Here is a 230,686-nt window from a genome sequence, read left to right on the forward strand (position 1 = left end):
TGGTTTGCACCATCCAGTATACCAACCTGAGGTCGTTCTGTATCCCCTGTTTACGCGTCCCTGTCCGCCCTTAAACCCGCGCCACGGGAGAGGGGTTGGGGTGAGGGCACTCGTTAATTACTGCTGCACAGCGGGCATAAATAGCTGATGGGTTGGCAAAAATGGATTTGGCTCTGCGAAGATTGGGCGTGGTTGTTTGCTGCTTACAACTTCTACAGTGCGTCCAGTTTGTGGGTTGGGCATGGCCGTAAACAGATAGCGACTGCTATCGCTGCTGCTCACTTGAACAATATATTCGCCAGCTAACGGCGTTGGGTTATAGCTGATCTGATCAATCCCGTTGCTGGTTGCTTGTTGGGTTGGTGCAGTCCAAATATAGGGTTCCCACGCGTGGAGGTTGCTGTTGCCAACTTGGCTTTGCAGTTTAAAGGTTTGGGCTTGCTGGCGTTTGAGCATAAAGCGAAAAACGTGTTTTTGGCTTGGATTGATCGTCGCTGGCAAGGGCGCATAATTCGTCCGCACAATCACCGGAATTAGGCTTGTACCATTGCTCGATGTACCCCAAATATACAACAGCACTGCGCCTGGCTCCAAGCCCGCAAGGCTCAGCTGAACAGTGGGCAAACTCAGCTGATTAATCGTGGTTGTTGTGCGCAAAACTGGGGTTTGCAAACGTGGGTTGCCAGCACTCGCTTGATATTGATAGGCTTGGATGAGCAAGCTTGAAATTGGCTTGCCGCTGTTGGTTTGTTGTTGCACATTCAAGGTGAGGGTTGGGCTATTCGATAATTGCAGGTTATTGTGAGTGTTGGCATTGATGATTGGGCGGCGTAGCGTGCTGGCACTAATGCTGATCGAGCGACTGAGCAGATTATTGCTCTCGTTACTTTCTTGCACATGCTGGCCGCTATCGCCAACGACGCGCACGCTATATACCCCAGCCGTGGTTGGTTGCCAAATTTTTTGGGCATAGATGCGTTGGCTGCCAGCTTCAAGCTTGGTCAATTGCAGACTATCGCTAAATACCAGCGTGCCATTGCGAACTACCTCAAAGCGCAAATCGCTGCGTTGTACCGCGCGGCTGAGATTCAAGCCCACATTCAAACGAATTGATTCATTGACCGCTAAGTCGCTTTCGCTTGGGCCAAGTTGGCTAAGGCTGATGTCGGCACGTGGCGTGGCTTGATCGCGGGATGCTGGCAAACTTGGCGTACACAGAGCAGTTTGCAAATCAATATCGCGCCAATATTCCTGAAACACTTCATCCCAGCCATTGCGCTGGCTGAGATCGGCTAAAAATGCCAGTGGGTTGGGATTATCGGGCTGGGTCGCATCATCGTGATACCAATGGGCATGCCAGCTTAATTCGGTCGCGCCAGTTACGGGCAGGCCTTGCAAATCGGCATACAAGCTCAAGCCAGCAGCGTCATCGTCGATACTCAGCGCGCTTGGGCCATCGAACAGCCATTGGCTTGGGGTTGGGTCGAACCACGGATAATCGTTATCGACCACGCGATAGACCACCACCATTGGATCGCCATAGCTATTGCGAATTCGGTTGCGGGCTTGAATGGCCAAGCTAGCAATCTGTGGGTTGAGATTGCTAAATGTTTGGCTCAGCGCATGAGCAAAAGTGCGTAAATCAACCAAGCCATCAGGTGCATCGAGCTGCCAATCGCTTGGCTCGCAGTAGGATAAATCGTATTTTTTGCTTTGAACGTAGGCATTGAATAAGGCTGTGCGGGTTGCTGGGCGCTGGCTTGGATTGAGCAAACTCAGATAGATCGCATTTGAGAGCGTATCCCAACTTGTTTTCAATCCAACCAATTGATCGGCGGCAATCACGCTCAAAATCCGTGGGTGATCAGTGCTGGGCAATTGATTGTGGTAGGTGTTGACGATATGCTCGGCCATTTGCAACGCAGTTGGGTTGCTGTTTAAGCCAATCAAGGCATTGCCGGGCATGGTTGGGTCGAAAAAAGCATAATTGGGCGAGGCGGTGAGATAGTCGGCATAGGGTGCCAGCGGATATAAAGCCTCAACCGAGCCAGCAAAACACATCAGCACATCGATCACTGCAAAGCGTGGGCCAACTGGCGCGGCAATTGCCAAGGCCAAGGCCAAATCGTTGGGCGAGAGCGCACTATAGGCGGTGCTGCTGATGGGTAAGGTGTGGTCGGTTACATCGGCGTTGGCTCCGATGCGGGTGGGCAAGGGCGGCAAATTAATGCTGGCTGGGCGTTCTTCTGGCGCGCTAATCGCCGCAATCTCAATATCGGGCATGACGGGCACGCCATGACCAATATAACTCAGGGTATAGATTTGGGCCAGATAGCTGCTTTTAGCCCAGCGCAAAAAGCCACCCAAGGTTTTGCCATCGGTCAGATCATATTCTTTAAGGTTGCTATCGACGCTGCCATCACGATCAGGCAGACCAATTAATGTGTTGACATTGCCGTTGTGGACAACCCGCACGTGGGTATCGCCCATTCCTGCAAGATCAGTTAACACAATTGCCGTCAAATCGGGCTGGCCAATGGTTGCATTGGTGATGCTAGTGAGGGTTTGGGCATAGTAGGGCGTTAAATTCATTGGGCTATCGAGTCGATTATCGTAGGCCAAAATGTAGATGGCCACCAATGGCGCTGCTTGGGGTGCTGCATGGCTCACGATTGGCGGGAGCATGGCACTCAGAAGTAACCCGATTAGCAAGCAACACCGAAGCAGACGCGTTTTCATCGAATAATCCTCCGCAAACGCCAACGCCTGCCCAAGCCATAATTGGCCGAACAAGCGTTGGTAACTTCATTGTTTAAATTGGCGAGCAGTGCCAGTTATTTTTTGCGGGTCGTTAGTTCTGGGTCTGGGTCTGGCTCTGTTCCACCATTGGCAACGAGGGTCACGTCAATCTGACTGACTCCAGGCTCGGCGACTGAAATTGGCTGGGCTTGAGCAGCAGTGGCTGCATTTTTGTACCAGATTGATTGGTAGCCAGCCTGCTCGACAAAGACCAAGTATTCTCCGTTAGCTTCGCCACTCACTTCGTAATTGCCTTGTTCGTCGGTTTGGGTGCTGGCAACAAACTCAGGGCTTGGATTGCCAGTTGTGCTGCGTCGATACAAGTAGACATTGGCATCGGCGATTGGCAAGCCAGCTACATCGCGGACATGGCCACCAACCACGTGGGTCAGCAAGACCTTGAGTTGATAATCCTCGGTTTCGCCATAGGCCCAGCCAGCAGTTGGGCCACGGCCATCAGCAGCGGCTGCTGGTGTGTTGCTGATGGTAATGCGCAGCCAAAGTGGCTTGTAGGGCATGGTTGGCTGGTATGAATAGAACGTCGATGTGAACAAGCTATAGGTATTCGGGCCACTCAGATTGATCACTTGGTTTTGCACAGCCCACTCGTTGGCAGTACGGGTTACGCCCAAGCTATCGACACAGCTATAGCTTGTACCCCATTGGCCATTGACTCCCCAATCGATCCACACATTGACATAGGCGGTCATTGAGCCAGTTTGCGGCGGATTGTGGGGCAAGGTCACGGTGTAGGGCAGTCGGTTGGCACGGCAATGGCCAAGGCTGTTGGCGGTTGGTGGGCCGCCGCTAAAGGCATCGTCGGCGCGATCGTAATTGCCGCGGTTGAGCGCGGTTTGAATGTTGGTCGTCGCGTCGTCATCAAGCCCAACATCGGCCTCAGTTTCGGCGGTTAGGGTCTTGCCAAGCATATAGGGCAAGCCTAAATTTTGGTGTAATGGGCCTTTGGGCAAGGCTGCTGGAACCCGATTGAAAATGGTCGGGAAGAAGCCTTGGGTTGCTGGCGAATAGGCTAGAATATTGGCGGCTGCACTGTTATTGCTATCAGGTGCATCGCCCAAATCAGGCATAAAGATATAATCCTCGGTTTCGCCAAACTCCCAGCCACTGGTTGGGCCACGGCCATCAGCGGCGCTAGCTGGAGTTGGGCTGACGGTCATGCGGAACCAAATACCTGCCCGTTGGGGTGGATGGTAGGGGAAGAATGTTGGCGTGGTAAAGGTATTGACCCCAGGTGCCAGCACAATTGCTTGATTTTGCACCGCCCATTCGTTGGATAGCGCATTGGGACATTGGAACGTGCCGCCCCAATTGCCGCTGCGGTTCCAATCCCACCATGAGTTGAAATAGACCGTTATGTTTGATGCCGTATTATTGGTGACGGTATAGGTAAACCGCGTAGCAGTACAGTTTCGATACGCCTGCAACGTGCGTGGGCTAACTAATCCGTCATCGGCGCGATCTTGGTCGTTCATGTTGAGGGTTGGCGAGATGTTATGGGTATAATCGATGTCGAATCCAACATCGGCTTCTTTTTCAAAGCTTACTTTGCGCCCAAGGTGATAGCGGCGGGCATCGCGGTGGTAGGGGCCAATTGGCGCAGCACCGCTAAACACCGTTGGGAAGCGCGCAATTACACCGCTGACGTAGGTCGTCATGTTAGCGCCGAAGTTATTGGTTGAATCGGGGGCATCGCCTAAATCGCTGATTGCAGGCGGTGGGGTTGGCGTGATTGGGGTTGGGGTGAAGCTCGGCGTAATGCTCGGCGTAATAGTTGGGGTTGGCGTATTAGTTGGTGTGTTCGTTGGGGTTGGCGTAACATCGGTTGTATAGCGCAACAGATAATCTTCAGTTTCGCCATATTTCCAGCCGCTGCTTGGGCCACGGCCATCGTCGTTGGTTGCTGGGCTTTCGCTAATTGTAATCCGCATCCAGATATTGCCCAAATTGCTTGCTTGCAAGCCACTCAGGAAGCTGGTTGAAACATAGTTGCCGCTGGTGACCGGAATCATTTGGTTTTGCACGGCCCATTCATTGACCAATGCACCTGGGCACTGCACCGAACCGCCCCAGAAACCGCTGCGGTTCCAGTCGATCCAGACGTTGACATACAAGCGGTTGACACCTGCTGGCACGCTGTTGACCGTAACCTGATAATCGAGGGTTTCGCTTTGGCAAGCTGGCAAGAAACTATTGACCGTTGGCACGCCTAAGTAGAAGGTATCGTCGGCGCGATCGAGGTTGGGCTGATTGCTGCTTGGCTGAATATTATTCGGGCCATCAGCATCGAAGCCAGTGTCTGCCTCACGTTCGAAGGTTGATGAAGCACCAAGCACAATTTGTTTGGCATCGTAGTGGAACGGGCCTTCGGGCAAGCCCGTGCTGGGGTCGAAGACGGTTGGGTAGCGTGCGCCAGTCGATGGCGCATAGGCCAACATGCTGGTCGAGAAGTGGTTGGTCGAGTCGGGTGCGTCGCCAAGATCGGAGATAATATCGTTGGCTGGCGTTGGGGTAAATGTCCGGGTTGGTGGTGGCGTTGGGGTGTTGGTTGCCGTCGCGGTTGCGGTTGGCGTTGGGGTAAAGGTGCGAGTTGGCACTGGGGTTGGGGTAAAGGTGCGGGTCGGCACCAGCGTTGGCTGATCGGTGCCAGTCAATAAATAATCTTCGGTTTCGCCATATTTCCAGCGGTTGGCTGGGCCACGACCATCGTCGTTGGTCGCTGGGCTTTCACTGAGCGAAATCCGCATCCACAAGGGTTTGTTGCTGTTGGTATTGACTGGCAAGAAGGCCGAGGTGCTAAAAATATAGGTTCCTGGCCCTGTGATCACGTTAACATTGTTTTGAACTGACCATTCGGTGGTGGGAGTATTATTACAGAAGAAGCTTGCACTCCCCCAATAGCCGCTGCGATCCCAATCGAACCACAGGTTGGTATACAGCTTGATTGTGCCACCAGTCCAGCTTGGATCGACCGTTACTTGATAACGGATTTGGGTTGGCTGGCAGTTGGGCAAGCTATTGATGTCCAACGGACTGAGGAAGGCGTTGTCGTAGCGATCTTGGTTGGCAGTATTGCTGCTCGGGTTGATGTTATTTGGGCCATCAGCATCAAAGCCTGTGTCGGCTTCAGCTTCTTGGCTTACACCGGGGCCAAGGTGAATCAGCTTGGCAAAGATGTGCGAAGGCCCATTGGGCACGGTCGAGTAGACGGTTGGATACTTGGCGGGCACACCGCTATAGGCATCCATCATCAAGCCAAAATTGTTGTTCGACGATGGCGCATCGCCAAGATCGAGGCTTTCAGCATCGGCCTGAGCCTGCGGCGCGGCTTTGGCAGAACTGCCAATCGCTAATGCTAAAATGAACATGACCATAAAGGCGATCATGCCAAAACGACGTAGAACCAACGACATACAATCCTCCTTACACGGGGGTGGAACGAAACCATGGCGGGGACGTAGTGGAAGCTGGTTTTAGTATCGCAGGCCCAAGCATCCAACTCAATCAAATTAGCTCTAACGTTTTTAGCTATTTTTAAGCGATTGAATTCGTATCATGACCTGATTAGGATTAAAGGATTGGCTCGATGCAGATGTTTATTTGGCTCAGTTTTATTGGTGGGTTGCTGGGCTTAGCGTGGTATAACCTGGCCTATTTTGTTGCTTGGCAGCGTACCAAAAGCAGCGTCTGGTTGTGGTATGCGATTATGGGCTGGCTACCAGTCGGATTTTTTGTGTTGATTGGCTTGAAGTCGTTGCCACGTTTTCCGCTGCACTTGCAATTTGTATTCGCCTGCTCACCGCTCTTCTTGGCCTTGATCCAAGTGTTTCATAGCCTGCGTGGCCAAGTTACCAGTGGTTTTCGCGATAGTATGGATCTGATATTGCTGCGCCAACCAAGCACCTATCCACGCCAAAATGCAGCGTCAAACGATGTGTTTGTGCCAGCAATCCAAGACCATGTGACGTGGGCCAATTTGAGCATGGCGCGGCGTTCAGTTGCGCTTGGGGTGTTGCTGGTTGCTGTGAGCCTAGCCCTATTTAACGCCTATCAACTCATCCAAACCATTCGCTAGCCAGCATTGCGAGGAGAGCGAGGTTTATGGGTGTAGATTTTTAATACAAAGTCTGATGTGGAGCATGCCCTCACTCCCGACCTTACAAGGGTAGATTTTGAGCGATTGGTCGGCGGTGGAGCGTTCCCTCACCCCCCAACCCCCTCTCCCACGAAAACGCGGGCGACGGGGAGCCGATCAGTGTCTACCAAAAAATGGCGGAAAAACCACCGTCTAAAGCCCCTCGCCCGCACCACGGGAGAGGGGTTGGGGTGAGGGGATCTTAAAACCGACCCTTGTAGGGGAGAGCGAGGAGCATGCGCTATTTGGACAAGGATGTACCATGAATCAGCCTGACTTGTTGAGCTACGATCTCCCAACTATCGAAAAAATGCTGGCGGAAGCGCTACGCCACGCGCGTGAAGGCGATTTGTTGTTTTTAGCTGGGTCGCCATTAGCCAGCTGCCAGATCATCGAACGCTGGTATATTGGTGATCGGCCTCACGGTTCGGCTGAGCTTGGACGGGCGGTTCAAGCACTTTTGTGGTGGCTGATTGAGCGCATTCGGCCTCACGGCGAGCGCCATTGGTTGGCCTTACCCTGGCGACAATACAACGTTTTGGCGGGCTTTTACGCCGAAGGTTTGCGCATAGCCGACCTTGCAGAAGCCATGGGTGTGGTCGAGCAAACAATCTATCCCATTCGTAACCAAGCCATCCAAAGCTTGGCCAAATTGTTGATTGAAGAATTGCAACATCCCAGCCCGAGCATTCCAAACCATGCGATTATTGCGCTCTATCCACAATTAACTGCTGCTGAACAAACCCTCGCCCGCATGCTGGCCTTTATCCAACAACCGCTAGCTCAACGCTGGCTGGAGCGCTGGCTCGAATTAAATGCCATTGCCGAGCCAACATTTCAACAATTGGCCGAGCATGGCCTGCTCAAACCAAACGGCTTGGCCTTGGTCGAGAAATTACGCCCTTTTTTGCACAACCAAATTAGTGCTGCCGAACGGCGGCGCTGGCATCAGCAATTGGCCGAATTATTACAACACAATGAGCCGCTGCCAGCAATTCAGCATTGGCTGCACGCCCAAGCCTACGATCAAGCAGCCAGCCTGATTATCGCTGAGCATCAAACGATTGTTGATAATTTGCAGGGCCGCGCTTTGGGCGAAATGCTGGCGCAAATTCAAGCCCACGATATTCAGCAAGCCCAACTCTGGTTTCGGCTCAAATTGGTCAGCGGCGATGTGGCAATGACCATGAACGATGTTCAAACCGCGTTGGGCGAGTACCAAGCAGCCTTGGCTGCCAACGAACCTTTGCTCAAAGCAGAAGCCTATTACAAACGGGGCAAGGCTTTTCGCTCGCAGAGCACGATGGAAGCCCAAGCCCATTTCAACTATAGCCTTGCGATTGTGGAGCGTGCAGCGCCCAACGATCCTTTGCGCTATCGGGTTTGCTTGGAGCAAGCATGGATGTGGTTTCAGGATCAGCGCGATTTTGAGCAGGCCCAAGCCAGTCTTGAGCAAGCCGCAGCCTTGATCGACCCGCTTGATCGGGGGGCATGGGCTGAATTGGCCAATGCCCGCGGCATGTTCTATGCCCATCGTGGCGAGCATGCCGAGGCGATCAATCAGCATCAAGCGGCGTGGTTGGCAGCCAACGAAGTGAACCACAGCCTGTTGATGACCCATATTGCGCATAATTTGGGCTACGATTACCTCGACCTTGGCCATTATGCCCAAGCACTTGACTATTTTGAGCAAAGCCTGAATTTGGCCAATCGCACGGGCAATCGGCGCATGCAAGGCCTGTGTCAAAAAAGCATTGGCGCATGTTGCTTTTGGATGCAAGAGTTGGTGCTGGCAGTTGAGCATTATCTGGCTGCTTACCAAATTTTTGCGGCCATGCACAACCACAATTGGCAAGCCAACACCTGCTACGATTTGGCCGAAGCCTACGCCGAATTGGGCCAAACCCAGCTAATGCGCCACTATTATGCCGAGGCGATTCAATTGGCTCAAGCCAGCGGCCTTGATCGGTTGTTAAATGAATTGCACAGTTTGGCCGAAAATTACCCTGGCTTATACCCGCCAAGCATCGAATTGAACGAGCGTCAGCAACAAATTTTCGATTATCTCAAACAGCATCCGTCGATTACCAACCGCGATTACCGTGAGCTAACCCAAATTTCGCCCAAGCAAGCAGCCCGCGATTTGAACGATTTGGTCGAGCGTAATGTGCTGGTGCGTTCTGGCGATGGCCGTTCGACCAGCTATCAACTGCCGCAATCCAAGCAAAATCTGCTTTGATCGTGATAATTTGACCAGCGATTAACCTCAACATAACCCAAGCATGGTCTGATCAAGCAGAACGACGTTGAACTGCGCAATTGCGCATCACGGAGGCTTGATCGCTTATGGTTCACCTAGACGATGCGAACAAACGCTTAGAACTTGTGCGCTACCACATGCAACAGGGCTGGCAAATCGATGCACCAGTGCTTGGCCGTCATGCTTATCTTGATCAACGGGGCAGCATTCGGGCGGTTGAAGTGGTGCTTTCGCGCTTGGATATTCGCCAACTTGTGGCCTTGCCCGATACGCCTTCGGTACGCGAATTTCTGCATTCCTATGGTTTAAATGTGATTGATGTTTAACCCACGCGATTAATCCACCGCACTCAGCATTGCACCAAGATTTAATCGGAACTTAACACAGCGATCAAAGCAGTTTAAGTAAAGCGATTTAGACTGCTCTCACGTGATGCACATAATTCAATTTGCATAGTACAGAAATTTCTTTTTCGGAGGAATCCAGATCATGCGGAAACTGCTGAGTTTAATGCTTGCCTCAATTATGTTGCTGACAATGCTCGCAGCATGTGGCGGCGACAGCACTCCAACCACTGCACCAACAACCGCAGCGACAGCAACCACTGCTGAAACTGCTGCAACTACTGCCACAACCACTGAAGCTGCTGCAACTCCATCAGTTGAAGCAACCGCTGAAGTTCCCGCTGGTGGTTTGGCTGAAGTCGACCCAGCAACGGTGCAAGGCGATATTGTGACCGCCGGTTCATCAACGGTCTATCCGTTGAGCGAAGCCGTCGCTGAAATCTTCGGCGAAGATGGTTACAAAGGCAACATTACGATCGATAGCATCGGCACCGGTGCTGGCTTCGAACGCTTCTGTACCGCCGCCGAAACCGACATCGCCAACGCCAGCCGCGCGATCAAAGACGAAGAAGCTAAAGCCTGCGCCGATAAAGGCCGTGACGTAATTGAATTCCGCGTCGGCACCGATGCCTTGGCTGTCGTGGTCAGCAGCAAAAACACCTTCGTTAGCAACTTGACCGAAGCCCAAGTCGCCGACATCTTCTCAGGTACCTACAAAACCTGGGACCAAGTGGATGCCAGCTATCCAGCCGAAGCGATCAAGCTCTATAGCCCAGGCACCGATAGCGGCACCTTCGACTACTTCGTCGAACACTTCTACGCGAAAGAACAAAAATACATCTTGGGTGCAAATCCTCAATTGAGCGAAGACGATAACGTCTTGGTGACGGGGATCGAAGGCGATGCCAACGCGATTGGCTACTTCGGCTACGCCTACTACAACGAAAACAAAACCAAGCTCAAAGCCTTGACGATTGACAGCGTGGAACCAACCGAAGCGACCACCGAAGATGGCAGCTACTCGTTGGCCCGTCCGTTGTACATTTATTCAGCCAAGAACATTTTGGCCGAAAAGCCCCAAGTAGCAGCCTTCATCAACTACTACTTGACCAATGTTAACGATGTTATCGTGGAAGTTGGCTACTTCCCAGCTAGCGCTGAAGCGTTGGCCGAAGCCAAACAACATTTGGTCGATGCTTTGAGCGGTGGCAGCAGCAGCACCGGTGGCAACACCAACACTGGCAACGCCGTAACCCTCGAAGAAGTCGACCCAGCAACGGTGCAAGGCGATATTGTGACCGCCGGTTCATCAACGGTCTATCCGTTGAGCGAAGCCGTCGCTGAAATCTTCGGCGAAGATGGCTACAAAGGCAACATTACGATCGATAGCATCGGCACCGGTGCTGGCTTCGAACGCTTCTGTACCGCCGCCGAAACCGACATCGCCAACGCCAGCCGCGCGATCAAAGACGAAGAAGCCAAAGCATGCGCCGCCAAAGGCCGCGACGTGATTGAATTCCGCGTCGGCACCGATGCCTTGGCCGTCGTGGTCAGCAGCAAAAACACCTTCGTTAGCAACTTGACCGAAGCCCAAGTCGCCGACATCTTCTCAGGTACCTACAAAACCTGGGACCAAGTGGATGCCAGCTATCCAGCCGAAGCGATCAAGCTCTACAGCCCAGGCACCGATAGCGGCACCTTCGACTATTTCGTCGAACACTTCTACGCGAAAGAACAAAAATACATGTTGGGTGCAAATCCCCAGTTGAGCGAAGACGATAACGTCTTGGTGACGGGGATCGAAGGCGATGCCAATGCGATTGGCTACTTCGGCTACGCCTACTACAACGAAAACAAAACCAAGCTGAAAGCCTTGACGATTGACAGCGTGGAACCAACCGAAGCGACCACGGAAGATGGTAGCTACTCGTTGGCGCGTCCGTTGTACATTTACTCAGCCAAGAACATTTTGGCCGAAAAGCCTCAAGTAGCAGCCTTCATCAACTACTACTTGACCAATGTCAACGAAGTCATCGTGGAAGTTGGCTACTTCCCAGCCAGTGCCGAAGCCTTGAACGAAGCCAAACAACACCTGCTCGACGCAACCAAGTAAGCACCAAGGGTTTATGGTACCATGGCACAGGCTGCGGAGTTTAGCTCCGCAGCCTGTTGACCTACACAAACCCCGATTCAAAACCGGGAGGTTTCAATGGACGATAAGGTGAGTATTGGTATGGATAGCCGTCGTATTACGACCTCGCAACGTGAGACAACTCGCCCGTTTAGCCTGAAAAAGCAGCCACGCCTTGGTGAAAGCATCATCCAAGGATTTTTGCTCTTTTGTGGCGTGCTTTCAATGTTCACAACCATCGGGATCGTGATTGTGCTTGGCTCAGAATCAATTGCATTCTTTCGCCAAGTTAGCATTGTCGAATTTGTGACCAACACCGTTTGGTCGCCCCAAATTGATGAGTTTGGGATTTTGCCTTTGCTGCTCTCGACGTTGCTCACTTCAACCATCGCAATGTGTATTGCATTGCCAACCGGCCTCGCAGCGGCAATTTATCTCAGCGAATACGCTTCGCGCCGCGCTCGCAGCATTCTCAAACCAGTCCTGGAAGTCCTCGCAGGCGTGCCAACCGTAGTCTATGGCTACTTCGCGCTCAAATTTATGACTCCCTTGCTCAAGTCGGTCTTTGGTGAAGCCAATGTCAATATCTATAACATGGCTTCGGCAGGCTTGGTAATGGGGATTATGATTATCCCGCTGGTCTCGTCGATGAGCGAAGATGCGCTCAGCGCTGTGCCTCGGACGTTGCGTGAAGGTGCGTATGGCTTGGGCGCAACCCGACTCGAAACCGCAATCAAAGTGGTTTTGCCAGCAGGTATTTCGGGCATTATTGCGGCCTTCGTGGTAGCGATTTCGCGGGCAGTTGGCGAAACGATGATTGTGGCCGTGGCGGCTGGTGCTAAACCAACCTTCACCTTCAATCCCTTCGAAGCCGCCGAAACCATGACTGGTCACATCGCGCGGATTAGCGGTGGCGACTTAAGTTATGCCAGCATCGACTATAACAGTATCTTCGCGATTGGCTTGACCCTGTTCTTGATGACCCTTGGTCTCAATATGATCAGCCGTCGCTTGGTACGCCGCTTCCGTGAGGTATACGAATAATGACAACACTGAATGAAGATGTTAAATCAGGGTTGCCTCAAGGTGAAGCGTCGCGCCGCAATGTAGCTAGCCGTCGCCGCAAGGGCGCAATCTGGCGCACAATCTTTCTTTCGGCAACCATCTTTGGCTTGATTGCCCTGAGCTTGTTGATTTACAACGTCGCCAATGAAGTCTTTGGCTATGTTGCCATCGAATATGCGGTTGACCCTGCAACTGTCAGCGATAAACCGCTTGATGAACTCAACAAGGAAGAGTTGGTCGCGGTGTTGCAAGGCAATATGCGCAAGAACGCCTTTCGCACCTTGGAAAACGAAAAGCCCATGGCCAACCGCAGCGATAGCGAAGTTTACGATTTGGTGATTGAGCGCGTTTTAAAGCCTCAAACCCTCGAAACGTGGACGCTACGCGATTCGTGGTTCAACAAAGCGGCAATCGATGCCCAAGTTGCCAGCGATTTTCCCGAAGCGAAGCTGGAATTCCGTTCGTGGATTTCGACCAGCTTTTTGACCACGCCAATGTCGAGCGATCCGCTGCGCGCTGGCGTGCGCACCGCGCTGCTTGGCTCATTGTGGATGATCGCAATCACGATTTTGTTTGCCTTTCCAATTGGGGTTGGCGCAGCGATTTACCTCGAAGAGTATGCCACCGACAATCGCTTTAACCGCATCATCCAAACCAATATTAATAATCTGGCTGGCGTGCCATCGATTATTTATGGGATGCTCGGTTTGGTAATTTTCGTGCGCACGCTTGAGCCAATAACCAGCGGGCGAATTTTCGGCGCTGATAGTGGCAATGGCCGCACGATTGTGGCTGCCTCGCTCACGATGATGTTGCTGATTTTGCCAATTATGATTATCAACGGCCAAGAAGCAATTCGGGCTGTGCCGTTGTCGTTGCGCCAAGCAAGCTATGGCCTTGGGGCAACCAAATGGCAAACAATTTGGCATCATGTGTTGCCAAACGCCTTGCCTGGCATCTTCACTGGCACCATTTTGGCAATTTCGCGGGCAATCGGCGAAACCGCTCCCTTGATTGTGGTTGGCGCTTCGACCTTTATCGTGACCGATCCCGATGGCCCATTTGCCAAATTTACCGCCCTGCCGATTCAAATTTACAACTGGACATCGCGACCACAACCAGAATTTGCCCATATTGCGGCCTCGGCAATTGTGGTGTTGTTGGTGATGTTGCTATCGCTCAATGCCATTGCCGTCGTGTTACGCAATCGCTTCAGCAAACGAGGTTAAGCCATGACCGAGAAACAAACTGATCCTGCTCAACACACCTTGGTTGTGCGCAATATGAATGTCTACTATGGGGCATTCCGCGCCATCAATAATGTTTCGCTGAATATCGAACGCAACAAAATTACCGCGCTGATCGGCCCTTCTGGCTGTGGCAAAAGCACGGTGCTGCGCTCGCTCAACCGCATGAACGATTTGGTCAATGGCGCGCGCGTCGAAGGCGAAGTGTTGTTCCACGAGCAAAACTTGTATGCCAACGATGTTGACGCGGTAGAAGTCCGTCGCCGCATCGGCATGGTGTTTCAAAAGCCCAATCCATTTCCCAAAAGCATCTACGATAACATTGCCTTTGGCCCACGGATCAACGGCTGGAAGGGCACCAAAAGCGAGATGGACGATTTGGTCGAGCGCTGTCTGCGCCAAGCCGCCTTATGGGATGATGTTAAGAATAAGTTGAAGGAAAGTGGTTTGGCGCTCTCTGGTGGCCAGCAACAGCGCTTGTGCATTGCTCGCGCCTTGGCCGTCGAGCCAGAAGTTATTTTGATGGACGAGCCATGTTCGGCGCTCGACCCCATCAGCACCTTGAAAATCGAGGAGTTGATGATGGAGTTGCGCCAACGCTATACGATTGCAATTGTGACCCACAATATGCAACAAGCAGCTCGCGCCTCCGATTACACAGCCTTTTTCTTGATGAACGATCAACGGGCGGGCGAGCTGGTCGAATATGGCCCAACCGGCGATTTATTCACCAATCCCAAAGACAAACGTACCGAAGATTACATCACCGGACGCTTCGGTTAATTCGCCAATAGGGTGCAAAATCGAGCAATGAGCAACGGACAATGTTCGTTGCTCTTGTATATCTGCCACCACGTGGCCGCGAGGTTCGAATGCGCGAACGTTTTCTGCATGCCTTGGCCGAGCTAGAAGGCCAGATTCGGGATATGGGCAATCGGGTTGCTTTGGCCGTGCGCGATGCGTTGTGGTCACTTGAACGCAACGAGCCGATTTTTGCCCGTCAAGTTATTGCCAACGATAATGTAATCGATGATTTGCGCTATCAGATTGAAACCAACGCCCTGAGCGTGATTACCCACCAACAGCCCATGGCCCGCGATTTGCGGGTGGTCAGCATGTTTTTGGAGCTGGCCTCGGAGCTTGAGCGCATTGGCGATTATGCTGAGGGTATTGCCGAGTTGGTGATTCGCTGTATCGAATTGCCCCAATTGGCTCAGCCCCCGCAAATTAAAACGATGGCCTTGAAGGCTCAAGCAATGTTGCGCGATGCCCTCGATGCCTTGCACAATCGCGATCCGCAAGCAGCCGAGCGCCTCGAACTCTCCGACGATGAGATTGATGGCCTGTATCGTGAAACCTTGGCCTGGACGTTTGCCACCATGCGCAGCCAACCCGACCATGTTGAGCGTGCAATGTATTATTTGTGGATTGCCCACAACCTAGAGCGCATCGCCGACCGCACCATCAACATTGGCGAACGAACCAGCTTTATCGCCACTGGCATCATCGACAAACATCGGCTGCGCAAAGAAGAAGCCGATAAATCCTAGTTTTTAGCCACGAATTGCATGAAAGCATGAATAATTAGATCCCCTCACCCCAACCCCTCTCCCACGTGGCGGGCGAGGGGCTTTAATCTTGTGGTTTTTGCATGATTGGTGGTGAAAACGGGTGCTCCCCCTCGCCCGCGTCCAGTGGGAGAGGGGCTTCTGGTTTAGTGGGTTTGCCATGATAAATTAAAAAATCAAAGGCTCCTCCTCGCCCGCGTCCAGTGGGAGAGGGGGCTGGGGGGTGAGGGAATACCATATTAATACCCATTCAATGGCTGATAGCCACGCACATAATCGATCTCAAATGTGTGGGGATACGCGACTGTGCTTGCTTGGCGCTGCGGCAAATCGTAAATTCCGAGCATAAATTGCATTGGATAGTTGGGCGATTGCTGAATCGTGCGCAATTTACGATTATCAAGATAAATATCAATCTGGCTGGGTGTCCATTCGGCAGCGTAAATATGATAATCGCTCACCTCAAGCGCCACCTCATCCTCAAAAAACTCATCGGTGAGCTGCGAATCGCCCCAAGGATGCACGCCATAGCCTAATTTCAAGCCCTCAGCGCCAATATTCCAGCCTTTGATCTCCATAATTGCTAGCTCGCCGGAATGTTCAGGCTGATCCTCGAAGCCAATCATCCACAAGGCCACGACGTTATTGGGGCCAATTGTGGCTTTGGCGCGCATTTCAAAATAGCCATAGTGCGGCGTGTAGGTTCGAATCGAATCTTGCAGCTCACGCACGACGCAGGCTTGGTTGAAGCGATGTTGGCCGAATGGACTACCCAAGGCTCCACCAAACACCCCCGTTTGCAACGACGAGCAGCGAGTTTGGCCATCGAACTCAGGACACCACGGCGCTTGATCGGCCTGAATTTCCAAGATTAAGCTGGTGTTGGCCAATTGATAGCGCGGCGCTGAACGCTCACGCGAACTCCATTGCGGCAGATAAAACGGTAGCCATTTGGCTTGATCAAGTGTGTTGGTGCTAAATTCATCTTGAAATTCTAAGCGATAGCCTGGTTTTTCGACTGGGTTGGCAGGCATTGCAGTGGTTAAATCCATGGTCGCGAAATCCTTTGCTCACAGCATATTTGAGCTATTCTAGGCGGCTTCGCAGATTTTGTTAAGCCGCAAAGGCTGGTTCATGCTATACTCGCTGTGATGGTTCTCAGTGTGAGGAACGCCGATGCATCGTTCATATCATCGTTGGCATAGTTCAGCGCTTGGCCGCGACATGGAGCTTCTGTTGTTTGGCCATCATGGCGCGCCAGTCTTGGTTTTTCCAACCTCAATGGGCCGTTTTTTCGAGTTTGAAGATCGTGGCATGACCGGGCTTTTGGCCGAACATCTTGAGCGTGGTTGGCTGCAATTAATTTGTGTTGATAGTGTTGATGCTGAAAGTTGGTATTGCAAATGGGCGCATCCTAGCGGGCGCATTGGCCGCCATTTGCAATATGAACAGTATTTGATCGGCGAAGTTGTGCCGTGGCTGCGTAATTTCAATCAAAATCAATTTTTGATGAGCCTTGGTTGCTCGTTCGGAGCTTTTCACGCGGTGAATCTTGCCTTGCGCCACCCCCACCTGTTTCGGCGTTGCTTGGGCTTGAGTGGTCGCTACAATATGCGCTCATTTATGGATGGCTATAGCGATGATCAGGTTTATTTCAACACGCCGACTGAGTACACGGCCCATTTGCACGATGCCAACCAACTAGCTCATTTGCGCCAACTGGATATTATTTTGGCAATTGGCCGCGACGACCCTAGCTACCATAGCAATCAAGTGCTTTCGGATAATTTGTGGAATCACGGCGTTGGCAATGCCTTGCGGGTTTGGGATGGCTGGGCCCACGATTGGCCATATTGGGAGCAAATGCTGCCCAAATATATTCAAGGCCACGATTAGCGCCGAATTGGCGTTGGCACGGCGAGGCCTCGGGCTTGCAATTGTTCGGCGTAGCTCAACAGCACCCGCTCAAAAACCCGTTGTTGATCAAACTCACGCTCAGCAACTTGGCGAGCTAAGCGCGAAAAGGCCTCACGCAACAGCCGATCATCGAGGATGCGGCCAAGGCTTTGGGCTAAGGCCGCAGCGTCGCGCACTGGCACCAACATGCCATTCATGCCATGGATTACGGTTTCGCGGCAGCCGCGAATAGCGCTAGCAACGACTGGCACGCCCATTGCGCTAGCTTCCATCGGCGCACGCGGAAAGCCCTCACGATACGAGGGATGGGCCAAAACATCCATCAAGCAATAGAGCACTGGCATATCGCGGCGCATGCCTGCAAAATGGCTGCGCTCAGCAATCCCATATTCGGTGGCAGTTGCGGCGGTTAGACCATCGGCTTTATGTGGTTCTTCTGGGCCAACCATCAGCAAATGCAGATTTGGCCTGGTTGCCATCAGTTGTTGGCAAGCCCGAAACAACTCGTGATAGCCTTTTTCAGCCACCAAACGCCCAACCGCACCAATCACCTGCGCATCGGCAGGAATGCCCAAAGCTTGGCGGGCAGCTTGGATTTCGGCTTGACTCACGGCGCGACGATCAAACTGTTGTAGATTAATCCCATTGCCCAACAGGCTGATTTGCTCTGGCCGTGCGATTTTATGCGCCAAGGCTGTATTCAAATCTTCGCGATTTTGCGAGAGAATCGCATGCGAACAGCGAGCGGCGATTTTTTCCATGGCAATGTAAAAGTTCCGTTGCTTGGCGCTCGAATGTTCATGAAAATAAAAGCCATGAATCGTGTTGATGATAATTGGCACGCCTGCAAGCCGCGCTGCTAGCTGGCCAAGCAAGCCAGGCTTGGGATTATGCGTGTGCACAATCGTTGGTTTGAGTTGGCGAAATAAACGCACCAACTTGGCCACAGCCACTAAATCACTCGTTGGCGTGACCGAGCGCGGCATAGTCACGACCTCAACCGGAATCCCAGCGGCCTCAACTTCGGCGCGATACGGGCCGTCGCTGGCAACCCCGCGTACCCGATAGCCTGCATATTGAATTGCCTGCATCTGTTCGAGCAGCAAAAAGCGCAAGCCCATATCGGCGGTGGCAATATGCAGCACCAACGGTTGATTCATAGCCGTCCCTCGCGATCAAGATAGATTCGCTGCCACAGTTCGAGGTTCAGCAATAGCCACAATAAGGTATCCGCGACTTCTTTGCCATCGCGATGCGCTTGGTAGATGCGGCGTACCTCTTGGGCGTTGAACAGACCTCGCGCCAAGGTGCGTTGATCAAATAGAATTTCTGCTGTCCAGTTGCTGAGCGCGCCGCGAAACCACGGATCGGTTGGCACTGCAAAGCCATGTTTGGGCTTGCGTAGCGTGCGTTGCGGCAGCATTTCGCCAAAGGCTTGACGCAGCAGCCACTTGGTTTGGCGGCCACGCAATTTTAAGCTATTCGGCAAATTCATTGTCCATTCAACCAACGTATGGTCGAGAAATGGCACGCGCGCCTCAATACTCGCGGCCATCGAAGCCTTATCAACTTTTTCTAAATAGGTATCAGGCAACCACGTCTGCAAATCGGCCAAGCCCATGTTAGTCAAGGCTGCGCCGCTGCGTGGATACACCTGATCGTAGATTTGCTCTGGTGCATAATCGCCAAGCGCTGCGCTCAACTGCGGTTGCAGCAACCGCTGGCGCTGCTGGAGATCGGCAATGGTGAGCCAAGCTGCATAGCGCCGAGCAGGATCACGTTGCTCTAAACTGCGGATTGCTTGTTTTAAGCGGCGGTTGCGTGGCAATTGGCGAATTAGCGTGCCAAGCGCTTGGTGGCCAGGCATATATTTCAGCATCCGGGCGAGTAATTCAGCTTGATAGCGCCGATAGCCAGCCCATTGTTCATCGCTGCCCTCACCCGTCAACACCACTTTGACATGCTCGCGAGCAAAACGCGAAACAAGATACACCGGCAAGCCAGCAGCATCGCCAAATGGCTCATCGTAGTGGTAGACCAAGGTCTGTAAAGCGCCAACCAAATCGTTGGCATCGAGCAATAATTCGTGGTGCTTGCTGCCAAAATGCTGCGCCACCAAAGCTGCATCGGGCAATTCGTTAAAACCCTGCTGATTGGCAAAACCTACGCTAAATGTGTTAATTGGTGCGGCTCCCAAGCGGCTCATCAAGCCCACGATAATGCTTGAATCGAGGCCACCGCTGAGAAACGCTCCCAGTGGCACATCGCTAATCAGCTGCAAGCGCACAGCCTCGCGCAAACGGCTATACACTTCGGCGGCAGCTGCGGCAGGGGCAATTGGCGTGATATTTGGCTGCAATTGCCAATAGCGTTGTCGATGCATCGTTTGATTGGCAATATCCCAGCTCATGATGTGGGCTGGCTCGACTTTGTAAATACCTTGGAGCATGGTTTGCGGTGCGAGGCTATGGCCAAAACTCAGGTAATTGGCGAGGCCGTGGAGATTGATTTGGCGTGGCACTGCCGGATGCGCCAAAATTGCCTTGATCTCTGAACCAAAGACCAAGCGCTGGCCATCTGCGTACCAGTAGAGCGGCTTGATGCCCAGCCGATCGCGCACCAGCGTGAGCCGTTGGGCTTGCTGTTGCCAAATCGCCAAGGCAAACATGCCGTTTAAGCGCTCAACACAACCTGCAATCCCCCATTGCTCGATGCCGCGTACAATCACTTCGGTGTCGCTATGGCTATCGAAGGTTTGGCCAAGCTGCTGCAATTGCTCGCGCAAAGCTGGGAAATTATAAATCTCGCCGTTGAACACCAACGCCAAATCAGCATCGCGGCTGAACATTGGTTGTTCTCCATGCGCAAGGTCGATAATTGCCAAGCGGCGCATACCCAGCGCAACCTGATTAACCCAAAAAAAGCCTGCACTATCCGGCCCGCGATGGCGAATTGCCTCGGTTTGTTGCTCAAGAATTGCCGCCTGAGCCATGCCATGCCATTCGAGATGGCCCGTAATGCCACACATACGACGCTCCAAACGTGGGTAATAGCAGGTGCAGAATGCTGGAGCAGAGTAATATTCCCTCACCCCAACCCCTCTCCCGTGGCGCGGGAGAGGGGCTTTAATGCTGTAGTTCTGTCGCAAGTTGTGATTGAACAATGGCTGCTCCCCCTCGCCCGCGTGCAGTGAGGGAAGGTTTTAACGCTGTAGTTCTGTCGCAAGTTGTGATTGAACAATGGCTGCTCCCCCTCGCCCGCGTGCAGTGGGAGAGGGGGTTGGGGGTGAGGGAATCTTAACTATCTAATAGCGAGCGTAGCGTTCTCGTTCCAATTTGGCGTTGGTCAAAACCACCCCAACCAGATGCGCATTGACCCGTTGCAACAAGGCTACAGCTTCGCGGGCGCTATCGCGGCGCGTTTTGCCAGCCCGCGTCACCAATACCACCCCATCGACTTTGGTGGCCAACAAGGCTGCATCGCTAGCAGCCAAGACTGGCGGAGCATCGATCAACACAATATCTGCGTGCTGCTTAAGATCGCGCAGCACGCTATCGAAGCGTTTGGAGCTAAGCAAATCTGCTGGGCTGGGCGGGGTTGCTCCAGCAGGCAACAGCTGCAAGCCATCGACCTCTGTTTTGAGGATTGGCAAATCGCTGTTTTGGCTCATCGCTTGGCTCAGGCCGCGATCGTTGCTTACCCCAAACAAGCTGTGCAAGCTAGGCCGCCGCAAATCGCAATCGAGCACAATCACCCGTTGCTCTGCTTGGGCAAAGGTGACGGCCAAATTGGCCAAGGCAATGCTCTTATCTTCGTCAGGCACGCTGCTCGTAACCAAAATTGTATGCAATTTGCGCTCAATCGATGAAAATTGAATATTGGTGCGCAAGGTGCGATAGGCTTCGGCGGCGGCGGCCCGTGGATCGCGCAACGTAATTAAATCTAATGCCACAATAACTACCTCTATCTAGTTGGTTGGCTCAGGCCGACGCTTAGTGTTCGGGAATGCTGCCCAAGGTTGGTAGGCCTGTCCAGCGTTCAATATCGTTGTTGGATTTGATTCGATCATCGAAATATTCAAGCGCAAAGGCCACCAAAATGCCGATGATGCCACCCAAAATCCCGCCAGCCAGCACGTTGATTTTGGTTTTTGGCGAGGCTAGTTCGATGTATTTGGCTGGTTGCTGGACGCGAATATTAATTGCATCAGTGCTCAAACGCAGCGCATTCAAGCCAGCAACTTCGCTTTTGAGCGTTTCGCCCAAGGCATCAGCCAATTCAACCGCTTTTTTCGGATCAGGATAATCGACATTGATCGTCAGCAGCAATTGATCGGGCTGTGGTTGAATTGCAATATATTTGCGCAAATAATCGGGCGTGCGATCCAATTGCAATTGGTTGCTAATTTCTTGCAAACGCGCATCGGTCAGCTGGCCGGGCCAGTTGCCCATGACGCTGGGCAATTGCATGGTCAAGCCCTGATCATAGCGGCTGGTGATCACATTATAGGTGGTTTGGGCGCGATACAAGGGCGTTTGCAATTTGCTAAATCCATAGGCCGCAGCGGCGCTAGCAAAGCCAATCAGCACAATCACCCACCAGCGCCGAAACAAAATTGCTACATAATCTTGCGGTCGAAGCATTACGACTCCTTTGGAATAGCGCCGAGCACTGGCACATTCAGCTGGGCTAAATCGCTCTGCTCACGCACGGTTCGGTCGAGGTAGTGGCGCAAGAAGGCCAAGCCAAACCCAGCCACCAAGGCCAAAACTAAGCGCAAGGCCAAACGGGTGATTGGCTGTGGCCAGCGACTGAGTGCCGTAGCCGTGGTTGGCAATTCGAGGGTTTCGACCGCCAATGTGCCCCATTGCGCCCGATTCCACCATTGCAAGCCTTGTTCGTCGAGCACCGCAATGCTGCCAGCAGCAATCGCTGTGGCTTGCTCAGCGGTATCAGCATCAACCAGAATTGTGGCAATGCGATGTTCTTGCTCAACTGCCGTGATCATGCCTTTAACTGCGCCAGCGTCGAGTTGCAGATTGCGATTGCTGGCAATCCAAGTGCTGACTGCTTGGGCAAAGGCTTCGGAGCGCACCACGCCCGGCAAATCGTCAACGATGAATTGGGTGCTTTGCCACGAATTGTAAATATTCATGTCGGGCAGCACTTCGTTGCCGCCAACAGGCGCGTGGGTAATCGCAAACTTGGCGTTAGCCCGATAGCGCTGTGGATCAGGCTGAAAGCTGAGCAGCGAAACCAACAGCACGAGCAGCGGCACACCCAGCACCAGCCACCACGAACGTTGGACAATCGCAAAATATCGGCGTAATTCCATAATTTATCCTTATTTGATCCACGAAGGACACGAAGGGCCACGAAGCACGGAAACCGCGAAGAGCGCAAAGATTTCTTCGCCACGAATTGCACGAATTGCACGAATTATCCTTCTAACCCCCGACCCCTAGCCCCTAACCCCCGATGGCTATGTTCTATGTTCTAAACGTTCATCCTTCATCCTTCATCCTTCCCGACCCCCAATCCCCAGTCCCCGACCTCCAAATCCTATGTTCTATGTTCTATGCTCTCTGTTCTAAACGTTCATCCTTCATCCTTCCCGACCCCTCGTTCAACAACATTTCAATTTCGGCGCGAATGCGAGCCTCGAAGGCTGGACGAGCAAATTGCTCGGCATGAGCACGAATTGCCGTTGGATCGTAGTGATTGTTTTGGCTGGCAAGGATGGCATTGGCCAAATCTTCGACAGTTTGTTGGCTGAAGAAGCGTCCAGTTTGGCCTTCGATCACGCTATCGAGTGCGCCGCCTGCTTTATAGGCGATGACTGGGCGGCCTGCACCCATGGCTTCGAGCGGCTGAATGCCTGCATCTTCTTCGCCTGGCATTAAGTAGGCGCGACAGCGAGCATACAAACTGCGCAAACTTGCATCATCGACTTTGCCGACGAAGCGCACGCTTGGCCCAGCAACTTTTTCTAGCTCGGCCCGATCGCGGCCATCACCAAAAATCACCAAGGGCAAGCCAAGCTTGGTACAGGCTTTGATCGCCAAATCAAGCCGTTTGTAGGGCACGAGCCGTCCGCCTGCCAAATAAAAATCTTCTGCTGGCTGGGGCGCGAATGGCTGCAACTCAACTGGCGGCGTGATGATCGTCGAAGGTCGTTTGTAGAAATGGCCAATTCGGTCGGCAACCGTGCGCGAGTTGGCAATAAAACGATCAACCCGCGCCGACGATTGCACATCCCACAGGCGCAAATAGGTCAGAAAGAAGGGCAGAATCGCGCCAAAAATGCCGCTAATTTGCTCACGTTTGACATAATCGTCGGTGCGCCATGCAAAGCGCATTGGCGTGTGACAATAGCACAAATGGCGCGCGCCGGGCTTGGTAATCACGCCCTTGGCATAGGCGCTTGATGAGCTAATGACCAAATCGTAGGCGCTGAGGTCGAAATGCTCAAAGGCGCTGGGATAGAGCAAGAAATATTTGCGAAAATGCTTGCGCCAGCCAGGCAATTTTTGCATAAACGAGGTGCGAATATCCCAACTGCGATACTCGTTGGGCATGGCCTCGGCATCGTAAATTGATGTATAGATTGGGGCTTGCGGAAACATGGCGTGCAACACTTCGAGCACCCGTTCCGCGCCACCATATTGATTCAAATAATCGTGAACTAAAGCTATTTGCATGGAACCTACTCAAACAAAAAGCCCATGGTTGGGCTATCCTGTGGGATCATTATAGCGCACAACCAGGGCTTCAATGCTGAAAATTAGGTCACAACTGTGTAACTAAGTTGTTGCAAAGGCTCGTTTCATCAAGCGCCGTGCCCGATGTAGCACACCAGTTAAAAAGGCTCCGCGTTCGCTGCCAAAGCGTTCTGCATATTCACGCGCCGCTTGCACTGGCTGAATTTCCACGCCTTGACCGCGCAGCATATGCAAATAATCGGTGATTAGCAAATACAAATCGCCAATTGTATGTTTGGGAAACATCTCGCCAATATGTTGCTGGGCGATCGCTTGGGTGACTGGGCGATACACCGTGTCGTACCAGCTTTGCACCGCTTCCTCAAACGTCACTTCGCGATCAAGGTCTTTGCCCATAAAATATTGATGATCGATCACATGCAATTTGATACGAGCATAATCGTTGTCGTTGCTGAGTGGCACGCGCACATCTTGGCGCAGCAAATTGAGCTTGCTCCAATGCAAAAATTCTATTTCAACCGCACTTGGTGGATCGGGCAATTTAACCCGATTTTTGCGCTCGCCATAATGGCGCGTATAGTCGATCGCGGCGGTTTTTGGGCCTGGATCAATCCCCTCGGTTTGGGTCAAATAATGGCGATGATCCATAATCCACAGATACAAGTCGGTGGCGGTGCGTTCAGGGAAGGCTGCCAAAATGCCGGTGTCGTAAATTTCGTCGATCAACGGTTTATAAATATTGTCGTACCAACTTAAAATCGCCTCTTCGCTGCTTGGGTCTTCGCCAAGCTCCAACGATTTGAAATAGCGATGGCCGTTGATATGCCGAATCAAGTCTAAATAGCCGCTGGGCTTGGTTAGCTCGATAAATTGGGCTTCTGGCCGCAGCTGGGCCAAATTTGTCCATTCCAAAAAATCTGAGCGTTCTTCCAATTGATTTAATTCATTTTGGGTCATGCTTGGCTTGATTGGCACATCGCTCAGCAATTCGATCACATGGGCATCGATAAAATCTTGGCCTTGTTGACGGGCAACCGAAACCCGATGATTGCCATCGCGCACAAAATAAACCTCGCCAATTTGATAGAGCTCAATTGGCGGTAGCAAGACATCGCTATAATGCGCCCGATCAACGTTTTTCCAACGAGCTTTGGTTACTTCATGGCGTGGCAAAAACTGGCGGTCGAAATCGCTATAGCGGCCTTCGCTGCCAATAATTGAAGCCAAGGGCACGATTTGCATGCCACGGTCGGTTTGGCTGCGAATATTCAGGCGGGCGCGAACCTCTTCAAATGGCAAAAGGGTTTGGGGTTCGTCGCGCAACCGCGCTTTTATGGCATTCAGAAAGGCGCTAAATCGCGCTTTTTGGAAATCACTATCAACTTGCTGATCGATCCATTGATTGTAGCCCATCTTAAGTTCCTCCTTGGTGTCGGCGAGCTTGGCCTGATATGACACCGTTGTGTGTTTGCTAGATTGTTGTTGTTACCACGATGGAACAATCTGCTGGGGTTGGCCCTCGGTGATGCGCCATTCGCGAATCTCGTAGGAATCCAAGCCCCGTGCTACTAATGGGTCTTCTTCGACAAGATCTCTTGCAGCAGCCAACGAATCGGCCTGCAATAAGACAAAGCCACCCCGACGGTCGGTGGCGGGGCCAGAGAGCAACAAGTGGCCTGCGGCTTTGAGCTGGGCCAAATATGCTAAATGATCAGGCAAATGCGGTTCGTAGATTGCCCGATCGACGATAATGGTTAATGTTACCAAATACGTTAGCATTGCTGACTCCCAAAGAAAAAAACGCTCCCAATGGGGAGCGTCGTTGCATACTGTGTTGACATTCGATTAACTGGCTCTGGCATTGCTCAAGGCCGCCATTGGTTCAATATCGAGCAAGCGATAGCCGTGGGTATTTACAATTAGTGTATCACCATATTGCAAAGGCCGTTGGTCGCCATAGCCATAATTTAAATGCACATGGCCATGAATAAGATAGCGTGGTGCAAGCCGATCGATAAAGCGCCGTAGCGCTTGCGGCCCGCGATGAGCGCCAATGCCATCGTGCAAGCCTGCTGGTGGCGTGTGGGTAATTAACACATCAAGCCGCTGGCGATGGCGCATTTGGGCAAAAAAGACCCGTGCGCTAAGCATGGTCATGCGCCATGCCCATTCTGCTTCGCTATATTGATGTTCGCCTGGGCGATAGCGTAACACGCCGCCAGCCCCCGCAATTAATATCCCATTCACCATTGCAACCCGCAAATCGAGGTTATCGCAGCCCTGTGGTTTGGTCGAAACTCTGCCGTCTTCATGCTGCTCGGGTGCATCATGATTACCGTTAACGTAAAAGCAGGGAACATTGAGCATCGAAACCAGATACTCAAGGTAACTTGGTGGTAAATCACCACAGCCGACAATCGCATCGATCGCCCCTACACGTTGGTGCAGCGCCGATGTTTGCAACATGCTAACTACTTCGTCACTAACCGACAGGAGCCTCATCGCGCCCTCCAGAACTTCCACGATCTACACTCGTTGCAGCATTGCGTTACTCAGCAGTATAGCACAGGTCATTCCAACGATGAATTCAAAAGGCAGAAGTCAAAAATCAAAAGCGGGATAAGGGAACAGGGATCAGCGGTCAGGGATCAGGGACGAGGCGATAGGCTATGGGCTATTGAATTGGTGCAATTCGTGGCTAAGAAATCTTCGCGATCTTCGCGTCCTTCGCGGTTTCCGTCCTTCGTGCCCTTCGTGCTCTTCGTGCTCTTCGCGGTTTCCGTCCTTCGTGCGCTTGCTGGAACAAAAGTCGCAGGAATGTTGCAAAAGCTGCGACTTTTTTGCGACTTTTTGTTGCTTGCTCGCTGCTATACTCCTACGTGAGCGAAGCACTTAGGAAAACATACATATCGACAATCAAGGAGGTCTGAGTTATTGATAAGGGGTTTGTTGGTAGTGCGGTGAGAGGCGCTACCTCGGCTCGTAGCTAGTGCGGTGAGAGGCGCTAGCCAAGAGCAATTCTGCGCAATCTGACACGCTGTGGTGTCATGCCCGCAGCCTTATCAAACATTCAAACTAATCAGATGCAATTTCAATCGGGTATCGATCGTTTGAGCAGTGCTATGGCGCTGCTCTTGGCTTTTTAGCTGCATCGTTGCAACGATTCTGCTTCAAATTTGCTGCTGTGTGGGCTGATCAATCGCTATACTCGATGGTGAGTGGAATAGCGAACTCAATTGAAAGGAAGCGCCAGATGCTACGAAAATGGATTAGCGCAAGCATAGGAGGAAGCATTCTGATCTTGGTGTTGCTGATGGTGTTTGATTCATTTCGATCATATGTTGTTCTTGGTCCAATTGACGATTTTCCAATTTATGCCGATAGTTCTAGTCTGCTTCACAATGGCCAAGCTGTGCATTATGTTGTGTTAAAACGCCATGTCAATAATGAGATTAAAGATTTTTATATCAAGGCTTTAGCGCAACGCGATTGGCACTTGCAACCAGCATTGTCCAAGCATCCCAACAGACTCATGCGCTTTGAACATTCATCAATCAAAGGTGTTATCGAGTTGTCAATTAGCGAGCATGGCAGATGTAAACTGGCTCGCAGCGAGGTCTATGCGCGCTATGTTGATCCGCGTTTGCCGATCACCCCAAATCCAAATAAACACGTAGTTTGGCATGGAACCCGCTTACTCTGTACCGAGGCACAACCGCTTTCCGCGAAATCACTTAGCCCTAGCTAAAGTTTATCCCCTCACCCCAACCCCTCTCCCATCGAATGGGCGAGGGGCTTTAATCCTGTGGTTCGGCCACGAATTCCGTTGCGCCCCCTCGCCCGCGTCCAGTGGGAGCGGGGGCTGGCTTTCAAGAGTCGTTTGTTAAGATCCCCTCTCCCATCGAATGGGCGAGGGGCTTTAATCCTGTGGTTCTCTCCCAATTCCTTGGTGAACCACGGATGCTCCCCCTCGCCCGCGTCCAGTGGGAGAGGGGGCTTGGGGGTGAGGGAATCGACTTTAACCACTTACTTCTTGGGTTGCTTGGTCAACCGGCACGCCTTCCATGGTCTCGCGAATCAGCTGATCGACCACGGCTTTAATATCGCCAGTTTCGGCGAATGTGCGCAGTTGGCGCTCGGCACTGGTGCCATGCTTGAGCACTTGGTCAATATAATCGATGGCGGCCCGCGAACCAAGATCATCAACCACATCGTCGACAAACTCGCGTAATTCAACCATCAAATCGTGGGCTGATAGCTCTTCGCGCTTGCCAAAATCGATCAACTTGCCGCCCATACCGTAGCGTGCTGCCCGCCATTTGTTCTCGTTGATCAAGGCGCGGCTGTAGACGCGGAAGGTTTGATTTTGGCGGAACAAGCTGTAAATTTTAACAAAAATTGCTTGAATCAAGCCAGCAATCATAATCGCTTCATCAACTTTGGTGGCAATGTCGCAAATCCGTACTTCCAGCGTGCCAAACATTGGGTGTGGTCGTGCATCCCACCACACTTTCTTGCCATTGTCGATGCTATGAGTTTTGAGCAAAATGTTGATATATTGCTCAAATTCAGCATACGATTGGAAGGTATCGGGAATGCCAGTACGTGGAAAGTTGGTGAAGATGATCGAGCGATACGATTGGAAGCCAGTTTTGCGACCCATCCAAAATGGCGATGAGGTCGAAAGCGCCAACAAGTGCGGCAGGAAGTAGCGCGCTACGTTCATAATTTCGATGCAGGTTTCGTTATCGGGCATCCCGATGTGCACATGCATGCCGAAAATCAACAAACGCCGCGCCGCTTCTTGCATCTCCTCAATCACGCCATAATAGCGCTCGTGGGGATAAATATCTTGCTTTTGCCACGACGAAAATGGGTGCGTGCCAGCGGCGGCAATCCGCAGGCCTTTGCTCGCAGCCAAACTGCCAATCGCCCCGCGCAAGCGAATAATTTCCTTGCGAGCTTCATCGACCGTGCGACAGACGTGCGTGCCCACCTCGACAATCGATTGGTGCATTTCGGGCTTCATCTGTTCGCGTAAAATCAACTGACCTTCGTCAAGGATTTGGGTGATGTACGACTTCAATTCGCGGGTTTCAGGATCGATAATTTGGTATTCTTCTTCGATCCCAATCGTAAACGGAAAGTTTGGATGCCCCGGATCACGATATTCCATAAGCTCCCCCGTTGGTGTCAGTTGATAGTGGGCTGTGGTGGGTTGCTACCTGTGGTAATGCCCATTAGGATAGTTGATGTTTTGGTGCTTGTCTACGCTGAGATTTCGCCTTGCTTCGCGACCTGAAAGGTTGGGGTGGTTGAGCCGCCGCCGGCGGTCACATTCAACAAGGTCACGGTCGATAAGCGCGTCAAACAACCTTGAACTTCGGTGCCAAATAAAAATGGATCGGTATCAACCAAGCGCTGGCTAATCTGCAATTGGCCATCAACCATGGCTGGATAATCTTCATAGGCGATAACTACGCGCTCTTGAACTACAAATGGCTCAGTTAAGGCTTGCTCAACTGCCGCATCCCAGGCTTCGGCCTCGGTTTCCCAGCCAATCGTAATGCCATGGCCGCCGTAATCGTCGTTGGGTTTGAGCAACAGCCGATCGCGATTGTGCTTGATAAACTCAAGCAAATCAATCTCGTTGCCAGCATAATCGGTGCGTCCTGCCGCGACGCGCCGCGTCCATGGAATGTGCTGGGCAAGCTGCTGTTGGGTGGCTTGGCTAATGCCCGCTGCACTGGTAATCGCCGGATCAGAAAGTAAGCCAAAGATCATTTTTTTGTGCAGCAATTTGGCGCGGAAGTTATTGACCAAGCAAATCGCCCCATCGCGATAGGCCTGAGTTAATGGATGCTCGAAGGCTTCGTTGCCCAAGCGCTGCAAAAACTCAGTGGTCAATAAGCGTTTATACACAAAGTTAACTGGCGTATCATTGGCATACAGCGTGCCAGCGTGATAGCGCAATTCTTCTGGCGCGCAAATCACAGTTTTCAAGCCATGCTCGCCAAAATAGTGCTGGAATAATTGAAACTCCGAGAGCGTTGGCAAGCCATGCCAATCGACAATCGCAATCTGTGGCTCGTCAGTGCCGCCCCATTCGCGATAAATTGCCAAAAATGTTTCCAACAAGCGTTGGCGGGCTGGCAAACTGGCAACCTGATAGTGGCGCTGAAACTCCTGCATAATTGGTAATTGCTCGAACACCTGCGAAAGAATATCTTCGTAGGCGATGGCGGCAGGGCTTTCGGCGTTATACTCAACAAATTGAAACGAGCTGCTATCGCTGGTTAAAAATGAATCCAGCCGTGACGAAACGCTCAACTCGCGGTAGCCAGGCTCATAGCCAATTAAGCGTTGTTCGCCCTCGGTCAAGGCCAGCAGATCGAGCACCGCGGGCGTGCGCAAGGCATATTCCACCACGCTGCGGGCTGCTTCGGCGACCAATTGCGAAACTGAGCTAATTAAGCCCGCTTGCTCAGCGCTGAGAAAATGCGGGCGCAAAACATTGCACAACGGACGCGTGCCAAAAAAAAGATTTTCTTGTTGTTGCAGGCTGGTCAATCGTTCTTGGGAAGCGCGCGCGAGATCGGGCGTGAGGAGGGCGTGATAATCACGTATCGCTTGCTCTAACATAGGCCGCTCCATCAATCGCAGCAACGAGCATAGCCAACGCAGAAAGCGGCTATGCTCGCGCTTGCTTAACCATTCTTATTCACTGGTTGTGGTTGAACGAGCTTTGGGTTTGCTACTCGCGGTGAGCAACGAGTTCCATTGATAGGTGACTTTCGATTGTTTGCGTTTGCCTAAGGCATAATCGATACACATATCGGCCATGGCGTTGACTACCCACGGAAAGTAGTGGTCGGTCAGCGAATTAATATCCATGTCGGGTGCAGGGTTGGTAAAATCGATTGCGTAGGCAATGCCATCTTTAATTGCAAACTCAACGGTGTTCATATCGTAGCCAAGCGCTTCGTTAAGCTTCCGTGCGCCATCCAAGACCTGTTGGCCCTCTTCGGGGGTGAGAAAACCTGGCTCGTGGAAGTAGCGATGGGGCCATGGCGCATTAGCATCAAACTTCATCACCATAAAATGCTCTTTGCCAATACACATCACGCGGGCATATTTTTCCCATTCGATGCACTCTTGCAGCATCATACATTCGGTGCCGGTGGTGTTATAGGCATCGTACAACTGATCGTAGTTGTAGAGCTTGAACACCTGCTTGAAGCCACCGCCCCAAGCTGGTTTGAGAATAACCGGAAAGCCACCGACGGCCTCGACATGCGCTTCCCACGGAATCGGGTAAATCAAATTGCGCAACGATTCATCGACCACGCCCTCGACATACGAATGTGATGGCAAGGCGATGGTGCGCGGATGCTTGACCCCGATTGCATCGGAAAGTGATGCGCCAAAAAACTTATCGTCAGCGCTCCACCAAAATGGATTATTGACGACAACCGTGCCTTGGAGCACAGCATTTTTGAGATAAGTTCGATAGTAGGGGATTTCGTGGGAGATGCGGTCAACGATTACAGCGTACTCACTCGGCTCGTTCATGGCAGTGCCGCCCAATTGCAAATATTCGGCGGTTACGCCAAGATTGCGGCGGTTGACTTCCTCGATAAATGCCGGTGGCCACGACCATTCACGCCCAACCATAACCCCAATTTTCTTATCGGCTTTTTTTGCTTTTGCCAAGCAAAACCTCCTTGTATCGGTCTAGGCTTTGAGGGAAAATCCTGTGGGTATCTGTGCGGATGCTGCTTCGTTGCGAGGCGCATCATAGCATATCAAGCGCTGCTGCGCCAAAACACCCAAGCGAGGCTTGCCTCATGCAGGGCACTTACAAGCAGATTCTTGACCATCAATTGGGTTAATTGTTGCGCTTATCATCATTGCGATCTTGCAAATCGCGCTGAAAGAGCACAAACTCATAGACTTGTTGGCGACGATCGGGGCTGAGCGTGGTAAAAATTGAGAGTAGCGCCTCTTGTTCGCGCCGCGAATCGGAGTAGATTTTGGTTTCGGACGAGGCCGCTTCGCTGATCATTTCCAAGGCTGTGGTGCGGAACACTTGGGCTATGCCTTCGACTTCGGCAATTCGTGGCGAGGTGTTGCCCGCCTCAACCGCGCTAATATACGAGCCAGAAACGCCGACTTTTGCGCCTAAGTCATTTTGGGTCAAGCGGTCGCGGGTGCGTTTGCGTTTGATAATTGCGCCAATTGCTTCACTCAAACTAGCCATGCCAATCTCCAATCTTGCTGCTAATTCGGTTGCGATTCCTTTGCATTGTACAAGAAAACTAACGCAAAAGGCAGCAGTTATTGATCCACGAAGGGCACGAAGGGCACGAAGCTGAAACCGCGAAGGACGCGAAGAGCGCGAAGTGTACGCAGGCTATGGGCTTTTGGCTTTTGATTTTTGACTTCTGACTTCTGCCTTTTGACTTCTGCCTTTTGACTTCTGCCTTTTGACTTCTGCCTTTTGACTTTTCATCCTTCATCCCTCATCCTTCATCCTTTAAACTTTAAACAAAATCCCCCTCGCCCAATTGCTTGGACAAGGGGGACGGAGTGACTGAATTAGGCAGCGCTACTGCCGGTTGCCAATTCGACCAAGCGATCTTGCAATTTCTTGTCGAGCAACGAGCCAGCAACTTGCGAGCGCAACTCTTTTTCAAGCCGGCGGCGGGTTGGGCCACGTTGCGCGTCAGGAAAATCGTTCAAGATGCGTTCGATTTCGGTGTTGACTTCGCTATCGTCGACGCTCAAGCCTTCGGCTTCAACGATTTTGCGCACAACCAACGACGATTTCAGGCTTTCTTCGCCACGAGGCAACAATTCTTGGACTGCTTCGTCGTGGGTTTTGCCAACGATTTGCAGATATTGCTCCATGTTGATGCCATAGCGAGCCAACGATTCAACTTGCTCGTGGAGCAATTCGTGGGCGCGATCTGCCACCAAAGCATCGGGCACATCGAAGGTGGTTGCAGCAACAACTTCTTCGAGGTACTTGTTCAAGACGTTGCGGCGATGGTGTTCGCTTGAATTCTTGACCAAGCGCTCCATCAAGTCTGCCTTGTAGGCATCCAAGTCGCCTTCGAATTCTTCCAAGCCTGGAAGTTCTTCCCAAGCTGGCAATTGGCGATTTTGAATTTCGCTGACGGTTACTTTGAAGACAACGTCTTTATCAGCAACCCGGGCATCTGGATGATCGGCTGGCAGGTGCGCGCTAATTTCGCGGGTTTCACCAGCTTTGATGCCTTTCAAGCCTGCATAGAGTTCAGGCACGATCCGACGTTCTTCCATGATTAAGGTCGTTGGTTCGCCTTCATCATCGTCGTCATCATCGTCGTCATCATCGTCGTCATCATCGTCATCATCGTCGTCATCGTCGTCATCGTCATCATCGTCGTCATCGTCGTCATCGTCGTCATCGTCGTCATCGTCATCGTCGTCATCATCTTCGGCATCGAGTTTGTGCAATGGCACGCCATCGACCAAGGTTTGGACGGTAGCGGTCAATTGATCGCCTTCGCCTGCTTCTGGCTCGCCTTCGGGAGCGCTCAAGACGACGTGTTTTTCACGAGCTTGATCCAACGCCACTTCCAAGGTTGCATCGGTAACTGGTTCTTCGGTCAAGTCAACCGTGATTGCCTTGTAATCGGGCAAGTTCACTTCTGGCTCGACGGGAACCAAAATGCGGAAGCGGAATGGTTCAGCTTCGACTTTTTCCAATGAAGCTTGGGCAACTGGCGTAATTTTTTCTTGATCGAGGGCAGCGCGGAAGGCCACATTAATAATTTCGTCGGTAGCTTCTTCTAAAATCGCGGCCTTGCCGTAATAATTTTCAACGATAAAGCGAGGAGCCTTACCCTTGCGGAAGCCTGGAATCGCAACCTTGCTGGCAATCCGTTGGGCGGCTTTGTTCAACTCTTTTTCTATCGTCGCTGCGTCTGGCTCGATCTCAAGCGCAACAATGCGCTTTGGCAATTGTTCAGTTGTGACTTTCACACGATCTCCAAAGTATATGCTATTTAATCGATCTTTAACTATCGCCAACGAAGGCAGTCTAGCGTGACATTATACCAGAACATGGCTTAGCGTTGGCTAGCGAATCTGGATTTGCTTAATAATCGTTAGCGCTCTGCCTAATAGACAGTTTGCTCAGCCAAGAAATGGCGATACATCGGCGAAACCGCCCGCAAGCGCTCCACAATGGGCGGCAATAATTCCAATACGCGCTCGATTTGCTCGGCAGTGTTATCGCGGCCAAGCGTCATGCGTAGGCTGCCATGGGCGCGTTCGGCACTCAAGCCCAAAGCCATCAAGACATGCGATGGGTCGAGCGAGCCGCTGGTGCAGGCCGAGCCACTTGAAGCATAAATGCCCTGTTGATCAAGCAGCAGCAGCATGCTTTCGCCCTCAATAAAATCAAACGAAATATTGACATTATTGGGCAAGCGCTGAGTACGATGACCATTCAGATACACATGCGGAATTGTTGCTTCAATGCCCGAAATCAGCCGATCGCGCAGGCTGGTGGTCTGGCTCACGCTTTGGGGCAGTTCATCGACCGCCAATTGCAAGGCCTTGGCCAAGCCAACAATTCCTGGCACATTTTCGGTTCCCGCCCGCAACCGCCGTTCCTGCGAGCCACCATTAATTAACGGCAGCATTGGCACGCCGCGCCGCATATACAACGCACCAATGCCTTTTGGCCCATAAAATTTATGCGCGGTTAGGCTCAACAAATCAACATTCAACTCTTTGACATTAATTGGTTGCGCGCCGATTAATTGCACTGCGTCGGTATGAAACAGCACATCGTGCTCACGGCAAACTGCGCCCAATTCGGCAATTGGCTGAATTGTGCCAATCTCGTTGTTGGCCGCCATAATGCTGACCAAGACCGTGGTTGGGCGAATTGCAGCCCGTAAATCGGCAACTGAAACCAAGCCAGTGCTATCGACTGGCAAGATAGTTATTTCAAAGCCAAAGTGTTCGAGATATTCCACCGCATGCAGCACCGCATGATGTTCAATGGCGCTGGTGATGATGTGATTGCCTTTGCCTGCGTCACGCTGAGCAAACGCCACGCCTTTAATCGCCAGATTATCGGCCTCGGAGCCGCCGCTGGTAAACACAATTTCTTTGCGTTTTGCGCCCAACAAGCTGGCGACAGTTTCGCGTGCCTCGTCTATGCCTTCGAGCGCGGCGCGGCCCAGCCGATAGATACTTGATGGATTGCCGTAGGCCGTGTTGAAATAGGGCAACATCGCCTCAACGACCCTTGGATCAGTTGCAGTTGTCGCTGCATGATCGAGATAAATTGTTTCTGGTGCCATTCCAGACCACCTTTAATGCTAATTGCAAGTTTGTCGCTGGTTTGATTTTACCGCTGTTTAACCCCAAATTGCTGTAAACGTTTCGCTACATTCAGCATGGCCTCGCCAGCAGAACGGCAAAATCGTGGGCTTGGAGCACAGCTTGCAATCGCTAGTTTAGATAGATTCAATGTGGGACTTGTACGACTAATGGTATGCTAAGAAGAGCTGAATCGCAATATTTGGGAGGCACAATCATGATTCAACGGCTTGACGTAGCAGTCATTGGCACAGGCAATTGGGGCACAACCTTGGCCTTGGTTTTGGCGCGTGGCGGGCGCAACGTCACGCTGTTTGGCCGCAACCAAGCAGAGGTTGAGCAACTCCAAGCTGCTGGCGAAAACAGCCGTTTTTTGCCTGGGCAGCGCTTTCCTGCCAATTTGGGCTTGGCGTTTGAGCCTGCGCTTGCAGCTCAAGCCCAAGTTATTTTGTTGGCAGTGCCTTCCAAAACGATTCGCAGCAATGCCTTGCAACTTGCGCCGCTGCTTGCGCCCGACACGATTGTGCTCAGCTGTGCCAAAGGCATCGAGACGGGCAGCCTTGAAACGATGAGCGAAGTGTTGGCCGAGGCGCTTAGCCCGCATCCACGGGGCTTGATCGGCGCACTCTCAGGGCCAAATATCGCCAACGAAATTGCCCAGGGCTTGCCTTCGACCAGCGTTGTAGCGTTAAGTGATGATCAGGCTGGTCAGCGGGCGCAGAGCTTGCTCACCACCACATTAATGCGCATCTATCGCTCTAGTGATGTGATTGGGGTGGAGCTTGGCGGCGCACTCAAAAATATTGTGGCGCTTGGGGCTGGCATCTGCGATGGCATGGGCTTGGGCGATAATGCTAAGGCGGCCTTTATCACCAGAGGTTTGGCCGAGATGACCCGCTTGGGCATGGCGCGGGGTGCGCATCCACTGACCTTCGCTGGCTTGGCGGGCTTGGGCGATTTAATAGCCACCTGTGCCTCGCCGCATAGCCGCAATCGGCGGTTGGGCGAAGCGCTGGCTCGGGGTCAATCGCTCGAAACTGCATTGGCCCAGCTTGGCCAAGTTGCCGAAGGCGTGAACACCACCGCCACCGCCCGCCAACTCGCCCAACACTATAATGTCGAATTACCGATTGCCGATGAACTGTATCGCGTGTTATTTGAAGGCAAATCGCCACAACAGGCCGGGCTGGATTTGATGCAGCGCGACCCTAAAAATGAATTGGCAGGCTTGCAAGGGCTATTTGCTTAATCGAGGAGCTGAGCAATGCAAGAGTTACGATCATTTACCAAGCAACATTTGGCCGAACTAGCGCCGTTGATTGCCGCCAGCAGCGCCGAAGGCTACAGCATGGTGCAACGACTTTCCGAAGAATGGCAAAGTGGAGTCCAAACTTTTTCACAGCCAGGCGAAGGCTTTTGGGGCATTTGGCAAGGCCAGCGTTTGCGAGCAATTGGTGGCATTAGCATCGATCCCTATCAACCGACCGCGACGATTGGCCGCATTCGCCATGTGTATGTGTTGCCTGCATGGCGGCGGCATGGCTTGGCCAAGCAAATTGTGCTGCACAGCTTGAAGCATGCTGCTAGCCATTTTGCCAAAATCAGCTTATACACCAATAATCCAGCGGCGGCGAAGCTGTATGAGCATTGTGGGTTTGAGCCAGCTACGGGCTTAGTGCGCAGCACTCATTGCTACAACTACCAAGGTTAGCAGCAAACACGCTTTTAGCGCATTAGCATGAGCTATTTTGATCAAGATTCTCATCCAGCTCTCATCCGAAATGTTAAATCGGCTTGACATATCGATTTGCACAGAATCGATTTTGCTGGTATACTCGCAGCCAATGTGCCGCGAATGACGTTGCACAGGGAAGGGTGGGAAAACCGGCATTCCCATGCCCAATTAACAAGGAGGCACACCGTGTCGCTGGATCAAGAAAAATCAACCGTTATCAATAACTATAAACTGCACGAAACAGATACTGGCTCGGCAGATGTGCAAATTGCCCTTTTGACCGACCGCATCAACCAATTGATCGAACACTTGAAACAGCACAAGCAAGATCACCACTCACGCCGTGGTTTGCTGAAGTTGGTTGGTCGTCGCCGTCGCTTGTTGGCCTACCTGAGCAAAAAAGACAATGCTCGGTTCCGCGCTGTCAGCGAACGCTTGGGTCTGCGGATCAAAGCCTAAATTGGGTAAAGTGTTTGCTTGCAAAGCATGCTAAAATACACGTCTGGGAGTACAATTGCTCCCAGACGTTTTTGTGTTGAGCCATAATAAAGCCTCGCTGGCTCAATGATTGCAGTAAAGAGGCGCACTGATGGTTTTGTGGACGTTAGGAATTGGCGCGTGAACAGTGACCGATGTTGCTGTGCAGGCTCCAGTGCCTAACGATCCACGTTGTGAAGCACCCAAGTGGGGTGTTTGGAGGCATATTTTGACTGAACATCAAGTTCATAGTGTAACGGTCGAGCTTGCAGGTCGCCCATTGACGATTGAAGCAGGCCGCGTTGCTCAGTTGGCCAATGGCGCAGTTTTAGTTCGTTACGGCGATACGGTTTTGTTAGCAGCAGTTACTGCTTCAAATGAACCACGCGAAGGGATTGATTTCTTCCCTTTGACTGTCGATTACGAAGAAAAAATGTACGCCGCTGGTAAAATTCCGGGTTCGTTCTTCAAACGCGAAGGCCGACCAACCGAAACCGCGATTTTGACCTCGCGCTTGACCGACCGCCCATTGCGGCCTTTGTTTCCCAAAGGTTATTACAATGATGTGCAGGTCTCGATCACCACACTTTCAACCGACCAAGTGAATGATCCAGGCCCATTGGCAATTATTGGTGCTTCGGCAGCCTTGGTGATTTCGGATATTCCATTTGCTGGGCCAGTTGCCGCAGTTCAAATGGGCCATATCGATGGTGTTTTTGCTATCAACCCCGTGATGGGCTTGATGGAAAATAGCCGCCTCGATTTGGTTGTTTCTGGCACCAGCGAAGCAGTGATGATGGTCGAGGCCAGCGCCTACGAACTGACCGAAGCTGAAATGCTCGAAGCAGTCAAGCGCGGTCACGAAGCCATGCAATCGGTTATCCAAGCCCAGCTTGAATTGGCCGAAAAATGCGGCAAGCCCAAAAAAGAATTTGTGGCTCCGGTCGTTGATACCAGCCTGCAAGATGAAATCAAGGCTTGGATGGGCAATCGCTTCTTGGAAGCTTTGAACAACAGCGACAAAACCGCGCGCGAAGATGCAACCGATGCCTTGCGGCTTGAAGTGCTCGAAAAATTCAGCGCTGGCGCAACCGAAGAAGAATTGGCAGCCCGCGTCAAGACTGTCACCAAAGCCTACGATGGCTTGGTCAAAAATGAAGTTCGTTCTTCAATTCTTGAGCAAGGCATTCGGGTCGATGGCCGTAAGGTCAACGAAATTCGCCCAATTGCAGTTGATGTTGGGGTTCTGCCTCGCGTTCACGGCTCGGGCTTGTTTACCCGTGGCCAAACTCAAGTGCTGACCGTGGCAACCCTCGGCTCGCCTGGCGACGAACAACGCCTTGACGATTTGGGGATTGAAACCACTCGCCACTATATGCACCACTACAACTTCCCAGCCTTCTCGACTGGCGAAGCGCGGCCTTCACGTGGCCCACGTCGCCGTGATATTGGTCACGGCAAGTTGGCCGAACGGGCTTTGGTGCCAGTATTGCCAGAAAAAGATTCATTCCCCTACACCATGCGCTTGGTTTCGGAAGTATTAGCATCTAACGGTTCATCGTCGATGGCCTCAGTTTGTGGCTCGTCGTTGGCTTTGATGGATGCTGGTGTTCCAATCAAAGCTCCGGTTGCTGGCGTGGCAATGGGCTTGATTACGGGCAAAGAAGCTGGCCAATTCAGCGTCTTGACCGACATCCAAGGCTTGGAAGATGCCTTGGGCGATATGGACTTCAAGGTTGCTGGCACCAGTGCTGGCATCACCGCGCTGCAAATGGACATCAAAACCACGGGCATTACCTACGAAATTATGCAGCAAGCGTTTGAGCAAGCGCGCCAAGGCCGCGTGTTCATTCTCAATAAGATGAATGAAATTATCAATACTGCGCGCAATGATATTTCGCAATTTGCCCCACGGATTATCACCCTGCAAATTGAGCCATCGAAGATCGGTGCTTTGATTGGGCCTGGTGGTAAGACGATTCGCTCAATTATCGAGCAAACTGGCGCTCAAATCGACGTTGAAGACGATGGCCGCGTATTCGTGACTACGCCTGACGCTGATGGCGCACGCTTGGCTCAATCGTTGATCGAAGGTTTGACCCGTGAAGCCAAAGTTGGCGAAATCTTCACTGGTAAAGTTGTGCGGATTATGCCGTATGGTGCGTTCGTCAACATTTTGCCAGGCAAAGATGGCATGGTTCACGTTTCCGAACTCGATGAAAAACGGGTCGAAAACGTCGAAGATGTGGTCAAAATTGGCGATGAATTGACCGTGATGGTGATCGATGTTGAGCCAGGCACTGGCAAGCTCAGCCTTTCACGCCGCGCAATTCTCACTGGCGAAACTGCTGAACAACGCAAGAGCAGCAGCAGCAAAGGTGGCCCACGCGGTGGTAATGGTGGCGGCGGCGACCGCGGCCCTCGCCCAGGCGGCGATCGCGGCCCACGCACTGAAGGTGGCGACCGTGGCCCACGCCCAGAGGGTGATCGCGGTCCACGTCCTGAAGGCGACCGTCCTCGTGAAGGTGGCGACCGTGGCCCACGTCCAGGTGGCAACGACCGCCGTGGTGGCGGCTTCCGCGGCTAAATCTGCTAGTTTTTGATCCAAGAAGCGACACGAAGAGCACGAATGTTGGGTTGATTGGTTCGCTGAGTTTTATCGAAATTTCAGCGAACCAATCAATTTCACTTCGAGAACTGTTGTGTCGCTTCGTGGATTATTTTTTAACGCAGCGGCGCAGAGAGAAAAGATAAAGGATGAAGGATGAGGGATGAAGGATGAAGAGTATAGAACATAGAGCATAGAGCATAGAACATAATCAAACAAATCTGTGGCTAAAAACTTAACCTTCGTGCTCTTTGCGTTCTTCGTGGTTTCCGTCCTTCGTGCTCTTCGTGCTCTTCGTGGATCAAAACCAATCCCCATCGCTACAAATGACGCAAAAAGCGATCAGGCTGGTTGAGAAAATCGCGCAACAACGTCACATGTTCAATTGCGTTATATTCAATTGGTTGCAAGCCCGCTGCGCTAATTTGCAGCAACTGGGCCTTGGGATAGGCCATAATAATCGGCGAGTGGGTTACAATGACAAATTGGCTTTGTTGCTGCTCAACTGCATCGCGCATCAGCGACAACAAACTCAATTGGCGAATCGGCGCTAATGGCGCTTCCGGTTCGTCGAGCAAATATAAGCCATTGGGCACAAAGCGCGATTGAAATAAACGCAGAAAACTCTCGCCATGCGAAGCGTGATCGAGGCCTTCGCCATAACGATGGCGCAACTCGCCGATGGTGCGCGAATGGGTTTGGCGGGCTTGGGCACGGGCTAATGGCGAAAGCGTGGTGTCGGCTTCGACCTCGCGCAAGCCAGCCTCGGCCTCGATGCGCAATTGATTCAAGCGTAGTGCATAGCCAAAAAAATCTTCAGCCCGCAGGAAAAAGCCACGCCCAGAGCGCTTGCGCCAGCTCAGGTGCAAATATCTCGCCAAGCGTTGGGCTGAGGTCAGGCTTTGATCCTGGTCAAGATCGTAAGTTCCAACTGCGATTGAACGGGCGGCCACGGCCAAACCTTCCAAAAATGTCGATTTGCCAGAGCCATTATCGCCCACAATAATCGTGACTGGCGCGGTAAAATCGATTTCTTCGCCAATCAAGGCCTGAATCGCTGGCACATTCAAGGGAAATTGCTCGCGATCATCGGCTGTTGGCGCTTTGACTTTGAGGCTGGCTAATAACATCGGTTAATCCCTCAGTTCATCAACTGTGGCCTGAATTTGGCCTTGGTGCAGTTGAATGCTGATTGTTTCGCCGACCGCAACTTGGTTGCGATTGGTGATAGCGCGGCCTGCATGCAAGACTACCGCATAGCCACGAGCCAACGTGCGTTCAGGATTAAGTGCTACTAAACTACGCTCAGCAACTTGCACCTTCAAACGGGCCATTTCAAGCATGCGTTGCATGGCGCGTTGCAAGCGCTGTTGCAGTACGCTGACATGTTCATGGCCTTGTTGCAAGCGCAATTGGGGATCGTGACGGAGCAATTGTTGTTGTTGTTGGTTGAGTTCGCTGCGCAACAATTGCAAGCGGCTTTGGAACAAGCCATGTAACAAGCCAACCTGATTGATCAATTCATCGCGCAATGTGGCCAGATCGGGTGTGACCAATTCGGCGGCGGCAGAAGGCGTTGGCGCGCGCAAATCGGCAACAAAATCAACAATTGTTGTATCGGTTTCGTGGCCAACGCCCGTGACGACTGGCACTGGCGAGGCAAAAACCGCGCGCGCCACAATCTCTTCGTTGAATGCCCAGAGATCTTCAATTGAGCCACCGCCACGAGCCACGATAATCACATCTGGCTCGAAATCGAACAGCTCATACAAGGCCTCGACAATCGATGGCGCTGCATCTTCACCCTGCACGAGGGCTGGTGCGATAATAACTTCGGCCAGCGGAAAGCGGCGGCGCAGCACATTCAACATATCCTGCAAAGCCGCGCCAGTTGGCGAGGTGACGATGCCTATGCGTTGCGGAAAAAGTGGTAAAGGCCGTTTGCGCTCGGTTAAGCCTTCGGCTTCGAGTTGGGCTTTGAGCCGTTCATATTGAGCTTGCAAAAGCCCTTCGCCAGCAGGGGTGATGAAATCGAGGTAGAGTTGCAAGCGTCCGTTATAGAGTTCGACTTTGCCATGGCCCAAAATTGCCATGCCATCTTGGGGCAATGAGCTAAGCCGCAAGGCAGTTGAGCGCCAGATAACCGCATCGATCCGCGAATCGGCTTCCTTGAGGGTTAAATACCAATGGCCCGATGAATGGCGTTTGCAATTGGAAACCTCGCCAAAGACCCAAACGTCGCTGACGACGGGATCGCTGGTGAGCACCGCATTGATATATCCACATAATTCACTGACTGAAAGTTGTTCCATGGCTTGGCCTGCTTACTGAGGATAGTAGCACAATTGTACGAGGATTTCGGCAAAAAAACAATCGCTGATTGTTATCATTTGAGATAATTGGCTCTCAATTCTCGATCGATTCGCCACCCTTCCGTCCCGCCGCCGGCGGGAAACGCAGGGGGTTTTCATCCCCCTGCACCCCCTAATGTTTGTTCTGTGGAATGCCACTGCACTGAGCAATAATTGAAACGATGATTATGCTAAGAATCATAACTCCTAGCATCCAACGAACAGTGCAAGCGATTAATCAAGCGGCACGATTGAAATCAGCACTTGGCCATACTCGACTGGCTGGCTATTTTCAACGTGAATGACGGCGACGCGGCCATGAATTTCGCTTTCGATTTCGTTCATCATCTTCATAGCTTCGACAATGCCGATCACATCGCCTGGGTGCACTTCATCGCCAACTTTAACGTAAGCTGGATCTTTGGGCGAGGGCGAGGCATAGAACGTCCCAACCATGGGCGAGGTAATTGGCTGGCCGATTGATGCAACTGGAGTTTCGGCGCTGCTGGCAGCAACCGGAGCCGCCGCTACGCCGCTGGTCACCACAACTGGGGCCGCCACAGCATAGGGCGTGCGCTTGACATGAATCTTGGCATCGCCACGCTCAAGGCTCAGCTCGGTAATATCGGTTTGGGTGATTAAACGGAGCAACTCACGCACATCCTCGGTGAGTAAATTATGTTCTGGCGTTTGCTCACTCATGGGCTAACATCCTCAACTACACTTTTAGAAATGGCGACGGCGCAGGGAACGTGCCCAGCGCCGTGATGATCAGCTTTAAAATACGCGGCGCAACTCCACCTAGATCCGGGTGAGGTACTTGCCGTTGGTGGTATCGACCCGAATCCGTTCGCCGACGGCGACAAATGATGGCACTTGGACCACCAAGCCGGTATCGGTTGTTGCAGGCTTGCCGCCACCTGAAGCGGTATCGCCTTTGTAGTTTGGCTCGGTTTCGACCACCGTCATCTCGACTGATGAAGGCAATGAAATATCCAATACTTCATCTTCATAGGTCAAAACATCGAAGGTTTCGTTTTCGCGAATATACAACAAGGCATCTTCGAGCAAATCCACGCTGACGGGGAATTGATCGTAGGTTTCGGTGTTCATCACGTAGATGTAGTTATCTTCGCGATAGAGATATTGTACATTGCGGGTTGACAAGCGGGCTACTTCGAAGCGTTCGCCAGCCATAAAGGTTTTGACGGTGGTGGCACTGGTGCGGACATTGCGTAAGGTCAGGCGCAAGAATGCCGTGCCACGACCTTGCTTGACGTGGTTGGCTTCCATCACGCGGAACAATTCACCATCAATAATGAGGGTTAGACCTTTGCGTACTTCACCTGTTGAGACCATGATACAAAAACTCCCTTTGGGTTGTAATAAATTTTAGGCTTGCTCGATCACAATAATCGGGTCAAGTGGTGACTGTGTAAGGGTTTCAACGCCATTGGCATTGAGCAAAACCAGGTTTTCGAGCCGCACGCCGCCCCAATCGGGCAGATAAATGCCTGGCTCGATGCTGAAAATTGAGCCAACTGGCAGTAAATCGTTATGCACGCGGCTGAGCCGTGGCTCTTCGTGAATCTGCAAGCCAACCCCGTGGCCAGTGCCATGGCTGAAATATTGGCCATAGCCAGAGGCCTCGATGACGTTGCGCGCGAATGCGTCAGCCTCTCTGCCGGTGGTGTTGGCGGTGATGCCGTTGGTTGCATCTTCCAGCGCGTGGCGCACAATGCCATAAATTTCTTCGAATTTGGCATCGGGCTGGCCCAGCACGAGGGTGCGCGTCATATCGCCATGATAGCCAGCATACAGCGCGCCAAAATCAATCACAATCGGTTGACCTTGGCCGAGTGGCGCGTTGCCAGCGTGATAATGGGGCAAGGCGCTATTCAAGCCAGCGCCGACGATAATCTCAAAAGCTAAGCCATCGCCGCCATGCTCCACAATCGCCTTGTGCAATTCCCAAGCAACTTGGCGTTCGAGCATGCTTGGGCGCAACATCGGCTTGACTGCCGCCAACGCTTGGTCAGTAATGTTAATTGCTTGGCGCAGGGCCGCAACTTCTTCGCTGGTTTTGATGGCGCGTAATTGCTCAGTCAACGAACCAATTGCAACCAAGGTTACATCGCCAGGTAGTGCTTGGCGCAAAGCATTATAATCGGCAACGCTGAGGGTTGCTGGCTCGTAGCCCAAGCGTTTGATCGGCGCAACATAGCGGCCAACGCAGCTATACAACGTTTCATCAAGCGTGCGCGTGATGGTTTCAAAGTGGCTGGCCTCTTGCGCTGCTTGCACGGTATAGCGGCCATCGGTGATTAATAATGCTCGTTGAGCATCAATTAATAACACGCCCGCCGAACCACTAAACCCGCTCAGATACCGCCGATTTTGGCTATTGGCCACCAACAATCCATCAATTTGGGCTGCTTCAAAAAGCATCCGCAACGCTGCGAGCCGTTCTTGAGACACCGCGCACCAGCCTTTCAGCACACTACAAGCCCGCTTGGGGTTGCCAACGGGCTTTGTGTAGTATATATGCCATCAAAGATGCTTGTCAAACGTTTTTATTGTAAAGCTATGAGAGAGAACATAGAGCAAAGAACATAGAACATAGGTAGAGATTGGGGATCGGGGGCTGAGGATTGGGCGATAGGTGATAGGCTATTGGCTATTGGCTTTTGACTATTGGCTATTGGGTATGAAAAAATCATCTGGGCTAATCTGTGACAATCTGTGGCGAAAAAATAATTATTCGTGCAATTCGTGCAATTCGTGGCGAAAAAATCCTTCGTGCGCTTTGTGGATCAATCCGTTAACGCAGCGGCGCAGAGAGAAAAGATAAAGGATGAAGGATGAGGGATGAAGGATGAAATGTGGGGTATAGCAGGATAATCCAAATAATCTGTGGCAATCTGTGGCTAAAAAGTCGTTCTTCGTGTCCTTCGCGCTCTTCGCGGTTCCTATCGTTTGTGCAATTTGTTGATCAAAACCTTCCGCTCCCCGCCCCCCAACACCCGATCACCAACTCCTACTGATAACTCGCTGCTAGGTGGAGGCTGGCTTGGGCTGCGCCTGCAAAATCGCCTAGTGCCTCGAATGCTTGGCGGGCTGCGTCGAAACTAGCACGCGCCGCGAGCACATCGCCCTCCAAGACCCATGCCCGACCAAGCCCAAGCATGCGCAGCGGCGTTGTTTCCAAGCTCAGCGCTCGCTGATAGAGCGTGACTGCTGCTTGGCCCGATGCCATAATTAAAGCATGATAGCCAGCCATTTCTGCGTAGCGCGCTGCTTCGTGAGCATTGCCCGCAGCTTCGTAATGGCTGGCCAATTGCACCGCGACTAGCGGCAACATACCCGCATAACTCGCGGCCAAGGCTTCGGCAGCCCGGCGATGAAATACTTGGCGACGGGCCGGACTCAGATGTTGCTGCCACACTTCAGCAATCAGCGGGTGGGCAATTTGATATTGGCCCGTTTGCTCGGCCAAAATACCCTGTTGCAATAAAAGATCAAGCATATCGAGGGCTTGATCTTCGTTGCAATGACTGACCTGTTGCAACAATTCGAGCCTGCTATTGATGCCCAAAATCATGGCGGCTGAGAGCAAGGCTTGGGCAGCACTCGGCAAACTGGTTAAGCGCAAGCCCAACACATCTGCCAACGAACTAGGAATTTGCTCGCTGGGAGCTTGTAATAATTCATGCAAAAAGTAGGGATTGCCACGGCTGCGCTGATAGAGTTGGGCACTACGTTGTATATCGCCGCCATGTTGGCGCACCAATTGGGCGCTTTCGCTGGCACTTAGCGGTTGCAACTCATGGCGTTGGGCGATGTGGTTGCGCTGCCAATGCCAAAGCAAATTGGCCAATTCGCCTTGCACCTGATTAGCGCGATAGGTCAAAATAATCAGCACTGGCTTGGATTGCAAGCGTTCGGCGGCAAAGCCCAGCCAACCAAGCGAAAGTTGATCGGCCCAATGTGCATCGTCGAGCACCAACACCAAAGGCTGATCGGCAAACAGCAACAAAACCTGCAACATGGCCTCGAAAATCCGCCGCCGTTCTTCTGCTGGCGTGGCAGTGTTCAGCGGTGGCACAATCTCACGTTGCTTAAAATCGGGAATCAAGCGCGCCAACTCGCTCTGCCAGTAAGGCGCTAATGGCGATTGCGCGCCAAACAGCCAATCGAGCAGCGCAGATTGATCAGTCCAGGCTAAAAATGGCGCGAAGGGCAGCAATTGGGTTATTTCCAGTCCGCGTGCCACGATAACCTGATGCGCTTCGCGAATTTGGCCCAACCATGTTTGCCACAAGCTGGTTTTGCCAATTCCCAGCTCGCCAGTGAGCAGCACAACTTGGAGTTGATTCTGCAAACTGGCTTGCCAAGCGCGATCCACCAATGCGTAATCACGCTCGCGGCCAATTAATTGGGCATTGTTGGTTGGGGCGGGCAAGCGTGGCGGCTGAAGCGTTGTGCCCGTTGGCGGGCCAAGAATTTGCATGCGCAGCGCTTGGGTTGCTGCTGCTGGCTCCAAGCCTAGTTGTTGCTCAAGTTGATAATGGAAATTGGTGTAGTGTTGCAAGGCATTGGCCCGTTGATCGAGCGCTAGGCATGCTTGAATCGCCGCTTGAACAAATGGCTCATGCAATGGATCGATCGTCAGGCCATGGCTGGCAAGTTGGAGTTTTTGCTGCCAATCGTCGTAGCGTTGCACCGCTTGTTCGAGCAATTGCAGATAGTGCTGATGCACCCGATTACGCTCTTGCAGCAGCCATAATTCAAACTCCGGCGCATCGCGCAAATTCAGGCCATCGAGCAATGGGCCACGATAACAATGAAGTAGCGTGGTGAGATCAGGCTGATCGAATTGCCATAATGTTTGCAGATCGTTCCAGCACTCGCTGCCCAAGCCCAAGCGATCATCGTGGCTGCGAATGCAATCGTTGCCAAGTTGTTGGCGCAACAGCCAGAGACAATTGCTTAGGTTTTTGCGCGCGGCGCTGCTGCTACTTTCGGCCCAGAGCAAACCCAAAATGCGCTCGCGTGGCTGCGGCTGTGGTTGGCAGGCCAAATAGGCCAATAACGCTACAGCCTTGGCATTGGTCAGATTAATCAATTGCTGGTTGCAGAAAATTTGCGGCTGGCCCAAAAAATAATAGCGTCGTTCCATCGCCAATCCCAACCCAAAATCACCTAGCCAGCATTTTAAACCAAAATCGCCGCAACTGGGAACTAACTCGGGAAACCAAACGGGAAAGGAGCGTGCAATAATCGCGTGAGTGAATAGTAATTAATCGTGGAGCAACGCCCAATGACGACCGCAACCGCTGGCAAACTACAAATTGGCGATCGCGCCCCAAACTTTCGCCTGCCCAACCAAACTGGCGCAATTGTCGATCTCAACGATTTGCTGGGTAAAAAGCATATTGTGCTCTTTTTCTATCCCAAAGATGATTCGCTAATTTGTGTGGCCGAAGTCTGTGCTTTTCGCGACCAATATGAAGTCTTCAAGCAAGTAGGAGCCGAAGTGATTGGCGTAAGCAGCGATTCGGTCGAATCGCACAAGCAATTTGCCGCCAAACATCGCTTGCCGTTTACCTTGTTGAGCGATGGCGATAGTGCGGTGCGCAAGCTCTATGGCGCAACCACGCTGGGCATTTTTACTGGCCGTGTTACCTACATCATCGATCCACAAGGCACGATTCAACATATTTTCTCATCGCGCTTGAATGCCCAAAAACATATTGATGAATCGTTACGGATTTTGCAACAAGCCTAAATTTTAGTGAGGAGTTTTTTGATATGGCGACTGCAACTACAGGTAAATTGAGCGTTGGCGATCAAGCCCCAGCGTTCAGCCTGCCCAACCAAGCTGGCCAAATGGTCGATCTGCAAAGCCTGATCGGCAATAAGAAAATCGTGCTGTTTTTCTATCCCAAGGATCATTCTGCTGGCTGCGTGGCCGAAGTCTGTGCTTTTCGCGACCAGTACGAGGTGTTTAAGCAAGCAGGAGCCGAAGTTATTGGCATTAGCAGCGATTCGGTTGAATCGCACGAGCAATTTGCTGCTAATCATCGCTTGCCGTTTACTTTGCTCAGCGATAGCGCTGGCACGGTGCGCAAGCTCTATGGCGCAACGACATTGGGCATTTTAGCGGGCCGTGTAACCTATATCATCGATCAAAAGGGCACGATTCAGCATATTTTCTCGTCGATGCTCAACGCCAACAAACATATCACCGAAGCGCTGCGCATCATCAACGAGGCCTAGTTTTTTAAGCACGAAGCGCACGAAGGCGTTAAAATTTCGCGTTCTTCGCGCTCTTTGTGGTTTCTAAGGATACTATTTTTAACCACGAAGGACACGAAGCGCACGAAGGCGTTAAAATTTCGCGTTCTTCGCGCTCTTCGTGGTTTCAAGCGTAATTTTGCCTTTTGACTTTCCTTCATCCCTCATAATTCATCCTTCATCCTTCTTACGTCAGGCTAATCAGTTTTTGGCGCACGGCGATGCTGACGGCCTCAGTGCGATTGGTTGCGCCAAGCTTGCCCAAGATATTTTGGACATGAACTTTGACCGTGCGTAGCGCAATATCAAGCTCTAGCGCAATCTCGCCATTGGAGCGCCCCCGGCCCAGCAGGTGTAGCACTTCCAATTCGCGCGGCGTTAACGCTTCTGGCTGGGGATTGCTCACGCCAGCCACCAGTTTGGCGGCAATATCAGGTGCAAGGTGAGTGCTGCCACGAGCAACCGCGTGAATTGCCGCAACCAACTCATCAGCAGAAGCATCTTTGAGTAAGTAGCCCTTGGCTCCCGCCCGCAAGGCCGCCCAAATAAACTCATCGGTGGCATAGGTTGTGAGCACCAGCACTTTGGCTTGGGGCCAGCGTTGGCACAGCTGACCAATCGCGGTCGGGCCATCCATCACGGGCATTTGTAAATCCATCAATACGACATCTGGTAGTTCTTGGGCATAAAGATTAATTGCTTCTTGGCCATTGGCAGCCTCGCCCACAATCGTAATGTTGGCTTCATCCTCTAAAACTGCAATCAAGCCCTCGCGAACAATCCGTTGATCTTCAACAATTGCAACTCGAATCATGACAAAATCCTCGGCGATGGCGTTTTTAGCGCCGTACTATCAGCTAGTTATCAGCTTAACACGGGTCGTGGCCGATTTGATTATGCTATAATGGCGCGTATACGAGGGCCAAAAGCCCTTCTTTTTTGGATTAAATGCCCGCTTGCGGGGCTTGTGGCTCCGGCCTGCACCTTGACTTCCTGCCAACCATCCACGCGAGCGCTGCAGCAGAAAGATCATCGCACCATATATGTTTAGATCATTTTTTCGCTCATTTAGCCGCGATATTGGCATGGACTTAGGCACCGCCAATACTTTAGTCTATTTACGCGGCAAAGGCATTGTGATTTCCGAGCCATCAGTGGTGGCCATTGATAAACGCACGGGGATTCCCCAAGCTTTTGGCGCTGCGGCCAAAGCTATGGTCGGCAAAACCCCAGCCAATATTGTCGCAGTTCGCCCGCTCCGCGATGGCGTAATTGCCGATTTTGATGTGGTCGAAAAGATGATGAAATATTTTTTCGACCAAGCCCACAAGCACGTTGGCGCAAGCATTGCTGGCCGCCCACGGGTAATTGTCGGCGTGCCTTCGGGCGTGACCGATGTGGAAAAACGCGCTGCCCGTGACGCTGCGATGAACGCTGGCGCACGCGAAGCCTATGTGATTGAAGAACCAATGGCCGCCGCAGTTGGCGCAGGCCTGCCTGTGACCGAACCAACTGGCTCGATGGTGGTCGATATTGGTGGCGGTACAACCGAAGTTGCCGTGATCTCGTTGGGTGGGATTGTGATTAACCACTCGTTGCGCACCGCTGGCGACGAAATCGACGAAGCCGTCATCGCCTTTGCCCGCCGCGAATATAACTTGCTGATTGGCGAGCGCATGGCCGAAAAAGCCAAAATTGCCGCTGGCTCAGCCTACCCACTCGAAGAAGAAATCAAAGTAACCTTGCGGGGCCGTGATTTGCTGACGGGCTTGCCCAAAGCGATTGAAATTAGCAGCATTGAGTTGCGCGAAGGCATCGCTGGCCCAGTTGCCAATATCGTTTCCGAAGTGCGCACCGCCCTGGAAGAAACCCCGCCAGAGTTGGTCGCCGACATTATGGAGCACGGCATTACCTTGGCTGGTGGCGGCTCGATGTTGCGCGGCTTAGACCGCCGGATTGCCGCTGAAACCAAAATGCCAGTTCACATCGCCGAAGATCCGCTTTCGTGCGTGGCTCGTGGTACCGGCAAGATGATCGAAGAATTTGACAAATACCGTGACACGATTCGGCGTTCGCAAGAATCGCGTCGCATTAAACGCGGCTAGCCATGTCAAATCGTTCAGGCAATGCCCAACGCGCCACCAAGCTGATTATTTGGCTGGCTTGTATTGTGGTTGTGCTGCTGTTGCTCGATCAACAGGGTATTTTGAATCCGGTTACGGCGAGCACTGCCCGCTTTTTGACTCCCGTTACGCGAACGTTGACGAATATTCGTTTAGCAATTAGCGATACCTTTGGCGGCATTTTTGGTTCGTCGCAGGCAGCCCAAGATTTGGCCGCCATGCAACAACGAGTCACCGAGCTTGAAAACGAAAATCTGCAATTGCGCAGCGCCGCCGCCGAAAACGCAACCTTGCGCCGAACCGCAGGCATGCGCGAACGCTATGGCTGGCGCACGGTGATTGGCAACGTGGTCAGTCGCTCCGCCGATGCTGGCAATCGTTTAATTAGCATTGATCGTGGCTCTGCCGATGGCTTGGCCGTGGGCATGCCGGTCGTCTCACACGTCAACGGTAGCCCCGATGCGCTGATTGGCTTGGTTGATACGGTGAGCCAACATAACGCCACGGTCTTGCTGATTACTGATTCACGCTCGGTCATTAGCGGCCAAGTGCTAGCCCAAGTTGCCAACGAACAAGAAGGCGGCAGCATCAGCCAACCAATGGGCGACGTGCTTGGGCAATGGCAACTTGGCTCACGTTTGATTATGCGCCATATCGATCGCGACGCAAAATTTAATGTTGGCGACGATGTGTTGACCGCAGGCATTAGCAAAGCCCTAGCCTTTGATGCGCCTGCAGCGCGGATTCCGCCTGATGTGCCAATTGGCCGCGTGAGTGCAATTCGCCCCGACGGCCACGGCCAACAAGCCGATATTGAACCATATTTTGATCCTGATGTGGTGCGGACTGTATGGATTATCGTCGGCGAAGATTAAGCGAGCGGCTGCGTGGGCAGCTTTGGTTGGCGGCTATTGTTGGCTTAACCGTGATCATCCAGACAACCCTTTTACCAACCGTGTTCAATGCCCACTTGAATTTGGTGTTGTTGGCGGTGGTTTGTTGGACGTTGCTGGCTGATGCTGCCAAGGGCGCGGCAATCGCCATGTATGGCGGCTTGTTGATCGATGTGGTTGGCTATTCGCCCTTTGGCAGCCATGCCTTGGCCTTGTTGCTGGTTGCTTGGCTGTGTAGCCTTGCCGCCGAGCGCTTTCCGCCCGATACATGGCCAACCTCGCTCTTGCTCACAATCGGCGCAACCCCGCTGTATCATTTGGTTACCCAAATGTTTCGCGGCGGCACCGATGATTGGTTGAGTTGGGCGATTGTGGTGCTTGTGCCAGCCATGATTATCAACGCGATTGGGGTTTTGCCGACGTTTCTCGTTTTGCAATGGTGGAACGAACGGCAAATTCGCCACTAAACTTTATCAGCAAGGAGAACCCTTATGCGCGGTCGCCTGATCGGCTTACGGGTCGTGAGCTTAATTATATTCATTGCGTTGCTTGCCCGTTTGCAGCAATTGCAATTTGGCAGCAGCGCCGCAACCTCGCGGGCTTCGATTGAGCAAAATATTACTCGCCACGATTATATTGCGCCGCAACGAGGCGAGATTTTTGCCAGCGATGGCACAACCCTGCTCGCGGCCTCGGTTCCAACCTCACTCTTAGGGATTCAAGCTGAATCGCTGCCGCGTAAACGCGCCGATCGCAACGCCGTGTATATGCGGCTGAGCATGCTGTTGCCATTCAGCGATACCTTCACGCTCTCGCCAACCACCAAAATGCAGGAAGATCCTGCTTTGGCAGCGGCAGTCTATGGCATTTCGCCAATTTTGCCCGCCGATACAAGCTTTGCACCGCATCAAGCGATTACCGTGACGGTTCCAATGGGCAAGGCCTTGACCGCGTTGCAACTGAGCCAAGCCTATACCGATGTGATTACCTTGCAGCCAGGTGTGGAGAAAGCCCTTGCCAAAGCCAATTTGCCATCGTATTTGGTTGTGCCGGTGGCCAAAAATATTCCCAATGATGTGGCTTTGGCAATTCGCGAAAATGCGCTGGCCTTGCCTGGCGTGCGGGTTGTCGATGGCTTCCAGCGCGATTATCCACTCAGTGCCGAAACCAAATCGCTTTCGCATTTATTGGGCTATATGATTCGGATCAACGATAAACAACTGGCGCGTTACAATCCCCTGAATGATGCAGATGGCCCGCGCCAATACTTGGAAAGCGATTTGATTGGGGTTGATGGGATCGAAAATTATTACGAATCAACCTTGCGTGGCAAACTTGGAACCAATCAAATCTCGGTCGATGTGTGGGATCGGATTGTCGGCGAGCCAAAGGTGTTGCAACCAATGGAAGATGGCAAGAATCTGATTCTGAATATCGATATGGATTTGCAACGGGATACTGAGCAGATTTTGCAAAAATGGCTCGATATTGCCGACCAACGCCGCGTGCGCTTAGCCAATACGCCGGGCAAAGATCAAGTTAAATATGCTTCCTATGATCGCATCAACAAAGGTGTGATTATGGTGATGGATGTGAATACTGGCGCGGTGCTGGCCTCGGTTAGTTTGCCAGCCTACGATAACAACGCCTTCAATCGCGGCGAAGTCGAAGAAATTACCGATTTATTTACCGATGAAGAAAACACGCCGTTGTTGCATCGCGCGATTGCTGGTAAATATCCACCTGGCTCGACTTTCAAGCAGTTTACCGCCGCCGCCGCCTTGGATAGCGACATTATCAACCCTGATTCGCGGATTCAAGACCCGGGCTTTTTACTGGTGCGCAACGAATATAACGAAGCGTTGACCAACCAATATCCCAACTCCAACCGCCGCGCCAATGGCTTGATCAATGTTTCCGATGCTTTGAAAGTTTCGTCAAACGTCTTTTTCAACACCGTTGCTGGCGGGACTGATTACGTAACCAACCTCAAGCCAAACGATCCCCAAATTAAGGGTGGCTTGGGGATTGATCGCCTATACGAAACGGTTTCTGGCGAATTCGGCTTCGATAAATTGACTGGCATCGACCTGCCAGGCGAAGATTCGGGGATTATTCCCAATAAAGAATGGAAGAAGCAGCGACGCGAACGCTGGGGCGTTGGCGATACCTATATTGCGGCGATTGGCCAAGGTGATGTGCAAGTTACGCCATTGCAATTGCTGCGCGCCACCGTCGCAACCGCCAATCGTGGCACCGTCTATCAACCGCAAGTGGTCAAAGCAATTACCGATTTGAACCGCACCGACACAATCACGCTTACGCCAGTGATTGAACACACGATTAATCTTGCGCCTGAGCATTGGGCCGTGATTCGCGAAGGCATGCGCCGCTCGGTACGCGATTCCGATGCTTATAATCGGATTGCCAATGGCAACAACAAACCTGCAGGCGCGATTCTCGCCGATCTTGATCGGCTGGATTTGGCGGGCAAAACCGGAACCGCCGAATATGCACAAGGGCCATATTTGCGTTCGCACTCGTGGTTTGTGGGCTTTGCACCGTTCGATAATCCCAAAGTTGCAATTTTGGCGATGCTCGAAGGCACTGGCGATTTAGGTGACGGTTCGGGGACGTTGGCCTTGCCAGCGGTGGTTGATGTGTTGCGGGCCTATAACGGCGAAGGCTTCCCCGATATTAATGGCAACATGCCTGCGCCTGCTGCTGGCAGCACTGGCCAATAAAGGAAACAGCGATGCAATTATCAGTTGCACTTGGCCAAATTGATCTTGTTTTGGGCGATCGCGAAGCCAATTTGGCAACTGTGCGCAAACTTGCAGCCCAAGCCGAACTGGCTGGCGCAGATTTGCTCGTGCTGCCAGAATTGTGGGGCACTGGCTATCTGCTGGAGCAAGCCCACGAATTGAGCGATCCGCTGGGCAAGGGTTTGTTTGAAGAAGTGGCGGTTTTGGCGGCGCGCCATCATCTGGCAATTGTTGGCTCGCTGCTAGAGCGCGCTGGCGAGCACGTTTATAACACCGCTACGCTGTATGATGCGCAGGGCAAACGCCTACATCACTATCGCAAAACCCACCTGATTGGCCTGATGAACGAAGACCAATACTTGGGTGCTGGCCAGCAAGCAGCGGTTGTGCAAACTGCGTGGGGCACAAGTGCCTGCGCCATTTGCTACGATTTGCGCTTTCCAGAGCTGTTTCGGCGCTATGCCTTGGCGGGCGCAGAAGTGATTATTATTCCCGCCGAATGGCCAACAGCCAGAATTGAGCATTGGCGTACCTTGCTACGAGCGCGAGCGATCGAAAACCAAGCGGTGGTAATTGCCTGCAATCGAGTTGGCAGCGACCGCGCTAACCAGTTTGGTGGCGCTTCGATGCTGATTGATCCATGGGGTACTGTGCTGGTCGAGGGCGATGATCAAGCTGGTTTGCTGACCGCGACCGTTGATCTGGATACTGTTGTCAAAGCCCGCAACTTCCTGCCAGTTTTCCGCGATCGTCGGGTTGATCTGTATTAGAACGAGGGGTCAGGGGTCGGGGGCTAGGGTTTGGTTTGATTCACGAAGCGCACGAAGAGCACGAAGGACGAGAAACCACGAAGAGCACGAAGAACACGAAGGTGAGACTATATCTATGTTGGCCCACCAAATGTTTCGATAGCCGATAGCTGTAATGGTTCATTGGATTGACAACCAGCGGCATGCCCTCACCCCCCAGCCCCCTCTCCCACGAAAACGCGGGCGAGGGGGAGCACCCATTTTCACCACGCCGTGCGGCAGAACCACAGGATTAAAGCCCCTCGCCCGCTCCGTGGGAGAGGGGTTGGGGTGAGGGGATCAAGCCATGGTCAACCTAATGAACCATTATATCTATGCTCTTTGTTCTTTGTTCTTTGTTCTTTCAGCCTACAGCCATATGCTCTATGCTCTATGTTTTTTTGACTTTTGACTTTTGACTTTTGCCTTCATCCCTCATCCTTCATCCTTCATCCTTTCAAACGCTGGTTGCGTAGTTGCGCTGAATGGTGGATAATCAACCAGCAGAATGCTGGCAGTGAACAAGTGTTGGAATCGTGTTAATATTGCGCTGCAATCGAACGGCCCTCTGCCATGCGCGAGGTTTTTCGGGTAGACTAGAAGCATCGACCGAAGTGCGCCGACGCGCACCGTTGCAAGGAGGCTTGCTATGTCCTGGTTTCAATGGCTCTCACCTGCTCACGACATTGTGGCAGCGAAATCGCCCTCGATGGTTGTTCCCTACGTTGTAGAAACGAGCAGCCGCGGCGAACGAGTTTATGACATCTACTCCCGTTTGCTCAAAGAGCGGATCATCATTCTCGGTACGCCGATTGATTCGCAAATTGCGAATGTGTTGGTAGCTCAATTATTGTTCTTGCAACACGATGATCCCGATCGCGATATTTCGATCTATATCAACAGCCCCGGCGGCGAAGTGAACGCTGGCCTTGCAATTTACGATACGATGCAAATGGTTTCGCCCGATATTGCGACTTGGTGTGTTGGTTTTGCTGGCAGTATGGCTACCCCAGTGCTTGCTGGCGGCACCAAAGGCAAACGCTATTCGTTGCCCAACTCCACCATCCACATGCACCCAGCAGGTGGTGGCGCTCGTGGTTATGCGCCTGATGTCGAAATTCAAATTAAAGAGTTGTTGCGCCTGCAAAACATTGTGCGTGGCTTGCTATCGAAAGATACCGGCCAGCCAATTGAACGCATTGCCCGCGACTTCGACCGTGACTTGTTTATGACACCAGAACAAGCAAAAGAATATGGTATCATTGACGAAATTACGACCCACATCGAAGCTGGGCAACAAGATTAATTGAGCAACAAGGATGATGACGCGAGCAACGGGGCTCGCGTCGTCACCAATGGGAGCAATTCCAATGGCGCATTCCGCCTTTATGCCACCGACCTATTACTGCTCGTTTTGCGGGCGGAGCCAAGATGAAGTCGATCGCTTGGTCACGGGTCCGGGGGCATTGTTTATTTGCAACGAGTGCATTGAGTTATTAAGCGCAATTATCGCCAATGAGGAGCGGAAAGATGCTCCGAATACCCCAACCCTACCACCAACTTTGCCAATTCCCCACGCCATTCGCGACCATCTCGATGAGTACGTGATTGGCCAAGATCGGGCCAAAAAGGTGATGGCGGTGGCGGTTTACAACCACTACAAGCGGTTGCGTGCCCAAGCTCAAGGCGATACCGATGTCGAAATTCAAAAAAGTAACATTCTTTTAGTCGGGCCAACTGGCTCGGGCAAAACCTTGCTGGCCCAAACGCTGGCTCGCATGCTCGATGTGCCATTTGCCATCGCCGATGCCACTGCGCTTACCGAAGCTGGCTATGTTGGCGAAGATGTCGAGACGATTCTGTTGCGCTTGATTCAGGCCGCCGATGGCGATGTTGAGCGGGCACAGATGGGCATTTTGTATATCGACGAAATCGATAAAATTGCCCGCAAAGCCGATAATCCTTCGATTACCCGCGATGTTTCGGGCGAGGGCGTGCAACAAGCCTTGCTGAAAATTCTTGAAGGTGGCGTGGTGAACGTGCCGCCAATGCCTGGCCGCAAACACCCACAGCAAGAATTTATTCCCTTTGATACCACCAATGTGCTGTTTATCTGCGGTGGCGCTTTCGAGGGCTTAGAGCACCACATTGCCCAACGCTTGGGTAGTGCTGGAACCTTGGGCTTTGGCAAAACGATCGTCAAAGAAGAACGGATCGAACGTTCAAAGAAATTGCTCTCGTTGGTCAATCCCGACGATTTGCTGCACTTTGGCTTTATTCCTGAGTTTATCGGGCGGATGCCAGTCGTTGCCGCGCTCACGCCACTCGATAAAGATGCAATGCTGCGTATTTTGACCGAGCCACGCAACGCAATTATTAAGCAATATCAAAAAATGTTGGCGCTTGATCACGTGCAGCTTGAAGTTAGCAGCGATGCCATGGAAGCGATTGTCGAACGAGCCTTGGCTGGCAAAACTGGCGCGCGTGGTTTGCGCACCGCCGTCGAGGAAATTCTGCTCGATGTAATGTTCGACTTGCCTTCGGAAACCGATGTTGTGCGCTGTGTGATCACTGCCGAAACCGTGCGTGATGGCGCAATGCCAACCTTGATTCGGCGCACAAGCACCCGCAGCCGCGCTGGCAAGCAACCAACAACCAAGGCTAGCTAAATTGCGTTTGCTGGATCGGTGCCTCGTTCTTGCTAGAGAACGAGGCATTTTGTTTTAGCATTTGTTGCCGTGGCTTGACACACTGCGTAAATCGCGGCATCCTGCTAGTAGCACACGTAATATGTGGCTTTTATGGAGGCTCTATGAAGGGTAAAGTTTGTTTGGTCACTGGGGCAACTGGTGGCATCGGCAAGGTGACGGCCTTAGAACTCGCTCGCCAAGGCGCGACGGTGGTGATTATTGGGCGGCATCCATTGCGCACCGAAGGCGTTACCGAGATGATCAAACGTGAAACGGGCAACCCCAACGTTAGCTATATTCTGGCCGATTTATCCAAGCAGGCTGAGGTGCGCCGCGCCGCCGCAGAATTTCTCAGCCAGCACGATCAATTGCATATTTTGGTCAACAATGCTGGGGCGTTTTATACCTCGCGCCAAGAAAGCGCCGATGGGATTGAATTGACCATGGCGCTCAATCATTTGGCCTACTTTCTGCTGACCGATTTGCTGCTGGATACACTCAAAGCCAGTGCTCCTGCCCGCATCATCAATGTTTCGTCCGATGCCCATCGCATGGGCACGATGGATTTCAACGATCTCGAAGGCAAGCACAAATGGAGTGGTTGGCGGATGTATGGTCGTTCAAAATTGGCCAATATCCTGTTTACCAAAGAGCTAGCGCGCCGTTTGGCTGGCACTGATGTTACGGTCAACTGCTTGCATCCTGGCGTGGTTTCAACTGGTTTTGCCGCCAACAATGGCGTTTTTGGGGTTGTGATGCGCAAGTTGATGGATCTTGGCTCGATCAGCGCCGAAAAAGGGGCCGAAACGACCTTGTATCTCGCCACCTCGCCTGAAGTTGAGCATGTCACGGGCTTGTATTTCGACAAAAAGAAACCCCGCGAATCTAGCCCAATTTCCAACGATCAAACCGCTGCCGAAAAGCTCTGGCAATGGAGCGAGCAAAAAGTTCAACATGTCGGCGAACAACAAGCAGCCTAAGCAAGGATGAAGGATGAAGGATGAGAGCTGGGGAAGTCAAAAGTTAGAAGTCAAAAATCAAAAAGCTTGTTTAACCGCGAAGAACGCGAAGGGCACGAAGAAATCTTTTTAATCAGGCTCTTGTCTACAGGCTGCGAGAGTACAAAAAATCAATCCCGAAAATCTGTGCTCATCTGTGGCAAAAAAAACATCCTTTGCGTACTTCGCGCTCTTCGCGGTTTCGTCCTTCGTGGATCAATTAGCCAATAGCCTGATCGTTTCGTGGATCAAAATGATTGCTGGGCCTCAAGCTGATCGGCCACCTGATCGGTAAACTCATACCAATCCCAGAGATTGAGGTAGGTCGTATCCCACGGCTTGCCATGATAGCGCGTCAAGAGTCCATGTAATTCATCCCCAATCGCCCGAATCGCTGGCGCATCAGCGTGGACGATAGCTTCGGCTAACCGACCCGACCAAGGGCGGGCAGGATTTTCACGCTGCGGTAATGCAGCAATCTTGGCATCATAGATCAAGGCTTGCGCTGCATCCCCTTCCATCAATGCGGCTAAGGCCAAGAGGTCCCAATAAAATTCGACATAGACAGACCACTCAATCCAAACTGGGGACTCTTCGAGTTCTCGTATTTTCACGATACATGCACGCATTGATGCTTGATCGCCAATGAGTCGATACAAATTTGCCGCATAAAACCAATCTCCGGCATGCTTAAATAACGACGAAGGCGAACGTGGATTGATCGTGCTTACCCGTTGCTGGGCGACTAAGAGGGCTGCCTGCCGAAGATACTCCGTCGCTCGTTCATCACGCAGGTAATAATAACAGCGCCCAAGCGCTTCCCAATCTTCCCAACCTAGTTCATAGCCATGGCTTTTTTTTATTTCGATTTGGCTAAACCCCTCGTGTAGACGTTTTTGCAAGGCCTTGGTTTTTGGCAGCAGCATTGCCAGCTCCTTTCGGTTCTCAAGTACAACCGACTGTGTGTTGCGTTGAACGCAGCGGCGCAGAGGAATGATGGCTATGGGCTATGTGTAATGATTCATTGGATTGGCAACCGTGTCCCCTCACCCCCCAGCCCCCTCTCCCACGAAAACGCGGGCGAGGGGGAGCACCCATTTTCACCACGCAGTGCGGCAGAACCACGCGATGAAAGCCCCTCGCCCGCCACGTGGGAGAGGGGTTGGGGTGAGGGGATCAGGCGGCGGTTAACCTGATGTACCAGTACAGCTATGGGCTAGCGGAAGTTTGGTAGACCAAAGCCCAAAGCCTACAGCCTACAGCCTTGTTCTTCGTGTCCTTCGCGGTTTCGGCCTGCGTGCCCTTCGTGCGCTTCGTGGATCAAAATGATTGCTAGGCCTCAAGCTGATCGGCGAGTGTATCGCTAAACTCATACCAATCCCACAGATTCAGATAGTCGGTATCCCATGGCTTGCCATGATAGCGCGTCAAGAGTCCATGGAGTTCATCCCCAATCGCCCGAATCGCTGGCGCATCAGCGTGGACGATGGCTTCCGCTAACCGACCCGACCATGGGCGATCGGGATCTTCACGCTGTGGTAATGCAGCAATCTTCGCATCATAGTGCAAGGCTTGCGCGGCATCACCTTCCATCAACGCGGCTAAGGCCAACAGATCCCAATACAATTCGACAGTGACAGGCGATTCGATCCAAATTGGGTATCCTTCAAATGTGCGTAATTCAGTGAGACACGCATGCATTGATGCTTCATCGCCAATGAGCCTATACAAGTTTGCCGCATAAAACCACACGGATGCATTAAAAAAGAGCGCTTCAGCTGATCGTGGATCGAGAGCAAGTACTCGTTTCTGGACCAACACCGCTGATTGGCGCAAATACTCGGTCGCCCGTTCATCACGCAGATAGTAATAACAGCGCCCAATTTCCTCCCAATCGTCCCAACCTAATTCATAGCCATGGCTTTTTTTAATTTCGATTCGGCTAAATCGCTCAGCAAGGCGTTTTTGCAAGGCCTTGGTTTTTGGCAGCAGCATTGCCAGCTCCTTTCTCTTCTTTCTAACTGAATGCTTCTTGGTTGAAATTCTGACCCCTGACCGCTAATCTCTGGCCCCTCGCTTACTGCCAAGCATATAAGGTGGTAATAATGCTCGAATAATCATCAGTCCACAAGCGATCGTTGGGCCGATTTTGCAAGCTACGCCATTGATGTTGATCGATAAATTGTTGATAGAAGGCTTGATTTTTGGTAAAAATCACCCATTTGGTGCTGTTATTGCCGTGTTCAAGCACATCCTCATCGGTATTGTATTCGTGCACTAACGCCAATAACCCCAATTTTTCGGCTAGGTCGTGCAACACTGGCTCTAAATTGAGATAGCGATTTGAAATGTGAAAGGCAATAATTCCATCAGGATTCAATTTGCTTAGATACAGTTCCAGCGCCTCGACTGTTACTAAGTGGGTGGGGATCGCATCTGAGCTATAGGCATCCATAATCAACACATCAAAGGGCTTGGTTTCGGCTGCCAGCGAGATTCGAGCATCGCCGACGACGACGGGAGCTTGGGGCGTACATTGGCTGAGGTAGCTGAAATATTGCGGATTTTCAGCAATTTTAATCACCACTGGATCAATTTCAAAATATTTCCAGCTATCTTGCGCTTGAGCATAACAGGCGGCTGCCCCACTACCTAAGCCCACTACTCCAACATTTTTTGGCGTTGTTTGTTGATTGGCAACTTGGAAAATCTCGTTGAGCGGGCCATTCAGGCTGTAGTAGGTCAGCGGGCGTTTACTTAACGCTGGATCAAGAAATTGCATGCCATGCAAGGTTGTGCCATGCATCAAAATATTAAAGCGATCGTTGACCTCGAGAATCCGGTTGACTCCAAAAAAGCTGCGTTCTTGGTAAACTAAGGTCGATCGGGTAAAGCCAATCAGCGAAACAACCGTGAAAAATCCACCAATGCTCAAGCCAAATGAGACAGGATTGCGCGATTGGCTATAGGCAAGCAGCATCGTTAGCGAGAATAAAATTCCGTAGCCAATTGTATCCTCTTCGTAATTAAACGCTTTGAGCAATAGTACCAACCCAATGCTGAGCACAATCATCAAGCCAGGTTTATACAACGATTGCAGCCATTCTTGGCGATTGGTTGGCTTGGGTTTGCGCCACGGGGCAAGCATTAATCCCAAACACAACATCAATGGATATTCCCAAACTGAATTAAAAATCAATGGTGCAATTAATCCATTAAAAAATCCACCAATCACGCCCCCCAATGACATCAATAGATAGAATTCAGTTAACTTCTGTGGCTCAGGTCGATCATCGGCCAATTGTTGATGCAATACCATCGTGACAACAAACAGACTTGCCAAATGCAAAATTAATAACAGCAAAATTGGACTATTTGCCCCAGTAATGATCGTCAAAATAACCAACATTACTAAAATTGGCATTAACCAAACCAACGCTTGTTTAGGAATCAACACTTTATTGGCAAATACAAAAATAAACGTCAACAAATATAATGCCAAGGGAATAACCCACAGCAACGGCATCGCCACAATATCGGTGGTAATGTAAGTTGTAACGCTTACCAATAAACTCGAAGGCACTGCCGACCATGCGATCCACTTGAGCCTGCGTTGCCACGTGATTGAGCTGCTGGCTTGACTAGTTGTGCTTGAAACAACCTGCGGCGCACGTTGCCAAACTCGAATGCCACAGCCAATAAACAGCAACACTAACAGCACATAGCCCCAGCGCCAACCATCGCTTTGCAAGCGTAGGCTGGTGTTTGGCTCGATAATTAATGGATAGGCCAACAGCGCCAACATACTGCCAACATTACTCATTGCATAGAGCACGTAGGGGTTGCGATTTTGCTCGCTGCTGCCAAACCACGCTTGCAGCAATGGGCTGCTGGCCGAAACCACAAAAAATGGCAAGCCTAAGGCAACTGCAAATAAACTCAATAGCCATGCAATTGGAAAATCGGTTGTCGGCGCTTGCCAACCAGCAGGAATCGCAATTGGCAAAACTAATAATGGAGTTAACAAAAGCCCGCAGTGAATTAATACTTGCTGCCGTGGTTTAAAATATTTTGTCAGCAGGTGCGAATAGCCATAACCTAGCAATAAAACCGTTTGATAAAATACGAGCGCCGTATTCCAAACCGACGGCGCGCCACCAAGTAATGGTAAAGCCATGCGTGCAAACATTGGTTGGATCACAAATAATAAGCTAGCGCTAGTAAAAATTGTTAACGCAAATAGTAACGGCATAGATTACTCCTGCTGAGGATCGTTAATCAAAAATAACCGTGCGATTGCCGCTTAAAAAAACGCGCTCGCTCAAAACCAAATCGAGAGCTTTGGCCAAAACATGTTTTTCAATCTCACGCCCAGCTTGCACAATTTCATCAACACTATGGCTATGATCAATTGGCATAACCTGCTGCGCAATAATTGGCCCTTGATCAAGCTCATCGGTGACAAAATGCGCGGTTGCGCCAATAATTTTCACGCCCCGCTCAAATGCTTGCCGATAGGGATTTGCACCGATAAACGCTGGCAAAAACGAATGATGAATATTGATAATGCGCTGCGGAAATTGAGCTACAAACTGCGGCGAAAGCACCCGCATATATTTTGCTAGCACTAAATAATCTGGTTGCGCTGCCTGAATGACTTCGAGCAAGGCTTGTTCATGTGCTTCGCGACTCGATGCTCGATGTGACAAATAATGAAAAGGCAGATCGAAACGCTGTACTAATTGGCCAAGTTGCGCATGATTGGCAATTACACCCAAAATTTCTGCTTTGAGTTCAGCAAATGCATGCCGAATCAGCAAATCGCCTAAACAATGATGTTCTTTGGTGGCTAGAATAAGAATTTGCGGCTTATGTGCGCGTGCAAAGCGAATATGTGCATTAATTGGCAAGAGGGTTTGTAATTCAGCCAAGGCTGTGTTTTGATCAAGTGTACCTTGATATTCAGTTCGCATAAAAAAGCGTTGCCGCTGATGGTCAACAAACTCTTGGTTGCTAATAATATTTACGCCATGGCGATAGAGTACGCCAGTAATCTGATGAACTAAGCCAATCTGATCGTTACATTCAATCAATAACGCTTGGGGCATCGCTTGCTCCAACCAACCGCTTGAGCCGATTAATCGACCCAAGCGGGACAATTATTGGCCAGCTTAACCGACAATTCGTTCAACTTCAACCAAATTATCGTAGAAGGTCGCGCCGCCACCCATATCTGAAAGGGCTTGGGGCGTGGTATGGTTGACGTTACGGCCATCAACCGTCAGCTCCGACCACCAAATTGATGGCGCAACCACAACTCCTTGACGCACCCGATCGGTTACCACAGCCTTGGCCTGAAAGCCACCACGATCATTGCGAATCAACAATTGATCACCATCGTCGATGTTGCGTTCGATTGCGTCGATTGGGCTAATTTCTAGGCTGGGGCCGCTCTCGTAGCGCTGCAAAATATTGCCAAAGGTGCTATTCAAAAAGTGGTGGGCTGGCGGCGAGATCAAGGTTAATGGATAGCGCTCAGCCAAGCGTGGGTTGGTGGTTGGGCTTTCATAGGGCGCTGTGTAGGTCGGCAATGGGTCAAAGCCATCGGCTTGCATGCGCTCGGAATACAGCTCGCACTTGCCCGACGGTGTGAGGAAATTGCCCTCGGCAAATGGTGCCCAATTGGCTGGCACATTCAAGCGCACCCAACCCTCTGCTTGCAAGCGTTCAAGCGTAATCTCAGCCAACGCAGGGTGGTCAGAATCCAAGGCTTGGCGGGCAATCGTCAGATCATCATCACCAAAACATGGCTCATCAAAGCCCATCTTGGCTGCCAAACGCCGAAACAATTCGGTGTTGGGAATCGCCTCGCCTAGCGGCTCAATCGCTTGGTTGCTCCACGCCAAGTACCAGTGGCCATAGGCTTTGTGCAAATCGACATGCTCAAGTTGGGTCGTTGCAGGCAAAATAATATCGGCGTAGCGAGTCGTATCGGTGTAAAACTGCTCATGCACCACAGTAAACAAATCGTCGCGCTCCAAGCCGCGTTTCACCGCTTCCAAATCGGGAGCCACGCTGGCCGGATTGGAATTGTAGACAAACAAGGCTTGTACTGGCGGATCGTTGACCTCGGTCAAAGCCTGCCCAAGCTGATTCATATTGATCATGCGGGTGCCAGCAGGAATCAAATCTGGGCGCTCCAAGGCAGCATTATTAATTGGAAATGTGCCGCTAGTGGAAAGCAAAATGCCGCCTGCGCGCTCGCGCCACGAGCCAATTACCGCTGGCAAACAGGCCAAAGTCCGCACGGCCATCCCGCCGCCAGCATGGCGCTGCAATCCATAATTAATCCGAATCGCAGCAGGCGCGGTGGTGGCATATTCATGGGCCAATTGCTCAATCGTCGCCACATCCAAGCCAGTTAATTCGGCAACGCGTGCTGGCGGATATTCCTGAACCCGCTCGCGCAGTTGCTCGCCGCCAACACAATAGGCATCAAGATAGGCTTGATCGTGCAAGCCATCGCGGAAAATAATGTGCATCATACCAAGTGCTAAGGCTGCATCAGTGCCTGGCAAGGGCGCAATATGCCAATCGCATTGGGCGGCAGTGCGCGAACGCCAAGGATCAATTGCAATGATCCGTGCGCCAGCTTTGCGCGCCGCTTTGATAAACGTCCATAAGTGCACATTCGAGGTGAGTGTGTTGGTTCCCCACAAAATAATCAATTTGGCATCGACATAAGCTTCGGGATCGGTGCCAACGCTCGCGCCAACCGTATAGCGATAGCCAGTTGCGCCGGCACTGGCGCAAATTGTGCGATCGAGCAGCGAAGCGCCAAAGCGATGGAAAAAGCGCCGATCCATCGAGCCATAATGCAACAAACCCATCGTGCCAGCATACGAATAGGGCAAAATCGCCTGCGGCCCGTGGCTGGTGCTAATTGCCTGCAAGCGTTCGGCAATCGTCGTTAATGCTTCTTCCCACGAAATGCGCTCGAATTGGCCAGCGCCTTTGGGGCCAACCCGCTTGGCCGGATACAACAAACGGCCTTGGTGGTAGGTTCGCTCGACATAACGCGAAACCTTGGTACACAAAAAGCCATTAGTAATTGGATGTTCAGGGTTACCTTGCACTTTGATCGCCTTGCCATCCTGCACTGTGACGAGCATGGAGCACGTATCGGGGCAATCGTGGGGGCACACCGCGTGAATAATTTGCTGATCAAGGGCAATCGTTGTCATGGCATCAATCGGGCTGAAGTGCCCGCCTCCTTCGCAGTTGTTGCCAAATACTATACAGCGTTTCGCTTTTTTCAACGAATTATCAGCTGCATGTTATGGAAACTTCACCCCTAATGTGCTTGAATAGGGTCTTGAATCGCAGATCTATCCGTGATATAGTGGTCTATCATTAGGCTTTTCTATAGCAGTAGAAAGTCGGTGCTTCCTTGAAAAACGTACTCGAAGTTCTGATGGGGGCCGCCCGTCAGCATCGTTATCTAACGCACGACCAAGTGCTGCTTCATCTTCCTCCCTCCGACAAAAACACAGCGCTGTTCGACGAATTGTGTGTCCGCTGCCAAGCAGAAGATATTCCAATTTTAGAAGAACCGCCAACCGCTGCCGTGCATCTCCGTTCCCGTGATGTCGCCGAGGACGATCTCGAACGGTCGCTGATTCGCGAAGGGTTAAGCCTTGATGATCCAGTGCGCATGTATTTGCGCGAAATTGGCCAAGTGCATCTTTTAACCGCCCAAGAAGAAACAATGCTGGCCAAACAATTGGAACGTGGCGAACGGGCGATGATTCGGCTTGCCCGCCACGAATATCTCCTCGACGAAAAAGCCCGCCTGCAACAGCAAGTCCTCGAAAGCGACGCCGCCCGCCAACATCTCATCCAAGCCAATTTGCGCCTCGTGGTGTCGATTGCCAAAAAATATGTTGGCCGTGGTATGTCGTTTTTAGATTTAATCCAAGAGGGCAATATTGGCCTAATGCGGGCAACCGAGAAGTTCGATTATCACAAGGGCTTTAAGTTCTCAACTTATGCAACCTGGTGGATTCGCCAAGCAATTACGCGCTCAATCTCCGATCATAGTCGCACGATTCGCCTGCCTGTGCATGTTGGCGAGACGATCAATCGGGTTAAGCGCACAGCCCACAAGTTGCAGCAAGCCTTGGAACGCGAGCCAAGCGCCGAAGAGATTGGCGAAGCCCTCGGCTTGCCCGCCGATAAAGTGCGGCGGGTGCTCGAAGTTGCCCGCCAGCCAGTTTCGCTCGAAACGCCAGTTGGCAACGAGGGCGATAGCGTCTTGGGCGATTTTATCGAAGATGATCGTTCAGCAGAGCCGCTTGATCACGCAACCGAGCATTTATTGCGCGAGCAACTTGACGAAGTGCTGTGCAAGCTCGATGAGCGCGAACGGCGGATTATAGAGCTGCGCTATGGCTTAGTCGATGGCAAATATCGTACACTGGAAGAAGTTGGCCGCGAGTTTGGCATTACTCGCGAACGCATTCGCCAAATCGAAGCCAAAGTATTGCGTAAATTGCGTCACCCAGCTTTTGGTGGGCGCAAATTGCGAGCTTATCTTGAATAACTAAGTTGCAGATTGAACGGCAAAGCAACACACGCGAAACGCGGGCATCCTGCCGTGATTCGCGTGTGTTAGTTTTTAATCAACCCATTTTGGAGGTATCCGATGGAAACGATTCAAGCTGATGCTGCATTAACCCAATTGGCCAGCCTTTGCCATGCCCTTGGCCATCCGTTACGCTTGGGAATAGTGCGCTACATCGCCCAGCATCCACGTTGTATTTGCAACGATATTGTGCAGCGAACGAATCGTGCTCAATCGACAATCTCCGAACATTTGCGAGTTTTGGTGCAAGCTGGTGTCGTCGAAAGCGAGCACGAAGGCCAAGCCACGGTCTATTGGCTGGCTCCGCAAACCCTGCGGCTGCTTGAGCAAGAAGTTGAGCAACTTTGTGATTCTGCCCAACAAAAAACGGTCGCTGAGCGCGCTGCTCAACGACCGTTTTGGTATCAACTCAATCGCTAGATTAGTCGTTTAATGGTTGACCGGTGTATGGGTCAAAACGTGGTTTTTCTGGTTGGGCTGGGGCTGGCGTTGGGTTGATTGGTTGACCGGTTTGTGGGTCGAATTTCCAATCGCTTTGGGGCACAGCCGTGCTAGCGTTGCTTGCTTGGGCATTGTTGACCGCAGTTTTGACTTTGTTGAACACGTTAGCTGCTTGGTTGCGCATTTCGTCAATGCCGCTGTTGATGCCTGGGCTTGGCAAGCCTGGAGCCGTCACCACTGGCAAAACTGCCCAGAGGATGATGTACAACAGAATGCCCGAACCACCAGCCAAGGTCACCAGCACAAAGGCCAAGCGAACTAAGGTTACATCAAAAGCGAAATATTGAGCCAAACCCGTACATACACCAGCAATCATTTGATCTTGTTGAACACGCACTAAGCGATTTGAATTTTGCATTGTATTAGCTCCTTATTTGGGTGCAACTCATCGTTGCGTATCTGCTAACTAGGACGCAGGCCAGCAAAAAATTGTTGCAGCAGGTTTTGCGAATTGCCAAGCAATCTGGATTTAGGCATTTGCAATTCTAGCAACGCTTGATTTTTATCATCGTTGCGTGTTCCTGCGACCGAGGGGCAGGCAGTAGCTTTAATTCTTTCAAGGGTTGGTTGTCAACCATCATTGCTGATCACCACCCTTCCGTCCCGCCTCAAGGCAGGAGACGCAGGGGTTTTCAGCCCCCTGCACCCCCTAAAATCGGCTAGTTGGATTATGGCAACTTTTTCTCTATTCGAATTGGGATAATCGCACTCCTCATGTGCAGCTGTAATGGATTATGCTGAAATAAATTTAGTTATTTATCGTGGCTCAAGCAAGATCTGTGCTTGCATAAAATACGAACGTATGGTATTTTATTGCTATGAGTCGTAAAGATAGTGCCAAAGAACTTATTTTGAATCAAGCGGTGCAGATGGCTTCGGTTGCTGGCCTAAATGGCCTAACGATCGGGAGCTTGGCTGAGGCTGTCGCTATGTCCAAGGGCGGCATCAGCGCGCACTTCAAATCGAAGATCGATCTACAAGTTGCTACTGTTGAACGGGCCGCTGAGCTATTTCACGCGGCAGTGCTTAGTAACGTGCTGGCCGAACCGGCGGGGATTGCGCGGCTTTACAAGCTATGCGATTCGTGGTTTGGCTTTTTGCAGCAAGGCGTTTTTCTGGGCGGCTGCTTTTTAACCAATGCTGTGCTTGAGCTTGATGATTTGGCTGATTCTGAAGTGCGAGCCGCCGTGCTGCACGATTATCAGGATTACCTTAATTTTATCGAGCAGTGTATTGGCGAAACCGTGGAGCTTGGCCAATTTCGGGCCAATACGCCAATCGCCGCGCTGGCATTCCAATTCCATGGCATTCTGATCGCGGCGCTGGTTTGGCGGGCAGTGCGTAGCCACGAAGCCCAATTTACGACAGCCCGCGCTGCTATTGGCAATTTAATCGAAAGTTATCGCAGCTAAAATTTTTTAGCTTGAATAAAAAACGAACGTCCGTATTGTAAAGGAATCAATATGCAGATCAATGTGATCTATGTTGGGACAGCGACCGTTTTGTTGGAAATTGATGGCCTGCGGATTTTGACCGATCCTGTATTCGACCCTGCTGGCAGTTCGCAGGTCACTCAGGTGGAGCCAAACCTTGAATTTGGGCTTTACAAACAGCAATCAGCGGCCTTGCAACCAGCAGAGCTTGGGCCGATTGATCTGGTATTACTCTCGCACGATGATCATTATGATAATTTGGATACTGCTGGGCGGGCATTTTTGCCGCATGCCAAGCAAGTGTTGACCACCAAAGCGGGTAGCGGGCGCTTGCAGCAACAAGCTGCAACCAATGTGCAAGGCTTGGCCGAATGGCAATCGATCACGCTGAACACAGCGCAAGGCTTGCCATTGACGATTACTGCTGTGCCAGCCCAACACGGCCCCGTTGAACTGCTGCCGATCATTGGCGACGTGATTGGGTTTGTTTTGGAATATCCCAATTTTGAGCATGGGCCAATTTACATTTCAGGCGATACAGTTTTGTTTGCTGGCATTCAGCAGATTGCTGAACGCTACGCCATTGGCACGGCCTTTTTGCATGTTGGGGCGGCGCAATTTGCGCCAACGGGGCCAACATTATTTACCTTTGATGCAGAGCAAGCGCTGCAAGCAGCTCAATTACTCAAGCCGCACACGCTGATTCCAATTCATTTTGATGGTTGGCAACATTTTAGCCAAGGTCAGGCCGAAATCGAGCAAGCCTTTGCCGCTGCGCCGATTCAGCCCCAATGGCTCATTCCTGGACTTGTTACAGTATTAGAAGTCTAAGATCCCCTCACCCCAACCCCTCTCCCGTCCAACGAGCGAGGGGCTTTTTATTTTGTGTTTTTGCACAATGCGTTGGTAAACAATAGTCGGCTCCCCTCGCCCGCGTCCAGTAGGAGAGGGGCTGGGGGTGAGGGCTTTAGAAAAGGCTTAAATCACGCCTTTGGTGCTAGGAATTGCATCGCCCAAGCGTGGATCGTGCTTGGTAGCGCTATCGAGGGCGCGGGCCAAGGCTTTGAATAAGGCTTCTGCTTTGTGATGGTCGTTGCGGCCATATTCGAGCTTGGCGTGCAAGTTCATGCGGCCATGAATCGCGATACTTTCAAAAACATGCTCCACCAAATCGCAGGTCAAGCCGCCGATGCTGGGGTTGGTCCAGCTAAAGTTGAGCACATGAAACGCTCGGCCACTGAGATCGAGCGCGACAAAGGCCAGCGCCTCATCCATGGGCACGTAGGCATGAGCGGTACGAGTGATGCCTGCTTTGTCGCCAAGCGCCTGATCAATCGCCATGCCCAAACAAATTGCCACATCCTCGACCGAGTGATGGTCATCGATATGCAAATCGCCGTTGCAGTTTACTTCTAAATCAAATTGGCCATGGCGGGCAAAACTTTCGAGCATATGGTTGTACATGCCAATTCCCGTATTGATGGCAACTGTGCCTGAGCCATCGAGGTTAAGCGTGAGCTTGATTTGGGTTTCACGAGTGTTGCGTTCGATGGTTGCAATCCGAGCCATGATCATCCTTTCGCTAAAGCTGCCTGATCGTACCTGTTTTGGCGCTTTTTGCCAAACCGTGTGATAACGATTTCACGCCTATAGCTCATCGCCATCTCATCAAATTTTCATCATAATTTCAGATTGGGGCAGCATACTAGATTGGCCTGAATCATGTTTGGGCTGAAATTTTGTGAAACAGGTGCAATTATGAAGCTTAGCCTCAATCGTCGTTGGTTCCCGTTGTTGGGAGCTTTTGCTGCCTACATCGCGTGGGATCTCGTCGATCATCAAATTCTCACGCCTCGCTCGCCGGCTTGGCTGTGTTATATGATTGATTGGGGTGTGGCTGGAATGGCAGGTTGGTCGATATTTGTGCTACTCGAACGCCAATATCAGCGCGCAATTCCTATGGTCGATTCCACGACGATTAATTTGCCGCCAGCGGTATTCGCCCAATTGACGCAAGCGGCGCAAAGTTTGCAAAGCGAAATTCAAGAGCTACAACAAGCAATTGGCAATTCGATCAACGAAGAGGGCATTCAACAGCAGCGCAATTTGCGCCAAGCCTTGGTTGCCAGCTATCGAGCGCAGGCAATTCTTGAGGAAGTCAGCGGTATTGTTGATAAACCGCAGGTCACGCCGCCGCCAGTTGAGCAATTGATTACCCAGCGCTCGTAGGCTGTGGTAGCATAGCAGCCATGTTGAGTTACGAGGCTGCCGATGATTGCGATTGATGCGCGTTTGAATGCCTACCGCCATGGTGGCATCGCCCATTACACCCACAAATTATTAACCTATCTGCCAAACATTGCCCCCGAGCAACAATGGTTGCTGCTTGAGCATCGCAAGAGCCCAAAACCATTGGTTAGCGGCCCGAATATTCAGCGGGCGCGACTCTTTACTCCGCCACATCATCGCCTCGAACAACTGCTTTTGCCTTTGGAAATTGGTCTGCGCCGCCCAAAACTGCTGCACTCGCCCGATTTTATTCCGCCGTTAAAGCGCACATTTCCTGCCGTCATTACTGTACATGATGTGGCATTTAAATTATTTCCCGAGATTTTGGATGCCAATGCCAGCCGTTATTATGGCCAAATTGAGCGCGCACTGGCTTCGGCCAATGCAATTATTGCCGATTCGCAGAGCACCGCCAACGATCTTACGCGCTTGTTAAATGTTGACCCAGCCCGAATTGATGTGATTCAGCTGGCGACCGATATGCAGCCAATCCCAATCGCTGCCGATTCTCAACGCCAGATTGGCGGCCAAACTTGGCAGGCTGATCAATTTATGGTGTTTGTTTCGACCTTGGAGCCACGCAAAAATATTCCAATGTTGCTGCGGGCCTTGCGCATCGCGCTTGATCGCAAGCCGCAGGCTGGCTATCGCTTGGCCTTGGCTGGGCGGCGTGGTTGGCTTGATGCAGAAATTTGGCAAACCTTGGCTGAATTGCATTTGGAAGATGCAGTAACGTGGCTCGATAGCCCAAGCGACGAGGAAATTCGCTGGCTTTTGAGTGCTTGCCGCTTGTATCTCAACCCTTCGAAGTATGAAGGCTTTGGCTTGCCAGCGCTTGAGGCGTTGGCCTGTGGCGCGGCAGTGTTGGTGGCCGATGCCTCAAGTTTGCCCGAAGTCGTGGGCGAGGCTGGCCTCAAGTTGCCAGTTGATGATCCGCTGGCGTGGGCCGATGCAATTGAACGCCTTTGGGCCGATGCTGATCAGCGCCAAGCGATGCGCGACCAAGCACCCGCTCAGGCAGCCAAATTTTCGTGGCAACGCACCGCCGAGCAAACCTTGGCGGTCTATCGGCGCGTGCTTGCGCAAATTCGCTAGCATCACAAACTTCTAGGCCAAAACTGAGCTCGATTTTGCAGATAATCTCTCTATGCACTGCTTAAACGTCCCCTCACCCCCAGCCCCCTCTCCCACGAGAACGCGGGCGAGGGGGAGCACCCGTTTTTAACCACGCAGTGCGGCAGAACCACGGCGCTAAAGCCCCTCGCCCGCTACGTGGGAGAGGGGTTGGGGGGAGGGGATCAAGCCGTGGTTAACCTGATGAACCATTACACCTAGCCCCCGATCCCTTGTCGGTTTGGCTTACGAACTATGATTAACGGGAGTTTGTAGGGTAAAAATAAAGCGTGCACCGTGTTGGGGTTGGCTTTCGACCCAAACATTGCCGCCATGGGCCTCGATAATTGCCCGCACGATTGCCAAGCCCAAGCCAGCCCCGCCATAATCGCGGGAGCGCGATTTTTCGCCGCGATAGGTGCGCTCGAAAATATGCGGCAGATCGTCGGGCTGAATGCCTTCGCCTGTATCGCGTACTTCGACATGCACCGTTTGGTTGATTGTTTGGGCTTGAATCGCGATTGTGCCATCGCTAGGTGTGTGGCGCAACGCATTGCTGATCAGGTTGTACAAGACTCGTTGTAATTTTGGCGCATTCATCAGCACTAAATCGGCGGCGGGATCAACTTTGCCGAGCAGTTGCACGCCATGAGCCGCAGCATGGGGTTGCAAATTACTCAACGTATCGGAGATTAAATCGCCAAGCGAGGCGCGTTCTAATTCTAAGCGCAACACGCCAGCATCAAGCTGAGCCATCTCGAATAAATCATCGACCAAGGTGCTGAGGTTGGTTAATTGGGCATTAGCTGAATTAAGGTAGCGCTGTTGAGTTGCTGGCTCAGTTACCACGCCATCTGCTAAGGCCTCGATCATGGCGCGAACTGCGGTTAGAGGGGTGCGCAAATCGTGGGAGATGGCAGCAATCAAATCGCGGCGCGATTGCTCAAGCTCTTGTTGGCGTTGCGCACTTTGGGCTAGCTCATCGGCCATCTGGTTAAAATCGGCGGCCAGCAAACTCACTTCATCGCTGCCATGCTCAGGGATGCGCAAAGTTAAATCGCCTTTGGCTAGTGCGGTGGCTCCGGCCCGAACCTCGGCCAAGCGCGCCACCAACACATTGCCCACGGCGATGCTAAAGCCCAAGGCCAGCACCAACATAAAAATCAATACCAACAGCAACAAGGGTAAATCGTGATCGGTGCTGATGAACATGGCACGGGCCACGCCCTGCAACAAGGCCGCCACCAAAATCCCGCCTAAGCCAATCGCGGCAATAATTTGCGCCCGCAAACTGCGCAACAACGAGAGCATGCGGCTTTGCAAAGCGATAATTGCCACCACGCCAGCCCCAAACCCAAGCGAACCAAACAGCTTGATAATGCCTTCCAATTCGCTCATTGGTAGCATGAGGCCGAAATGGCCAACCAGACCAACTAAAGTCAAGGCAATCGCCAAGGTCAGCAACAAAAGGCTGCATTGCTGCAAAAAGCGTCTCATTGCTCGCCTGCACTGAGTTTGTAGCCCACGCCCCAAACCGTTTGTAAATAGCGCGGCGCGGTTGGGTCGTCCTCGATTTTTTCGCGCAAACGTCGAATATGCACGGTGACCGTGCTGGTATCGGCGGAAAATGTATAGCCCCAAACGAGTTCCATTAGTTGGTCGCGGGTAAACACCCGTTCGCGATGGCGGGCCAAGAAATAGAGCAAATCAAATTCACGCGCGGTCAAGCTAATCGATTTTCCCGCCACTTGCACATCGCGAGTGCGTGGATCGATGCGCAATGCACCTAGCTCAATCGTGCGTTCATCTGGGGGCGGGGCATCGGGCTGTGGTTGAACCCGCCGTAAGACCGCTTCAACCCGTGCTACTAGTTCGCGCGGGCTAAATGGCTTGACCACATAATCGTCAGCGCCCACGCCGAGGCCAATGATCCGATCGTTTTCTTCGCTCTTGGCGGTGAGCATAATCACGGGAGTGCGTTGATCGCTCTGCAAGCGGCGACATACTTCCAAGCCAGTCACTTTGGGCAACATCAGATCAAGTACGACCAAATCTGGCGGTTGTTGACGGGCCAAGCGCAAGGCTTCCTCGCCATCGCTGGCCTCGATCACGCTATGGCCTTCGCGGCGCAAATAGAGGCCCACCACTTCGCGAATATTCGGTTCGTCATCAACCACCAAGATATTGGCCATATGTAATTCCTCAAATTGATCCACGAAGGGCACGAAGGACGAGAAACCGCGAAGAACGCGAAGGGCACGAAGGATAGAAAGGCTATGGGCTATGAGCTATGGGCTTTTGGCTATAGGCTGATGGTTATGGGTGTACGGGTTCATTGCGTTAATCATGATCTGATCCCCTTACCCCAACCCCTCTCCCACGTAGCGGGCGAGGGGCTTTACCGCCGTGGTTCTGCCGCACTGCGTGGTTAAAAACCAGTGCTCCGCCTCGCCCGCGTTTTCGTGGGAGAGGGGGTGAGGGGACACGGTTGCTAAGCCAATAAACCAATCCAGATAGCCACAAGCTAATAACCTCCCATTCTCTGCGCCTCTGGGTTAAAACTTACTCCTGTTCTCCCCGTTTTTGATTTTTGCCTTCTGAATTTAACTTCATCCCTCATCCTTCATACTTTCATTTTACTGGATTGGTGCAACCGCCATCAAGACTTGATATTCTTCGCACCAGATCACGACATTGTTATAGAGCGCAGGATCAAAATCGTCGGGCAGGGGATAATTTTGGTTGCCCTCGGAGCCTTTGAGTTTGCTCAATTCAAGGTAGCCTGCCTGCAAATCGCTTGGCTGATGAATATCGGAGGCCATGGCAACAAACACATACATATCTGGGCCTGGCTCGACGTAGAAATCATTGAGCCGCAACATCATGCTGCCATCTGGTTGTTTATAGAGCATTGCCATGCCACGACTTTCATGGTCGATGCCGCGAAATGCGCCAGAACTGAGCATCACTGGCTCGGCTGGCACGGCGCTTGGCTCAACCCGCGATTCCGCAGTTGGCATGATGGTTGGATCAATCATATCATCGGTCATCGGATCAGATGGTTGCATCATATCGTCGGTCATCGACATCGGATCAGTTTGCATCATATCGTCGGTCATCGACATCGGATCAGTTTGCATCATATCGTCGGTCATCGACATTGGCTCGGTTGGCTGCATCATCGAATCGACGGTTGGTTGCATTGTGGCCATTGGCGCGCTGCTGGTGGTTGGGAACGGCTCATTGACGGTTGTTGGCGCTGTGCCACACGCGGCTAAGCCACCAAGCAGAATTAACATTGCAAAAGAGCGTACTTTCATCGCTAACCTCCATAAAACTTCTATGCTTTAGTTATAACGGCTAGCACTTAACCACTGCTTGCGTAAAGCTTACAAAACCCTAAACAAACTATCATTAGACCTAAAGTAGGATATGCATTTATTAGCATAGCAATATACTATCTTCAGCAATTATTCCAATCTTGAATGACATCAAAAGGAGCCATCATGGCTGAATCAATGCGCAAGCAACCAAGCGGAATGCTCGCATTTAGCATTATGTGGTTTGGGCAGGTCGTTTCATTGCTTGGCAGCGCCATGAGCAGCTTTGCCTTGACCTTTTGGGCTTGGCAAATTACCGAAAAAGCTACTGCCTTAGCGCTAGTCGGCTTTTTCTCGTTTGCGCCGAGTATTCTGGTTAGCCCGTTTGCTGGTGCGTTGGTCGATCGCTGGAATCGTAAAGTTGTGCTGATTCTAAGCGATTTGGCGACTGGCGTATCGACGATTGCGATTCTGCTGCTCTACCATAACGATGCGCTGCAAATTTGGCATTTGTATGTGGCCGGAGCGTTTGCTAGCGTTTTCCAATCGTTTCAATGGCCAGCCTATTCGGCAGCAGTTTCGACGATGCTGCCCAAGCAACACTATGCGCGGGCCAGCGGCATGATGTCGATGGCCGAATCGGCGGCGGGGATTGTTGCGCCGGCCTTAGCTGGCTTTTTGCTCAGCGTCATTGGCATTGGCGGGGTGTTAATTATTGATATTGTGACGTTTAGCTTTGCCGTATTGGTTGTGCTATTTGTGCATATTCCGCAGCCAACCCAAAGCGAGGCGGGCGCAGAAAGCAAAGGCAGTTTATGGCGCGAGGCTGGTTTTGGCTTTCGCTATATTTTGGCCCGACCAAGCCTGCTGGGCTTGCAGTTGACCTTTTTTATGATTAACTTCGTTGGCTCGTTTGAAGCCACCATGACTAATCCGATGATTCTAGCCCGCACCAATAGCAACTCGGCAATTATGGGCACTGTCCAAGCGGCGATGGGGGTTGGCGGCGTACTTGGCGGTCTGATGCTGAGTGTTTGGGGCGGCCCAAAGCGCAAAGTCCATGGCGTGCTTGGGGGCATGGCGCTGACCAGCTTTTTTGGTGGCATTGTGATGGGCTTGGGCCAAAATGTGGTTATTTGGTCGATTGCTGCCTTTGGCTTGCTGTTTGTATTGCCAGTGCTCAATGGCTCGAACCAAGCGATTTGGCAAGCGAAAGTGCCGCCCGATATTCAAGGCCGCGTGTTTGCCGTGCGCCGCATGATCGCCCAAATTTCGGGGCCGGTCGCAATTTTGATTGTTGGGCCGCTGGCCGATAAAATCTTTGAGCCGCGCATGGCCGAGGGTGGGGCGTGGGTTGGTATGTTTGGCAGTTGGGTTGGCAGTGGCAAAGGCGCAGGCATCGCCTTGATTATGGTCCTGAGTGGTATCGTTGGGATTGCCGTCGCCGTCATTGCCTATGGTGTGCGCGTCGTGCGCCATGCAGAAGATTTGATTCCCGACCATCAGGATAGCCCAAGCAGCAACCCCGAACTGCAAGCAGAACCAGCCTAAACGATTGACAATCGATGAGACAAAGCTTGTTACAATCAATTTGAAATGCTTCTAGTATGAGGATTTGCACGCTATGGCAGATGCAGGCAGCAGCGAAAAACGCAGCGATTCGGAAAGCCCCAAGCCACCGCAAGAGGTGGTGAGCGTGACCCACGGGCGGGTAAAAATCAATGGTACTGATATTCCCTACACCGCCACTGCTGGCACAATCGTGCTCTACGAGGACGATCCAGAGTTTAAGCAAGCGCCCAAGGCCAAAGCCACAGTCTTTTATGTGGCCTACACCCGCAGCGATATTGATGATCAGACGACCCGCCCAATTACCTTTTCGTTCAATGGCGGGCCTGGCTCAGCCTCGGTTTGGATGCACCTTGGCTTGTTGGGGCCAAAGCGGGTTTTGATGGCCGATGAAACTGGCAATTTGCCAGCGCCACCATTCCGCTTGGTCGAAAACGAATATTCCTTGCTCGACCAAAGCGATTTAGTCTTTATCGATCCGATTAGCACGGGCTATAGTCGGGCGGCAACTGGCGAAAATCCCAATCAATTCCATCAATTTACCAAAGATATTGAATCGATCAGCGATTTTATTCGGCTCTACACCACGCGCGCCAAGCGTTGGCTCTCGCCCAAATATATCATCGGCGAAAGCTATGGCACGACCCGCGGCTCGGCCATTACTAATTATTTGCAAAATCGCTACGGCATGTATCTCAACGGAATTATGCTGATCTCGTCGATTCTCGATTTTCAAACTGTCGAGATGGACCCAGGCAACGACTTGGCTTACATTGTGATTTTGCCAACCTACGCCGCCACCGCTTGGTATCACTCCAAACTCGATGGCAAATTGCAGCTTAGTTTGGCTGATACGTTGGCCGAAGTCGAGGCGTTTGCAACTGGCGAGTATGCCACGGCCTTGCTGCAAGGCGATGGTTTGGCTGAAGGCAAACGCCGCTCAGTTATCCGCAAATTAGCACGCTACACTGGCTTAAGCGAACGCTTTATCGATCAAAGCAATCTGCGGATTGATCTGATGCGCTTTACTAAGGAATTGCTACGCGATCAGCAGCGTACAGTAGGCCGCTTGGATAGCCGCTTCGTGGGCATCGACCGCGATCCAACCCGCGAATCGTTTGAGTATGATCCCAGTTATGCGGTAATTCATGGGCCATACAGCGCGACGTTCAACGATTATGTGCGGCGCGAATTGAAATTCGAAAGCGATGATGCCTACGAAATTCTGACCTCGAAAGTGCGGCCTTGGAAATATGATAAGCATGAAAACCAATATGTGAGCGTCACCGAAGCCTTGCGCTCAGCCATCTCGCAAAATCCCTATCTCAAAGTGTTTGTGGCCAGTGGCTTTTTCGATTTCGCCACACCCTACTACGCCACCTTGCACACCTTCAATCACCTTGGGCTTGAGCAAACCTTGCGCAACAATATCGTGATTAAACATTACGAAGCAGGGCATATGATGTATACCCATTTGCCTTCGCTGGCAGAGCTGAAACGCGACCTCGAAGCGTTTGTCAGCCAAACCAAAAACGTCTAGTTAAATACCAAGCCCACGGTGAAACGAAATCACCGTGGGCTTTTTTTAGGCGTTGGTTTGCGCGAATAAATCCACAATTGTCGCGGCGGTAGTTTGGGCTTGGCGCACGCAATCGGGAATTCCCACGCCGCGGAAGCCGCTGCCACAGAGCAACAAGCCCTCTGGGCACAAGGCTTCTAGCTGATCCATACGCTGGAAGTGGCCAACATCATATTGCGGGTTGGCCTCATTCCAACGGGCTACGCCGCTCCAAACTGGCTCGGCATCGAGGCCAAAAATTGCTTTAAGCTGATCGCGCACCAATTCAGTTAAGCGCTGATCATCTAAGCGCAGCACTTCGGGGTGTTTCGAGCCGCCAACAAAGGCTCGCAGCAGCATATAATCTGCTGGGGCGCGTCCGGCAAATTTGCGCGAGTTGATCGTTACGGCGTTAATCAGGCGATGCTCACTGCGCGGAATCACCAAGCCATAGCTATCGAAGGCCATGGTGCTTTCGCTACGCCGAAAGGCCAACGAAACCGTGCCAGTGCTAACATAGCGAATGGCTTGCAAGCGCTCGGCCAGTGCTTCGGCCCATGGCTGCACCAATGTAGCGGCGGCATAACTTGGCACGGCCAACACCACCACATCGGCATCAACGCGGCTGCCATCATCGAGGGTTAACTGATAGGCTGGAGCGTTGGTTGGGTCGTAGCGCAATTCTTGCACCCCGCAATTGGTGCGTAGCTCGACCGTTAATTGGTCAACCAAGGTTGTGATTAGCTGCTCGATGCCGCCGCGTAAGCTAATAAATGGGCTTAATTGCTGGCCTTTGGGCTTGCCTGCTTTGACCTTGGCGGCTCGAATCCCACGAATTACGCTGCCATGGCTGCGTTCAGCCTCGATAAAACGTGGAAAGGTTGCTTCGAGGCTTTGGCGATCTGATTCTGCATTGTGAATGCCAGACATTAATGGCTCGCCCAATTTATCGAGCGCTTCGGCTCCAAAACGGCGGCGCACAAAATCGGCCAACGATTCATCGGCGTTGCTTTGACGGGCAGGCAACACCAAATCGAGCAACATACGCAATTTGCCCGGCCACGAAAGAATTGGCGTGCGCAGCAGCGGCCAAAATTCAGTTGGCACAACCAAATTAATCCCATCGGGCAATGGCTCGGGCTGGCCACGATGCAGCACAAACACTTTATGCCGGGCTGGCTCAGTCGAAATCAACTGATCATCCAAGCCCAATTCACGAGCCAATTGTAAGCCCCACGGTTTTTGGCTAATAAACGCATCTGGCCCAGCTTCGACCAGCAATTCGCCAGCAGCGTCGGGCAAGGCGACATGCTTGGTGAGCAATTTGCCACCCAGCCGTTGATCGCGCTCAAAAAGCTGTATCTTGGTCAGACCTTGTTTTTGTAAATACCATGCTGTACTAAGGCCAGCGATGCCACCGCCAATAATGGCAATTCGTGGCTGATCAGCAACATCCATTGCAAACCTCATCGTAGTGGAAACTACCGCTAGTGTGCAGCGCTTGCGGGTTTCTGTCAATCAGTTATTGAATGGATCTGGTGAAGATTAAGCAGCATTAAGCGGTAGGATTCTTCGCCCGCGCAAGCCGCGCAGCAAGACACACAGCCCACCCGCCATGAGCCAGAGCAATTGACCACCAGAGCTTGGTGGCAATCCAGCGCTTTGACCAATCACTGGCAGCGCAGGCTCCAAGGTTGATTTTGGCGTTGGTTGCTCGCTTGGCTCTGCGGTTGGTACTGCGGTTGGCGCAGTGGTTGCAGTTGGTTCTGTGATAGCAGTAGCAGTTGCGGTAGCAGTGGCCGTAGCGGCAATCGCTGGCTCATTCTGCATTGTATTGGTGACGCGAAAACGGCTATCAGCACTGACGGTATTGGCATTGCTGGCACCGAATTGGGTGCGGAATGAACACGAGCCGACCGAACTGCCCGTAACCACGACCGACAGCGAACGATTCGAACCACCGTTCAGATCGCTGGAATCGCTTGAGCCTGGCTGGGCGCTAATACACGAGCCAGCATTGAAATTGAAATTCAAGCCAGTTGCTCGTGAGCCACTTGCGTTATTGCCAAACACAACCGTCACATTTTCTTGCGCCCCAGCAGCCAAGGTGATGTTGCCTGATGGGTTGACCTCGCCATTGATGATGTGAAACACGAACAGATCAGGCGTTGGCGTTGGGGTTGCGGTTAACGTCGGCGTTTCGCTCGGTGTTGGCGTTTCACTTGGCGTTGGTGTCTCGCTTGGTGTTGGCGTTTCGCTTGGTGTTGGCGTTTCGCTTGGTGTTGGCGTTTCGCTTGGTAACGGTGTATCTGTTGGCAACGGCGTTTCGGTTGGCGTTGGCACATCGGTTGGCGTATTGGTTGGGATCGGCGTATTGGTCGCTGTTGGCGTGTTGCTCGGCGTAGGCGTGTTGGTAATGGTTGGCGTAAAGGTTGGCGTGCGCGTATTGGTCACCGTTGGCGTGTTGCTCGGCGTAGGCGTGTTAGTTGGCGTAAAGGTTGGCGTACGCGTATTGGTCACCGTTGGCGTGTTGCTCGGCGTTGGGGTATAGGTCAAGGTCGGAATCGTGGTTGGCGTGCGGGTATTGGTCGCCGTTGGCGTAATGCTCGGTGTGAGCGTGTTACTTGGCGTAGGCGTATTGGTTGCTGTCGCCGTGTTGGTTGGCGTAGCAGTTCTGGTTGGCGTTGCAGTTGGGGTACTGGTTGGCGTGCTGGTTGGTTGCGGTGTTGCCGTCGCACAGCCATCACACACAATCGTCCAATTCAAGCTTGCCTGAACTGGCGTTTGATTATCGGCAGTTAAAATTGCCGTAACCGAACAATTACCAACATTATTGGCCGAAATAACTGGCGAAAGTGTAAAGCCTTGATGCGCGCCCAGCGTAATTGGTGCACCACTGGTGCTGATGCTTGAGTCAATACAGGTTCCGCTTACGCTGATATTGACGTGTGCATTCGCCGCTGGAGCATCGCCAGCATTGCCAAAGACCACAAAGACCTGCTTGGTGTCGTTATTTTCCAGCGATGGATTAACTGGATTGACGACCCCATCGACGCGCCAAGCGATATACAACTCTGGCGCAGGTGTTGGCGTTGCGGTTGGCGTAGCTGTATCGGTTGGCGTAGCCGTATTGGTTGCAGTTGGCAGATCGGTCGGCGTGGCCGTCGCAGTTGCGGTGGCTGTCGCCGTATTGGTTGCGGTTGGCAGATCGGTTGGCGTGTTGCTTGGCACAAACGGCGTGTTGGTTGCCGTGGCAATAATTGGCGTATTGGTTGCGGTAGCAGGCACAGGCGTAATAACCGGCACGTCGGTTGGCGTGTTGGTTGGCGTGGCTGGCACAGGTGTAATAACCGGCACGTCAGTTGGCGTGTTGGTTGCTGTGGCTGGCACAGGCGTGCTTGTTGGAATCCGCGTGTTGGTTGGCGTGGCAGTTGGCAATGCGGTTGCAGTTGAACTTGGCAATGCCGTATTGGCCACGGTTGCGCTCGCAGGAACCACCGTCGTTGCCGCAACACTCGTGCGCGTTGGTGTGTTGCTTGGCGCTGGCTCAAAGGTTGGTCTGGTTGGATTGATCGTTGGGTTCACAGTTGGCGTGCGCGTATTCGCGGTTGCGCTTGGGTTTACCCGTGGCGTAGAGCTTGGCTCAGCAGTTAATTCCGAGGTTGGCTCAGTTGTTGCCGCAGTTGCACTGCCAATCGGAATCCCTTCGTCCTTGGTTGGCGTGGGTGTGTTGGTGCTGGTCGATGTTTTGGCTGCATCAGTTGCTGGCGTTGGTTTGCCAGTTGGCGTTGCAGTTGGCATCAAATCAACAATCCCAATTGGCACAGGCGTTTCAGCTGCAACCAAATTTGGGTTAGCTGGCTGATCGCTGATTTTGCTGCGAATTGCTTCTTGGCCAATTGGAAATGGCGCTGTGCCATTCCACGCTTCATAATTGGCAAACGGTGGCAGCAAGACCTCAGGCCCAGAAGCATTAACTGGAGTTGTCCAGCGCACAACCATTAACGATGAGCAACCCATAACCAACAACACCGCTAAAATCACAATCGAACCGATCGTTAATAACAATCGGTCGCGTGGTTCTTGGCTATTTGGTTGTGGTATGGCGCTATTGCTCATGAATTTGCTACCGTTGCCTTCATTAAGTCGTAGTTGCTTGGCTCAAGTTGCAGCATTGGAAATTGCATAATGAAGCTTGAACCAACGCCTTGGGTGCTATCGACCCAAATTTTACCATTATTGCGTTCAACTAATTGTTTCGTAATCGCTAAACCAAGCCCAATCCCGCGTTCTTTCGAGGTCAGGCCACTTTGCTCGCCGCCCCGTTGAAAGCGCTCGAACAAGCGCTCGTAATCTTGGCTGGCAATCCCCGGGCCAGTATCGATTACCGCAATTTGAATGCGCTGATCGACAGTTTTGGCTTGCACCGTCACTGTGCCAGTTTGGGTATAGCGGCGGGCATTCTCCAAAAGCTGGGTCAGCATTATCTTGAAGTGGTCGCGATCTACTACAATGTACGGCATGTTCTCTGGAATATCAATGAGCAATTTGAGTTGTTTTTGCTCAAAGCCCTTCTGGAAGGTCTGCGCGATTGGTGGCAAGAGTTCAGTTAATAGATGTTGCTCAATTTGTGGTTCCATGTTGCCTGCTTCGATGCTGGCAATCACAATCACATTTTGCAGCACTTCGACCATGCTTTGGCCTTGTTGGCGAATTGTGGTCATAAATTGGGTTTGCTCGTCGGTCAATGGCCCAACAAAGCCGCGCAACAGTAAATCGGCATAGCCACAAATTGAGGTCAACGGCGTGCGCAGTTCGTGTGAAATCGTCGCAATAAAGTCAGTTTTGGCCCGATCCATTGCCCGTTCTTCGGTCACATCGTGCAACACTAACACTTCGCCCGATTGGAAGCCTTCGCGTTCAACTGGTGCTGCATTGACGGTCAAGATACGCTGAGCGCTGGTTTCGTAAAAGGTTGTGGCCGTGGGTGTGGCAAACAGTTCAGCGCCACCCGACAACGGCGTAAGTTTGAATTCTGCAAAGCTCTTGCCTAGCAAATCGGCTTCACTCGCGCCGAGCATGGCGGTGGCAGTGTGATTGACCAAAATAACCTTGCCATCAGGATCAAGCACAATCACACCATCGGCAATACTTTGCAAAATTGCCTGCTTGCGGCTAGCTTCATCTTGAACCGTGGTGTAGAGCACAGCGTTTTGCATGGCCGTGGCGGTCATACTGGCAATTGCGCTCAGTGGCTCGCGAATGCTGCTGGCTGCTGGCATAGCGTGATCATTCTTCACCAACAACGCGCCAATAACTTGTTGCTGGGTGCGCAAGGGCAAAACCAACTGTACATTCGGCGCAAGCGGGCGCAAAGCACTATCCAAAGCCGGATTTTCGGTAATCGTCACCATTGGCGCGAGCGTTTCAAGGCTAGTTGCCGGAAATGGTCGCGCAATTTCGCGCACAGTCTCGGTAGTGACATAATGCCAAACGCCTTGCTCAACCACCAAAGCATCAATTTCGGCCTCAGGAATCAAGCGCTGCACAGCGGCAGTGGTTTGGGTCAAAACGCCATCAAGAGTTAATTCGGTGCCGAGTTGGCGACTGGTGCGATACAAATCGAGCAAGCGATCGGTCATATCATTTAAAACCGTCGCGAGCGTGCCAAGCTCGTTTTCCTCGGAAACAAAACTACGGCCTTCTAAATCGCCGCTTTTGATCCGCAAGGCAGTATTAACCAACTCACCCAGTGGCACGGTGATGCCACGGGTCACGCGCACACTGATCCAAATGATTGAGATGAGCGAAAGAATGCCGAAGAGGAAAATCAGCACCCGCGCTTGTTGCCACGCCCGATCGATGTTGCTGCGTGGCAGACCAACCGCAAAATAGCCATTTAACGCCCGCCGAATCCGCATTGGGCTATACATCACTTGATAGCTGGTATCGCCGCGTTGAATCGTGGTAAACAATGTGCCACGAGTTTCTGGGTCGGGGTTGGCTTGGCTGGCCTTAATTTGCTCAATCTGATTGGCGCTGATGACCAGTTCAGCTGCTTCTTGCGGCGGATTGCTGGTCAAAACGCTACCATCGCTATTGAGAATTGCAGTAATTGTTGCGCCGTTGCGGGGTGGTAATTCCTCGTTGACAATTCGCTCTAATGGCTCGGCATAGATAATTGCCCCAACCACTTGCTCGCTGCTGCCAACCGTTAATTTGACCGGAGCAACCACAAAAAACATCGTGTACGGCGGATTTGTGCCGATGCGCAAGAGGCTGGCATATTTATCGCCATAATCATCAACTTGGCCGCGCAGCACCGCCTGAATCAAGCTATCTTTGGCCAATTCGCTGCTACCAACCAGCGAGGGGCTGCGGCTCAATACCGCTGAACTAGCGGCATCGACCAAAACTTGGCCATCAGCATTCAAGGCAATTAAGCGTGAGGGCTTAAAATAATTAAAGGCATTGTTGACGATCTTTTCAACCTGATCAACGTCATTTTTGCTAAATGCCTCGGCAGTGCTCAGTAAATCTTCTTTTTCGTTGGCAGGTGAAGTGACAAGCAGGCGCAAGTTATCGAGAATTTGGGCTTCGATTGTTTCCAAGCCAACGCCAGTGTTGGTGGCGCTGGTGCGCAACGATTGATTCAGTTGGTTCTGCAAGCTTTGAGCATACAGCCAAAAAATAATCACAATCAATAAACCCGACAAAAATGCTAGCAACAGCAAATATGGCAGGGTGATTTTATACCGAATGCGACTTTTAAGCCGTCGCCGCAGGTTGACAAACATACAAGGTTATTTCACTGCTGGCTCATATGGAATGGTAAATGAGAATGTACTGCCTTGACCTTCAGTGCTTTCGACCCAAATTCGCCCACCATGGGCTTCTGATGCAAGTTTGGCAAAGGCTAAGCCCAAGCCAGTGCCTTTACGTTGGCCAGCAACCTGCACAAATTTATCGAAAATCTTGGCACGGTAGCTTTCAGGAATCCCTGGCCCCGCATCAATCACACTCCAACAGATCGTCTGTTGGTTATTATCGGCTAGTTGGCGCACGCGGATTGTAACACTTCCATCAACTGGCGTAAATTTAATCGCGTTGTCGAGCAAGTTTTGCAACACCCGCACAATTTTATCTTGGTCAGCATCGATAATAGGCAAGTTCAATGCCATATCCAGGTTAATGCTGATGTTCAGGCTGCGAGCCGAGTTAATCAAGCGTTCAGAAGCGCGATCGGCAATTTCGTAGGCTGAGCATGGCGCACGATTCAGCACCAATTCGCCTGCTTCCATCTTGCTAATATCGAGCAAGGTGTTGATCATGCCGACCATTTCCTGGCTACTATTGTTGGCAATATCGAGCAATTCGCGCTGTTGGTCGTTGATGGGGCCAGCAAAACCACGCCGCACCATGGTCATGCCATTGATGATCGCGGTCAGCGGCGCACGTAAATCGTGCACCAACATACCCATATAATCTTCGCGAATTTGGGCTAGTTGATATTCCTCGCTAATATCGTGGAATACAATCAGCGTGCCAATCACATTGCCAAAATTATTGCGCACAGGCAACGGCTCTTGGCGCACATAGCGGGTGCGGGGCCGTAGCACTTCAATTTCGTAGGCTTCGCTATTGGGCAATTCGTTGACCACCCGCGATTGCTCTTTGATGCGGGCCAGAATATCGCTGCCAGCCTCGCCAATGATATGTCGCCATTCCCAGCCAAACAATTCGCCCAGCATCGGGTTGGCAGTCAGCACCACATCATCAGGATCGATCATCAAAATGCCGTCAGTGGTGGAGTTGAGCAGCGCTTGCAGGCGGTTGCGGTTTTGCGAAACTTCGTGAAACAGATTGGCATTATCGATTGCCACGCCCACCGTGTTGGCCATCGCTTGCAGCCGTTGGGTGTCTTCTTCATTAAACACACCTTCCAACTTATTCAGCAATTGAATCACGCCAATTTCACGATTTTTTACCAGCATGGGCACGCACAAGGCTGAGCGGGTTACAAAGCCCACATCTTCGCTAACCCGCCGATAGAAGCGTGGATCGTTTTGGGCATCGAGCACAACGACTGGTTGGCGGGTCGTAATTGCGGCCCCGACCAAGCCTTGGCCCGGTGGCACGCGCACTCCAGCCAATTTTTCCTCGCCAGCTTCGAGCGTCATCACAAAAACCAACTCGTTGGTTGCAGGATCGAGCAGCAGCAATGAACCGGCTTCAACCTGAAAATATTCGTTGATCTTCTTGACCACCAAGCGATAGACTTGGCGTGGATCGAGTGATGAAGTGATGGTGGCGGCAATATCGTTGAGGGTATTAATTTCTTGGTTGCGTTTGGCGGTATAGTCTTTGAGTTGCAAGGCCGAAACCGCCAAGGCCACATGCTGAGCCAACAATTGAGCAGCCTCAATCGCAGCGCTCGACCAACGACCTTTCTTAGGCAACAATAACGCTAAAAAGCCAATTAGTTGCTGGCTTGCTTTTAATGGCAAGACCAACAATTGAGCTTGAGGGCTCTCATCATCGCTTGGCAGGGTTGGCGTTTTGTGCTCAATCGTGTGGGTAATCGCCTGATCGAGCAATTTTTGGCTAGCTTTGCTTGGGTTGCCATACAGATATGGCGCAGGCGAAGCATTATGATGTTCGTTATCGAGCAGCCCTAACTTAACTACTTCGACCCCAAAACCAGTAGCACACCATTCGGCCACTGTTGCGAGCAAAGTCCCAAGATTTGCTGCGTTGTTGATTGCCTCGGCAATTGCCAACAACTGAAAACCGCCAGTTGGACGTGCGTGATGTTGGGTAGTTGCAACGTCAGCCATAGGTGTTGTGCTCAAATCGTAGATTTCAGGCTTCTCTGAGGAAAATTATACTGTAGAGCATGCCCCAAACGCAAGGAGATTTACTAGCAAAATAAACCCCACGCCAGTGTTGCAACCAGCGTGGAGCCATGCGACTTAGGCCACAATTACCACAAAATCAAGGGTAAATTGTTTTCGATACTATGTTGGGCTGCAGCGCGCAGTTCGTGCAACGCTTGGTGAGCAGCTTGGCCTTCAGCACTGCGCAAGTTGTGAACTTGGGCTTCGAGTTCGGCCAATTCGCGGGCCAAGGCTACCGATGAACCGAATGAGACAACGTCTTCGCTGCCTTCTTCGCCCCATTCTTCGTCGTCGCTTTCTTCGCCTTCGTAGCTCAACCAAATTGGCTCAGCAAAATCGACTGGCAAATAGTAGCCACCTTCGCCTTGATGATTGATCAAGTGTGGGTATTTGGTTTGGCTTTCGCCTTCCCAAATATTGGCCAACACTGGGTCAACTTCATCATCTTCTTGGGTCGCTGGCAAGTTTTCCAAGTCGCTGCCTTTTTCTGAGTGAGCAGCTAAGCGGCGCAAATTGTAGAGATCGGCAAATGTCGCAATGCCGCCGTTGTACACTTCTGCTCCTGGCATTGAAAGCAGGTCAACCTCAACGCCTTCTTCGCGCAACAGGTCTTGAACATCTTCAACCCAAGCTTTTTCTTCTTCAAACATCGCTCGATCATCTTCTGGGCTGACGGTGATCATCGAGCCTACTACTAAATCTAGCTCATGAGTTGGCGTACCATCGGACATGAGAGAAACTCCTTGTTATGTGCAAACACGCTCCTAAGGCGAACTTAGGAGCGTGTCCATTATACCATGCTCGTTGTTAGTTATGCCCGAACAACCAAAGTATCGGCAACTTTATCGTGTAAGGCTTGCTTTTGGGGGTCCCACAATGGCCAGAGGTAGTCTAGCAGCACCGCAATGCTAAACGCCAAGTTAATCAAGCTGAAAATGCCGAAGGTTGTAAGGCTATCCCCAAAGGTTACAATACCAAGTAAGAGGCTTACAGCCGACGAGGCAAAGGTGATTGCCAAGCGTTTGGCGGCGGCGACAAAATCCATTGCTTGGTTGTTGCGCCGAATCACTCGAATATTTAACACTTTCTTGCCAATCGTTTGGCCAGTTGTGCCATGGAAATAGATGAAGTAGCCATAAGTGATTACCAAGTTAAGCAAGGTTCCAATAATCAACATCGCAACGCTGCTAGCGGTGCGGTTTCCAGTGAGGTTGAAGCTAGCCGCAACACCGCCACCAGTGATCACGCTCACCAGAACCGAGGGAATCAACAAGACCAAGACATCTAAGATATAGGCCCCTAAGCGTGCACCCCAACCAGCGTACATGCCAGCAGCATTTGGCACGGCATAGCCACCTTGCACAAATGGTTGTTGGCCATAGGGTTGTTGCCCGTATGGTTGTTGACCATATGGCTGCTGTGGTTGGCCATAGGGCTGTTGGCCGTATGGTTGTTGCGGTTGTTGGCCATAGGGTTGTTGAGGCTGTTGGCCATAGGGTTGTTGTGGTTGTTGGCCATAGGGTTGCTGTGGCTGTTGGCCGTATGGATTGTTGGGATCTTGTGGTTGGTATGGATTACTCATAAGGGCGTTCCTTTCAACACAATCAACGAATACCTACTTCAACCCATCTTCTCTAGCGGCGACGGCGTTCGCGTTTCTCATCGCCATCACCAACAACAGCGGTCAAAACAATACTGATCAACGAAATAACAATTGAGCCAATGAGCGCTGTGCCAAAATCTTCAACATAGAATTGTAAGCCCAAATCTTGGGCAATTGCCGATGTTAACAACAGCATTCCTGCATTGATCACAAAGATAAACAAGCCAAGCGTCAAAAGTACGAGCGGACATGATAAAAGTTTCAGGATCGGGCGCACTAAAGCATTAATCAAGCCAAAAATTAAACTAACCGCCAATAAGGTCTTAATATCAATACTGAGCGGTTGATTAATTGAACTAACGCCGCCACTAATTCCAGGCACAATATAAACAGTGATGCCAATTGCCACTGCATTAATTAACCAACGAATGATTAAACTCATTCCAGCAACCTTCCTATGCCAAACCAAATCCAGCAGCTTTGATTATCGCACGCTGGCTTAGCCAAATGCAACCCTTGATTTACGCCAACTTGCGCCTATGGATCGGCCAACGGGTTACTAATTACAATCGTATTGGCGTAGGTTTGATAAGGTGCCATTTGCAGGCCCACATGGGCTGAAACAGCAATTTGTGCTTGGCGCGGATCATTGGTGTTGAGCCGAACAACGCCAAGTGCTGGATGCTGCAACCATGCCATTGCGCCAAAACCTTTGAGCTGAACCTGCATAATCGCCTGTTGATTGGGCGCAATCGTCAAACTGCTTGGCTGCACACTTAGCCATTGCGCACTCGTTGGCTGATTGCGTAAGTGCCAATTTTGGGTCGTCAGATATTCATGGCTTTGATGACAACCGATGGCCTGCGCCAAACTCGTCGTGCTATGCGTGCCAATTCCCCACTTGCTGGGCACTGAATCCATTGATGCATAACGATACTCCACCAACCCACTGCGCTTAATAATGATTTGAAAGCTATAGGTTGGAGCCGGCGTAACACTATTCTCATCTTGCCAAAGTGGCACGTTTTCAAAGCTGGCCACAAAGGTGTCAGGATCGAGGTTGCCAGCCCGAATAATCCCACCCTTCGAAGGGTCAAGATCAGTCCAGAAGGCAGCAAAGGTGGCATTCGGCAGATTGTTGGCCGGAAAACAGTTAGAACTGGGCGCTGAAAACCCAGTCTGATTCAACGAAACCCAGCCGTTTGAGCTAAGGTAGAGTTTGTTGGCTAACCTCCCAAATAAAGGTGCATGAAAGCCCAAATCCAATGCATCGGTATAAATTTGGTCGTCCTTGAGTTTTAGCTCAGCCAAGCCGCTCGTAGCGTATAACGCAACGCTTGGCGCTGGCGTAATTTGCCAATCTTGATTAGGAATCTGGGGCTGAATCGTCAAGGGTTGTGTGCCAAGATTGCTAAGGGTGATCGGAATTGTGCGTTGCTCGGCAAAGTTGAGGGTTGTGCTAATAACTGGAATTTCAGCTTGCACATGGGGAATATCAGGGGTCATTGTCACAAGTTTGGTGGTTTGCAGCGCCAGATCAACGCTGGCGCTGTTTGGATGGTAGCCATTGGCTTGGGCGTTGAGTTGATGGTTATCAATTGTTAGCGTCATCGTGTAACGCCCAGACTGATCAGTGTAAACTGAAGGGCCATTGCCAACGCTGACCCGCCCATAAACCCCGCGCCCATGCCAAAAATCGACTAGCTGGCCAGTAAATTGGCTGGTGTTGGGCGCTGCTTGGACCACTAACTCTAGCTCAATAGTTGATGTGCTTGCACCTGCGACAATCAGCACATTGGCCCGATAGGTTCCTGCCACGCTCACTTGGCGGCTATCTAAGGTAATTGGAATTGTTATTTGGGCGTTGGCGGGAACCACCAATTGCTCTGGAAGATTGAGCCATGCCACATCAACCCGCGCAGCGCTGACCGCAGCATAGGCATCGACGCTGCCCCAACCATAGACATTATTCGGGCGAGCTGTGGCCGAATCGCCACATTGAGCTGAATAGCGTGGCACGGTCGTATCAGTTAATAAGGCCTGGGTTGCAGCTAAATTGCCAATGTATTGCGGGTTGGCCGACCAAATCAGGGCCGCAATGCCACTGACATGTGGCGCGGCCATCGATGTTCCATTCATGAATGCAGTTGAGCCATCGGGCCATGCCGAAGGCACCCGCACGCCAGGCCCGCTCAAATCGGGATTGGTACGGCCATCACTGGTTGGGCCGCGTGAAGAGAAATCGGCGATTAGGTTATTGCTATCGACAGCTCCGACGCTAAATACATTGGGATTATTGCCTGGGGTTGCGCTGGTGCGACAGCCATCACTACCCAAATTGCCGGCAGCAAAGACGCTCATAATTCCAGCTGCATCCCATGCGCTGATGTAGCCACTGTACCAAGTGCTCTCACCGGAGCCGCCCCATGAATTGTTAATGATATGGGGCCGCAAATCTGGGCGCGGATCGCAAGCAATCTGCTGATTACGTTCGCAACCAACCCTAGTTGGAGCCAGCATCCATTGGGCGCTACGCATCAACGCTGCTTCGTTGCATGCCCACGAATCACATGCTCTGGCGGCAATCCAGCGGGCAGCTGGTGCAACCCCCAAGGCCATGCCTTGACGATCATTGGTCCCTGCCAACGTGCCCATGGTATGCGTGCCATGGCCAGCAGGATCAGTCGGCAAACGATATTGATACGTTGGATCAAACCAATTGTAATCGTTGCTCAAACCATTGGCCGACCAGCCGCGATAATTTTTGAGCAAGGCGGTATGGCTGACGGTTACGCCGGTATCAATATTGGCAACCACAATCCCTTGGCCGCGCACACCCCAATCGCCCCAAACTTGCGGCGCATTGACTGCTGTTAGACCCCACGCGAAATTCTCTGGAGCGGTCGCTGGGGTTGCGGTTAAATGGGGATTATTCCATGTTTGATTGGCTGCAATGCTAGCAATCACAGGTTGCTGAGCCAAATCCAAGGCCAATTGCTGATCGCCTTCAATAATCAAGCTATTGACAATCCACAGCGATTGAACCGTTACGCCTTGGCTGCGTAGCTTATCAATTAATGGTGCTTGGGTCTGTTGAGCATGCTCAGTTAGTGTTTTGTAGACATAATCGCCACGTTCAGCCCAATCGCTGATGGCGCTAGCTTGGCTGAGATCTGCTTGATCGGCCAAAAACACGAGCATTGTTTGCGGTTGATTGGCGGCTTTGCGCCAGTTGCTCAGTAAATTAGGGTCGATTTTCTGCGCAAAGCTGGGGACATGCACCCGCAACGCCGGGTTTGGCTGGCGTTGCGAGTGACTGGCGGGCCACGCCTCATAGAGCTTAATTGTGCGTTGCGGCTGACCACGATTATCGAAGTTTAGCCCACTGTTGGTTACGCTGGCAATCGGCACAATAAATTGAACAGGTTGGGTTGTTTGGGCACTGACCGAGGGCAAAAGACTGAAAATGAGCAGGCCAATTGATAAAACTTGCCACATAGCACCACCTCACAGTTACAGCATAGCCATGATTAAACCATGAATTAAGCGATGCAGCTAGTTTGCCAATAGGCCTATTTTTCGGCGGCCAGCCACCCCCAAATTGAGCATGGCTGGGTCAATTTTAGAGGTTACCTGCCAAAACGGTGGTTCCTGGAACGGTTTGTGCTCCGCCAGCAACTTCAATTGTGACCATTACTTGTTGAAAATCGTTAACCTGGCTATCGGCAGTGATGACCAATTGCGCATGGCCATTGGTGCTGACCGAAAATTGATCACTGGGAATTGGCTCTTGCCCAGCTCGGGCCAACCAAAACTGATAAACCTGACCTTCAGGCAACGGTTGCAGCCCATCGACCACTAAGACGGCAGTTTGATTGCCTGGTTGCATATACATTGTGCCAACTGCTGTCGGCGATTGTTCAGTGCCAGCCAATTGGCGCGAGGTGGTAGTTTGGGCGACGACAAATGAAACCGCTTGTTCTGCTTTGGCAATCCGTTCATCTGCTTGTACCCGCCGAATCCGCGCGTCGGCAACTTCGCGTTCAAGCCCAGCAACATCGGAGCGTAATTGATTATTTTCGCTGCGCAGGCCAATATTCCAGCCACCCAAGGCGACCAAAAGCGCCAAGGTGAGCGCCCATGCCAGCGAAAGCTTTCGGGCTGTTGGACGAGTGATTGGGCTGGTTTGCTTGCTGGCCCGCGCACGAGCCAACAACTGTTGCTTAACCAGCGGGGTTGGTTGCACTTTCGGCGCAGCCAAGGCCAACTGATGAACAGTCCGTTGCAACTGCTGAATTTTTGTGCGCAGCAGTGGATTATTCGCGATTTGAATTTCGACCGATTGTTGCTCGTCGGCACTCAAAATGCCAAGCGCATACCCAATCAAGAGTTCTTCTAATTGTGTATCCATTATTCGTTCCACTGATGTGTACCCAAAAGATCGCGCAGTTTCAATAGGCCAAGCCGGACACGGGTTTTAATCGTGCCTAATGGATTGCCTAGTTTATCGGCAATTTCGCGCTGGGTCAGCCCACTGAAATAGGCCAACTCCAAGGCCTCGCGTTGTTCGGCGGAAAGCGCCTGCATAGCTGAACGCACGACTGAGCGTTGTTCGCCAAGCCAAACGACTTCTTCAATATCAGCATCGTCGGCAATCGACTCAAGCAATGGTCGCTCTGGATCTTCGTAGGCAGCTTGAGGCCGCGCTGCTCGTCGCCGCAGTTCGTCAATGCTCAGGTTGCGGGCGATTCCAAAGAGCCATGGGGCACAATTGCCACGGCTATTATCAAAGGTACTCGCTCGTTGCCAAACCCGCCAAAAAGCCTCTTGGGTAATTTCCTCGGCGATCTCGCGTTGACGCACGATTTTGAGGGCAATCCCCATTACGGTAGCAGCGTAGCGGTCGTAGAGCTGCGATAATGCTTGCTCATCGCCTTGGGCAATCCGTCGAATCAGCACGTTATCGCCCAATGGATCACCTGGCATTGGGCGTTGATTATCGTTAACAGGCACTACGTCCGATGAGTCTGAACGGATGGTTGAAGCAGCCCACCACAAGCCAAAACGATTGAGCATTTGGGCAAACCATGGTGGCTTGGAGCTAGCTTTAACCGTGCCTAAACGAATGTTTGGTCGTGCAAATACCATCAGTACCTCAATGTGAGTGATGAGTACACACAGCATTAAACACGAAAATCTGGAATTGGTACTCAGCAGCATTTGGTTTCATCGTGAATCATTGTATCATACTCATTAATCAGTCCATGAGGCGATTTTCGGCTCCCCTTGTGGCTTGAAACTCGGTGTTATAATTTTTAGCATAAGCCGCATAGCTGTGGAGTATCCTATGGCCGCGAATGAAGCTAGTCCGGTGCCAAGCCCCGAAGATTCATATCAGCGTTTGCGAACCGAGTATGAACGGTTGCAGTTGCTCTATAGCCTCGCTCAACAGTTTGCGACGATGTTAAGTTTGCCGAATGTTTTGCAGCATGTGCTTTCGGCCACCACTCGCTTTACCAACGCGGTGCGTGGCAGCATCTTTTTATATGGCGAGCACGACGAAGTGCAAATGCATTTGCTCTCCGAGCGTTTTCAACAAGCGCGCTTAACCCCTTTTACCAACCGTATTCTGCGCGAAGGCTTGGCGAGTTGGGTATTGAAACACCGCCAAAGCGCCTTAATTGCCGATACCAACCTCGACGAACGCTGGATCGATTATCCTAGCGATACCTTGGATGTGCGTTCGGTGCTTTGCGTGCCACTGTTGCGCGGGCGACGGGTGCGCGGCGTGCTGACCTTGGTGCATCCCGAAATTGGCTTTTTTACCATGGATGATGAGGCGCTGCTGAATGTGATTGCGCAACATGCAGCCATGGCGATTGAAAATGCCCAGCTCATTGCTGATATTAATGATGAGCGCCGCAAATTCGAGGGAGCCTTCACCGCCATGGAAGAAGGCTTGATTTTGGTCGATGGCGATGGCCGCATCCACTTTGTCAATCCCCAAGCGCTGGCTTTTTTCGCAGTTACGCCGCCAGTTCCCGAACATCTCAAAGATCTTTCGCCGCTTGTGTTGGCACTTTTTAAGCAAGCACAACAAACCGGCGATAGTGTGCGCGATGAGATTGTGCTTGAGCAAAATCCAACCACCGATCTGGGCATCCATATTGCCTATATTCCAATTTTCAGCGAGCAAGAAGATTGGTGGACGATTGTACTCCACGATATTACGCGGCTGAAGGAATATGATCGGCTTAAAACCCAGTTTGTCGCCAATGCTTCGCATGAATTGCGCACGCCGTTGGCCAACATTAAGCTCTATGCCCGCTTGGCCCAGCAAGTTAAGGCTAAAACCAAATTGCCCCAATATCTCGAAACTATAGCAAGCGAGGCTGGGCGCTTGGAGGCCATCGTCGAAGATTTGCTGACGCTGACCCGCTTGGATAGTGGCTTGATGCACAGCAATCCTGAGTGGGTGGATATTATCGAGTTGTTGCGTAATTTGGCTCAAACCTATCGCCCATTGGCCGAAGCGCGCGAACAACGCTTGATTTTTCAAGAATGCACCAGCAATTTGCCTGCGCTATGGCTCGCGCCTGATCAATTTATGCGGGTGGTCGTCAACTTGCTGAGCAATGCGCTCAAATTTACACCCGATGGTGGCACTGTCACCCTCTCAGTTGATCGCCAGATTCAAGCTGGGCAGGCGGGCACAATTATTACGGTCGCTGATACGGGGCCGGGCATCGCAGCCGAACATCAACAACGCTTATTTGAACGTTTTTATCGCGGTAGTAACCCAACCGAGAGTGGGAGCGGCTTAGGTTTAGCCATTGTTCGCGAGTTGCTGGCCCTGATGGGTGGCACCATTTCGGTCGCCAGCACAGTTGGTCAAGGTTCGCAATTCACCTGTTGGTTGCCCTTAGAACAACATAGCCATACCGCATGAATACTCACTTAATCGTAATTCTGTTCGTAAACTCTCACCCCTACAGTGGATATGCATTGTCTGTTTTTTACCTGTTTTCGCATCTGTTCTGAAGAAGGAGTACCCCATGCGGATCCTGATTGTTGATGATCATCCAGTGTTTCGTGAAGGGGTACGTGCCCTGCTCGAAACCCACGATGAGATGGAAGTTGTTGGCGTGCTTGGGCATGGGCGCGACGCTGCGGTAGTGGCGAAAGATCAATTTGTTGATGTAGCGCTACTCGATGTTAGCTTGCCTGATATGCCTGGCTATGAAGTGTGTCGCACAATTGTTGAAGCATCGCCACGCACGCGAGTTTTGATGCTGACCGCCAACGATACCAATGATGTGATTCGCCAATCGTTGGCCGCTGGGGCTGCTGGCTATGTGCTCAAAACCGAAGATCCTTCGCGCTTGATTAGCCATATTAGTGCGGTTGCCCAAGGCGAAACTGTTTTGGCTGGCCCGATTGCCCAAAAAGTTGTGCGTCAACTGTTGGAAGGCCCACAGCCAACCGTCTCGACCAAAACCAACGATGCCTTGAACGCCCTAACCGAGCGCGAACGCCAAGTCTTTTTCTTGGCCGCCGAAGGCCGCCGCAACAGCGATATTGCCCAGCAATTAATTCTCAGCGAAGAAACAATCAAAACCCATCTACGCAATATTTATAGCAAATTAGGGTTGGGGAATAAAGCTGAATTGCGCTTATTTGCGGTGCAAGCTCGGCTCGCGCCACCGCAAGTCTAAACTAAAAGTCCCACAATCGAGGGATATAACAGGGCTTGGACGTGGAGATCAGTTCATGCTAAGATGAAAATCATTGCAATTGCTAACCCTTGTGGTTTGAGTAGACACTTATGAATGAGCACGCTCCACAACGATTTGTCCGTGATCCGGCGATTGTTACCCGTAGCATTGGGAGTGAAACGGTGTTGGTTCCTGTACGACCAAACACCGCCGCCCTCAATGCTATTTTTGCGCTTAACGAAACCGCCGCGCTGGTTTGGCAGGCTTTGGCAACGCCCCAAAGTCTGGCCGAATTGATCGAGCATGTGTGTGCCGAATACGATGTTGAACCGCGCGCCGCCCAAGACGATCTGATTCCGTTGTTGGAATCGATGCTTGAGGCCGCCGTTATTCAGGAGGTTGCCTAAGCATGGAATTATGTGCAGAAACCAACGATGCGGCGTTCAATGTCCGATTATCTGCCTTGGGGCGCGTGCCAGTTTCGATGTCGTTTGAGTTGACCGAGCGCTGTAACTTAAATTGCCAACATTGCTATATCAACTTGCCAGTCAATCATCAAGCTGCCCGCCAACGCGAGCTTTCAACCGAGGAATGCAAACGCCTGCTCGATGAGATGGCGGCGGCTGGCACGCTGTGGCTGCTGCTCACTGGTGGCGAAATTATGGTGCGCCGCGATTTTGAAGAGTTATATCTTTATGCTCGCAACCTTGGCTTTGTAATTTCGATTTACACCAATGCCACCATGGTTACCCGCCAACGGGCCGAATTTTTGAGCAACTACAAGCCACATTTGGTCGAAGTGACGCTCTATGGCGCAACCGCCGAAACCTACGAAACCGTGACTCGTGTGCCTGGCTCGTTTGCCAAATGTATGCAAGGCTTGGCGCTGCTGGCCGAATATGAGCTTGATGTGGTGCTCAAAACCGTGTTGCTCAATATTAATTCACACGAATTTTTGGCCATGAAAGCTGTGGCTGAGCACTATGGCTGGGATTTTCGCTACGATGGCATGATTCACCCACGCCTAAACGGCGATCGCTTTCCCACCACATTACGGCTTAGTCCAGAAGAATTAATCGCCATCGAAAAACTTGATCCGCAGCGGGTTGAGGAATGGCAAGATTATTGCAACGGCTTTTTGGGCTACCAAATGAAGGGCGGCGAAAAAACCTTCACCTGTGGCGCTGCCAATAAATCGGGCCATGTCGATGCCTATGGCATGGTCAGCCCGTGTATGATTACCCGCACGCGCGCTGTCGATTGGCGGGCAACCAATTTTATGGATGTGTGGGATGGCTATTTGGCTGAAGTACGCGAAACCCGCAACACCGAAGCCACTGCCTGCCACTCCTGCGAAATGTCACTGGTCTGTACCAATTGTCCAGGTTGGTCGACCTTAGAGCGTAACAGCTTGGAAAATCGCCCAATCGATTGGGTGTGTGATAGTACGAAGGCGCGGGTTTCAGCGTTTGCTGAAAATGCCGACCGTTGGATCAATAATGCAATTTGTCTAGAGGTTCGCTAACCGCGCACCGGAGGATGTCTCATGGCACAACAATCATCGACCAAGCCAGAACGCAAGCCCCGCAAAGCCTATGTCAAACCAACGATCGAAACGGTTGGCTTGCGGATTAAAGAAGATGTGTTGGCGGTGTGCCGCACGACCAGCAGCGCCACCTCGGGCGCAAACTGTAAAATTACGCCCTGTTTTAGTTAAGCGTTCTTTTTTGCGATGGTAATGCTTTCCATTGGCGGTTGTCGAATCGCGCTTGATCTGCCAGCGTGGCCAGCCATGGTCGACCAGCAATTTCAAATCAATGCTTCAACCGCCGATCTTCAGATTCACATCTGTGCTGCCGCTGACCGCTACCCGCTTGGTCAGCGGCTTTTTCAGGCCGATCAGGTTTGGTCGCTCTGGCAGCACGAGCATATTCGCAGTATCGTCGGCCACCCGCCAACTCATGCCGAGCCATTGTGGGTGCTGCAACAAACCGCCGCTGATACGTGGTTGCTCAGCCATGATCCAAGTATTAGCGCCGCCGAAGTGTTGTTTGATTATCCAGGCTTGCAGTTGATCTTAATTGAATGGCTGAGTGCGCATCAAGGTAGTTTGTTGCATGCCTGTGGCGTGGTCGATACAGGCCAAGGCTTGCTGTTGGTTGGCCCGCCAGGCGTGGGCAAATCAACCTCAGCGCGCTTATGGCATAGTGCGGGAGCCAGCATTTTGAGTGATGATCGGGTGATTGTGCGTTGGCATGTCGACCAGCTTTGGGCCTATGGCACGCCATGGTATAGCAGCGCTGGTTTGATCGCGGCCCAAGCCGCCCCAGTGCGGGCAATTTGCTACCCCAGCCATGGCCAAACCAACCACGCCACTCGTTTGAGCAGCGCCCAAGCCTTGCGCTATTGGCTGCCCGAGCAATTTCTGCCCTTGTGGAATCCAATTGCCCTTGACCAAGCCTTGGAGCTTGCCGATTATGCTACCAGCAAAGTGGACCAATGGCACTTGGCGTTTGTGCCCGATTCTGAGGTAATTAGCTATGTGCGCCAACTCCTTGGCTGAACGGGTGCTCAGCGCCGCCGAGGGCTACGACTTGGCCCAGTTGGTTGTGCAGGCAGGTGGCAGCCTACAGCTCCAAGTGGCGGGCCGCAGTATGCAGCCAATCCTGCCCGACCAAACTTTGGTGACGATTGCTGATTTGCCAGCAACTATCGGCTTGGGCAGCGTGGTTTTGGTTGATGTTGGGCAACGCGTGGTTATGCATCGGGTGCTTTGGCGCAAACAACAGCGCTATCTGATTGCTGGCGATGCGTGCCCCTATTTCGATGGCTGGATCGAGCGCTCGACAATTGTGGCCCAAGCTGTTGCTTGGCAAACGCCAACCCAGCATTTGAAGCTCAATCGGCTTGGGCGTTGCGCTCAATGGCTTCTGGCGTGGCTGCGCCATGCGCGGCGTTGGTTGATCAAACCGAACTATCTGAGGTAATTATGCTCCAGCGTTGGTTAATTGGCTGTTTAGTGATGTCGATGTTGTTGATTCGTCAGCCAGTGGTGGCCCAGATTGCTCCCGCTCCGCTGACGCTCCAACGCCATGGCCAGCATTTGCAGATTAATCTTCAATTGCCAAAACCAAACTTGCACGCCAATGCGATTAAGTTGGCTGGCTGGCAGAATGATGCCAGCGCCGACCAACCAGCCTTGCCGCGTTCAGCCCACTGGTTGGTTGTGCCAACTGGCTATCGCTTGCAGCTCAGATCGGTTGTCGCCAACGATCTGCAATCCTATCGCCAGCAACTGCAACTTAATCCGACCAGTGGTTGGCAGGTTGACCCATTGCAGCCAAGCAAGGCCATCGCGACCAGCAGCCCAAGCACTGCGGTCAAACAAGCGCAGTATCCAGCGGCGTGGGCCAGCCTTGGTCAAGCTGTCCAAGTGCGCGAGCAACAACTCGTACCCTTGACGATTTTTGGCGCGCAATGGCAACCAGCCAAGCAGCAACTGCTTGTGCCAAGCTCAATTGATATTAGCCTCGAATTTGTGGCTGATTCCACGCAGCGCAAGCTGCGGCCTGATCCATTGTGGAATGAATTGCTGCGCCAACAAGTGCTTAACCCCAGCGATCTTACAGAACCTAGCTTAAAAACCCAACTGGCGAGCAGCGTGCCTTTGACCACTGGCTTGCGGGTGCGTTTTGCCAAACCTGGCATTAGCGAAATTCGCTGGAGCGATTTGCAGGCGGCAGGTGTGCCAAGCCAATGGATCAATCAAGCAGCCAATTTGCAGCTTTGGCAGGGTCGCCAGCAACTGCCACGGTTGCTTACCGCCACTGGCATGGTGTTTTATCTCCCGCCCTACAATCGCGATCAAAGCCATGAAGGCAGCGTGATTGTGCGCTGGAATTCGCAACAAGCAGGTACTGTGTTGATCAGCGAATCAGTTAATTCGGCTAGCCCAAGCCTCAATTACTACAACGAAATCCTGCGTTTGGAAGAACAAAAACTCTATTTGAGTGCCTTTCCTGCGAGCGGCACAAACCGTTGGTGGTGGCAATATTGGTATAGCCCGGGCGCTGGCCAAACTGCCCAACCATTGCAGATCAATTGGAATCTTGATAGTGCGACCCGTTTTTATCAGCCAGCCCGTTTGCGCTTGCGCTTGCATGGTGGCAAGCTTGGTAATCAGCATCAGGCCGAAATTCGGCTGAATAATCGTTTGCTGACCACCGTCACCATGACCGGTTTTCAATTGCTTGAGCCAACGATTAACGTGCCAAGCGGCTGGCTCAGCCCAACCAACCAATTGACGATTGTACCAATTGGCAACGAGCGCGAAACCAGCTTTCTCGATTGGGTTGAGCTTGATTATCAGCGCCAATTGCAGGCGGTTGCTGGCGAATTGCAGTGGTCAAGCACCCAGCCAAACCAAACGATCAGCAACATTAGCAGTGAAAATCCCTTGCTATTTGATGTGCAAACGCCCTTTGCGCCGCGCCGTTTGATTGGCTGGAATTTGCAGCAAGGCCAATTGAGCTGGCAAACAACAGGCAATCGGCGCTATCTGGTGCAAAGCCAACGCCAAACGCCTTTGAGCAGCACATGGTTCAGCCAGCCCGATCTGAGTGCGGTCAGCCAACAAGCAGATTATTTGGTGATTAGCTACAATCCTGCTAGTTCCAATAGTTGGAGCAACGCCCTGCAACCGTTGCTGGCTCAACGAGCGAGCCAAGGCTTCAAGCCATTGTTAATCGATGTGCAACAGATTTACGATCAATTTGGCGATGGGCGGGTTGATCAGCAAGCGATTGCCGATTTTATCAAATATGCCTATGCCAATTGGCAGGCTCCAGCGCCGAGTTTCGTGCTGTTGGTTGGCGATGGCACTGCCGATCCGCACGATTATGCCGATAGCATTGGCCATTCGATTACCAATTTTATTCCGCCCTATTTGGCTGATGTTGACCCGTGGTTGCGCGAAACTGCCGCCGACAATCGCTATGTAACGGTGGCTGGCAGCGATAATTTGCCTGATTTGTTTTTGGGGCGCATTCCCGCGCGTTCGCTGAGCGATGTTGAGAATGTAGTTAACAAAATTTTGAGCTACGAAGCCACGCCAAGCGATGCACCCTGGCTGAATAATCTGTTATTTATCGCCGATGATCCTGATCAATCAGGCGATTTTCCATGGCTTTCGAATGAAGTTGTGGAGATTTTGCCGGCGACGATTGATCAGCAATTACTCTATTACACGCCAAATAGCAATCTCACCCAATTTCGGGCTGAGATTGTCAACGCGATCAATAGTGGCCAATTTTTGGTCAATTATGTTGGCCATGCTGGGATTGATGTTTGGGCTGAGCCAGCGATTTTTAATCCTCAATCGGTGGCAAATTTGAATAACACAGCCTTACCATTGGTACTTTCGTTGAGTTGCTATGCAGGCCATTATCAACAAAACGATCTCGAATCGTTGGCTGAGATGCAGCTTTTGAAGCAGCAGCGGGGTGCGGTTGGCATGTGGGCGGCCAGCGGTTTAGGCATCGCTCATGGCCACGATTACCTTGATCGGGGCTTTGTGAATGCTATTATCAACGATGGTTGGCGTTTGATTGGGCCGGCGACGATTCAAGGCAAGCTTGATTTAGCAGCGGCGAATATCTCGCCTGATTTGCTTGATACCTTTACCTTTTTTGGCGATCCGGCGCTGCGAGTGCCGTTGCCAACGATCAATACGTGGCAACCAAGCGCCGATTATTTTGAAGTATTGCAATATTCGCAGGCCAATCGGCTCACGCCCTTGGCGAATGATCATGCCAGTTTTAGCCAAATTGTTAGCTTTGAACAGCCGCAACATGGCCGTGCATGGCTCGATGCTGATCAACAAAGCATTCGCTATACGCCTGATCCCGTTTATAATGGGCTTGATTCATTCAGCTACCAAGTGCGTAATTTGAGCCTAAACCAAAGCTTGACGACAACGGTTACAATAAGCGTGACCGCGATTGCGCCGCAGCTCTATCTACCATTGACCGTCGCAGCGCCTTAAGAATTTGCTTGACAATAACGGGCTAAACGATCGCTTTAGCGTGATTTGTAGCCTTTTAGTCCTATTGCGCAATTGTAAAGAGAGCTATATAATTTGCGCCATTCTAGGGATGATTGAAGCATATAGAGTACGAGTTTGTAGTGGTACAACCGCCAACCATCGATTCGACACACGACGATTTGGGCTTGCTTCAAGAATTGCTGGCAGCACCACCACCAGTGCGTTCGTCATTGCATCGACCTGCCCAACTTCGTTCGCTCAAAGAAGAGCGTAAGACTGCACTTCAAGGGTACCGTTTCCGTGGGGTGCTTGATGCTATTTTAGTGCGCTCAGAACGCTTGTTAATCATTGGGGTGATCGTTTTCTTTGGTTATTGGGTGGTCAATATCTATGGCCGCGATTGGTGGTATGCGCGCAGCAATCCAGCTGCTCCGGCCCCAGTCTGGGAAGCACTTGCACCTGGAGCCAGTGCCGCCGAGCTTGATCAGGTTCTGGGGCAACAACTCCCAGTGATTGCGCCAGCGATTAGTGCTGCGGCCCCAGATTATCTTGAGCCTGCGCAGGCGTTTATTTTACAACCTGCAACGCCAACCCCAACGCCTGATCCCATGAGTCTTGTGCCAAAACGGATTATCGTGCCAACAATGCAACTCGATAGTCCGATCCACGAAGTCTTTTTGCGTGATGGAATTTGGGAAGTTGCCGATTATGCGGTAGGCTATCATCATGGCACCGCCTTACCGGGCAAGGGCAACACTGTTTTTGCGGGCCATGCGGGCATTCGGGGCAGTGTTTTTGGTCGACTGAATGAACTTCAGTTGGGCCACGATATTTACGTTGAAACAGCTGATACTCGTTATCACTATCAAGTCCAAACCATTCAACAAGTTTGGCCAAACCAAGTCGAAGTGATGTATCCAACCGAGCAAGCAATGATCACGATGATCACGTGTACTGCTTGGGACACCCAACGGTTGGTTGTCAAAGCTCGGCTGATTGATCAGGCAGCGCTCTCCTCTTAATTGCGGAGGCAATAGATCGAGGGGTTTCGCATGAAATCTTTTTTTCGTCGGCAACGCCCGACATCCCTCCGCGAACGAGGTAAAGGTAAAGTTCGCTGGACAATCTGGGAGTTAACAGCGCTGGTTGTTAGCATCATTATGATGGCAACGCCATTATTAGCCGCGATTAGCAGTGCTCTTTTTCCATTTAATGCTCAGGCTCAAACCACGCCTCGGCCAACGTCGCAGCCTACGCCGCTAACCCCACTGCCAGCAACGGCTACCCAGACCTATCCGGTGCCAACTGAAACGCCGTTGGTAACACCTTGTCCAACCGCAGAACCAACCAACACGCCAACCGAGACCGCAACGACCTATCCGACACCTGGCACGCCAGGCACTCCAACGGATACGCCAAGCGTGACTGATACGCCAACGTCGACGAGCGTGATTTCGCCAACGGATACGCCAAGTGTGACCGACACGCCTGGTTTGCCAACAGATACGCCAAGTGTGACCGACACGCCTGAGTTGCCAACCTCAACCAGCGTGGTTACGCCAACGATCACGACGGTGGTTAGCCCAACTGCAACCAATGTGGTTAGCCCCACGGCAATTCGAGGCGGTATGGGTGGGAGCACCCGTTTGCACCGACCTTTGGGGCAAACGCCAGATCCATGTGTAACGCCAACGTCAATTATTATTCCAACTGATACTATTCCGCCAGAACTGACCCCAACTGGTACAATTACTGGTGTCGTTACGCTTACCCCAGAAACACCGATTGCAACTGTTCCAACCGATATTACAACTGCAACCGCAACCGAAACAACCTTGCCTTCATCTGAACCAATTGCCGTGGCTAAGAGTAGTTCACGGGCACTCGTTCAGCCTGGAGAGACGTTTAGTTATATCATCACGGTAAGTTTCCAAGATAATGGTGATGGCCAAACGTCGCGCTCAGTTACGATTAGCGACCAATTGCCAAGCCAAGTAACCTTTATCGCTGTCCAAGCGCTTGGCTCAGCAACCTGTGTTGGCGGCGCGACGGTCAACTGTAATGGTACCGTGACCGCTGGTAATCCAATTGTGGTTACCATCCAAGTACAAGTTAATGCCAGTGTTGCGCCTGGCACCAATATCGTCAATACGGCAAGCGCTTCAGCTGCTAACCGTACGTTGCAAGCAAGCGACACCGTGATCGTACCGGATACCTTGCCAACGACCACCATTGGGACTGCTGGCCCAAGCTTTACCCCAATTGTGATTACGACTACGCCAAATACACCAATTATCGTGACTAACACGCCAGGCAATGGCACGCCAGTCACGCCGATTGTCAATACGCCAGTAACACCGATTGTTAACACGCCAGTTACGCCGATTGTTAACACACCAGTTACACCGATTGTCAATACGCCAGGTACGCCAATCGTCAACACACCAGTTACACCGATTGTCAACACGAGCGTGCCGGTTACGACCCGACCAAACAATACGCCGCGGCCAAACAATACGCCACGGCCAAACCAACCAACCAATACCCCACAGCCAAATCAGCCAAGCAATACCCCACGGCCTGATATTACTTCAGTGCCAGCAACCAACGTGCCAGTTGCTACGGTTGTTCCTCCAAGCAACCCAACCGCAACGCCACGGCCAGGCGCACCAATAACTTCGGCTACGCCACGGCCTGGTGGCGGTAGTAACCCAACCGCAACGCCACGGCCAGGCGCACCAGTGGCTTCAGCCACCAATGCACCTGCTGGCAGCCAACCAACCAATGCACCTGCGCCAGCAACCGCAACCCCAACCAATCCTGCTGGCTTCGTCACTGATCCAATCGTGACTGGCTTGCAGTTCCAGAAGAAGAGCGATTGGGGCAGCCGCTTCGCAGGCGAAAGCTTGGTCTACACAATTACGATCATCAGCCCAACCAATTCGTTGAATGCTGGGACGATGCGTGATGTGGTTGTGGTTGATCAATTGCCAAGCAACTTGGAAACCAATGGCCCAATCAAGGTCAGCGACCAAAATGCCCGCGTTGAGCAACAAGGCAACCAAATTACGGTTCGCGTAGGGGTCTTGCCAGCTGGCCAAACCTTGACGATTATGATTCCAGTCAAGATCAAAGATGGTGTGGCAGCGCAAACCCGCATTGTGAACCAAGCCCAGTTGAACTTCACTGGTTTGGCTCAGCCAATCTACTCGAACATTTCGAGCGTCTTGGTGGTTGGGGCAGCGCCAGCAGGTAGCACCACAACCGTGCCAAATGCGACCGCGGGCACCGGCGGAGCGGCAACCGCTAATCCAGCAACTGTCACGCCAAATACTGGCGTTGGTAGTGGCCAAGGCAATAGCGATGGTGGCACAGTAACCGATGTTGGCACGAGCAATCCTGCTACCAACATGGGCATTCCAGCCACCGGCTTTGTGCTCTTTGCAATGACGATGTTAGTTCACATTGTGCGGGTTCGCCGCGAAATGACCCGGATCTAACTCGCAGCCTCTGAAGCTAGCAAAAACCCCGCTCACACGAGCGGGGTTTTTGTTTTTCGTTATTTGATGAGAACTTTGCGATCGTGTTCAAATTGCCAATCGCTGAGGGCTTCTAGCTCAACTTCGAGCCGTGGATGCAAGGGATCGATGCGTTTGACCAGATGAATATCAACAACCCGATTATCGTTAATCCCAAGGCTGGTGCAGATACTATCTTGGGTAATTTTGAGGCCGCCATCAAGGTCGCGGCGCAGCGGCGTTTCAAAATAAAAATCGAGGAACAAGGCCAAATAGCCTTTTTGGGCGAGGGCTAAAAACTGCTCGGAGATGGTATCACGTTGCTGGAGCATGGCCAAATGGCGTTTGACCTGGCGTTTAAAGGTTTGGGCTTCGCGGCTCAAGACGCGGCGATTACCAACCGTCACATATTGGCTATTGATTGATGGTGGTAATGGCAAACTAAATTGAACAACCACATGCCCCTCCAGACAGCGCCAGTCGCAACTAATTGGTTTAGTATAGCACAGGCTTGCCAAACATTTGTGTTATTTTATTAAGATTAACCTGATGAACCGAGAAAATCTTTGACTTATGACGAAGATTATGCTATAGTTGGCGAGCCAACACCCTAACGCTGATGAGGTCGCGTTTAGGGCTTTGTTGTGTTTTGATGTCCTTTTTTGGAAGGAGCCTCCTATCAGAGACAAGCTACGAATCAATAATCGGATTCGCGTGCGCGAAGTGCGTCTGATCGACGAAAACGGGGAACAAGTTGGGATCATCACGACTCGTGATGCGCTCGACATGGCCCATGACCGCGATCTCGACTTGGTTGAGGTTGCCCCGAATGCTAGCCCGCCGGTTTGCCGCCTCATGGATTACGGCAAGTACCGCTACGAGCAAACCAAGAAAGAACGCGAAGCCCGCAAGAATCAAAAACAGGTCGAACTGAAAGAGATTCGCATGCAGCCGCGCACCGACACCCATGACTTGCAGGTAAAGGTGAACAATGCTCGCCGTTTCCTCGAAGAAGGGCACAAAGTGAAGTTCTCGGTACGTTTCCGTGGGCGCGAAATCACTCACCCTGAAATTGGCCGCGATATGCTTGAGCAAATTGCTGAAGATTTACGTGATCATGGGGTGCTTGAGCAAAAACCCACGCTCGAAGGTCGGGCCTATTCGTTGATCATGGCCCCATCACCAAGCAAAACGCAACAACCTGCGAAACGTAGCGACAAACCGGCTCCACCATCACCATCATTAGGAGATATTGATTTCGATGCCGAAGATGAAGACCAACAAGCAGGCTAAACGCCGCTTCAAAATCACTGGCACCGGTAAAATTATGCGTACCAAGGGTGGCAAAAGCCACTTCCGCCGCCGCAAATCAACCCGGGTCAAGCAGGCTCTCGATAAGATGTTCCCAGTGAGCCCATCAGACGTGAAACGTCTACAACGCTCATTGCCTTACGGCCTGAAATAGTTCGTTCGTCGGAAAAGGAGTGCTGGTTCGCAGCGGGATCAGGGTTACAAGCTTGCAATGCTCCTGTACCGTCTCGCCAGCACGTTGTCTGTACTCACTTTGGAGGTATCTCGATGGCACGTATCAAACGTGGCATTATGACGCACAAGCGTCACAAGAAGCTTTTGAATCAAGCCAAGGGTTTCCGCGGCAGCCGTTCACACAACTATAAAACCGCTCACGAAGCCGTGATGAAGGCCTTGGCCTATGCTTACCGCGACCGCCGCAACCGCAAACGCGATTTCCGACGCTTGTGGATCGTGCGGATCAACGCTGCTGCTCGCTTGAACGGTTTGAGCTATAGCAACTTGATCAATGGCTTGAACAAAGCTGGGATCTTAATCGATCGCCGCCAATTGGCCGACTTGGCTGTACGCGATGCTGCCGCTTTCACGGCAATTGTCGCGCAAGCCAAGCAAGCTTTGGCCTAGTTCAAGGCACGGTGCTGCGTGAGCGACCTCATTACCAGCACTGCCAATCATCACGTTAAATACCTGCGCTCGTTGGTGCGTTCCCGCAAGGATCGCCACAATGAGCGCAGGTTTGTTGTTGAAGGGGTGCGTTTAGTCGCCGAAGCGTTGCATGTTGGCCAACCAAGCGTGCTGCTGTATGTGGCTGAGCAATTGGCAAGCACTGAGCGCGGTCAGCAATTGCTCGATCAGCTGGCTCTATTGCCCAATGCGTTTGCAACAACTCCAGCAATTCTGGCTGGAATTAGCGATGTTGAAACGCCGCAAGGGATTATTGCTGCTGTGCCAATGCCTCAAATCAGCAGCCAACCAGCATCGTTAATTGTGATGCTCGATGGGGTGCAAGATCCTGGCAATGTTGGCACGTTGTTGCGCTCAGCAGAAGCAGCTGGCGTTGGCCAAGTGCTGTGTTTGCAAGGCACTGCCGATGTGTGGAGTCCCAAGGTTGTGCGCTCGGGTATGGGCGTGCACTTTCGCTTGCCCATCGTCGATGGCCTGCAATGGGAAGATGCTTTGCCCTTGATTGCGCATTGTCCGCAACGCTTTGCCGCGGTGCAAGCTTCGCCGCTGGCGTATGATCAGGCTGATCTGCGCCAACCAAGTGTGTTGATTATTGGCAATGAAGCAAATGGCGTTTCGAGCACAACCCTCAGCTATGCTAGCACTATTACCATCCCCATGCTTGGCGCGCTCGAATCGTTGAATGCTGCGGTTGCAGGCAGTGTGCTATTGTTCGAAGCCGCCCGACAACGCCGAGCAAAGTAAGAAGTCAAAAGTCAAAATCAAAAGCTCAATTAGTGTTGAAATCCAATTTCTATAGTCTTCAGTCAATGAAAGCCTAGGCTAATAGCCATACTTCCTCTGTGTTAAAAAACCACGAAGGTTAAGTTTTTTCGCCACGAATTGCACGAATTGCCCGAATACGTATTTTTAGCCACAGATCACACAGATTATTTTGATTCTTGTTCTAATCCCCAGCCCCCGATCCCTATGTTCTATGTTCTATGTTCTTATTTTGACTTCTGATTTTTGTCTTTAAAAAAAGCCCCTCGCCCGCCGAAGCGAGCAAGAGGCAACATTTAAGCTTGATGCAATTCGTTTAGAGCAAGAGCTTGAATGGATTTTGCAGCAAGTTCTTGAGTTCGACCAAGAACTGAGCAACGGTTGCGCCATCGGTTGCGCGGTGGTCGGCTGAAACCGTGAGATTCATCAAGTGCCGAATCACAATCTCGCCATCGCGGACAACTGGAGTGGCAATTGTGCTGCCAACGGCCAAGATTGCGCTTTGTGGTGGCGTGATAATAGCGATGAAGTTGGTTACATCGAACATCCCCAAGTTGCTGACAGTGAACGTGCCGCCTTGGAGATCGTCGAGGCCAGCTTTGCCTTCGCGGGTACGGCTAATTACATCGCGCATTTGGCTCGAGATTGCGCCGAGGCTCAAGCTATCGCAGTTGCGTACGACAGGAGCCAACAAGCCTGCATCGGTTGCTACGGCCACGCTGATGTGAACATCTTTGTGAACCAGCAACTTATCGCCAGCAAAGGTTGCATTGAGCGAAGGGAACTTCTTCAAGGCAATTGCACAGGCTTTGAGCAACAATTCGGTAACTGAAAGCTTGCCGCCGTGGGCTTCACGCAACTTGGGCAAGAGTTCTTGAATTGCATCCATTTCAATCGTTGACGTAACGAAGAATGGTGGCACTTGTTGTTGGCTTTCGACCATGCGCTTGGCAGCGGTTTGGCGTAAGCGTGAAAGTGGCTCTTCGCTGTAGACCGCGTTTGGTGCTGGTGGGGCAAAGACCAAGCCAACTGGTGCTGGCACTGGCGATGCGGCTGGTGCAGAAGGTGCAGCTTTTGGTTCGCTGGCAGCAGGTGCAGCAGCGGCGGCTGGCGCAGCTTTTGGTGCGCTGGCAGCGGCCAAGACATCGGCTTTGACAATCCGGCCATCAGGGCCTGAGCCTTTGAGGCCTGTCAAATTTACGCCGCGTTGTTCGGCCAAACCGCGAGCAGCTGGGGTTGCCACCAAGCGGCCTGTCGCTTCAGCAGGGGCGCTTTCAGCTGGCGCGGCCTCAACTTTTTCTGGTTGGGCGGCAACTGCTGGGGCGGTTGGGGCTGCTTCGGCACCTTCGCCAACTGCTGGAGCGTCGCTGGCTGGGGTGACGCTGGCGTTGGCTGCTTCCGATTCCTCGGCTTCGTCATCGCCTGAGCCATCGTCAATTTCGGCAATTGGCGCGCCGACGGGCACGGTATCGCCTTCGTTGACCAAGAACTTGATAATTTTGCCAGCCTCAAAAGCCTCGATTTCAATCGTGACCTTATCGGTTTCGACTTCAGCAATTGGTTCACCACGCGAAACTTCATCGCCTGGCTGTTTCAACCATTTGGCCAAAGTACCTTCGACCATATCGTAGCCCATTTTGGGCATTTCTAGTTTCTTCGCCATCGTGACCTCGTGTGTTGGTGGCTTGGCAGGAAGCTTGGAACTCGTGAAACCGTTTTCTTTAGCCGTCTGCCGAGCCACCTAACCTCAAACTACTGCTGCCGAATCTTTTGGGTCTTGCCTGCCAGCACATTCTTGACTGCTTGAATGACTGAATCGGCGTTTGGTACCACGTGGGCTTCCAAGTTTTTGGCATAAGGCATTGGCACTTCGTCAAAGCCTACGCGCCAAATTGGAGCGTCCAAGTGATCAAAGCCTTCGGTATACAAGCGAGCGGCAATTTCCGAGCCAACGCCAACTGAGGTCCACTCTTCGGTGGCAATCACAGCGCGGTTGGTTTTGCGGAAACTTTCCAAGACTGGCTCCATATCGAGCGGACGAATGGTGCGCAAGTCGACCAAGGCTGCGTCGATGCCTTCGCTGGCCAAGGTTTCAACTGCTTGTTGGCAATAAGGAATCATGCGGCCATAGCCCACGATCGTCACATCTTTGCCATCGCGCAACAAGTTCGATTTGCCAATCGGAACCGTATAGCTTTCCTCTGGCACTTCGCCCTTGATGTTGTAAATCCCAGTGTGTTCGATGAAAATCACGGGATCGGGATCTTCGATGGCAGCCTTCATCAAGCCTTTGGCATCGTATGGCGTGCCAGGCACAACCACTTTCAAGCCGGGCATGTAGGCATAGTAGTTATCGAAGGCTTGCGAGTGGGTGGCGCTCAATTGACCGTAGCCGTTGGGCATGCGGAAAACAATTGGGCAGGTAAATTGGCCACCGAACATATAGTGCAATTTAGCAGCGTGGTTGATAATCATATCGAGGGCCAAAATTGCAAAGTTGGTGGTCATCATTTCGACGACTGGGCGTAAGCCGTTCATGGCTGCGCCGATGCCTAAGCCAGCGTAGCCAGCTTCAGCAATGGGCATATCTTTGATGCGTTCGGGGCCAAACTCTTTTAAAAACCCTTTGGTCACACCGTAAGCGCTATCGTAGTGAACAACATCTTCACCAATGATAAACACCCGTGGATCGTTGGTCATTGCTTCGCGCAATGCTTGGCGCAAGGCTTCCGAGTAGGTTATAACGGGCATTGATATCTCCTTAGAGCGGCTTCGAGTAGATTTCGGTCCATGCTTCGCTCAGGTCTGGGGCAGGGCTTTCTTCGGCAAATTGCACCACTGCATCCATTTCCTTTTCAACTTCTTTATCGATTTGTTTGGCTTGTTTTTCAGTCAACAAGTTTTGATCGATCAGTTTTTGCTTGAGCAAAGCAATTGGGTCGCCTGAGCGCCGAGCGTTAATATCGTCGCGAGTACGATACATTTGGGGGTCGGCAGCTGAGTGACCACGCAGACGGTAGGTCATCGCTTCAAGGAAATAGGGGCCTTCGGTGCGAGCATGATTGACAGCGTGAAGGGCGCGGGCGCGCATTTCTTCAACATCGTTGCCATTGACCCGCTCGCCTGGCATAAATGGCGAAGCTTTTTTGTGAATTTCGGTAACCGAGGTATGTACGCTCAACGGCGTACCCATCGCGAATTCGTTGTTTTCGCAGAGGAAAACGATTGGCAATTTGTAGAGCGCTGCCATACTGACGGCTTCGTAGAATTCGCCGCCATTGGTTGCGCCATCGCCAAAGAAACACATGACAACGCCGTCTTGATCGGCTTCGCCAAGCACTTCGCGCTTGTATTTGATCGAGTAGGCAATGCCCATGGCTAACAGCAAGTGGGCACCAACGATGGCGTAACCGCCCCAGAAATTTTTATTTTTATCAGCAAAGTGCATTGAGCCGCCTTTGCCTTTACCGGTGCCAGTGCTGCGGCCAAACAATTCAGCCATCAAAGGTTTTGGTTCGAGGCCACGAGCAAGGGCGTGACCATGGTCGCGATAGTGAGTTACCAAGTGGTCTTGTGCTTTCAAGGCACCAATCGCACCAACCGCGACTGCTTCTTGCCCAACATATAAGTGCAAGAAGCCACCGATCCGAGCACGGGTGTACTGCTGCTGGCAATGTTCTTCAAACGAGCGAATCAGCACCATCGTGCGGTAATCGGCAAGTAAATCTTGCTTTTCCATCAAGGCTCCTTTATCGAGGGTTGCAGAAGAAGAAAAGCCATACCATGGCCGTTCTATCAACACGGATAGAACGTCTCTTAAATAGTAATTAAGGTGAATATTGTCGTCATTGACAGGGCCTTTTATACCATTGGCTATTATAGCATATCGCATTGCATGCCGTCAGATAGCTTTATTTTTAGACACAGTGCGTCATGGTGGAAGGCTGAAGGATGAATTATGAGGGATGAAGATAACCAGCATCCTAGTTTTGATCCACGAAGGACACGAAGAGCACGAAGGGCCGTAACCACGAAGAATCGAAACCACGAAGGACGCGAAGAACACGAAGGGAATGAGGCTGTTGGATGTTGATTTTTGGCGATAGAAACCACGAAGCAGAATTTTTTAGCCACAGATTGGCACAGATTTTTAGGATTATTGTTCCAATAGCCCAGAGCCAATAGCCCAGAGCCATCTGTTCTCTGCACCTCTGCGTTAACATACTGACCCCTGACACCTAGCCCCTGATCCGTATCCTATGTTCTATGTGTAATGGTTCATTGCTTTGGCAACCATGTTCCCTCACCCCCCAACCCCCTCTCCCACTGAACGCGGGCGAGGGGGAGCACGGGTTTTTAGCGACGGATTGCGCAAGAACCACGGCGTTAAAGCCCCTCGCCCGCCACGTGGGAGAGGGGTTGGGGTGAGGGAATCAGGCGGTGGTTAACCTGCTGACCCCTGAAACCTAGCCACTGATCCCTATATGCTTCATCCTTCATCCCTCATCCTTCATCCTTTCTCTGTTCTCTGCGCCTCTGTGTTAACATACTGACCCCTGACCTCTGATCTCTATACTATGTTCTATGTTCTATGTTCTATGCTCTTCATCCTTCATCCCTCATCCTTCATCCTTTATATTGTTGGCTTATCTTGTATAATGCTGATTGGCTGAAACTACTAGATACGATGAGGTAAAACGGCATGCGAGTACCGCTTTCGTGGTTACGCGAATTTGTTGATATAACGATGAGTCCTGAAGAATTGGCCGAGCGGCTCACGCGGGCGGGCTTGGAAGTTGCTAGCATTGATTATGTTGGGCTGCAAGCACCAACTGGCTCGGCTTGGGCCCCAGATTTGAGCAGCGCCACCCCGCCAGATTATATTCCGTGGGATCGCGAGACGATTTTCGTGGGCCAGATTGTTGATGTGCAGCCGCACCCCAACGCTGAACGCCTGAAGTTGCCCAAAATTGCCTATGGCGAAGGCCGCGAATTGACCGTGGTCACCGGCGCACCCAATATTGAATTTGGTATGAGCGGCCAAAAAGTGGTGCTCGCCACCAAAGGCGCACGCTTGCTCGATGGCCATAGCGAAACCCGCCAATGGCTAACGCTTAAACCAACCAAACTGCGCGGCGTGCCTTCCGAAGGCATGGTCTGCTCCGAGATGGAATTGGCGCTCTCCGACGAGCACGATGGCATTATCTTCTTGCCCGATGATGCGCCAGTTGGCACGCCCTTGGCCGATTACTGGGGTGATGCAGTCTTGGAAATCGAAACCACCCCGAATTATGCTCACACCTTGAGCATTCTGGGGGTGGCCCGCGAAGTTGCGGCCTTCACTGGTGGTGAATTGCGAATTCCTAGCTTCGATTTGCCAAGCAACGGCCCAGCCATCGCCGACAAAATTCAGGTCGAGATTGTCGATTCGAGCATTTGCCCACGCTTTGTTGCTGGCTTGATCGAAGGTGTGACAATTGCGCCTTCGCCATGGTGGATGCAACGCCGCTTGCGCTTAGCTGGCCAACGCCCAATCAACAACATTGCCGACATCACCAACTATGTGATGTTGGAGCTTGGCGAGCCAAGCCATGCCTTCGATGCCGACCAAGTTGCGCAAGGTCGCTTGATTATTCGGCCTGCTGCTGCTGGCGAAAAGCTCGAAACCCTCGATCATATTGTGCGCGAGTTGCGCCCAATCGATACGGTTGTGGCCGATCCAAACGGCCCATCGAGCTTGGCTGGGGTGATGGGTGGCGCAGCCTCGGAAATTAGCGACAGCACGGTTAATGTGTTGTATGAAGCGGCCTTGTGGAATCCAATTGCGATTCGACGCACCGCCCAGCATTTCAAACTCTTTTCCGAAGCCTCAAAGCGCTTCGAAAAGGGCGTTGACCCAACGCTACCACCACGGACAGCGATTCGCGGCTTGAACTTAATTCAGCAAATTGCTGGCGGCACGATTGCCAATGGCTTGGTTGATGTTTGCCCTGAGCCATTTACCCGTCGCGAAATTGAGCTAGCCTTGGGCGAAGTTAAGCGCATTTTGGGCATTGAGCTTACGCTAACCGAAGTGGCCAATTTGCTGAGCCGCTTAGGCTATGAATGCGCCGTGGTCGAATCGAGCCGTGGCCCAGCCTTACATGTGCTGGTGCCAGCCCATCGCACCGATGTTGAAATCGAAGCCGATTTGCTCGAAGATGTGGCGCGCATGTATGGCTACGATGAGATTCCCGAAGCGCTAATGGCCGATACCTTGCCAACCCAGCGCGCAAATCCATTGTTCGAAGCTACCGAACGTTTGCGCGATATGTTGGTTGCTGCGGGTTTAGATGAAGCAATTAGCTATTCGCTAAGCAACGAAACGCTACAAAACTCAATCTATGTAAGCGAAAATGGCGCAACTGCTGCCCAATTCGTGCGCTTGGAAAACCCATTAACGCCCGATCGCTCGGTGATGCGGCGTTCGATTTTGCCCGAATTGCTGAGCATCGTGGTTGGCGATTTGCGCGAACGCGAACGGGTTGCCTTATTTGAAATTGGCGCAGTATTTGAGCCAGTTGCTGGCCAACTGCTGCCCGACGAACCACGCAAGGTGGCACTGATTTTGGCTGGCACACGCCAAGCTAGCACCTGGAGCCAGCCCGAGCCAGAGGGCTTCGATTTCTTCGATCTCAAAGGTGTAATTGAAGAAGTGTTGCGTCGCCATGGCTTGCGCGAACGAGCCAGCTTCCAAGTGGCAAGCGACGAGCGTTTGCACCCAGGCCGCAGCGCCAAAATCGTCGTCGATGAGATTGAAATTGGCGTGTTTGGCGAATTGCACCCGTTGGTGCGTGATCGTTTTGGCTTTAGCGTGCAGCGGGTCTGTGTTGCCGAATTAAGCGTTGATCAACTGCTCAAGGTCAGTACGCCAACCAAGTATGCGAGCATCTCGCGCTTCCCCGCGACGGTGCAGGATTTAGCCTTGGTTGCCAACGACGAGCTAGCCGCCGACCTGATTGCCAAGACGATCAAGCAATATGGTGGCGAATTCTTAGAAGATGTGCGCTTGTTTGATGTCTACACAGGTACGCCAATTCCTGCTGGTCAGCGCAGTTTGGCCTTCCGTTTGCGCTTCCGCGCGCCCGACCGCACCTTGGCCGATAAAGATTTGCTCAAAACTCGCGAAAAGTTGCTCAAACAGCTTGAACGTGAGTTAGGCGTGCAAATTCGCAGCTAAACGTTGCAAAAGCCTCACTGCTCTCGCCAGCGGTGGGGCTTTTTGAGGCTAATGCCTAACATCAATTTGACACCAGCAATCCTCGCAGTATAATCTAGCCGATTGTTAATCCAAACAAGCGTGAGGGTTAAATACTGCTTGCTGGTTGCCACAACATTCCAGCCACACTCAACAACCTTCAATACCAACATATTCACGACTAATCCTACAAATAAAGCAGCTTATAAATAATTAATTTTCAAATTGTTGAAGCTTATTTGTGTTTAATGAAATAAAAACATCAAAGAATAATCTCTGGATTTGTTAATGAATTGTGCGCACAACTTTTGGTATATTCGGTATGCTCTTGGTGAGCTAAGTGAAAGAGTTATCTTGTAAAGGAGGGCTATGCCAAGCTTGCGTCAAATGCGGCTGATCTGCTGGCGAATCGGTTTTTGCCAACAGTAATCAAATTTGGGAGCTTGAAACCGAGCAACCATTGCATGAGCCACAATTTGCTGTCGCTGCCAGACGCTATTGGTATCGCGTGATTGGGCCGCGCTTGGCCCACTATCCGTTGCAACCAGCCCGTAATTATTCATTAAACGAAGCCTATTTGTGGCTCATGCAGCAAGCCTCAACTTAATGTGCTCAACGCTAAATCGAGCGCGGCGGCTAAATCGTTGGCCTCAGCAATGCCACCTTGGGCTTGTTGGGCGCTGCCGCCACCTTTGCCGCCAAATTCGGCAACAACTTGGCGCAAAAGCGCGCCACAATCAATGCCTTGACCAGCAAAGATTAATTGAGGTTTGCTTGCTGCCACGCCAAACAGGGCAACCCCGCCAGCTTGCGCCACCAAATTCGCCAATTGGCGCACGCTTTGCGGTTCGCGTTGCCAAATGTGAGCCACGACCTTGAGTTGGCCAATGGTTTGGGCCTCTTCCACCAACGCTTTGGCCTCGAATTCGAGCAATTGTTGCTCTGCTTGCTGTAACTGTTTGCGCAGTTGATGTTCTTGTTCGCGCAAACGCTCCACTGCTTGCTCTAATTGATTGGGGGCAACACTAAACCCAGCGGCAATGCGCCCAAGCATGGCATTCTTCCAACGCAAATCCTGCAAGGCTCGCCCACCACAGACAAATTCAATCCGTAGGCTATCGCCGCGCTTTTCGCTGCGCCGAATGTGAATCTGGCCAACTGCGCCAGTGGCGTTGGGGTGAGTTCCGCCACATGCCGAGTGATCAAAATCGCCTGCTGAAACAACCCGAATTGCGCCTGTAACCGTGGGTGCTTTGCGCAGGGCGATGCTGGCTAGCTCATCCTCGCTGACAATCCGTGTCAGGATTGGCAAATTTTGCCAGATGATCTGATTGGCCAAATCTTCGGCCTCGGCAAGTTGCTCAGGGCTGGCGGCGCTGGTCGTCAAATCAATCGTCACATACTCGGCGCTGAGGTGAAAGCCAACCGTGCGCCAATTGAACAGCTGATCAAATGCCGCCGAGAGCAAATGCTGGCCGTGGTGCTGCTGCATATGGTCAAAGCGCCGCTGCCAATCCAAGCGACATTCGACACTGGTTGCCTCGATTGGCTCAGCGAGTGTATGCCAAATTACATCCTGCTCATCAATTTGAACATCGACCACCGCCACCCCGTTAATCCAGCCATGGTCGGCGGGCTGGCCGCCAGCTTCGGGATAAAACGCGCTACGATCAAGCGCAACCCGTTGCTGATCGCGGGCAACAATTTGAGCTGACCATTCGCGCAAATAGGCATCGTGCCAATACAATCGTTCAGTGCTCATCAACAGCTCCTGCAAAACAGAATATGCTATGATAGATCAATCTGTGCAAAGGAGAAATGCCGATGACGAGTAAAGCTGCCGAGTATTACGCCAAAGAAACTGAGCGGGTCTGGAAGCTGGTTGGCGAGCATACCGAGGCCGATTTATATAAGCCGATTCGCAATGATGGCTGGAGCACATGGGACATTGTGGCCCATATTGCCATCACCTCGCGCCAAATGTTGCGTTTGGGCCAACAGCAGCAACAGCAAGCCCAAACAGGCGATAAAACCCCAATTTTTGCCCCCGATTTTGATGTTGATCGCATGAATATTGAGCAAGTTGAGGCTTGGCGTGGAAAAAGCTTTGCCGAAATTCGCCAGCACTGGGATAAAACTGGCAGCCAATTGGCCGATTATTGTGCTAGCTTGCAAGCAGCCGATTTAGCCTTGCCAGTAGAGTTTGTCAAAAAGCAGCACATGACGCTTGATGAACTATTAAATAGAATTGCACTGCATATTCGCTTACATCGCACCGAAATAGAAACGGGCTTTAGCTCGCTAGAATGAGGTTTCATGATTCTCGTTGATGCACACCTCGATTTGGCCTATAACGCAATTAACCTTGGCCGCGATTTGACCCAAACCGTCGATGTTGGTCGCCAACGCGCTGCCGAACATACGCCCGAATGGATTGCCGAGGCTGGCACGCTGACCACGACCTTGCCTGAAATTGGCTTGCACCAGCCGAGCATTGTGTGTGGCACGATTTTTATTTTGCCCGCCGATGCCCAAACCACGCTTGATGGCGTGGCCTACGCCACCCCCGACGAAGCCCATGACCAAGCGTGGGAGCAACTGAATTGGTATAAGCAGAAGTGTGCTGCTGGCCATTTACATTTTATCGACAACCAACAGGCGCTTGAGGCTGTCCAAGGTGGTGCTGGCTCGCTGCCTGGCTTGGTCTTGTTGATGGAAGGAGCCGATGGCTTGCGCACGCCTGCAGAGCTGATTGAGTGGCATGCTGCTGGCTTGCGTTGGCTTGGGCCTGCTTGGCAAGCAACTCGCTATGCTGGCGGCACGGGTCAGCCTGGCCCCTTCACTGCTGCTGGCTTGGAACTGCTTGGTTTGATGCAAGAGCTTGGGGTTGCGCTCGATGCGAGTCATCTGGCCGAGGAAAGTTTTTGGCAAGCACTTGATCGTTTTAACGGGCCAATCGCCGCCTCGCACTCCAATTGTCGCAACTTGTTGGCCAAAGCCGAGCACCAAGATCGCTACCTAAGCGATGCAATGATCAAGGCAATTATCGAGCGTGATGGCGTGATTGGGATTGCACTATATAACCGGATGTTGCGCGCCGATTGGGATGGCAGCAAAAACCATGTCAATTTGGAGCATGTGCTGGCGCAGATTGAGCATGTCTGCCAACTTGCAGGCAATAGCCGCCACGTAGCGCTTGGCTCCGACCTCGACGGCGGTTTTGGGGTGGAAATGATTCCAGCAGAAATTGATCGCTGGAGCGATTTGCCCAAAATTGGCCAGGCCTTGGCGGCGCGTGGCTGGCAAGAAACTGATATTGCCAACCTCATGGGCCAAAATTGGCTGCGCTGGTTCCAAACAATTTTGTAAAGCTAGCTGAGTGTTTCGAGCCACGAAGTCCACGAAGCGCACGAAGGACGGAAACCGCGAAGGATGCGAAGATCGCGAAATGTGGCTATGGGCTATAGGCTATGTGTATTGGTTCATTGGATTGGCAACGAGGAGCATGCCCTCACCCCCAGCCCCTCTCCCACTGAACGCGGGCGAGGGGAGCATTGTCCCGGTGGTTCCCCTCGCCTCGTTGGTGGGCAACCTTGACACTGTAGATAATGCGCACGCCTTCGCATGCATTGTCCTGGTGGTTCCCCCTCGCCTCGCTGGCGGGAGAGGGGGCTAGGGGGTGAGGGGATAATTCCATGGTTAACGCAGCGACCCAGTACATATAGCCTTCAGCCAATAGCCCAACTTCTCTGCGTTAAAGCTTTTTCTAGCCCCTAACTTTCATTTTGCCTTTTGCCTTCTGATTTCTGCCTTTTGCCTTGTTCTTCATCCCTCATCCTTATCTATGTTCTATAATAGGCCAACAACCAATCAATACGGAACTGGAGTAGACAACCATGACCACCTATAAGGATGCTGGCGTTGACATTGCAACCAAGATGGATGCAATCCAACAAATGGGAGCCGCGGTTAAGGCCACCCATACCCCAGCAGTGTTGGCCGGTTTAGGCGCGTTTGGCGGCTGTTTTGACCTTGCCCAGGTTAATACGCAGCATGCCCAACCAGTGTTGGTGGCCTCGACCGATGGCGTTGGCACCAAAACAGCGGTTGCCGCCGCCGTTGGCGATGTACGCACGATTGGTGCTGATTTAGTCAACCATTGTATTAATGATATTTTGTGCCAAGGCGCAACGCCACTCTTTTTTCTCGATTATATTGCGGCCTCAAAACTTGAGCCAGCCATGATTGTGGCGGCGGTTGAAGGGCTGGCTGGCGCTTGTCGCGAGGCAGGCATTGCCTTGCTTGGCGGCGAAACTGCCGAAATGCCAGGAGTTTATCACGATCGGGCCTTTGATGTAGCAGGCACCATTGTTGGCGTGGTTGATCGGGCCAATATGCTCGATGGGAGCGCGATCAAGCCTGGTGATGTGGCTATTGCGTTACCTTCAACTGGCTTGCACACCAACGGCTATTCGTTGGCGCGCAAGGTATGTGCTCCATTAGGTTATGCCAGTCAGCCAGCAATCTTGGCTGGGCAAAGCATTGGCGAGGCTTTGCTGGCTCCGCATCGGGCTTATTTGCACGAAGTTCAGGCTTTACGCAACGCTGGCGTGGCAATTCATGGCTTGGCGCATATTACTGGCGGCGGCATTTGGGATAATATTCCCCGCGTCTTGCCCGCCAATGTGACGGTGGAATTGGTGCGTGGCTCGTGGCATGTGCCTGCGATCTTTCAATTAATTGTCGAGCAAGCAGCGTTGGACGAGCACGAAGCCCATCATGTGCTCAACATGGGCTTGGGTATGATTCTGTTTATTGCCGCCGAGCAGGCTGAGCAAGCGCTGGCAACCATCAGCGATGCCCAACTAGTTGGTCGGGTTGTTGAGCAAACCAATCAGGCGCGAGTAGTGCTAGTAGATCGCTAGTAACTGTGCTATACTGCCAACCATAGTTTGCCAAGCGTGGTAGAAATTATGGTTGGCAAACGAAAGCTAGTTGTCATCTTCATCACTATCGCAGCCAAAACGGAAACGCTATAATGAGTCGTGAACCTCAGACCCAGACGATTGCTCGTGAGGTTGATGTCTACATCGCTGTCAGCCGTGGACGCGAATTATCGCGCGCCTTAGGCTTTGACGATGTTGATCGGACGCGAATTGAAATTGCGATTCTTGAACTGACGCGGAATATTTTGGCGCACGCTGAGCGTGGCAGCCTCACAGTTCGCGAAATCGAAGCCAACGAGCAACGTGGTATTGAAATCGAGGCAAGCGACAATGGACCAGGCATCGCAGATACAACTCTTGCCTTACGTGATGGCTATAGCACCAAGCAAACCCTTGGCACGGGATTGCCTGGGGTTAAACGGTTGATGGACGAATTCGAAATTGAATCCCAAGTGGGTGTTGGTACGGTCGTTCGAGCACGACGATGGCTTCCTCGTCGGCGTGAACGCGGAGGACTAAAATGAGATTAAACTGGAGCGCCCAAACGCGCAGCAAATATGGTCAATCGGTCTCTGGCGATGGCTATGCGGTAATCGAAAATCCAAATAGCACCTTAATTGCGGTGATCGATGGCCTTGGTGGGGGCGCTGAAGCAGCTAAACCAACCAAATTAGCCTTAGATGAATTACATCAACATTCAACTCGCCCACTCAAAGAATTGATCGAGCGTTGTCATAAAGCACTGCACGGCACGCGCGGCGCTGTCATCGGTCTCTTGCGCCTCGAATTCGACCACCTGCGCGCTAGCTATATTGGCGTAGGTAATATTGGTATTCATGTCATTAGCGATCGGGTAATTAAGCCTATTTCCAAAAATGGTATCCTCGGGCATAATCAATTACCTAGCTTGTTGGAAATGACCTATACCTTTAACATTGGTGATATTTTTGTGTTGTATAGCGATGGGATTTCGACCCGCATGATTACCGATTCGGCGTTGCATCATGCGATTGAAAACCCTGAATCCTTGGCGCTTGGCTTGATGGAACGCTATGGCAAAACCACCGATGATGTAACGATTTTAATTGCCCAAACCCAGTAATCTTGCCTCAGGCCGTGCCCAAAAGGATGCGCTATGCAGAAAACGTCTACGCCTCAATTGCGTCAATTTCTGATTGATAATGCTGAGCAAGTGATTGCGCGTTGGGTTCAACGATTGAGTAACGTTGTACCCAACCATGGCAGTCAATTTCCCTCGGTGCATGTCCGACGTTTATATGAGTTGCTGTTGACGTTACCTACAGAGCAAACCGACATCGAAGTGGCCTTGGTCGAGTTGGGCATCGAATGGCAAGCATTTGAATTAACTACCTTGATTCAGCTGAGTTTTCAATTGCGCCCAGCAATTGTTGATGTGCTGCAAACTCACAAACTGACGCGCTGGCAATCGTCAAGCGAGCTTGATCAATTGGTCGAGCGCTGTACGATTTTGCTGACCAACCACCACAACACGACCGTGCAAGCTGAATTGCGCGAACAGGTTGCCCAAGCAGAATATTTGCTCGATCATCAAGCTCAAATGGCTTCTGAATCCGATTATTTTGCTTTGCAAATGTCGACGCTGTATGAGCTTTCGCAAGCCATGAGCGCCTCGCTCGACCGTGAAATTCTCGAAGATATTGGCCCACGGATTCTTTCGGCGTTTACGGTTGAGCGCTGTGCGATTGTGTTGCGCATCGACGATGATACCTGGCTGATCGAACATGGCTGGGGTGATGCTTGGGCTGGGTTAACTGGCCAGCCACTTGATCCTAATGATTTGCCTGAAGCGCTTAAATTGGCGACTGCCCAAGGCATGGTGCAACTCCAACCAGTAATTGAGCCAGATAGTAGCTCGTGGATGGTTGCTGGCCAAGGCGCGCTGTTTGTGCCGCTGCGCCAAGAAAAGCATGTGCTTGGCTGTTTGGTGGCTCAAGGCTCAACTCTCATCGAACGCATCGACGATGTGATGATGAATCTTTGGCGTACTGTCGCCAACCAAGTTGTGGTGACGCTGCAAAATATTCGCTTGTATAGCACGGTGCAGCAATTGAACGCCGACCTCGAACGCAAGGTTGATGAACGCACCGCCGAGCTGAGCGAAGAACGCGACCGCCTCGAAGCAATTGCCGACATTGCCCGCGATATTTCAACCCTCGAAATTGATGTGTTGCTGAATCGGATTTTGCAGGCACTCGCCAACTTGACTGGCGTACACCATGGCTCGGTGATGCTGATCGATGCAGCAACTGGCTTGCTGGTTGATCGCGCGACCTTGGCTGGCATTTCGCATGTCCTTGGCTCGCGGCGCTTCCAAATTGGCGAAGGCTTGGTTGGCTGGATCGCCCAACATCGCCAGCCAGCCTTGGTTAATGATGTAACCAATGATGATCGTTGGGTTCAAGTCGATGCCTTTGGCCAAGAAGTTGGCAAAAATACTGGCTCGTTGGTTGGCATGCCGCTGATCGCTGGCGACGATATTGTGGGTGTGCTGATGCTCTCGCATCCAACGCCGCACTTTTTCAATCAAAGCCATATGCGCTTGCTCAAGGCGATTGCTGGCGAAATTGCCATTGCCATTTATAACGCGCAGCTGTACGAATATTTGGCCGAACGTACAATTAAGCTTTCGACCATGTTGCGCCATCAAGAAGAAGTTTCGAGCCAGAATAACGCTATTTTGCAATCGCTCAACGATGCAGTAATTGTGTTCAATCTTGATCGGAATATTATTTTGGCCAACGCTGCCGCCGAATCGATTCTTGATCGGCCACTTGATGAGTTGGTGACGCAGAGCTTCGATGAGTTGCTTGAATCGTTGCAGATCAAATTGCCAGGCGATCCGCTGGGCATGGTGTTGAGCAATCCCGATTCAGCCCAAACCCAAGATATTATCATCAAGCGCGGAACCCAATCGATTAGCGTGACCTTGGTTCCGGTGATGACTGAACGCGGTGAGTTGCTGGGGGCCTGTTTGATTGGCCGCGATATTACTCGCGAAGTCGAATCGGATCGCTTGAAAACTGAATTTATTGGCACGGTTTCGCACGAGTTGCGCACACCAATGACCTCGATCAAAGGCTATACCCAATTGCTGGCCATGGGTTCGCTGGGCGAAGTAAACCCAACCCAAAAGGAATTTCTCAACACAATTGCCCACAACTCAGAGCGCATGATCGCGATCATCAACGATTTGCTCGATATTACCAAGATTGAAACTGGCAGCGTTGAGTTGCAATTGGCACGTTTGATGATTGCCGATGTGATGAGCAGCGTGGTTGGCAATGCCCGAGCTGAAATTAGCCAACGCCAGCAAGAATTCTCGCTGAGCCTCGCGCCCAACTTGCCAACGATTTGGAGCGATATGGAGCGGATTCGCCAAGTCGCCTCGAATGTGCTTTCGAACGCAATCAAATATACGCCCAATGGTGGCAAAATTAGCGTGCGGGCTTACGAAATTAATATCAACGATATTCCAACCAAGCAACGCGACGGCTTGCCAGTTGGGCGGCGCTATGTTGCCTTGGCTGTGAAGGACAGCGGCGTGGGTATCGATCCTAGCGAGCACGAAAAAGTGTTTGAGCGTTTCTATCGCACCGAAAACCCCTTGAAGATTGAGGCTGGCGGTACTGGCTTAGGGCTTTCGCTCGTCCGACCATTAATTCAATTGATGGGTGGGCGAATTTGGCTCGAAAGTGCGGTTAATCAAGGCTCAACCTTTACGTTTATTATGCCAGTAGCCGTTGATTAATCGTTGTTGAATGTGCTTGATTGAAAAACGTAGCTGCTGCGTAGGCTACGTTTTTTGCATCTTCTGGGCGAGCAACCTATAATCAAGCGACGAACAAGCATCCTCAAGGACCTTGCATGGAATGTCAAGACGTACGCCGCCAACTTGCGGCTGGAATTCGTCCGGCGGTACGCCCGCCAGAACGTGCTCAACTCGGTTTCCACATTGCCAATTGTGCCGATTGCTTTGCCCTGCTCGAAGTATTCAAAGTCGAAGAGCAGCGGCAATTATTAACGAGCCTGCTGGCTGAGCCGGTGGTGGCTACGCCAACGCCTAGCCAAGCGCATGCTAAATCAAGCAAACGGCGCTGGCCATTGGCAGTAGTTGCTATGCTTTTGGTGCTGGGTTTGGGCGGTGGTTGGTGGTGGTGGAGCACGCCGGAGCAAGTGGTTGGGGTGCAAACAGAGCTAAGCCCAACGCCGCAACCAGTGGTTGCTGGTGGTCTGGGCGAGCCAAACAGTCTGCCCATGATTCAGCCAAGCGCCACGCTCGCAGCAACCGCGCTACCGCAAGCAACTGCTACCATTCAAGCAAGCGCAACGCCCCAGCCAAGCAGCACCCCACGCCCAAGCGCCACCCCACGGCCTTTAGAGCAAATGACGATTGCCATTTTGGGCTTAGATCGCCGGCCTGGTGAGACGGAGCCAGCCCGTGCTGATGCCTTATTAATTTTGCATCTTAACCCAAGCAGCCAAAGCGCCGCTTTGGTTTCCTTGCCGCGCGATCTCTGGGTGGCCTTGCCACCAGAATATGGCTTTTCGGTCAAGCTCAATGCTGCCTATATGTATGGCGAGGGCGACAACAACGATGCCCAAGCTGGGGCGGAATTGGCTCGTCAAACGCTGAGCACAACGATTGGCCAGCCGATCGATGCAGTGATTGTTACCACCTTTGAAGAAATGATCACAATGGTCGATTTGATTGGTGGGATTGAGGTTGATGTTGCCAAGGAAATTTACGATTCGCGCTACCCAACCTTTGATTATGGCTATATGGAAGTGCACTTTTTGCCAGGCGTGCAACATATGGATGGGGCAACTGCATTAATCTATAGCCGCACCCGCCATGCAGACAACGATTTTGAGCGTGGCAAGCGCCAACAACAGGTGCTGCTAGCAATCTTTGCCCGTTTGCAACAGCTGATTCAAAGCAACGATAATGTTGCTACCATCGAATTAGTTAGCTCGTTGTACAATACCTTAGAATATACGAGCATCGATTTGCCAACGATTTTACGCTTGGTGTTGGCGCTCCAGAATTTCGAGCCAAGCACAATTCAGCGCGAATCGATTGATTTAAACTATGGCTATGAAACCAGCACCAGCGATGGCGCTTACATCATTCAGCCTGATTTGCCAGCCATTCAGGCCCGCATTGCCGAATTATTTAAGTAGATTATGCCAAGCATAATCCTAGCGATAGGCTAGCCGAGCTAGGCTATCTTGATAGCATATGAAACTGACACCACGTTTTGACCGCATCTTGCCACTCATCAGTTTGGTGGTTTTGGGCTTGATGGTGGTTTTTCTGCTCGAATCCAACCCCGATTATCCCTTGGTTGCGCGCATTAGCAACGACCTACCAGTGATTTCGGTGGCGTGGTTTATTATCGCCTTGCTGGTGATTATCATTAGCACTGGGGCCGATTTATTGGCCAAAGCCCACCCTGCCTTGGAGCATCGCGAACTCTTGCGTTTGCCAGGCCCGCTGAGCAAAATCGAAATTGTGCCCTTGTTTTGGGTCTTGCCATCGGCGGTCGTGGTTGGCTCGTTTGCCTTCTTTCGGCTGTTTCAAGAAACCTTGCAAGGCACAGCTTTTATTTTGGTCTTGATCGTCTGTGGTGGCTTGCTGCTTGGCACCTTGGTCGCCCAACACTATGTGCTCGATCGTGATACTGAAGTGCGCGACAAAGCGCGGATTGGCCTGCAAGCGGTGGCCTATCTGGTAGCGTTTGGGATGTTCAGCGCGATTGCCAATGCTCACTATCGCATGATTTTCACTGGCATTTTGGCATTTAGCGCCAGTGTGCCCTTAGCCTATCGCCTTTTAGCCCGCAACGTCAACGATCATCAACGGCCCTTATCATTGGCCCTAACTGTGGTTGGCGTAGTTATTGCTGAAGCAGCGGCGATGCTTAGCTTCTGGCCTGCGCCATTTTTGATTGTTGGCACGCTGCTGACGGCGCTATTTTATGTGATGATGAATCTGTTGCATCATGCCCAAGCTGGCACGCTCAATCGGCGCATTGGCTGGGAATTGGGGCTTGTTGGCGCAGTTGTGTTTGTGATTTTGACTGCAACAACCTTATGATGACCAAACTTGTTGCCTTTGATGATCATGGGCTGGCATTGGCCTTAGAGCGCTTCCATCAAGGCCAAATTCTCTGCTTTCCCACTGATACCGTTTATGGAATTGGTGGCTCGGCCTTAGATGAAGCGGCGCTTGGCCAAGTTTTTGCGGCCAAAGCGCGCCCAGCAACGGTAGCCTTGCCTGTGTTACTGGCCGATATTGGCGATCTGGCCAAAGTAGCGCACACTATTCCCGATTTGGCGTGGCGTTTGGCTGAAGCGTGGTGGCCAGGTGGCTTGACGCTTGTTCTGCCAGCACTCGCCAATCTGCCCAACATATTGACTGCTGATAAAGCCACAATTGCAGTGCGCGTGCCGAACCATGCTCAATTACGCAAGCTGATTGGCCAATTTGGCACGCCAATTGCCGGAACCAGCGCCAATCTGCATGGCCAGCCAACGCCAAGCACCGCCCAAGGGATTGCTGAACAATTAGCTGGGCGGGTACCATTGGTGCTTGATGGTGGAATCGCGACCGGCGACCAGCCTTCAACGATTGTTGATTTGAGTGGCGAGCGACCGAGCATTCTGCGCCATGGCGTAATTTCGGCGGCCCAACTCAGCCCTTGGTTGGAAGCCTAACCCGCTCAAGGGCTGATTCAGCGAATGCGCAGCGATGCTACAATATTTAGGCAATGGGGGCGGCATAGGCAGTCCATCAGTTAAAGCCAACGTGCCATGATGTCCTTTGGGTGCAAGTCCCAACGTCTCCACCAACCTCTTATTCCCCCTTTTTCGCCCAGTCTAAACCATCGAACCTAAGCTTTAGTGGTGGATTCGAGAGTGATCCATTTGCTAAAGCGCATATCTTTAATATTGGTTATTCTGGCTCTGAAGGTTCGTAAGTAATTTGGTTAGGTACTCGGCATATTGTTGCTACATTGAATTGTGGTGAAGTACGTTACAAGCAATCATGCGCTTGTAACACTATATGCTATGTATCTAATGATATAATCTTATCTACGGGATGTCGTTTATTTAACTCTATCGGGAAGGGTTGTGTATGAACTGTTATGAATGCGGTGGATCGGTGGTTACTGGTGCACGTTTCTGTCCTGAATGTGGCGCTCCATTTGCTCAGCAGATGGCTGTTGAAACACGGGTATTAGCATCACCACCAGTAGCTTCTTTTCCTGCTCCAATAGCCCAGCAAACGATGAATTCGCCTGTTCAATACACACCGCAGCCTATGTCACCCCCATACCCAGCCTATCCTCCGCAACCGCAGCATCCATATGCACCATATCCTCAACCGCAGTTTCCTCAACAACATCCGAATTATGTCCCACAGCAACCGATGTACGGAGCATATCCTCAGCAACCAGTTAATGTCAATATCTATAACACTAATCAGCAAGCACCAATGGTTCCTGTGATGCCAGTCGGCCCGATAATTGTAGCCTCACAAAAAAGCGTAGGCTTATCTTTAGTCCTGACGTTTTTATTCGGGCCATTGGGCATGTTTTACTCGACTGTTGGCGGAGCCTTGGCAATGATAGCTATAACAATCATTTTATCGGCACTGACATTTGGAGCGGGTCTTGTCTTGGCTTGGCCGATTGCCATGATCTGGGGCGCTGTAGCTGCAAGTCAACATAATCAGCGTGTAATTATTAGCCATCGCTACTAAACTCGCTATTATTAAACCATGGCGCACCATGATTTAAGCGATTTGAATCCCAAGTAGCCACCGATACTCATTTTTCAACCCTCCTCACTGCTGGATCGAATTTCTGTAGGTGGATACACAAACACCCTCACATTTGTTTAAGTGTGGGGGTGTTTGCGCGTTGTATGTTCCTCGTAAATTTTCCGCTAGAGCTTACTTCCTACTCAACCGTTACCGATTTGGCTAGGTTGCGTGGTTGGTCAACGTCTGCGCCACGGCGGACGGCCATGGCATACGAGAAGAGTTGCATTGGAATTACGTTCAAGACTGCGGCCAGCAAGGGTGTAGTTTCTGGCACTTCGATCACATGATGGGCTTTTGAGCGCACCAGTTCATCGCTTGGGTTGACCAAGGCAATCACTTTGCCCCCACGGGCCAGCACTTGCTCAACATTCGAGAGCATCTTTTCGTAGACATGATCTTTGGTTGCAATACAAATCACTGGCATGCGCTCGTCGATCAAGGCAATTGGGCCATGCTTCATCTCTCCAGCTGGGTAGCCTTCGGCGTGAATATAGCTAATTTCCTTCATCTTCAGCGCACCTTCAAGCGCAATTGGGGCATTAACCCACCGCCCAAGATACAGCATATCAGTCGAGTGATGATACAAATCGGCCAGTTGATCATACTGGGCTGTGTCTTTGAGCATCGTGTCGATCTTGGCCGGAATTTCGATCAGTGCTTGGATGTGTTCGCGAATTTCGGCGCTGGTGAGCGTGCCACGGGCTTGGGCCAAACGCAAGGCAAATAGATAGCCCGCCATCAACATGCCGGTAAAGACTTTGGTCGAGGCCACCGAAATTTCCGGCCCTGAGTGAATGTAGATTGCGCCCCCATCGGCTAAGCGCCCAGCCTGCGAGCCAATCGCATTCAAAATGGCCACACTTTTTACGCCTTGCTCGCGCGCTTCGGCCATTGCCGCCAAGGTATCGACGGTCTCGCCTGATTGGGTCAAGGCCAACAATAAGCTGCGTTCGTTCATCACTGGGTTGCGATAGCGGAATTCTGAGCCATAATCGACTTCAACGCGCACCCGTGCCAAGGTTTCGATAAAATATTTGTTGATCAAACAGGCATGCCAAGCTGTGCCACAGGCTACCGCATAGATGCAATCAAGCTTTTGCATTTCTGCATCGCTCAAGGTCAAGCCGTCAAGTTCAATCCGCCCAGTTTCGAGGTCGACTCGCCCGCGCAAGGTGTCGGTTGTGGTGCGTGGTTGCTCGAAAATCTCCTTATGCATAAAGTGTTTGTAGCCGCCTTTGGCTGCTGAAACTGGGTCCCAAGCAACGGTGGTGGTGGTTTTGCTGATCGGCGTGCCATCAAGCTTGATGTATTCCACGCCAGTCGAGCGCACCAATGCCATCTCGCCATCTTCCAAGAAAACCATTTGTTGGGTGTAATCGACAATCGCTGGCAAATCCGAGGCAACGAAATTCTCAGCATCGCCATGGCCAATCACCACTGCGCCAGCATTGCCAATCCGTGCTGCCAAAATCAAATCAGGTTGCTCTTGATCCATTGCCACTACGGCGTTACCGCCACGCAACTCACTCATCACTTGGCCAAAGGCACGTTGAAAATCGCCATATTCGGCAGTATACAAGCCCAGCATTTGGGCAATAACTTCGGTATCGGTTTGCGAATGAAAGCGAATGCCCTGCTCAATCAAACGGTTTTTGAGTTCGAGATAATTCTCAACAATCCCATTTTGAATCACCACCACGCGGCCACTATTATCGCGATGCGGGTGAGCATTGGCTTCGGTTACAGCACCGTGAGTTGCCCAGCGCGTATGGCCAATGCCCTGATGACCAGCGGTTGGCTCTGTATTCAAGCGGCGACGCAAATTGACCAACTTGCCAACCGAGCGCCGCATTTGAAACTCAGCATCCTCTAAAATGGCGATGCCAGCCGAATCGTAACCGCGATATTCCAATAACTCCAAGCCCCGCACAATCACATCGGTTGCTTCGCGTGGGCCAACGTATCCAACAATACCGCACATAAAATCTATACTCCACGATTAAAAGTAAGCTAAAACACAACATAGCACCACACCGCACCAACCCGTGTCGTCAATGAACGGGGGTGGGGCATGCTGCTATGTAACTGGCCACAAGGTGCTGATTGTGCTTGCTGTTGCCAGTAAGTTTTGCAACACCCTTTTGGGCTGTGGTGTACCCAAGAGGCATCCGCTGATTATTCGCTTTTCCCCATCAACCGAGCCAAGCCTGTTTCCGTGGGCAGCAGCGGGAAGGCTATTCGAGCCGCCAGCCTCACGCACCAACTTGGAGTTGCTAGGTTAGCACTCGCCCTGCGGCGAGGAACCTCTACCTCGTTTTCTGAATCGCAGCGTACGTTGATTCAGACCGTTGCGCTTAAATTGAGTAGCTTTGATTGCTCCTTATCCAATGCCTGGCCATGTGCCACGCTTGGGGCATTATACTGCATATTGCTATTTTGCAAAGTGTTTGCCATCCACAAAGCATCCGAAGGAGTGAAACCGCGAAGAGCGCGAAGGACACGAAGTACGATTTTTAGCCACAGATTGGAGTAAGGGCTATAGGCTGAAGGCTATAGGCTATTGGGAAATTTTTTTCGCCACGAATTGCCCGAATTCCACGAACAATCTTCCGCTAGCCCATAGCTGTACTGGTTCATTGGATTGGCAACCGTGTTCCTTCACCCCCAGCCCCTCTCCCACTGAACGCGGGCGAGGGGAGCACCCGTTTTTACTGACCCATTCGCAAGAACCATGGCATTAAAGCCCCTCGCCCGCGCTACGGGAGAGGGGTTGGGGTGAGGGGATCAGGCGGTGGTTAATGCAATGAACCAGTAGAAATAGCCAATAGCCAAGGTTTCCCTGCGCGTCTGCGTTAAAACGAGATCTTTATGCTCTATGCTCTCTGTTCTATGTTCTATGCTCTCTGTTCTAAACAAAAAAAACACCCCATTGGAATGGGATGTTTGTGGATGGAGCGGGAAACGGGGTTCGAACCCGCAACCTTCTGTTTGGGAAACAGATGCGCTGCCAATTGCGCCATTCCCGCTCATCAAGCTCTGTGAGTATACTCAAAAGCAGTCAAGCTGTCAACCATCGGCTAATTATTAAAAAGCGCTGCCCAACAAGCAGATACCGTTAAATGTATCTAACTAAATATGGTACACTAGCGCATCAGGCTATTTTTCTTCGTGAGAGGGCAACGATGAGTGTTCTTCAATCAGGTGTTGTGCTCAACCACCAATACGAAATTATTAAAAAAATTGGTGGTGGCGGCGGTGGCAACGTCTACGAAGCCGTCGACCAAAACTTGGCCCGCCGTATTGCAGTCAAGCATTTAATTCTGCCAAGCAATGATGCAATCAAACATTTTAAAAAAGAAGCCCGTTTATTAGCCAGCCTTGAACACCCGAATTTGCCGCAGGTCTATAATCAGTTCGAGGAAGGCCCAGGCCATTTTTTGGTCATGGAATATATCGAAGGCACTGACCTTGATCAATATCTGCGCGATCACGCTGGCCCTTTGGCTTTAACCACGGTTTTAGCCTGGGCCGATGAGCTGCTAAAATTGCTTGAGTATCTGCATACCTCCCCGAAAGAACCAGTTATTCACCGCGACATCAAGCCAGCAAATATTAAGTTGAGCACAACTGGCCAATTGAAATTGATTGATTTTGGCTTGGCAAAAAGTGATTTATCAACCCAAATCAATAATGTGTATATGAGTGTTCGGGGCTATACCTCGACCTACGCGCCCTTAGAGCAATTGGTGCCCAAAGATGATGAGCGCACCGATCAGCGTAGCGACTTGTATGCCTTCGGCGTAACGCTCTATCATTTGCTCACTGGCAGCGTGCCAATCGATGCCAACAAAAAGCAGATTGATGCGACCAATCGCTATGCAATGGTTGTACAGGGCAAGCCCGACCCAATTCTGCGCCCAAAACAGCTCAATCCGGCAATTCCTGAATATGTTGATGCGGCGATTATGCAGGCAATTGCGATCAATAAAGCTGATCGTTTTGGCTCAGCAGCAGAATTTCGCCAGGCATTAAATCCTTCAACGGTTTCCAAGTTTGGCTCAAGTATTTCTGGTTTGCTGAGTGCTCGGCCTAAAGCGCAGGCTGGCGCTAGCAAGTCAACCCAACCATCTAAGCAAGCTGCAAACTCAACCGGCCAACGCAGCCAACCAGTTCAGCAAAGTTCAACGCCACCCATTTCGCGCCCAGCAAGCGATCATTTCGAACCACCAATTCCCCCTGTGCCCAATCCAAAGCCCAAATCGATCAAGCGCGTTGTTCCATTGCTGGCCTTGCTGTTGCTGGGCATGGGTGGCGGTGGCTGGTGGTGGGTTAAGGCCAACACTAGCAGCAACCCAACCACAAGTCCCAATCAAAATAACCAACCAATTGTCTATAATGCAGAGCAAAATCCTGTTGCAACGATTCCAACGAGTAGCAGTGGCAGTGCTGCGCAAGCAACCACAACCTTGAGCCAAGCAACTGCAACACTGGAGCCGAGCGCAACCGCCACGCTGGAGCCAAGCGCAACCGCCACGTCTGAGCCAACAATTGCAGTGGTTGTTCAGCCAACTGTTCGCCCAGCTACCGCTCGCCCAGCCGCCCAGCCAACCCAGCGGCCTGCACCCCAGCCAACCAACCCACCGCCGCCACCATCTGATCGCGATGGCGATGGCGTGGCCGATGCCAACGATCCTTGCCCAGATACCAACGGCCCAAATAATGGCTGCCCTGCACCACCACCACCTGACCGCGATGGCGATGGCGTGGTCGATGCCAACGATCCCTGCCCTGATGGAGCTGGACCAAATAATGGTTGTCCTGCGCCAGTCGAAGTGGCCGACCGCGACGGTGATACCATTCCCGATGATCGCGACGATTGCCCGAACGAACCAGGCGATCCATCACGCCGTGGCTGCCCTAAGCCTAAAGAACAACCAACCAATCCGCCACCAACCAATACACCACGGCCAGAGCCAACGGCTGTACCACCACCAACAGTTGAGTCGACCCCGAAACCAACAACTCGTCCACCTGTAACTGCTCCATAAACAAGGGTCAAAATACGGTATAATCGAGCGCGTAGCGTTTCACCTAAACTCAATCTCCCATGCTACGCGCCAATATTACGCTTCGATGAAATACGTATTCCCAGAACGAAAAAGCCCTCGCTTGAGCACGAGAAAGGGAATGTTGCTCTGAGGAGCCTAAAATACCCCTGATTGAAAACAATGAGGCAAGCTATGTTTCCAAATGGCATGATCCTAAATGAAACCTATGAAATTCGTGAGCGGATTGGCCATGGCGGCGGTGGCGCGGTCTATGCCGCCTACGATATTAAGTTGCGCAAATTGGTCGCAATTAAATATCTACACCTTGAGGGCGACCATGCAATTAAGGCCTTTAGCCACGAAGCTAGTCTGTTAGCCAATTTGCATCACCCCAGCTTGCCCAAGGTCTATTTGCACTTTAGCACCAACGATGGCCAATTTTTGGTGATGGATTTGATCGATGGCGACGATTTAAGCACCTTGCTTGAGCGTCAAGGCGGCCCGTTGCCGGTTGATCAAGTGCTTGGCTGGGCCGATCAACTGCTGAGTGTTTTGACCTATCTGCATAGTTACTATCGCCAGCCGATTGTCCACCGCGATATTAAGCCAGCCAATATTAAAATTACAACCCGTGGCGAATTGAAATTGTTGGATTTTGGCTTGGCAAAGGCCGAAATTTTCACCAATATGCGGAGCGCGATGCATAGCGTTCATGGCTATACCTTGACCTACGCGCCGCCTGAGCAAATTAATCAAGAAGGCACTGACCCGCGCAGCGATTTATATTCGTTGGGCGCAACGCTCTATCATTTATTAACTGGGCGCACGCCAACCGATGGCGATGGCAAAACTGCCGATGCTTTGGTGCGAACCTTGGCGCTGGCCAAACGCAAGCCCGACCCAATTATTGCGCCAAAATTGCTTAATCCTGCGATTCCTGCGCATGTCAATCAGGCAATTATGCGCTCGTTAGAAATTGATGCTGATGAGCGTTTTACTTCTGCAGAGGAATTTCGCCAAATCTTGGCTCAACCTTATGTTCCAATCAACCCTGCCCAAACCCAAATTTTGCCAACCACTATTGGCTCACGAGCAATCACGGGGCCGCCTAAACAAGCTTCAATTCGCGAAAGTAGCCAGCCACAAGCACCAATCAGTACCCCAAAAAGCAACTATCCAGCCCAAACAGCACCTGAGCCAAGCGTGCAAGCCCAGCCAAAAGCAAGCGCTAAACGCTTTCTGCCATTGCTGTTGGGATTACTGTTGGTGGCTGCTGGCGGCGGCTGGTGGCTGAGCCGTGATGAACAAACGCCAATCGTTACGGTTAGTCAGGCTACCAATACCGTTGTGGCAGCCCAACCAAGCCAAAGTCTGGCCACCACAACCGGCATAAATGCTGCTGATCAGCCAACTATCACGTTGGGTGTGGCCACAAGCGAGCCAACAAACATTGCCGAAGATGTGGCAACCGCGACTGAGCCTGCCCAGCCAACCACTGCTGAGGTGCAGCCAACTAACGAGCCAGCAACGGCCCGTCCAGCAGTGCAGCCAACCAACCGGCCAGCGACGGCCCGCCCTGCACCAACCAATCCGCCAGCGCTTCAACCAACCAACCCCCCAGTCGTTGTGCAGCCAACCAATGAGCCAGTTGTGCAACCAACCAATCCGCCAGCTCCAAGCGATCGCGATGGCGATGGATTTCCTGATGATCTTGATGGCTGTCCCGATGTGGCGGGGCCAAATAATGGATGTCCAGCTCCGATTGAGCCAACCCAACCGCCAGCAGTTGATCGCGATGGTGATACGATTCCCGATGATCGCGATGCCTGCCCGAATGAGCCTGGCGATCCATCGCGGAATGGCTGCCCCAAGCCAGTTGAGCAGCCAACGGCTGCCCCACCGCCAACCACTAAACCAGAACCAACACGAGTACCGCCAACCGTTGCTCCGGTTGCAACCAATCCCCCGCCGCCACCGCCAACAGTGCGACCATAATTGACATAAGCTCAGTAATTTAAATAGATTACTGGGCTTTTTGCTGCATGCAAGTAGCAGAATCAAGTATAATCGCTGCTGGTTGCTCGGCCATGTGGCTTATTCGGTTGTGAAGGACGCACTATGCAGTTGATTCTTGGTTTGCTGTTAGCCCCAGTTTTGCTTTATCTGCCAGGCTTCGTTTGGGCGCGCTTTGGCCATCGCCCAAGCGATTGGCTTGATCGCCAATTTGAGCGCATGCTGGTTAGTGCGCTCTGGACTGGCTGGTGGGGCTTGGTTTTGGCAAGCCTTGGTTGGTATAGTTTGCTGCATTTAGTGCTTGGCACAGCCGTTTTTTGTGGGCTTGGTTGGTGGCTTAGCCGCAAATTCGGCCTTGCTCCACTAGAACTAAGCAAAGCTCGCCCACGCTGGGAGCGTTGGGTTTTTATTATTGTGCTGGCAATTTTTGCCGCCATTGTCGCCCGACCTTTCGAAACCGTGTTGGGTGGCCGCGATGCAGGCATTTACACAGTTACTGGTTTTGCCATCGAACGCACTGGCAGCATCGTGCAAGACGAAGCCTTGGTTGCCGAGATTGTTCGAACAATGAACTATAGTGATCGCAACCTCTCTGAGCCAGCCAAACAAGCGTATAGCAACCTGCTTGGCAAACAAGATCCTGCACGTTTTCTGAGCACGCGTTTTCATCAGCCTAGCTTTTTTATGACCGAGGAATCGGCGGCGGCGGGCAAATCCTACCCCAATAACTTTCATCTTTACCCGACGTGGATTGCCATTTGGACGAGCTTATTTGGCGTGTATGGCGGTTTGTTGGCAACTGGCTATTTGGGTTGGTTGGGCGCGTGGAGCGTGGCCATGGTCGGGCGGCGGGTGGTGCAAGGCAAGGCCAGTGCTTGGATGGGTGTGTTAGCGCTGGCCCTGATCAGCCTCAACAGCTTGCAAATTTGGTTTAGCCGCTATTCAACTGCCGAAGCAGGCGCGCAATGGACGGTTTGGAGCGGCTTGGCAATGTGGGCAGCGTATAGCCAAATTGAGCCAAGCCAGCGCAGCAACCGCCGTGGCATCTGGTATGCAGCCCTGTGTGGCATTGCGCTTGGCCAATTGGCCTTGATGCGGCTCGAATTCTATTTCGGGGTTTTTCCGGTTGTCTTGTATTTGGGCGCGGCCCTGATTCGGCGACGCTGGGGGCGGGGCGAAACAGCCATGGCCTTGGGCTTGGGCACGATGTTGGTGCATGCTGCAATTCATATCAGCACCATTGGCTGGCTCTATTTTATGAACAATACGTGGGGCAAGTTTCAAGATTTTGCGATTATCTCGCGCTTGGCCCACCCTTTTTATCCGCCAATTTTGCAAGATAGACGTGGCAACAACGCCAAAGCCTGGATTTTAGAGAGTAACAGCCGTTTAGCCCTAGAATTAGCGATTGTCGCCATTGGTTTGGTGGCACTTTGGGCCTTGTGGCGGTTTCCCCGTTTGTTGAATTGGGTTGAAGCCCAAGCCCAACGTTGGCAACACTGGTTATTGGGTGCGCTGGCAATTGGCCTCGTGCTGATGGCTGGCTATGCCTATTTTATCCGGCCACAGCATCTTTCAAGCGCCGCACTGTTGCACCCAATTGAGCATGCCAGCACATGGAATAGCTATATTGGTGGCATTTTGCCGATTCCTGATGTTAAGCCCCGCCAAACGGCGATTGCCTATGGCAATATGGTGCGCTTGGGCTGGTATTTTTCGCCCTTGGGCATTGGCTTGGGCATTGCTGGTTTGGCGCTCTGGATTTGGCGCGATATGAATCGGCGCTCGTGGATGATTTTGCTGCTGGGCATTTTGTATGGCGCGTTTAGCGTTAATGATTCGTATGGCACTGCCGAACAAGCCTATATCTATATTGCGCGGCGCTTTTTGCCTGGGGCTGTGCCGATGCTTAGCTTGGGCATGGCGTGGCTTTTGGCCAAAGGCTTGGTACGATCAACCAAGCTTTGGCGGGTAGCGAGCGGGCTGGCGGCGGCAGCAATGCTTCTATTTTTTATTGCAACTGGTTGGCGCACGATTGCCCATATTGAATATAAAGGCGCTTTGGCGGCGCTGACTGAGCTGGCTAACAAAACCGAGCCCAATGCAATTGTGCTCATGCGCGGCGGCGACCGCGATTCCTCGACCAATATTGCTACGCCAATGCACTACTTGTTTGATCGTGATTATTTGGTGGCCTATAGCGACGATCCCACGCCTTATCGCGATTTGTTGGCCCAACAAGTGCGCAATTGGCAAGCCCAAGGCCGACCGGTTTATCTGATGCTTGGCTCGCGTGGTGGCATGCTCAATTTGCCAGGTTTTCGCTATGAAACTGTCGAGATCTTCGACCTACCATTAAAAGAATGGCAACAATTGCAACTACAAAAGCCCTTTACTGCTGGCGATATTCGCTTCACCTACCGAATCTATCGGCTTGTGCCTGATGCGCAGCCGCTTACTGGTCAGCAAACAATTGCAATTGATGATTATCGTTGGCAGCATAGCGGCATTAACCCAGTTGAAACGAACCCTAAAACCGGCCAGCGCTTTACCTGGACTGAGGGGACTGCGCGTTGGATTATGCCCGCAATCAAGACTAGCTCAAATCTCAGCTTTAGTGTAGGATTAGGGTTAGTACCACCATCACTCGTAAATCAGCCAGTTGAACTTTGTTTAAGCGCCAGCTATTTAGTTAAGCAGCCGATAAACCAAGCATTGGGCTGCCAACGTTTGAGCAGTAGTGAGCCAACCACGCTAACGTGGGAGCTGCCTGCGCTACCAGAGCACGATTGGTTATTGCAACTTAGCCTAAGCCGCACGTGGAGTCCCAACGATTATGCTGCCGAATACCCAAGCCCGCCGAATGATGCCCGTAGCCTTGGGATTCAATGGAGTGGCACAGTCTGGCAGATTGATCAATAATAGCGTAAGCGAATTCTTAAACAAAAATTGGTACTATCGCACTATAGGCGAATCGGTATTGACCTGTGTATACTGACCTAAGACCCAAACGTGGAACGTATGCGCATAACCAACACGGGAGGTACGTATGAAACGAAAGTCGCGAGGGCAAGCCCTTGTTGAGTTTGCCTTGGTTTTTCCCCTTATTATGACGTTCTTATTCGCATCAATTGAGCTGGGTTTTTACGTTTATTCCTGGTCACAGGCCAACTATGCTGCGCGCCGTGGAGCTGAACAAGCTTCATCAGGCCCACCATTAAGAGCACTTGCTAATTATGATTCAGAAGATGACGAATGTGTGCGCTTGATTCGGGCAGCTGCCATCCGCACCACAATTGGCATCCGAGCCTCGGACATTAGGATAGCATATAGGCTTGCTGCCAATGATATTACGGGGCCTGTTCCTAGTACAAATAGTCCAACGATCCATCGCAAAGCTGGCAATATTATGCAAGTGCAGGTTGTGTATAACTATCAACCACTTACCCCGATTGGCGATTTTTTCTTATCAGGACGGACTATTGATGCAACCTCGCGCCGCACGATTGTCCGCTACGATTTTTCGAGTATTGACCCACTCTCGGTTTGCCGCTAATCAATGAGGATACCTGACGATGCTCAAGCTTAAATCAAAGCGCAAACAAGCAGGCCAAGCCTTAGTTGAATTTGCGCTAACTGTGACAGTCTTATTCTTCTTTCTTTCAGCAATTATTGATTTTGGCTTAGCCTTTTTTGCTCATCAGGGCTTGAAGGGTGCCGCCTACGAGGCCGTTTCGTATGGTTCATTGTTCCCGCTTCGAAGCGATGGAACGATCAATACCCAAGAAATTCGCGACCGCCTCCGCTATGAAAGTGGTGCTCTCAACGATACTTCAGGCGCAAATGGGTTACGTTTTGTCAACTTATTTGATCTTGATAATAAAAATGGCCCTGATCCAGAAAGTGTTCAAGCAGAGCGAATTATCATTAGCTTTGTTAGAAGCCCAATTCCGAATTCTGTACCAGTGAATTGTGCGAACCCAGCAACGATGATGCGCCAGTTTTGCGATATTCGGGTTTCGGTAACCTATACCTACGACCCATTTTTTTCCTTTGCTTGGTTGTTGGGCTCAGACACAATCAATTTGACCGCGACCCAACAACATACCTTACCCTAGTTGATACTTATCACGATAGTGGTATTGAACTTTATTTTTACGGAGGATAGGCTATGAACTTAAGTCGCATCATGCGACGTGTAGCCCAACCAGTCGCAGGACAATCATTAGTATTCTCTGCTATTTTGTTCTTCGTCTTGATTGGTTTTGCTGCACTAGCCATTGATACAGGCGAGGCGTTTAGTCGCCAACGCCAACAACAAGCAGCTTCGACTGCTGCGACCATCAGTGGTTTGGAAGCATTGGGTGTTGGTGGCGACGATAATGCCGTTGTGGCTTCAATCAAAGCTGCCTTGGCCGCGAATGGGATTACCGATGCTGAAGCAGTCGTCGGTGATTGGCCAGTCCTCGACCCAGATCTCAATTACTATCGCGCTTTCTATACCCAACGTGGCTCGCGGGTTGAATATCCGGTTGGCACGTTCAGCGGTAGTGTCCCCAGCGAATTCAATGGAATTCGGGTGGAAGTTCGCTCGGCGCGGAACACAATTTTTGCCCAAGCTTTAGGCGTTGATACCCTCGAAGTTTCAGCCGATAATAAAGCAACCTGGTGTCAATGTGCGACCTATGTCTTCCCAATGGCGGTTTCGACCGATAAAATGCTGGGAACATTGCCAGGTCAAAGTGTTACCCTGACATGGACAAAAACGAAGATTCTCAATGCTGTTGATGAAAAGAACCACTTCGTGTGGGCTGAATGGACAACTAGCGCCAATGCTGATAATCGTTTGAAGGAATCCTTGGGTGGTAGCGGTGATTTGATCAAAGGATTTACTGAAACTACCCCTCCAGCTGGCTATAGCAATACCAGCAATAATGGGATCATCAACAACGAGGACTGGGTTAAGGTTTCGGATAGTTTGCTACAGCCAGGTTCGACCACATTAAACACATTGATGACTGCGCTTAAGAGTGGCAAGCCAATTTTGCTGCCAACCTTTAGCAAACTCAACTATACAGGCAGCACAAACCCCAAATATACCAGCTTCCGTGCTGGTGGTTTTGTGCGGGTGATCTTGACAGGGTTTAGTACAAACACTATTACACTGCGCTATGTTGATGCGAATGCCAACTGTCCATGTGTCGATGTACCACAACCAAAACCATCAGAAGTCAAGCTAGCGCTTGATCAAAAGCTGATTTGGTATCTGCCAAGTGTTACAACGACGAGCTACGATATTGCCTTGGTGGTGGACGTTTCTGGTTCGATGAAATGGTGCTGGAATACCAAAACCACCTGTGGCACGAACGCCAACGCCCGCTGGTATCTGGTGAAAGAGTTCTTGCGCAAGTTCTCGTATAAGATGCTTGATGTTTGGAATGCCCCCGAAGGCACACCTATGAACTCAGCGCTATTCCCAGGCGAAGAATTGTTTGGTAAAGGTGGCGATAATCGGATTTCGGTTATCCGCTTTAGCGGTGGTGCACGAACGAATAGCCCTTCATTTGGCTTCGTCAATACACCAACTGGTAGCGATCAAGCTAGTGTGACCACCCGTACTAACACGATGAAAGCCAGCATGACTACCTTTATCAACTGGATCACCTCTGGTAATATGGATGGTAGTACGGCTGGCGCAGCAGGTTTGGATGGCGGTATTCGCTACTTTGATAATGTAAGTGCTGACTCACGCAAAGATCGTTTTGGTCGCCCAATCAAACTGGTTATGATGATGTTGACCGACGGTTTGACCAACGTGATGTTCGAAGGTAACAATATTGGTGACCAAAATCACCAAGGTGTACAGCACCTAACTGCGAGTGGCACTTCACCTAGATATTGTAAAGATCCGAACGACCCAAGCGCTGGTAATGTACGGACACCGGGCAATAGTGGTTACCCAATTACCGACTTGCCAGATGTGCAAGCCAACTGTCCATGGAATGGTGAGGGTAATAGTGGTGGTTATGCTCGGGCACCGATTGCCTCGTTGATCCAAGTCTCTGATCGTGCACGGAATCGTGTAGCACCCAAGCGGCCAATTAGCATCGTTGCAATCTTGGTAGGTGACCAAGAACGATTTGGGCTTGCAGACTTACGGATCGATCGGATTGCTTCAACTGGTGGGGCATTCTATGCCAAAGATCCAAATTCGCTGAACAATGCACTGCGGTCAATTCTTGAAAGCTTAGCCCAACCGTGTTATGAGCGTGACGCGCTGATTCCAGCAGCTTCAGCCAAGGTTACAGTTCGTGATAGCACTGGCGCAGTTGTTGCTGGGATGGGCAATATGCAGGCTTCAACTACTGGTAACTTGATCTTTACCGTACCAGAGCCAGGTAACTACAGCTTTATTGCTGAGCGCAGGGTAACGGCTTGGAGTGAATTCCCATTGGGTGCAGGCGAAACGCTGGATCCAAATATGTATAACCCAACCCGTGACCCACGCTTAACTGGCACAACCTACTTGCCACAACTGTACAATCGCCTACAAGCAGCCGAGGATATTGTGTACCGCAATGCAATTCCATTCAGTATCCCTGAAAATGCTGAAGGCACGATTGATTTGGGCAAATATACCATGATTATCGCTGAGAACGAAGCTTTCAAAGGTCTCTGCCCAGAATAGGCTAAGTTCTAGTACAATTATTGAGAGGTCATGGAATACGCACAGCCATTGGCTGTGCGTATTCAATACTAAGGAGTTTACTATGGGTCGCAATAGGCAGCGTAAACGAGTACTATCCTCATTGCTCATTATTCTTACCCTCGTGGTTACTTTGGTTTCTTCAGTTTCAGCAATCTCGCTAACTACCACTATTTCGCTGAATTCTGGCGATTTTGCTAACGGCTATTTTGGCTTGACCGGTCTAACCCAACAGGATACAGTCATTGGTGGGGTTAGCTATGGCGGGGTTCAGCTTATTCCGCAAGGTGCATTGGCACAGTGGAGCGAGGCAAATAATACCATCTGCCGCCGGCTAGCTGATATGGGGACTGCTAGCTTTAAAAATCATCTCTATACTATCGGTGGCCTTACTTCTTCGTCAGGGGTGATTACTCCAGTCCGAGATGTTTGCCAAACATCGGTTTTGAGCCTTGGCGGTGAAACAACCGCGTGGACGCAAAGCTCCCAACCGTTGCCGCTGGCTTTAGCCCGGATGAGTACAGTGGCTATCACCCACACGAGTGACCCTACCAAAGGCATTATCTATAGCTTTGGTGGTCAAAACGCATCGGATTTTGATAGCCAGTATGTTGATACGATTTACTCAAGCGTGATTGATGCTAACGGCAACTTAGGCCCATGGCAAACCCAAGCCCTGACCGTTGGCGAAAAATTGATTAATACGACTGCAACTGCCTTTACTACCGAATCTGGTCAGACCTATATTTACCTGATTGGTGGTCGAACCATCGATACCTCAATTTTATTTGCACCAATTTTTGCTCGGCGCTCAGTGCGTCGAACCTTGGTAGGGCCAAATGGGGTGCTTGGGCCATGGCAATCGATGCCTGACCTGCCAATTACGCCCGATATGTTTACTCCTACCAGTGGCTGTGATAGCAAGGTTGGCTTGCACACAATGGATGCCACCAACTTTGATGCAATTACAACTGAAAGTATTACGCAAACTGGAGGTATTACGCAAACGGTCGAAAGCACCTATCGCGCCTTGATAGTTGTTGGTGGAACCTTCGAATTAGGAAGCGGCGATCAAGCCAATGGCTGTTCGATCACCCGTGAAGGCTCAGCCCAAGCCTTCCTTGGCCGGCTTAACCGTAACACAGGCATGCTGACTTGGGAATCGCAGCGCTATGTTTTGCCCGAGCCACTTTCAGGCCCACGGGTCATTGGGGTTAACCAGAAAATCTATGTCGTTGGTGGTCGGCAAGGAACGGTTGGTGCTCCAACGAATCGGATCTATACCTCCTACATTAATGTTAATGCCTTCAGCCTACCAGTATTCGGCCAGAGTAACTTTAGGGTTTCGGAAAATGCCCTTGAACCTGAGCAAGCGCGAGCTTCGCATGGGCTTGAATTAATTAGAATTGAAAATCGCCCGATTGCCTATATGTATGGCGGTATTCGGAGTGGGACAACCTATCAGAATGACGTAATTTTTGGTAGGGTTGGGACTGCCGACGACTTTGATTTTAATAGTGGTGGCTACCCTTCACCTGGGATCTATCGCTCACCAGCGGTTCAATTACGCGCACCTGCAATTATTGAACAAATGCTTTGGGATGCAACGCTTGAAACAGTGCTGCCAGAACCACCAATTAATACTGATATTCAAATGCAATATCGGCTGGCAACAACCCGCGCAGGTCTAGAGTCGGCTCCATGGCAAATTGTCGATGGTTCACCAAGCACTGATAAATATTCAGTTAATGGCCCAAATACGGCAACTGGCTCAGCGGTCGTCCAAGGTCAGTGGTTTCAATATCAGGCCTTGATGACCACCCAAGACCCTTCTTTGGTGAAAGCTACCCCGATTTTACGCCATGTGCGCATCAAATATAAAGTTGATGGTCACCCAAGCTTATATGTTGATAACGCTTCAATGTCTACGGTTACCCCAGCAGGTATTACCGCATTTAGCATGACCTTGAAAAATGGGATTAAGCCTGGCTCAAACGATACCGAAAATGTGCTCGATGCCGATATTGAAAGTGCTGGTACGTTCTATGTCGATATGTACATCTTGCCGCCTGGCTCGGCTGATGTACCACCAAGCCGCAATGCTGAGGGGATTTATCCTTATGGCGTAGTCTTTACCGAGGTCAATCGGGCAAACTTGCCGCAAGACGGTAGCTTTACGCTTGATGGCTTTTCTGATAATACGCTTTGGCGCAGAAGCTGTACACTGGCAACCGTTGATTGTCCATTAGTTGTTTGGCAAGCGCTGTTCAACCAAGCTGGCGTATGGAAGGTCTATCTGGTTGTTGATAGCGGTAATAATGTTACCGAAGCCGAAACGCCTGCTGGAACCCGCGAGTTTGATAATATCTATTCGTTCAATGTTACTTCAACTGTTGTTGGGAGCACGATTCGCTTACCAGTTGTTGGGGTCAACTTTGCGAATACGCCAACACCATAAGTTGCTTAACGCTAAAGCAGGGATTGGGCTAAGCCCAATCCCTGCTTTTTTGTTTCTCTCGTGCTTGCATTTATTTGGTCCAGCGCACGCTATCAAACCAAATCGCCTTCATGCTATCGTCGGCTAAATCGGAGAGGCCAACCGAGCCTGTGCCATCGAAGCGATAGCGCCCGAGTTCAGCCCAATTGCCAGCGTGCTCAGCTTGATTGATTACAACCAAGCTTTCGCCATCGGCGTGCTGCACAACATAGCGGGCTGAGGTTGTGTCGCTTTTGCCGTTGGGGCAATAGGGCACAAACACGCTGACGCTATATTCGCCAGCTTCCAGCGGCGTTGTCCAGCGCGCATTGTTGACAGCTTTGGCTGGATCATTGGTTGAGAACGTCCAGAAGGAATGGCGGTTTTTGCCACACGAAAATTCATACCACTTAACATCTGAGCGGCTGAATTGTTCGCCTTGGTTATCAACCTGAATTGTGCCTGCTGGCAATTCTTCCACTGGGGCTGGCTCTGGGGTGACGCTGCCAACTGGCATTGGCGCAGGATTATCGCCTGGATCGCGGCCCAGCCACAGGAAGGTAATATCTAATTCTTCTTGTTCATCATTGAATGGAATGCCCAAGGCAGTCCACGCTCCATCGCCAACATCGGCAGCGGTTGGGAAGCGCACGCGGCCTTTTTCGGCCCAGCCACCGTTGTAGCCATCGAAATAGGCGGCATGGTCTTGCGGCCAGCCCACAGGCAGATCGCTAAACTTTTCACGCTCAACATTCCAGTAATCATCGTGAATATTCCATGGCCCGACTTCCCAAACTGGCACGACAATCGACGTGCCTTTATAGGATAAGCGCGCCATATATTCGCCGCCGCCGCGGGATGAAAGCGAGCGGAACGATGGCAAGGAAACAAACCAATCATTGGGCTGAATAATATGACCGTTGGCCGTGCGATCGCCGACCAAACCCATACGGGTTGCCCGAATGTGATAAGTTGGGGCCAGCGGCTCAGCATCCATAATGCTGATTGCTGCGCTTTCGGCAAGCGTGTTGGGCTCAAGTTGTACAAAATCGACTACAGGCGCTGCATCATTGGCCAGCAACACCAAGCGATATTGAATTTGGCGGGCAATCGTGGCAAAAGCTACGGTTTGGCCAGCTTGCACATCGAGCGTCCAATCGCTCCAGCGCTCGCCATTGAAGCCACGCAGATCAAGCCGCACGCTAGCGCCAGCTGGCACAGTTGCAGCCCAATTGACGGTAACTTGATTGGCGGGAGCAATGTTTTGGGGTGCGCTATCGAACATACCAAAGCGCGCAAACGAACCATACACAGCTGCCGCTTGGCTTGCAGTCGGGGCGAGGGTCAGTTGACCAGAATCGAGAATGAGGGTATCGGTTGATGCAGCAGCAGCCCACAAGGATACAGTTGGGGTAGCCTGCGCTCGGAGTGGGGTCATGCTGACAGTCAGCAGACAGCCAAGCGCCAATAAACGGGCAATGTGTCGCAACACAAACCTCCGGAGGTACGCGGTGGATGCAAAACATGGCATCAGGAATGCAGCTTGGTGGGTAGCAACACTGCTACGCTTCAGGGAGAGATGCCACAACGGCGGCATCGGCATTCCACACCGACTCTCTTGATACAACCCGCCTTCGTGGCGTGAGGACTGCGCTAGAGCTGAGTTTCCAGCATTTAACACAGCGTCAGGATTATATCATAGCTTTTTCAGATGTAAATCAGCAATTTATCAGGTTGCTGTCAGCTTGCGATTGAACCCTAAAATCCAACTATTGATGGAGTAGTTTCGGCACAAACATCGGCTAACATAGGCGCGAGAGCTACACATCCTCATAACAAATCACCATTTTAAGGAGCAGATGATGGGAATGGTATACCGATATGATCCTGGCTTTTTCACAGAAATTGATACGGAAGGCGATAGAAGGACACTTTGGGAAGTTGGGATGAATGCTGGCCAGTTTTTCTTTGCCCAAATTGAAGCGTTTGAAAAGATTTTTAATTAACCAAGCGGCTTTTGTGACACAGAGGCTGATGAGGTTTACTTGATCGATGCAGTTAAATTAAAAGCATTAATTGAAGCAATGCTCGGTTATTACAACGCAACCAGCCATCCCTTGCGGCCCATCTTATTTGATTCGTCAATTCAGATTTTATTGGTGTTGTATCAACGGGCTATCGACGAGTGGTTGCCAGCGCCAGCAGAGTTGATGGATACGATTGAACAGATTGAGATCGCCATGGGCAGGGGTTATCTCAAGCGTAATAATTAATCGAAGGAGCAGATGATGGGAATGGTATACCAATATGATCCTGGCTTTTTCACAGAAATTGATACAGAAGGTTTGATGAGACAGGACGGCAATCGTATAGGACATGCACAATGTGAAAGACATCTATGGAGGCACTATGACCATCGATGACCTTGAAACAAGATTGGAGTCCTTTGTATCGCGTGCTCAAATCGTGCGCGATACCCGCCGCATTCTTGAGGAAGGTGCGGTCAATGGCATGATAGCGGTTGAATTAGAAGACGATCAATTCACTCCCGTGCCGCAGGATACGCCGATCACCGTCATCCAGACCACGTTCGAGTGCTTCTATGTGGGCGATGTTTTTGGCCCCGTGAAGGCGATTGTTGCGCTGGGAGCAATGACCATCCAAGAAGGTGTCATTCTGCCCCAGTATTGTTTTGTCAGGCTCTATTATAATGAAGAAGGAACGGTCTTTACCACCGATTTTTACCGTGACTAGCGCGTGCATCAGGAGCAATCAATGAGTGTCACCACGATAGAACGGCTGTTGGATGCAGTGCTGCCCCATAGCCAGGTGCTGGCCGATACGACCTCCCTCCTTGAAGGTCTGGTTCATGATGGATGCATCGAGGTTCACGTTACCTCCGATAGTGGCCGTGTTTCGCCGCTAACCATCCCCTATCCGGTGCTCCTGACGGTTACCCGAAAAACCTTCTATCGCCGCTTTGTGGGTGATGCAGCGTGGACGATAAGTGCAACCGTCGCGCTTGGCCCTGTTGCAATCGACCATGGATTCATGACCGCACAGTATCACTTTCTGTGGCTCGCCTATGATACTAAAAAAACGATTGTTGAGTTTGAGTGGTTTGATCCAGCTTATTAAACGCAGAATTTATCGTGCAGTCATTGTATTGGCATGCCCTCACCCCCAGCCCCTCTCCCACTGGACGCGGGCGAGGGGTGCACCCGTTTTTACCGATACATTATTGGCTTTTCATCCTTCTGATTTTTGATTTTTGACTTGTAATTTCATCCCTCGTAATTCTGACTTTTGACTTCTGCCTTTTGCTTTGTAACTTCATCCCTCCTCCTTTACTATCGATCCCCTCTATTACAATCTCGAAACAAATGTGCTAAAATGAATTAATTCGCGTCATCGCAGGGGAGCCGATGTGCTATACTGCCGATGAAACGTGCAACTAGAGGAGCGACCGCAATGACTGCCCCTGCATCTCGGGCTAAAACAAATGCGACACCGCGCCGCGAAGATGATCATGAACTGCGCAATTATCGCTTGGAAGAGCGGATTGGCCAGGAAGAATTGACGACCATCTATCGCGCCCGCCACCTAACCCTTGATCGCCCGGTTGAGGTGCATGTGTTACGCCGTTCGGATTGGGTTTCGGTCAGTCGCTTTGGGCAGGCTGCCCGTTTGGCTGCTCGGCTCAAACATCCAACGATTGTGCCTGTCGTCGACGCTGGCCACGATGATCGCTTTGGTTACTATTTGGTCACGCCGCCGCTTGGTGGGCGCTTGTTGCAAGAAGTGCTCGAAGATGGCGCGCTCTCGGTCAGCGATGCAGTGCGAATCTTCAGCGATATTGCCAAAGCCCTTGATACCATTCACGCCGAAAACATTGTACATCGCGATATTCAGCCGGGCACGATTGTCGTCACCGAAGCTGTGCATGATCAAGCTGTGAGCCGCCATGGCTTTTTGACCAACTTTAGCTTGGCGTGGAGCAGCGACGGCCCCGATCTCTCGCAACTGGAAGAGGCCGATTATTTGACGGCCTATGCTGCGCCTGAGCAAGATTTTAAGCAAAATGCCACCGAGCCAAGCCTTGATATTTATGCCTTGGGCGCGGTGCTCTACCATATGCTGACTGGCGAAGTGCCCCCAGCCCCCGGCCAAACTCCCAAATCATTGGCCGATTTCAATGAAGCGCTTGCGCCTGCTGATCGGGTGTTGCGGCGCTTGCTCTCGCCCCAAGCCTCGGTGCGCTATAGCTCGGCCAACCAAGCGGCGGCGGCCTTACGCCAAGCGTTGCGCGAAGCCTTGCCTGTTGAAGCTAGCACCAGTTTAGCGCCTGTTGCCGCCAGCAATGTTGAAAGCGAATGGCTGGAAAATCCGGTTGAAACAGTATTGGTGGGAATTCTCGATGGCGATTTTGTGCAGCGAGGCCGCGATTGGGGTCGGCAGTTGCACGAGCCAAGCACTTTGCGGGCGGTGCTTAATCGCTGGAGCAGCCAAAATATGGTGCGGCGGCGCGATTTGGGCAATGCAATTATGCCTGAGCGTGTGGTCAGCTATAACTTCTATACCTACGAACTGCGGGCGTATTACGAAACCCGCACAACGCCGGAGCCGCGCGAAAAACCCTATCAAGGCAGCCGCATCAGCACCAGCCAAAATCCGCCTGGAGTTTGGCAAGTGATCCTGCCCGATCCCCAGCCGTTCGATGAGGTTCGCCCGACCGAGATGGTTATTCCCAACTCCGAGCGGGTTGAGATGTGTATTTATTGTGGCGGCAAGGGCGATTTGCACTGTACCAAATGTCATGGCCGTGGCTTGCTCGAAACCAAGCGCGTGCAGACCAATCCTGATGGCAGCAAAGAGCGGCGCACGATCACCGTCGATTGCCCCGAATGCGAAGGCGAAGGCCAATCGGATTGTGGGCGTTGCCAAGGTTCGGGCCAAGTGTTGACCGAAGATGTATTTTATTGGTCGCGTTGGGGCAAGCTCTGGGAAAATACCGATGATGAGGCGGGCTTGCCGTTGGCCGATATTCGTGAAAAAGCCCAGCAAGTGTATACCGCGCACATTGACGTGCGTGATACCAAATGGCATGCGATTGCACCATTACACGAGCTATTGCAAGCTGCCGAGAATGTTGATGCAGAACAACAGACCCGCCTGTTGCATGCCGAATTGACGATTCATGGCACGCCAGTTACCGAGGTTGATTATAGCGAGCGCAATCAAGCCCATACCTTATATATGATTGGCTTTGAGCCAACGATTGTGCGCGGCAATTTTACCTTGTTTGATCGCGAGCGAATTATGTTGTATAGCGTGATTGGGGTATTGCTGTTGATTGCGGTCGTTGGGGTTTTGATCTTCTAAGCAAACCTGCCGTCCTCAATTTCTTCCTCCTAATTGAGGACGGCTGACCCTCTGCTCAATCCTTCAATCCCACAAGCGTTGCGATTCCTGACCTTTGGTACATGGTTGTGTTCCTTTAGCGTTGATATAAACGCATAAAACCAACCCGACTTTGGGGTTGGAGCTGTAATGGTGTATCTAAATTATGGACTGCTACGCCATCGAGCATCAGCCAACAATCGCCAGCGCGAAACGCTGCTTCAGCTTGGCTGCGCACTTGCTCGGCGGCAATCATGCTGTTATAGCTTGGTTTGGCAATCAAATAGTTGAGGGCAAGGCTTGGGAGATTGGCTTGATGGCTTTGGCTGAGTTCATTGTGCACATGCTCTTGCAGCAATTGGCGCGCTGAAATTTGGCCTTGGGGCAGAGAAATCAGGCTTGGCGGGGTGCGAAGTTCATTGACAAGGCCTAGTAGGTGGGTGGTCACTGCGACACAGTTCGTACTCATAACACATCCTTCAACACAATTTGCGTGACGATCGAAAGTCTACCTGCTGATTGTGTCAATGAGTGTCACAATAGTGTAAGGATGAAGGATGCAGTCAAAATTTAAAAGCCAATCGCCAATAGGCCCTTCGCGTTCTTCGCGGTTACGCTCTCTTCGTAGCACAATTTTAACGCTTGGGCAGCGCAAAGGATGAGAGATGAAAAGAGCAGAGGTGGAAATCAAAAGCTCAATTGGATTATAACGAAAATAAGCTATTAACAAAGAGAATTAATGTTGGTTATATTAGTGACCTAGCTTCCAATCCACAAATCTGATCAATCTATAAACCTTAACATTGCTTCTTTGGAGCGCTGGAGCAACAGCGAAGGCAATTTATTGGGAGGGAGCAGCACCTTGAATACATCATCATCTCCGCTTGGCCAACTTATTCAAAGCATCATGCGCGAACATCAAGCACCAATGGCAGTCATTGAGTTACAACAACAGCTTCGACGTAAGGGATATGCAACAGCCCCCGAAATTTTGCGAGATATTTTGCGAGACACTGCAATCTGGACAACCCTTGCTAATGACAAATATAGCTTGCGTGACATCTTTGACGATATTGAGTCTGATGCAGTTGATCAAACCTCAACCGCGATTTATCTATCTAATCTTCGTTTAGCCTATGCTGATTATTGTGTGCTTGATCTTGAAACGACAGGCTTTGAACCTGAATCGAACCAGATTATTCAAATTGCAATCCTTCGCGTTATTCATGGAAAGCCAGATGAATTTCGCAACTGGGATGTTCAGTGTGATCCTGACCGTTTAGATCCTTCATTGCGACGCGTATTACATCTAGATTCAGACCGCATTCAAAGGATTGCTTCGGCCCCTCCGATCGATGTCATTTGGCCCGCTGTCCGTAGGTTTATTGGCGAACAGCCACTGGTGATTCACAATGCTCGGTTTGATATGGGTTTTCTGCTTCACCACGATCCTTCCCTTCAGAATCCAATCGTTGATAGTTTAGAGTTAGCACTGCTTGTATTTCCCTATGCTCGTAAGCATACATTGAATGCCTTGGCTGAAGCGTGCAGCATTCGGTTAGAAACGATTAATGTCGACACTATTAGCGGCATTCCTAGTGATCATCGGGTTGCTGAAGAGACGCTCCATGATGCAATAACTGATGTATTAGTTCTTGCAGAGGTGTATCGTGCATTACTACATCGTTGGGAGCATTCAACGTCAGCATTACGAGGATTATGGGCTGAACTATTACCATCTACCCATGTTCTAACCAGATCAAGCAACGATATAAGCCTTATATTGCCTGCTAATCACCTACCTGAAGCTCGCTTATCAAACAAGCTTCTTGCCCCAACCGCAGAGGCCTTGCTTGATCAATTTGCTGTATATGCAAAACTCAATCCACGATCGAGCCAGCGGATAATGGTGGAAACAATCACTGCCGCGCTTTTGAGTGATACCTCGCGGTTGATCGAAGCACCTACTGGAACGGGTAAGACTTTGGGCTATCTTATTCCTGCTATTTGGGAAGCCCGTCGAACCGGACGACGGATCGGGATTGCAACTGCCTACAAAAATCTTCAGGATCAACTGCACCAGGAGATCATCCGCCTGCAAAAATTAATTCTATTCAATACTGCCTTAATCAAAGGGGCTTCAAATTATCTTTGTTTGCGTGAATTACAGGCGGCAATTGCAGTTTCTGCTACCGCTAGTTGGGAACAACGCTATCTTTTGGCATTTCTGGTGCATTGGGTTGCGCAACATACTGATGCAACGCTTGATGAAATTCCTTTTTGGCTTAAACAAACCTTTAGTGACACCAACCAGTTGCTTAATGATCTTGCAGTTCAACCTACAACCTGTACTGAACGCCGCTGCCAATTTTATGATCAGTGCCATTTCTTTGCAGCTCAACGCCGAGCTGAACAAGCCGATATTCTTATTATTAATCAAGCAATTTGGCTGAATAGCGCGCCTGATAGTTTAGGCTTTGATGCGCTCATCATTGACGAAGCCCATAATCTGGAAGATATGGCAACCAGTGCCTTCCAACAAGAAGTTGGCGAGCATTCGCTCCGACGATTACTGACAATGCTGTATGTACCAAATACTCGACGGGGTTTAATGGCTCAATTAGCCAACCAAGCCTTGCCACCAGAGACTCGGAGCCAAATTAAAAAAATTCAGCAAGCTGTTGGCCAAGCTTTACGGCTTATTCAAGAATTGCGTAGCGTCTTGGCAACATTTGTATTGGCGTGTGATGAGACCTTTGATCCGCTTCAAGGTGCACGATTAAGACTTTCAGGTGCACCCGCCCGAATTTATCCAGTTGCATGGTTAAAGGTTCAGCAAGCTTTAGATCAACTTTGGAAGGGCTATCTTAACCCACTCATTACGGAATTAGCTGCCATTACTCCATGGGTTCATGTTCAAAATGAGATATTAGGCCTGAAATTGGCTGCTGTTCAGACGGAACTATGTAATCAACAAAGCCTGCTCGCAACCATGCTTCAAGCACGATTTACTAACCAGATTATATGGATTGCAGTCCAGACGCATGAAGCAAATGCCCATTGGGCTTTTTGTACTGCGCCCTTGTCGGTCGCTGAAGAGCTTGCTGGGCGCTATAAACAGCTGCGTTCAGTCATTCTTACTTCCGCTACATTAACCACGGGACCCCATGATTTCAGTTTCTTTGTCGAGCGACTTGGGCTTGCTAGTAGCTTAACTGCCGCTCAATCCATGATCCTTGCTGGGGCACTACCTTATCAAGAGCATGTGGTTTTAGGGCTTCCGGCCTACTTAAACTATACTCCCGCCCGGATAACGCAAACCAGTTTTGTTGAAGAACTCGCTGCCGAGTTGCAATTGCTCTTAACCTTCACCGATGGTCGAGCATTAATGCTATTTACATCGCGTCAGCGGCTTGAACACGTTTACCAACACAATGGGCTTATGCTTGAGACTCAAGGAATTCCAGTTTTTGCTCAGCGCCCAAGTGGATCACGCCAAGCGCTGATTGATGATTTTAAAGCCCATGGCAATGCGGTGCTCTATGGATTAAAAAGCTTCTGGGAGGGAGTTGATGTACCTGGAACGGCTCTTTCATTCGTGATAATGGAAAAACTTCCCTATCCTGCATTTAATGACCCAATTCATGCTGCTCGGCGTGAGGCTATTGCTCGTCAAAATGGCCGTGAATTTCAAGAATATCTTTTTCCCTTGATGGTTTTGCAGTTCAAACAAGGCTTTGGCCGGTTGTTGCGTACCCCAACTGATCGTGGGGCAGTCATCTTGTATGATAAGCGGATTGGGCGAAAAAGCTATCTACCGCTCTTGCTGGGCGCATTACCAGGCTACCAGCCCCGTGACCTAGTAGCAGAGCAATCCAGACGTGCGTTTTATACAATGCTTGCGAATCGGCTGCCCGATATCCTTAATCTGGCGGAAAAAGCTGATTTTCTAGCTACAGTGCCCGATATTCTATTGACTGATCTTGAGGCGTTGATTGAACGGCTTGGAATTCCCGATCCATTGACTGAGGAAGACTATGATGACTGGCGACCTCAAATACTTGATGCTTTACAAGCACTTTATGGGTTTGCGGCATTTCGTTCAACTGAACAAGAAGCTGCTTTTCGGGCCATGCTTACTGGCCGTGATGTGATGGCAGTATTACCTACTGGAGCGGGCAAATCAATTTGTTTCCAATTGCCAGCATTGTTGCGCCAAGGTACAACCATCATTTGTTCACCACTTATTGCCTTGATGAAAGATCAAGTTGATAAGCTGTATGAGAAGCGCATTGAAGTTGTCGCGGCGCTGATGAGTGGTCAGAATGCTGCTGATCGCGAAGAAATACTAGCCCGATTACGCGCGGGTCGCTTGCGCTTGTTGTATCTTGCCCCAGAACGTCTCCGTGATCCCGTTGTGCTTGCTGCATTAGCAAGTGCTTCGATTCGCCAAATCGTTGCCGATGAAGCCCATTGTATTGCCCTTTGGGGGCCAAGTTTTCGCCCTGACTTCTTAATGTTGCCACAGATATATCAGCAATTACAAGCACGTCCCCCGATTGCCGCTTTTACTGCCACTGCAACGACAGGAATTACTGAAGCAATTATCTCTGCACTTGAAATGGCTGAGCCAATTATTGTTCGATCGTCAATTGATCGGCCAGAACTGCGTCTGGTCATCATTGACCGCAATCATCGCTATCACCCAATTCGTTCAAAAACCGATCAAATTCGCCAACTTTTATTGTTAGTCCAAACTGCCGTCCAGCGCAACGAAGCAATGCTTATTTATGTTTCAACCGTCAAAGAAGCCGAATATTTGGCCCGCCTACTGCAAGTTGCAGGAATTGCCGCGCGCGCATATCACGGACGGATGGATATTCAAGAGCGTACAATCATTAGTGAACAGTTTATGGACGATCTCTTAACAATTATCGTTTGTACTAAAGCATTTGGTATGGGAATTGATAAACCAGACATTCGTTATGTTGTTCATTTCAATATGCCTGGCGATCTTGAATCGTACTTCCAAGAAATTGGCAGGGCTGGGCGTGATGGCAAACCAGCCTATGCCGTAATGCTCTATCATCCTTCAGATAGGCGGATTCATGAGTTTTTTATTGCGCAAAGCCAACCTGATAGTCTCTTGCTTGCTCAATTGTGGGCTTGGATGCGTAGCCAACCACCTGAGTGGATCTTAAATCCTCAGCAAGTATGCGAGGATTTTGAAATTGATGAGCTTGAATTACGCAGGATGTTGTATCTCTTAGAACAAAGCAAGCTGATTCGGCGTGGTGCCGATGTAACTATCCGTGGCAGTCTAACCCTCTTGGGTGATTGGCAGGGCCTGATTGCTCGTTACTCTGGGGATCGCAGGATGTTGCTTGAAAAACTGGCCAATTTGCTACCGCAGCATGGGTGGCTTCGTAATGAACTTCATCTAGCGGATCTTGCAGCTGAACTTGGGGTTGGAATTGTGCCATTTGAAGCGTGGTTAATTGAGGGTGCTTTGCACGGTTATTGGATTTATCGGCCTTGGGAAAAAGGCTATCATATTACGCGATTCGTTGATAGCGACACCCTATTACCAAGGATTGATCAGGCTACGGTTCAACACCAACAAGCAAAGCTACAACAAATGCAGCATTTTGTTCGTGATTCCCAATGTCGTTGGCAAGCATTACGGCTCTATTTTGGCGAAGCTTGTGGACTTCCATGCAATACGTGTGATCGCTGTACTCCCGAACAGTATTATCCTTGGAGCAATAAAACCAGCCGTGACGTGCCTGATGTTAGCGATTTTCTTGATCTTGCTGGCAGTATCATTGCGGTAGTTTGGTGGAATGAACGCCGGATGCATGAAGGGAAGAATCCATTTGGCAGTAAGGCGATTCTTCAGCTTTTGCGTGGCGATGAATATCGCTTGATGTATCGTTATCCAGCAGGCCCGGCTGCTGATGCTCGACGTAATGCACTTCGTAGTTGTCCATATTGGGGTGTTTGTCGCACCTTGCGCCGTTCGACCCGCGAACTTCAGGCCCTGCTCGATCGGTTGATCCGAGAGGACTATATATCAATAGGAACAGCGGTACTTGACGAAGATCGTAGTTATGAGTATCTTGCCCTTACTCCTAAGGGGCAAACGCAACGCCTCAGTGCCACTCGTCTTGAGTGGGACGCTGCATCCAGTTGATGTATGAGAGAACACCTATGGCAAGCGAACTCTTTGACCAATGGACGACCAATGCTTATCGGGCGGATACCTTAGGCATCATTAGTGCTCTGCTCCACGGCTATTCTGGTGGGATTACCATTGTGCGTGAAATGGCCCAAAATGCCGATGATGTGCCTGGCGATGGCCAACGCTGGCTCGAATTTCACTTCAATGATCAGTCGCTTGTCATTCGCAACAATACGACTTTTCGTCCGATTGATTTTGATAATATTAAAAATATTGCCCGTGGTGGCAAGCGTTCGGAGCAGCGGAATACCATTGGGATGTTTGGGGTTGGATTTGTATCGGTCTATCAATTAACCGATACACCTATTTTGCGTTCAAGTGGTCAAGAACTTTGTTTCGTACCTGAACATGGTCACGTGTTGGAGCGTCCAAGTCAGGTCGTTGATGTTACCGAGTTCGATTTGCCCTATCGTCGTCATCCTACAAGCACAAGCGATCGCTTGGGAATGCCCGCAGTTACTGAGCTGGCGCTCCAAGAAATTCAGACTGCCCTTGCTGATGAGGCTTATCGGCTATTATTTTTCTTGCGGCGGTTAAGCAAAATTTCAATGTATCGTAATAATCAGCCGATCTGTATTGTTGAGCGGCAGATTATTGCCGCCGCCACGCCGAATGATCCCGATGAGCTTATCATTACCCGTCAGCACCATGATGCAGTTGAGCAACATCGCTGGTTACGCTATCACGGCCAAGTGCGAGTCGCTGCGCCCCGTCGTCCTGATGGCTCGCCAGCCAAAGATGCGCAGGTGCAAATTGTCATCCCCGACCAACATGTGCCTGATGTGATTTGGAGGGATCTAATTCCAGGTCGGCTGTACAATTATTTGCCCACCGAAATTGAAACTGACTTGCCATTTCAAATCAATGGCGACTTTTATCCTTCAACTGACCGCAAACATATTGATCAAGATCATGCCAATCATCGCGATTGGAATAACTCGGTCTTTAAAGGTTTAGGTGAATGTCTTGCTGCCGCCTTACCTTCACTGCTTCAGCATTTTGCCGATGTGCCGCTTAAACTCTATCAACGCTTACCAATTAATAAAGCAGCCAGTAATCTGGTTAAGCCAATTATCAATTGTTTCTTTGATGCAGCTGCCAAACTACCAATTTTTTATGCTAATGACAAATGGCAGATTGCAGCTAAGGTGCGCTGGGCCCAAAAAGAACTGCACTCTATCGCCAAGCAAGTTGACCTACGTTTGATGGATGCTGAACTCCAATCGGCGGCGTGGGGATTAATTCTACGGGCGAATGTGCCCGAATACACCCTGCGCGATTTTCTTAAACGTGTTAGCATCGAAATTGCGGCGGGGTCGAAATTAGCGGCTGGACCAGCCTATCTCCAAAATCGTGCTCAATTAGCGACAATTTATACGATGCTGGAGAAGGATTTTGCTCGCCCCGATCAGGCTGAAATTGAATCAACGCCCCTCTTTATTGATCAGTTTGATCAGATGTGGCCAGCTAACGCTTGCGTATGGACAAACCAAGCCGTAATTCGGCAAAATCTCCATGCGAGTGGTTTGCACTTTTGGGATGTTCCAGCCGATACATATCCACGTTTAAAGGCCGCGCTTGCCGATTTTGAGTTAGCTCATGTATGGAGAATTCTGCGCACGCAACTTAATAAGAGTATGCCGCTCAGTGAAGCCCCACCATGGCTCAATACCCGCCAGAAACTTTATACCCTCTATAAAACAATTCGCGAAACCCGCGAACACGTTTCCCAACATGATACTCAAGGTTTACACCTTTGTCTTAATCGAACAGATTGGCTTTGTTTAGCCAATACCCTACGCATGCCGCATGATGAGCCAATTATTTATGATTTGTTTGCCGATGACCCCGATGCCCCATTAGTAGCCCGCGCAACGTGGGAAGAGAAGCCGTATCGTGGGTTGTATGAGGATTTTGGGGTTGGAGTGTTTGATTATGAGCTAGTGCTCAAACGCCTCGAAAAAGTTATTCGGGTCGAATCAGCATTAGCCGACGCGCATCCACTTATTAATAGCCGTGAAAAAGCTCTCAGGTTATATCGTTATTTATCACGCCACCGCGAAGAATTTCAGCCTAAAAATATAGAATTATTACGTCATCGATTACCGCTCTGGCTGGCCCACGATCAATCGTTCCATTTTGCCGAACATGTTTCATTGCCAGCAAGTAACAATAGCTGGCCCGAATTTATTAAAATCGATGCTGTGCTTGATATCCCAACTAGTGCTGGCTTAGATCCGTTTTTTGCCGATACCTTAGAGCTGAAACGGCTTGATACAGCCCGTTTTATTACGCATCATTTGCTACCACAATATGCAACATTGCAGCAGTCAGAGCAAGGTTTGGCTTTAAAGTTTCTCCGCACAGAGATCGAATTAATCCGTAGTAATCCAGGGCTGCTTGAGGCAATTCAGCAGACCGCCCTCATTTATGGCGATGATGAAAGGTTGTATAAACCGCGTGAGCTTTGCTTTCCACGAACCCGTTTGCGGAGTGTTTTTCCTGATTATTTTCATGTACCGCACCAAATGTATGCAGCCCCGCTCAATGCAGAAACCCATTGGGTATGGGAACCATTATTCATGGTGCTTGGAGTTCATCGAGTTGCCCCAGCCAATGTAGTTTTCGATGAAGTTCAACGGCTGACAACTGGTGGGATGCTGCCACGGCATCAACGGGATGCAATTGAAAAAATTTTTCGCTACTTAGAAGAGTATTGGCATTTTTATCAGACAACAACCTTATCCAAACGACTTGCTGAACGTGCTTGGCTCCCAGCTTTGGATGACCAAGAGCATTGGTATAAACCCAAAGATCTGTATGACATTACCCAAAAAGCATTGGTCGATCAAGTAGCCCATATTTTGGGTTTCAACCAAGCTATTCGCCCCCGCAAAGACATTGCCGAAGCACTTGGTTTGCACCCATCTCCTAGCCGTGCCTTAGTTGTAAAGCAATTGCTGGCCTTAAAGGATGCGAATAAACCAGCCGCAGACCAATTATATGCGTATCTAATTAACGCTACTGATGAAGAACTTAAACCTCTGCACCATAAACCTATTATCTGGGATGAGCAAAAAAGAATCTATCGCAAAGCTAGTCATATCCTTTTAGGTAACTATCAAGCCGATTTTGGGGCATATCGTGGCTATCTCACCAGTGGCAATAGCCAACAATTGCTGCGTCGCTTAGGTGCTAATTCTACCCCAAGCGATCACGATTATATCGAGTTGATTGAGCAAATTAGCACAGCTTTTCGTATGCGTGAAGTTCCCCAAGAAGAACAACGCTTATTGATGAATGCCTATGAACGGCTTCGGAATGCAGAACCAGCTTTACTGGAACCACTCAAGCAGCTACCCTGCATTCTAAGCAAAACAGGTGATACAGTTCCCTTACTTTGCTTGCCAAATTATGCTATTTTTCAGCCAACTGAACGGTTTATGCAACTCTTCCCAAACTTACCGATAGCTAGTTACACTCCCGATGGCGAAGAGTTGCTGCGTAAGCTAGGGGTTCAAGCAATTGAGCAAGTTCGCCAAGTTGAGTTTCAACTCCAGCCAAAACATACGCATCCATACCCATTTTTACCAGAAATCAGTCGGCTCAACTATGCTCTGACGCGCTTATTTCATCATTATGGTTTACTTGCCCAAGTAGAAGCAAAAATTGCCGAACTTCAAGTAATTAAAGCTTATCTTGAACCTTCAATTCAGGTCGTTTATACCGTTAAGCTGGCCGAACAAACCTATGTTAGTAAAAAAATCACTGAGCCTTCACTCTATAAACGCGATGCCCAAACCGCTTATATCTATCTTGAACAAGGTTTAGATCAGCAGCAAAAGACCAAGGCCTTAGCTCAAGCACTGCTCCAAGTATTGCAGATTCCAGTCTTACTCGTGTTATTGAAAGAGTTGCTCGCCGATCCTCAGAATTGGGTCCAGATTCTTGATGAGAATAATGTAAAACCATTACCACCAGAAATTCATTTTGAATTACCTGAGACAAATATTGAAGAATTTCAGCTTGGCGAGCAATATCCAGAGCTTTCAGCCAACTCTCATGAGGCCCTACTGCCCAGCACGAGTTATCCCATGCCAGAACCGCAGAAACCTGAGCCGTTTGCAGATTCTCGTTCTAAGGATGTACTCACTGAGCCAAATGCTAAAGCGAGTGCTGTATTTAACGCCTCATCGGCATTAACAGGATTAGGGCTTGAGCATGAAACGCTAAGCAAAAAAGCCCAACGTAGTACTGGTTCGCTATCCAATGGCACTAAAAATAACCTAATCCAGCCGAAAAATGAGACTACGCCTGTTAGTCCACTGAAAATACCCATACCATTACCTGCGATTAATCAATCCAACAAGGTTATTCCGCCGTTTATTGGCCGGAATAAATTAAGTAGCCCTGCAATTCAGACCGATATCGATGGCTTGAAAGATCGAGTTCGCACCTTTATAGAGCAACAAGGGCTTGATCTCGATACTTCAGTTTCCCCCGCCAGGCCTCAATTGCCAACCAAACGTGTTTCAACCAAACCAGCCGAGCCACAATTGGCCAATGTAGCTCAATTTACCTTGTCGTTTAGCGAAGTCTCACAAGGCTTTTTACGTTTATCAGCCAAGGCCCGCGAGCTTTTTCTGCATAAACCAGCATTTGTGCATTGTACAACAGACTTTGATCAGCACTTTGATCTGTATTTCGCTTGGCAACGTGATATGCCAATTGCCTATAATCAAGCTGAATTAAGTGGATTTTTTGCCGAACAACAAATTCCAGCAGGTGGGATTGTCTATCTTGAATTAATTCATGGCGATAGCTACCGACTTTATTACAATCAAGTGCCGCATAGCGTGCCTGAAGTACGAATTGCAATTAGTGAGCAGGGGGTGGTTTCTTATGAAATTATTGATGAGGTTATGGTTCATTGTGAAACTAATGAAGCAATTTATCGTGCTGAAAAACGCCATGAAGATCAAATCGCACTTTGGCTAGAAGCAGTTGGTAAGAAATCAATTGAGGAAACCCTCTGTGATTTATTATTGGTTTCTCCCGATGGTTGGTTGCATGAGACCGACTTAAAAGCAATGATTGGTGCTGAACGGATGGTTGCAGCCTCAACCGTTGAACAAACGTTGCATAAACAACCTTGGTTTGTATCTGATGCCAATGGTTTTTGGCGGCTTGACCCAAAATCTTTACTTGCTTCACATAACGATGTTTCACAAAAATGGCTTAACCTTAGCCAGAAATTAATTGCTAGTGATGATCAACAGCTGCTTATTGGGCTTGATCCGCTATTGCGAATGTTACACGAGTTGCGCCAACGTTTATTAGCACTAGAATCGCAGCAATTAAAACAGGTTGTAGCGGTTGATGATCAACTTCAAGATCTGATCAGTTTGTTGAATGCTGATCCTTACAACCAAATTGCAGAACAGTCTTTGCTTGAAGAACTACAGCACTATATTGCTGATGAAACGATTGATCTATTAAATAATTCTACGTTACGTGGTTGGTTTGAAACAGCGAATCAGGAAGTTTGGCGGCTGAGTATCCGTCCGTTACTGAACAAAGAATTGCAAATCCTCCGTCGCAATGATCAGTATGAACGAGCTGCCGAATTGGCTCAGTGCTGGGCAGATTTTGATCGTAGCCATGGCCAATCAATTGAAACCTTGGTCAGTGAAGCTCAAGCGTGGCGTAGGATTAACGAGCATAAAACGGTAGATACCATTATGCAGGCGATTGAGCAAGCACCAAATTTGATTAAGCTCCGAGAAGAACTTCATATTATGCTTCAGGCAGAATTACAACGACATACTATCGATTATTGGCTTCAGCATTCAACGCCAATTCAAGCAGTAATGGCATTATTCGCTTATGTGCAGGTATTTGAGCCAGCTCGGGATAGTCTTGCGCGCGAAGACCAAAAAGCATTTGATCGAACAGTCCAACTTCAAGCTAAGCAGCTAGCTGCGCAACTTACTGATTCGTATGATCGAATGGTATTGGCACTGTCGCTGGCGCAAACAATTAAATTGCCGTTGCCAGAATCACACCTTGCTGATCTTGTTAATTATCTAAAGCGAGCTGATGTAGGGTCAATTGATACCTTACTTATTGGGTTAAAAGCTTGGAATCTTTGTCAATCTGTGGATTATTTGCATAATGACATTGCTGATAGCTTGGCTCGTTGTCATAGTGTCCATAGAATTTGGGAGTTAGCTAATAATCAACCATGGAAAGCAGCATTATCAGCAGCGCAAAAAAAGCAACTCCATCAGGGATGGGAACAACATCGGGCTAGTCAATTACAGCGTGAAGAGCTTTTCCTAACGCAGCTTCACGGCTATACTTCTGCATTGGGTCAACTCCTGAATCAAGATCGTTTGGGTCTACAAACAAAAGTTCAGCGCGATATTCAAAATCTGCTTGCAAGCAGTGCTGGCTAGTTAAATAATTATTGCTGTCATCAGTGCTCGCAGCATGCAGGGGTTTTTGGGCGCTGTTAATGAGTAACCAATGCGATAAGAAGAGTAGCTAAATTTTCTATTCTTCTTGGCCTGCGTGGTTTAAAAACCTACTCATGCAGGAAAAATTTGGCCTTGATCGACATTCATGCGGGTAATTTGGCTCAAAAAGCTAGGCGAAAAATCATCAAGATCGGTTGCTGTGATTAAAATTTGTTGCTGAGGTCGCACAATCGTGGTCAATAAATGCTCGCGCCGTTTTTGATCAAGCTCCGAGAGCAAATCATCAAGCAGCAATACTGGCCGATCGCCAGTTCGGGCATGCATCAACTCGGCTTCGGCTAGGCGTAAGGCCAAAGTTGAGGCCCGTTGCTGACCACGCGAGCCAAAACTGCCAACTTCGCGCTCGGCCAATTGAATCGAGAGATCATCCCGATGCGGGCCGATCAAGGTCACGCCGCGCTCACGCTCCTCGCGGCGTAATTCCTTCAACGCTGCCAGAAAACTTGGTAAATCGTGGGCTGGCGTGGTATCCAAATAGGTCAAGCGCAAGGCCAAATCGCTGCCGCTAATGTCTGCATACAAGCGTTGCGCCAGATTATCCAGATCGGTAACGGCGCGGCGGCGTTCGCGTAACACATACACGCCTGCTTTGGCCAGCTCCTCATCCCAAAATGTCAAATCTTGTTCGCTGGCGGCGCGGCCCCGCTCGCGGCTGGAACGCAACAAGCCATTGCGCTGGGTCAACACTTGGTTGTAGCGCGAAAGTGCGCGCACATAGCGGCCATCAATCTGCGAAAGCGTGACATCAAGGTAGCGCCGGCGTTCAGCAGGTGCACCAGTGACCAGCTCCAAATCTTGGGGCGCGAACATCACCACCCGTAATTGACCGATTAAATCGAGTGCGCGACGGGCAATTTTATTGATACGAATCGTTTTGCTGGTGGTTGGCAATAAATCGCCATCTGCGCCAAATTTGCGTTGCAGCACAATCTCAATTGTTTGCATTTCGGCCTCTGGTTGGGGTTGCAAGCTGGCTGCCAAACGAGCGAATGGCGCTAAACCAAGGTCGCCGGTTGCTTCAAGCGCAATCAATTCGCGTTCGGCAGAGGCGCGAAGTGAGCGAGTTGTGGCCAAATAGTATAATGCTTCGAGAATTGTGGTTTTGCCCGCTGCATTGGCCCCATAAAACAAGCATACACCAGGTGGTAAGGCTAAAATGAGGCTACGATAAATTCGAAAGTCTTGAAGCTGCAGGCGTGAAACATACATACACGGTCACTCAAACGCTAAAATGCAAACAATAGAGCTATTTTAAACCCAAACCTGATTAATAAAAAGTCAAATATGGGCTTTGTGGGCAAGGATGCGCAATGGATTCAATTAATCGGTTAATTACTGGCTTTGCTGGGCATTGGTCGGTTGATTTTCGCAGCAGTAATGGCGCGGTGTATTATCACTATCAAGCAACGCACCAGCTTCCTGCTGCTAGTTTGATTAAACTATTCTTGGCGTGGCAATGGTATACAACCAATCAGCCTGTTTGCAACGTATTGATTAGTGAGCCAATGATTGTTGATTGGGATGGGTCGCTGGCCCATGATCTTGGCATAATGCTTGCCAGCGATCAGCTCATCCAGCGCATGCTCAATCAATCAGAAAATAACGCCACCAATCTCATTTTGGCGCAGCTTGGTGGGATTAATGCTGCAAACATGTGGTTGCAGCAACATGGCTATCAGGCAACGAGCTGGGGCCGCGTGATGCTCGATTTTCAAGCTCGTCAACATGGTTTTGACAACTATACTAGTGCCCAAGAGGTAACTCGGCTGTTGCATACCATGACCACTACGGTGGGCAAAGGGGGATTAATGGCTAGTACCCTCGTAAAGAGCCTCGTTAACTCAGCAAGTGACGATAAAATAGTAGCAGGCCTACCACCAACTGTCGTATGTGCCCACAAATCGGGGGAGCTTGACGATGTTGAACACGATGCAGCCTTGATCTATAGCGCTGACACATGGGATAGTTTGGTGATTATGGCCGCAGCCGTCCCCGACCCAAGCCTAGCTCGGCAGCAGATTCGCGAACTTACCAGCGAGCTATGGCACAATAAAAACCTGCTCCACCCCACGGGTGAGGCAGGTATGATAGATAGCTGACCGCGTGGCGCTTGGCCTATTGCGGGCCGTAAATATCAAGCGCAATATTATTGCGATTGTTGGGATCGATTTTGATTGGCAAGACTGCGCCAGGTTGAAACTGAGGAATTGAAATCATCGGAATAACGGCCTTGGTTTCGGTCTGATATTGGCCTAAAGGGCCATTGATTTCCAAGACTAAGCCAATTTGAGGATTGCGATTGATTCGCAGACCAGTTTGATAGACATTAATAATCCTTGCTTGGCCAGGCAACCCTTGTTGTAATAATTTTTTATTTGGGCCAAATGCCCGTGGGAGGATAATAATTAAGACAAAAGCAAACACGAAACTGCCAATCATCCAAAGCATACTCGAACTCATGATGTCACTACCTAGGTTCTGCATACCTACCTCCGTAATCAAAAAGTACTAACAATACCAGTATCGTTATGTACGTGCTAAAGATTAAAAATGTCGCAGCTAGCTAGCTATTGGATGCTTCATGATCAGCAAACGTCGAGGATGAATTTTTTTTGCTGGTAGGGTTTGATTGACGCTCTTTACATTGATTTTAGCAATACGGTATACTAATCAGAATTGTATACCTGCGCAGGGACTATTCCATGCTGAATGCGCCGTCTGTTGCATCATCGCTTGATCCTGAAGTTTCCCCACCGATTGTTCGTGTGCCCGGTTTAGTTGGGCTGCCGTTTTTACAGCATGGTTTTTCAACCCGAACCTGTGGCAATCTGGCGACTCGTTATGGCCCACCAGCAGAAGTTGGCGCAGCGCGGCGGACGTTTGCGCGAGTTGCTGGGATTGATGCCAGCCGCGTGGCTCACTTTGCGCTAACCCATAGCTCACGGGTTGGCTTAGTTAGCGATCCCGATTGCATGGCGATCGATAGCACGCCGCATCGTATCTCGGTGCGTGGTTTGTTGGCCGATGCCTCGCCGCGTGACCTTAGTTTTATCAATGCGCAGGGAATTCCCAATCAACAAGGGGTTGATAGCCTGATTACGACCACACGCAATTTGGCCTTGTTTATGGTGGTTGGCGATGCAGCGCCGGTGATTATTACCACGCGCCAAGGCAAAGCGGTGGCGCTCGTCAACATGGGTTTGGTGGGCACAGTCAACAACATTTTAGCCCACACGATTGAGGCGTTGTGCCATTTGGTGGCTTGTCAGCCAAGCGATTTAATTGTAGGCATCGGCCCTACTGTTGGCCCTTGCTGCTATGCTTTGGCTCAGTCGCTCACTTGGGCTCAAGTTGTTTCGCCTGCCTTTTTTCAACAGCACGGCCCCAACGCCCCGGGCATTATCATCCGCGATGAGCAATATTTCTTCGATTTGCCGCGCATGATTGGCTTTTTGCTTGAGCAAGAGGGCGTGCAAAGTGCCAATATTCACTCAATTGATCGTTGCACTGCCTGCCCCGATACGGCTTTTTTTGGCCATTATGCTGGCGTGGCTGGGCGCTTTGGAGCTTTAGTCGCTTTGCGTTAGGGCAAATAGGCTGCAAACAAGCCCAAAACTAATTCTGGCCGAAATAATAACGGGGCCGGAATAATCGTCCAACTCAGGGTCCAAATAATTTGACGATAGCTTGAACGCCGCAACCAAGCCCGCAACCTGCGCTGGCGCTCCAAACTGGTAGCCGCAATTTGAACCACAAAATAGCCAGTTGGCCAGCCCCAACCACCAGCCGCCGGATAGCTCAGCAGCAATTCATGCAATAGGCCAGAAACAATAAAAACCATCGCTGCCGCCCAGCGTGAGCCAATGATTGGCTTCAATGGCTGCCAAACCACCACACTCAACACCTCGTGGACTGCCATATTCCAGCGCTTGCCCCACCACTCGCTTACCGAGCGCGCATAGATTGGCGCTAAAAATAAGGGCTGCATCTGCCAGCCAAAGGCCTGCCAAATAGCCAAATAGACCCGCGTAACCCCAAAAAATAAGCTGACGACTACACCAACCAAGGCCAGCCAACAGCGCCATAACAGCCATAAGCCAACCGTTGGCGTTGGCCAAAACCATGCAACCAACCCAATCACTCCGCCAAACCCCAACCACAATGCACCATGGGCCAGATTTTTGCGCCAAGCGAGATCAGGCTGGCGTGGCAAGAACCATGGCTCAAGCTGCATGCCCAGCCAAAAAATAAATCCCAAGCTGCGCCAAAAGCCAAGTTGCTTGGTTTGCGAATGTGGGCTGTAGAGCAAGCGCCAACCTTTAAACGCCAGATAGGTTGGAACCCAGATTGCGATAATGCGGCCCCAAAGCGGCCAAGGCTGACTGAGCCAAAGCCCATTGCCGATGGCCAAGAGGGCTAAAAACCAAGCTGCCCAGCGTCGTTGCTGAGCATCTCGGAGATACTGGGGCAGGCTCAAAAGTGCCAAACCAGTGCTAATCAAAAGGCTAATTAACCACACAACCCTCATCGAGCGTCGTTGCCTTGCAGTGGCTCAAGCTGAACGATAGCGTGACGCAATTGGGCCATATAATCCATTTCTTCAAGGTCGAGGTTGGCGCGTTCGACCGCCAATTGGATTAAGCTAACCAAGCCGCGCTCAGGATCGTTGACTTTGCGTTCCCATTGGGCACTGGTCAGGCCACGCAACAAGCCCAAGCTGGTTTCGCGAATATCCATAAAACTGCCAAGCTCCTCGGCTGGGTTGAGCACAAACGCCTTGGGATAGCGATTGAAAATCGTATTCAACGTGGGGTTTTCAGTTTTCAGGGCTTGCTCAACCACAGCGATTAATTCGACTTCGCCGCGGCGCAGGCTGGAAAGGACTTGGGCTAATGAACGAGCAAAACCTTGAGGTCGCTCTTGTTGAACATCAGGCTGTAAGCCAAAAACCCGCAAGCGCACGTTATCGAGCGTGCTGGCCATCACTGATAAAGCCCATAGTTCGTTATGAACTGGATCGTAAACATCGGAATGTGCCATGATCAAATATCCCCTTAATTGGCAATCGACATGCACTGCTAAGTATAGCAAAGAGTTGCTATCAGGTAGCGGATTTAGATGATTATGCTGGTTCGTTTTGGATGTTTAGAGTGATTTGAATCTTTTCGCCACCCTTTCGTCCCGCCACCGGCGGGAGACGCAGGGGGTTTTCATCCCCCTGCACCCCCAAATATTTCTTCGTGGACTGTTATTAGACTTCAATTGAACCAACCATTTGCTTGGATAGTTTCTTGATCTGACCGAATGACTTCGCTGAAACTACTTGCCGCGCAGCTTAAAAAACTGTATCATACGCCTAGATTCCACTACAGTGCATTTATGGGAGCCTTCATGCAGGTTTTTGTCCACCTCGATGAATTATTAACGCCAGCCTTGCTTCAACAACATCAACGCCATATCGTTGATTTTTTGGAGATGGAAGGCATCGCGCCTGAAGCCGAGGTTGGGCGCACCAAAGTCAGTGAACGCGCCGCCAAAGAATTACTCGCCGAACTCGCCCATGATCTCGATCAAACACCAGAAGATCAGTAAAACACGCTGATCCTGCGTTCTAGCCACCGATCGTCAATGGCCGTTGCCAGCTGGCAATGATTTAACATCAGCTGTATAGCCCCAATATCCTTGCTAACCACAGACGTTGTCGTTCGCCGTTGAATTGCTGCAAAGGTCTATGGAGGTAGCCCATGTCGTTTCGTAACCTTGGTGAGTTGTTTCGCGAGCGTTCCCAAACCTTTGCCCATCTCAACCGCTGGCGAACTAGGCGCAATGGCGAATGGTTGACTTGCACCAACGCCGAACATCAACGCCATGTCTATCAACTGATGGCTGGGTTTCAAGCGTTGGGGCTGCAAAAAGGCGATCGGGTGGGGATTATGGCCAACACCAGTGTCGATTGGCTTGAATCGGATTGGGCGCTGGTTTGTTCTGGGGCTGTGCCAGTTTCAATTTATCCCTCACTGCTGGCCGATACCGTGGCCTTTATTGCCCAAGATGCTGAACTTAAATTCCTGCTGATTGAAAATCGCGAACAATACGATAAATTGCAAGCAGTCCGCTCGCAACTTGAGCATATCGAGCGAGTAATTATTTTTGATGGCCGCGATTTGCCCAGCGACGACCCTTGGATTTTATCGCTCACTAGTTTGCGCCGCATGGCAACCAACGATTCAACCGCCCAAGAGGTTTTTGCTGCCACCTGCGCCCAACAGATTGAGCCTGAAGATCTGGCGACGATCGTTTATACCTCGGGCACGACTGGCAATCCCAAGGGGGCAATGTTAGCCCATCGCGCTTTGCTCGGTGAGTTAAACGCCATTCGCACTACGATGGGCATGAAGGTCGGCGAAGATGATGTGTTGTTTTTGCCAGCAGCGCATATTTTTGGCCGCTTGCAGCATATGTGCGGGGTGGATAACGGTCTCAATACGGCAATCATCGAATCGATTAAACAAGTGCTTGACGATGTGCAAGCAATCAAACCAACCTTCTTTTTCAGCGTCCCCCGCATGTACGAAAAGATTTTTAGCACCGCCCAAGCGCGCGCCGAAGCTAGCCCGATTCGCAAGCGGATTTTTGCTTGGGCCATCAAGATCGCGCGCCAACAAAGTGGCTACAAAGCCCAAAAAGCTGCTGCGCCTGCCAGCTTCAAGCTAAAATATGGCTTGGCTGATCGCTTGGTGTTTAAGAAGGTTCGTAGTTTGCTTGGCGGTAATATTCGCTATGCGATTACTGGCGGCGCGCCGCTCGACATCGAAATTTTGGAATTTTTCAATGGCGCTGGGGTCTTGTTGCTTGAAGGCTGGGGCTTGACCGAGACCTCTGCCGCCGTAACCGCCAATCGCCCAGACGATTATCGGCTTGGGACGGTTGGCAAGGTGTTTCCTGGCAACGAACTCAAAATTGCCGCCGATGGCGAGGTGCTAGTGCGCGGCAATTTGGTAATGAGCGGCTACTACAATAATCAGAAAAAAACCGACGAAGCATTAATTAATGGCTGGTTTCACACGGGCGACATTGGCACCATTGATGCTGATGGCTTTTTGAGCATCGTTGATCGCAAAAAAGATTTGCTGATTACTGCATCGGGCAAAAATATTGCGCCGCAAGCAGTCGAAGCTGCCTTTAAAAATAGCCCCTACATCTCGCAATGTGCAGTGTTTGGCGACCGCCGACCCTATTTGGTGGCGCTCTTCACGCTCGATCTGGAAGCAGTGACCGCTTGGGCTAATCGCGAGCATGTGCCGGTTGATGCTAATTTACATAAACATCCCAAATTGCTGGCCGCGATTGAGCACGAAGTCCAAACGATCAACCCAAGCTTGCCTTCGTTCGAGCAAATTAAGGCCTATGAAATTTTGGCCGAAGATTTTACAATTGAAAACGATTTACTTACGCCAACGCTCAAAATTCGTCGCCGCCAAATCTACGACCGTTTTGCCAAAACGTTTGAGCAATTGTACAAACGCTAGAGGATTGTTGTGATTACGATTCAAACCTTGGCCATCGGCCAGCCCCAAACCTACCACGATGAAAAAGGCGCTTGGTCGTCGGCGATTGGCCGCCATGCTGTTGCTACGCCAGTGCGCCTCGAAAGCTTGGGCCATGTTGGCGATGCAGTTGCCGACACCAAAAACCATGGCGGGCCGGATAAAGCTGTGTGTTGCCAGCCAGCCAGCCATTATCCCTTGTGGCAAGCAGAATATGGGCTAGCAGCTGATCACCCGATGTTGCAGCCAAGCGGCATCGGCGAAAACTGGACGCTGAGCAATGCCACTGAGCACGATGTTTGTATTGGCGATGTGTTTAAGGTTGGAAGCGCACTGGTGCAGGTCTGTGCGCCGCGCTACCCGTGCACCAAACAAGATCGCAAACTTGGGCTTGATGGCTTGCAACAACGCACAATCGCCAGCTTGCGCAGCGGCTTTTATCTGCGGGTATTGCAGCCTGGCGAGGTACAAGTTGGCGATTCATTGGAATTAATCGAGCGTCCGCATCCTGAAATTACTGTGCATAAAGTTAACCAACATCTGCACCACGATCGCGATGAAGCCTTTGGGCGTGAGTTGTTGGCCATGCCCGAACTTGCCGCTAGCTGGAAGCGAATTATTCAGATGATTATTCCCAGTTTGGCCTAGATTCCCTCACCCCCAGCCCCTCTCCCACTGGACGCGGGAGAGGGGAGACCCGTTATTAAAGCCCCTCGCCCGCGGGCGGGAGAGGGGTTGGGGTGAGGGGGTTTTAAATTCTATAGCAGTTGCTCAAGCTCGGCGCGCATGGCCACGCGGGCGCTTGCTGGCAAACCAGCGGCGATATGGCCTTGGGCAATTGTCGTTAATTCAGGACTACATTCAGCTTCAGCCAACGCCCGAAAGCCCAAGCGCGCATACAATTCAGCATTCCAAGCAATATCGTTGAAGGTGAGCAAGCTCATGCTGCGATAGCCATGGGCCTTGCCCCACGCTGCGACTGCCGCGATCAATCTGCGGCCTAAGCCACGTTGGCCATGGCTTGGATGCACATCAAGCTCACTGAGATAGACTTCGGCATCGACAATTTTGGCCAATGCAAAGCCAACCGGTGTATCGTGAGCATCGACTGCAACCCAAACCCCATCCCAAGCAAAATAAGCTTGTAAATCGTCGAGGCTTGCTGGCGGCCATGCAGCAATAAAAGCGTGCTGGGTTGGCACAAACAGCTGAGCAGCTGCCACCTCGATTGCTGGCAACAAGCTTAATTCTGCTTGGCTTGGCCGCCGAATTGTATACGTTGGTTGCATTATTAATTCCTCGCTCGGTTACTCTGGAAGCTGCCACAATTGAATCTCATCATACGTTAACACCGCCAATAGTGGCTTCGAAGGATGCCACTCGACAGTAGAAGAATGATCAACTTCGATTGTAGAATAGAGTTCGATTTGTTGGGTGCGATGATTAAGTATGCTAAACAGTGATGGTTTATATAAAACAGTGTAATTGCCATCGGGGCTAATTGCTTGGGTACACCCACTGAATCCTGAGATTGGGACTGTTTTGATAATGCTGTTTTGCCAAATTGTAAGCTTTTCTGCATCGGCTTTAAGATTTCCAACAATTAAATTATGATTTGCTTCAATATCAATTGAATAATATACATCATTAATTAATTTTTGTAATTCCCCTGTTGTTATATTAAAAGTATACACTGCATCGTAACCATTAATGATTAGAATAAATTTATTTGACCATTCAATAGCATTAATAAGCTTGAATTTTTGAGGTAATATTCTGATTAGTTTCCCTTTTTCATTAAAAAGTGTAATTTGATTGTAATAGTTATTAGTATAGGAATAATATTCAACAACAGCTAATTCATTAGTATTTTGATTCCAAAGGAGGTTTTGATAGGTAGAATTCATGCCATTATCAATCCGTTTGATGATTGTGCCATCGGCTGACCATAGAATAAATGTTTCACGATACGACACCGCCAAAATATCCTTCGTTGGATGCCATTCTAGCTTATCGACAATACCGACATCATCAAATTTAATTTCCAGCTGGCGTAAGCATATGCCATCAAGTGAGTAGATCGAAACAATACCTTTTGCTAAACTCAATGGGCTTGTATGGGCAACGGCCAACAAATCACCACGAGCATTCCACGCCATTGTTTTACCACTCTCTGGTAATTTAATCGTATGGACGAGCGTCAGCGTGTCCACAGGCGTAAGCTGCTCCAGGGTAAATGGCCGATTGGCCCAATAGAAATAGCCAGCAGCACTGACCAGCAAGGCCAGCAAAATGCCAAAACTTAACAGGGTTTGCCAACGCGATTTCAGTGGTTTAAGAATTTGCATAGTCTCTCCTACTCAAGCTATTGCTGTACTCTCATTATCTACGATGGATTGAAGCATAAACAAAACTCCTTTGGCAATACAACCAAAGGAGTTGGAAATTGGTTCAAATGCTAGGCGGTTGGAGGGCGGAGATAGGTGCGATCTTGCAGGTTGGCTAGCTCGGTTTCTTCAGTCTCGTCATCGTCGTCTAGCTCGGGCATTGGAGCTTGAAAGCTGTGTAGCGCATCGAGCACTTTGCTGACGTTCTGCATCAGGTCGCGAATTTCTTGGCGTAACTCGTGTTCTTCGTGTAGCGCTTCGCCAAATGGCCACGACTGACGACCAGTTACCGTGCCAACGAAGGCCATATATTCGCCAGTAAAATGCAATTGCACATCAATATCCAGCGGTTGATAATCGAAGGTTTTATCTTTGGTTGCTGCTTGAATAGCTTGGGTCAATTGTGGAATATTGACCACATTAAAGCGCTGTTCCTCGGTCAGAGGAATTGCATAATTCAAATCAAAATCGAGATCAACGTTGTAGGCACAGCCTTCAATTGCGTGCAAACATGGCTCATCAGTATCGTGATACAAGGCACAGATTGCATCGCTGCCCATCACCGAAATCGCGGTTAGCGCTGCATCCCAAGTAAAGCTAATGGTCGCAACAACATGTTCCATCTGGGTGTCGCGCTGCTTGGCCGGCTGGCAACTGATGCTCAACGTCCGCGCCAACGAGTGCGGATCTAGCTGTTCTTGCGAAAATTGAATCGCTAACCCTGCTCGCTCCGCCTCGCTAATTAATACCGTAACCACTGCTTCATATGTTAACATCTTCGCTCCTTTCAGCGAGGCTTGTTGTGTCCATGGTCATTATAGCACTGTCAATCATGGCGCAACATTTGACGCTCGTAGGAGATTGTAAATCGCTTAGGCTAAAACTTCAGCTAAAAAACGGTCGGTCACATGCTCCCAACTATATTGTTGAACATGCTGCAAGCCATAATCACGATAGCGTTGTTGTAACTCAGGGTTTTGCAATAGTTCGATAATTGCTTTGGCGATCGCCGCTACATCGCTTGGCCCAACCAAGGTGCCTGCTTGACCATGCGGCACAACTTCGGGAATCGCCGCAGCGTTGGTGCTAACAATCGGCAAGCCGCTGGCCATCGCTTCTAGAAAGACAATGCCAAAGCCTTCTTGGACGCTGGGCAAGCAAAAAATGCTGCTCCGACCATACCACGCTCGCACTTCAGCATCGTCGGCGAGCGCGCCAAGCATGCGTACCGAGGTTTCGAGGTTGTAGGCGCGCACTACGCCGCGCAACAAATCGTGATCAGGTCCATCGCCAATAATCACCAGTTGGGCTTGCGGTACATGCTCAACGACGCTGGCAAAGGCCCGAATCAAATCGATCACATGTTTACGTGGATACTGGCGGGCAACGCACAAAACTGTCCATGGATCGCGCTGGTTGCTCTGGGCTTGCTCCTGCCACAAACTCAAATCGATGCCTTCGGGAACAATCCCAACCTTGCTGGTTGGCACACCATAATGGGCGTGAATCATCTGGCGGCAATATTCGCTAGTTGAAATGACTTTGGGCGCACGCCGTGCATTGAGCATTTCGATGCGCGAGAGCGACCACAACAAGCCACGAATAAAGCCCTGTTCATGGCGCTGCTCCTCGGCAATTACGCCCTTGATGCTACAGGTATAGGGCACATTTAAACGCTGGGCAACCCGCACTCCATCAATATCGAAGCCAACGACTAAATCATAGCTGTGGTTGGCAAGGCGACGGGGCAATTGCCAGTTGTAATATAAACGGCGCATGGTCAAGTTGCGCGGCCAATTACCGACTGGCACAATCCGATCGACAAGGTGACCTCGGGCTTGCAAGGTGCGCGCTAAACCGCCGATTGCCGCCGCCGTGCCACTGCCATCAACCACCGTTTGTAACCACGAATCTAAGAATGCAATTCGCAATTGCTGCATAGCACCTTCATCTATTCAAGGCCAACGCGCTTAATCAATGCCACTTTTCAGCGTTAGCATATAACCAATCAGATCGTTAATATCTTGGGTTGATAATTTTTGGGCATAATCGCGCGGCATAATGCCTTCTTGAAAACCGCCAACCAATTCTTTATCTGGCTCGGTTAGCGAGAGCCGCAGATAATCGATGGCGCTGGTGCCATCTGGGCGTTGGGCGGCGCGATTGCCAATATTCGAGAGATTTTGGCCAATGCCCTGGCCTGCTTCGCCAGCAACGTCGCTATGACAATCGATGCATGCTTCGAGTTGATCGAGCGTAAGCACCTCGGCTCCTTGAAAAATGCGTTTGCCACGCTCTGCATTGCCGACGCTGGTGCTATCGTTGGCAGCACCACAGCCGAGCAACACCACGCCCAGCGCTAGATAGCACAATGTTCGCATTAACGCGCTCCATTATAGGTGATTCGGTAGATCGCACTCGTGCCGAAATCGGCGATATACATGTTGCCATCAGGGCCGGTAATCACATCGATTGGGTAGAGCATGCCATCGGCAAAGGTTGTTGATTTGGCTAAATAATCGCCGTTGCTCGTTTTGCCAACCTCGATATGCACAACCTCGCCCGTCTGCCAGAGCGTCAAAAAGGCGCTATCGCTGTAGATTTGCGGGTATTGGTTGCCGCTGTAGAAGGTTACGCCAGTTGGTACCGAGTGAGCAGGAAAGCTAATCAACGCGCCGCGCGTGCCGCCATCGCTGGGCGGATCGCCAAAATAATAGGGGTAGCCATAGTGCTGGCCTTCGACAAGATAATTAAATTCATCTGGTGGATCGTCGCCCTCAACCGAGCTTGGGCCGTTATCGCCACCAAATAGTGCTCCATCGGCGTTGAAGGCCACATCGAAGACGTTGCCCAAACCACGAGCATACGGGCGCAAATCGGTGCCATCGGGGTTGACCGATAAAATACTGGCGGCTAATTCATTGTCCTCGAATTTACCATCGGTTGTGCTGCCAACCCCAAAATATAAGCGGCCATCGGGGCCAAACGCCAAGCCATTGTTGGAGTGTGGCTGCAACACCATCGAGGGCAAATTATCAACCACAATTCGGCGGCTATCGGCCACGCCATCGCCATCGCTATCGCGCAGGGCCTCGATTTTGCCCGAACTAGCGCAATATAGCTCGCCATCGCGCCAAACTAAGCCAACCAACAACTCAAAATCGCCAGCCCATTTGCTTAAGCTATCGATTTGCTGATCGTTGTTTTGGTCGCGGCCAATCCAGAGATCGCCAGCAATATCGGCAATATACAGCTCATTTTCTGGGCCAAAGGCAATCGCGGTCGGATTATCCATCGTGCCGCTGGCGTAGATGCTCCACTCGAAGCCTTCGGGCAGATTGATTGCGCGCAGCTTGGGGTCGCGTTGGCGTTCGCGCTCAGGAATGCTGGTTTGCCACATCGTATAAAACGCCGGAGCGGCGATTAAGGGCATACCCAAGAGCAAAAAGAGCGCTAAACCACGGCGGCGCAATTGCTGATCGATGCTATAGCGAATCTGGCGTGCTAGCCACCATAAAGCGCCTGCGACGATTGCTAGCGCACCGAGCACGACCGCCGCTTGGCGCAGCAAATCCCAAAATTTCACTCGAATTAATGGGTCGCCAATGCCAATTGGATAGGTGCTAAGCAAGCCTTGAAAAACCAGCAAAATCAGGCCTTGCACGGCGATGGTGAGGCCGATCCAGCGCCAGCGACCTTTTTGGCGCAGCAGCGCTAATCCACCGACAATCGCGCCAACCCAGAGGGCTAGCAGCACTAAGCTCGCAATATTGAGCAGCATTATCATCAATCCTTTGAGTGTGTTTCCATAAAACTATAGCCTGCATCGCAGGCCAAACAGCGTTAGTTCAATTGATCAGAACCTTGCTACTAGGCTCAGTATATCATGGCTGTTGGGGCGGTTTTGGTGAAACATTAGTCCCAAAAGCGTGGCGAATTTGGGCGATTTGGCGCTCGCAATGCTCGTTGCTCAAGCGATCAACCGCTTGCTCAACCCGTTGCCAGCTGCTTTGGGCAAGTTCAAATGCCACATGTTGGCCATGGGCATCCCAAATTGTTTGCGAACGCGGCGTTGTGCCAAACCATGGAATATCGCCTTGCCAAAGCGCCGCTTGCTCTGCTTGCAAGAAATGCTTGAGCTGTGGCCGATCGGGAATGCTCAGCCACAAATGATCAAACAAACAATCGCGATCAAGCGCATCGCGCAGCCGATTGGGATGACTGGCGTGGCGCAGCAAAATGGCGTAGCTATTCGATGGCCGCACAATCACCCGAATTGTGGTGTCGGCGCAGGCGGCCAAGCCAACGCGCAATAACTCGGCTTTTGCGTCGAGTAACGCGCCATAGCTGCTGCGAAAACCTTGCTCGACCTCGGCTGCATAGTCCAAGGGATCGATCTTTAGCGTGCTACAGGTTGGCAAATTGTGGGCTGGCTGCACGGGAATAGGGGCATAGCGCAAGGCCATATGGTCAGTATTCGTCTCATCCCAAACTGGCTGGGGCAAGGGCAAGGTTTGTTCGGCGTTGCCAGCGATGCCACTGAGATCAACACCTGGATGCTCTGCGGTGGAAAAATGCAGGCGGGGCAACAAGCCAACTTGTTCCGCTTCGATCAAAGCGTTGCTGTTGCTTGATAAAAGTGGGTGGCACAAGCCTTCGAGGTCAATCAAAACGGGATCTTCGCCCACGGCAATGACATTTTCATAGTGCAAATCGCAGGCTTGCAACACCAAAAGCAAGGCCAACAAGGCTCCGTGGCGTTGATAAAAGCGCTGCACAGCTGCCGAATCGACACATGGCGCAGCGTGCAGCCATTCCGTCCAGCCGTAGTTGCCACAATCGAGCACCTGCAAACCGCGCAGCTTGATTGTGCTCGATTGTTGATTGTGCCAAGCCAAAACCTGATTGAAAGCAGCTTCGGTGCTGAGCGAGCGTGGTTTGTAGGCCAAACTCGCGCCGCTGGCAAAATCGAGGCGGCAAACGCTTTGGCCTGCGTGGCGGTCGCCTAAACTCTCCAAGCCCGTCCATTCGCCTAGCTCAAGCCCAAAATGGCCTTGCAGTTGCTGCCAATCGTGGGCAAGATGTTGGGCAATTTGGCCGACAAAATTAATAATTGTTTGGCATTCATGAACCAAGCTTTGGAGCAAAACAGGATAATTGGCGAAAAGATCGAGCAAATCGTTGATGTTGCTATAGCGTTTGATGAAATATTCAAAGCGATCTTGGCTGGTTGCGCCTTGCAACTCGCCGCGCAAACGAGCCACATTCAGCTCTAAAACCATGGTTTGGGCGGTTATTTGGGCTAAGCGTTGGGCCAAGGTCTTGCCAATTGCCGCATGCAAACTTGGCCAATTGTGCTTAACTTGGGCTTGCTGCAAGGCTTGTTCAATCTGCACTAAACAATAATCGACCAGCGGCCAAAGCGGATAGCCCAAGTTGGGTTGATTGAGCCAGCGCGGATGCGGGCTGGCTTGCCATTCGCGCCAAACTGCGATCATCGAGGCCCAGCTTGGCGGCGCAAGGGTGATGGCGGGGTCAAGCAGGGCTTGAAATTGCTGCTCATTTAATCCATCAAGCGCCAGCCGCGCCTGCCACCACTGCGTTTGCTCGAAGGGAGCTTGTTTGCGCCAGCGTTGGGAACGTTGGGCTGCGCGCGGGCCGATCTCGCTCAAGCCAAGTTGTTGGCGTTGGCGCAAATTCAGGCTTGCCAACCAATTCATGTGCGTAGCTCGTGCAATCGCAGGGCTGGCATTTGGGCGAGCAGCTGTTCGATAATTGGCTCGGTTTGCTCGGGCATTTGAGCTGCTTGCTTGAGCGATTGCTGTACAAATTGCCAACGGGCTTGTTGGTTGAGCCAACGGCGCAGGCCATATTCGCGGCGTAATTGCTCGACCGTTTCCACGACTGGGCCGATTGCACTGCCATAGCCCATGGTTGCCAAGCAAAACGCCAAACTTTCGAGGGCTTGGGTCAGGCCTTCGGGGTTGCCAATGGTGCGATAGCCCTGAATTGCTTGGTTAATTTGCTCGATCGCTGGCGCAAAATGGCCTTGAATACAATCAACCAAGGCCAAACCACGCAAAGCATTGGCAATGCCCACGCCAAATTGCATGCTGCGGCCTAATTCGAGCGCTTGGGTAAATAATTGACGGGCAACCAGATATTGGGCTTGCTCAACGGCCAATTGAGCTTGCACCGCCAACACCATACATAACATATGCTTGCTGCCAAGGTCTTGGCTCATTTGAGCGGCCTTGCTGAGATAGCAGCTTGCTTGCTCCAATTCGCCTGCTGCCAGCGCCGTATAGCCTTGGTACATCAGTGCAAAGCCAATCACAGTTTTGTTGCTCATCTGCTCGGCAATGCTATAGCTCTCGCTAAAACAGCGCTGAGCGGTTGGGTAATCGCCGCGATAGAGCGCCAATTTGCCTTGATGTTGCAAAACCATTGAAATGCGATTTTCGTATTGATGTTCCTGACAGAGCGCCTTGCTTTGCTCAAGCAATTCGGCAGCTTGGCTTAATTCACCGCGATCAAGCTGCAACGCGCCTAAATTGCAGATCAGACTGCTAATTGCCATTGGCAGATCGAGCGTGCGCCAGATTTCAAGGCTATCGTTGAGTAAGGCTTGCGATTGCGCATATTGGCCTTGCCAATGAGCAATTAAGCCCAAATTATTGTAAACCCGAGCCATGCCAACTTGATCGTTAGCGGTTTCGATGAGTTGGCGACTTTGCGAGAAACTTTGGGCCGCAGCGCCATAATCGCCTTGATGATAGGCCAAATAACCTGCGGCGTTGAGCGTCTCGATCCAGAGAGTTGGCTCAAGCGTGATTTGGGTGGTTTGGGCTTGATCGATTGCTTGAGCCAGCCAACGCCGCCCTTCGCCAGTATAGCCACGCAAATACCAAAGATCGGCCAAATTGGTGGCCATTTGCACCAACTGTTCGACCTGCTTCTGGCCAAAGAAAAACTCCAAGGCAGCGCGAAAATTGAACAAATCGCGCTCAAAGCGATCACCAGCAACGACATGATGATTATGTTGGCTCAAATCGGCCTGCAAGGTTTGGGCCAATTGCAAATAATAATTGGCGTGGCGTTGGGCTACTTGAATGAATAAACCAGCTTGTTGCAACATCTCACGGGCATATTCGCGCAAGACATTCAACATCTCAAAACGGGTTTCATCCTGTTGTTCGGCTTTGGTGTAGAGCAAGCTTTTATCGGCCAAGGTATTGAGGCCGTCAAGCAAATCGAGCGCCCACGGCTGTTCGGCTCCAACCGCAGCCAAGCCATCGAGCGTACAGCTTTGTGGAAAAACCCCGACATGCATAAACAGCTGCTGATCGCTTGGCTCAAGCAGATCGACGCTCCAGCGAATTGCCTCGCGTAGCGTGCGTTGGCGTTGCGGATGATCGGCTGATCTGCTGGTCAAGACAGTTAATTGATGCTCAAGATGGCGCAGCATCGCCTTGGGCGAAAGCAACATACTGCGCGCGGCAATCAACTCGATACTCAATGGCAAGCCATCAAGCTGACGACAAACGGCGCTAATATCGCCAAGAGTGGTTTGATTGATCTCAAAATCGGGATTGACCGCTTGGGCACGCTCGATAAACAAGGCGACTGCTGGTGGGTGGGTGGTAGGAGTAGCCTCATCAGCGGGCGTGGCCAGTGCCAAGGGCGCGACCGCAAAGCGCCGTTCACGGCGTAAGCGCAAAGCCTCGCGGCTGGTGACCAAAACTTTTAAGCCATAACATGCCTGAATCAACTGATCGATTGAGCCAGCAGCGGGCAGCACTTGCTCAAAATTATCGAGCACCAATAAGATTTCACGGTCATACAAAAACTGCTTCAAATCTTCAAAGCTGCGCCGAATGCCAGTTTCTTTGATTCCAAGGGTTTGGGCGATCGTGCTAAGCACATCTTGGGGATTGCTCACCGGAGCCAAGGCCACCACAAACACGCCATGGCGAAAGCGTTCAAGCTGCTGGGCCGCAACCTGCAACGATAAACGAGTTTTGCCAACCCCAGGCGGGCCGACTAAAGTTAATAAGCGCACATGCTCGCTGGCCAAGCGTTCATTGATCGCCGCAACATCAAGCTCGCGTCCAATCAATGGATTGGGCAGATCAACTAAATTATGCGGTGCTTGATCGACCACAAAATTAACGCGGGGAGCGCCTGGCGTTTGATCCGCCCAGATCGGCCCAGTGGTTGCTTCCGAACGAGCAAAATGCACAAATGCCGTATGTTCAGCTTCGGGAACATTACAACATTGGGCTAAGCGCTGGGCAATCTGGCTCGATGGCTTAAGCGTATTCGCTTCAATTTTACGAATGGTAACCGTGGCACAGCCGACCAAATGAGCCAACTCGTCTTGGGTGAGATCGAGGGTTTTTCGGCGTTGTTTAAGCCACATTCCAAAAGAGGCATCAACCTTTGTCATAACGCTGTCCAATGTGCTGTGGAGAGGGTCAGTTAAGCAAGGACATTCTGGTGAATTGGCTGTTGACTTATTGTTGATCGTCGCTGGTATTCACAACGCAGGGAACCAGACTGGTGACTGAGGTCATAGTTGGGATGATGCTGCAATCCAACAGACCGCCTTGAATTTGGCGCAATTCCTCGTCGCTCAATTCGGTCATTCCAGCAGGATTGGCTGGGGTAGACTCGGGGTTGGTGGGTTCGCTCTCAGGATCATTTTCAGCATTATTCCACGCGTTAATCGTTTCTTCATGCGACATGCTGGGTCTCCTTTGATTGTTTAGGGTGGGTTTCATTTTGGGAGGTTGTTAGATGCCCTAGTATACGGTTAAAATACGGTTATTGGCAAGCGTAGTTTGAGCGATAGCGCTATATCGGTTTTTATATCGGTTTTTGGCTAGTTGGCAAGCGCCAAGTATGGTTAAATGGGGCCAGTTTTTCAGGAGGACACCCCAATGAACGACCACAGCCAAACCGCTCTGATTCCAAACACCTCATTGTTTCGCTCGGCTGCGCTAACATCATATGTTGCTCATCATCAAGAGCAGGTTGTCCAAGAGCGAATTTCGCCGCTGTTGCTGCGAAGTTTATGGTTGCTCGTCGCGTTGCTTTCAGTCAGTTTAGTAGTGATTGGCGCGCCGCTCGTCAGCCTTTAGCCCACGGATAGCCTTGCCCAACTAGCAAGGTTTGGCGCGATTGAAACGTTGGTTTGCACGCCTCAAACGGCGGCGGGTTCCGGTTTTACTCCAATTAAGTGCAATTGAATGTGGTGCTGCCTGTTTGGCGATGCTGCTCTCGTATTGGGGCAGAGCAACCAGTGTTGCTGAAGCTCGCGAGGTTTGTCGACCATCGCGTGATGGCTTAAGTGCCCAAACGATTGCTGCTGCTGGCCGCCACTATGGCCTCGTTGTGCGGGCGTTTGCCCTGCAAAACCTCGATTTTGGATCACTACAACTTCCGGCAATTATGCATTGGAATTTTAATCATTTTGTGGTGCTTGAGCGCTGGTCGCCACGCGGCGCGACGATCGTCGATCCTGCTTTGGGTCGGCGCTTTGTGCAATTAAGCGAGCTTGATCAACGCTTCACGGGGATTGTGCTGAGTTGCCAGCCTGGCCCCAATTTTGAGCAACGCCAACGCGCCAACACCGATCAATGGCGCTTGATTCGCTCGACACTTTGGGCCAAACCCAGTTTATTGATTCAGATTATTGTGGCTTCTGGCTTGTTGCAGCTGGTCGGGCTGGCACTGCCATTGCTAACCAAAAGTTTGGTGCAGCAAGTGACGCTGCCCAGTTTTGAGGTGCTGCTGGGGCGGGTGTTAATTGGCTTGGGCTTGATTATTTGCATTCGTTTTTTGATGCAATATATGCGCAGCCTGTTGCTGATTCAATTGCAACTGCGTTTTGATACTGATCTGAGCGAGCATTTTCTGAGCCACTTGTTGCGCTTGCCGCTGGCATTTTTCGAACAACGCAGCAGCGGAGATTTATTGCTGCGCCTGACCAGCAACAGCACAATTCGCGAATTAATTACCAACCAAGTGCTTTCGGTGGTGCTCGATGGTGGGCTGATGCTGATTTATGGTGGCTTGCTATTTTGGCAAAGTGGCAGTTTTGGCCTAACCGTCACAATTATTGCCTTGCTGCAAGTGGCGATTATTTGGCTCACTCAAGGCCGTTTGCGTCCGCTCGTCGAGACCGATTTGTTGGAGCAAGGCGAAGCCCAGAGCTATTTAATCGAGTTGCTGAGCGGCATTACCACGATCAAAGCCATGGGTGTTGAGCAATACAGTTTTGGCTATTGGCAAAATCTGGCTCGTCGCCAGCGCAACACCAGCCTGCGTCGCCAACGCCTGAGCGCGGTCGTCGATAGCCTTTTGGGCACGCTCCAAACTGCCACACCGCTGATTTTGCTGTGGGTTGGTTTGCGCGAAGTCCATCAAGGCAGCATGGATTTAAGTACGATGCTGGCATTAAACGCCATTGGCACGTTGGCGCTTGCGCCGTTGGTAACATTAATTAGCCAAGGCCAACGCCTCCAATTATTAACCAGCTACCTTGAACGTTTAAATGATGTGTTGATGGCGCAGCCTGAGCCAGATGGCAACCTTGCGCCCGACCAACGCTTACAAGGCGCAATTCGGCTCGAACAGGTTAGTTTTGGCTACAACCCGCATGCCGCGCCAATTTTGCGCGATATTTCGTTGCAGATTGAGCCTGGCCAAAAAGTGGCCTTGGTTGGGCGCACCGGCTCGGGCAAAAGCACCTTAGCCAAATTATTGTTGGGCCTGTATCAGCCGACCAGCGGCCAAATTTGGATCGATGAGCAACCAATTGAACACTACGACCGCCAAGCCTTGCGCCAACAATTTGGGGTCGTGTTGCAAGATGCATTTTTATTTAGCGGCTCGATTCGCCAAAATATCAACCTACAGCGGGCAACCTTGTCAGCAGCCCAGTTGCTTGCAGCTAGCCAACGCGCAGGCCTGCACAACGATATTGTGAGCATGCCAATGGGCTACGAAACCCGAGTTGGCGAGGCGGCGGGCGGCATCTCTGGCGGGCAGCGCCAACGAATTGCCTTGGCCCGCGCTTTGTTGCGCCAGCCAGCAATTTTAATTTTGGATGAAGCGACCAGCCAGCTCGATACGTTGACTGAACAGATTGTTGAGCAGCAACTCACCACATTAAAATGCACCAGAATTGTGATTGCTCATCGTTTGAGCACGGTCAAAAATGCCGATTTGATCATTGTGCTTGATCGGGGCCAAATTGCCGAGCAAGGCACGCACGCCGAGTTATTAAGCGCCGATGGCGTGTATGCCAAAATGGTTGCTAACCAACAAGCGAGCTAACCTGAGATCCCCTCACCCCAACCCCTCGCCCATCGGATGGGCGAGGGGCTTTTGATTCTGGGGTTATGCCATAGTGGGAGAGGGCATCTGGCTTACAAGGGAATGTTTTAAGATCCCCTCACCCCAACCCCTCTCCCATCCGATGGGCGAGGGGCTTTAACGCCGTGGTTCTTGCGTAATGCGTTGGTAAAAACGAGTGCTCCCCCTCGCCCGCGTTCAGTGGGAGAGGGGGTTGGGGGGTGAGGGGACGTTAAACCGATGCAACGTTTTGCTTCTAAACAACGTCTATAGACTAAATCTTTTGGCCTAGAACTTGCTCGCCAAAGCGGTTAAACCCAACCCAAAATAAACCCTTTGGTGTATTCCCAAAATCCAGGCCATATGCTATGCTGCACCTTGCAGTGCGGCATGAAGATTTGAATATCGTGCGGCTGTGTGTAGACGAAGCAAAGGAGCCTGTATGTCGCGTCGTAAGGTGCGATTATTTTTTTGTCTGCTTTTAGTAGCAGTATTGGGAGTTCATGGTTTACAGCGTAGGCAAGTGATTGTTGCGGCAGCGCCAATGGTTTTTGACCAATATGCACCGCCCCAAACTCACAGCTATTATGTGCCAAATGCCCCAGCGATCGTCGGTTGGCCAAGTGCAGCTGCCTTATTTTATGCAGCAGGACGGCCTTACCCAACGGATATTCCAGCGGCCTATTACGACCCAAGCTTTAATTTGACCATGTTACGTTTGCGTTCAAGCATCATTGCAAGCGCCAAACGTCATAATCGCCAAGCCATTACCAAACTTACAGATGATCAATTTGCCGTAATTATTGCGGCTCAACTTTATTTTGAATATAACGGGGCTTTGGCGACGCGCGGCACGTTTGGGCGGGCAGTAACTCCGGTCTATCAAGAGGCGCAAGGGGTTGCCAACTCGTTGGGCTTGGGCAATTTTAGCGTTTGGCCCGCCAATTTGCGGCCTTCGGTTGGTAAAAGTTTGCTCAATGGTGAGTTGCCCTATGTGAATTCGCTCAATCAGCCAACCAGCCGTCCAGTTGCGCTAACAATTTATGGCAGCAAGCTCCAAGCCCAAATGCAGCGTTATAGCGATTGGCAGCCAAGCGAAACCGAGGTTGCCAATGAGATTAGCGATCCATTTTTGGCGGTCGAATATTTGGCGGCCAACTTTGAGATTGCCAGCTATCGCGCCGAACATGATTGGGTTACGGTCAATTGGATGACCTTTGTGGCTTGGCACAATCAGGGTGTGGTTAGCCCGGGCCATATTACCAGCAATGGGCAATTGGCGAATGTGCTGCCAACCTTTGAGCGCTATATTCCTGGTGCAATGGCCTTAATCTACACGCCGCCCGAGGTTGGGCCAAGTATCGTGCGTCAGCCGATTGCCAAATAAACTGAGGATGTGATGACTCACGAGGTAGAAACATTAACCGATTTGCCCTATGGCAATGCAGCTGGCTATTTGCTGTTTCTCGATCTGTATCGGCCTGAGCCAATGCCAGCGCAGCCCTTGCCCGTGATTGTATATCTGCATGGTGGTATGTGGCGGCGTGGCGATAAAGCCTTGAGCAGCGATCCATTTTTGACCCAAACTGGTCGCTACATCGTTGCCAGCATCAACTATCGCCGCAGCGATCAGGCGATTTTCCCCGCCCAGCTGCACGATGCCAAAGCTGCTGTGCGTTGGTTGCGGGCCAATGCCCAAAAACTTGGCATCGATCCAACCAGAATTGGGGTTTGGGGCCACGATGCAGGCGGTCATTTGGCAAGTTTGTTGGGCGTAACGGGGCATGTCGTCGATTTAGAGGGCAACAATGGTAGCGCCGATCAACCAAGCGCTGTGCAAGCAGTGGTTGCGGTGGCCGCGCCCAGCGATTTGAGCCAGCTTGGCGATTGGCACGACGAGCCAGATTCGCCTGAATCGTTGTTGGTTGGCGGGGCGTTGCCAACCCGCAGCGAGTTGGTGCAACAAGCTAATCCCTTGAACTATCTTGATCAACCAGCCCCACCGTTTTTGCTGATTCACGGCGAGCACGATCAAACGGTGCCGATCAGCCAGAGTTTGATTTTGCAGCAAGCCTTGCAGGCTGCCAATGCCGAGGTTGAATTGTTGCGTTTGGCCGAGGCCGAGCATAACTTTGGCCCCAACAGCCCCTATCTACAGCAGATAAACCAGCAAATCTTGGCCTTTTTTGATCGAGTTTTGCAGGCATAAAAAAACAGCGCAGCCATGGTGGCTGCGCTGCATTATTTTAGCTACGGCTGGTTTCTGGCTCAGCGCGCGGAACCGTAAAGGCAAAGACATTGCCTTTGGCCAAGCGCTCGATCGCAACTTTGCCGCCATACAGTTCGACCAACGATTTAACCACTGGCAAATCTAAGCCCAAGCCATGCTGCTCGCGTGAGAGTGGCAAGTTTTGCGGCACAAAGAAGCGGTCGAAAATCCGCGGCAAATCCTCGTCGGTCAGCGGCGCGCCCTCGACCGTAAAGACCACCGCCACGCTATCGGGCATTGTGCGAGTTTGCACGACCACTGCATCGCCAGCGTTGCGCACAAAACGCAAAGCCACGCTCAGCAAACGCTCGATAATGAGGCGCAAATGGTCGGGATTAGCCAAAACCAAGGGCATCGTTTCTGGTAAATCGCTAACGATTTCAACCCCGCGATCATGGCTTTCGGCGCGAACCTCAAGCAACGCTAAATTGAGTGGTGGCAGCACCGAGGTTGGCTGGGCGATTTTCTCTTCGCTCAGCACCCCATACTCACCCTTGGCCAACAAAATATAATCCCGCACAAGCCGATCAATCCGAGTGCCACCCCGGCGGATAATTTGTAAAAAATTGCGTAAATCGGCCTGGCCAATTTGATCGGCATGCATCAACAAATCGGTACAGGTTTGGATCAAGGTCAGCGAGGTGCGAAGCTCGTGGTAAAACGGGTCGAGTGTGGCTCGTTCAAAGCTGCTGGCGCGGCTCATCGGTAACTCCTTGGGTGCGCCGTGTTTCCCATCTAACACGTCAAAAATAATGCTAAGCGTAACTGGGCATCAATAGCAAAAATGGCTTACACAGTGGGGGCTGGGCAAGCAAATGAATTAAGAGGCCATGCTACAAATAACCAACAATTAGCTACGATTTTACGAGGCGGTATCAATCTCTGTCAAGTTGATACTGTCTCACCTGCGCGGTACAATGAGCCACAATGCAAACAGGGGGTTTTATGCCCAGTAGTGGGATTCAATCAGCACGCTATAGTCGCCAAACGCGGTTTGTCGGGCTTGGCCAAACTGGGCAGGAGCGCCTAGCCCAAGCTCGGGTGGCGATTGTGGGTTTGGGCGCAACCGGTAGTACCATCGCGCATGGCTTGCTGCGAGCGGGCATCGGCTATTTGCGCCTGATCGATCGCGATTGGGTTGAAACGCACAATTTGCCGCGCCAAAGTTTTTATACCGAGGCCGATGCTGAACAGTTGCAGCCCAAAGTTGTGGCCGCCAAAGCCCATGGACAGCAAATTAATAGTGCCTGCGAAATCGACGCGTTCGTGCTCGATCTGCACGCTGGCACGATTGACCAAGCGCTGGCTGGGGTTGATTTGGTGATGGATGGCACCGATAGCCTTGAAACCCGTTTATTAATCAATGAGTGGTGTGTGCGCGAGCAGGTGCCATGGATTTATAGCGGCGTGCTTGGTGGCCATGGCATGAGCGCGAATTTTCGCCCGCAGCAGGCCTGTTGGCGCTGTCTCTTCGCAACATCGCCCGAGCCTGGCAGCATGCCCACTTGTGAAACTGCGGGCGTGGTTGGGCCAGTCGTGGGCGTAATTGGCAATTTGGCGGCAACCGAAGCGCTCAAATTACTCAGTGGGCAAGGCCAAGCCAACCCCGATTTATTTATGCTCGATCTGTGGGCTTGGCAATTTGAGCATTTGCCCATGCCAGCGCCACGACCCGATTGCCCAGTTTGTGGCTTGCGCCAATTCGATTTGCTTGATCACGCTAGCGAGCCAACCGTAAGCTTATGTGGCCGCGACGCAATTCAGATTCGCCCGCAGCAGCCAACGACGATTGGCTTAGCGCGTTTGGCCCACCATCTGCACCAAGCTGATGTGCGGGTGGTGCAAACCGACTATCTCTTGCGCTTTGCAGCCGATAGCTTGCAAGCAACTGTATTCCCCGATGGACGGGTGATTGTTAGCGGCACCGATGATCCAGCGGTGGCGCGTGGTTTTTACAATCGCTGGATCAATCATTAAGCTGTTGATCGGTTTATTTTGTACACTTCTAAGCTGGAGCAGTTATGATTCTGCGATTTGCGCTGGTATTAGCCATTGGTGCCAGCATTACCTTCGTTTTGACTCCCTTGATTCGGGCTTGGGCGATTCGCCGTGGTCTGTATGATATTCCCGAAGCGCGGCGGGTGCATCGGATTCCAACTCCAAGGCTTGGCGGCGCGGCCATGTTTGCAGGCTTTATGGCTGCTTTGGGTGCGGCGGTCGTCGTGCCTTGGGGTGTGCCACAAATGCAGCGCTTTCCAATCGAGAGTTTTCGGCTTGGGCTGCTGGCCGCAGGTGCAACCCTGATGTGGGTTGTGATGACGATCGACGATCTTAAAAAGCTGTCGGCGCGCTTTCGTTTAATCATCCAAATTTTGGCGGCATTGATTGCGGTTGGCCCCTATTTATGGGAATGGACGCTGCATCCAGCAGTTAATGGGGTGGATGTTGGGGCACGCGGCATTATTGCGACGGCTTTTAATACGCCTTTTCCATCACCGTTCAATCAGATCAATTTCCACGAAATTTGGCCGCCGCTGGCAATTGGCTTCACGATTTTTTGGATTGTGGGCATGACCAATGCGCTGAATTGGATCGATGGCTTGGATGGCTTGGCTGCTGGCGTGACCTTTATCGCCGCGATTGTGCTGGCGATTCATACCTATTCCTTGGGCCAATATTCGCTGGTGTTAGTACCATTGGCTTTGGCTGGCGCATGTTTGGGCTTTTTGCCCCACAACTTCCACCCAGCCAAAATCTTTATGGGCGATGGCGGCGCGATGGTCATCGGCTATAGTTTGGCGATTTGCTCAATTATCGGCGGAGCTAAGCTGGCCACAGCATTGTTGGTGTTGGGCGTGCCCTTGCTCGATGGCGTGTGGATGATCATCTGGCGACGGGTGCGCGGGGCGGGAGCCAGCGTCTCGGATCGGGCGCATTTGCACCATCGCTTGCTGGATTTGGGTTTATCGCAACGCCAAGTTGTGGCCTTCTACTACACCGTAAGCAGCTTATTTGGCAGCCTTGGCTTGTTATTGCCCAATAGCTGGTGGAAACTGGGCGCGTTGGCAATTTTGACCAGCCTGATGATCGGGCTGTTATTCTATTTGGCGCGCAAACAACCGCAAGCGCAAAAATCAGCTTAAATGCGAAGGCCACAGTGCTTGCTGTGGCCTTGATTGTTTTAGCGAAGCTTAATCATTACTTGAAGGCGACTGGAATATAGAAATGGCGCAGCGCAGTGGTGTACCAAATTCGTGCGCCACAGAATTGAACAGAATTGGTTGGGTTGAGCAACGAGAAACTGATCGAATGATGGATACTGCCTTCCGAAAGATCATAATGCGAGCCAGTATAGTCGACGATCTGCGATGCATAGCCCGTGGTTGTCGGAATTTGGTAGGCAAAGATTGGGTTAAACCAGCCCCTGCCATCATAGGCCCACAAACGAGCAGTTGCCCCATTGCCAGCTAAATTGCGATAGTAAAAGCGTATTCCGCGAATCGCACTTTTGGCGGGCAATTGGAAGGTATAGGTAATTTCAGAATCAGTATCAAACGAAACACAACCTGCCGCGTCGATTTGCTGCACATAGGCTGTATCGCGGGGAACGAATGAATAGGGAGTTAAAAATTGATATTCATCAGTGATTTGTGGGCTAGCGCTTTCTTCAACCGTGCCAAGCTCCAAGGTTTGCATGGGGCTTGGTTCCTTGGTTGCTTCGCTTAATAATGCCCCTTTTGCATCGCGGTCGCCAACAACCTTTGCAATTGGCTTGCTTGTTGCTGCCGTCGATCGACCCTGAACTGGCAGCGAATAAAACGAGCGAATGCCACACATTTTGGCCGAATCGCTGCTGCCCGGGCGAATATACAGCAAATAGCCTTTGAGCACTTCGTTGATGATTTGGACGTTGTTATCCAAATCAATATAATCGTTGGCATAGCCCGTTGCTTGGGTTGTGGTCTCAATCGCTACGGTTGAGGTAGAAGAGCCGTTAACATGGACCAGATTGGCATACATGGTTTGGCCACTGGTGTTGTAGTAGAAGGCGCGATAGCCACGAAATTGCATGCCATCGGGCATATCGACTTCGGTCGATAAATTGAGACCTTCGGTCAAAATCATACAGCCAGCGCCAGCATAGCTATAGCGACTGCTTGCATCGACCGCGACAAAATCGCTGGCCGCTGTGAAGTTATAGCCGGTAATGCCGCCTTGTAAGGCATCAGGGCGGTTGGCTGGCGGTGTGCTCGCTGGGCGAGCCACTGAAGGTGTATAGGCATATTTTACCCGTACCCCACACAGCGCATGGTTGATGCCGACTCCGCCGCTATACCACACCAACGAGTAAGCATAGCTATATGAATCATAGGGTGTGGGCGTGAAGCTCGCCGCCGTATAACTTGAGCCATAGCCGCCATTGCCACTACTGCTTAACAGTGCAATTGACTGCATGCCACCAACACCATTGAAGCGCTGGATGTAAAGCCGTGAATTAGTGGCAGCATCAGTATCACGATATTGAAACTCAACCCCAATAATGGTCGCGCCCTCAGGAATAGCCAGTTTGGTGCTCAAGGCTTCATTATCATCAACTGTCGCGCCTGGAATCGACTTAATATAGGTACAACCAGCCCCATAATAGGCGTAGCCAACATTTGAATTGCGTCGATGAAAGGCAATTCCAGGATACGACGCTGTGGCATACGACGTTCCACCATTGATGCTGTTCAACCCAGCCTCAAAATCCTGTTTGCTGCCTGCTTGCTCTGGGTTCAACAATGGCGCAGCCCGATCACCAGTCAACGGCGTTTGGGCGCTCATTGGTGCAGGCTTAAGCCACATACTCGCTACAAGACCAAAAAAGACCAACACGAAACACACTCTTCGGGTAATCCACATACACAACCTCCAAGAGTCAACAACGTTCGGTAGATTAACGGTACATTATGAGGACGATCCTGCCACGCTAAAGCTTGCCACGCTGTAGGTAGTTTATTGTCTAGGTGTAATGGATCATTGCGTTAACCATGGCCTGATCCCCTCACCCCCTAGCCCCCTCTCCCGCCCGCAGGCGAGGGGGAACCACGAGAACAGCGCTCCCCGCGCCCGCGTTCAGTGGGCGCGGGGCCGGGGGTGAGGGCATGAACCATGTTGCCAACCTAATAAACCATTACAGCTAGCTCGTGTAGTGATCATAACGCTCGAGTAGGATTGTACGTTGGGCCGACCAATTAAAGTGGCTTTCAATCCGTTGTTGCGCAGCCAAACCCAAGCGCAGCCGAAGCTCTGGTTGTTGGAGTAGTCGAATCAGGCCTTGGGCTAAGGCTCCACTATTGCTTGGTTCGACTAAGATGCCACTGTGTTGGTCGAGATATTCGGCCACTTGGCCAACCGCCGCCGCAACAATCGCCAAGCCTGCTTGCATTTGCTCGGTTAATTTGGCCGAGCATTTGGCCCGATTGAGCACGGTATCATCCATTGGATAGAGCGCCACGTCGGCCGCTGCTAATGCTGCATCAATCGTGGGTTGCTCGCTCCAGCCCCGGTTATCTAGCGCATGGCTGATGCCTGCGCGCTGGGCCAAAGCAGTTAATTGCTGTTCTTCGCCATGCTCGCCAGCCCCAATCACCAACAGCTTGGCCTGCGGAATTTGGGCCAGCACACCAACCATGGCCGCCACCACATCGCTCACTGGAAACTCCCAAAAGCGACTATAGAGCAAGATAACTGGTTCGTTACTGAGGCCAAGCATAGCTCGTGCTGCCTTGCGTTCAGGCAAGCTGCGCCGCGGCAGATCAACACTATTGGGCAAATACAGCACTTTATTGGTTGGCAAGCCAAATAAAATCACTTGGTTGGCCAAGGTTTGCGAAGCCACCGTTACGCAATCGGCCAATTTGGGTAAATTGCGCTCTTGCCAATCGATCAAGGCTTTGATATGGCTGGGATAGTTCAAGCGATCGTTCCAGCCGCCCGTGCCTTCCCAATCATCGGTATCAACAAAAATTGGCAAATTGGGCCGCAAGCGCCGAATCAAGGGCAAGGCCATGCCACCATAGCCCTTGGGCTTAAACAAATGCACCAGATCTGGCTTGAGCGCCAAACAGCGCTTGAGCATCCAGATCACTGAGCGCAGCATTGCCAGGCTGCCTTGGCCAAACTGCGGGCTATGCTCAACCGTAATTTGCTTAATTACGCTCGTTAAGCCAGCATCGGCAGGGTAGAGATCGCTTGGAGCGAGCACATGCACTGTATCGCCACGATCAGCCGCAGCTTGGATCATGGGCAGGGCGCGGCGGCTTAATGTTGCTTTGGGCCGCAAGCCAAAGGGCGCAAGTGCAACGATCCGCATGCTCAAAACTCCTCGCGCAGCATCGCCCGTTCATGGGGTTTGAGCACATCTAAGCTGCCAAGTTCATCAATTAATGCGGCAGTGGTGGTGAAATGCACGGTCGGCAGGCCAAATGCTCGGGCTGCCTGTACATTGCGCAATTTATCGTCGATAAACACAATCTCGCGCATGGGCACGCCCAAGGCTTCAACCGCCAATTCAAAAGCTTGGGGATTGGGCTTGGCCACCCCGACCCGCGCCGAATTTATCACCACATCAAATAAGTTGGCAACCTGCCAGCGTTCTAAGATCGTCTCTAAGTCGTCGAGTGCGTTCGAGAGCAAGCCAGTGCGATAGCGGCGCTGCAACACTTGGGCAATGCGCACCATCTGTTGATTGAGCTGCTCGCCAGCAAAAAGCTCGTTCATAAAGCCGCTTAGCTCGCCATCAATGCCTAATTTTTGCTGCATGCCCGCCCAATAGGCTTGGCTGGTGAGCTGGCCAACCCGTGCTTGTCGCCATTCATCGCTGTTATACAACAAGGCATACAACGATTCGGCAGAATGGCCATAGCGCTGGGCAATGCTACGATAGCCTTCAAGTGATTCATGTTGCGGATTGAAAACTCCGCCCCAATCGAATAGGATGGCTTGGGTCATGGTTCTTCCTTTGGTCTAGGCATCAGGTGTACTGGGTCATTGCGTTAACCATGGCCTTGATGCCCTCACCCCCTAGCCTCCGCTCCCGCCCGCGAGGCGAGGGGGAACTGCTCGGTTAGTGCTCCCCTCGCCCGCGTTTAGTGGGAGAGGGGCTGGGGGTGAGGGAACACGGTTGTCAATCCAATGAACCAGTACAATCAGGTGATCCTATGGCAGGCGTTCGCGCGCAACCAACAACTAAATTGCAATTTATGCGTCTAAGTTACAGGCTTATGGGCAAACAACGTGAGATAATTGTAGCAGATACCACGCTAATCTAGATGAGAATGCGAAATCGATGACAAGCCGTTTGATTCCACCAATTCGGAGCCAGCAACTGCCAGATAAAAGCCAATGCGCGGTCTGTGGCCAGCGCTTGACTGGTGCATATTATTTTCTGCCCGACCGACCGGAGCGCTATTGCGAACAATGTATTGAGCAACGCCCACGCTGTAGCAGTTGTGCCGCGCCTGTTGGCAGCGATGGCTGGACGCTGCACGATGGGCGGGCGCAGTGTGGCAGTTGCCATCGCAGCGCAATTTACGATCCGCAGGAAGCCCAAGCCTTGTATGCAGACACGGTTGCTTCGCTAGCCCAACACCCAGGCTTGCAAGTGCAAGTTGGCGCAAATTTTCGGTTGGTCGATCAGCCAACAATCCAAGATTTGGCTCGTCAAGGCGCAATTGCCACCGAAGGCCAACAAATGCTTGGGCTGTATCTGCGCCAAGGCCGCATGCGGGTGGTGTATGCCTTGTATGGCTTGCCGCGCTGGCGCTTTCGCCTCGTTGTAGCCCACGAATTTGCCCACGTTTGGCAGGGCGAACATTGTCCGTTATTAACTGATTACGATTGGGTGGAAGGCTTTGCTGAATGGGTTGCCTACCAACATTTGCTCTTTTTGGGCGCAACCAAGGCCGCTGAAAGATTACGCAATGGCGAGCACCCTTATCGCAAGGGGTTGGAGCAATGCCTCAAACTCGAAGAACAAATTGGCGTTCGTGGGGTTTTGGCAGCAATGCGCACCCTCGAATAAGCACGTTTTGGAGGAGTTATGCGCTGGTTTGGGGCGTTTTTTCTGGCCTTTATGCTTTCAACAGCAGGTTTTTTTGCAGTGCTGCCGATTGCAGCAAAAGTAACGACACCACTGGTTTGTCCTGATGGCACTATCGATTTGCCCGCACGCATTTCGCGCAAAACCAAATTTTATTGCACCAACCAGGGCGAACAACACGAAATTAATCCATTTTGGCTCATGACAAGTGGGGTTTTGATTTACACGCCGCTTTTCTATTTGCCGTTATTCTTGCTTGGGCGCAATGCCAAAACGCCGCTTGGTAGCCAGCCAAAGCCAACTAAGGCCACCATCGATGCTCAGAATCAAGCCCAATTTGCGCGCTCAATTGCCGCTAGTGCCAGCGTGATCGATGCAGAAAAAGGCAAGCATATTTCGAGCAATGGCTTTCGCCGCGATGTTGAAGTTATTTTGAGCCTAGCAGTGCAACGCCCCGATGGACCAATCTATAACGCCAAAAGCGCTTGGATGGTTGAAGAATTGCAGTTTGCGCGGATCGCGATTGGCCAAACGATTGCCGTGCAGATCGATGCCGACGATCCACAGGTGATTTATCCCAGCAGCGAGCTACGCCACATCAAGTATTCGCCGTGGTACACCAGCAATTATGCCTAATTGGCGAGCACGCCAATCAATAAGCCGACCAGCGCGCCAGCGCCAGTGCTAATCAAATTAACCCAATCGTTATTGAGCCATGCCAAGCCACGATAATGCCGCGTTTCATTGCCGCACTTGTGAATTGTGCGCTCGGTTTCGGTTGCGCAATACTCGCACCAACGCATTTGCTGCACGGTTGCGCCAAGCAAACTATCAGCCAAAGAGCCTGCAATGCCACCCACCGTTGCGGCAACCACAAACCATAATTGTGGTTCTTGGCCATTGCCAAGGCCTAAACCAGTCAAGCCCCAAGCACTAAGGCCAATGATGAGTGCGCCAAGGCTGGTGGCGGCCATGCCCAAGCCCGAAATTGCGCCGGAGCGTCCGCGTTCAACTTGCTTGAAGGTTGTGAGCATAAACGGGCGACCCTTGCTGAGCGTGCCAATTTCGGTGGCCCAGGTGTCGGCAGTGGCGGTGGCAATTGCGCCCAAGGCCAAGGCCCACCAAGCAAAATGGGGTTGCCACGCATAACCTAAGGCGCTGAGCAAGGGAATGCCGCCATTGGCCATGGTTTGCCAAATATCGCGCCGATCGTCTTTGCTAAATTTATCGAGCGCAACCACTGCTTTGCGGCGTTTGCCAACTTTGGAAAGCAAACTAGAGCTAGCGAAGAATAAAATAATCAGCCAGCCCCACGCCCAACTGCCAGCGCCCACCGTTAGCGTGCCAATCAAGACTGCGCCCAGCCAGCCGCTTAAACTGAGCGAACGTCGCCAATAGCCTAGCCCACCAACCAGCAAGCTCAAGCCGAAGCCCGCCACCAAACGCACAAGCATGCCAATGTACCTCAGAATAGACGTTTAAGCTGCCCTCGCCCCAATCCCATGGTTTTGTTTTGCTTGAAAACGCATGCTCCCCCTCGCCCGCGTTTCAGTGGGAGAAGGGGTTCTTACAAGGGTAGGTTTTAACATCCCCTCACCCCAACCCCTCTCCCACGCGGCGGGAGAGGGGCTTTAACGCCATGGTTCTCCCCCAATTCCTTCGTAAACAAAAGTCGGCTCCCCCTCGCCCGCGTTTCAGTGGGAGAGGGGGCTGGGGGTGAGGGAACGCTCCACCGCCGACCAATCGCTCAAAACCGACCCTTGTAAGGAGGGGGTTGGGGGGTGAGGGCATCCTTCTCATTATTTAGGCCGATTGACCAGCTTTGATATAATCGACGGTCGTTTGATCAAGTTTGCGCACAACTGCGGCCAGCAGCGTCACCACCTGATCAAAATCATCGCGATGCAGCAGCGAGGCATGGGTATGAATGTAGCGCGTTGCCACGCCCAGCGCCAATGACGGCACGCCAATATTGCTAATATGAAAACGCCCAGCATCGGTGCTGCCACCGGTCATCGTGTCGAATTGATAAGGAATCCCCAATTCTTCAGCGGTATCAACCACTAAATCGCGCAAACGGCGATTAGGAATCATGCTGGTATCGAATAGCAATAGCACTGGGCCGCCGCCCATTTTGGCTTGGGCTTCGTCTTTGCTGACCCCCGGCGTGTCGCCAGCAATACAAACATCGATTGCAAAGGCAATATCGGGTTTGACCAGATTGGCGAGGGTTGCCGCGCCGCGCAAGCCGACTTCTTCTTGCACGGTTGCCCCAGCCACAACCGTATTTGGCAGATTGTCGTTGGCCAATTCGTGCAGCACTTCGACCGCTGCCGCACAGCCAAACCGATTATCCCACGCTTTAGCCATGAGAATTTTGGCATTTTGCAACGGCGTGAATGGGCACATCGGAATAATGGGATCGCCTGGCCGCACGCCCCATTCGCGGGCTTCAGCAGCTGAGCTAGCCCCAATATCAATAAACATATCTTTCTTTTCGACCAATTTTTTGCGCGCTTCTGGCGAGAGCACATGCGGTGGCTTGGAGCCAACCAGGCCCACAATTGGCCCATTGCGGGTTTCAATTTGCACCCGTTGCGCCAACATCACCATTTCCCACCAGCCACCGAGCGTTTGAAATTTAATAAAGCCATCATCGGTGATGCGGGTTACCATAAAGCCAACTTCATCGAGGTGGCCAGCTAGCAGAATCGTTGGGCTGCCTTCGGGGCCAGCTTTACGGGCAGCGATGCTCCCAAGATTATCATTGATTAATTCACCGAAAGGAGCCAAGGCCTCGGCCATCACAGCCCGCACTGGCCCTTCGTTGCCTGGTACGCCCGACGCATCGGTCAAAGCCTGCATAAGTGCTAAGCGTTCATCCACAAGCGTGCTTCCTTTGCAATTAAACGGTTACTCGTTGCATTCTATGCTACTTTGCGCATACCGACAATTGACAATCATCCAAAAGCCGATTATGATCAACAGCTGTGCATAATCATAGCAATGTAGCCGTCGCTGGCGCAAGCTAGAGGCAACTTCCCGACCCTTCCGACCACCCTCGCGGTGGACAAGTTACCCTGTGAAACCGTAAACAGGGGCGCGAGTTTGGGTAACCTGCTCGTGACGCAAGCCGACAACAGCAAACATTCCCGCCAGTGGTCATTTGGCTGCTGGTAAGGGCTGAAACGGTGGTGTAAGAGACCACCAGCATGCCTCAGCAATGAGCGTGGCTAGGTGACTGCGCTAACCCTTGAAGGGCAAGGTGTGTGGGACGGGCTAAACTAGTGAGAGAGGCAACTCGTTTGAATCACGGCGTTCGTTCACATCGCAGCGAAACCGGAACCTTGGGTGACACCCAAGTGCCTAGGGATCGCCCGCAATTGCGGAGATAGATGGCGGCTAATCCAGAATCGGGGGTATTGCAGCGCTATGGTTATGCACACCATTTGTTTGCACCAGATACACCACCCGCGTCGCTTCATTTAAATCAACAGGCTCCCCATCACGATTCAACCGCATAACCACGCTTAATCCAGCTTCTGCCAACAATTCAACAATGTGCTGATCGCTATAGGCTGCTTGGAGATGGGTTTCGCTGCCGCGTTGCCATGCATCGTCGTGGCGCTGAAACCAAACAATCTTGCCAATCCCAATTTGGGCTTCTTGGTCAAAATCCAGGGCATTGTAAATATATAAATCATCGCGATCAAGCACAACGTGGTTGTGTTCAGGCCAAGTTGCATACAGCAATGGCGTATTCAAATCAAATACCAACCAGCCATTTGGTGCAAGTGCGGCGGCAATTTGCTGAAACAGGTGGCCTAATTGCATTGGCTCAAGCAAGTAATTCAGCGTATCAAACAGGCTGATGATTAAATCGTGCTTGGTTGTCGCTTGCCATGTCGTTAAATCAGCTTGTTGCCAAGCCACAGTCGCGTGCTGCAACTCAGCATGCAAGCGAGCTTGGGCCAACATCGTTTCCGAGCGATCGATTGCAGTGACCTGATAGCCTTGCAAGGCCAGTGCTACCGCAGCATCGCCCGTGCCACAGCCAAGATCAAGCACCGTTTGAGGCCGCAGTTCGTGCTGTTCAAGCCATGGCAAGAGCCAATTGAGCATGTGCAAGCTCAGCCAGCTCTGGCCAGCTTGGCGATAAATTGAGGCATATTCATTATACATAGCTGCTATTGTACCCGATGCAGAACATAGAACAAAGAGCATAGAACATAGGGATGAAGAAAATCAAAAGGCAAAAGTCAAAAGTCAAAAAAGAATAGCGAACAGAGAGCATAGACCAAAAGGATGAGGGATGAGGGATGAGGCTATAGGCTAGATGTAATGGTTCATTGGATTGGCAATCGTGTCCCCTCACCCCCCAACCCCCTCTCCCACGAAAACGCGGGCGAGGGGGAGCCGACCATTGTTCGCCAAGGAATTGCGGGAGAACCAGCGCGTTAAAGCCCCTCGCCCACCACGTGGGAGAGGGGTTGGGGTGAGGGGATCAAGCCGTGGTTAACCTCATGTACCATTACAGCTCTTGGCTATTGGAAGATTTTTCGGGCAATTCGTGGAATTCGTGGCTAAAAAATACATTATCGTGGCCCTTCGTGTCATTCTTCTCTATTGTATGTTCTATGTTCTATGCTCTATGTTCTCTATTCTTCCTCCCTCATAATTCATCCTTCATAATTTACTCTCCCGTGGCACAGCATTTGCTTTTACAAACAAGCAGATGACAGAATCAATGTGAATAACAAACCTAGGAGGAAATACCATGGAATTCTCAGTGATTGGCTTATTGCTTATGTTGTTGATCGCCGCAGTCTGTGGAGCCGCAGGGCAAGCAATTGCAGGTTATAGCATGGGCGGCTTGTTGGCCTCAATCGGCGTTGGTTTTATCGGTGCATTGTTGGGCACCTGGATCGCAGGCAACACCGGTTTGCCAGAACTGCTGACGATCGATATTGAAGGGAAGCCATTCCCAATTATCTGGTCGATTATTGGCGCAACCTTGTTTGCTTTGATTATTTCGTTTGTGCGCGCACCACGTCGCCGCCGCGTCTAAGCTCAACGCACAGCTAAAACAAACAGCAAGCGTTCTGTCGTCATACGACAGGACGCTTTTTTGATTCAAATCGGAATGAGCGTTTGATTAACTTCAGCTGTGCAGCTGCCAATAGTAGCTAAAATGTTTGCTTTATGTCATGCCAAAAGTTGTCAAAAGCAGACGAGACCGCTATACTGCCGTATACGATGTTTGCTGTGGATGCCGCAAATATCAGCTTTTCGGCGGAGGTTCTGGATGGCTGGCCCGTTGGTTTTGCAAGTTGGTGATTGTACGGTTGCTTGTTCCTATGCTTTGCCGCATCAGCGCGGCGATGCCTTGCTTCAAAGCCGCTTGCGCAGCATCTTTGGCGATGAAACGCTGGTTTGCAACGAAGGTCTCGATGGCGAAGCAACCGAGGATTTTCTCAAACGTTATGATCGAACAATGGCTCGGTATCCCGAAATCGATTTGATTATCGTGCGTTATGGCGTAAACGATCGCAAGCGCTACGGTATTGGGCCATTCGAAGCCAAGTTAATCGAGCTTTGCGATTTATTCGAGCGTGATTATCCGCAAGCTAACATCATGTTGGAAACCGGAATTTACGTCGATTATCCTGCGCACTATGCGTTCGATCGCAACTCCAAGCTTGAGCCTGTGTATCGCATGATTAGCAAGCTGGCGCAACAGCGCGGCTATACAGTCGTCGATATTTTCGAGCGCATGAAACGCGAAACCCAACAAGGCAATTGGGATCTGCGCGCGCGCGGCTTTGGCTCGGTCGATGAGGATTTTCCGGTATTGGGGCCAGCACTTGATCATATTCATGGCCATGATGTGCGCTGGTTTACCAATATCCACCCAAATATTCAAGGCATCCAAACGATTGTTGATGAAGAAATCTCCGTAATTACCCAAACCTGGCCAACTGGTTTGCGGGCAATAGCGTGAGGAGTATTATGCAGCAGGTACCTTCGGCGCATGTGCGTCATCCAATGTGGCCCATTTATCTTTGTGTTGCAGTCACTGCGCTTGGCATTGGGATTATCAATCCGTTGATTCCGCATTTGCTTGAAGATAATGGCGCTGATGAATTTATCGTGGGCTTGAGCACCAGTGTGATGTTTGCCAGCCTTGTGCTGACCGGCATGCCAATTGGCCGCACGATTGATAAATTTGGCATTCGGCTCTTTTTGATTGTGGGATTAATTTCCTACACCTTTGCCATGCTGGCAATGCCTTGGACGAGTAGCATTCCGCTGTTTTTTATGTGGCGGATCTTCGAAGGGATTGGCTGGTCGTGTGTTTGGACTGCCGCCGAAACCTATGTGAGTCGTGTCAGTTCGCCCGAACAGCGTGGCCATAATACAGCGGTGTATGGCATGTCGCTGGCCAGTGGTACAGCAGCAGGCCCCATTATTGGCACGGCGGTTTTGCAATTGACTGGCAGCCATATCATGCCATTTTTTGTGGCGGTTGGCGCGGCAATTCTCGCAACCGTAATTGTGGTTTTGGTTGTGCCTGAGCCGCATGTAGCCCATACCGAGCATGAAAGTGGCGGCGTAAGCTTCAAAATCACCAGACCATTGATTTTGCCTTTGGCAATTGCCTTCCTCTATGGTTATGGCACATTGTCGCTGGTTTCGTTGCTGCCAACCCTCAACTATAGTAATTGGGAGCTTGGGACGCTGATTTCGGTCACGGTGATTGCCAATATTGTGGCGCAAGTGCCGATTGGCCGCATGCTCGATCGCTATGGCTATCGGCCCTTGCTGATTGGCTCGTTGTCGTTGCTTTCTGGCGCGGCGCTCTTTGCTACCTTCCACCCACCATTTTTGCTAACGCTCTTTTTGGGCATGTTGCTCGGCGCGTTTGCTGGCACGCTCTACCCAATTGGGCTAGCGGTGTTGGCGGCGCGGGTGCCACCAGCCAAGTTGGGCGGCGCTAGCGGTATGTTTACCGTCTGTTATGGCCTTGGCAGTTTTGTGGGACCAGCACTAACCGGTGGCGTAATGGCCTGGGTTGGCGATAAACATAGCGATCAAGCGCTGTTTGGCACGATTGGGTGTTTGGTATTGGCACTCTTGGTCTTGATTATGACTGGGATTGATCGAATCAACGTTAAAGAGGAACATCCGGTGAGCGTTGCTTCGACGGGCATCAAACCACCAATGTAAAATTATCAATTTGATGACAAAAGGCTGGCACAATGCCAGCCTTTTTGGTACGCCCAAAATCAAGTTAAACAAAAAACTCAGCACTAGTGCTGAGTTTTGTTGGCTGGCGGACCAGGATTCGAACCTAGATAAACAGTGCCAAAAACTGTTGTCCTACCTTTAGACGATCCGCCATCACCGAGTTATCTTCAACGTTTCCGTCGACATTGATAGTATAGCATAGACTGTTCTTTTTTGCAAATCCGCCGAAAGTCGTAACGTATAAACCAGCTCAGCGCGCCAAAACTCCTGCCCAAATTGCTTATTCAGCCATGCCAAAAAACGCCAATCTGTGTATCTAGTGATTGCTATTGGTGCTTCAATCGGGGGTGGCTATGAAACAGTCTTTCTGGTTATGGCTGCTGTTAGTGTGGCTCTGGCCACTAACAACGCAAGCCCAAACTCAGCCAGCGCAGGTTGTGCTCAACGAATTTTTGGCGCTTCCTAGCACTGGTAGCGAGTTTGTCGAGCTATACAATCCAACCTCAATTGCCATTGATCTCAGCGGTTGGGCGATTGATGATATAGAAGGTGGCAGCAGCCCCAAAATTCTGCCCACGCCGACCATGCTTGCACCCAATACTTGGTTGGTCGTTTCGCTGAGCAATGTGTTGAATAATAGCGGCGATCAGGTGCGCTTGCTCAATCCTGCTGGCCAGGTGATTGATCAATATAGTTATTCGAATGCAAGCCTTGGCCTTTCGTGGAGCCGCATACCCGATGGCAGTGGCGCTTGGCAAGCATCCACCTATCCAACCCCAGGCATGGCGAATGCCAGCCAAAGCCCAGCTACAGCAACCCCAACCATTAGCGTTAATCCAACGAGCATAAATTTACCAACCAACACTGCTACAATGCTACCAAGTGCCACGAGCACTGCAACCGTAGCTCCAACCGTGGTTCCATCGCCAAGCCCAATTCCAAGTGCAACGCCACTGCCACCCCCAGCCTTGATTCGGCTCAACGAGTTGATGGCTGCGCCGAGTGCCGGCCAAGAGTGGGTTGAACTGTATAACGCTGGCGAACAAACGGTCAATTTGTATGGCTGGCAGCTCGATGATGCAGCCGATGGAGCCAGCCCAATTCTGCTGGATGCAAACATCTTGCCTGCAAGTTGGCTGGTGATTTCGATGACCAATATGTATAACAATAGTGGCGATGAGCTACGCTTGTTTGATTCAGTCGGTCGCTTGATCGATACGTTTAGCTATAGCGCCACCACCAGCAACCGCACATGGTCCAGAATTCCCGATGGCAACGGAGCTTGGCTGGCCGATCGCGCACCAAGCCTTGGCCAAAGCAATCCGGCTGATCCGCCAATTGCGCCAACCCAAGCTCGGATTTTAATCAACGAAGTGATGAGCCAACCAATCAGTGGCACCGATTGGGTCGAACTCTACAATCTCGGCCCTGATGCGCTTGATCTCAAAGGCTGGAAAATTGACGATCAGCTTGCTGCTGGCGGCGCGGCACATTCAATTCAAACGTCAACAATTATCAGCCCAGGTTCATGGCTACTGATTCCAGTTGGCACATTGTTGAATGCTGAGCTTGATAGCGTGCATTTAATTACTGATCAAGGTGTGGTGACTGATACATTCGATTACGCTAGCAGTGTAGCTGAACGCACATGGAGCCGCATGCCTGATGGTGCAGCAACTTGGCAAGCAGCCTCACGGGCCAGCCCTGCAATGGCCAATCGCCAAAATTCTAGCCCTGAACCAAACCAATTGCTGATCAACGAAGTGTTAGCATGGCCGACAATCGGCGAGGAATTTGTTGAATTGTATAATGCTGGAGCTACACCAATCGATTTAAGTGGCTGGTGGCTTGATGATCATGCGAATGCTGGTGGCTCAGCGCTGCGTATTCCCGACGATACGCTGATTGCACCACGCAGTTGGTATAGCATCTCTAGCAGTGGTTTGCTGAATGATAATGGCGATCTTGTGCGCTTGCTCGATTATCGTTTGCAAGAATATGGGGTTTGGAATTATAGCTCGGCCTTGCAGGGCTTATCGGCGGGGCGCTGGCCCGATGGTGGCCTCAATTGGTACAGCGGCCTGCGCGCTAGCCCCAATAATCGCAATCATGCGCTCGCTGCAATTCCTTCAGGCATCGTGATTAATGAAATTTCGCCGCTTGGCCAAGAATGGATCGAACTGTATTCAACCAATGCTGAAATAATTGATTTGGCTGGCTGGAGCATTAGCGATAGTTCAGGCACAACAATCAGGCTTGCAGCCAAAACCCAGCTTCAGCACGGCCAATTTCTCACCATAACCCTGAGTAGCATGCTCAATGACAGCGGCGATAGCGTGCAGCTTGCCATGGCTGATGGCCGCGTCGTTGATCAATTAAGCTATACCAAGCCTTTAGCGCATACCACGTGGAGCCGGATTCCTGATGCTGGCAGTTGGCAGAATAACGCGCCAGCTACTCCCAATCAGCCGAATCGTGCACCACAGCCAACCGCCGTACCAGCCACCAAAACACCAAAACCAACCGCGACCAAGAAACCAACTTCAATCCCAAGAGCAACTGCCAAACCAAAAGCTTCCAAGCCTAAAGCCACCGCTCAGCCGACGCTGGCTGCAAATGCCAAATATCCGCAGATTCAAATTAACGAAGTTGTGCCTGCCCCGCGCGCGATCGATTGGAATGCTGATGGCGAAAGCAATAGCAACGATGAATGGATTGAACTCTACAATCCCAATAGCTATCAGGTCGATTTAACTGGCTGGCAATTGGACGATCAGGCAGATGGAGGCTCACAGCCATGGCGCTTGCCCGCAGGCATGAGCATTGCGGCCAATGGCTATTTGGTGATTTTTGCCAGCCAAAGCAAATTAAGCCTCACCAACTCCGGCGAAGAGCTGCGTTTGCTCCAGCCAAATGCAGTAGTTGCCGATCAGGTTCGCTATGCCAAATTGGAGTATGACCACAGTTGGGGCCGCCACCCGAGCAGCCAACAATGGCAAAGTTTTGCCCAACCAAGCCCCAAGCAAGCCAATAATCCAGCTCCAAGCGACTCAGCTGCTAAAAAAATCAGCTTGGGCGAGGCTCAACAAGCAGCAATTGATAGTAACGTATTGGTTGAAGGCGTGGTCAGTGCTGAGCTGAATCTATTTCGCCAACGCGCTTTCTATGTGCAAGATTCGACGGCAGGAATGTTGGTCTTTATCAGCAATAACGTCACCTTGCCAACATTAAAACAAGGCATGGTTGTGCAACTTCAGGCAACGGTTGGCAGCTACCATCAAGAGCCACAGTTGATTATTGCGGCGGCTGCTGATCTCAAAATTATCAAACAACAAGCGGATTTAGTGATTCACAGCCCAAATAGGCTTGATCAAGCGACACTTGGCCAGTTGGTAAAACTGAAATTGCGCTTCAAGCAACGCAACGCCGATAGTTTAGTGGTCGAGTTTGGCTCGCAACAGTTGCAATTGCGTTTGGCGCAAGGCCAAAGTTTGCCGCAGCTGCCAAGTGCAATCCAGCTCAATGCAATTGGCATCCTTAGCCGCTACGATGATGTGTGGCGTTTGCAGGTGCGGCAGGTGGCCGATTTGGGCCTGCCGCAACGCTTGCCCGCGACCAGCCAACCAAACCTGCCCACGTTGTGGGCTTGGGTGCTTGGCTTGATTGGGCTTGGTTGGCTGGTTCGCTGCTATGGATTTACTGGCGGAATAATTCCCAAACGAGGTGTTTTAGCTCAGGCAAAATTAACGATTCTAAGGCCAATCGTACCGCGCCCGACGAACCTGGCATACAAAAAACCAAGGTTCGGCCTGCGATTCCGGCGGTTGCGCGTGAAAGCATGGCTCCAGCGCCAATGTCGTTGTAGGAGAGCATGCGGAAAATCTCGCCAAAACCAGGTAATTTTTTATCGAGCAATGGCTCAATCGCCTCGATTGTGGCATCGCGGCGAGCAATGCCAGTGCCGCCATTGGTTAATACTGCATCGCAATCGCTGCGCGCAATGCATTGCTGCACAAACTCGGCCACCTGATCCGGCTCGTCGGGAATAATCCGATATTCGACGATTTCAAAGCCTGCGGCGGTTAATAATTCTTGGGCAAGCGCTCCGCTCTTATCGGTTTCGATACTGCGCGTATCGCTAATCGTAATAATTGCACAACGGACTGGGGCTTGGTGTTGTGCCGCTGCTTCGGCATGATCTTCGTAGCCCATATGGCCTCCTTCACTAAATTGGGCATTCTGCCTATCGTAGCGCATTTGCTCAAAGCTGGCTATAGGGTGATAATCAAGCCAAGTATGCCCAAGGAGTCGTCATGGATCAGATAGGTCGTCGAACATTAACGAGTTTATCGGTGGGCTTGGTGGCAATTGTGATTTTGCTGGTCGCAATTGGCCAACAGCCTACTACCAGCCAAGGTTCTAGCAACCCTACCAATCAACAACAAGTCAGTGGGATTTTATTTTTGCGCAACCCCTCGCAGCAAGCAGAGTTGTGGCGTTCTGATGCCAATGGTCAGGGCCAACAATTGCTTGTGCCGCAAATTAGTGATTACAGCCTGAGCCCCGATGGGCGCAAGGTTGCCTATGCCACTCAAGCCGAAGCCCAACCAAGCAGAATCGAGATTTTCGATCTGACTCAGAATCAGGTAATTACCAGCACTGGCGCTGCCGATTGGACTGGCTATACGCCGAATTGGTCGCCTGCTGATAACGCAATTGTTTACGAACGGCGCACGATTGGCACTGGTGGCGTTGGCTCGCCCAAACTTTGGCTGATGCAGCCCGATGGTATCCAAGTCAGTCCCGTTGTTAAAGGTGGCGATGTAGTTACCTTTGGCGCACATTGGTCGAACGCTGGGCAGATGTTGGGCTTTACCGACCCGCTGCGCAATGAGTTGGTGCTGTTTGATTTTAGTGATGTGCTACGGCGAATTCCATTTAGCGGCGATTTCGATTGGTCGCCTGATGATCAACGCTTGGTGATTAGTGTGCTGCGTGAAACTCAAGCTGGCTTTCGCAATGAGTTGGTGTTGTTTGATTTGGCCAGCGAGCAACAAACGCCCTTGGCCAGCCAAACCGACACTGATGATTTTACGCCAAGTTGGTCGCCTGATGGCAAGCAAATCGCGTTTGTGCGGCGGACTCGCGAAGTGCCACGTGGCGAGATTTGGGTGGTGAATGCTGATGGCAGCGAGCCACGGGCAATAACTGCTGGCGGCGGCTACGATAATGTCGATCCTCAATGGACACCAGATAGCCAGCAATTGCTTTGGACGCGCTTAACCGTTGGTTCGGCCAACGTGCCTTCGGCAATTTGGACGGCTAATTTGGCTGATAATGCGGAGCCACGGGTGTTGATTGAAAATGCCACCCAAGCTCGTTGGATAGTTGAGTAAGCACATGCAAACAACAATTCATTTTCTCTCAGCAGACAGCAGCACCTTATTGGAAGGCAAATGGTTGGCTCCAGCCCAACTCCCTGAACGAGTTGCGGTGTTGGCGCATCACTTTCCGCCAATGTCGAATATGGATCAGCGGGCGATTTTCGCCACCTTCAAAGTGCTGCGAGACCGTGGTTGGGGCGTGTTGCGCTACAACTCGCGCGGCGTGGGCAAAAGCCAAGGCGAATTTAGCGGCGGCCCGGGCGAAGATCTCGATTTGCAGGCAGCCTTAGCTGAGGCTCGCCAGCGCGCTCCCCAAGCCCAAATCTGCCTGATCGGTTGGTCGTTTGGGGCGCAATTGGTGTTGCGAGTGATGGCCAGCGATCCAGCGATTCGGGCAACCGTTGCGGTTACACCAAACCCAATTGGTTTGCAGGAAAGTGCCCAAGGCCAGCATGGGCCGTTATTGGCAATTGTGGCCGAGCGCGATCAATTTTTTGATTTGATTGAAACCCGCACCGCCTTTGAACAAGCCAGCGAGCCAAAAACCTGGCATTTGCTGAAATGGGCTGACCACTATTATCTGACTCGCGAGGATGAAGTGGCGCAATTGACGGTGGATTGGCTCGAACAGGCGGTTAAGTGAAAACAGGAAGCAGTTTGCACCGCTCCCTGTTATTCAGAAAATTTAGGCTAATTTGCGCCAGCGTTCGACATAGGGGCTGCGCTCGATCCAAAGTGCGCCGGCCCAGACGATGCCAAGCAGAATTGCTGCAATTGGCATCGTCGTCGTATAAGGAATTTCTGGCATCAAGGTATAGCGATCGCTAATCCATGCGCCAGCGTAGAACATCATTAATGTTCCGAATGCTGCAACAAAGGGATTAATGCGATAGGTAATGCCAATATCAATCGCCAAGGCCGTACCAATAATAAACAATGGCACAAACGATGGTGGAAACTCAATGCCGCGCAGAATGTAGAACGACACAACCCGATAGATCAAATAGGTTCCGGCAACCAAGGTTGCTGTCCAGCGTCCGCGCATAATCAGGCGGGCAGCTAAGAGCACCAAAACCACCGAGGTGATCAACCACAGCGGGTAGAGCCAATCGGGCACAGGAATTGCAAAACGCTCTGGGTTGGCTCCTGCCTCGATCATCAATTCGGCATCGGCGTAGGGCTTGCCAAGGCGCATGGCTTCGATTGCGGTTACGCCATATTCTTGTTGACCCAAGGGGAATAAGAAATCTTCAAGCAAAAAGGCCCAAAAGCCAATCCCGAAGACCGTTTTAATCCGGCTATCGGGCGCTAACAGCAACCAACCACGCAACACACCCAAGAGCATCACCGCTGTGCCAAGGTAAAGCAAGGCGTGGGTCGGGCTCCAACTGGTAATATCAAGCCCAAACAAACGGTGGTTGATTAAATCTAAAGGAATTGCAATTAGGAAGATCGAAATCCCCGCCTGCATCAAGCGCAAGGTTAACCGATCGACTCCATAGCCAGTCCAAGTATGGAACATAACGAGCAACACGACGATGACCGTGCCAACCGTGTTGATCATATGCGGTGGCGCTAAATCGTCGCGCAAAAAGCGGAAGTGCCAAGCCACATCCCAGCCTGAACCCATCAATTTGAGCACAAATGCAAACAACCAAATACCATAAATGGTGTGCAGCGCCCGCGTATTTGTCGGGCGTAGTGGTTGCCCTGGTGAACTGTACGTTTGCCAAAGTGGCATCACATAGCGGTCAAGATACTGGCGCATACGTGCAACCCTTTCTGAATTAAAACGTGTTGAAGTTCTCTCTGATCGACGTTTACTACGGTGGGGTTGTTGCAGTTTCAACAACCTAACTTTCGATGCTGATTGGAATTAAACGTTGATTGGCACATTCTATGGATGCCATCAATCCTTGTCAATCCCTTGCAACGCAAGGTGTCATGAATCGCGTTCATAATCGTGTTTTGGGTTTCATGGCACGCCATCTGCAATATTGCTCGTTAGCAAATTCTAGTTTTAAGGAGCATTCGTGCAATGGATAAACGCTTAAAAACCCCAACTGATTTAGATTCTAAAGCAACTGGCCCAGTAATTGAAGCACTCAATCGCAGTTTGGCCAATTCGTTTGCTTTGTACATGAAATATAAAAATTTCCACTGGCATTTGACTGGTCGCCATTTCCGCGATTTACATTTGATGTTCGATGAGCATGCCAACCAGATTTTTGCCACGACCGATATTTTGGCTGAGCGTGCCCGCCGCATCGGTGGCACCTCGTTGCGCTCAATTGGTCATATCAGCGAGTTGCAAACGATCGAAGATAATAATGCTGAGTTTGTCGAGCCAGCCAATATGCTGACTGAGCTGGTGAACGATAACCAGACCTTGGTTAAAAACTTGCGCAAAGCTCACGATGTTGCCGATGAAGCCAACGATGTGGCCACCGCCAGCGAGCTTGAACCAATGATTGACCAAGCAGAAAATCGAGTTTGGTTTCTATTTGAACTTTCTCAAGAAACCAAAGGTTAAGTAAGCGAGCGAAGACATATAGATGTCTAATCAAGAATGGGCTGGGGCTATTTTCCCCGACCCATTTTGATTTAACCCCAATGTTTGGTTAACGCCAGATACATTTTTAACTCATACCAACCCATCACCAACGCCAAAAGCATGCCCAACAAGCCATCGCGATAGCCGCCCCAGGTGACATAACGTCGCCAAATTGTGCGCAATGGTTGCAAAACATAATTTTGGGGCTTGACCCGCACGCCATTGCGATAAAGCGTGGCAGCCTCTGCTTGGGCATAACGCTGTTGTTTTTCGCGTAGTTCGGCCCACGATTCAATATTAATATGCTCAAGATGCTGGGTTAATTGGCCTTCGCTGCCAGCCAGTATAACCAATTCATGGACCAAGCGGCTGGGATCGTATTGGGCTTTGCTGCGTTGCACCAAGCGCAATTGACGGTCGGGATACCAACCGCCGCCACGCAAGGCTCGCCCCCAATAGCGGTTGAAGCGCGGAATCCAGTAGCCCGCGTGGCTTGGTTGGCTTGGCAAAAGCTGGCGGATTTCATGCTGCAAGCTGGGAGTTACCCGCTCGTCAGCATCTAAAAACAGCACCCACTGGCCCTTGCATTCGGCCAAAGCCCGATTGCGCTGGGCAGGAAACGACTCAAACGGCGCAGCGATCACGCGCGCGCCAGCTTGGGTGCAAAGCTCGGCGGTGCGGTCGCTGGTGCGAGGGTCGAGCAAAACCACAATTTCATCAGCTAAATTGGCGATTGAAGCCAAAGCGGCTCCAATGTGGCGTTCTTCATCGCGCGCAATAATGGCAACAGATAACAGCATATTAACGTGGTTGCTTCTTTCGAATCAAAAAGGCAATTGACATAAGTAATGATACGATAGCGCTACAGATCATCATGAGCAAACCTGCGCCAATTTCATCAATATCGTCGCTGACTGCCGCGCCAATCAATAATAGCCCAGTAATGCCGAAAACAAATAAACTTGGCACAATATTCAAGCCACCCCAGAGGTTGCGGCGTTTGAGATAGGCCATAATGCTGAGACCTAAACTAATAACTGCGCTAGCAGGAATGCCATAAATAAATAAGGCCGCGCCTTCGTTCATCACATCTTCAGCATATTGCGGGTCGATCATCTTAAACAAGCTGATGCCTGTGCCACTGAGCACTACTAATGGCAAAAACATGCCAATCAAGATGCCCACGGCACTGAGAATCATCAAGCTAGCTGGTAAAGTGCCATTGGTTGCAGGAATTGCACGATAAATGCTTTGGCTTGGTACTGCATAGCCCATTGGCGTTTGGCCATAACCAGCTTGTGGAGCTTGGCCATAGTTTTGGGCTTGGCCATAGTTTGGTTGTTGATAGTGGTTGGGTTGAGCTGGCTGGCCATAATTGGCTGCTGGCGGCCCATAATTTGGCTGAGCTGGCGCGCCATAATTAGCTGCTGGTGGCAGTTGGGTTGGGTTGATCGCTTGCGTTTTATCAACCGGATTCGACATTGGCGGCAGATTGGACAAGACTTGGGTTTTATCCATGGCCGCTGGTTGGGTAATTGTCGCGCCGCACGAAGGGCAAAACTTACTATTATCGGCGATGGTTGCCGAACATTGCAAACATTGCATTGCGCTTCCTTTCATTTACGGGATACCACTTGAAATAGTGTACTTGTGGTGATCAAGGTGAAACTACCAAATAAACCGAGCCATAAACCGAAAGTAGGGCTGTAACCTGAATCGTTGAATAGGATGTCAGCACCAAAGATTGTAAGAATTACCACACCAGCGATGCCTGCCAGCATTGCACCTCGTGCCAAGTTGCGGTTTTGGCTAATCAGGCACCCAATAGTGCATAAAAATGCCAGCAAGGCCACAATTAAATAACCATAACTCAGACTTGTCCATAACGAGGGCCATCCGTTGCTAGGGTTATTGACGATCGTAAGCATGCGAAAAAATTCGCCATCGCTATCGCGTTGGGCTACGCCTAATTGGATTGCACCCAACATCAGGATCGCATCCATGAACATTGAAGCACCAAAAGCTAGCAGATTGGCACGGCTTTTGGGCTGATTGAGTTGTTTGCCACAGTAGGGGCAACTAGCGCTAACCGTTGCTAGCGTCATAGAACAAGCTGGACATTGCATCGTAGGCTCCTCGATTGAGATAGCTGGATCTTGAGCATTCCCTCATCACTCGATCCAAAAGTATTTATTGGTTATTCAAATCTATTGGTGATCACCACCCTTCCGTCCCGCCTCAAGGCGGGAGACGCAGGGGGTTTTCATCCCCCTGCACCCCCTAAATGACATTTGGTGGTAGGTAAAGTGAAATCGGTTAAACCCAATGAATCATAGGAAAACCACTTTGTTTAGCCCCTCGCCCGCAACGTGGGAGAGGGGTTGGGGTGAGGGAATGTTAACTTCTAGGCTTGAAAATATTCCCAAATTACCCGATGCGTCACTGCGCGAAAGCGACCCCAATCTTGCCAATTGCCAGCAATTTCGTGGTCTTCGCTGCCGCTTAGGCTTTCGAGTTGGTCTGCCAGCGTTGGTAGATCGGCCACCTGTGGAAAGCCAAAGGCTGCGACTTGCTCCGATTCGTCAACTGCGCCCAACGTGCCGCCCAATTCGCGCAGCAAAAAGCCAAAAGTATAAAATGTTGGGCTGGGGCTGTTGGTTGGGCGATAGCTGACCGCCGCCAAAAAGCGTTCAACTTGCACATCAAGCCCTGTTTCTTCGGCGGTTTCGCGCAACAAGGCCGCATACACTGGTTCGTCGTAATTGATGCCGCCAGTTAATAAGCGAAAGCACGTGGCTGGATAGTAGGCTTTGCGGGCGCTGATAAGGCTGCCATCAAGCCGCTGCACCACCATACAAACCTCGCCATAGCGGTCGGATTTGCCAAACGGCGCAAATAAGCTTTTGATGTTAATCGCTTGTTCAGCTGGGCTAGCAGGATACTGACCATCAGGCAAAACCAAGGCTACTTGGTGCACGTGCGGCACGCCAAAGCGCGCAACTAAATCGGCTAATTCAGCGCCAACGTGGTTGGGAAGTTGAAATTGCTCAAACATACAAACGATCTCCAGCACAACAAAAAACCTTCTCCAGTATAGAAGATTAGGCAAGCCATGCGAATAGGCGCAAAGCGCTTCTTGCCAACAATCTCAACTCGCAGTATAGTGCGCGCTATGACACGAGCATTAATTACTGGCGCAACTGGCTTTGTTGGCCAACATCTTGTTCGCTATTTGCAGCAAGCAACCACATGGGAACTATGGACCTTAGGGCGCACGGCGCACCCAGAACTCCCAACGGTGCTGGCTGATCTGCTTGATCGTTCGGCGGTAGCAACGGCGGTGGCTCAGGCGGCTCCCGATCTGGTGGTGCATTTAGCTGCCCAATCGGCGATTCCGCAATCGTTTCACGACCCTGCTGGCACATTCAATAGCAATGTGCTTGGCCAATTACACCTGTTTGAGGCGATCAAGGCTGCTCAGCTCGACCCGCTGGTGCTGGTGGTTGGCTCGAATGCGATGTATGGCATGGCCCATCGTTCGGGCTTGCCAGCAGATGAACAAACCATGCTCTGTCCAGCCGATCCGTATGCTGTTTCCAAGGCAGCCCAAGATTTGCTGGCGGGCCAATGGTGGTATAGCCATGGCCTGAAGGTGATTCGTGCTCGGCCATTTAACCACACTGGGCCAGGCCAGCGCGCCGATTTTGTGGTGCCAGCGTTTGCCCACCAGATTGCGCGCATTGAAGCAGGCTTGCAACCGCCAGTGATTCAGGTTGGCAATCTCTCGCCCCAACGTGATTTTAGCGATGTGCGCGATGTTGTGCGCGCCTATCACTTGCTGCTCGAACGAGCGCAGCCTGGTGAGATTTATAATATTGGTGTCGGTCAGAGTGTCTCAATTCAGTCAATTCTTGATAGCCTCATTGCACTCAGTGGCCAAACGATAACGGTCGAAGTTGATCCTCAACGCTTGCGTCCGGTTGATGTGCCAATTGTGGCCTGCGACGCGACCCGTTTGCGCAGCCAAATCGGCTGGGAGCCGCACTATCGGCTTGAAGATACCCTGCGCGATATTCTTGCTGAATGGCGCAGCCACGTTGCTAGCGAGGTCGAGAGAGTTGGCTCCCACAATCACAAAACATAGAGGATTAACGATATGGATATTTTAGTGCTTGCCGGTGGGACTGGCTCGCGCTTGTGGCCACGCTCACGGCGCACCAAGCCCAAGCAGTTTTTACCCTTGCTTTCAAATCGCACCATGCTCCAAGAAACCGTCGATCGGGTGCGACCGTTGATGGAAGAGGGTCGCGTTTTCGTGGTAACTGGCTCGGATTACGAGGAATTAATTCGCGAGCAGTTGAACGATGTGCCCCGCAATAACGTCATTTTAGAGCCAAGTGGCCGTGGCACGGCTTCGGCAATTGGCTTGGCTGCAATCCACATGCGGCGCTCGGCTCCCGATGCTGTGATGGCGGTGCTTAGCGCCGATCACTTGATTTTGCGCAACGAAGCCTTTCGCCAAGCCTTGCAAGCCGCCGAAGTGGCTGCCCGCGAAGGCTACTTGGTCACTTTGGGCGTAAAACCATCGTTTGCCAACACCGGCTATGGCTATATTCAATGTGGCGACTTGATTACCGAAGCCCATAATCACAAAATTCATCGGGTGCAGCGCTTTGCAGAAAAGCCCGACCATGATACTGCCGAGCGCTATTTGGCGCAAGGCAATTATTTTTGGAACGCTGGGATTTTCGTTTGGCAAACCAAAACCTTCCTTGATGCAATTGGTCGCCACATGCCCGAATTGCGCAACCAGCTCAATCAAGTGCAAGCTTCGTTTGGCAAATCGCGTTACCACGACACCTTGGCTCAAGTTTGGGATAATGTCGAAAATATCACGGTTGATTATGGCATTATGGAGCGTGCGCCAAATGTAGCGGTCGTGCCAGTTGATATTGGTTGGAGCGACGTTGGTGACTGGCATACCTTGACGACCTTGCTGAGCGACGATGATTCGGCGAATGTCGTCATTGGCCCGCACGTCGAGGTCGATACCAAATCAACCTTGATTTACAGCGATTCAGGCCGCATGATCGCCACGATTGGGCTGGATGGCTTTTTGGTTGTCGATACCGGCGATGCCTTGCTGATCGCGCCGCGCGAACGCGCCCAAGATGTCAAGAAAATTGTTGATCAGTTGCGGACTGAAGGCCGCAATGATGTGTTATAAGCTATAATTGAGCGTGCACGGCAGCAGGTGGTTAGCAATAACCAAACCACTGCCGTGCTTTTATTGAAAGCAGATCTATGCGTGCAGTTATTTTAGTTGGCGGATTGGGCACTCGGCTGCGGCCATTGACCAACCAGCTCCCCAAGCCGTTAGTGCCAATTGCTGGCGAAGCCCTGATGAGCCGAACCTTGCGTCGTTTGCAGCGCCAAGGGGTGCGCCATGTCATTTTGGCGGTGCAATATTTGGCCGAGCAATTTTTGGCAGCCTATGGCGATGGCTCGGCGTTTGGGCTGAATTTGCAGATTGTGCAAGAACCAGAGCCATTGGGCACTGCAGGCGCAGTGCGCTATGCCCTTGAACAAACCAAATTGCTTGAGGCTGGGCCGATGTTGGTGTTGAATGGCGATGAATTAACCGATTTTGATGTGGCGCAGCTGTGGCAAGCCCATGCGCACGCTGCTGGCGTGGCGACGATTGCGGTGCGCGAAGTTGCTGATACCTCGGCGTTTGGTGTGGTAGCCAGCGACGAGCAGCAACGAGTCTATGCTTTTCAAGAAAAACCTGCGCCAGGCACGGCGCTCGCTAACACAATTAATAGCGGAGCCTATGTGTTTGCGCCAGCAGCCTTGGCCCAGATTCCAGCGCAAGGCTTTGCAATGCTCGAACGTGATCTCTTCCCCAGTTTGTTGGCGGCTCAAGCGCCGATTTATGCCTACCAACACAGCGCCTATAGCCAAGATATTGGCACGTTGGCGGGCTATTTAGCGGCCAACGAAGCAGTCTTGATGGGTCGTCTGCCCCAAGAACCAGTGCATGGCATACAATATGCAGCAGGAGTGTGGGCTGCGGCTGATGCTCAAATCAGCCCTAGTGCGCAATTAATCGCCCCGATTATGCTTGGGAGCGGCTGTGTGGTTGGTGAGCATGCCCGACTTGAACGGGTGGTCGCTTGGGAACGTGTTACAATTGAGGCCGCTGCAAGCTTAACCAATGTCGCTCTTGCCAGTGATGTACTCATTGCCCACCATGCAACTGTTGAAGGTCTTGCCCTTGGTTAACACCATTCCAATCAACTCATCCAATTCGCTATTTCATTTGGCTTGACGAGCGATCGTCAGCAATCTCTTTTCGTGGGAACCCAATTTCAATCGCAAGCTCAGGAGCGTGTATGGCATCAGCAATCAAATTTGGCACCGACGGTTGGCGAGCAGCAATCGCTGAAGAGTATACCTTTGACAATGTGCGCATTGTGACCCAAGCCGTTGCAGATTATCTGCATGAGTCGGGCTTAGCCCCGCGTGGGTTGGTGGTTGGTTATGATACTCGTTTCGGTTCCGAGCGCTTCGCCGCCGCCACCGCCGAGGTGCTGGCTGCCAATGGGATTCACGTTTATCTAACCGAAAAAGCTACCCCAACTCCCGTTGTTTGTTGGAGCATTCTTAGCAAAAAAGCTGGTGGTGCTTCAATCATCACTGCTTCACATAATCCACCAAGCGATAATGGCTACAAATATAAGCCAGAATATGCTGGCTCGGCCTCGCCCGACGTGATCGCTCGCTTGGAAGATCGTTTAGAAAAAGCTCCAGTCAAGCGTATGACCTTGCGCGAAGCAGAAAAACAAGGCTTGGTCGAACGGATCAACGGCACGCCCGATTATGTGGCCCAAATCAAGCAAATGGTTGATCTCGAAGCGATCAAACGCGAAGGCTGGACGATTATCAACGATGCGATGTATGGCGCTGGCGCTGGTTTCTTGCCATTATTGCTTGATGGCGGCCAAACCAAAGTTGTGCCAATCAACGATACCCGCAACCCGTTGTTTCCTGGCATGCGTTCGCCCGAGCCAATCGACGACAATTTAACCAAGCTCAAAAATGTGGTCAAGCAAAGCGGCGCGTTTGCAGGCTTGGCCTACGATGGCGATGCTGATAGGGTTGGTTTGGTCGATGAAAAAGGCAAATTCGTCGATCAGCTGCGGGTGTTTGGCTTGTTGACCTATTATTTATTGGAAGTTAAAGGCTGGCGCGGCCCAATCGTCAAGTCGCTTTCGACGACCTCGATGGTCAATCGTTTGGCCGAGCTGTACAATGTGCCAATCTACGAAACGCCGGTTGGCTTCAAGCACATCGGCCCTAAGATGATCGAATCGAATGCGATTATTGGCGGCGAAGAATCAGGCGGTTTTGCCTTTGCTAAGCACTTGCCAGAACGTGATGGCATTTTGTCGTCGCTGCTGTTGCTCGATTTATTCTTGAAGCGTGGCAAAACGCCCAGCGAAACCATGGAAGAATTGCTTAACAAAGTTGGCCCGCACTTCTACGACCGGATTGATATTACCTATCCTGCCGAGCAACGCGATACCATTCTCAAACGGGTTGATGCAGCGCGGCCTGATGCCTTGGCTGGCCTAACCGTCAATTCGATCAATACCCAAGGTGGCTACAAATATTATCTGCAAGATGGCAGCTGGCTGTTGATTCGCTTCTCGGGCACCGAGCCATTGTTGCGGATTTACACCGAAACCCGTTCGCCAGAGTTGGTCGAAAAACTCTTGGCTGAAGGTCGGGTCATCGCTGGGGCATAGATTTGAATGAAACCGCATAAGTTGAGCTGAAACCGCGAAGGACACGAAGCGCACGAAGATTAAGTATCTGGGAAGCTTGAAATGTATACAAATTTTAGCGAACCACTTAACTAAACCTTAGCGATCTTCGCGTCCTTCGCGGTTAATAACTAATTTGAAACAAGAAAAGGCCACAAAGATCAAAGCAGATCTTCGTGGCCTTTGAGTTTTTCGTTGGTCTATACAACTTAGTCGATGAATTGGGTAATTTTTTCGACTTCGTGGCGGTGGTGTGGGTAGCCTTCTTCGGCGGCAACGCCCAAGGCAACCAAGCCAGCCAATTGAACGTGTTCTGGCAAGCCCAAGATTTCTTTGACTTGGGCTGGATCAAAGCCCAGCATCAACGAGGTGTCGTAGCCCAATGAGCGAGCGACCAATGAGAGATAGCCAAGGGCGATGTTGGTTTGGCCCAAGCCCCAAGCTTCTTTTTGCTCTTGGCTGCGGTGGGCGAAGGCACCCAAAATGCCATCGATAGCGCCTTGGCGTTGTTCTGCTGGCACGCCTGGGTGAATCACATCGGCGAGGTTGGCCAAGGCATCGGTGGTGTCGCTATAGACAGCAATCACAACTGGAGCGCTGCCAACTTGGCCTTGACCATAGGCGGCTGCTTGCAATTTGTTTTTGACTTCTTGGTTGCGCACGGCAACGAAGCGCCATGGTTGAATGTTCCACGCTGAAGGAGCTTTGCCGGTCAATTCCAAAATGGTTTTGAGGTCGGCTTGGCTCACTTGGTCATTGGTATATTTACGAACTGAGCGGCGGCTGTTGATTGCATCGGCGACGCTCAAAACATTGCTTACTGCTGGCTGAGTCATTGGTCTAAGCTCCTAGAAAATAGTGCAGCACCATCGTTTGGGCTGCGTTTGTTGTATCTGTAACTAGCATAATTACATATTGTCCTTGGATTTATCTATTGGTGCGTCCTTTGGCTCGTCCCAAGCGCGGTTCATGCTGTCCTAATTGCTAGCAATATCGGGCAATTTGCTGGTTTTGGGGTACAATCCTTGCGATATGTGTTGGTTATAAGGAGGAATTATGAGCGATATTAAACAACTCTTGAGCAATGCCAAAACGATTGCCGTAGTGGGCCTGAGCAACAAACCAGATCGGGCGAGCTATGGCGTTGCCGAATATATGCAACGTGCTGGCTATCGAATTATTCCGGTCAATCCGGTGTTGACTGAGCCTGTGCTTGGCGAGCAGCCGGTTGCTTCCTTGAGCGACATCAAAGAGCCAATCGACATTGTCGATATTTTCCGCCGCGCCGAAGATGTGCCACCAGTCGTTGAAGAAGCGATCGCGGTTGGCGCGAAGGCGATTTGGATGCAGCTTGGCATCGTCAATCAAGAAGCCGCCGCCGCTGCCGAAGCCGCTGGCTTAGAGGTTGTGATGGATAAATGCATTAAAGTCGAGCATATGCAGCAATTGTAATGATTAGGGGCTGGGGATCGGAAATTTAACGCTGCGCTTCTTCGTTAAACGAACTGGTATTTAACGCAGAGGCGCAGAGCACCGAAGGATGAAGAATGAGGGTGAAGTCAAGAGCATAGAACATAAGCTTAAACATCTGTGGCTCAAAGAACTTAACCTTCGCGCTCTTCGTGCCCTTCGCGGTTTCTCGTCCTTCGTGCGCTTCGTGTCCTTCGTGGATCAAAATTCCTCATTGCTACTTCTATGTTCTATGTTCTTTGCTCTATGTTCTTGTATCCCCAAAATATCAAGTTTGCGGTACAATAAACTATCGTGTTCTTCACTTATGTCTTGTTGAGCTATGCTAAATTTAACTTATGATGTGGTCGTTGTTGGCGGTGGGCATGCGGGTTGTGAGGCGGCTTTGGCTGCTGCACGCATGGGTTCGCAAACCCTCTTGCTAACGATCGATCTCGATAAATTGGCGCACATGTCGTGCAATCCATCAATTGGTGGCCCCGCAAAAGGCAACTTGGTGCGCGAAATCGATGCACTTGGTGGCGCTATGGGGGTCATCACCGACCGCACCTTGATTCAAATTCGGCTGCTGAATGAAACCAAAGGCCCTGCCGTGCAAGCCTTACGCGCCCAAAGCGATAAGCGTTTGTATGCCAAGGCCATGAAAGAGTTTCTGGAAGCCCAGCCAAATTTAGCGCTCAAACAAGCCATGGTTGAGCGCATTATCCCCTTGGCTGATCAAGCTGATGGGGCCAATTTTGCCGTCGAAACCCAAACTGGTTGGCAATATCGGGCTAAAGCTTTGGTCTTGACCACGGGCACGTTCTTGCGTGGCCGCGCAATCACTGGCGAAGCAATTGTGCCTGCTGGCCGGATGGGCGAGCAACCAGCGGTCAATCTTTCCAGCGATTTGAGCCAGTTGGGCTTTCCATTGGTGCGCCTGAAAACTGGCACGCCGCCACGCATCGATGCGCGAACGATTGATTTTACGGGGCTAGAAGTGCAGCCAGGCTCCAGTACGCCGCTCTATTTTTCGTTTAATTACGATGGTCAGCGGCCCGAAAGCTTGGTGCATGGCCCGCCCAACCCAATTTACCCAGAGCCAATGCTTGATGGCTGGCGACCACAATTGCCCTGCTATCACATTTACACCACGCCCGAATTCCACCAACATATCCGCGATAATTTGCATCGTGCGCCGATGTTTAGCGGGGTGATCGAGGGCGTTGGGCCACGCTACTGCCCATCCATCGAAGATAAAATTGTGCGTTTTGCCGATAAAGAATCGCATGGCTTTTTCCTTGAGCCAGAAGGCTGGGAAACGCTCGAAATCTATGTCCAAGGCTGCAATACCTCGCTGCCAGAAGATGTGCAATGGGCTATGTTGCGTTCGATTCCTGCTTTGCGCAAGGTCGAAATGATGCGGGTTGGCTATGCGATTGAGTATGATGCGGTCGCGACAGGCGAAATTACCGCCTCGCTTGAAGCCAAACGCTTGCCACATCTCTTTTTTGCTGGCCAAATCAATGGCACAACTGGCTATGAAGAAGCTGGCGCACAAGGCTTGATGGCGGGAATTAACGCTGCATTGAAGGTTGCTGGGCGTGCGCCATTTATTTTGCGCCGCGACCAAGCCTACATTGGCGTGATGATCGACGATTTGGTGACCAAAGAAATTCGCGAACCATATCGCATGTTCACCTCGCGGGCTGAACATCGCTTGTTGCTGCGGGGCGATAACGCTGATCTGCGGCTCACGCCATTGGCTGCTGAGCTTGGCTTGGTTAGTACCGAACGCGCTGAGCAAGTCGAACGCAAACAATGGGCGATCGATCAAACCACCCAACAATTGCGTGGTTTGCGCTACACGCCGAGCGCCGAAACCAATGGCCGCCTGCAAACTGCGGGCATTGATCCCTTGTTGCAGCCAGCCTCAGGCGAAGATATTTTGCGGCGGGTCGGGGTCAAGTACGCGCAGTTGGCCGAAGTCCAGCCTGATCTGCCAGCGGTTGAGGCCGATGTTGCCGAGCAAGTTGAGCTGAGCGCTAAATATGCGGTTTACATTGCCAAAGAGCAAGCCTCGGTTGAGCGGGTGCGCAAAATGGAAGATCGGCGTTTGCCTGCCGATTTGGATATTGAGGCGATTCCCAGCTTGCGGATCGAAGCGCGCCAAGTGCTCAAACGCTTCCGCCCAGCGACCTTGGGCCAAGCATCGCGCTTGTCGGGCATCAACCCCGCCGATATTGCCCACCTGCTAATTCACCTCGAACGCCGCGAACGGGCGACGGTGGAATAGGCGATAGGGGCCAGGGATCAGGCAGTTTTTAACTGCGAAGGACGCGAAGCGCACGAATGTTGAATTAGTTGGAAACTTGAAATGTATACAAATTTCAGCGAACCACTTAATTAAACCTTAGCGATCTTCGCGTCCTTCGCGGTTTCGTCCCAACCTAAACTTCGTGTCCTTCGTGCGCTTCGTGGATCAATTTAACTCAATCTTCGTGGCGCAATTAATCAACCAGTGCGGGTCGGAATTTATAGCCATAGACCAGCAGATCGTCCTCGCCGACTTTGCCCCAGCTGCGGGTCACTGTTTCCACTGCCATGCCAATTTGCAATTCGCTTGGCTCGCAATCGGTCAATTGGGCCGTGATCAAACAGCCATCGGCCAGCTTGACAATGCCCACAATTACGATTGGCTCGTGGTCAAATTCGCTACGATTGCTGCGCTGCGCCGTCCACGAAAAAAGTTCGCCAGTGTTGGACAATTGATAGGGCTGCCAAGCATCTTGGGCCTCGCCTAATTTGGCTGGCTGAGCGGGAAATCGCACCCGACCATCGCTGTGGCGTTGGCCTTCGAGGCGGTAGCGTTGGCCTTTGAGCCGCCATTGTTTTGGTAGATTCATCGTTAAACCTCGGCTACTTGCAAAATGTGAGTCACAGCAGTTGCGCCAACGCCACCCAAACATTGGGCTAGGGCGGTTTTGGCCTTGGCAACTTGATTGGCTCCTGCTTGGCCGCGCAATTGAGCCACTAATTCGACCACTTGATAGACTCCGCTTGCCCCGCCAACATCGCCGCGAGCTTTGTAGCCGCCAGCGGTTGCGAGCGGTAATGCGCCATCTTTGGCAATCACGCCTTCGGCAGCTAATTGCGTGGCTTGGCCGCGTTCTGCATAGCCCAAGGCTTCCAAACTAAGGGCTGCGGCAATCCCATGCGGGTCGCTTAATTCGATTAAATCAATTGCCTCGCGATCGATTTTGGCTTGTTGCAAGGCCTTGTTGCCACTAGTTGCGGCGGCTTCAAGCCATAGCAGATCAGGGCGTTGAGCCAAAGCCAGGTTGCTGCTGCTGCTAGCGCTGCCCAAAATTGCGATTGGCTGCGCAACTTCGCGGGTATAGCGTTCGCTGATCAACACCACTGCGGCTGCGCCATCGGCGACCGTCGAACAATCGAGCATATTCAATGGCTCGGCAATTTGGCCTGCATTGGCCCATTTTTGAGCATTAATGGCAAAGCGATAGAGTGCGTTGCGATTGCCCGCGCCATTGGCATGGGCATTGACCGCAAATGGTGCTAAGGCGGTGGCTGGCAGTTGATATTCGTGCAAATAGCGTTGCATCAAGAGCGCCCAGCCGCCAGTTAAGGTGAGGCCAACGGCGCGTTCAAGCTCGCCATCCAAGCCTAAGGCCAAGGCTGCTTGCACATCGGCATCAAGCTTGTCAGTGGATTTTTCGACACCAAGCACCACGACAACATCTGCTTGGCCGCTGGCAATTGCCAAATAGCCTTGGCGCAGAGCCAACGCGCCGCTGGCTCCAGCAGCTTCAACCCGCATAGCTTCGCAATTCAAGCCAGCTGCGCCAGCGATATACGCGCCAAGTTGGCTTTGCTCGCTGAGCGTATCGCCAAGCGCATTGCCAACATACAAGGCTTCAATCAGGCTAGGATCAAACGAACCAACCGCGCCCCGCAGCGCTTCTAAGGCCAAATCGAGCAACGAACGATCGTAATGTTCGCGAACGGCGGTACAGGCTGTGCCTGCAATAAAAACCTGTTGCATTGCACCTACCCCTTTATTCAACAATTTTGCCGCGCCACTTGGCATAGGTGGCATAATCGATTAATTGGCGGCGCTTGAGATAGGCGCTGGTGCGGGGCGCTAAATTGCGCGCTGCCACCAAAGCCTCTGTTACCACCAACGAATAGGCATCGCTGCCAGCACCGCTGCCATACGAGGCCAGCAAAATGCGGTCGCCAGCTTGGGCCACATCGAGCACAGCACACAAGCCAATCATCGAAGCAGCCGAATAGCTGTTGCCAATTTCGCCCGCCAACAAACCTGCTTGGCATTGCTCGGGGGTAAAGCCCACTTGTTTCGCCATAGTTTGGGGAAACTTCACGTTGGGCTGGTGAAATACAGCATAGTGATAATCGGCGGCAGTGCGGCCTAATTCGGCCAATAATTGCTTGGCGGCAGTGCTGACATGGTGAAAGTAGGCTGGTTCGCCGGTGAAGCGATTGCCATGCATCGGGTAGGGCCGATCGGCGCGGCGAAAGAAATCGGGGGTGTCGGAAACATACGAAAGTGTTGCTTCAATCGTGGCGAGTGCTTGTTGGGCAGGGCCGACGATTAATGCTCCAGCAGCGGCGGCGGCGGTATATTCCAAGGCATCGCCCGGGCGACCTTGGGCGGTATCAGCGCCAATCGCCAGCACATAATCGGCCATGCCACTGCCAACCAAGCCCATACCTGCGCTCAAGGCTTCGGTACCAGCTTTGCAGGCAAATTCCCAATCGGCGGCGCTGATCCAGCGCGAGGTGCCGAGGGCTTCGGCAACAATCGTGCCGCTTGGCTTGACGCTATAGGGGTGGCTTTCGCTGCCAACCCAGACGGCGGCTAATTGTTGAGGATCGATTTGGGCACGCTTGAGGGCATTGCGCCCAGCTTCAATCGCCATCGTAATCGTATCTTCATCGGGGCCGGGCACGCTTTTTGATGTAATTGGCAATGCTCCTTCGCTAGCGGCCCAGACGCGGGCAATTTCTTGGGCTGCAATGCGATAGCGCGGAACATATGCTCCATACCCAACGATCCCAACCGGACGTTCAGGTTGACGCATGAGTTTGTCCTTTCAACAATGGTTGATGGTGCAGCGTTGCAACCGCTAGCGGCATTGCCAGCTCAATTTCTGCTAGCACTCTAGCACGCTGAAGCTGCCAAAACCTGTCAAGTCAGCCATAAAAGCTTGATGAAAACTCTCAACTTGCGCCAAGCTGTGGTATGCTGCGCAAAATTACGAGCTGCAATTGCCCAATTAGTGCGAGCTGTTGTATGTATTACGAATATCAACATGAGCAAAATCTGATTGTTATGACCGCCGAAATGGAGCTTGGTTTTTCAACTTCAACCGGAATGTTGACGCTGCTGCGTCGTCCCAACCAAGCCAACATTTTGAATATTGGTAGCGTGGGCATGTCGATCGATGTGCAACTGGCCGATGGTTGGGTCAGCGAGTCGCATTTTCCCCGCTATCTTAGCCATCATGGCCGCGAAGTGGCGGGCGTAACCGAGTTGACGATCAACATTGGCTTGGGCTTTTTGCGCATCAGCGATACCTTGCAAATAACCGGAACCTTGATTCGACGCTCGGTCGCGGTGACCAACAGCGGCGGCAATGAGGCTCGCGTGCATTGGGTGCGGCTCAGTTGGCCATATGCGCGGGTTGGCAGCTATAGCGAAGCCCGTTTTGAAGCGCCGAGCAATAGTTTTCGCCCACGCTTGGATATTGCGGCGGTTTCAAAATTACGCCGCGGACGTTTGCCTGGCCAAGCAATTGCTCCTGCCATTCGGCGCGGACGCTTATTTGAAAATGCACCTGATCGTGGGCCTGGCTTGTTGGCCTTGCACAGCACCAGCGAAAGCGATAATTTACTGTGTTGGTATTGGAGCAAAGATCAATCGGCATGGCCTGATATTGATGGCAATGATTTGGGATTAACTGTTGGCCACGAGTTGGAAATTGCTGGCTGGCTGGCTCCCGATGCCACGCTGAGCGGCGGAACCCAATATTGTATGTTGGTGCAGGGCAATTGGTACGATGCGATGCATGCCTTTCACAACACATGGCCTGTGCTGGGCGTGCGCAGCTTGGCCGATGTACCCGATTGGGTCTGTGCGGCCAATATTTTCGAAACCCACGTTGGCTTGTGGGGTGGCTTTGCCCAATTCACCCAAGAGCTAGCGCGGTTGCGCGATTTAGGCTTCGATACGATCAACCTGATGCCAATTTGGCGCTACAACAATCTTTCGGGCAAGCCATGGGATATGAATTGGCAGGCAGCCGGCTCGCCGTATGCAATCGAAGATTTTGAGCAACTTGAGCCGACGTTGGGCACGGAAGCAGAATTCAAGGCGCTGGTTGATCAAGCCCATGCCTTGGGCATGCGCGTGCTCTGCGATTTGGTGGTGCAGGGCTGTTCGCGCACTGCGCGCTATGTTCAAGAGCGGCCAGGCTGGTTTTGCCGCGATGAGCGCGGGCGCTTGGTTTCATCGCACGGCTGGAACGATACCTACAGCTTCGATTGGGCTAATCCTGAGGTGCAAGATTTTTATGTGGATTGGACGACGCGCTTCGCCCAAACCTATCAGATTGATGGCTGGCGGGTTGATGCACCGCATCGCAAGGAGCCAAATTGGGATCGCCGTTTGGAGCGCATGGCTGCAAGCACCTCGTTTGGCGTGTTGACGATTGTTGAGCGCATGCGCCAAGCGTTGCGCCAAATCAATCCCCAAGCTGCCTTATTGTGCGAATTGTATGGCCCGTTGTTCCCAACCAACCACGATTTTGCCTATGATTATTTGGCTCACTTGATGTTTTTTCACGCTGGTTTGGGGGTGCTCTCGCCGTATGAGCTTGGCGAGTGGCTCGAAGATCACTTTTTGGCCTTGCCCAAAGGCGCAATTCGGGTTTGTTTTACCGAAACCCACGATACCCGCGATGTAAACCCGATTGCCGATGCAGTGCGTGGCTCACGCCTCGCACGCTTGCTGATGATTGGGATGGTTGGCTGTGGCTTTGTGCCAATGCTCTGGACGGGCCAAGAAGTTGGCCAAGAAGCGTGGATCAAACAGGTATTTAGGATTCGTGCCAACTACCCAATTTTACGCCATGGCAAGCAATTGTTTAATGTGATGCCCTGCGATGTGCCTTCGGTTTGGAGCGTGCTGCGGGTGTGTCACGAAGAACGCTTGGCGGTGGTGTTGAATATGGGTCCGCATCGGCGCACCGCAACCCTGAGCATGCCCGTTGATCGCATGCAGATGGCCGAGGGCGAGTATCATTTGTTCGATTTAGTGCGCGAGCAAGTGCTGGAATATGCTGGGCGACGCAGCTGGCGACGTGATGATCTGCTGAATTTGACCTTGATTTTAGAGCCATTCGATAGCTTGATGCTGCATATTCGGCCTGGTTCGCCGCCCGATCCTGCTGCTGCCAAGGCTGAGCCAGCCGCAGCCCCACCAACCACCACGCGGCGGAAAAAAGCCTAGCGCAAAGAGCATAGAACAGAGAGCATAGAACATAATAATTGGGAAACTGAAACCGCGAAGAGCGCGAAATGGGGATTTTTAACGCAGAGAGTGATGGGCGATAGGCGATAGGCGATAGGCTAAGTGTAATGGTCCATTGCATTAACCACAGCATGCTCCCCTCACCCCCAGCCCCTCTCCCACTCAACGCGGGCGAGGGGAGCACCCGTTTTTACCGACGCATTGCGCAAGAACCATGGAATAACGCCCCTCGCCCGCGCCACGGGAGAGGGGTTGGGGGTGAGGGCATGCCACGCGTATCCAATGAACCATTACAGCTCTAGGCTATGGGACAATTATTGGTTTTAGCGACCAATCCCCGATAGCTAAAAGCCAAAAGCCAACAGCCCTTCGTGCTCTTCGTGGTTAATAAAACTCTGCGTCCCTGTTCTAGTGGGTTGGTGTAACCGTAATGTACGAAATTGGCGTGATGGGAAAACCACTAACCGTGAATTGCAACATAAAACTACCGCCTTGCGTGCCAGTTGCATTTGGGCCACTATAGGCAGTCATCTGCAATTGATAATCTCCTAACTCTGGATGCCAGCGACTATTCTTCTCGATCAAAGTATAAGGGAAATCATTATCAATGCGATAGGGCTTTCCATTGAGCATAAACTGAACGCTGCCCACAACCAGAGGTTGGGTAATGGCCTTGAGATTGAAATTATCCGTGCTCAAGGCTCCAAAATCGAACGGTACCCAACTTGCTAAGGGATCAAATACCCCAATTGAATCCCCTGTATTGCCATCAAGTAAACTCCAGCTAGCGACAGAAATGCCACCAGGTGGAGTTAGCGTGGGAATTATTGATGCGTAGGGATCGGTTCCGGTTGGATTAATTGCGATTCCGGCAGCATCAAGCCACTGACGGGTTTCAAGGTTGAAACGAAACGGTAGCCCATTGTCTGATTCAAGCTCAACCATGGGATAATTCACCGCCATAATGTTAAGCAAGTTGGTTGCTTGCGGTGCAGGATAGATCTGCATATCTCGCTCCATGAAATCAGCTTCCGGATAAACTGAAACCCGAATTGAGCCAGGAGCTTCATAAAATTCTTGGCCCGCTGATACCCGAATGCGAATCGTCTCATTGTGAATGCGGGTCATCCAGCAACTCATAGTTATAAAGCTGGGATCGCCTTCCGCAGATTCACAATCGTCACCATAGACAATTCCTGTTGGTAAGACCCTCGTTGGGAGTGATTCATAGGTTTTTGGTGGACCCATTGGATCAGCAGTCGGCAATGATTGCATGGTTTCCTCAAAATGGATTATAGCCAGATCGTGAGCTGCTTCGGCGGTAACCCGAGCAATGGCATCAGCAGGTGGCGTGCCAATCACCCACGCAAAGGGATCTTCATAAGTTGCGGTTGGTTGCGCAGGCTGTGCGCCGCTGTTGGCGATGGGAGCCAGCGGTTGAATCTTGGTTGGGGAACGATCAGGCTGGCCGCAACTCGCGAGCAGCAACAACAATCCAGCAAGCATTGGTCGCATCCAGTGCTTAATCATGGTCTCTTCCTCATAATTGGAGTCACCCTAGCCTACTGTGGCTAACCAACGCCACACAATGATAGCAAGCTGATATAAGGATGAAGGATGAATTATGAGGGATGAAATGAGAACATGGAGTATAGAACAGAGAAGTTGGAACCGCGAAGAGCGCGAAGAACGCAAATGGGATTTTTAACGCAGGGGGTTGAGGGCGATAGGCGATAGGTTAGCGGACGATTGTTGGCATTTGCAATAGATCAAGTTTGTCCCCTCACCCCCCAACCCCCTCTCCCACGAAAACGCGGGCGAGGGGGAGCACGGTTGTTCACCAAACAGTGCGGTAGAATCACGAGATTACAGCCCCTCGCCCGCTCTGTGGGAGAGGGGTTGGGGTGAGGGAATGCCACATTTGCCAAACCAACTAATCATTATGCCGCGCGCCAATTTCCCCTTCGTGTTCTTCGTGGTTAAAAAAGCTCTGCGCCGCTGCGTTAATATATTTCTTCTTTTGATTTTTGACTTCTGACTTCTGCCTTAGTATTCCAAGCTTGTATGGTAAGATAAGGCAAGATTTGATTTTACTTCACGGAGGACAACGATGTCGGATCATAAGGTGTACTATAACTACATTGGCGGCGAGTGGGTGCCAGCGCGTTCGGGCAAGACCTACGAGAACCGCAACCCCGCCGATACCCGCGATGTGATTGGCATCTTCCCCGACTCTGGTGCTGAGGATATTGC

182 protein-coding genes, 2 tRNA genes and 2 pseudogenes (1 of these 186 cut by a window edge) are annotated in these 230,686 nt (G+C 51.3%); 100 read left to right on the forward strand and 86 right to left on the reverse strand.

Annotated features, from left to right (window positions below):
• Nucleotides 1-117 precede the first annotated feature (117 nt).
• Together ACFMKP_RS18025 and ACFMKP_RS18030 are read right to left on the reverse strand one after the other, a co-directional pair.
• A complete protein-coding gene (locus tag ACFMKP_RS18025) occupies nt 118-2,685 on the reverse strand; it encodes a clostripain-related cysteine peptidase (RefSeq protein WP_382293778.1) in 2,568 nt (855 codons plus the stop codon).
• Nucleotides 2,686-2,834: 149 nt separating this feature from the next.
• The gene (locus ACFMKP_RS18030) at nt 2,835-6,230 is read right to left on the reverse strand and encodes a GEVED domain-containing protein (protein WP_382293780.1); all 3,396 of its coding nucleotides are present in this window, start codon (nt 6,228-6,230) and stop codon (nt 2,835-2,837) included.
• A gap of 173 nt (nt 6,231-6,403) precedes the next feature.
• Between ACFMKP_RS18030 and ACFMKP_RS18035 the strand changes: the two genes are divergently transcribed.
• The 8 genes from ACFMKP_RS18035 to phoU all read left to right on the forward strand — a co-directional run bounded on the left by ACFMKP_RS18035 (nt 6,404) and on the right by phoU (nt 15,549).
• Nucleotides 6,404-6,892 carry a hypothetical protein gene (locus ACFMKP_RS18035; RefSeq protein ID WP_382293782.1) on the forward strand — a complete coding sequence of 163 codons (489 nt, stop codon included), beginning with the start codon at nt 6,404-6,406 and terminating at the stop codon, nt 6,890-6,892.
• Nucleotides 6,893-7,214: 322 nt separating this feature from the next.
• Nucleotides 7,215-9,191 (forward strand): tetratricopeptide repeat protein, encoded by a 1,977-nt coding sequence (locus ACFMKP_RS18040; RefSeq protein WP_382293784.1) that lies wholly within the window; start codon nt 7,215-7,217, stop codon nt 9,189-9,191.
• Between the two features lie 107 nt (nt 9,192-9,298).
• Entirely contained in the window at nt 9,299-9,538 is a 240-nt protein-coding gene (locus ACFMKP_RS18045; RefSeq protein WP_382293786.1) for a hypothetical protein, read from the forward strand.
• 163 nt (nt 9,539-9,701) lie between these two features.
• On the forward strand, nt 9,702-11,669 hold the full coding sequence (locus ACFMKP_RS18050) for a PstS family phosphate ABC transporter substrate-binding protein (RefSeq protein WP_382293788.1): 1,968 nt from the start codon (nt 9,702-9,704) through the stop codon (nt 11,667-11,669).
• Between the two features lie 120 nt (nt 11,670-11,789).
• Nucleotides 11,790-12,731, forward strand: coding sequence for a phosphate ABC transporter permease subunit PstC (gene pstC, locus ACFMKP_RS18055; protein ID WP_110519461.1), 942 nt, complete (start codon nt 11,790-11,792; stop codon nt 12,729-12,731).
• Complete coding sequence (pstA, locus tag ACFMKP_RS18060; protein ID WP_382293790.1) at nt 12,731-13,981, forward strand: phosphate ABC transporter permease PstA; 1,251 nt, start codon at nt 12,731-12,733, stop codon at nt 13,979-13,981. Before pstC ends, pstA begins: the two co-directional genes overlap by 1 nt.
• A gap of 3 nt (nt 13,982-13,984) precedes the next feature.
• Nucleotides 13,985-14,782, forward strand: a complete 798-nt coding sequence (gene pstB, locus ACFMKP_RS18065) for a phosphate ABC transporter ATP-binding protein PstB (protein ID WP_382293792.1) — start codon at nt 13,985-13,987, stop codon at nt 14,780-14,782.
• Between the two features lie 41 nt (nt 14,783-14,823).
• Nucleotides 14,824-15,549, forward strand: a complete 726-nt coding sequence (gene phoU, locus ACFMKP_RS18070) for a phosphate signaling complex protein PhoU (protein WP_382293794.1) — start codon at nt 14,824-14,826, stop codon at nt 15,547-15,549.
• Between the two features lie 257 nt (nt 15,550-15,806).
• Here phoU and ACFMKP_RS18075 read toward each other — a convergent pair whose 3' ends face one another.
• Nucleotides 15,807-16,619 (reverse strand): glycoside hydrolase family 16 protein, encoded by an 813-nt coding sequence (locus ACFMKP_RS18075; RefSeq protein WP_382293795.1) that lies wholly within the window; start codon nt 16,617-16,619, stop codon nt 15,807-15,809.
• 124 nt (nt 16,620-16,743) lie between these two features.
• On the opposite strand from ACFMKP_RS18075, the gene ACFMKP_RS18080 reads away from it, so the two are divergent.
• Nucleotides 16,744-17,463, forward strand: coding sequence for an esterase family protein (locus ACFMKP_RS18080; protein ID WP_054535649.1), 720 nt, complete (start codon nt 16,744-16,746; stop codon nt 17,461-17,463).
• On the opposite strand, the gene ACFMKP_RS18085 is transcribed toward ACFMKP_RS18080, so the two are convergent.
• From ACFMKP_RS18085 to ACFMKP_RS18125, 9 genes are all read right to left on the reverse strand, one after another.
• The gene (locus ACFMKP_RS18085) at nt 17,460-18,644 is read right to left on the reverse strand and encodes a glycosyltransferase family 4 protein (RefSeq protein WP_382293797.1); all 1,185 of its coding nucleotides are present in this window, start codon (nt 18,642-18,644) and stop codon (nt 17,460-17,462) included. The genes ACFMKP_RS18080 and ACFMKP_RS18085 overlap by 4 nt on opposite strands.
• Nucleotides 18,641-20,512 (reverse strand): asparagine synthase (glutamine-hydrolyzing), encoded by a 1,872-nt coding sequence (gene asnB / locus ACFMKP_RS18090; protein WP_382293799.1) that lies wholly within the window; start codon nt 20,510-20,512, stop codon nt 18,641-18,643. Before asnB ends, ACFMKP_RS18085 begins: the two co-directional genes overlap by 4 nt.
• 276 nt (nt 20,513-20,788) lie before the next feature.
• Nucleotides 20,789-21,436, reverse strand: a complete 648-nt coding sequence (locus tag ACFMKP_RS18095; protein WP_382293801.1) for a CpsD/CapB family tyrosine-protein kinase — start codon at nt 21,434-21,436, stop codon at nt 20,789-20,791.
• A 40-nt stretch (nt 21,437-21,476) separates the two neighbouring features.
• Entirely contained in the window at nt 21,477-22,127 is a 651-nt protein-coding gene (locus ACFMKP_RS18100) for a YveK family protein (RefSeq protein WP_382293803.1), read from the reverse strand.
• On the reverse strand, nt 22,127-22,819 hold the full coding sequence (locus ACFMKP_RS18105; RefSeq protein WP_382293804.1) for a hypothetical protein: 693 nt from the start codon (nt 22,817-22,819) through the stop codon (nt 22,127-22,129). The genes ACFMKP_RS18100 and ACFMKP_RS18105 overlap by 1 nt, the downstream gene beginning before the upstream one ends.
• Nucleotides 22,820-23,060: 241 nt before the next feature.
• Nucleotides 23,061-24,185: a glycosyltransferase gene (locus ACFMKP_RS18110; protein ID WP_382293806.1), complete on the reverse strand. Its 1,125-nt coding sequence runs from the start codon at nt 24,183-24,185 to the stop codon at nt 23,061-23,063.
• A 102-nt stretch (nt 24,186-24,287) separates the two neighbouring features.
• Nucleotides 24,288-25,619, reverse strand: coding sequence for a hypothetical protein (locus ACFMKP_RS18115; RefSeq protein WP_204753585.1), 1,332 nt, complete (start codon nt 25,617-25,619; stop codon nt 24,288-24,290).
• Nucleotides 25,620-25,691: 72 nt separating this feature from the next.
• A complete protein-coding gene (locus ACFMKP_RS18120) occupies nt 25,692-25,985 on the reverse strand; it encodes a YciI family protein (RefSeq protein WP_054535657.1) in 294 nt (97 codons plus the stop codon).
• Nucleotides 25,986-26,051: 66 nt separating this feature from the next.
• Nucleotides 26,052-26,672 (reverse strand): metallophosphoesterase, encoded by a 621-nt coding sequence (locus tag ACFMKP_RS18125; RefSeq protein ID WP_382293808.1) that lies wholly within the window; start codon nt 26,670-26,672, stop codon nt 26,052-26,054.
• 787 nt (nt 26,673-27,459) lie between these two features.
• Between ACFMKP_RS18125 and ACFMKP_RS18130 the strand changes: the two genes are divergently transcribed.
• Nucleotides 27,460-27,954: a hypothetical protein gene (locus tag ACFMKP_RS18130; RefSeq protein WP_382293810.1), complete on the forward strand. Its 495-nt coding sequence runs from the start codon at nt 27,460-27,462 to the stop codon at nt 27,952-27,954.
• 270 nt (nt 27,955-28,224) lie between these two features.
• Here the strand turns inward: ACFMKP_RS18130 and ACFMKP_RS18135 are convergent, their stop codons facing one another.
• From ACFMKP_RS18135 to nifS, 6 genes are all read right to left on the reverse strand, one after another.
• Complete coding sequence (locus ACFMKP_RS18135) at nt 28,225-29,382, reverse strand: carboxylate-amine ligase (RefSeq protein ID WP_382293812.1); 1,158 nt, start codon at nt 29,380-29,382, stop codon at nt 28,225-28,227.
• Between the two features lie 92 nt (nt 29,383-29,474).
• Nucleotides 29,475-30,848: a hypothetical protein gene (locus ACFMKP_RS18140; protein WP_382293813.1), complete on the reverse strand. Its 1,374-nt coding sequence runs from the start codon at nt 30,846-30,848 to the stop codon at nt 29,475-29,477.
• A 75-nt stretch (nt 30,849-30,923) separates the two neighbouring features.
• Nucleotides 30,924-31,919 carry a RimK family alpha-L-glutamate ligase gene (locus tag ACFMKP_RS18145; RefSeq protein WP_083469970.1) on the reverse strand — a complete coding sequence of 332 codons (996 nt, stop codon included), beginning with the start codon at nt 31,917-31,919 and terminating at the stop codon, nt 30,924-30,926.
• Between the two features lie 175 nt (nt 31,920-32,094).
• The gene (locus tag ACFMKP_RS18150; RefSeq protein ID WP_382293815.1) at nt 32,095-32,466 is read right to left on the reverse strand and encodes a helix-turn-helix domain-containing protein; all 372 of its coding nucleotides are present in this window, start codon (nt 32,464-32,466) and stop codon (nt 32,095-32,097) included.
• A gap of 338 nt (nt 32,467-32,804) precedes the next feature.
• The gene (locus ACFMKP_RS18155) at nt 32,805-34,235 is read right to left on the reverse strand and encodes a trigger factor (protein ID WP_382293817.1); all 1,431 of its coding nucleotides are present in this window, start codon (nt 34,233-34,235) and stop codon (nt 32,805-32,807) included.
• A gap of 137 nt (nt 34,236-34,372) precedes the next feature.
• Complete coding sequence (gene nifS, locus ACFMKP_RS18160) at nt 34,373-35,569, reverse strand: cysteine desulfurase NifS (protein WP_382293818.1); 1,197 nt, start codon at nt 35,567-35,569, stop codon at nt 34,373-34,375.
• Between the two features lie 236 nt (nt 35,570-35,805).
• Here nifS and ACFMKP_RS18165 point away from each other — a divergent pair, with 236 nt between their 5' ends.
• The 4 genes from ACFMKP_RS18165 to pnp all read left to right on the forward strand — a co-directional run bounded on the left by ACFMKP_RS18165 (nt 35,806) and on the right by pnp (nt 40,387).
• Nucleotides 35,806-36,837 (forward strand): NAD(P)H-dependent glycerol-3-phosphate dehydrogenase, encoded by a 1,032-nt coding sequence (locus ACFMKP_RS18165; protein ID WP_204753578.1) that lies wholly within the window; start codon nt 35,806-35,808, stop codon nt 36,835-36,837.
• Between the two features lie 15 nt (nt 36,838-36,852).
• Entirely contained in the window at nt 36,853-37,299 is a 447-nt protein-coding gene (locus ACFMKP_RS18170) for a GNAT family N-acetyltransferase (protein WP_382293821.1), read from the forward strand.
• A gap of 210 nt (nt 37,300-37,509) precedes the next feature.
• A complete protein-coding gene (gene rpsO, locus ACFMKP_RS18175) occupies nt 37,510-37,782 on the forward strand; it encodes a 30S ribosomal protein S15 (RefSeq protein WP_382293822.1) in 273 nt (90 codons plus the stop codon).
• 247 nt (nt 37,783-38,029) lie between these two features.
• Nucleotides 38,030-40,387 carry a polyribonucleotide nucleotidyltransferase gene (gene pnp, locus ACFMKP_RS18180; RefSeq protein ID WP_382293824.1) on the forward strand — a complete coding sequence of 786 codons (2,358 nt, stop codon included), beginning with the start codon at nt 38,030-38,032 and terminating at the stop codon, nt 40,385-40,387.
• Between the two features lie 341 nt (nt 40,388-40,728).
• Here pnp and ACFMKP_RS18185 read toward each other — a convergent pair whose 3' ends face one another.
• The 6 genes from ACFMKP_RS18185 to ACFMKP_RS18210 all read right to left on the reverse strand — a co-directional run bounded on the left by ACFMKP_RS18185 (nt 40,729) and on the right by ACFMKP_RS18210 (nt 47,938).
• The gene (locus ACFMKP_RS18185; RefSeq protein WP_382293826.1) at nt 40,729-41,538 is read right to left on the reverse strand and encodes an AAA family ATPase; all 810 of its coding nucleotides are present in this window, start codon (nt 41,536-41,538) and stop codon (nt 40,729-40,731) included.
• A 3-nt stretch (nt 41,539-41,541) separates the two neighbouring features.
• Entirely contained in the window at nt 41,542-42,720 is a 1,179-nt protein-coding gene (xseA, locus tag ACFMKP_RS18190) for an exodeoxyribonuclease VII large subunit (RefSeq protein WP_382293827.1), read from the reverse strand.
• Between the two features lie 273 nt (nt 42,721-42,993).
• Nucleotides 42,994-43,461 carry an acetyl-CoA carboxylase biotin carboxyl carrier protein gene (gene accB, locus ACFMKP_RS18195; protein ID WP_382293829.1) on the reverse strand — a complete coding sequence of 156 codons (468 nt, stop codon included), beginning with the start codon at nt 43,459-43,461 and terminating at the stop codon, nt 42,994-42,996.
• Between the two features lie 99 nt (nt 43,462-43,560).
• Nucleotides 43,561-44,118, reverse strand: coding sequence for an elongation factor P (efp, locus tag ACFMKP_RS18200; protein WP_054535670.1), 558 nt, complete (start codon nt 44,116-44,118; stop codon nt 43,561-43,563).
• Between the two features lie 33 nt (nt 44,119-44,151).
• The gene (locus tag ACFMKP_RS18205; protein WP_382293832.1) at nt 44,152-45,237 is read right to left on the reverse strand and encodes a M24 family metallopeptidase; all 1,086 of its coding nucleotides are present in this window, start codon (nt 45,235-45,237) and stop codon (nt 44,152-44,154) included.
• Between the two features lie 559 nt (nt 45,238-45,796).
• Nucleotides 45,797-47,938: an AAA family ATPase gene (locus tag ACFMKP_RS18210; RefSeq protein WP_382293833.1), complete on the reverse strand. Its 2,142-nt coding sequence runs from the start codon at nt 47,936-47,938 to the stop codon at nt 45,797-45,799.
• A 141-nt stretch (nt 47,939-48,079) separates the two neighbouring features.
• Between ACFMKP_RS18210 and ACFMKP_RS18215 the strand changes: the two genes are divergently transcribed.
• Nucleotides 48,080-48,547: a peroxiredoxin gene (locus tag ACFMKP_RS18215; RefSeq protein WP_382293835.1), complete on the forward strand. Its 468-nt coding sequence runs from the start codon at nt 48,080-48,082 to the stop codon at nt 48,545-48,547.
• 23 nt (nt 48,548-48,570) lie between these two features.
• Nucleotides 48,571-49,038, forward strand: a complete 468-nt coding sequence (locus tag ACFMKP_RS18220; RefSeq protein ID WP_382293837.1) for a peroxiredoxin — start codon at nt 48,571-48,573, stop codon at nt 49,036-49,038.
• A gap of 205 nt (nt 49,039-49,243) precedes the next feature.
• On the opposite strand, the gene ACFMKP_RS18225 is transcribed toward ACFMKP_RS18220, so the two are convergent.
• Nucleotides 49,244-49,870: a response regulator gene (locus tag ACFMKP_RS18225; protein ID WP_382293839.1), complete on the reverse strand. Its 627-nt coding sequence runs from the start codon at nt 49,868-49,870 to the stop codon at nt 49,244-49,246.
• Between the two features lie 229 nt (nt 49,871-50,099).
• Here ACFMKP_RS18225 and ACFMKP_RS18230 point away from each other — a divergent pair, with 229 nt between their 5' ends.
• The 8 genes from ACFMKP_RS18230 (at nt 50,100) to ACFMKP_RS18265 (ending at nt 59,295) form a co-directional block, all read left to right on the forward strand.
• Nucleotides 50,100-51,161 carry a rod shape-determining protein gene (locus ACFMKP_RS18230; RefSeq protein ID WP_012192298.1) on the forward strand — a complete coding sequence of 354 codons (1,062 nt, stop codon included), beginning with the start codon at nt 50,100-50,102 and terminating at the stop codon, nt 51,159-51,161.
• A 2-nt stretch (nt 51,162-51,163) separates the two neighbouring features.
• Nucleotides 51,164-52,054, forward strand: a complete 891-nt coding sequence (mreC, locus tag ACFMKP_RS18235) for a rod shape-determining protein MreC (protein WP_382293840.1) — start codon at nt 51,164-51,166, stop codon at nt 52,052-52,054.
• Nucleotides 52,030-52,539, forward strand: coding sequence for a rod shape-determining protein MreD (gene mreD, locus ACFMKP_RS18240; RefSeq protein ID WP_382293842.1), 510 nt, complete (start codon nt 52,030-52,032; stop codon nt 52,537-52,539). Before mreC ends, mreD begins: the two co-directional genes overlap by 25 nt.
• A 24-nt stretch (nt 52,540-52,563) precedes the next feature.
• Nucleotides 52,564-54,816: a penicillin-binding transpeptidase domain-containing protein gene (locus ACFMKP_RS18245; RefSeq protein ID WP_382293844.1), complete on the forward strand. Its 2,253-nt coding sequence runs from the start codon at nt 52,564-52,566 to the stop codon at nt 54,814-54,816.
• A gap of 11 nt (nt 54,817-54,827) precedes the next feature.
• Complete coding sequence (locus tag ACFMKP_RS18250) at nt 54,828-55,607, forward strand: carbon-nitrogen family hydrolase (RefSeq protein WP_382293846.1); 780 nt, start codon at nt 54,828-54,830, stop codon at nt 55,605-55,607.
• Nucleotides 55,608-56,274: 667 nt separating this feature from the next.
• Nucleotides 56,275-56,931 carry an ATP-dependent Clp protease proteolytic subunit gene (locus ACFMKP_RS18255; protein ID WP_054535680.1) on the forward strand — a complete coding sequence of 219 codons (657 nt, stop codon included), beginning with the start codon at nt 56,275-56,277 and terminating at the stop codon, nt 56,929-56,931.
• 64 nt (nt 56,932-56,995) lie between these two features.
• On the forward strand, nt 56,996-58,294 hold the full coding sequence (gene clpX, locus ACFMKP_RS18260; protein WP_382293848.1) for an ATP-dependent Clp protease ATP-binding subunit ClpX: 1,299 nt from the start codon (nt 56,996-56,998) through the stop codon (nt 58,292-58,294).
• Nucleotides 58,295-58,437: 143 nt separating this feature from the next.
• Nucleotides 58,438-59,295 carry an SDR family oxidoreductase gene (locus tag ACFMKP_RS18265; RefSeq protein WP_382293850.1) on the forward strand — a complete coding sequence of 286 codons (858 nt, stop codon included), beginning with the start codon at nt 58,438-58,440 and terminating at the stop codon, nt 59,293-59,295.
• Nucleotides 59,296-59,561: 266 nt separating this feature from the next.
• On the opposite strand, the gene ACFMKP_RS18270 is transcribed toward ACFMKP_RS18265, so the two are convergent.
• The 5 genes from ACFMKP_RS18270 to ACFMKP_RS18290 form a co-directional block, all read right to left on the reverse strand.
• A complete protein-coding gene (locus ACFMKP_RS18270) occupies nt 59,562-60,239 on the reverse strand; it encodes a hypothetical protein (RefSeq protein WP_382293852.1) in 678 nt (225 codons plus the stop codon).
• Nucleotides 60,240-60,645: 406 nt separating this feature from the next.
• Nucleotides 60,646-61,308, reverse strand: a complete 663-nt coding sequence (locus ACFMKP_RS18275) for a hypothetical protein (RefSeq protein WP_382293854.1) — start codon at nt 61,306-61,308, stop codon at nt 60,646-60,648.
• Nucleotides 61,309-61,390: 82 nt separating this feature from the next.
• On the reverse strand, nt 61,391-63,565 hold the full coding sequence (locus tag ACFMKP_RS18280; protein ID WP_382293856.1) for a spermidine synthase: 2,175 nt from the start codon (nt 63,563-63,565) through the stop codon (nt 61,391-61,393).
• A gap of 22 nt (nt 63,566-63,587) precedes the next feature.
• The gene (gene purU / locus ACFMKP_RS18285) at nt 63,588-64,421 is read right to left on the reverse strand and encodes a formyltetrahydrofolate deformylase (protein ID WP_382293858.1); all 834 of its coding nucleotides are present in this window, start codon (nt 64,419-64,421) and stop codon (nt 63,588-63,590) included.
• 63 nt (nt 64,422-64,484) lie between these two features.
• A complete protein-coding gene (locus ACFMKP_RS18290) occupies nt 64,485-66,557 on the reverse strand; it encodes a molybdopterin-dependent oxidoreductase (protein WP_382293860.1) in 2,073 nt (690 codons plus the stop codon).
• Between the two features lie 230 nt (nt 66,558-66,787).
• Between ACFMKP_RS18290 and rpoD the strand changes: the two genes are divergently transcribed.
• Nucleotides 66,788-67,915: an RNA polymerase sigma factor RpoD gene (rpoD, locus tag ACFMKP_RS18295; RefSeq protein WP_382294166.1), complete on the forward strand. Its 1,128-nt coding sequence runs from the start codon at nt 66,788-66,790 to the stop codon at nt 67,913-67,915.
• A gap of 102 nt (nt 67,916-68,017) precedes the next feature.
• Nucleotides 68,018-68,377 (forward strand): ArsR/SmtB family transcription factor, encoded by a 360-nt coding sequence (locus ACFMKP_RS18300; protein ID WP_382293862.1) that lies wholly within the window; start codon nt 68,018-68,020, stop codon nt 68,375-68,377.
• Between the two features lies 1 nt (nt 68,378).
• Here ACFMKP_RS18300 and ACFMKP_RS18305 read toward each other — a convergent pair whose 3' ends face one another.
• Nucleotides 68,379-68,816 carry a PspC domain-containing protein gene (locus tag ACFMKP_RS18305; protein ID WP_382293864.1) on the reverse strand — a complete coding sequence of 146 codons (438 nt, stop codon included), beginning with the start codon at nt 68,814-68,816 and terminating at the stop codon, nt 68,379-68,381.
• Nucleotides 68,817-69,276: 460 nt separating this feature from the next.
• On the opposite strand from ACFMKP_RS18305, the gene ACFMKP_RS18310 reads away from it, so the two are divergent.
• Nucleotides 69,277-69,870, forward strand: coding sequence for a TetR/AcrR family transcriptional regulator (locus ACFMKP_RS18310; RefSeq protein WP_382293866.1), 594 nt, complete (start codon nt 69,277-69,279; stop codon nt 69,868-69,870).
• Nucleotides 69,871-69,921: 51 nt separating this feature from the next.
• Complete coding sequence (locus tag ACFMKP_RS18315) at nt 69,922-70,722, forward strand: MBL fold metallo-hydrolase (RefSeq protein ID WP_382293868.1); 801 nt, start codon at nt 69,922-69,924, stop codon at nt 70,720-70,722.
• Between the two features lie 147 nt (nt 70,723-70,869).
• On the opposite strand, the gene hisB is transcribed toward ACFMKP_RS18315, so the two are convergent.
• Entirely contained in the window at nt 70,870-71,460 is a 591-nt protein-coding gene (hisB, locus tag ACFMKP_RS18320) for an imidazoleglycerol-phosphate dehydratase HisB (protein WP_382293870.1), read from the reverse strand.
• Nucleotides 71,461-71,649: 189 nt separating this feature from the next.
• On the opposite strand from hisB, the gene ACFMKP_RS18325 reads away from it, so the two are divergent.
• Entirely contained in the window at nt 71,650-72,120 is a 471-nt protein-coding gene (locus ACFMKP_RS18325) for a hypothetical protein (RefSeq protein ID WP_054535693.1), read from the forward strand.
• 42 nt (nt 72,121-72,162) lie between these two features.
• Nucleotides 72,163-73,275 (forward strand): glycosyltransferase family 4 protein, encoded by a 1,113-nt coding sequence (locus ACFMKP_RS18330; RefSeq protein ID WP_382293872.1) that lies wholly within the window; start codon nt 72,163-72,165, stop codon nt 73,273-73,275.
• 264 nt (nt 73,276-73,539) lie between these two features.
• Here the strand turns inward: ACFMKP_RS18330 and ACFMKP_RS18335 are convergent, their stop codons facing one another.
• The 3 genes from ACFMKP_RS18335 to ACFMKP_RS18345 all read right to left on the reverse strand — a co-directional run bounded on the left by ACFMKP_RS18335 (nt 73,540) and on the right by ACFMKP_RS18345 (nt 76,613).
• Complete coding sequence (locus ACFMKP_RS18335; protein WP_382293874.1) at nt 73,540-74,790, reverse strand: sensor histidine kinase; 1,251 nt, start codon at nt 74,788-74,790, stop codon at nt 73,540-73,542.
• The gene (locus ACFMKP_RS18340) at nt 74,787-75,485 is read right to left on the reverse strand and encodes a response regulator (RefSeq protein ID WP_382293876.1); all 699 of its coding nucleotides are present in this window, start codon (nt 75,483-75,485) and stop codon (nt 74,787-74,789) included. Before ACFMKP_RS18340 ends, ACFMKP_RS18335 begins: the two co-directional genes overlap by 4 nt.
• Before the next feature lie 444 nt (nt 75,486-75,929).
• Nucleotides 75,930-76,613 carry a DM13 domain-containing protein gene (locus tag ACFMKP_RS18345; protein WP_382293878.1) on the reverse strand — a complete coding sequence of 228 codons (684 nt, stop codon included), beginning with the start codon at nt 76,611-76,613 and terminating at the stop codon, nt 75,930-75,932.
• Between the two features lie 186 nt (nt 76,614-76,799).
• On the opposite strand from ACFMKP_RS18345, the gene ACFMKP_RS18350 reads away from it, so the two are divergent.
• Together ACFMKP_RS18350 and ACFMKP_RS18355 are read left to right on the forward strand one after the other, a co-directional pair.
• On the forward strand, nt 76,800-78,164 hold the full coding sequence (locus tag ACFMKP_RS18350; RefSeq protein WP_382293880.1) for an MFS transporter: 1,365 nt from the start codon (nt 76,800-76,802) through the stop codon (nt 78,162-78,164).
• 73 nt (nt 78,165-78,237) lie between these two features.
• Nucleotides 78,238-79,722, forward strand: a complete 1,485-nt coding sequence (locus ACFMKP_RS18355; RefSeq protein ID WP_382293882.1) for a S10 family peptidase — start codon at nt 78,238-78,240, stop codon at nt 79,720-79,722.
• Between the two features lie 45 nt (nt 79,723-79,767).
• On the opposite strand, the gene hemG is transcribed toward ACFMKP_RS18355, so the two are convergent.
• The 10 genes from hemG to ACFMKP_RS18405 form a co-directional block, all read right to left on the reverse strand.
• Nucleotides 79,768-81,198: a protoporphyrinogen oxidase gene (gene hemG / locus ACFMKP_RS18360; RefSeq protein ID WP_382293884.1), complete on the reverse strand. Its 1,431-nt coding sequence runs from the start codon at nt 81,196-81,198 to the stop codon at nt 79,768-79,770.
• 87 nt (nt 81,199-81,285) lie between these two features.
• A complete protein-coding gene (locus ACFMKP_RS18365; protein ID WP_382293886.1) occupies nt 81,286-83,859 on the reverse strand; it encodes a hypothetical protein in 2,574 nt (857 codons plus the stop codon).
• Nucleotides 83,856-86,537, reverse strand: a complete 2,682-nt coding sequence (locus ACFMKP_RS18370) for an ATP-binding protein (RefSeq protein WP_382293888.1) — start codon at nt 86,535-86,537, stop codon at nt 83,856-83,858. The genes ACFMKP_RS18365 and ACFMKP_RS18370 overlap by 4 nt, the downstream gene beginning before the upstream one ends.
• Before the next feature lie 6 nt (nt 86,538-86,543).
• Nucleotides 86,544-88,577 carry an ATP-binding protein gene (locus ACFMKP_RS18375; protein ID WP_382293890.1) on the reverse strand — a complete coding sequence of 678 codons (2,034 nt, stop codon included), beginning with the start codon at nt 88,575-88,577 and terminating at the stop codon, nt 86,544-86,546.
• A gap of 146 nt (nt 88,578-88,723) precedes the next feature.
• The gene (locus ACFMKP_RS18380) at nt 88,724-89,368 is read right to left on the reverse strand and encodes a hypothetical protein (protein WP_382293892.1); all 645 of its coding nucleotides are present in this window, start codon (nt 89,366-89,368) and stop codon (nt 88,724-88,726) included.
• A gap of 80 nt (nt 89,369-89,448) precedes the next feature.
• Complete coding sequence (locus ACFMKP_RS18385) at nt 89,449-90,219, reverse strand: RDD family protein (RefSeq protein ID WP_382293894.1); 771 nt, start codon at nt 90,217-90,219, stop codon at nt 89,449-89,451.
• A 52-nt stretch (nt 90,220-90,271) separates the two neighbouring features.
• On the reverse strand, nt 90,272-90,682 hold the full coding sequence (locus ACFMKP_RS18390) for a phage holin family protein (RefSeq protein ID WP_204753540.1): 411 nt from the start codon (nt 90,680-90,682) through the stop codon (nt 90,272-90,274).
• A gap of 95 nt (nt 90,683-90,777) precedes the next feature.
• Nucleotides 90,778-93,738: a S8 family serine peptidase gene (locus ACFMKP_RS18395; RefSeq protein WP_382293896.1), complete on the reverse strand. Its 2,961-nt coding sequence runs from the start codon at nt 93,736-93,738 to the stop codon at nt 90,778-90,780.
• A gap of 124 nt (nt 93,739-93,862) precedes the next feature.
• On the reverse strand, nt 93,863-94,651 hold the full coding sequence (locus ACFMKP_RS18400; RefSeq protein ID WP_382293898.1) for an anti-sigma factor domain-containing protein: 789 nt from the start codon (nt 94,649-94,651) through the stop codon (nt 93,863-93,865).
• Complete coding sequence (locus ACFMKP_RS18405) at nt 94,651-95,388, reverse strand: RNA polymerase sigma factor (RefSeq protein WP_382293900.1); 738 nt, start codon at nt 95,386-95,388, stop codon at nt 94,651-94,653. The genes ACFMKP_RS18400 and ACFMKP_RS18405 overlap by 1 nt, the downstream gene beginning before the upstream one ends.
• A gap of 199 nt (nt 95,389-95,587) precedes the next feature.
• Between ACFMKP_RS18405 and ACFMKP_RS18410 the strand changes: the two genes are divergently transcribed.
• The 10 genes from ACFMKP_RS18410 to ACFMKP_RS18455 all read left to right on the forward strand — a co-directional run bounded on the left by ACFMKP_RS18410 (nt 95,588) and on the right by ACFMKP_RS18455 (nt 107,498).
• Nucleotides 95,588-97,189 carry an ATP-binding protein gene (locus ACFMKP_RS18410; RefSeq protein ID WP_204753537.1) on the forward strand — a complete coding sequence of 534 codons (1,602 nt, stop codon included), beginning with the start codon at nt 95,588-95,590 and terminating at the stop codon, nt 97,187-97,189.
• A gap of 106 nt (nt 97,190-97,295) precedes the next feature.
• Nucleotides 97,296-97,955: a response regulator transcription factor gene (locus tag ACFMKP_RS18415; protein WP_054535709.1), complete on the forward strand. Its 660-nt coding sequence runs from the start codon at nt 97,296-97,298 to the stop codon at nt 97,953-97,955.
• 110 nt (nt 97,956-98,065) lie between these two features.
• Nucleotides 98,066-98,362: a PqqD family protein gene (locus ACFMKP_RS18420; protein ID WP_110513817.1), complete on the forward strand. Its 297-nt coding sequence runs from the start codon at nt 98,066-98,068 to the stop codon at nt 98,360-98,362.
• A 2-nt stretch (nt 98,363-98,364) separates the two neighbouring features.
• Nucleotides 98,365-99,480, forward strand: coding sequence for a radical SAM protein (locus ACFMKP_RS18425; RefSeq protein ID WP_204753536.1), 1,116 nt, complete (start codon nt 98,365-98,367; stop codon nt 99,478-99,480).
• 21 nt (nt 99,481-99,501) lie between these two features.
• Nucleotides 99,502-99,672 (forward strand): hypothetical protein, encoded by a 171-nt coding sequence (locus ACFMKP_RS18430; RefSeq protein WP_160319522.1) that lies wholly within the window; start codon nt 99,502-99,504, stop codon nt 99,670-99,672.
• Between the two features lie 15 nt (nt 99,673-99,687).
• Nucleotides 99,688-100,518 carry a hypothetical protein gene (locus ACFMKP_RS18435; protein ID WP_382293904.1) on the forward strand — a complete coding sequence of 277 codons (831 nt, stop codon included), beginning with the start codon at nt 99,688-99,690 and terminating at the stop codon, nt 100,516-100,518.
• Entirely contained in the window at nt 100,496-100,942 is a 447-nt protein-coding gene (locus ACFMKP_RS18440; RefSeq protein WP_382293906.1) for a hypothetical protein, read from the forward strand. The genes ACFMKP_RS18435 and ACFMKP_RS18440 overlap by 23 nt, the downstream gene beginning before the upstream one ends.
• On the forward strand, nt 100,891-103,998 hold the full coding sequence (locus ACFMKP_RS18445) for a C25 family cysteine peptidase (protein ID WP_382293908.1): 3,108 nt from the start codon (nt 100,891-100,893) through the stop codon (nt 103,996-103,998). The genes ACFMKP_RS18440 and ACFMKP_RS18445 overlap by 52 nt, the downstream gene beginning before the upstream one ends.
• A gap of 140 nt (nt 103,999-104,138) precedes the next feature.
• Complete coding sequence (locus ACFMKP_RS18450; protein WP_382293910.1) at nt 104,139-105,020, forward strand: sortase; 882 nt, start codon at nt 104,139-104,141, stop codon at nt 105,018-105,020.
• 30 nt (nt 105,021-105,050) lie between these two features.
• The gene (locus ACFMKP_RS18455; protein WP_382293912.1) at nt 105,051-107,498 is read left to right on the forward strand and encodes a hypothetical protein; all 2,448 of its coding nucleotides are present in this window, start codon (nt 105,051-105,053) and stop codon (nt 107,496-107,498) included.
• Nucleotides 107,499-107,557: 59 nt separating this feature from the next.
• Here ACFMKP_RS18455 and ACFMKP_RS18460 read toward each other — a convergent pair whose 3' ends face one another.
• A complete protein-coding gene (locus tag ACFMKP_RS18460; protein ID WP_382293914.1) occupies nt 107,558-107,974 on the reverse strand; it encodes a RusA family crossover junction endodeoxyribonuclease in 417 nt (138 codons plus the stop codon).
• A 256-nt stretch (nt 107,975-108,230) separates the two neighbouring features.
• Here ACFMKP_RS18460 and infC point away from each other — a divergent pair, with 256 nt between their 5' ends.
• The 4 genes from infC to ACFMKP_RS18480 all read left to right on the forward strand — a co-directional run bounded on the left by infC (nt 108,231) and on the right by ACFMKP_RS18480 (nt 110,255).
• Nucleotides 108,231-108,809 (forward strand): translation initiation factor IF-3, encoded by a 579-nt coding sequence (infC, locus tag ACFMKP_RS18465; protein ID WP_382293916.1) that lies wholly within the window; start codon nt 108,231-108,233, stop codon nt 108,807-108,809.
• Nucleotides 108,778-108,981, forward strand: a complete 204-nt coding sequence (gene rpmI / locus ACFMKP_RS18470; protein ID WP_054535718.1) for a 50S ribosomal protein L35 — start codon at nt 108,778-108,780, stop codon at nt 108,979-108,981. Before infC ends, rpmI begins: the two co-directional genes overlap by 32 nt.
• Nucleotides 108,982-109,094: 113 nt before the next feature.
• Nucleotides 109,095-109,451 (forward strand): 50S ribosomal protein L20, encoded by a 357-nt coding sequence (rplT, locus tag ACFMKP_RS18475; RefSeq protein WP_110513824.1) that lies wholly within the window; start codon nt 109,095-109,097, stop codon nt 109,449-109,451.
• 18 nt (nt 109,452-109,469) lie between these two features.
• Nucleotides 109,470-110,255 (forward strand): TrmH family RNA methyltransferase, encoded by a 786-nt coding sequence (locus ACFMKP_RS18480; protein ID WP_382293919.1) that lies wholly within the window; start codon nt 109,470-109,472, stop codon nt 110,253-110,255.
• A 334-nt stretch (nt 110,256-110,589) separates the two neighbouring features.
• Here the strand turns inward: ACFMKP_RS18480 and ACFMKP_RS18485 are convergent, their stop codons facing one another.
• The 3 genes from ACFMKP_RS18485 to pdhA all read right to left on the reverse strand — a co-directional run bounded on the left by ACFMKP_RS18485 (nt 110,590) and on the right by pdhA (nt 114,012).
• Nucleotides 110,590-111,936, reverse strand: a complete 1,347-nt coding sequence (locus ACFMKP_RS18485; protein WP_382293921.1) for a dihydrolipoamide acetyltransferase family protein — start codon at nt 111,934-111,936, stop codon at nt 110,590-110,592.
• An 89-nt stretch (nt 111,937-112,025) separates the two neighbouring features.
• Nucleotides 112,026-113,024: an alpha-ketoacid dehydrogenase subunit beta gene (locus tag ACFMKP_RS18490; RefSeq protein ID WP_054535721.1), complete on the reverse strand. Its 999-nt coding sequence runs from the start codon at nt 113,022-113,024 to the stop codon at nt 112,026-112,028.
• A gap of 10 nt (nt 113,025-113,034) precedes the next feature.
• Nucleotides 113,035-114,012 carry a pyruvate dehydrogenase (acetyl-transferring) E1 component subunit alpha gene (gene pdhA / locus ACFMKP_RS18495; protein WP_054535722.1) on the reverse strand — a complete coding sequence of 326 codons (978 nt, stop codon included), beginning with the start codon at nt 114,010-114,012 and terminating at the stop codon, nt 113,035-113,037.
• Between the two features lie 963 nt (nt 114,013-114,975).
• Here pdhA and pheT point away from each other — a divergent pair.
• Nucleotides 114,976-117,492, forward strand: coding sequence for a phenylalanine--tRNA ligase subunit beta (pheT, locus tag ACFMKP_RS18500; RefSeq protein ID WP_382293924.1), 2,517 nt, complete (start codon nt 114,976-114,978; stop codon nt 117,490-117,492).
• A gap of 478 nt (nt 117,493-117,970) precedes the next feature.
• A complete protein-coding gene (locus ACFMKP_RS18505; RefSeq protein ID WP_382293926.1) occupies nt 117,971-118,117 on the forward strand; it encodes a hypothetical protein in 147 nt (48 codons plus the stop codon).
• Here ACFMKP_RS18505 and ACFMKP_RS18510 read toward each other — a convergent pair.
• Nucleotides 118,109-119,272 (reverse strand): DHHA1 domain-containing protein, encoded by a 1,164-nt coding sequence (locus ACFMKP_RS18510; RefSeq protein ID WP_382293928.1) that lies wholly within the window; start codon nt 119,270-119,272, stop codon nt 118,109-118,111. The genes ACFMKP_RS18505 and ACFMKP_RS18510 overlap by 9 nt on opposite strands.
• A 62-nt stretch (nt 119,273-119,334) precedes the next feature.
• Here ACFMKP_RS18510 and ACFMKP_RS18515 point away from each other — a divergent pair, with 62 nt between their 5' ends.
• From ACFMKP_RS18515 to ACFMKP_RS18560, 10 genes are all read left to right on the forward strand, one after another.
• Nucleotides 119,335-119,820 (forward strand): DinB family protein, encoded by a 486-nt coding sequence (locus tag ACFMKP_RS18515; protein WP_382293930.1) that lies wholly within the window; start codon nt 119,335-119,337, stop codon nt 119,818-119,820.
• Between the two features lie 6 nt (nt 119,821-119,826).
• A complete protein-coding gene (locus ACFMKP_RS18520; protein ID WP_382293932.1) occupies nt 119,827-120,879 on the forward strand; it encodes a dipeptidase in 1,053 nt (350 codons plus the stop codon).
• Nucleotides 120,880-121,406: 527 nt separating this feature from the next.
• Nucleotides 121,407-122,435 carry a phosphoribosylformylglycinamidine cyclo-ligase gene (purM, locus tag ACFMKP_RS18525; protein WP_382293934.1) on the forward strand — a complete coding sequence of 343 codons (1,029 nt, stop codon included), beginning with the start codon at nt 121,407-121,409 and terminating at the stop codon, nt 122,433-122,435.
• 113 nt (nt 122,436-122,548) lie between these two features.
• Nucleotides 122,549-122,980 (forward strand): anti-sigma regulatory factor, encoded by a 432-nt coding sequence (locus ACFMKP_RS18530; protein ID WP_204753521.1) that lies wholly within the window; start codon nt 122,549-122,551, stop codon nt 122,978-122,980.
• Nucleotides 122,977-123,558 (forward strand): SpoIIE family protein phosphatase, encoded by a 582-nt coding sequence (locus ACFMKP_RS18535; RefSeq protein ID WP_382293936.1) that lies wholly within the window; start codon nt 122,977-122,979, stop codon nt 123,556-123,558. The genes ACFMKP_RS18530 and ACFMKP_RS18535 overlap by 4 nt, the downstream gene beginning before the upstream one ends.
• A gap of 33 nt (nt 123,559-123,591) precedes the next feature.
• Entirely contained in the window at nt 123,592-126,246 is a 2,655-nt protein-coding gene (locus tag ACFMKP_RS18540; RefSeq protein WP_382293938.1) for a GAF domain-containing protein, read from the forward strand.
• 116 nt (nt 126,247-126,362) lie between these two features.
• Nucleotides 126,363-127,679 carry an LCP family protein gene (locus ACFMKP_RS18545; protein ID WP_382293940.1) on the forward strand — a complete coding sequence of 439 codons (1,317 nt, stop codon included), beginning with the start codon at nt 126,363-126,365 and terminating at the stop codon, nt 127,677-127,679.
• Between the two features lie 58 nt (nt 127,680-127,737).
• The gene (locus ACFMKP_RS18550) at nt 127,738-128,595 is read left to right on the forward strand and encodes a hypothetical protein (RefSeq protein WP_382293942.1); all 858 of its coding nucleotides are present in this window, start codon (nt 127,738-127,740) and stop codon (nt 128,593-128,595) included.
• Nucleotides 128,592-129,215: an L-threonylcarbamoyladenylate synthase gene (locus ACFMKP_RS18555; RefSeq protein ID WP_382293944.1), complete on the forward strand. Its 624-nt coding sequence runs from the start codon at nt 128,592-128,594 to the stop codon at nt 129,213-129,215. Before ACFMKP_RS18550 ends, ACFMKP_RS18555 begins: the two co-directional genes overlap by 4 nt.
• 421 nt (nt 129,216-129,636) lie before the next feature.
• Nucleotides 129,637-130,263, forward strand: coding sequence for a hypothetical protein (locus ACFMKP_RS18560; protein WP_382293946.1), 627 nt, complete (start codon nt 129,637-129,639; stop codon nt 130,261-130,263).
• 199 nt (nt 130,264-130,462) lie between these two features.
• On the opposite strand, the gene glmS is transcribed toward ACFMKP_RS18560, so the two are convergent.
• Together glmS and ACFMKP_RS18570 are read right to left on the reverse strand one after the other, a co-directional pair.
• Complete coding sequence (glmS, locus tag ACFMKP_RS18565) at nt 130,463-132,307, reverse strand: glutamine--fructose-6-phosphate transaminase (isomerizing) (RefSeq protein ID WP_382293948.1); 1,845 nt, start codon at nt 132,305-132,307, stop codon at nt 130,463-130,465.
• 969 nt (nt 132,308-133,276) lie between these two features.
• A tRNA-Gly gene (locus ACFMKP_RS18570) sits at nt 133,277-133,352 on the reverse strand.
• Between the two features lie 156 nt (nt 133,353-133,508).
• Between ACFMKP_RS18570 and ACFMKP_RS18575 the strand changes: the two genes are divergently transcribed.
• The 7 genes from ACFMKP_RS18575 to ACFMKP_RS18605 all read left to right on the forward strand — a co-directional run bounded on the left by ACFMKP_RS18575 (nt 133,509) and on the right by ACFMKP_RS18605 (nt 146,551).
• Complete coding sequence (locus ACFMKP_RS18575; protein ID WP_382293950.1) at nt 133,509-135,374, forward strand: protein kinase; 1,866 nt, start codon at nt 133,509-133,511, stop codon at nt 135,372-135,374.
• A gap of 192 nt (nt 135,375-135,566) precedes the next feature.
• Nucleotides 135,567-137,369, forward strand: coding sequence for a protein kinase (locus ACFMKP_RS18580; RefSeq protein ID WP_382293952.1), 1,803 nt, complete (start codon nt 135,567-135,569; stop codon nt 137,367-137,369).
• Nucleotides 137,370-137,492: 123 nt separating this feature from the next.
• Complete coding sequence (locus ACFMKP_RS18585; protein ID WP_382293954.1) at nt 137,493-140,309, forward strand: hypothetical protein; 2,817 nt, start codon at nt 137,493-137,495, stop codon at nt 140,307-140,309.
• A 127-nt stretch (nt 140,310-140,436) separates the two neighbouring features.
• Entirely contained in the window at nt 140,437-140,943 is a 507-nt protein-coding gene (locus ACFMKP_RS18590; RefSeq protein WP_382293956.1) for a TadE family protein, read from the forward strand.
• Nucleotides 140,944-140,962: 19 nt separating this feature from the next.
• Nucleotides 140,963-141,505, forward strand: coding sequence for a TadE/TadG family type IV pilus assembly protein (locus tag ACFMKP_RS18595; protein WP_382293958.1), 543 nt, complete (start codon nt 140,963-140,965; stop codon nt 141,503-141,505).
• Between the two features lie 53 nt (nt 141,506-141,558).
• Nucleotides 141,559-144,075, forward strand: coding sequence for a TadE/TadG family type IV pilus assembly protein (locus tag ACFMKP_RS18600; protein ID WP_382293960.1), 2,517 nt, complete (start codon nt 141,559-141,561; stop codon nt 144,073-144,075).
• Between the two features lie 82 nt (nt 144,076-144,157).
• Nucleotides 144,158-146,551, forward strand: a complete 2,394-nt coding sequence (locus ACFMKP_RS18605) for a hypothetical protein (protein WP_382293962.1) — start codon at nt 144,158-144,160, stop codon at nt 146,549-146,551.
• 70 nt (nt 146,552-146,621) lie between these two features.
• Here ACFMKP_RS18605 and ACFMKP_RS18610 read toward each other — a convergent pair whose 3' ends face one another.
• On the reverse strand, nt 146,622-148,061 hold the full coding sequence (locus ACFMKP_RS18610) for a hypothetical protein (protein ID WP_382293964.1): 1,440 nt from the start codon (nt 148,059-148,061) through the stop codon (nt 146,622-146,624).
• A gap of 367 nt (nt 148,062-148,428) precedes the next feature.
• On the opposite strand from ACFMKP_RS18610, the gene ACFMKP_RS18615 reads away from it, so the two are divergent.
• The 5 genes and pseudogenes from ACFMKP_RS18615 (at nt 148,429) to ACFMKP_RS18635 (ending at nt 151,951) form a co-directional block, all read left to right on the forward strand.
• Entirely contained in the window at nt 148,429-148,575 is a 147-nt protein-coding gene (locus tag ACFMKP_RS18615) for a hypothetical protein (protein WP_382293966.1), read from the forward strand.
• A gap of 12 nt (nt 148,576-148,587) precedes the next feature.
• Nucleotides 148,588-148,842 (forward strand): annotated as a pseudogene (locus ACFMKP_RS18620) (hypothetical protein); the annotation flags it as partial.
• 136 nt (nt 148,843-148,978) lie between these two features.
• Nucleotides 148,979-149,323, forward strand: a complete 345-nt coding sequence (locus ACFMKP_RS18625; RefSeq protein WP_382293968.1) for a hypothetical protein — start codon at nt 148,979-148,981, stop codon at nt 149,321-149,323.
• A gap of 21 nt (nt 149,324-149,344) precedes the next feature.
• The gene (locus ACFMKP_RS18630; protein ID WP_382293969.1) at nt 149,345-149,707 is read left to right on the forward strand and encodes a hypothetical protein; all 363 of its coding nucleotides are present in this window, start codon (nt 149,345-149,347) and stop codon (nt 149,705-149,707) included.
• A 333-nt stretch (nt 149,708-150,040) separates the two neighbouring features.
• On the forward strand, nt 150,041-151,951 hold the full coding sequence (locus ACFMKP_RS18635) for a protein kinase (RefSeq protein ID WP_382293971.1): 1,911 nt from the start codon (nt 150,041-150,043) through the stop codon (nt 151,949-151,951).
• A 115-nt stretch (nt 151,952-152,066) separates the two neighbouring features.
• On the opposite strand, the gene ACFMKP_RS18640 is transcribed toward ACFMKP_RS18635, so the two are convergent.
• The gene (locus tag ACFMKP_RS18640) at nt 152,067-152,438 is read right to left on the reverse strand and encodes a hypothetical protein (RefSeq protein ID WP_382293973.1); all 372 of its coding nucleotides are present in this window, start codon (nt 152,436-152,438) and stop codon (nt 152,067-152,069) included.
• 393 nt (nt 152,439-152,831) lie between these two features.
• Between ACFMKP_RS18640 and ACFMKP_RS18645 the strand changes: the two genes are divergently transcribed.
• Nucleotides 152,832-158,162 (forward strand): RecQ family ATP-dependent DNA helicase, encoded by a 5,331-nt coding sequence (locus ACFMKP_RS18645; RefSeq protein ID WP_382293975.1) that lies wholly within the window; start codon nt 152,832-152,834, stop codon nt 158,160-158,162.
• A 17-nt stretch (nt 158,163-158,179) separates the two neighbouring features.
• Nucleotides 158,180-164,668, forward strand: a complete 6,489-nt coding sequence (locus tag ACFMKP_RS18650) for a sacsin N-terminal ATP-binding-like domain-containing protein (protein ID WP_382293977.1) — start codon at nt 158,180-158,182, stop codon at nt 164,666-164,668.
• A 132-nt stretch (nt 164,669-164,800) separates the two neighbouring features.
• Here ACFMKP_RS18650 and recF read toward each other — a convergent pair whose 3' ends face one another.
• Entirely contained in the window at nt 164,801-165,958 is a 1,158-nt protein-coding gene (gene recF, locus ACFMKP_RS18655; RefSeq protein WP_382293979.1) for a DNA replication/repair protein RecF, read from the reverse strand.
• Between the two features lie 101 nt (nt 165,959-166,059).
• Here recF and ACFMKP_RS18660 point away from each other — a divergent pair, with 101 nt between their 5' ends.
• Nucleotides 166,060-166,848: a serine hydrolase gene (locus ACFMKP_RS18660; protein WP_382293981.1), complete on the forward strand. Its 789-nt coding sequence runs from the start codon at nt 166,060-166,062 to the stop codon at nt 166,846-166,848.
• 16 nt (nt 166,849-166,864) lie between these two features.
• Here the strand turns inward: ACFMKP_RS18660 and ACFMKP_RS18665 are convergent, their stop codons facing one another.
• Nucleotides 166,865-167,197, reverse strand: coding sequence for a hypothetical protein (locus ACFMKP_RS18665; RefSeq protein ID WP_382293983.1), 333 nt, complete (start codon nt 167,195-167,197; stop codon nt 166,865-166,867).
• Between the two features lie 317 nt (nt 167,198-167,514).
• Here ACFMKP_RS18665 and ACFMKP_RS18670 point away from each other — a divergent pair, with 317 nt between their 5' ends.
• Complete coding sequence (locus tag ACFMKP_RS18670) at nt 167,515-168,336, forward strand: laccase domain-containing protein (protein WP_382293985.1); 822 nt, start codon at nt 167,515-167,517, stop codon at nt 168,334-168,336.
• On the opposite strand, the gene ACFMKP_RS18675 is transcribed toward ACFMKP_RS18670, so the two are convergent.
• Nucleotides 168,333-169,268, reverse strand: coding sequence for a wax synthase family protein (locus ACFMKP_RS18675; RefSeq protein ID WP_382293987.1), 936 nt, complete (start codon nt 169,266-169,268; stop codon nt 168,333-168,335). The genes ACFMKP_RS18670 and ACFMKP_RS18675 overlap by 4 nt on opposite strands.
• Nucleotides 169,269-169,273: 5 nt before the next feature.
• Nucleotides 169,274-169,789 (reverse strand): hypothetical protein, encoded by a 516-nt coding sequence (locus ACFMKP_RS18680; protein ID WP_382293988.1) that lies wholly within the window; start codon nt 169,787-169,789, stop codon nt 169,274-169,276.
• 351 nt (nt 169,790-170,140) lie between these two features.
• Between ACFMKP_RS18680 and ACFMKP_RS18685 the strand changes: the two genes are divergently transcribed.
• The 3 genes from ACFMKP_RS18685 (at nt 170,141) to ACFMKP_RS18695 (ending at nt 172,944) form a co-directional block, all read left to right on the forward strand.
• Nucleotides 170,141-170,341 (forward strand): hypothetical protein, encoded by a 201-nt coding sequence (locus tag ACFMKP_RS18685; RefSeq protein ID WP_382293990.1) that lies wholly within the window; start codon nt 170,141-170,143, stop codon nt 170,339-170,341.
• Nucleotides 170,342-170,493: 152 nt separating this feature from the next.
• Nucleotides 170,494-172,278, forward strand: a complete 1,785-nt coding sequence (locus ACFMKP_RS18690) for an AMP-dependent synthetase/ligase (protein WP_382293992.1) — start codon at nt 170,494-170,496, stop codon at nt 172,276-172,278.
• 9 nt (nt 172,279-172,287) lie between these two features.
• Nucleotides 172,288-172,944 (forward strand): MOSC domain-containing protein, encoded by a 657-nt coding sequence (locus ACFMKP_RS18695; protein WP_382293994.1) that lies wholly within the window; start codon nt 172,288-172,290, stop codon nt 172,942-172,944.
• Nucleotides 172,945-173,054: 110 nt separating this feature from the next.
• Here ACFMKP_RS18695 and ACFMKP_RS18700 read toward each other — a convergent pair whose 3' ends face one another.
• The 9 genes from ACFMKP_RS18700 to ACFMKP_RS18740 form a co-directional block, all read right to left on the reverse strand.
• Entirely contained in the window at nt 173,055-173,585 is a 531-nt protein-coding gene (locus ACFMKP_RS18700) for a GNAT family N-acetyltransferase (protein WP_382293996.1), read from the reverse strand.
• 18 nt (nt 173,586-173,603) lie between these two features.
• Nucleotides 173,604-174,644 (reverse strand): hypothetical protein, encoded by a 1,041-nt coding sequence (locus ACFMKP_RS18705; RefSeq protein ID WP_382293998.1) that lies wholly within the window; start codon nt 174,642-174,644, stop codon nt 173,604-173,606.
• Between the two features lie 110 nt (nt 174,645-174,754).
• Nucleotides 174,755-175,459 (reverse strand): hypothetical protein, encoded by a 705-nt coding sequence (locus tag ACFMKP_RS18710; protein ID WP_110513869.1) that lies wholly within the window; start codon nt 175,457-175,459, stop codon nt 174,755-174,757.
• A gap of 96 nt (nt 175,460-175,555) precedes the next feature.
• Entirely contained in the window at nt 175,556-176,623 is a 1,068-nt protein-coding gene (locus ACFMKP_RS18715) for a glycosyltransferase family 4 protein (RefSeq protein ID WP_382294000.1), read from the reverse strand.
• Nucleotides 176,624-176,653: 30 nt separating this feature from the next.
• Nucleotides 176,654-177,064, reverse strand: coding sequence for a c-type cytochrome (locus tag ACFMKP_RS18720; RefSeq protein ID WP_382294002.1), 411 nt, complete (start codon nt 177,062-177,064; stop codon nt 176,654-176,656).
• On the reverse strand, nt 177,064-178,464 hold the full coding sequence (locus ACFMKP_RS18725; RefSeq protein WP_382294004.1) for a PQQ-dependent sugar dehydrogenase: 1,401 nt from the start codon (nt 178,462-178,464) through the stop codon (nt 177,064-177,066). The genes ACFMKP_RS18720 and ACFMKP_RS18725 overlap by 1 nt, the downstream gene beginning before the upstream one ends.
• A 103-nt stretch (nt 178,465-178,567) precedes the next feature.
• On the reverse strand, nt 178,568-180,403 hold the full coding sequence (gene lanM / locus ACFMKP_RS18730; RefSeq protein ID WP_382294006.1) for a type 2 lanthipeptide synthetase LanM: 1,836 nt from the start codon (nt 180,401-180,403) through the stop codon (nt 178,568-178,570).
• Complete coding sequence (locus tag ACFMKP_RS18735) at nt 180,400-183,132, reverse strand: tetratricopeptide repeat protein (RefSeq protein WP_382294008.1); 2,733 nt, start codon at nt 183,130-183,132, stop codon at nt 180,400-180,402. Before ACFMKP_RS18735 ends, lanM begins: the two co-directional genes overlap by 4 nt.
• A gap of 67 nt (nt 183,133-183,199) precedes the next feature.
• Nucleotides 183,200-183,430 (reverse strand): mersacidin/lichenicidin family type 2 lantibiotic, encoded by a 231-nt coding sequence (locus ACFMKP_RS18740; RefSeq protein WP_204753463.1) that lies wholly within the window; start codon nt 183,428-183,430, stop codon nt 183,200-183,202.
• Nucleotides 183,431-183,625: 195 nt separating this feature from the next.
• On the opposite strand from ACFMKP_RS18740, the gene ACFMKP_RS18745 reads away from it, so the two are divergent.
• From ACFMKP_RS18745 to ACFMKP_RS18760, 4 genes are all read left to right on the forward strand, one after another.
• Complete coding sequence (locus ACFMKP_RS18745; RefSeq protein ID WP_110513876.1) at nt 183,626-183,826, forward strand: hypothetical protein; 201 nt, start codon at nt 183,626-183,628, stop codon at nt 183,824-183,826.
• Nucleotides 183,827-183,866: 40 nt separating this feature from the next.
• Nucleotides 183,867-186,026 (forward strand): peptidase domain-containing ABC transporter, encoded by a 2,160-nt coding sequence (locus ACFMKP_RS18750; RefSeq protein WP_382294011.1) that lies wholly within the window; start codon nt 183,867-183,869, stop codon nt 186,024-186,026.
• A 460-nt stretch (nt 186,027-186,486) separates the two neighbouring features.
• Complete coding sequence (locus ACFMKP_RS18755) at nt 186,487-187,431, forward strand: hypothetical protein (protein WP_382294013.1); 945 nt, start codon at nt 186,487-186,489, stop codon at nt 187,429-187,431.
• A 12-nt stretch (nt 187,432-187,443) separates the two neighbouring features.
• The gene (locus ACFMKP_RS18760) at nt 187,444-188,253 is read left to right on the forward strand and encodes an alpha/beta hydrolase fold domain-containing protein (RefSeq protein ID WP_382294015.1); all 810 of its coding nucleotides are present in this window, start codon (nt 187,444-187,446) and stop codon (nt 188,251-188,253) included.
• A 37-nt stretch (nt 188,254-188,290) separates the two neighbouring features.
• Here the strand turns inward: ACFMKP_RS18760 and ACFMKP_RS18765 are convergent, their stop codons facing one another.
• A complete protein-coding gene (locus tag ACFMKP_RS18765; protein ID WP_164689222.1) occupies nt 188,291-189,016 on the reverse strand; it encodes a sensor histidine kinase KdpD in 726 nt (241 codons plus the stop codon).
• 224 nt (nt 189,017-189,240) lie between these two features.
• On the opposite strand from ACFMKP_RS18765, the gene ACFMKP_RS18770 reads away from it, so the two are divergent.
• Nucleotides 189,241-190,290, forward strand: coding sequence for a ThiF family adenylyltransferase (locus tag ACFMKP_RS18770; RefSeq protein WP_382294018.1), 1,050 nt, complete (start codon nt 189,241-189,243; stop codon nt 190,288-190,290).
• 44 nt (nt 190,291-190,334) lie between these two features.
• Entirely contained in the window at nt 190,335-191,456 is a 1,122-nt protein-coding gene (locus ACFMKP_RS18775) for an MraY family glycosyltransferase (RefSeq protein WP_382294020.1), read from the forward strand.
• Nucleotides 191,457-191,511: 55 nt separating this feature from the next.
• On the opposite strand, the gene ACFMKP_RS18780 is transcribed toward ACFMKP_RS18775, so the two are convergent.
• The 3 genes from ACFMKP_RS18780 to ACFMKP_RS18790 all read right to left on the reverse strand — a co-directional run bounded on the left by ACFMKP_RS18780 (nt 191,512) and on the right by ACFMKP_RS18790 (nt 195,306).
• Nucleotides 191,512-193,215, reverse strand: a complete 1,704-nt coding sequence (locus ACFMKP_RS18780; RefSeq protein ID WP_382294022.1) for a hypothetical protein — start codon at nt 193,213-193,215, stop codon at nt 191,512-191,514.
• Between the two features lie 277 nt (nt 193,216-193,492).
• Entirely contained in the window at nt 193,493-194,668 is a 1,176-nt protein-coding gene (locus ACFMKP_RS18785) for a glycosyltransferase family 4 protein (protein ID WP_382294024.1), read from the reverse strand.
• 2 nt (nt 194,669-194,670) lie between these two features.
• Complete coding sequence (locus tag ACFMKP_RS18790) at nt 194,671-195,306, reverse strand: HAD family hydrolase (RefSeq protein WP_382294026.1); 636 nt, start codon at nt 195,304-195,306, stop codon at nt 194,671-194,673.
• A 337-nt stretch (nt 195,307-195,643) separates the two neighbouring features.
• On the opposite strand from ACFMKP_RS18790, the gene ACFMKP_RS18795 reads away from it, so the two are divergent.
• Both ACFMKP_RS18795 and ACFMKP_RS18800 read left to right on the forward strand, forming a co-directional pair.
• Nucleotides 195,644-196,378: a zinc-binding protein gene (locus ACFMKP_RS18795; protein WP_382294028.1), complete on the forward strand. Its 735-nt coding sequence runs from the start codon at nt 195,644-195,646 to the stop codon at nt 196,376-196,378.
• 18 nt (nt 196,379-196,396) lie between these two features.
• On the forward strand, nt 196,397-197,032 hold the full coding sequence (locus ACFMKP_RS18800; RefSeq protein ID WP_382294030.1) for a hypothetical protein: 636 nt from the start codon (nt 196,397-196,399) through the stop codon (nt 197,030-197,032).
• On the opposite strand, the gene ACFMKP_RS18805 is transcribed toward ACFMKP_RS18800, so the two are convergent.
• The 3 genes from ACFMKP_RS18805 to ACFMKP_RS18815 all read right to left on the reverse strand — a co-directional run bounded on the left by ACFMKP_RS18805 (nt 197,029) and on the right by ACFMKP_RS18815 (nt 200,578).
• The gene (locus ACFMKP_RS18805; protein WP_382294032.1) at nt 197,029-197,850 is read right to left on the reverse strand and encodes a DUF92 domain-containing protein; all 822 of its coding nucleotides are present in this window, start codon (nt 197,848-197,850) and stop codon (nt 197,029-197,031) included. The genes ACFMKP_RS18800 and ACFMKP_RS18805 overlap by 4 nt on opposite strands.
• Nucleotides 197,851-198,199: 349 nt before the next feature.
• Complete coding sequence (locus ACFMKP_RS18810; RefSeq protein WP_382294167.1) at nt 198,200-199,261, reverse strand: M42 family metallopeptidase; 1,062 nt, start codon at nt 199,259-199,261, stop codon at nt 198,200-198,202.
• A 537-nt stretch (nt 199,262-199,798) separates the two neighbouring features.
• Complete coding sequence (locus ACFMKP_RS18815; protein WP_382294034.1) at nt 199,799-200,578, reverse strand: class I SAM-dependent methyltransferase; 780 nt, start codon at nt 200,576-200,578, stop codon at nt 199,799-199,801.
• Between the two features lie 595 nt (nt 200,579-201,173).
• Between ACFMKP_RS18815 and ACFMKP_RS18820 the strand changes: the two genes are divergently transcribed.
• The 3 genes from ACFMKP_RS18820 (at nt 201,174) to ACFMKP_RS18830 (ending at nt 203,623) form a co-directional block, all read left to right on the forward strand.
• Nucleotides 201,174-201,464: a GlsB/YeaQ/YmgE family stress response membrane protein gene (locus ACFMKP_RS18820; protein ID WP_054535782.1), complete on the forward strand. Its 291-nt coding sequence runs from the start codon at nt 201,174-201,176 to the stop codon at nt 201,462-201,464.
• A 237-nt stretch (nt 201,465-201,701) separates the two neighbouring features.
• The gene (locus ACFMKP_RS18825; RefSeq protein WP_382294037.1) at nt 201,702-202,397 is read left to right on the forward strand and encodes an SGNH/GDSL hydrolase family protein; all 696 of its coding nucleotides are present in this window, start codon (nt 201,702-201,704) and stop codon (nt 202,395-202,397) included.
• Between the two features lie 8 nt (nt 202,398-202,405).
• Nucleotides 202,406-203,623 (forward strand): MFS transporter, encoded by a 1,218-nt coding sequence (locus ACFMKP_RS18830; RefSeq protein ID WP_382294039.1) that lies wholly within the window; start codon nt 202,406-202,408, stop codon nt 203,621-203,623.
• A gap of 100 nt (nt 203,624-203,723) precedes the next feature.
• On the opposite strand, the gene ACFMKP_RS18835 is transcribed toward ACFMKP_RS18830, so the two are convergent.
• Nucleotides 203,724-203,797: transfer RNA gene (locus ACFMKP_RS18835), tRNA-Gln, on the reverse strand.
• A 200-nt stretch (nt 203,798-203,997) separates the two neighbouring features.
• Between ACFMKP_RS18835 and ACFMKP_RS18840 the strand changes: the two are divergent.
• Nucleotides 203,998-206,577 (forward strand): annotated as a pseudogene (locus ACFMKP_RS18840) (lamin tail domain-containing protein); the annotation flags it as partial.
• 763 nt (nt 206,578-207,340) lie between these two features.
• On the opposite strand, the gene ACFMKP_RS18845 reads toward ACFMKP_RS18840, so the two are convergent.
• On the reverse strand, nt 207,341-207,856 hold the full coding sequence (locus tag ACFMKP_RS18845; RefSeq protein WP_382294169.1) for a molybdenum cofactor biosynthesis protein B: 516 nt from the start codon (nt 207,854-207,856) through the stop codon (nt 207,341-207,343).
• A 101-nt stretch (nt 207,857-207,957) separates the two neighbouring features.
• Here ACFMKP_RS18845 and ACFMKP_RS18850 point away from each other — a divergent pair, with 101 nt between their 5' ends.
• A complete protein-coding gene (locus ACFMKP_RS18850; RefSeq protein ID WP_382294041.1) occupies nt 207,958-209,040 on the forward strand; it encodes a TolB family protein in 1,083 nt (360 codons plus the stop codon).
• Nucleotides 209,041-209,044: 4 nt separating this feature from the next.
• Entirely contained in the window at nt 209,045-209,671 is a 627-nt protein-coding gene (locus ACFMKP_RS18855) for an alpha/beta hydrolase (RefSeq protein ID WP_382294043.1), read from the forward strand.
• A 42-nt stretch (nt 209,672-209,713) separates the two neighbouring features.
• Here ACFMKP_RS18855 and ACFMKP_RS18860 read toward each other — a convergent pair whose 3' ends face one another.
• Nucleotides 209,714-210,796, reverse strand: a complete 1,083-nt coding sequence (locus ACFMKP_RS18860) for a hypothetical protein (protein WP_382294045.1) — start codon at nt 210,794-210,796, stop codon at nt 209,714-209,716.
• A gap of 270 nt (nt 210,797-211,066) precedes the next feature.
• On the opposite strand from ACFMKP_RS18860, the gene ACFMKP_RS18865 reads away from it, so the two are divergent.
• Nucleotides 211,067-211,561, forward strand: coding sequence for a Dps family protein (locus ACFMKP_RS18865; RefSeq protein ID WP_382294047.1), 495 nt, complete (start codon nt 211,067-211,069; stop codon nt 211,559-211,561).
• Between the two features lie 71 nt (nt 211,562-211,632).
• Here the strand turns inward: ACFMKP_RS18865 and ACFMKP_RS18870 are convergent, their stop codons facing one another.
• The 4 genes from ACFMKP_RS18870 to ACFMKP_RS18885 form a co-directional block, all read right to left on the reverse strand.
• Nucleotides 211,633-212,382, reverse strand: coding sequence for a glycosyltransferase family 2 protein (locus ACFMKP_RS18870; RefSeq protein ID WP_382294049.1), 750 nt, complete (start codon nt 212,380-212,382; stop codon nt 211,633-211,635).
• Nucleotide 212,383: 1 nt separating this feature from the next.
• Complete coding sequence (locus ACFMKP_RS18875; protein ID WP_382294051.1) at nt 212,384-213,187, reverse strand: zinc-ribbon domain-containing protein; 804 nt, start codon at nt 213,185-213,187, stop codon at nt 212,384-212,386.
• 11 nt (nt 213,188-213,198) lie between these two features.
• Complete coding sequence (locus ACFMKP_RS18880) at nt 213,199-213,708, reverse strand: hypothetical protein (RefSeq protein WP_382294053.1); 510 nt, start codon at nt 213,706-213,708, stop codon at nt 213,199-213,201.
• Nucleotides 213,709-213,986: 278 nt separating this feature from the next.
• Entirely contained in the window at nt 213,987-214,637 is a 651-nt protein-coding gene (locus ACFMKP_RS18885; RefSeq protein ID WP_382294055.1) for an NUDIX hydrolase, read from the reverse strand.
• A gap of 117 nt (nt 214,638-214,754) precedes the next feature.
• Between ACFMKP_RS18885 and ACFMKP_RS18890 the strand changes: the two genes are divergently transcribed.
• From ACFMKP_RS18890 to ACFMKP_RS18905, 4 genes are all read left to right on the forward strand, one after another.
• Nucleotides 214,755-215,726, forward strand: coding sequence for a GDP-mannose 4,6-dehydratase (locus tag ACFMKP_RS18890; protein ID WP_382294057.1), 972 nt, complete (start codon nt 214,755-214,757; stop codon nt 215,724-215,726).
• Nucleotides 215,727-215,738: 12 nt separating this feature from the next.
• Entirely contained in the window at nt 215,739-216,809 is a 1,071-nt protein-coding gene (locus tag ACFMKP_RS18895; RefSeq protein WP_382294059.1) for a mannose-1-phosphate guanylyltransferase, read from the forward strand.
• Nucleotides 216,810-216,886: 77 nt separating this feature from the next.
• Nucleotides 216,887-217,867, forward strand: a complete 981-nt coding sequence (locus tag ACFMKP_RS18900; protein ID WP_382294061.1) for a sugar phosphate nucleotidyltransferase — start codon at nt 216,887-216,889, stop codon at nt 217,865-217,867.
• Nucleotides 217,868-217,977: 110 nt separating this feature from the next.
• A complete protein-coding gene (locus tag ACFMKP_RS18905) occupies nt 217,978-219,393 on the forward strand; it encodes a phosphoglucomutase/phosphomannomutase family protein (RefSeq protein WP_382294064.1) in 1,416 nt (471 codons plus the stop codon).
• Nucleotides 219,394-219,620: 227 nt separating this feature from the next.
• Here ACFMKP_RS18905 and ACFMKP_RS18910 read toward each other — a convergent pair whose 3' ends face one another.
• Complete coding sequence (locus tag ACFMKP_RS18910) at nt 219,621-220,247, reverse strand: nitroreductase family protein (protein WP_382294067.1); 627 nt, start codon at nt 220,245-220,247, stop codon at nt 219,621-219,623.
• A gap of 220 nt (nt 220,248-220,467) precedes the next feature.
• Between ACFMKP_RS18910 and ACFMKP_RS18915 the strand changes: the two genes are divergently transcribed.
• Entirely contained in the window at nt 220,468-220,863 is a 396-nt protein-coding gene (locus ACFMKP_RS18915; protein WP_110515714.1) for a CoA-binding protein, read from the forward strand.
• Nucleotides 220,864-221,203: 340 nt separating this feature from the next.
• Entirely contained in the window at nt 221,204-223,156 is a 1,953-nt protein-coding gene (mnmG, locus tag ACFMKP_RS18920; RefSeq protein WP_382294070.1) for a tRNA uridine-5-carboxymethylaminomethyl(34) synthesis enzyme MnmG, read from the forward strand.
• 214 nt (nt 223,157-223,370) lie between these two features.
• Here mnmG and ACFMKP_RS18925 read toward each other — a convergent pair whose 3' ends face one another.
• Genes ACFMKP_RS18925 through ACFMKP_RS18935 form a run of 3 tightly spaced genes read right to left on the reverse strand, consistent with a single transcriptional unit; the run spans nt 223,371 to nt 225,983 of the window.
• Nucleotides 223,371-223,766 carry a Zn-ribbon domain-containing OB-fold protein gene (locus ACFMKP_RS18925; protein WP_382294072.1) on the reverse strand — a complete coding sequence of 132 codons (396 nt, stop codon included), beginning with the start codon at nt 223,764-223,766 and terminating at the stop codon, nt 223,371-223,373.
• 2 nt (nt 223,767-223,768) lie between these two features.
• The gene (locus ACFMKP_RS18930) at nt 223,769-224,923 is read right to left on the reverse strand and encodes a beta-ketoacyl synthase N-terminal-like domain-containing protein (protein WP_382294074.1); all 1,155 of its coding nucleotides are present in this window, start codon (nt 224,921-224,923) and stop codon (nt 223,769-223,771) included.
• Nucleotides 224,924-224,936: 13 nt separating this feature from the next.
• Nucleotides 224,937-225,983 carry a hydroxymethylglutaryl-CoA synthase gene (locus tag ACFMKP_RS18935; RefSeq protein WP_382294076.1) on the reverse strand — a complete coding sequence of 349 codons (1,047 nt, stop codon included), beginning with the start codon at nt 225,981-225,983 and terminating at the stop codon, nt 224,937-224,939.
• A gap of 212 nt (nt 225,984-226,195) precedes the next feature.
• On the opposite strand from ACFMKP_RS18935, the gene ACFMKP_RS18940 reads away from it, so the two are divergent.
• The gene (locus tag ACFMKP_RS18940) at nt 226,196-228,412 is read left to right on the forward strand and encodes an alpha-amylase family glycosyl hydrolase (RefSeq protein ID WP_382294078.1); all 2,217 of its coding nucleotides are present in this window, start codon (nt 226,196-226,198) and stop codon (nt 228,410-228,412) included.
• A 429-nt stretch (nt 228,413-228,841) separates the two neighbouring features.
• Here the strand turns inward: ACFMKP_RS18940 and ACFMKP_RS18945 are convergent, their stop codons facing one another.
• Complete coding sequence (locus ACFMKP_RS18945) at nt 228,842-229,963, reverse strand: hypothetical protein (protein WP_382294080.1); 1,122 nt, start codon at nt 229,961-229,963, stop codon at nt 228,842-228,844.
• Between the two features lie 580 nt (nt 229,964-230,543).
• Here ACFMKP_RS18945 and ACFMKP_RS18950 point away from each other — a divergent pair.
• Nucleotides 230,544-230,686: the start of an aldehyde dehydrogenase family protein gene (locus ACFMKP_RS18950; protein WP_382294082.1), read on the forward strand. The gene runs 1,354 nt beyond the window's last position; the window shows 143 of its 1,497 coding nt (coding positions 1-143); it begins with the start codon at nt 230,544-230,546; its stop codon lies beyond the right edge, outside the window.

It is taken from the genome of Herpetosiphon sp. NSE202 (genome assembly GCF_042688385.1).
GTDB lineage: Bacteria > Chloroflexota > Chloroflexia > Chloroflexales > Herpetosiphonaceae > Herpetosiphon.

What these genes read in the sequence shown, in the direction of transcription:
- ACFMKP_RS18760 (WP_382294015.1), top strand. Translation starts at nt 187,444, where the DNA reads ATGACTCACGAGGTAGAAACATTAACCGATTTGCCCTATGGCAATGCA.
- ACFMKP_RS18425 (WP_204753536.1), top strand. Translation starts at nt 98,365, where the DNA reads ATGGAATTATGTGCAGAAACCAACGATGCGGCGTTCAATGTCCGATTA.
- ACFMKP_RS18515 (WP_382293930.1), top strand. Translation starts at nt 119,335, where the DNA reads ATGACGAGTAAAGCTGCCGAGTATTACGCCAAAGAAACTGAGCGGGTC.
- pstC (WP_110519461.1), top strand. Translation starts at nt 11,790, where the DNA reads ATGGATAGCCGTCGTATTACGACCTCGCAACGTGAGACAACTCGCCCG.
- rplT (WP_110513824.1), top strand. Translation starts at nt 109,095, where the DNA reads ATGGCACGTATCAAACGTGGCATTATGACGCACAAGCGTCACAAGAAG.
- ACFMKP_RS18400 (WP_382293898.1), bottom strand. Translation starts at nt 94,651, where the DNA reads ATGGATACACAATTAGAAGAACTCTTGATTGGGTATGCGCTTGGCATT.
- ACFMKP_RS18350 (WP_382293880.1), top strand. Translation starts at nt 76,800, where the DNA reads ATGGCTGAATCAATGCGCAAGCAACCAAGCGGAATGCTCGCATTTAGC.
- ACFMKP_RS18075 (WP_382293795.1), bottom strand. Translation starts at nt 16,619, where the DNA reads ATGGATTTAACCACTGCAATGCCTGCCAACCCAGTCGAAAAACCAGGC.
- ACFMKP_RS18355 (WP_382293882.1), top strand. Translation starts at nt 78,238, where the DNA reads ATGGCAGATGCAGGCAGCAGCGAAAAACGCAGCGATTCGGAAAGCCCC.
- ACFMKP_RS18395 (WP_382293896.1), bottom strand. Translation starts at nt 93,738, where the DNA reads ATGTGGCAAGTTTTATCAATTGGCCTGCTCATTTTCAGTCTTTTGCCC.
- ACFMKP_RS18385 (WP_382293894.1), bottom strand. Translation starts at nt 90,219, where the DNA reads ATGAGTAATCCATACCAACCACAAGATCCCAACAATCCATACGGCCAA.
- ACFMKP_RS18365 (WP_382293886.1), bottom strand. Translation starts at nt 83,859, where the DNA reads ATGAGCAATAGCGCCATACCACAACCAAATAGCCAAGAACCACGCGAC.
- ACFMKP_RS18905 (WP_382294064.1), top strand. Translation starts at nt 217,978, where the DNA reads ATGGCATCAGCAATCAAATTTGGCACCGACGGTTGGCGAGCAGCAATC.
- ACFMKP_RS18405 (WP_382293900.1), bottom strand. Translation starts at nt 95,388, where the DNA reads ATGGTATTTGCACGACCAAACATTCGTTTAGGCACGGTTAAAGCTAGC.
- accB (WP_382293829.1), bottom strand. Translation starts at nt 43,461, where the DNA reads ATGAGTGAGCAAACGCCAGAACATAATTTACTCACCGAGGATGTGCGT.
- ACFMKP_RS18150 (WP_382293815.1), bottom strand. Translation starts at nt 32,466, where the DNA reads ATGGCTAGTTTGAGTGAAGCAATTGGCGCAATTATCAAACGCAAACGC.
- purU (WP_382293858.1), bottom strand. Translation starts at nt 64,421, where the DNA reads ATGCCCCAAGCGTTATTGATTGAATGTAACGATCAGATTGGCTTAGTT.
- mnmG (WP_382294070.1), top strand. Translation starts at nt 221,204, where the DNA reads ATGCTAAATTTAACTTATGATGTGGTCGTTGTTGGCGGTGGGCATGCG.
- ACFMKP_RS18595 (WP_382293958.1), top strand. Translation starts at nt 140,963, where the DNA reads ATGCTCAAGCTTAAATCAAAGCGCAAACAAGCAGGCCAAGCCTTAGTT.
- pdhA (WP_054535722.1), bottom strand. Translation starts at nt 114,012, where the DNA reads ATGGAAAAGCAAGATTTACTTGCCGATTACCGCACGATGGTGCTGATT.
- ACFMKP_RS18230 (WP_012192298.1), top strand. Translation starts at nt 50,100, where the DNA reads ATGTTTAGATCATTTTTTCGCTCATTTAGCCGCGATATTGGCATGGAC.
- purM (WP_382293934.1), top strand. Translation starts at nt 121,407, where the DNA reads ATGACCACCTATAAGGATGCTGGCGTTGACATTGCAACCAAGATGGAT.
- ACFMKP_RS18795 (WP_382294028.1), top strand. Translation starts at nt 195,644, where the DNA reads ATGACAAGCCGTTTGATTCCACCAATTCGGAGCCAGCAACTGCCAGAT.
- ACFMKP_RS18335 (WP_382293874.1), bottom strand. Translation starts at nt 74,790, where the DNA reads ATGAGACGCTTTTTGCAGCAATGCAGCCTTTTGTTGCTGACCTTGGCG.
- ACFMKP_RS18390 (WP_204753540.1), bottom strand. Translation starts at nt 90,682, where the DNA reads ATGAGTTTAATCATTCGTTGGTTAATTAATGCAGTGGCAATTGGCATC.
- ACFMKP_RS18685 (WP_382293990.1), top strand. Translation starts at nt 170,141, where the DNA reads ATGCAGGTTTTTGTCCACCTCGATGAATTATTAACGCCAGCCTTGCTT.
- ACFMKP_RS18665 (WP_382293983.1), bottom strand. Translation starts at nt 167,197, where the DNA reads ATGCTTTGGATGATTGGCAGTTTCGTGTTTGCTTTTGTCTTAATTATT.
- ACFMKP_RS18765 (WP_164689222.1), bottom strand. Translation starts at nt 189,016, where the DNA reads ATGAGCCGCGCCAGCAGCTTTGAACGAGCCACACTCGACCCGTTTTAC.
- ACFMKP_RS18310 (WP_382293866.1), top strand. Translation starts at nt 69,277, where the DNA reads ATGAGTCGTAAAGATAGTGCCAAAGAACTTATTTTGAATCAAGCGGTG.
- ACFMKP_RS18635 (WP_382293971.1), top strand. Translation starts at nt 150,041, where the DNA reads ATGACTGCCCCTGCATCTCGGGCTAAAACAAATGCGACACCGCGCCGC.
- ACFMKP_RS18935 (WP_382294076.1), bottom strand. Translation starts at nt 225,983, where the DNA reads ATGCGTCAACCTGAACGTCCGGTTGGGATCGTTGGGTATGGAGCATAT.
- ACFMKP_RS18130 (WP_382293810.1), top strand. Translation starts at nt 27,460, where the DNA reads ATGCTACGAAAATGGATTAGCGCAAGCATAGGAGGAAGCATTCTGATC.
- ACFMKP_RS18605 (WP_382293962.1), top strand. Translation starts at nt 144,158, where the DNA reads ATGGGTCGCAATAGGCAGCGTAAACGAGTACTATCCTCATTGCTCATT.
- ACFMKP_RS18680 (WP_382293988.1), bottom strand. Translation starts at nt 169,789, where the DNA reads ATGGCACATTCCGATGTTTACGATCCAGTTCATAACGAACTATGGGCT.
- ACFMKP_RS18050 (WP_382293788.1), top strand. Translation starts at nt 9,702, where the DNA reads ATGCGGAAACTGCTGAGTTTAATGCTTGCCTCAATTATGTTGCTGACA.
- ACFMKP_RS18035 (WP_382293782.1), top strand. Translation starts at nt 6,404, where the DNA reads ATGCAGATGTTTATTTGGCTCAGTTTTATTGGTGGGTTGCTGGGCTTA.
- hemG (WP_382293884.1), bottom strand. Translation starts at nt 81,198, where the DNA reads ATGGATGTTGCTGATCAGCCACGAATTGCCATTATTGGCGGTGGCATC.
- ACFMKP_RS18820 (WP_054535782.1), top strand. Translation starts at nt 201,174, where the DNA reads ATGGAATTCTCAGTGATTGGCTTATTGCTTATGTTGTTGATCGCCGCA.
- ACFMKP_RS18925 (WP_382294072.1), bottom strand. Translation starts at nt 223,766, where the DNA reads ATGAATCTACCAAAACAATGGCGGCTCAAAGGCCAACGCTACCGCCTC.
- phoU (WP_382293794.1), top strand. Translation starts at nt 14,824, where the DNA reads ATGTTCGTTGCTCTTGTATATCTGCCACCACGTGGCCGCGAGGTTCGA.
- ACFMKP_RS18085 (WP_382293797.1), bottom strand. Translation starts at nt 18,644, where the DNA reads ATGAATCAACCGTTGGTGCTGCATATTGCCACCGCCGATATGGGCTTG.
- ACFMKP_RS18715 (WP_382294000.1), bottom strand. Translation starts at nt 176,623, where the DNA reads ATGCAGCAATTGCGAATTGCATTCTTAGATTCGTGGTTACAAACGGTG.
- ACFMKP_RS18660 (WP_382293981.1), top strand. Translation starts at nt 166,060, where the DNA reads ATGGATTCAATTAATCGGTTAATTACTGGCTTTGCTGGGCATTGGTCG.
- ACFMKP_RS18940 (WP_382294078.1), top strand. Translation starts at nt 226,196, where the DNA reads ATGTATTACGAATATCAACATGAGCAAAATCTGATTGTTATGACCGCC.
- ACFMKP_RS18025 (WP_382293778.1), bottom strand. Translation starts at nt 2,685, where the DNA reads ATGCTCCCGCCAATCGTGAGCCATGCAGCACCCCAAGCAGCGCCATTG.
- ACFMKP_RS18080 (WP_054535649.1), top strand. Translation starts at nt 16,744, where the DNA reads ATGCATCGTTCATATCATCGTTGGCATAGTTCAGCGCTTGGCCGCGAC.
- ACFMKP_RS18900 (WP_382294061.1), top strand. Translation starts at nt 216,887, where the DNA reads ATGCGTGCAGTTATTTTAGTTGGCGGATTGGGCACTCGGCTGCGGCCA.
- ACFMKP_RS18265 (WP_382293850.1), top strand. Translation starts at nt 58,438, where the DNA reads ATGAAGGGTAAAGTTTGTTTGGTCACTGGGGCAACTGGTGGCATCGGC.
- ACFMKP_RS18305 (WP_382293864.1), bottom strand. Translation starts at nt 68,816, where the DNA reads ATGCAAAATTCAAATCGCTTAGTGCGTGTTCAACAAGATCAAATGATT.
- ACFMKP_RS18300 (WP_382293862.1), top strand. Translation starts at nt 68,018, where the DNA reads ATGGAAACGATTCAAGCTGATGCTGCATTAACCCAATTGGCCAGCCTT.
- ACFMKP_RS18545 (WP_382293940.1), top strand. Translation starts at nt 126,363, where the DNA reads ATGGAATGTCAAGACGTACGCCGCCAACTTGCGGCTGGAATTCGTCCG.
- ACFMKP_RS18420 (WP_110513817.1), top strand. Translation starts at nt 98,066, where the DNA reads ATGAATGAGCACGCTCCACAACGATTTGTCCGTGATCCGGCGATTGTT.
- ACFMKP_RS18825 (WP_382294037.1), top strand. Translation starts at nt 201,702, where the DNA reads ATGGCTGGCCCGTTGGTTTTGCAAGTTGGTGATTGTACGGTTGCTTGT.
- ACFMKP_RS18255 (WP_054535680.1), top strand. Translation starts at nt 56,275, where the DNA reads ATGTCCTGGTTTCAATGGCTCTCACCTGCTCACGACATTGTGGCAGCG.
- ACFMKP_RS18435 (WP_382293904.1), top strand. Translation starts at nt 99,688, where the DNA reads ATGGTAATGCTTTCCATTGGCGGTTGTCGAATCGCGCTTGATCTGCCA.
- ACFMKP_RS18745 (WP_110513876.1), top strand. Translation starts at nt 183,626, where the DNA reads ATGAACGACCACAGCCAAACCGCTCTGATTCCAAACACCTCATTGTTT.
- ACFMKP_RS18870 (WP_382294049.1), bottom strand. Translation starts at nt 212,382, where the DNA reads ATGCTGTTATCTGTTGCCATTATTGCGCGCGATGAAGAACGCCACATT.
- ACFMKP_RS18875 (WP_382294051.1), bottom strand. Translation starts at nt 213,187, where the DNA reads ATGCAATGTTTGCAATGTTCGGCAACCATCGCCGATAATAGTAAGTTT.
- ACFMKP_RS18490 (WP_054535721.1), bottom strand. Translation starts at nt 113,024, where the DNA reads ATGCCCGTTATAACCTACTCGGAAGCCTTGCGCCAAGCATTGCGCGAA.
- ACFMKP_RS18780 (WP_382294022.1), bottom strand. Translation starts at nt 193,215, where the DNA reads ATGTGGATTACCCGAAGAGTGTGTTTCGTGTTGGTCTTTTTTGGTCTT.
- ACFMKP_RS18945 (WP_382294080.1), bottom strand. Translation starts at nt 229,963, where the DNA reads ATGATTAAGCACTGGATGCGACCAATGCTTGCTGGATTGTTGTTGCTG.
- ACFMKP_RS18165 (WP_204753578.1), top strand. Translation starts at nt 35,806, where the DNA reads ATGATTCAACGGCTTGACGTAGCAGTCATTGGCACAGGCAATTGGGGC.
- pstA (WP_382293790.1), top strand. Translation starts at nt 12,731, where the DNA reads ATGACAACACTGAATGAAGATGTTAAATCAGGGTTGCCTCAAGGTGAA.
- ACFMKP_RS18040 (WP_382293784.1), top strand. Translation starts at nt 7,215, where the DNA reads ATGAATCAGCCTGACTTGTTGAGCTACGATCTCCCAACTATCGAAAAA.
- xseA (WP_382293827.1), bottom strand. Translation starts at nt 42,720, where the DNA reads ATGGAACAACTTTCAGTCAGTGAATTATGTGGATATATCAATGCGGTG.
- ACFMKP_RS18375 (WP_382293890.1), bottom strand. Translation starts at nt 88,577, where the DNA reads ATGGCTGACGTTGCAACTACCCAACATCACGCACGTCCAACTGGCGGT.
- ACFMKP_RS18290 (WP_382293860.1), bottom strand. Translation starts at nt 66,557, where the DNA reads ATGACAACGATTGCCCTTGATCAGCAAATTATTCACGCGGTGTGCCCC.
- ACFMKP_RS18250 (WP_382293846.1), top strand. Translation starts at nt 54,828, where the DNA reads ATGCAATTATCAGTTGCACTTGGCCAAATTGATCTTGTTTTGGGCGAT.
- hisB (WP_382293870.1), bottom strand. Translation starts at nt 71,460, where the DNA reads ATGGCTCGGATTGCAACCATCGAACGCAACACTCGTGAAACCCAAATC.
- ACFMKP_RS18845 (WP_382294169.1), bottom strand. Translation starts at nt 207,856, where the DNA reads ATGGGCTACGAAGATCATGCCGAAGCAGCGGCACAACACCAAGCCCCA.
- ACFMKP_RS18560 (WP_382293946.1), top strand. Translation starts at nt 129,637, where the DNA reads ATGAACTGTTATGAATGCGGTGGATCGGTGGTTACTGGTGCACGTTTC.
- rpoD (WP_382294166.1), top strand. Translation starts at nt 66,788, where the DNA reads ATGGGGGCCGCCCGTCAGCATCGTTATCTAACGCACGACCAAGTGCTG.
- ACFMKP_RS18625 (WP_382293968.1), top strand. Translation starts at nt 148,979, where the DNA reads ATGACCATCGATGACCTTGAAACAAGATTGGAGTCCTTTGTATCGCGT.
- ACFMKP_RS18110 (WP_382293806.1), bottom strand. Translation starts at nt 24,185, where the DNA reads ATGCAAATAGCTTTAGTTCACGATTATTTGAATCAATATGGTGGCGCG.
- ACFMKP_RS18705 (WP_382293998.1), bottom strand. Translation starts at nt 174,644, where the DNA reads ATGCAAATTCTTAAACCACTGAAATCGCGTTGGCAAACCCTGTTAAGT.
- ACFMKP_RS18755 (WP_382294013.1), top strand. Translation starts at nt 186,487, where the DNA reads ATGTCGCGTCGTAAGGTGCGATTATTTTTTTGTCTGCTTTTAGTAGCA.
- ACFMKP_RS18530 (WP_204753521.1), top strand. Translation starts at nt 122,549, where the DNA reads ATGAGTCGTGAACCTCAGACCCAGACGATTGCTCGTGAGGTTGATGTC.
- ACFMKP_RS18710 (WP_110513869.1), bottom strand. Translation starts at nt 175,459, where the DNA reads ATGTTAACATATGAAGCAGTGGTTACGGTATTAATTAGCGAGGCGGAG.
- lanM (WP_382294006.1), bottom strand. Translation starts at nt 180,403, where the DNA reads ATGAATTGGTTGGCAAGCCTGAATTTGCGCCAACGCCAACAACTTGGC.
- ACFMKP_RS18725 (WP_382294004.1), bottom strand. Translation starts at nt 178,464, where the DNA reads ATGCTGCTCAATATTGCGAGCTTAGTGCTGCTAGCCCTCTGGGTTGGC.
- ACFMKP_RS18340 (WP_382293876.1), bottom strand. Translation starts at nt 75,485, where the DNA reads ATGGCCAATATCTTGGTGGTTGATGACGAACCGAATATTCGCGAAGTG.
- ACFMKP_RS18410 (WP_204753537.1), top strand. Translation starts at nt 95,588, where the DNA reads ATGGCCGCGAATGAAGCTAGTCCGGTGCCAAGCCCCGAAGATTCATAT.
- ACFMKP_RS18315 (WP_382293868.1), top strand. Translation starts at nt 69,922, where the DNA reads ATGCAGATCAATGTGATCTATGTTGGGACAGCGACCGTTTTGTTGGAA.
- ACFMKP_RS18215 (WP_382293835.1), top strand. Translation starts at nt 48,080, where the DNA reads ATGACGACCGCAACCGCTGGCAAACTACAAATTGGCGATCGCGCCCCA.
- nifS (WP_382293818.1), bottom strand. Translation starts at nt 35,569, where the DNA reads ATGGCACCAGAAACAATTTATCTCGATCATGCAGCGACAACTGCAACT.
- ACFMKP_RS18785 (WP_382294024.1), bottom strand. Translation starts at nt 194,668, where the DNA reads ATGCGGATCGTTGCACTTGCGCCCTTTGGCTTGCGGCCCAAAGCAACA.
- ACFMKP_RS18210 (WP_382293833.1), bottom strand. Translation starts at nt 47,938, where the DNA reads ATGGAACGACGCTATTATTTTTTGGGCCAGCCGCAAATTTTCTGCAAC.
- ACFMKP_RS18045 (WP_382293786.1), top strand. Translation starts at nt 9,299, where the DNA reads ATGGTTCACCTAGACGATGCGAACAAACGCTTAGAACTTGTGCGCTAC.
- asnB (WP_382293799.1), bottom strand. Translation starts at nt 20,512, where the DNA reads ATGTGTGGCATTACGGGCCATCTCGAATGGCATGGCATGGCTCAGGCG.
- ACFMKP_RS18170 (WP_382293821.1), top strand. Translation starts at nt 36,853, where the DNA reads ATGCAAGAGTTACGATCATTTACCAAGCAACATTTGGCCGAACTAGCG.
- ACFMKP_RS18585 (WP_382293954.1), top strand. Translation starts at nt 137,493, where the DNA reads ATGCAGTTGATTCTTGGTTTGCTGTTAGCCCCAGTTTTGCTTTATCTG.
- ACFMKP_RS18115 (WP_204753585.1), bottom strand. Translation starts at nt 25,619, where the DNA reads ATGGGCTACAATCAATGGATCGATCAGCAAGTTGATAGTGATTTCCAA.
- mreC (WP_382293840.1), top strand. Translation starts at nt 51,164, where the DNA reads ATGTCAAATCGTTCAGGCAATGCCCAACGCGCCACCAAGCTGATTATT.
- ACFMKP_RS18550 (WP_382293942.1), top strand. Translation starts at nt 127,738, where the DNA reads ATGAAACTGACACCACGTTTTGACCGCATCTTGCCACTCATCAGTTTG.
- ACFMKP_RS18855 (WP_382294043.1), top strand. Translation starts at nt 209,045, where the DNA reads ATGCAAACAACAATTCATTTTCTCTCAGCAGACAGCAGCACCTTATTG.
- ACFMKP_RS18650 (WP_382293977.1), top strand. Translation starts at nt 158,180, where the DNA reads ATGGCAAGCGAACTCTTTGACCAATGGACGACCAATGCTTATCGGGCG.
- ACFMKP_RS18860 (WP_382294045.1), bottom strand. Translation starts at nt 210,796, where the DNA reads ATGCGCCAGTATCTTGACCGCTATGTGATGCCACTTTGGCAAACGTAC.
- ACFMKP_RS18455 (WP_382293912.1), top strand. Translation starts at nt 105,051, where the DNA reads ATGAAATCTTTTTTTCGTCGGCAACGCCCGACATCCCTCCGCGAACGA.
- efp (WP_054535670.1), bottom strand. Translation starts at nt 44,118, where the DNA reads ATGGTCTCAACAGGTGAAGTACGCAAAGGTCTAACCCTCATTATTGAT.
- ACFMKP_RS18275 (WP_382293854.1), bottom strand. Translation starts at nt 61,308, where the DNA reads ATGCTGCTGCCAAAAACCAAGGCCTTGCAAAAACGCCTTGCTGAGCGA.
- ACFMKP_RS18140 (WP_382293813.1), bottom strand. Translation starts at nt 30,848, where the DNA reads ATGTTAGAGCAAGCGATACGTGATTATCACGCCCTCCTCACGCCCGAT.
- ACFMKP_RS18245 (WP_382293844.1), top strand. Translation starts at nt 52,564, where the DNA reads ATGCGCGGTCGCCTGATCGGCTTACGGGTCGTGAGCTTAATTATATTC.
- ACFMKP_RS18510 (WP_382293928.1), bottom strand. Translation starts at nt 119,272, where the DNA reads ATGAGCACTGAACGATTGTATTGGCACGATGCCTATTTGCGCGAATGG.
- ACFMKP_RS18740 (WP_204753463.1), bottom strand. Translation starts at nt 183,430, where the DNA reads ATGTCGCATGAAGAAACGATTAACGCGTGGAATAATGCTGAAAATGAT.
- ACFMKP_RS18325 (WP_054535693.1), top strand. Translation starts at nt 71,650, where the DNA reads ATGAAGCTTAGCCTCAATCGTCGTTGGTTCCCGTTGTTGGGAGCTTTT.
- ACFMKP_RS18885 (WP_382294055.1), bottom strand. Translation starts at nt 214,637, where the DNA reads ATGTTTGAGCAATTTCAACTTCCCAACCACGTTGGCGCTGAATTAGCC.
- ACFMKP_RS18120 (WP_054535657.1), bottom strand. Translation starts at nt 25,985, where the DNA reads ATGCTAACGTATTTGGTAACATTAACCATTATCGTCGATCGGGCAATC.
- ACFMKP_RS18830 (WP_382294039.1), top strand. Translation starts at nt 202,406, where the DNA reads ATGCAGCAGGTACCTTCGGCGCATGTGCGTCATCCAATGTGGCCCATT.
- ACFMKP_RS18805 (WP_382294032.1), bottom strand. Translation starts at nt 197,850, where the DNA reads ATGCTTGTGCGTTTGGTGGCGGGCTTCGGCTTGAGCTTGCTGGTTGGT.
- ACFMKP_RS18930 (WP_382294074.1), bottom strand. Translation starts at nt 224,923, where the DNA reads ATGCAACAGGTTTTTATTGCAGGCACAGCCTGTACCGCCGTTCGCGAA.
- ACFMKP_RS18330 (WP_382293872.1), top strand. Translation starts at nt 72,163, where the DNA reads ATGATTGCGATTGATGCGCGTTTGAATGCCTACCGCCATGGTGGCATC.
- ACFMKP_RS18815 (WP_382294034.1), bottom strand. Translation starts at nt 200,578, where the DNA reads ATGTATAATGAATATGCCTCAATTTATCGCCAAGCTGGCCAGAGCTGG.
- ACFMKP_RS18690 (WP_382293992.1), top strand. Translation starts at nt 170,494, where the DNA reads ATGTCGTTTCGTAACCTTGGTGAGTTGTTTCGCGAGCGTTCCCAAACC.
- ACFMKP_RS18100 (WP_382293803.1), bottom strand. Translation starts at nt 22,127, where the DNA reads ATGCTTCGACCGCAAGATTATGTAGCAATTTTGTTTCGGCGCTGGTGG.
- ACFMKP_RS18800 (WP_382294030.1), top strand. Translation starts at nt 196,397, where the DNA reads ATGCGCTGGTTTGGGGCGTTTTTTCTGGCCTTTATGCTTTCAACAGCA.
- ACFMKP_RS18535 (WP_382293936.1), top strand. Translation starts at nt 122,977, where the DNA reads ATGAGATTAAACTGGAGCGCCCAAACGCGCAGCAAATATGGTCAATCG.
- pstB (WP_382293792.1), top strand. Translation starts at nt 13,985, where the DNA reads ATGACCGAGAAACAAACTGATCCTGCTCAACACACCTTGGTTGTGCGC.
- ACFMKP_RS18810 (WP_382294167.1), bottom strand. Translation starts at nt 199,261, where the DNA reads ATGCAGGCTTTGACCGATGCGTCGGGCGTACCAGGCAACGAAGGGCCA.
- ACFMKP_RS18590 (WP_382293956.1), top strand. Translation starts at nt 140,437, where the DNA reads ATGAAACGAAAGTCGCGAGGGCAAGCCCTTGTTGAGTTTGCCTTGGTT.
- ACFMKP_RS18270 (WP_382293852.1), bottom strand. Translation starts at nt 60,239, where the DNA reads ATGCTGCTGCCAAAAACCAAGGCCTTGCAAAAACGTCTACACGAGGGG.
- ACFMKP_RS18915 (WP_110515714.1), top strand. Translation starts at nt 220,468, where the DNA reads ATGAGCGATATTAAACAACTCTTGAGCAATGCCAAAACGATTGCCGTA.
- mreD (WP_382293842.1), top strand. Translation starts at nt 52,030, where the DNA reads ATGGATTATCGTCGGCGAAGATTAAGCGAGCGGCTGCGTGGGCAGCTT.
- ACFMKP_RS18775 (WP_382294020.1), top strand. Translation starts at nt 190,335, where the DNA reads ATGATTCTGCGATTTGCGCTGGTATTAGCCATTGGTGCCAGCATTACC.
- ACFMKP_RS18280 (WP_382293856.1), bottom strand. Translation starts at nt 63,565, where the DNA reads ATGCCGTTACTATTTGCGTTAACAATTTTTACTAGCGCTAGCTTATTA.
- clpX (WP_382293848.1), top strand. Translation starts at nt 56,996, where the DNA reads ATGGCGCATTCCGCCTTTATGCCACCGACCTATTACTGCTCGTTTTGC.
- ACFMKP_RS18600 (WP_382293960.1), top strand. Translation starts at nt 141,559, where the DNA reads ATGAACTTAAGTCGCATCATGCGACGTGTAGCCCAACCAGTCGCAGGA.
- ACFMKP_RS18630 (WP_382293969.1), top strand. Translation starts at nt 149,345, where the DNA reads ATGAGTGTCACCACGATAGAACGGCTGTTGGATGCAGTGCTGCCCCAT.
- ACFMKP_RS18700 (WP_382293996.1), bottom strand. Translation starts at nt 173,585, where the DNA reads ATGCAACCAACGTATACAATTCGGCGGCCAAGCCAAGCAGAATTAAGC.
- ACFMKP_RS18850 (WP_382294041.1), top strand. Translation starts at nt 207,958, where the DNA reads ATGGATCAGATAGGTCGTCGAACATTAACGAGTTTATCGGTGGGCTTG.
- ACFMKP_RS18615 (WP_382293966.1), top strand. Translation starts at nt 148,429, where the DNA reads ATGATGGGAATGGTATACCGATATGATCCTGGCTTTTTCACAGAAATT.
- recF (WP_382293979.1), bottom strand. Translation starts at nt 165,958, where the DNA reads ATGTATGTTTCACGCCTGCAGCTTCAAGACTTTCGAATTTATCGTAGC.
- ACFMKP_RS18770 (WP_382294018.1), top strand. Translation starts at nt 189,241, where the DNA reads ATGCAAACAGGGGGTTTTATGCCCAGTAGTGGGATTCAATCAGCACGC.
- ACFMKP_RS18485 (WP_382293921.1), bottom strand. Translation starts at nt 111,936, where the DNA reads ATGGCGAAGAAACTAGAAATGCCCAAAATGGGCTACGATATGGTCGAA.
- ACFMKP_RS18380 (WP_382293892.1), bottom strand. Translation starts at nt 89,368, where the DNA reads ATGTCCGATGGTACGCCAACTCATGAGCTAGATTTAGTAGTAGGCTCG.
- ACFMKP_RS18720 (WP_382294002.1), bottom strand. Translation starts at nt 177,064, where the DNA reads ATGCGAACATTGTGCTATCTAGCGCTGGGCGTGGTGTTGCTCGGCTGT.
- ACFMKP_RS18880 (WP_382294053.1), bottom strand. Translation starts at nt 213,708, where the DNA reads ATGCAATGTCCAGCTTGTTCTATGACGCTAGCAACGGTTAGCGCTAGT.
- ACFMKP_RS18185 (WP_382293826.1), bottom strand. Translation starts at nt 41,538, where the DNA reads ATGTTATTAGCCAGCCTCAAAGTCAAAGCGCCAACAGCCGATGATCGC.
- ACFMKP_RS18225 (WP_382293839.1), bottom strand. Translation starts at nt 49,870, where the DNA reads ATGATTCGAGTTGCAATTGTTGAAGATCAACGGATTGTTCGCGAGGGC.
- ACFMKP_RS18910 (WP_382294067.1), bottom strand. Translation starts at nt 220,247, where the DNA reads ATGACTCAGCCAGCAGTAAGCAATGTTTTGAGCGTCGCCGATGCAATC.
- ACFMKP_RS18580 (WP_382293952.1), top strand. Translation starts at nt 135,567, where the DNA reads ATGTTTCCAAATGGCATGATCCTAAATGAAACCTATGAAATTCGTGAG.
- ACFMKP_RS18735 (WP_382294008.1), bottom strand. Translation starts at nt 183,132, where the DNA reads ATGACAAAGGTTGATGCCTCTTTTGGAATGTGGCTTAAACAACGCCGA.
- glmS (WP_382293948.1), bottom strand. Translation starts at nt 132,307, where the DNA reads ATGTGCGGTATTGTTGGATACGTTGGCCCACGCGAAGCAACCGATGTG.
- ACFMKP_RS18890 (WP_382294057.1), top strand. Translation starts at nt 214,755, where the DNA reads ATGACACGAGCATTAATTACTGGCGCAACTGGCTTTGTTGGCCAACAT.
- ACFMKP_RS18125 (WP_382293808.1), bottom strand. Translation starts at nt 26,672, where the DNA reads ATGTTGCAAACATCGGCGCTGCACCAACGTGTAGGGGCGATCGATGCG.
- ACFMKP_RS18105 (WP_382293804.1), bottom strand. Translation starts at nt 22,819, where the DNA reads ATGGAATTACGCCGATATTTTGCGATTGTCCAACGTTCGTGGTGGCTG.
- ACFMKP_RS18430 (WP_160319522.1), top strand. Translation starts at nt 99,502, where the DNA reads ATGGCACAACAATCATCGACCAAGCCAGAACGCAAGCCCCGCAAAGCC.
- ACFMKP_RS18640 (WP_382293973.1), bottom strand. Translation starts at nt 152,438, where the DNA reads ATGAGTACGAACTGTGTCGCAGTGACCACCCACCTACTAGGCCTTGTC.
- ACFMKP_RS18865 (WP_382294047.1), top strand. Translation starts at nt 211,067, where the DNA reads ATGGATAAACGCTTAAAAACCCCAACTGATTTAGATTCTAAAGCAACT.
- ACFMKP_RS18370 (WP_382293888.1), bottom strand. Translation starts at nt 86,537, where the DNA reads ATGTTTGTCAACCTGCGGCGACGGCTTAAAAGTCGCATTCGGTATAAA.
- ACFMKP_RS18135 (WP_382293812.1), bottom strand. Translation starts at nt 29,382, where the DNA reads ATGGAATATCGTGATCCGGGGCATCCAAACTTTCCGTTTACGATTGGG.
- ACFMKP_RS18555 (WP_382293944.1), top strand. Translation starts at nt 128,592, where the DNA reads ATGATGACCAAACTTGTTGCCTTTGATGATCATGGGCTGGCATTGGCC.
- ACFMKP_RS18575 (WP_382293950.1), top strand. Translation starts at nt 133,509, where the DNA reads ATGAGTGTTCTTCAATCAGGTGTTGTGCTCAACCACCAATACGAAATT.
- ACFMKP_RS18440 (WP_382293906.1), top strand. Translation starts at nt 100,496, where the DNA reads ATGTGCGCCAACTCCTTGGCTGAACGGGTGCTCAGCGCCGCCGAGGGC.
- ACFMKP_RS18415 (WP_054535709.1), top strand. Translation starts at nt 97,296, where the DNA reads ATGCGGATCCTGATTGTTGATGATCATCCAGTGTTTCGTGAAGGGGTA.
- ACFMKP_RS18520 (WP_382293932.1), top strand. Translation starts at nt 119,827, where the DNA reads ATGATTCTCGTTGATGCACACCTCGATTTGGCCTATAACGCAATTAAC.
- ACFMKP_RS18345 (WP_382293878.1), bottom strand. Translation starts at nt 76,613, where the DNA reads ATGAAAGTACGCTCTTTTGCAATGTTAATTCTGCTTGGTGGCTTAGCC.
- pheT (WP_382293924.1), top strand. Translation starts at nt 114,976, where the DNA reads ATGCGAGTACCGCTTTCGTGGTTACGCGAATTTGTTGATATAACGATG.
- ACFMKP_RS18895 (WP_382294059.1), top strand. Translation starts at nt 215,739, where the DNA reads ATGGATATTTTAGTGCTTGCCGGTGGGACTGGCTCGCGCTTGTGGCCA.
- ACFMKP_RS18790 (WP_382294026.1), bottom strand. Translation starts at nt 195,306, where the DNA reads ATGACCCAAGCCATCCTATTCGATTGGGGCGGAGTTTTCAATCCGCAA.
- ACFMKP_RS18030 (WP_382293780.1), bottom strand. Translation starts at nt 6,230, where the DNA reads ATGTCGTTGGTTCTACGTCGTTTTGGCATGATCGCCTTTATGGTCATG.
- ACFMKP_RS18220 (WP_382293837.1), top strand. Translation starts at nt 48,571, where the DNA reads ATGGCGACTGCAACTACAGGTAAATTGAGCGTTGGCGATCAAGCCCCA.
- ACFMKP_RS18540 (WP_382293938.1), top strand. Translation starts at nt 123,592, where the DNA reads ATGCAGAAAACGTCTACGCCTCAATTGCGTCAATTTCTGATTGATAAT.
- rpmI (WP_054535718.1), top strand. Translation starts at nt 108,778, where the DNA reads ATGCCGAAGATGAAGACCAACAAGCAGGCTAAACGCCGCTTCAAAATC.